The sequence below is a fragment of the Micromonospora sp. 050-3 genome (genome assembly GCF_046549335.1).
GTDB lineage: Bacteria > Actinomycetota > Actinomycetes > Mycobacteriales > Micromonosporaceae > Micromonospora > Micromonospora trifolii.
This window is the reverse complement of record NZ_JAJPVX010000003.1, coordinates 1-226,107: the sequence shown is the minus strand read 5'-3', so window position 1 is coordinate 226,107 and position 226,107 is coordinate 1. Positions and strand designations below refer to the sequence as shown.

Sequence of the window (226,107 nt, the reverse complement as noted above, 5' to 3'; positions counted from 1 at the left end):
GCCCCGATGGCCAGCCCGGAGGTGACCGGCGCCACGTCCAGGTGCACAACGCCGAACGGCGTACCCGAAACCGACTCCACCCGCTTCGGCGGCCGGCGCTGGTCGTCGGTCGGCGGTGGCGGTACCGAACGCCCCGGCGTGCCAACCCACCCGGGGCCGCGCCCCGGCGGTGGCGGACCCCAGCCGGGCGGCGCTCCGGGCCCGGACGACGGCGGACCCCAGCCATATGGCGCGGCCGGCCCGGACGCGGGCGGACCCCACCCAGGCGGCACAGCCGGCCCGGACGCGGGCGGACCCCACCCAGGCGGCACAGCCGGCCCAGAGGGTGACGGACCCCAGCCGTACGGCACTCCCGAACCAGCCGCCGGGGGGCCCCAGCCAGGCGGCACACCCGGCCCGGAGGTCGGCGGGCCCCAGCCCTGCGGCGTCGAGGTCGGTGCGCTGGAGACCGGGTACGGCTGGCCGGAGCCGGGCGCCTCGGTCGTGCCCCAGCCGTTCGCACCCCAACCGGGAGGCGGCGCCGCTGAGGGCGGTGTGCTCGGGGTGGACACCGGTGGGTGTGGCTCGCCGCTCGGACCGGGCCGCGCCCAGTCGCTCGGCTCGGATGGCGGAGCCGGCGGGTCCGGCGGGCCGGCCGGTTCGTCCGCAGGGGGCCGCGCCGGTTCCGTCACGAGGTCCTCCTGTCGAAAGGCCGCCACCGCCACATGGCGGACACCGGCCAGGCTACCGCCGCGAGCGCCGCCGCCCGCGCCGGGCGGGGCCACCGTTGGCTCAGTCCATGTTCGCCGGGTAGTCGTGGCCGAACGGGGCGCCGGCCAACCGGACCACCCCGATGACCACAGCGGCCACCACGCTGACCGCGACCAGCACCAGGCCGGTCCAGGCCATCCACTCCCCCCGTCGCAGCCAGACGCCGCCGGTCAGGAAACCCCCCGAGGCGTACGCCTCCCGGCGCGCCTGCCGGGCCAGTTGCAGGGCCACAGTGGCCGGCACGACGCCACCGATGAACAGCCCGGTCAGCATGCCGAGCAGGCCCAGCGCGAAGACCGCCCGTGCCTTCGTGGCGCGGGCCGGGTCGGGGTCCAGCGGGTGGCGTACGCCCTGCTGGGCGACGGACACCTGCCCGGGTGCGGTCGTCATCCCCCCATCATGCCGAAACCGGCCCAGGGGCGGGTGGGCACGGACACGACGAGGCCCCCGGCTTTCACCGGGGGCCTCGTCGTGTGACTGGTGCTTAGCGGTACGACCCGAAGTCGAAGTCGTCCAGCGGCACGGCCTGCCCGCTGGCCGGCCCGAACCCGTAGTCGGTCTCCGGGTAACCGGTCATCGAGTAGACCTTGGCCTTGGCCTCCTCGGTCGGCTCGACCCGGACGTTGCGGTACTTGCTGATGCCGGTACCGGCCGGGATGAGCTTTCCGATGATCACGTTCTCCTTGAGGCCGACCAGCGAGTCGCTGCGCGAGTTGATCGCAGCGTCGGTCAGCACCCGAGTGGTCTCCTGGAAGGAGGCCGCCGAGAGCCAGGAGTCGGTGGCCAGCGAGGCCTTGGTGATACCCATCAGCACCGGACGACCAGCGGCGGGCTCGCCGCCCTCCGAGACGAGTCGGCGGTTCTCCGACTCGAACAGCGCCCGGTCGACGAGCACACCCGGCAGGAACTCGGTCGAGCCGGAATCGATGACCGTCACCCGCTTGAGCATCTGGCGGATGATGATCTCGATGTGCTTGTCGTGGATGAGCACACCCTGCGAGCGGTAGACCTCCTGGACCTCACTGGTCAGGTGGACCTGGACCGCCCGCGGACCCATGATCCGCAGCAACTCGTGCGGGTCGATGGTGCCCTCGGTCAGCTTCTCGCCGACCGCGACGTGACCGCCGTCGTGGGTACGGAGCTTGACGCGCTTCGAGATCTTGTCGTAGACGATCTCTTCGCTGCCGTCGTCCGGCACCACGATGATCTTGCGCGAGCGCTCGCCATCCTCGATCCGGATCTTACCGGGGGTGTCGGCGATGGGCGCCTTACCCTTCGGGACCCGAGCCTCGAAGATTTCCTGGACACGCGGCAGACCCTGGGTGATGTCCTCACCCGCGACACCACCGGTGTGGAAGGTACGCATCGTCAGCTGCGTACCGGGCTCACCGATGGACTGGGCGGCGATGATGCCGACCGCCTCGCCGATGTCGACCGACTTACCGGTCGGCAGCGAGCGGCCGTAGCAGGCCGCGCAGACGCCCAGCTTCGACTCGCAGGTGAGCACGCTGCGCACCCGGACCGTCTCCACACCAGCGGCGACGATCTTGTCGACCCCGATGGAGTTGATGTCCTGACCGCGCTCGGCCACCACGGTGCCGTCCGGCCCCTTGATGTCGTCGGCGAGGGTACGGGCGTGCACGCTGGTCTCGGCGTGGGTGTGGACGACGAGCTTGCCGTCCAGCTTCTCGCCGATCTGCATCGGGATCGCCCGGTCGGTGCCGCAGTCCTCTTCGCGGATGATGACGTCCTGCGAAACGTCCACCAGACGACGGGTCAGGTAACCCGAGTCGGCGGTCCGCAGCGCGGTGTCGGCGAGACCCTTACGGGCACCGTGCGTGGAGATGAAGTACTCCAGCACGGACAGACCCTCCCGGTAGCTGGCCTTGATCGGCCGCGGGATGATCTCACCCTTGGGGTTGGCCACCAGACCACGGATCGCCGCGATCTGCCGGAGCTGGAGCAGGTTACCGCGAGCACCCGAGTTGATCATCTTCCACAGCGGGTTCTCCTGCGGCAGCGCGGTGTCCATCTCCTTGGCGACTTCGTTGGTCGCCTTGGTCCAGATCTCGATGAGCTCGCCGCGACGCTCCTCGGCGGTCATCAGACCACGCTGGTACTGCTTGTCGATCTGGTCGGCGTCCTTCTCGTACTTCGCCAGGATCTCCGCCTTGCGCGGCGGAGCGATGACGTCCTCCATGCCGATCGTCACGCCGGACCAGGTGGCCCAGTGGAAACCGGCCTCCTTGAGCCCGTCCAGGGTGGCGGCCAGCGCCACCTTGGGGAAGCGCTCGGCGAGGTCGTTGACGATCGCGGAGAGCTGACCCTTGCGGATCTCGTAGTTCACGAAGCGGTAGCCCTGCGGCAGCGTCTCGTTGAACAGCACCCGACCCAGGGTGGTCTCCACGGTCAGCGGGTCGCCCTCGACCCAGCCCTCCGGGGCGCTCCACGCCTCGGAGCCGTTGCCGTTGTCGACACCGACCACGCCACGGAGACGGATCTTCACCGGCGCCTGCAGGTGCAGCTCGCCGTTGTCGAAGGCCATCCGCGCCTCGGCGTCCGAGCTGAACGCCCGGCCCTCGCCCTTCTCACCGGCGGTGAGGTGGGTGAGGTGGTACAGACCGATGACCATGTCCTGGGTAGGCATGGTGACCGGCTTGCCGTCGGCCGGCTTGAGGATGTTGTTCGACGACAGCATCAGGATCCGCGCCTCGGCCTGAGCCTCGGCGGACAGCGGCACGTGCACCGCCATCTGGTCACCGTCGAAGTCGGCGTTGAACGCGGTGCAGACCAGCGGGTGGATCTGGATCGCCTTGCCCTCGACCAGCTGCGGCTCGAAGGCCTGGATGCCCAGGCGGTGCAGGGTCGGCGCCCGGTTGAGCAGCACCGGGTGCTCGCCGATGACCTCTTCCAGCACGTCCCACACGACCGGGCGCTGACGCTCGACCATCCGCTTGGCGGACTTGATGTTCTGCGCGTGGTTGAGGTCCACCAGCCGCTTCATCACGAAGGGCTTGAACAGCTCCAGCGCCATCTGCTTGGGCAGACCACACTGGTGCAGCTTGAGCTTCGGGCCGACCACGATGACCGAACGGCCGGAGTAGTCGACGCGCTTGCCCAGCAGGTTCTGGCGGAACCGGCCCTGCTTGCCCTTGAGCATGTCGGACAGCGACTTGAGCGGGCGGTTACCCGGGCCGGTGACCGGCCGGCCGCGACGGCCGTTGTCGAACAGCGCGTCGACGGCCTCCTGGAGCATCCGCTTCTCGTTGTTGACGATGATCTCGGGCGCGCCGAGGTCGATCAGCCGCTTGAGGCGGTTGTTCCGGTTGATCACGCGGCGGTACAGGTCGTTCAGGTCCGAGGTCGCGAAGCGGCCACCGTCGAGCTGCACCATCGGGCGCAGGTCCGGCGGGATGACCGGGACGCAGTCCAGCACCATGCCGAGCGGCGAGTTGCGGGTGTTCAGGAACGCCGCGACGACCTTGAGTCGCTTGAGCGCCCGGATCTTCCGCTGACCCTTGCCGGACCGGATGGTCTCCCGCAGGCTCTCGGCCTCGGCGTCGAGGTCCATGTTCTGGACCAGCGCCTTGATCGCCTCGGCGCCCATGGAACCGGTGAAGTACTCACCGAACCGGTCGCGCAGCTCACGGTAGAGCAGCTCGTCGGTGACGAGTTGCTTCGGCTCCAGCTTGCGGAAGGTGTCCAGCACCTCGTCCAGGCGGTCGATCTCGCGCTGGGCCCGGTCGCGGATCTGGCGCATCTCGCGCTCTCCGCCCTCCTTGACCTTGCGCCGGACGTCCGCCTTGGCACCCTCGGCCTCCAGCTCGGCGAGGTCGGCCTCGAGCTTGGCGGCCCGCTTCTCGATCTCCGAGTCGCGGCTGTTCTCGGACTGCCGCTTCTCGGCCAGGATCTCGTTCTCGATCGTCGAGAGGTCGCGGTGACGCGACTCCGCGTCCACGCTCGTCACGACGTACGAGGCGAAGTAGATGATCTTCTCGAGGTCCTTGGGGGCGAGGTCCAGCAGGTAACCCAGCCGGCTCGGAACGCCCTTGAAGTACCAGATGTGGGTCACCGGAGCGGCGAGCTCGATGTGCCCCATCCGCTCACGACGGACCTTGGAGCGAGTCACCTCGACGCCGCAGCGCTCACAGATGATGCCCTTGAACCGGACGCGCTTGTACTTACCGCAGTAGCACTCCCAGTCCCGTTGCGGACCGAAGATCTTCTCGCAGAAGAGCCCGTCCTTTTCCGGCTTCAGGGTGCGGTAGTTGATCGTCTCAGGCTTCTTGACCTCGCCGTGCGACCACTGACGGATGTCGTCGGCGGTGGCGAGACCAATGCGCAGCTCGTCGAAGAAGTTGACGTCGAGCACTATGTCCCCTATGTCGTCGTCTGTACTGCTAATTCTCGGGTGGAGTCGGGGGCCGGCGCGCCGGCCCCCGACCGCTCACCTCAGACCTCTTCGACCGAGCTCGGCTCGCGCCGGGACAGGTCGATGCCCAGCTCCTCAGCGGCCCGGAACACCTCGTCGTCGGTCTCGCGCATTTCCAGGGCCACACCGTCGCTGGAGAGCACCTCAACGTTGAGGCACAGCGACTGCAGCTCCTTGAGCAGCACCTTGAACGACTCCGGGATGCCCGGCTCCGGGATGTTCTCGCCCTTGACGATGGCCTCGTAGACCTTCACTCGGCCGAGCACGTCGTCGGACTTGATCGTGAGCAGCTCCTGCAGGGCGTAGGCAGCGCCGTACGCCTGCATCGCCCAGCACTCCATCTCACCGAAACGCTGACCACCGAACTGCGCCTTACCACCCAGCGGCTGCTGCGTGATCATCGAGTACGGGCCGGTCGAACGAGCGTGGATCTTGTCGTCGACCAGGTGGTTGAGCTTCAGGATGTAGACGTAGCCGACCGCGATCGGGTCCGGCAGTGGCTCACCGGAACGACCATCGAACAGCTGCGCCTTACCGGTACGCCCGATCAGCTGCTTGCCGTCCCGGTTGGGCAGGGTCGACTCGAGCAGGCCGGAGATCTCCTCCTCGCGAGCACCATCGAAGACCGGGGTGGCCACGTTGGTGTCGCCCTCGGACTCGTGCGCGTCGATCGAGCGCAGCTGGCGCTTCCAGTCGGCGTCGTCACCCTCGACCTTCCAACCGGTCTTGGCGACCCAACCGAGGTGGGTCTCCAGCACCTGGCCGATGTTCATCCGGCTCGGCACACCGAGCGGGTTGAGCACGATGTCGACCGGGGTGCCGTCCTCAAGGAACGGCATGTCCTCGATCGGCAGGATCTTCGAGATGACACCCTTGTTGCCGTGCCGGCCGGCGAGCTTGTCGCCGTCCTGGATCTTGCGCTTCTGGGCGACGTAGACCCGGACCAGCTCGTTGACACCCGGCGGCAACTCGTCGCCGTCCTCGCGGGAGAACGTGCGCACACCGATGACCGTGCCGGTCTCGCCGTGCGGCACCTTCAGCGAGGTGTCCCGAACCTCACGCGCCTTCTCACCGAAGATCGCGCGGAGCAGACGCTCCTCCGGGGTCAGCTCGGTCTCGCCCTTGGGCGTGACCTTGCCGACCAGGATGTCACCGGGGACGACCTCGGCGCCGATCCGGATGATGCCGCGCTCGTCGAGGTCAGCGAGCATTTCCTCGCTGACGTTCGGGATGTCGCGGGTGATCTCCTCCGGACCGAGCTTGGTGTCCCGGGCGTCGACCTCGTGCTCCTCGATGTGGATCGAGGTGAGCACGTCCTGCTGCACGAGGCGCTGCGACAGGATGATCGCGTCCTCGTAGTTGTGGCCCTCCCAGCACATGAACGCCACCAGCAGGTTGCGTCCGAGTGCCATCTCGCCCTCGTCGGTGCACGGACCGTCGGCGATGACCTGACCGGCCTCGACGCGGTCGCCCTCGAAGACGACCGGCTTCTGGTTGACGCAGGAGCCGGCGTTGGAGCGGCGGAACTTGTGCAGCAGGTACGTCCGGCGGTGGCCGTCATCCTGGTGGATGGTGACGTAGTCGGCGCAGAGATCCTCGATCACACCGCCGACCTCGGCGACCACCACGTCGCCAGCGTCGACAGCGGCCCGGTACTCCATGCCCGTACCCACGAGCGGCGCCTCGGCCTTGACCAGCGGCACCGCCTGGCGCTGCATGTTCGCGCCCATCAGTGCCCGGTTGGCGTCGTCGTGCTCGAGGAACGGGATCATGGCGGTCGCGACCGAGGTCATCTGCCGGGGCGAGACGTCCATGTAGTCGACGGCACCGGGGAGGACGTCCTCGGTCTCGCCGCCCTTACGACGGCAGAGCACCCGCTCCTCGGCGAAGGTGCCGTCAGCCTTCAGGCGCGCGTTGGCCTGGGCCTTGACGAACCGGTCCTCCTCGTCCGCGGTCAGGTAGTCGATCTGGTCGGTGACCCGACCCTCGACGACCTTCCGGTACGGCGTCTCGATGAAGCCGAACGGGTTGACCCGGGCGAAGGTGGACAGCGCGCCGATCAGGCCGATGTTCGGGCCTTCCGGCGTCTCGATCGGGCACATCCGGCCGTAGTGGGACGGGTGCACGTCGCGGACCTCGAAGCCGGCCCGCTCCCGGGACAGACCACCCGGGCCGAGCGCGCTCAGCCGACGCCGGTGGGTCAGGCCCGCCAGCGGGTTGGTCTGGTCCATGAACTGGGACAGCTGGGACGTCCCGAAGAACTCCTTGATCGCCGCCACCACCGGGCGGATGTTGATCAGGGTCTGCGGGGTGATCGCCTCGACGTCCTGCGTGGTCATCCGCTCGCGGACGACACGCTCCATCCGGGACAGGCCGACCCGAACCTGGTTCTGGATGAGCTCGCCCACGGTACGGAGGCGCCGGTTGCCGAAGTGGTCGATGTCGTCGGCCTCGTAGCCGTCCTCACCGGCGTGCAGCCGGCACAGGTACTCCACGGTGGCGACGATGTCGTCCTCGGTCAGCGTGCCGGTGGTGATCGGTACGCCGACTTCGAGCTTCTTGTTGAACTTGTAGCGCCCGACCTTGGCGACGTCGTACCTCTTCGGGTTGAAGAAGAGGTTGTCGAGCAGGGTCTGGGCGTTCTCGCGCGTCGGCGGCTCGCCAGGGCGCAGCTTGCGGTAGATGTCGAGCAGTGCCTCGTCGGCGCCGGCGATGTGGTCCTTCTCGAGCGTGGTCATCATCAGCTCGGACCAGCCGAACTTCTCACGGATCCGCTCGGCCGACCATCCGATGGCCTTGAGCAGGACGGTGACGGCCTGCCGACGCTTGCGGTCGATACGTACACCGACCGTGTCGCGCTTATCGATGTCGAACTCCAGCCAGGCACCCCGACTCGGGATGACCTTGACGCTGGAGAGGTCGCGGTCGGAGGTCTTGTCCGGCTGCTTGTCGAAGTACACGCCCGGAGACCGGACGAGCTGGCTGACCACGACGCGCTCGGTGCCGTTGATGACGAAGGTGCCCTTGGGCGTCATCATCGGGAAGTCACCCATGAACACCGTCTGGCTCTTGATCTCGCCAGTGGTGTTGTTGGTGAACTCCGCGGTCACGAAGAGCGGAGCGCAGTAGGTCAGGTCCTTCTCCTTGCACTCCTCGATCGAGGCCTTGACCTCGTCGAAGCGCGGCGCTGAGAAGGAGAGCGACATGGTGCCGGAAAAGTCCTCAATGGGACTGATCTCTTCAAGGATCTCCGCGAGACCCGATCGTGCGTGCGGGTCGTCCGCCGACCGGCCCTGCCAAGCCTCGTTGCCGACGAGCCAGTCGAAGGACTCGTTCTGGATGGCAAGGAGGTTGGGGACCTCGAGGTGTTCGGTGATCCTGCCGAATGAAACTCGGCGGGGAGCGAATGCGCTCGACGTACGACTGGTCTTCGCAGGGCGGGAAGCTGCCAAGATGCGTCCTTCCGAGGACCGGTGCTGCAGAACGGCTGGTACGCGTGCACTCCAATGACCCCACCAGAAATATCCGTAAACGGACATTTCCGAGCAGGGGTCAAGTCGGAAGGCAGCGCAAACTAGCAGTGTAGCCGAGAGGCTAACCGCTGTCCAGCCCACCCCGCAGGTTGTTTGCGGAGCGCGCCTCGGCCCCCGTCAACCGGGGTCTGCCGGGCCGCTCAGAACGCAACTCCCCACTGGGCCGCTCGGGTGACTGCGGCCGATGGTGCCGCCGCTGTCATACCCACGTCGTGGCCGTCGCAAGCGCGGTGTCTTGCTGGTGTCAGCGTGCCTGGCAGCCCCGGGCCGCGTCAAGGGCCGGTATCCGGGTTGTCCCTTGTTTCCCACTGGAGGGCTACCCGCCACGCTCGTTCGGGTCAAGGGTACCGGTGGTCGGAGGCCAGCTCAGGACCGGTCGCAGCCAGATCCACAAATACGGCGGGCGGTGATCCGTGTCGGATCACCGCCCGCCGCGACGCGATGGTGTCCCGGCTCACGAGCCGGGTACGCGTTGGTGGAACGTCAGGTCACTTGAGGGTGACCTTGGCGCCTTCACCCTCGAGCTTGGCCTTCGCCTTGTCGGCGGTCTCCTTGTTGACCTTCTCCAGGATGGCCTTCGGCGCGGACTCGACCGCGTCCTTGGCCTCCTTGAGGCCCAGGCCGGTCAGCTCACGCACGACCTTGATGACCTGGATCTTCTTGCCACCGTCAGCCTCGAGGATGACGTCGAACTCGTCCTGCTCCGGCTCGGCCTCGGCCGCAGCGCCACCGGCACCACCGGCAGCGGCAACCGCGACCGGAGCAGCGGCGGTGACCTCGAAGGTCGTCTCGAACTGCTTCACGAACTCAGAGAGCTCGATCAGCGTCATCTCCTTGAACGCGTCGAGCAGCTCGTCGGTGCTGAGCTTCGCCATATCTGGCGTCCTTTCCTGATTCTGTTAAGTAAGAACTGGTGCGCCGTGGGGGCCTTCAGGCCGCCTCGGCGCCCTCCTTCTCGCGCTTGTCCTGCAGTGCAGCCGCCAGACGGGCGGTCTTCGACAGCGGGGCCTGGAACAGGGCCGCGGCCTTGCTCAGGTTGCCCTTCATCGCGCCGGCCAGCTTGGCCAGCAGCACCTCGCGGGACTCAAGGTCGGCGAGCTTCGTGACCTCGGCCGCGGTGATGGCCTTGCCCTCGAAGACACCGCCCTTGATGACGAGCTTCGGGTTGGCCTTCGCGAAATCGCGAAGCCCCTTCGCCGCCTCGACGACGTCGCCCGAAACGAAAGTCAGCGCGGTAGGACCGGTGAACAGCTCATCGAGGCCGGTGATGCCCGCGTCCGTCGCAGCACGCTTGGCCAGCGTGTTCTTTGCGACCGTGTAGCTGGTCTCGGCGCCGAGCGAGCGCCGAAGCTGGGTGAGCTGGGAAACCGTCAGACCGCGGTACTCGGTCAGCACGGTGGCGCCCGAGCTGCGGAAGCTCTCGGTCAGCTCAGCGACGGCCGTGGCCTTGTCGGCCCGAATCGGCTTGTCCGCCATGTCCCTCCTCTCTCGTTACTCGAGGCTGGTCCCCGTCTCGGCCGAAGCCGGAACGAGGGCGGAGGCAGCGCGACAACGAAAAAGCCCCGGCGCAGGGCGCACGGGGCGAGGGCCGGCGGATCGTCATGGTCGGCGGACCATGCTCACTGCCGAGTTACGCTTGCCGCCCTACGCGGGTCGCCCGTTGTCGCGGGACCTTCGACCGTGCCGAAGCACGGTGACCAGCGGTCTCTGGGTGGTTCCTCATCCATGAGAACACGGATGACGTTTGAAGAGTACGCGCACCGGCCAGCGGCGCCAAATCGCGCCCGGTGAGCCACGTCACCCGTGCCGGTGCCGGTCAGCCCTCGGCCCGCCGCCGCCACAGGTAGCCGCCGACGACCGCGGCGCTCCAGGCCAGCGCCCAGCCGCTCAGCCCCAGCAGTGTCAGCGCGGCGGCGTCGCCGGCGGTGGTGCGGGCGGCCGCCATGATCGGCGGTGCCAGCCAGGGGGCCACCGAGCCGGTCAGGCCGAACACCACTGCGCCGACACCGCCGAGGGCCAACACCGCGACGCCGTACCCGGCGCCGCCCACCGACGCCCGGCTGGCCAGCGCCCCAAGGGCAACCGCAGCGGGTACGACAAGCAGGTGCGCCCACAACCCCAGCGCGAGCCCGACCGGAATCGACCGGTCCCCCGGGTCGACCGGGCCGGACACCCCGCCGACCAGCCATGGAAAGAGCAGCGCGACGGCCACCGTCACCAGCGCCGCCACAGCGGCGGCGAGCAGCCCGGACAACCGCTCCCGGGCCACCCCGACAGTCACCTGCGCCAACCGACGCTGCACGTCCGGCTCGACGTCCAACAGGATCTTGGTCTGCCAGGCGAGCACCGGGAAGAGCACCACCGCGGAGACCCCGTACGCCTCCGCCGGCTGGGCGCGGCCACCGCCGTAGAGGGTGCCGAGCGTGATCAGGCCGGCGAGCAACGGCGCCAACGCCCGGCCGGTCCGCAGGAGACCGGCCAACCGCATCCGGACCAGGGCGCTCACCGGGTCTCCCCCGCTGCCGGCTCGGCCACCGGGTCGGCGGCCTCGGGCTGCTCCGCTGCCAGCGCCCCGGCGACCCCGAGCGACGGCTCGGCGGGTCGGGCGGCACCGGCCGACCGGATCGGCTCGGCGGGTCGGGCCTGGGGTGCGGCGGTGGAGGCGTCGGCGCGTACCCGCAGCACTTGGTGGCCCTCGGCGCGCAACCGGGCGACGGTGCCGGCGACCCGCGCGGCCGGCACCGCGACCTCGACCACAGCGATCGTCTCGTCCGTCGACGGCGTCCCCTCGGAGAGCGAACCGTCGGCCACCAACCAGCGGCGCGCGGCCGGCAGCCGGACCGTCTCGCCGCGGTGGTCGCTGACCAGGACGGACCCGTTGGCGGCGAGCACCTCGGCGATCAGCGCGGGCACCAACTCGCGGGTGGTGGCGTCCAGCCCCTCCCACGGCTCGTCCAGCACCAGCAGGCCCGGCGGGCGCAGCATCGCCTGGGCGAGGCCGACCTTCTGCGCGGTGCCCTTGGACAGCTCCGGCAACCGGACCGAGCGGAAGTCGGACAGCCCGAGCCGGTCCGTCCAGAAGGTCACCGCCTCGTCGGCCGCAGCCCTGCCCAGCCCCGCCACCCGGGCCATCCCGGTCAGATAGCGGGTCACCGTGAAGGGTTGGTCGGCGGGGAAACGCTCCGGCACCCAGCCCACCCGCGCCGGCCGGTCGGTGACCCGACCCCGGCCCGGTCGGAGGACCCCCGCGGCCACCTGGAGCAGTGTCGACTTGCCCACCCCGTTGCGGCCCAGCACGATCGCGGCCTCGCCGGGACCGATCCGCACGTCGATGCCCTGCAGCACCCACGGCCCTCGCCGGTGGTACCGCAACCAGACGTTCTCCAGCCGCATGGCGTCGAGCCTGCCACACCTCGAACGCGCCGGGGCGCCGCCACGGTCGTGGCGGCGCCCCGGCGGAGCGAACTGTCGACTCAGGCGTCGGCCTGGTCCTCCCGCAGGTTCTTCACCAGGTTCGGGTCGACCGGAACGCCCGGGCCCATCGTGGTGGTCAGGATGACCTTGCGGAGGTACTTGCCCTTGGCCGCGGACGGCTTGGCACGCAGCACCTCGTCGAGCACTGCGGCGTAGTTGTCCACCAGCTGGGTCTCCGTGAAGGAGGCCTTGCCGATGATCAGGTGCAGGTTGGAGTGCTTGTCCACCCGGAAGGTGATCTTGCCGCCCTTGATGTCCGACACCGCCTTGGTGACGTCCATGGTCACCGTGCCGGTCTTCGGGTTCGGCATGAGACCGCGCGGGCCCAGGATCCGCGCGATCCGGCCGATCTTGGCCATCTGGTCCGGCGTGGCGATCGCCGCGTCGAAGTCCAGCCAACCACCCTGGATGCGGGCGACCAGCTCATCGGTGCCCACCTCGTCCGCACCCGCGGCGGCGGCCTCTTCGGCCTTCGCGCCGCTGGCGAACACGATCACGCGGGCGGTCTTACCGGTGCCGTGCGGCAGGTTGACCACGCCGCGGACCATCTGGTCCGCCTTGCGGGGGTCGACGCCGAGGCGCATGGCGACCTCGACCGTGGCGTCGAACTTGACGTTGGTGGTCTCCTTGGCCAGCTTCACGGCCTCGGTGGGGGTGTAGAGCTTCGACCGGTCGATGACATCGGCGGCCTTGCGGTAGCTCTTGCTGCGCTGCATTGCTGATTACTCCTGTGGTCTCTGGCGGGCTCGCTCGGCGCGAGCCCTCCCACGGTCTGGTCGACGGCCGGGGCCGACGTCAGTCGTTGACGGTGATGCCCATCGACCGGGCGGTGCCGGCGATGATCTTCTCAGCCTGGGCGATGTCGTTGGCGTTGAGGTCTGCCATCTTCTTCTCGGCGATCTCACGCAGCTGGGCGCGGCTGACCGAGCCGACCTTCTCGGACTGCGGAACACCCGAACCCTTCTGCACACCGGCAGCCTTGATCAGCAGCCGGGCAGCGGGCGGGGTCTTCAGCACGAACGAGAAGGACCGGTCCTCGAACACGCTGATCTCGGCGGGGACGATGTCGCCCCGCTGAGACTCGGTCTGCGCGTTGTAGGACTTGCAGAACTCCATGATGTTCACGCCGTGCTGGCCGAGCGCGGGGCCGACCGGCGGCGCCGGCGTGGCCTGGCCCGCCGGCAACTGAAGCGTGAACGTCTTGACGAGCTTCTTCTTCGGAGGCATGTCACTTCCTGGGGCTTGGAGCTGGGAAAATGCGGCTGTCGCCGCCCTCGGGCGCGCACGGTCAGCGCGGTGCGACAGCGGCGACATTCAAGAGTAGCGCAGGCCGCAGCCCACTCGTCCGCCGAGGTCGAGCGAGAGCGCGTACGCCGACGTCGGCGGCGGGCCGGGCCCGCCGCCGACGACCAATCAGATCTTGGCGACCTGGTTGAAGTTGAGCTCCACCGGAGTCTCGCGACCGAAGATCGACACCAGCACCTTGAGCTTCTGCTGGTCTGCGTTGATCTCGCTGATCGTGGCCGGCAGCGACGCGAACGCGCCGTCGGTGACGGTGACGGAGTCGCCCACCTCGAAGTCGAGGACCTTGATCTCCGGCTTCGACTTCTTCTGCTCGGTCTCGACGGCCGGCGCCAGCCACTTCAGCACCTCGTCGAGCGAGAGCGGAGCGGGCCGGTCGGCCCGGTCGGTCGCGCCGACGAAGCCGGTCACACCCGGGGTGTTCCGGACACAGGAGTACGACTCGGCGGTCAGCTCCATCCGAACCAGGATGTAGCCCGGGAAGACCTTGGCCTGGATCTGCGAACGCTTACCGTTCTTGACCTCGACCTCTTCCCGGGTCGGCACCTCGACCTGGTAGATGAAGTCCTCCATGTCGAGGCTCGTGATCCGGGTCTCGAGGTTGGTCTTGACCTTGTTCTCGTAGCCGGCGTAAGAGTGCACCACGTACCAGTCGCCCGGGGCGTAGCGCAGCTTCTGCCTCAGCTCCGCGACAGGGTCGTAGTCCTCGTCCGGTGCGGGCTCGGTCGTTGGGAACTCCGGCTCGCTGGCGGCCTCAACCGACTCGTCACCAGCCGCCGTCGCGACCGTGGACTGCTCGTCCACCGGTCCGGCGGTCTCGTCGTACTCAGGCACGCTCGCTCACTTCCGTCACTATGGCTGGAGGCAGCCGGTCAGTCCGAGTTGCCAAAGACAAACAACACGACCTTGGCGAAGCCGAAGTCCAGCACACCCACGATCGTCAGCATCACCGCGACGAACGCCACCACCACGGCGGTGTAGGTCAGCAACTCCTTGCGGGTCGGCCAGATGACCTTACGCAGTTCGGCTACGACCTCGCGGAAGAACCGGGCGATGCGGCCGAAGACGCCCACCCGACCCGTTTCCGACCGCGTGGTCGGTCGGCTGTCCGCCGACTCCGCCCGGGCGCGGGACCGCGTGGCGGTGCCTCCCCGGGAAACCGGCTCGTCCGCGCCGGAGGCGTCGTCGTCGGCCACGTCGTCGACGATCTCGTCGTCGAGACGATCGTCGCCGTCGTCGTCGCGCCGCTTGTTGTCGGCCACTTCGCCCTCCGTCGCGGAATCTGGGGTCGCACGCCGAGCGGCGTACGCGGCGCTGGTCACGCCGGCCGGACCCAACCGTCCCGCGACGGGCCGCGGCCAGTGGATCACCCGGAGGGCCCGACTGCCTCGGACCACCCCGCCGATTCCACCACCACGGGCCGGACGCCGCCAAGCTGGCGGCGCGACCCACGGGAACGGTCAGGCCTGAGGCGCAGGGGTGACAGGACTTGAACCTGCAGCCTGCGGTTTTGGAGACCGCTGCTCTGCCAATTGAGCTACACCCCTATGTGGCAACACTCGCCCCACGCGGCCACAGACGACCGAGCAGGGGTCACTTGCCCCACGGCGGACCAGTGTACGGGTAGCCGCCCGACTTTCCCAACCGGTCTCTCCGCCACGCGTGGCGGGCTCGGTTCAGCGCGCCGTCCGGATGGTTGCCCGCGCCTGGGACAGCACCTTCTCACCCAGGCAGGTGGCGGTCACCTCGAGTCGGGTGAGGCCGTCCTCGGTCACCTCACGGACCCGCGCGGTGACCTCGATCTCGGTCCCCTGGTCGTCGTCGGGGACCACCACCGGCCGGGTGAAACGCACGCCGTACTCGACCACCGCGTCCGGCGAGCCGGCCCACTCGGTGACCGCGCGGCCGACCAACGCCATGGTGAACATGCCGTGGGCGATCACCCCGGGCAGGCCCACCTTTGTGGCCACCCGGTCGCTCCAGTGGATCGGGTTGAAGTCGCCCGAGGCGCCGGCGTAGCGGACCAGGTCCGCACGAGTCACCTGAAACGTCTGTGCTGGCAACTCCATCTCAGGCCTCCCCGCGAATGACATACCTGGCCCAGACCGCGACAACGGGTTCCCCGCCGACGGTGCTCACGTCGGTGCGCGTGGTCAGGAAGCCGTGCCCACCCCTGGTGCTGACGTCCTCGATGGTGTTGGTGCAGACCAGCTCGTCGCCGGCGACCACCGGCCGGGTGTACGCGAACCGCTGGTCACCGTGCACCAGGCGGCTGTAGTCGACACCCAGGGCCGGGTCCTCGATGATCTGGCTGCTAGCGGCCATCGTCACGATCACCGGAAAGGTCGGCGGGGCCACCACGTCGGGGTGGCCCAGCGCCCGCGCGGCCTCCGGGTCGTGGTGGGCCGGGTCGGTGGCGCCGATCGCGCTGGCGAACTCGCGGATCTTTTCTCGGCCCACCTGATAGGGGGCGGTCGGCGGATACGTCCGGCCGACAAAGGAAGGGTCCAGAGGCATGCCGCGAACCTACACGGAAAGCCCAATCGCCGACCTGATCGGCAGGCGGCGGCGGAGCCGCGCCAAACCGGTCAGATCGGCGATTGGAAAGCTTCGACAGCGGCCGGCTGAGGCCGGCCAGCGGTCAGCGGGTCTCGCGGTGGACCGTGTGCCGACCGTCGCGCGGGCAGAACTTCTTCAGCTCGATGCGGTCGGGGTCGTTGCGCCGGTTCTTGCGCGTGATGTAGTTGCGCTCCTTGCACTCCACACACGCCAAAGTGATCTTCGGCCGGACATCGGTAGCCTTCGCCACGGCGGAGTGCCTTCCTCGCTAACGGAAACAACTACGACGCGCCAGCCTAGACGCTGACAGCGCGGACATGCAAAGTGGGCGCCAGAAGCGCCCATTTTCTTACGACCACCGGCAACGAGCCCGGAAGACGAGAGTAGCGGTGGCCGGACTTGAACCGGCGACACAGCGATTATGAGCCGCTTGCTCTACCATCTGAGCTACACCGCTGCGATGGGTCCAGCTGAACCCTCGAGCCCCCTTACGGAATCGAACCGTAGACCTTCTCCTTACCATGGAGACGCTCTGCCGACTGAGCTAAGGGGGCCTGCGCGATCTCCCCGTAGGGCGCGCAGGAGTAAGAGTACACGGCCCGGCTCGACAGGTGAAATCGGATCCCCGGTGATCGTCCGCGCCCTGCTCAGGGCACGACACGAAGGCGCGGCAGCTCCCCGCTGGAGATCGTCTCCGGGTCCACCTGGGCACCGAACCAGGCGGCCAACCGCTCGTACGGCAGCGGCCGGCTGAATAGGAAGCCCTGCCCGATCTCGCAGCCGATGTCCTGGAGAAGCTCGAGGGTCAGCTCGCTCTCCACACCCTCGGCCACCACTGCCAACCCGAACTGCTGGGAGAGGGTCACCACCGCGTTGACGATCGCCAGGTCCCCCGGGTCGGTCGCCATGCCCTGCACGAAGGAACGGTCCACCTTCACCTCGTGCACCGGCAGCCGGCGCAGGTGCGCCAGGGAGGAGTCGCCGGTGCCGAAGTCGTCCACCGACAGCCGTACGCCGAGATCCCGCAGTCGTTGCAGGGTGGGGATGGGCCGGTCCGTGCCGTCCAGCACACCCGACTCGGTGATCTCCAGGGTGAGGCGCTGCGCCGGCACCCCGTACTCGGTCAGCAGCTCCTGCACCCGATCCGGGAAGTGTTGGTCGGTGAGCGTCCGGGCGGCCAGGTTCACCGCGATGGGCAACGGCTGGTTGGCCTCGGCCCAGTCCCGGCTGCGGCGCAGCCCCTCCCGGAGCACCACCTCGGTGAGCCGACTCAACTGGCCGGTGTGCTCGGCCACCGCCACGAAGTCCTCGGGTGCAACGGTGCCGTGCGTCGGATGCTCCCAGCGGGCCAGGCACTCGACGCCGACCAGGCGGCGGTCCCGCAATGTCACCTTGGGCTGGAAGTAGACCTCCAGCTCGCCCTGGTCCAGCGCCTGGTGCAGGTCGCCGGCCAGACCCAGCCGGCGCAGCGACCGAGATTCCAGGCCCGGGTTGAACAACTGAACGCTGCCCGGCACCGACTTGGCCGCCGTGGTGGCCAGGTCGACCCGCAGCAGCAAGGTGGCCGCATCGCTGCCATGATCCGGATGTACGGCCACCCCGACGGCGGTGTTCACGTCGAGGGTGAGCGCGTCGAAGACCATCTCGTCGCGGATCTGGTCGCGCAGTTGGGCGGCCAACTCAAGCGCGGCCTCGGCGCTCTCCAACCGCAGCGTCACCAGGAACTCGTCCCCGCCGGCACGACCAACCAGAGCCGACGACGGTGCGCTGGCCCGCAACCGTTTGGCGACCTCGGTGAGGACCTTGTCCCCGGCCGCGTGACCGAGAGATTCGTTGACCTGGCGCAGCCCGTCGACGTCGAAGAGCAGCAAGGCCACCACCTCGCCGTCGGTACGGAACTTGACCGACTCCTCCAGCGCACCAGTGATCCGCCGCCGGTTGGGCAGCTTGGTCAGGGCATCGTGGTACGCGTCGTGTCGCAGCCGATCGACCAGCCGCGAATTTTCCAGGGCCACCGCGGCGTGCGCGGCCACCGTCTCCAGGACCGCGATGTCGGCGGGCGTGAAATGGTTGCCGTCGCCGAGACGGTTGGCCACCTCAAGGGTGCCGATGACCACCTGACCGGACCGCAGCGGCACCACAACCGCGTCCTTGATCCGCCGTTCGGCCAGGTCGGCGCGGAACTCTGCATCGGTGGTCACGCCACGGCCCACGGCAACGGTGCGCCGGGTGTCGCGGGCCCGCTCCCGGATCGTCGGCGGGGTGAGCGCCAGGTCGAGCAGACCGCGATCGTCCACTCGGGCGGTCAACAACGTCTCCGGGTGCCACCCCTGAGCCGGGAGCCACAGCGTCGCGTACTCCACCTGCATCAGCGCGCGGACCCGGCCGAGCAGCGCGTCCGCGAGCGTGCCGCTGTGCCCGCTCTCCACCACCGCGCGGGTCAGGTCGTACAGGTCGGTGAGGGTGCGGTGCTGACGGAAGAACTGGGCGTAGGCCCGGTAGACCAGGGCAAGGCCGGCGCCGAGGGCAGCGAGCAGGAGCAGCGACCACCACGTGTTCTCGACCAGGATCAGAACGATCAGGCCAACCGACACGTTGATCGCCGCGGTGAGCACCGCCGGAGTGGCGGTACGCAACGTCCCACGCCCGGTCTGCCAACCGTGAAGCAGCGTGTGTACTGCTGCCACGCTGGCGTAACTGACCAGGATCACCATGCTCACGCCGGCGAAGATGCTGCCCCAGGTGCTTGGCCCCACTCCCTCGATGGGCGGGAGCGCCTGGAGGAGCAGGACGGCCAACGAAGTCCCGGCCGCGGCCCGCGCCACGTTGAACCACACCTTGGGCGCCGAAAGCCGCTGCCGGGTGTGCGTGATGAGCGAACTCAGGGTGTAGATGACCACTACCGTCAGCGGCGGCAGGAAGTAGAGCGCGAGAACCATCGGCAGCTCGGTGAGCGTGACACCGATCGTCTGCCGCCGAACGACCAGGCTGAGCATTGGCAACCCGGCCGCGATCATCAGGACGAGAAGAAGGGCTGCCTCCGGCCAGTCACCGATTGGCTCCTTGGCGACCAACCCTGTGATGGTGGCGCAGGTGACCGCGATCAGAGCGAGAGGCGCGGTGATGATCCACGCATCCTCGGACGACCTGCGCCGGGCTTGACCGCGACCGATCATGCCGCTCCTTCGGATTGACGCCGAGCGGCCACGGCACCGCCGCGGAGCATTCCGTCAGTGACGCACGGCATCCCAGACAGCCAACTCGGATGACCGACCCAAAGCGCCCAGCTCACTGCCAGACGATGTCGCCAGTCTTCGGGGCCTGCCAGACGATGTCGCCGTCCTGCGCAGTCTGCCAGACGATGTCGCCAGCCTGCACGCGCTGCCAGACGATGTCGCCAGCCTGCGAGCTGTCCCCTGCACTGCTGAAGAGATTGACACCGCCGATGCCGCTCACGAGTGCGGCGACGAGTAGAAGTGAGCCAAGCAGCCGGCCCAACCTACGACCAGACATGATTGCTCCTGTCGGAAAGTGTCGTGGGGATAGTGGAGGTTCCACGATCGTGCCACAGCACGGACAGCCAGAGAAGTGATGGGGCCCCGACTGGCCCCACCGTCTGTAACTTCTCGCCGTTCGGCCCACCGCCCTCGTCACACGGGGCCAGATCACGAGCCTGCGAAGCAGATCACCGCTTCACACAGCGTTGATTACGACCTTCAACACAATTCGGCGCAGCCACATCGGAGCTATCAAATCTGACGTGTCGGTCACTGTGCGTGACGCCTCCAAGAGGTGCGCCCATGCCTGCGCTCTGCGCCAGCCATCGACCACCATACCGGGTCTTCGCGAACGCGCCAGTACCTCGACGGGTCCTTATCCCCTGCGCGAGATCGGCTCGACGAGCGTCGCTCCTCGCTGAGGGGCGACCCTGGGCGTGCGGTCGCTGCCCGGACCGATATCCCGGCGCGAGCACAGAAATTCGGCAGCGGCCGGAGTGCGGCAGGCACCTCACCGGAGAAGAGTTCCGGCTCCTCCCAGGCGGCAAACCGGGACCGAGACCGGCGGCGGGGTCCGACGGGCCGCCTGGGCCGCGACCTGGAGCCGTCCAAACTCCGAGTACCACCGGGCGGACGAGGTGCCGGTGCAGCGTGAGGTTGTCGACGATGGACTCGGGAGTGAGGCCGGCCACCCGCTGCCCCGCGTCCCTCCCCTCCCGGCGTACACGATGGCCGGTCGCTCTGTCTCAGCACCTCCCCGGGACCTGGACGGCGGGACGGCCAGGCTGTCGGCCACGTGACGGCACGCTCGCGGAGCGACAGGACGCACCTACGCCGAGCGCACGATTCGCCCGGCGACGCTCCGAAGGGAGCCGTCCCATGCCAACCCTCCTCTGCACCGCCCTCCTCGCAGCCGCCTTGACGTTCGCACCAACCGCCAACACGGCGCCGCGCCGGCGCCCCGGCCGACTATCGCGTGATGGACCTCGGCACCCTCGGCGGCAGCTTCACCGAACTGCGGGCCATCAACAACCACGGCGAGATCCCGGCCAACTCCGCGGCCAGCGACGGAAGCGCCCGCCCAGCGCTGTGGCGGCGCGGCGTCCTGCACGACGTCAGCCTCGCCGGAGTCAGCATGTAGGGCGAGGTTGTCGACCTCGATGACCGCGGCCGCATCGCCGCGTCGATCCGCACGGATGCCGGTGACAGAGCGGCATCTACCACCCGCGCTGGCCGGGCCGGATTTGGGCGGTGGCGGGTCGCCGTGGCCCATGCGGTTGATCGTGGCCAGAGCTGGCGCGGACACGGTCCGCCGCCGATCCGGATCGGATTGGTCCCGGCGACTCAGCCGGAGCTTGCTAGATCAACGACAACGGCCCCTGATCAGCATCTCTGCTGGTCAGGGGCCGTGTCTGCACCTGGTGGCGGGTAGAGGATTCGAACCTCTGAAGCTTTCGCGACGGATTTACAGTCCGCTCCCATTGGCCGCTCGGGCAACCCGCCAGGGCACCCCACCGCGTCGCAACGCGGCGGCGGAAGCAAGAATAGCGGCTACCCCCGGTACCGATGCAACCGGGTACGGTCAGGGGGTCGTGCCGCTGGTCGGCGGCCGACGGCAGGCCCAGACCGCCGGACAGCAGGAGCAGAAACATGGCAGCGAACCCGTCGTTCGACATCGTGAGCAAGGTTGACCGCCAGGAGGTCGACAACGCCCTTCGGCAGGCGGAGAAGGAGCTTGCGACGCGGTTCGACTTCCGCGGCACCGGCGCTGAGATCTCCTGGTCCGGCGAGGAGGCGATCGGTCTCCAGGCGGAGACCGAGGAGCGCGTCCGCGCCGCACTGGACGTGTTCAAGGAGAAGCTCGTCAAGCGGAACATCTCGCTGAAGTCGCTGGATGCTGGGGAGCCGCGCCCGTCGGGCAAGATCTTCAAGATCGACTGCAAGGTGATCCAGGGCATCGAGACGGACAAGGCCAAGGCCATCAGCAAGAAGATCCGCGATGAGGGTCCCAAGGGCGTGCAGGCGCAGATCCAGGGTGACCAGCTGCGCGTCACCGGCAAGAAGCGCGACGACCTTCAGGCCGTCATCTCCCTGCTTAAGGGCGAGGACTTCGGCGTCGCCCTCCAGTTCAACAACTACCGCTGAGGGTGACCCACCCCGGCCCCACCAGCGGTCGGGTCCCGGCTTAGATCGACTCGGGTTCCTGAAAGTCGGGGCGTCCGGGCGATTGGGACACCGCGACTTTCAGGAACCCGAGTCGATCAAGGCGCAAGGCCGCACGCGGCGCGGGCCAGCCAGCGCACAGGCCGAGACGCAAGGCCGCACGCGGCGCGGGCCAGCCAGCGCACAGGCCGAGACGCAAGGCCGCCCGCGGCGCCGGGCCAGCCAGCGCACAGGCCGAGGCGCAGGGCGCGGTCAGACGGTGACGGGGTGTTCGGTGCGTACCGCAGTGGTTTCCGCTCGGGCGATGGGCCCGCCGGGCAGCGCGGCGACCGCGGCCCCGACGGCGACCGCCGCCCCGGCGAACAGGAACGCCCAGCGGACCCCGCCGGCGTGATCCACGATCACGCCGGCCACCGAGCCGCCGGCGGCGCTCGCCGCCACCGCGACGGTGACCACCCAGGTGTACGCCTCGTTCAACATGCCGGTCGGGGCGATCCGGCCGACAAGTGTGTTCTCCAGAGTCAGCGCGGGCGCGATGGTGGCCCCACCGGCGACCAGCGCGACACCCAGCGCGAGTGGGGTGGGCATCACCGCGAACACGGCGAAGGTGGCGGCCAGCGCGCCGAGCAGCAGGGCGAACTGCCGGGTCATGTTCGGTGCCGGCTTGCGGACGCCGAACCACAGCCCACCGATGGCGCTGCCGATCCCCCAGACCGCGAGCAGCACACCGGCGAGGCTCTCCGGGTCGTCGGTGGTGTGGTCGCTCGCAAACGCCGGAACGATCACCCCGGCGGCTCCGAATGCGATGCCCAGGCCGGCCACGCAGATCAGCAGGGCCGGGAAGCCGGGGACCCGCAGTGGGCCGAGCCCGCGGGCGTGGTGTTCCTGCGGGTGCGGACGCCAGCCGCGCATGACCCGGCCGAGGGCCACGGCGGTCGTGCCGACCAGGGTGACCACTGCCGCACCGATCAGCGCGGCCGCCGCGTCGGCGACGAGGACGAAGCCGGCGACGAGCAGCGGGCCGAGGACGAAGACGATTTCGAACAGCGTGGTCTCGGCGGCCAGTGCGGTGTTGCGCAGGTGGTACCGGCCGGAGTTGGGGCCGGTCAGGTCGTTCCAGGCGCCTCGAATGGCGGCGGTGAGCGGCGGGTAGGTGGCACCGGCCACGCCTGCGGCGAGGTAGATGACGGGGAGAGCGTCGTCGCCGGAGCGGCTGGCCAGCAGCAACCCGATGAGCGCCAGCGGGTGGGCCACGGCGGTGAGCAGCAGGACAGGGCTGGGGCCGACCCGGTCGGCGATCCGTCCGGCAACCGGGCTGAGCGCGGCACCGGCGAGGGCGTAGATGCCGCCGGCGATGGCGGCCAGCGAGTAGCGCCCGGTCACCTGCTCGACCACCAGAAGCAGCGCCAGTGGGGTCATGCCGATTCCGAGTCGCCCGATGATGCCGGTGATCAGCAGCATGGGCGCGCCGGGGATCCGCCAGACACCCAGGTACTGACGCAGCGCGGTCACCGTGAACCTCCCGAGGATGTAATGAGCGTGAGCCGTTATGACCCTAACGCTGCCGCCTGACCGGAAGACAGCGGAATAGGTCCGCGACACAGCGATCCGCCCGTACCCGGCGCGGCCGGGTACGGGCGGAGGCGGTGGATCAGCGGATCAGCGCTGGAACTGCACCGGCCCCGCGTTGCGGGCCATCTGCTCCAGCCGGGCGACGCGGTCCTCCATCTTGGGGTGGGTGGAGAAGAGCGCCGCCATGCCGCCACCCCGGAACGGGTTGGCGATCATGAGGTGGGCGGTGCTGGTGAGCTGGCCCTGGGCCGGCAACGGCCGACGCCGGGCCACCGCGTCGATCTTGCGGAGCGCGCTGGCCAGGGCCAGCGGGTCGCGGCTCAGCTCGGCGCCGGAGGCGTCCGCCTGGAACTCGCGGCTCCGGCTGATCGCCAGCTGGATCACTGTGGCCGCGATCGGGCCCAGGATCAGGGTGAGCAGCAGCACAGCCGGGTTGGGTCGGTCCTCGTCGTCCCCGCCGCCCAGCGGGATGAAGAAGGCGAGGTTCGCCAGCAGGGTGATGATGCTGGCCAGGCCGGCCGCCACGCTGGAGATCAGGATGTCCCGGTTGTAGACGTGCGACAGCTCGTGCCCGATCACGCCGCGCAGCTCACGGTAGTCGAGGATCTCGGTGATGCCCTGGGTCACGCAGACGGCCGCGTGCTGCGGGTTGCGACCGGTGGCGAACGCGTTGGGCTGCGCGGTGGGGCTGACGTAGAGCCGAGGCATCGGCTGCTGGGCATCGGTGGCCAACTCCCGGACCATCCGGTACAGCTCGGGGAACTGCGCCTCGGTGACCGGTTGCGCCCCCATCGAGCGCAGTGCGAGCTTGTCGGAGTAGAAGTAGGTGACGCCGTTCATGACCAGAGACACGACGACGGCGATGACCAGGCCGCCGCTGCCGCCGAACCAGTAGCCCACCGCCAGGATCAGGGCGCTGAGCAGACCGAGCAGCGCTGCGGTCTTCAGACGGTTGTGGTGCACGATGTCTCCTTCGGTGCACGGATCGCCGGGATCCGCTGACCGGTCCAACAACCCGGTACCCGCCAACCATCCGTCTCAACGCTGAGAGTTGACTGAGACCGGGGCCCAGGTGGGGTCAGCGGCCGGCCAGGTCGAGCACCAGCTGCGGGGCGACGCCGAGCACCACGGCGGCCACCGTCGCCACCGCCAGCACCACCGCCACCACACCCACCACGGGTACGCCCAACGCTCCGCCACCAGCGAGCGCCGCGGCCGGGCCGGGAGTCGTCGTCGGCGCCCAGAGCGCGGCGGTCACCCGCAGGTAGTAGGCGAGCCCGATCACGGCGTTCAGCGCCACCACCAGTGCCAGCCAGGCCGCGCCACCGTCGAGCAGCGCCCGGACCACTGTCACCTTCGCGAACAGGCCAGCCAGACCCGGCGGCAGACCAGCCAGACCCACCAGCGCGAGACCGAAAGCCGCAGCTCGCCACGGGTGCCGCCGGGCTGCCCCACGCAGGTCGTCCAACGTGCCGCCGTCCGCACCCGCCGGCCGCAGCGCTGTCACTCCGGCGAACGCCGCCAACTCCAACACCACGAAGAAGACGGCGTACGCCACGGCGGCCGCGTACGCGGCGGACCGTGCCTCGTCCGTGCGCCCGGCGGCCAGCGCCAACGCTCCCAGCGGGGCGAGGATGTACCCGGCCTGCGCGACTGACGACCAGGCGAGCAGCCGGACGGTCCGCCGCTGACGCAGGGCGACCAGGTTGCCGACGGTCATGGTGAGCACGGCGAGCAGGGCGAGCACCGGACCGGTCTGGTCCGCCGGCAGCGCCCGTTGCACCACGGCGAGCAGGGCGACCAGGCCGCCCAGCTTCGACGCGGTGGACAGGTACGCGGCCACCGGCAGCGGCGCGCCGTCGTAGGTGGCCGGCGCCCAGGCGTGGAACGGCACTGCCGCCACCTTGAAGGCCAGGCCGACCAGCAGCACCGCCACCGCGGCGGTGGTCAACGGCAGGTCCCGCAGCTCCGGCTGCTCGGCGAGCAACGCGCCGAGCCGGTCCAGGTGCAGCCCACCGGTCACCGCGTACAGCAGCGCCGCGCCGAGCAGTGTCAGCGTTGTCGCCACCACGCTGACCACGAAGAAGGTCACCGCCGCCTCGGCGCTCGCGAGACTCCCCCGGCGCAGGCCGACCAGCACGTACAGCGGCAGGGTCAGCGTCTCCAGGGCGACGATAAGCGTGATCAGGTCGCCGGCCGCGCCGAGCACCACGCCGCCGGTCATCGAGCAGGCCAGCAGAAAGGCGTACTCCCCGACCGGTGACCGCCCGGCCCGTAGCGCGGGCACCGACAGCCCGAGCACTCCGAGGGTGAGCAGCGCGACCACCACGCCGATCAGGGCCGCCCGACCGCCGAAGATCCAGGAGCAGTCGGCGCCCACGCAGAACGTCCGCCGCTCCGCACCCGCCCCGACCAGCGCGGAGCCGACGGCGGTGCCGAGCGCGCCGAGCGCGGCCACCGCGATGGTGGCCCGTGGTCGGGCCACGAGCAGGTCCGTGATGAGCACGAGCACGGCCGTGCCGGCGGCCAGGTAGGCCGGCAGCAGCGCGACGCTGTCCACGCTCTGCACGACGTTCATGGTTTGACCACCCCGATCAGGGCGTCGACGGGGGCCTCGGCGACGCCGAGGACCAGCGTCGGCGCCAACCCGATGGCCAACGCGAGCAGCACCAGCGGCACCCAGGCGGTCAACTCCGCACCGGCCAGGCCGGGGCCGACCGGACCGACGGCGGGGCTCGGCCGGTTGTGGGTGACCTGGCGCAGCAACCGCAGGAAGTACGCGGCGGTGAGCGCCCCACCGACCGCCGCCAGCACCCCGAGCGTGGTCCAGAGCGGACCGCCCACCTGCACGGCGGCGATCACCGCGAACGCCTCGCCCCAGAAGCCGGCCAGCCCGGGCAGGCCCAGCGACGCGATCGCCGCGAACGCGAGCAGACCCGCCAACCGGGGCGCTGTCTCCCGCAGCCCGGACAGTTCGGCGAGGGTGCCGGTGCCGGTACGGTCCTTCACCGCCCCGGCCAGGAAGAACAGCAGGCCAGTGATCACACCGTGCGCGACGTTGCCGATCAACGCCGCCTGGATGCCGGTGGCGGTCAGCGTGGCGACGCCCAGCAGCACGAAACCCATGTGCCCCACGCTGGAGTACGCGATGAGCCGCTTCACGTCCGACTGGGCCAGGCAGACCAGCGAACCGATCAGGATCGCGGCGACGGCGAGCACGCCGAGCACCGGCGCCGCCCAACGGGCGCCCTCCGGCGCCACCCCCACCGCGACCCGGATCAGGCCGTAGGTGCCCATCTTGAGCAGCACACCGGCCAACACCACACTGCCCACAGTGGGTGCCTGGGTGTGCGCGTCGGGCAGCCAGGAGTGCAAGGGCCACAGCGGGCTCTTCACAGCGAACGCCAACGCGAGCAGTGTGAACGCTGCCAACTGGGTGCCCCTGGACATCCCCGCGCCACCGGTCAGCGTCACCAGGTCGGCGGTGCCGGCGGCGGCGACCACGACGTACACGCCGACCAGCAGCAGCACCGAGCCGAACAGCGTGTAGAGCGCGAACTTCCGGGCCGCCCGACGCCGGTCCGCGCCACCCCAGCCGGCGATGATCGCGTACATCGGCAGCAGGACGACCTCGAAGAAGAGGAAGAACAACACCAGGTCCAGGGCGAGGAAGGTGCCCAGGATGCCCACCTCGACCACCAACAGCAGCGCGACGAGCGCACGGCCGCTGCCGCCGTCCGGCACCCGCCACATCGTGTACGCGCAGCAGAGCAACGTGAGCAGCGCGGTCAACACCACCAGCGGCCAGGAGATGCCGTCGACGCCGAGGTGGAAGCGCAACTCCAGACCGGGCACCCAGGGCAGGTCCAGTTGGTGCCACGGGCGCACCGCCGGCGCGTCCGCCGACCAGGCGACCCAGCCTCGACCGCCGAACACCAGCGGCACCGCGGCCAGCAGGGTCAACGCCGCCGCGACAGTGCCGATCAACCGGGCCGCCCGGTCCCGGGGCGTCGCCGCCACCGCTACCGCACCCAGCGCCGGCACCGCCAGAACAGCGACCAGCAACCCCTGACCGAGGCTCATCGGACTCCTCCAACCAGGGCGGCGGCCAGGCCGATCAGCAGCCCGCCGGCCAGGACGCCGGCGGCGGCCCGGGGCAGCGCCGCGCGGTGCAGCGCGGCCAGCCCCGCGCCCAGACCGGACGCGGCGCGTCCACTGCCCTCGACCGCGCCGTCCACCACCACCTCGTCACTCGTGCGCGCGGCGCGGGCCAGCGCGCGGACGGGGCGTACCACGAGTGTGTGCTGGACGTCGTCGAGCCGGAACGCGCTGGCGAAGACCGGCCGCAGCGGACCCAGCGCGGCGGCCGGATCGGCGGTCGGGTCGCGCCGCCAGCCCAGCGTCACCAGCGCGGCGCCGAGCAGCAGGAACGCGAGCGGCAGCAGCACCCCTGGCCCCAGGTGGACCAGGCCGTCCTCGGAGCCCGCCACCGGGACGGTGGGGAACCGCAGGCGGTCGGCGAACGCCCCGAGGAACCCGGCCAGACCGAGCAGCGCGGCGGGCACGGCCAGCAGCAGCACCGGCCAGCGCAGCACCGCCGGCGGGTCGTGCGGCCGGACCAGGGGCAGGCGCGGGGAGCCGAAGAAGGCGCGCAGCAGCAGGCGGCCTGCGTACCAGGCGGTGACCGCCACGCCGACCAGCCCGGCGACCCAGACGATCCAGCCCACCCAGGACGGGGCCGCGCCGGTGCCCTCCAGCGCTGCCGACTCGGCGACCGTCAGTACGCCGTCCTTGCTCCAGAAACCGGCCAACGGCGGCACCCCGGCCAGCGCGCCCAGGCCCACCACAGTGCACCAGAACGTCACCGGCATGCTGCGCCGCAGCCCGCCCATCTCCGACATCAGTGTGGTGCCGACGGCGTGGATCACCGCGCCGGCGGCGAGGAACAGCAGCGCCTTGAAGGCGGCATGGGTGAGCAGGTGGAACAGCGCGGCCGACGGTGAGCCGACCGCCAGCGCGCCGGTCATGTAACCCAGTTGGGACACCGTCGACCAGGCCAGCACGCGTTTGATGTCGTCCTGGGCGGTGGCGGCGAGCGCGCCGAGCAGCAGCGTGATCGCGCCGAGCACCCCCAGCACGGTCAGCGTTACCGGCGCGGCGGTGAAGAGCGGGTAGAGCCGAGCCACCGTGTACACCCCGGCGGCGACCATCGTCGCGGCGTGGATCAACGCGGAGATCGGAGTCGGGCCGGCCATCGCGTCCGGCAGCCAGGTGTGCAGCGGAAACTGCGCGCTCTTGCCGGCCACACCGGCGAGCAGCAGCAGGCCAGCGGCGGTCAACGTGGCGCCGGAGTGGTCGTGGGCGAGCACGTCGGCGATCCGGAAGCTGCCAGTCGACACACCCAGCAGTGCGATGCCGAGCAGGAAACCGACGTCACCGACCCGGGTCACCAGGAACGCCTTCATGGCGGCGGCGGGGGCGCCGGCCAGTCGGCGGTCGTGGGCGATCAGAAGGTACGAGCAGAGGCCCATCACCTCCCAGCCGACCAACAGCATGATCAGGTCACCGGCGACCACCACCAGCAGCATGGCACCGGTGAAGAGGCTGATCTGGGCGGCGTAGGGCGGGTAGCGGTGGTCCACGTCGACGTCGTCGTGGGGACCGCGCCGCAGGTAGCCGATCGAGTAGACCTGCACGGCCAGGGCGACAGCGGTGACGGCCACCGCTACCAGCGCGGCCGCGCCGTCCAGCCGTACGCCGAGGGTCACCGCCAGCCCGCCGAAGTCGACCCAGGTGGCCGACGTCTCCGTCGGCCCGTCGACAGTGAGCAGCAGCGCCACGGCCAGCGCCAGCGCGCCGGCCGCACCGAGGACGCCGAGCGTCACAGCTGCCGTCCGGGCCCGGTCGCCGCCGGTCGCGCCGTCCCGCCGAGGGGCCGGTGGCAGCAGCAGACCGATCAGCCCGGCAGCCAGCGGCACGGCGGGCAGCAGCGCCCCGAGCAACCCGATCACCGGCCCGCCTCCGCGTCCAGGACGGCCGGCTCGCGCCCACCGACGGGATCCGGCGACTCGGTCAACGGCACGTCATCCACGGCGACTGTCGCCCGCAGCCGGTAGAGCTGAAGGACGATCGCCAGCCCCACCCCGATCTCGGCGGCGGCGAGGACGATGACGAACAGCGCGAAGACCTGCCCCGAGTGCGGGAGCACGGCGCGGGCGGTGGTGTCCGCGGTGACCAGGATCAGGTTGACCGCGTTGAGCATCAACTCGACCGACATCAGCACCAGCACCGCGTTGCGGCGGCGCAGTACGCCGTACACGCCGAGGCCGAACAGCAGCGCGGCGGTGACGTACGGGATGACCGGCCTCACCGGCGCCCCCCGGGCTCGCTGTCGACCAGGTCGGCTGCCGTGCCGTCGCGTTGCGGGGCGGCTCGGCCGATGTCCGGCCGGGACAGCACGATCGCGCCCACCAGCGCGGAGAGCAGCAGCACCGAGAGCACCTCGAACGGCAGCACCCAGGATTGGAAGATCTGCTCACCCAGCCGCTCGGCCGTGCCGGCGTCAGGCAAGGTGACGGTGCTCCAGCGGTACGCGTCGACCAGCAGGGCGGTCAGCCCCAGCCCCGCGCCGCCACCGATCAGCGCGGCCGGCCACCCGGGCCGGTCCAAATCGTCGGAGGCACCGATCGGGGCCCGGGTCAGCATCACCGCGAACAGCAGCAGGACCACCACCGCGCCCACGTAGATCAGCACCTGCACCCAGGCCACCAGCTCGGCGCTGAGCACCAGGAAGTCACCTGCCAACGCGCCCAGGCACACCACCAGGTAAAGCCCGGCCCGGACCAGGTGTTTCGTGGTCACCACCAACACGCCGGCACCGACCGCCACCGCGCCGAGGGCGAGCAGCAGCACGTCCGCCCCGGTCACCGGGGCGCCCTTCCGGCTCGGGCGCTCACGACGCCGGGTCCTGGTCGGCGTCGGGGCGTACCGCTGCCGGAGCGGGACGTGCGGCGGCCGCCTTGCGCGCGGCGGAGGTTTCCTCCTTGGCCGGTTCGCCGTTCGGGTCGTGGGCGGGCGGCGGCGGGACGGTTGCCATCCACTGACCGAGGTGGTCCTTGTCGTGCAGCAGGTCCTTGATGTCGTACTCGGCGTACTCGAACTCCGGCGACCAGTAGAGCGCGTCGAACGGGCAGACCTCGATGCAGATGCCGCAGTACATGCAGAGCGAGAAGTCGATGTCGAACTTGTCGAGCACGTTGCGCTGGCGGGGGCGGGCGGCGCCGGGCACCACCACCTCCTCCTTGTGCGAGTCGATGTAGATGCACCAGTCCGGACATTCACGGGCGCAGAGCATGCAGACCGTGCAGTTCTCCTCGGACAGGGCGATCACGCCGCGCGAGCGCGGCGGCAGGTCAGGAGCCGTGTCCGGGTACTGCTGGGTGGTCGAACGGCTGGTCATCGTCTTGAGGGTGACCGCCAGCCCTTTCACCAGGCCCGCGCCGGGAAGGCCGCGTTCGCTGGTGTCGCCGCGCTCGCTGGGGTCGCTCATGTCGACCATCCTGCCCTGTGGCCACGGCGCGCGCGACCACCACCCACAGGTCGACGGCCCCAGGGCTTACCTGAGGAGCACGTCACCTGTGGATCAGCCGGATCACGCCCCGGGTCCGCTGACGACGGCCGGTGGGAGCATCTCGACGCCGAGTTGTTGCAGCAACTGGAACAGTTCGTTGCAGCTCCACACCTCGACGATCCGGCCCGCCGCGTCGAAGCGCAGGAACGTCGCCCCCGAGTAGCTGACCACCTGCCCGGTCGGCGGCACCGGCCCGAACTGCCCGGCGTGGGTGCCGGCGGCCCGCCAGTGCACGGCCACCCGCTCGCCGGCCGCCACCACGTCGACAATCTTGTAGCGGAGGTCCGGGAAGGCCGCCCGACGCTCGCGGTGCCAGGCCAACACCGCCTCCGGCCCGGTGCCGCCCAGCCCCGGGCACTCCTCGGCGACCAGCTCGTACGCCGACTCCTCCCGGCGGGCATTCCACACATCGGCGATGAACCGCCGGGCTGCCGCCTCCACGTCCGTCATGCCGGCAGGGTATCCGGGACCACTGTGCGCCGTAGATCCGCGAGGATGGGGTAGAGACACTGACCAGACCGGGAGGGCGACGTGGGCGAGGAAAAAGGCGGCAAGTACGTCGAGCCGGGCGGCGAGTTCACCCGCGACCAGCGGTACATCGCCACCCGGATCACCGAGGACGGGCGCAACGGCTATCCGGTCGAGCCGGGCCGGTACCGGCTGGCGGTCAGCCGGGCCTGCCCGTGGGCCAACCGACTGATCATCGTTCGGCGGTTGCTCGGTCTGGAGGACGCCATCTCGATGGCGGTGGCCGGCCCGACCCACGACGCCCGGAGCTGGACCTTCGATCTCGACCCGGACGGCCGGGACCCGGTGCTCGGCATCGAGCGCATCCAGGAGGCGTACTTCAAGCGTTTCCCCGGCTACGAGCGCGGCATCACAGTGCCGGCGATCGTGGACGTGCCGACCGGGCAGGTGGTGACCAACGACTACGCGCAGATGAGCCTGGACCTGTCCACGCAGTGGAGGGCGTATCACCGCGAGGGCGCCCCGCAGCTCTACCCCGAGCACCTGCGGGAGCAGATAGACGAGGTCAACGCCGTGGTGTTCCGGGACGTCAACAACGGCGTCTACCGGTGCGGGTTCGCGGGCAACCAGGAGGCGTACGACAAGGCGTACCACCAGCTCTTCGACCGGCTGGACTGGCTCACCGAGCGGTTGACCGACCAGCGCTACCTGGTTGGCGACACCATCACCGAGGCCGACGTGCGGCTGTTCACCACGCTGGTCCGCTTCGATCCGGTCTACCACGGCCACTTCAAGTGCAACAGGCAGAAGCTGAGCGAGATGCCGGTGCTGTGGGCGTACGCCCGGGACCTGTTCCAGACTCCGGGCTTCGGCGACACCATCGACTTCGACCACATCAAGCGGCACTACTACGAGGTGCACCGCGACATCAACCCGACCGGGATCGTGCCGCTCGGCCCCGACCTGTCCAACTGGCTCCTCCCGCATGGCCGGGAAGCGCTGGGTGGCCGCCCCTTCGGCGACGGCACCCCGCCCCCACCCCCCGCCGAGCTGGTAGACCCCGCACACACCCCGCTGCGCTGACCCGCCCGCCCTCGCCCAGCCCCGCCTGCTCCGCGTCGATCATGGAGTTGTGGTGGGTGACAAACGGCGCTGTCCGCTAGTTTTCGGGCACCATAACTCCATGATCGGCGCAGTGCGGGGCGGTCGCGGGGCGGGGCGGTCGCGGGGCGGGGCGGTCGCGGGGCGGGGCGGTCGCGGGGGGCTACAGGGCTATGCGGACGGCTGCGGTTAGGACCAGTTGGGCTAGGGCGGCGGGGACGAGGACCAGCCAGCAGAGGCGTTGTAGCTGGTCCTCGCGTAGCCGGGGGTAGGACACCCGGAGCCAGATGATCACGAAGGACACCGCGAAGATCTTGAGCAGCGTCCAGAGCCAGCCCAGTTGGTCGTCGGCGAACGGGCCCTGCCAACCACCCAGGAACAGCACAGTGGTCAGCGCGGCGATCACCACGATGCCGACGTACTCGGCGAGCAGGAAGAACGCGAACCGCAGACCGGTGTACTCGGTCATGTAGCCGAAGACCAGCTCCGAGTCGGCCACCGGCATGTCGAACGGCGGCCGGCGAATCTCGGCCAGCCCGGCGACGAAGAAAATGATCATCGCGGGTGCCTGCCAGAGCAACCACCACGGCTGCCACGCCTCGACGATGCCCGACAGGCTGAGCGTGCCGGCCGCCATCGCCACCGACGCGGCGGCCAGCACCAGCGGCAGCTCGTAACCGAGCAACTGGGCCGCCCCGCGCAACCCGCCCAGCAGGCTGTACTTGTTGGCCGACGCCCACGCCGACATCAGCACCGCCACCACCCCGACGCCGACCACGGCCAGCACGAAGAAGAGGCCGATGTCCAACGGCTGCCCGACCAGGTCGTTCGGACCGAGCGGAATGACCAGCAACACCAGCAGGTAGGGCACCAGGGCCACCGCCGGCGCCAAACGGAACACCGCCCGGTCCGCCTCGCGCGGCGTGATGTCCTCCTTCTGCACGAACTTGACCCCGTCGGCCACCAGCTGCGCCCAGCCGTGGAAGCCGCCCGCGTACATCGGGCCGAGCCGGCCCTGCATGTGCGCCATCACCTTGTGCTCGGCCTGGCCGACGAGCAACGGCAGGGTGAGGAACGCGACCAGCACGCCGCCGATCCGGAGCACCAACTCCACCCAGAGCGGCATCAGGCCGTACCCCCGTCGTGGTCGCCCCGGCCAGCGCGGCCCGGCGGGTCCGCGCTCGGCTCGCCACCCGATGCGGCCGGGCCCTCGCCAGGCGTGTCCGATGCGGCCGCGTCGGGCGCGGTCTGGTCGGCAGGGCCAACGCCGGGCACGGTCTCAGCAGCCGGGCCGGCGTCGGGCTGGTCAGGTGCGGCCGCGCCGGGCACGGTCTCGGCGACTGGGGCCGGGCCGTCGGCGGCGCCGGCCGGCCGGGGAGTACGCGCCGGACGGGCCCCCGGGGCGGGCCGCGCCGGACGCTCACGGGCCGGTCTGGCCGGGGTGCCGCCACGCGGGCCCTCCCCCACCCCACCGGCGCCGGCCGGGGTGGGCGTGGAACCCCACTCACCCGGAGCGGGAACGCCCGGCGGGCGGATCGGTCGACGCCCGCCGCCGGCCTCGGACTCGCCCGGCTCCTTCGCGCCCGGCCAGGGCTTCGCCACCCGCGAAGCCAGCACGAACTCCTTGCGCAGCGGGTGGCCCTCGAACTCCGGAGGCAGCAGCAGCGGCAGCAACTCTCCATGCCCGGCGAAGTCGATGCCGAACATCTCGTGCGTCTCCCGCTCGTGCCAGGCGGCACCGGGGTAGACGTCGACCACCGAGGCGACAGTGGGTGTGCCGCGCGGCAACCGGGTACGGAGCAGCAGGCCGTGCCGTAGTCGCGTCGACCAGAGATGCGCCACCACGTCGAAGCCCTCGGTCAACTCGTCGACGGCGGACAGCCAGTCGAAGAAGTCGCAGGCCAGGTCGGCGTCGTCACGGGCGGCGGAAACCGCTGGCAGCCAACTCGCGGGCGGCACATCGACTGTGGCCCGGGCGAACCGTTGCCCGCCGGAGACCGACGGGGTCGCCTCAACCGGCGCGAGCAGCGCGACCAGTCGAGCGCCGACCTCTTCGGGAGTCATGCCGCTGATCCTAGTGCCGGCCGGGCCCGCGCCTGGCCGCCGCCGATGCCCAGCGATCTGCCGGCTTTGGACGCGGCGCACGCCTCGACGGGGAAAGATGAGGGTGTGCGCGCTGTGACGGTGAGACCTGGGGTAGCCAACTCGCTGAGCCTCGTCGAGGATCAGCCCGAGCCGGCTGCCGAGGAGGGCTCTGTCCTGGTCGAGGCGCTGGCGGTGGGGATCTGCGGCACCGACCACGAGATCATCGCCGGGGAGTACGGCGAGGCCCCCCCGGGTGCCGACCGACTGGTCATCGGGCACGAGTCACTGGGCCGGGTGATCGAGGATTCCAGCGGCACCCTGCAACCCGGTGACCTGGTGGCCGGGATCGTCCGGTACCCCGACCCGGTGCCCTGCTCGAACTGCGCGGTCGGCGAGTGGGACATGTGCCGCAACGGGCAGTACACCGAACACGGCATCAAGGGCCTGGCCGGGTTCGCCCGGGATCGCTGGCGGGTCGAGCCGCAATTCGCGGTCGGGCTCGACCCGGCGCTGGCCCAGGTGGGCGTGCTGTTGGAGCCGACAAGTGTGGTGGCGAAGGCCTGGGACCACATCGAGCGGATCGGGCACCGGGCCGAATGGCAGCCGCAGACCGTCCTGGTGACCGGGGCCGGACCGATCGGGTTGCTGGCCGCGTTGCTCGGCACCCAGCGCGGGCTCACCGTCCACGTGCTGGACCGGAACACCGAGGGACCGAAGCCGGAGCTGGTCGCCGGTCTCGGCGCCACCTACCACACGGTGCCGGTCAACGACCTGCCCTTCGAGCCGGACGTGGTGATCGAGTGCACCGGCGCTCCCACTGTCGTCCTCGACGTGATGTGCAAGGCGGCGCCGACCGGGATCGTCTGCCTGGCCGGGGTGTCCAGCGGTGGCCGGAGCATCGACTTCGACGCCGGGGCACTCAACCGGGCGCTGGTGCTGGAGAACAACGTGGTGTTCGGCTCGGTGAACGCCAACCGGCGGCACTGGAACATGGCAGCGCAGGCACTCGCCCGCGCCGACCAGGTCTGGCTGGAGTCGCTGATCACCCGGCGGGTGCCGGTGAACCGGTACGCCGACGCGTACACCCCCGGGCCGGACGACATCAAGGTGGTGCTGGAGTTCGCATCCTGAGCGACGCCGCGCCCGCTCAGATGCCCGGCAGTCGACCGTTGCGGAACAGATCGACGAAGAGCTGGTGGTCCTGGCGAGCGCGCACCCCGTACGCGTGCGCGAAATCCACCAGGTGGCCGACGAAGCCCGCCTCGTCGGCGTCCACAGCAGCGACGATCGCCTCCTCGGTCGAGTAGTCCACCAGGTCGTGACTGGATTCGTCGTCGGCGACCGAGTGCATCCGGGCCACCGCCCGGCCAAGGTCGACGAGAACGCCGGTCAGTTCCTCCGGCTCGTTCACGTCCGACCAGTCCAGATCGGCGGCGTACGGAGAGACCTCGGCGACCAGCTGACCGGTCCCGTTCAGCTCGGTGAAGCCCAGCCACGGGTCGGCGTGCGCCTGCAACGCCCGCTGCGACTCGGCGGTGCGGTGCCCCTGGTGCTGGAAGTAGCCGCGGACCGACTCGTCGGTGACGTACCGCGCCACGGCCGGCACTTGCGCCTGCTTCATGTAGATGACGACGTCGTTCTCCAGCGCCTGGGTATGCCCCTCCAGCAGCAGGTTGTACGACGGCAGCCCGGCCGAGCCGATGCCCACGCCCTTGCGAAGCACCACGTCCTTGATCCGCGCCGCCACCGGGCGGAGCTGCGTCGAGGCGGTCGGCAGCGTGCCGAGGTAGTCCTGGAAGGCGGCGCTGACCAGGTCCCGCGTGGCGTCGTCGATCTCGAAGACCCCGTCGCCGATGGAGAAGCGTCGCTCGTAGTTGTCGATGGTGGTCTGCGCGGCGAGGAGGTCGACGCGGGTGTTGAGCCGGGCCCGTTGCAGCACCCGGCGCAGCACCCCGTCGGCGTTGTCCAGGGTGATCGAACCGATCGCGTCGTCACCACCGGCGGCGATGGCCCGCAGCTCGGTCAGGTACGACCGGGCGAACCCGGCCACCAGCTCCCCGATGGCAGTGTCGGAGAGCGCCTTGCCGTAGCCGAGCAGCGCCACGCTGGCCGCGAGCCGGCGCAGGTCCCAGGTGAACGGCCCGACGTACGCCTCGTCGAAGTCGTTGACGTTGAACACCAGCTGCCCGGAGGCGTTCATGTAGGTGCCGAAGTTCTCCGCGTGCAGGTCACCGTGGATCCACACCCTGCTGGTCTGCTCGTCGGAGAACCGGTCGTCGGCGAAGTCGCCGAGCTGGTCGGCGTAGAACAGCGCGGCGCTGCCCCGGTAGAAGGCGAACGGCGAAGCCGCCATCTTGCGGAACTTGCGGCGGAAGGCGGCCGGGTCGATCGCCATCGACGCGCCGAACTCCTCGGTGAGCACGTCGACGATGTGGGTGGACCGCTGGTCCGCTGAGCTGCTCATAGTGCGCAGGCTAGTGCGGCGGGTCCACAACCGGGTGGCGAACGGCTCAACCATCGATCATGCTGCGCGGCGGCTGGGCGCGCCGTCGGTGGCGGCCCACCGCCCTCAGCTCGCGGTGGGTGGGCGTACCGGTGGGGCGGTGAGCGAGTCGACCGAGCGTGGCGCGGCGGCTTCGCGGGGCGGGGCGTCCAGCGGCGCGGCCAGCACGTCCCGTTGCGGTACACCGCCGATGCCGGACTGCTCGGCGGCGATCTTCTCTTGCAGGCGCAGGATGCCGTGCAGCAGCGCCTCCGGCCGGGGCGGGCAGCCGGGCACATACACGTCGACCGGGATGAGCTGGTCGACACCCTTTGTCACCGAGTACGAATCCCAGTAGGGGCCGCCGCAGTTGGAACAGGCGCCGAACGAGATGACGTACTTCGGCTCGGGCATCTGGTCGTAGAGCCGCTTGATCGCCGGGGCCATCTTGTCGGTCACCGTGCCGGAGACCACCATCAGGTCGGCCTGGCGGGGGCCGTGGGCGAACGGGATCACGCCGAGTCGGATGAAGTCGTGTCGACCCATGCTGGTGGCGATGAACTCGATGGCACAGCAGGCCAGACCGAAGTTGAAAACCCAGAGCGAGTAGCGGCGCCCCCAGTTCAGCACGAACCGGATCGGCTCACCGAGCACTGCCGGCAGCTGCACGACCGCCTCCCTCCTGCCCCCGTCGGACAGTCAATCACAGCTCCGGCGCGTACCCGTTGGGGCCGGTCACGATCCCCGCCGGCGCACAGAGTCTCGCCACCGGCGGAGTACGTCGCGGCCGGCGTTCCGGTCACCAGGTGGGACGTTGCAGCAGCCCGACGAACTCGACCAGCAGCCGCTCCCGCAGCGCCGGCGGCGCGGCGTCGAGCAGCGTGTTCACCACAGCCATCCGCTTCGGCAGCGGCGCACCATCGGGCTCGCCGCCCATGCCCAGCCCGGCGGCCAGGCCCGCGACCAGCTCCGGGGTCAGCGCGTCCGGGGTCAGCGACGTCGCCAGCGCCGTCAGTTCGGGCGAAAGGGCGACCCGACCGGCCGCCTGAGCTGCGGCCACCGCATCGGTCAGGTCCGGCCCGAACTCGGCGACCCGGGGCGCGACCGCGGCGGTCACAGTGAGGTGCACGCTGGCGGGCAGACCGTCGTACGACAGCTGGGGTTGGGTGTGCCAGCCCCGCGCGGTCAGCTCGTCGACCAGGACGAACAGGTCGGGGCCACCCTCGGTGGCGGTGAAGCAGACGACTGTCGACTCCGGCTCGGCCATCAGCCGCAGCCCGTCGACGGCACGGACCGCGTCGGCCAGCCCGGCTACCGCGTCCCGGGTGATGGCGGCGAGCCGCAGGTAACCGTCGTCGCCGAGGTGCCGCACTGTGGCGTACGCGGCGGCGATCGGGCCGCCCGAGCGGGTGGAAGCGATCACCGGGTTGATCATCGTGTAGCCGGGCCAGTCCGCGTACGCGAAGTACTGCGGGGCGCGCAGCGTGGCGTCGCGGTGCAGCAGCACCGACACCCCCTTCGGCGCGTACGCGTACTTGTGCAGGTCGACCGAGATGGAGGTGACCCCGGGCACAGCGAAGTCGAACGGCGGCACCGGCGCCCCGAGCCGGCGCAGGTACGGCAGGGTCCAGCCGCCGAAGCAGGCGTCCACGTGGCAGCGCACCCCGGCCTCGGCGGCGGCGGCCGCGATCGGCGTGACCGGGTCCACCACCCCGTGCGCGTACGACGGCGCGGAGCAGGCGACCAGCACCGTCTCCGGGCGGATCGCGGCGGCCATCGCGGCCGGGTCGGGACGCAGCGTCTCCGGGGAGACCGGCACGACGTCCAGCGCCACCCGCAGGTAGTGCGCCGCCTTGGCGAATGCCGCGTGCGCGCTCGACGGCACCACGATCCGGGGTGCGGCGATCTCCGGGTGGGCGTCCCGGGCGGTCTTGACGGCGAGGATCAGTGACTCGGTGCCGCCGCTGGTGACGCTGCCGACGACGTCCGGGGCGGTGGTTCCGGGGCCAGCGCCCAGCACCCGGCCGGCGGCGCCGACAAGCGCGTTCTCCATGGCCAGCAGGGACGGGAACGCGGTCGGGTCCAACCCGTTGACGTGCGCGCTCTCCCGGTGGGCGGCGGCGGCCAGCTCGTCCAGCCCCGGCACGGCCGGGTCGTAGACGTACGCGAACAGCCGTCCCCCGTGGGTGGGCGCGTCACTCGCCCGCAGCTCCCGCACCTCTTCAAGAACCCGTTCCGCCGGAACCCCGGTAGCGGAAAGCGCCCCAGCCTCAACCCTGTTCTCGTCGATCATGGAGTTACGGTGCCCTTCTCGTGACGGTCACGGCTTTCGTTTCCCAACACCACTCCATGATCGACCAGGTCGCTGTGGGCGGTGAGGGTGTACTGACGGAGCAGGAAAATCGGAGGGGCGATCAGCAGGGCCGGGATCAGCGTGAAGCCGAGCAGCACGCCCAGCCTCGCCGTGTCGGACTGGGCCGCCGCCGAGCCGGTGTCGGAGGACACGTAGCCGGAGAGCTGAAGCACCAGTCCGTAGATTCCCGGGCCGAGCGCCAGGCCGAAGGTCTCCCCGGCGGTCCACAGCCCGGTGAAGACGCCCGCCTGCCGTCGACCGGTGCGTGCCGTCTCGTGCGCGATGCAGTCCGGCAACATCGCCAGCGCGAAGACCTGCTGCCCGGCGTACCCGACGCCGATCAGCGCGACCACGAGATAGACGGCGACCGGCGGCAGCACCGGCGCGGCGACCAGGGCGAACGCACCGACGGCGAGGATCAGCGAGGCGACCACCAGCGCGGTGCGCTTGCCCAGCCGGGCACCGATCCGGCTCCAGATCGGCATCACCAGCAGCGCCGGCCCGACGAAGCAGACGAAGAGCAGCGTCGGCCCGCTCTCCTCGTCGCGCAGGATCTGCCCCGCGAAGTAGTTGACGCCGGCCAGGATCGTCGCCACACCGGCGGACTGCACCACGAAGCAGATCAGCAGCGCCCGGAACGGGCGGTTGGCACCGGCCACGGCGAGCTGGGCGCGCAGCGTCGGCTCGCTTTCGCCCACAGTGCCGGTCGGCGCGGACCGGGTGCCCAGGAACGCGCCGAGGGCGCCGAGGGCGATCAGCACCGCCACGAACAGGCCCATCCAGCGGTGCCCGGCCACACCGTCACCACCGGCGGTCACCACCAGCGGCGCGACAGCGCCGGAGGCCAGGATGGCGAGCGCCAGCACCGCGATCCGCCAGGTCATCAACCGGGTGCGCTCGGCGTAGTCGCCGGTCAGCTCCGCCGGCATCGCCACGTACGGCACCTGGAAGAAAGCGAACGCGGTGGCGGTGGCGAAGAAGGCGAACGCGACGTACGCCACGGCGGCCGGACCGTTGCCGAAGGGCGCGGCGAAGATCGACGCGAACAGGACGGCGAGCGCGAGCCCGGCGACGAGCAGGTACGGCCGGCGGGCGCCCCACCGCGACCGGGTGCGGTCGGAGATCCGCCCGGCGACCGGGTTGACCAGCACGTCCCAGGCCTTGGGCAGCAACACCAGCAGGGCGGCCAGCCCGGCGGCCACGCCCAGCGTGTCGGTCAGGTACGGCAGCAACAGCAGGCCGGGCACTGTGCCGAACGCCCCGGTCGCCAGTGAACCGAGCGCGTAGCCGGCATGCACCGATCGGGGCAACGGGCCGTTGGCTGACGAGCCGGCGCCCGGCGGCGTTTTCATGGGCCCGAATGTTACTCACGTTATGTCGAAGGCTGACCAACCTGCCGGCCCTGGTGCGCACAGCCGAACAGTCAGGTTGGCGGCAGCGCCGGCCCGCAACCGCAGTCACTGTGTCGGAGTGTTACCGGTGCCCAGGGCAGACCAGCCTGGCGGCGACGGGGAGGGGCAGTGGCAGTGGCAGCAACGATGGGAGCCCGCGCCAATGAGCCACCGGCGACACGGACCGCCGGTGGAGTGGTAGCGGCGACGATCACCTTCGACGACTTTTACCACGCGCATTTCGGCAGCGTGACCGCCCAACTGTGTGCGTACACCGGGGATCTGGGACACGCGCAGGACCTGGCCCAGGAGGCGTTCTACCGAGCGCTGGCCCGCTGGGACCGCCTGGTCCGCTACGACGACCCGGTGGCCTGGGTCCGGCAGGTCGCCTGGAACCTGGCCCGGAGCCGCTGGCGACGCTTGCGTACCGCCCGCAACCACCTGCTGCGGCAGCGACGCGCCGAGGCGGAGGTGGCCGGGCCGACCCCGGACCGGGTGGCGATCGACGCGGCGCTGGCGCAGCTACCCGCCAACCATCGCCGAGCGGTCATCCTGCACTACCTGGCCGACCTGCCCATCAGCCAGATCGCCGCTCAGGAAGGGGTGGCCGAGGGCACCGTGAAGTCCTGGTTGCACCGTGGCCGGACGACCCTGGCCGGACTGCTCGACGAGAACACCGAGGGGGTGTGCGATGTCTGACCTCGACCCGCGACTGCGCGAGCGGTTCACCGCGTACCGCAATGACGTGGTCACCCGGGTCGGCGGCCCCGGCCCCGCCCAGGCCCGACAGCTCCTGCGCCGACGCCGACGGATGACGGTGGCAGCCGTGGCTGCTGCGGCGGTCATCCTGGTGGTGGCCCCGGTCGTCGCCAACGCCGCACTGCGCCACGACCAGAACAGGCCCGTGCCGGCGGAGTCCGTCCAACCCACCGCCCCGCCGACCTCCGCACCGCCGACGCCACCGCCGACCGGATCGCCAACGCCGAGCACCGATGCCCCGGCCGGCCCGGACGGGCGAATCAGTCGGGCCCAACTGCTCGCCGCCCGGATCGACCTGCCGAGCTGGCCGTCGGGCATGTCGGCGGGCGGCTGCGCCACCTCGAACGTGCGGCTGCAGACCGACACGACGAAGACCTACGTGTCGATGCTGACCGACGACGCGTTCGAGCACGGTGACGTCGACGGTGACGGGGCCGCCGAAACCATTGCCATCGTCGCCTGCCGGTACGGCGAGGCGTCGGCCAAGCAGGTGGTGGCGTTCGACCGGGCCCGGGACGGCCGGATCGTGACGATGGGCCGAGTGGTCCGGACCGGTGACGGGTTCGAGGACGTTCTCGGGGTGGAGACCACCCCGGCCGGGTCGGTCGAGGTGCAGGTGGCCGACATCGTGCCGTGCTGCGGCGTCCCCGAGTACCTGCGGCGCGAGCAGGTGCGGACGTACCGGTGGGACGGGCAGCGGTTCAGCCAGACGGACGGCCCCACGGCGTTCGGCAAGGACACCCGGCTCACCGATCTACGGATGACCATGACCTACGAGCTCGTCGACGTTCCGGGGGCGGACAGCCGACGCGAACTCACGACGGTCTTCACCGTCACCAACGCCGGGCCGGTCGACGCGGCCCAGGTCGCGTTCCACTCCATTGAGGGCGGCGAGCGGGCCGGCGGAGACTGGTCCCGGTGCGACCCGAACCCGGCGCCGCAGGCCGATCAACCATCGTGCCTGCTGCCGGGGGTGCCGGTCGGTGAGTCGCGCCGCTACACGTTCGTCCAGTGGGTGCCCGGCCAGCCGGGGCCCGACGCGATCATACGGAGGTTCCTCGTCGTCCACTGCGACGCACAGGACCGCCGGTGGCCCGACCTGAAACGGACCGACAACGAGGTGCGATCCCCGCTGCCCCTCTGAACGACAGCGCGGTGCCTCGTCCCCTGCCGGGGCGGGGCACCGTCGCACGTCCTGCCCGTCACCGGTCCCGCCCGCCGGTGATCACAATCCCTCCTCCGGCGACCAGCCCGCCGCCGCGATGTCCACCCCCTCGCCGCGCAGCGGCACTCCCTCGGCCCGCAGTCGGGCCCGCGCCTCCCGCTCGTGCCCCGGCGGCAGTCGACCACTCGCGGTCACCACCCGGTGCCATGGCACCGAGCCCCCGTGCCGGGCCATGATGTTGCCGACCAACCGGGCCGAGGCACGTCCCGAGCGCTCGGACAGCGCGTCGGCCACCCCGCCGTACGACATGACCCGGCCCTCCGGGATCCGCTCGACCAGGTCGAGCACCGCCTCGACGTACTCGTCAGGAGTCACAATCCGCCACCATATGGGAACGCCGCCGGGCGGTGCGGCCGTGACCACGCAGAATGGTCGGGTGCGCGACGCAGTCACGACGGCCCGGCGGGTCGTCGTCAAGATCGGATCCTCCTCGTTGACCACCGCCACCGGCGGGTTGGCCGACGAGCGCGTCGACACGCTGGTCGACACCCTCGGTCGGCTCACCGCCGAAGGGCGCGAGGTGGTGCTGGTCTCCTCCGGCGCCATCGCCGCCGGGCTCGCCCCACTCGGGCTGTCCCGACGCCCGCGCGACCTGGCCACCCAGCAGGCCGCCGCCAGCGTCGGGCAGGGGCTACTGATCGGCCGGTACGCGGCCAGCTTCGCCCGGCACGGCCGCACCGTCGGGCAGGTGCTGCTCACAGTCGACGACGTGACCCGGCGAGCGCACTACCGCAACGCGTACCGGACGCTGCGCAAGCTGCTCGACCTGCGGGCGGTGCCGATCGTCAACGAGAACGACACGGTGGCCACCCAGGAGATCCGGTTCGGCGACAACGACCGGCTGGCCGCCCTGGTGGCCGCGCTGGTGCACGCCGACCTGCTGGTGCTCCTCTCCGACGTGGACGCGCTCTGGACCGGCGACCCCACCAATCCGCGCTCGACCCGGATCAGCGAGGTGCGCGACGACGCGGACCTCGCCGGCATCACCGTCGGCGGGGCCGGCCGGTCCGGCGTCGGCACCGGCGGCATGGTGACCAAGGTCGAGGCCGCCCGGATCGCCACCGGCTTCGGCATCCCGGTGGTGCTCACCGCCGCCGACCTGGCCACGCCGGCGCTGGCCGGCGAACCGGTCGGCACGCTCTTCCACCCGCAGCGGCAACGCCCGACGGCCCGGCTGTTCTGGCTGGCCCACGCCACCTCGCCCCGGGGACGGTTGCACCTCGACCCGGGCGCGGTCGCCGCCGTCGTCGGGCGACGCAAGTCGCTGCTCCCGGCCGGCATCACCGCCGTGGACGGCACGTTCACTGCCGGCGACCCCGTGGACCTGGTGGACACCGCCGGCGCATCGGTCGCCCGAGGGCTGGTCAACTACGACGCGGTGGAGCTGCCCGGGCTGCTCGGCCGTTCCACGTCCGAACTCGCCGCGGCACTCGGCCCGGCGTACGAACGAGAGGTCGTCCACCGCGACGACCTGGTGCTGCTCTAAGGAGTCAACAATGAGTGAGCGTCAGCGAGCGAATCATCGGCTCAGGGCTCTGGTGCCTCAGGGCGGCACGGAGCACAGCGGAGTGCCGGCATGAGCGTGACCGAGCAGGCGCGACGGGCGCGGGACGCCGCTGCGGAGTTGGCAGTGGCCACGCGTACGGTCAAGGACGCCGCGCTGGTGGCGATGGCCGACGCGCTGGTGGCGCGTACCCCGGAGATCCTGACCGCGAACGAGACGGACCTGGCGGCCGGCCGCGAGGCCGGGCTGAGCGCGGCCGTGCTGGACCGGCTCGCGCTCGACGCGGGTCGGGTGGCCGGCATCGCAGACGCGCTGCGTGAGATGGCCGCGTTGCCCGACCCGGTCGGTGAGGTGGTCCGCGGGTCCACCCTGCCCAACGGCCTGGAGCTGCGCCAGATCCGGGTGCCGTTCGGTGTGGTCGGCATCATCTACGAGGCGCGGCCCAACGTGACAGTTGACGCCGCAGGGATCTGCCTCAAGTCCGGCAACGCGGCGCTGCTGCGCGGGTCGTCGTCGGCCGCGCACTCGAACGCCGCGCTGGTCGCGGTGCTGCGCGACGCGGTCGCCGGGGCCGGTCTGCCCGCCGACGCTGTGCAGTTGCTCGACGCCAGCTCCCGTGACTCGGTCAAGGAGCTGATGCGCGCCCGAGGGCTCGTCGACGTGCTGATCCCGCGCGGTGGCGCGTCGCTGATCCGCACAGTGGTCGAGGAGTCGACAGTGCCGGTGATCGAGACCGGGGTGGGCAACTGCCACGTCTACGTCGACGCTGCCGCCGACCTGGCGAAGGCCGTCGCGGTGACGCTGAACGCCAAGACGCAACGCCTGTCCACCTGCAACACCGCCGAGTCGCTGCTGGTGCACGCGGGCATCGCCGACGCGTTCCTGCCGCCGGTGCTGGCCGCGTTCGCCGAGGCCGGGGTGACAGTGCACGGCTCACCCGAGGTGGCTGCCCACTCCGCCGCCGTGGTGCCGGCGACCGAGGAGGACTACGCCACCGAGTATCTGTCCGCTGACATCTCGGTGGCGGTGGTCGACTCGCTGGACGCGGCGGTCGCGCACATCCGCCGCTTCGGCACCGGGCACACCGAGGCGATCGTCACCGACTCGGCGAGCGCGGCCCGCGATTTCGTCGCGAGGGTGGACGCGGCGGCGGTGATGGTGAACGCGTCGACCCGGTTCACCGACGGGGGCGAGTTCGGCTTCGGCGCGGAGATCGGCATCTCCACCCAGAAGCTGCACGCCCGCGGCCCGATGGGCCTCCCCGAGCTGACAAGCACCAAGTACGTAGTCACCGGCGACGGCCACCTGCGCTAGAACCCGCGCCCCGCCCCGCCCCGCGCCCTCTGCGGCGACATAAGGTGCATTCATCGCACATCGGCGACAGAAGCTGCAAGATCGCCGCGGAGGGTGGGGCGCGCGGGGGCGCGCGGTCAACTGGGCTTGGGGCGGGCTGCGCGGATTGCGGACAGGGTGGCGTGTACGTCGAACTGGTGGCCGTCGTCGCTCTCCCAGCCGCCGTCGCTGCGCTGGGTCTCGGTCAGCCGGCGCAGCGCCCGCACCATGATCCAGTCCTGTGGGTCGACGCCGGCGCGGCGCAACGTGGCCGCCAGCCACGCCACGTCACCGGAGGACATCTTCGGCATCCGCTCGGCGAGCACCACCTGGATCCGGGCGGACTCCTGGAACATCTCCTGCCGGTGCAGCACTGCCGCGCTCAGCCAGCCTGCGGCGAGGTACGACGGCCAGCTACCGTCCGGGCGCAGCCGCGCGGCGAGCGAGTGGGCCGCCGCCTGCACCACCCCGGCGTACGCCCCACCGACCCGATGGTCGAGCGGGCCCGAGGCCCGGGCGTCCAGGCCGGCGACGGTGAGCCAGAAGCCGGCGTTGGCCGACACGAGGAACCCGGCCTCCGGGTCGCCGGGCCGGGCCCACTCCGGTGCCGAGTCGGCCAGCGACGCGTCCTCTTCCCAGCCGCCGTCGGCCTGCTGCCGGGACGCCAGCCAGTCCAGTGCGCGGCGGGCGGCGGGACGGCCGAGCGCGCCCAGGTCGTCGAGCTCGGCGAGCCGGAAGCAGGTGGCGTCGATCGAGGCGACCTCGCCGCCCCAGGTGGCCGGCCAACCGCCGTCTGATGACTGGCCGACCTCGGCCGTCTCCAGCAACTCGGCGGGCACGGCGGTCCCGTTGCGGAGCCAGGAGAGGCGGGCGCGTTCCACCGCATCCCCATGCGCCACGACGAACCCGATCGCGGCTTCCAAGTCGACCACGGCGGAGACGCTACCTGCGCAGACGCGATGCCGCCTCGGAGAATCGGCCAGCCCGGAATGGCTGCGTCGCTCCGGCCGCACGGCCGCTCGGCGTCATCTGCGTCGATTTGCCGGGGCGGCCGTGTGGGCCACCCCGGCGCAATCGTCAGTACGCGGGGAGCGACGGGTCGATCTGCTTGATCCAGGAGAGCACGCCGCCCTGCACGTGCACGGCGTCCTTGAATCCGGCCGCCTTGAGCGCGGCGAGTGCCTCCGCGGAGCGGACGCCAGACTTGCAGTGCAGCACGATCTGCCGGTCCTGCGGCAGCTTCGCGAGGGCCTCACCGGAGATGATGTCGCCCTTGGGGATCAGGGTGGCGCCGGGGATCTGGACGATCTCGTACTCGGCCGGCTCCCGTACGTCGACGAGGAAGATGTCCTTGCCGGCGTCCTGCCACTCCTTGAGCTCCAGGGCGGTGATCGTCGAGTCGAGCGTCGCCTCCTGGGCTTCCTCGGAGACCGCGCCGCAGAAGTCCTCGTAGTCTTCCAGCAGGTCGGTGACCGTCGGGTTGTCGCCGCAGAGGGCGCAGTTCGGGTCCTTGCGGACCTTGATCTTGCGGTATTCCATCTCCAGGGCGTCGTAGACCATCAGGCGGCCGACCAGCGGCTCACCGATGCCGGTGAGCAGCTTGATCGCCTCGTTCACCTGGATCGAACCGATCGACGCGCAGAGCACCCCGAGCACGCCACCCTCGGCGCAGGAGGGGACCATGCCGGGCGGCGGCGGCTCCGGGTAAAGGCAGCGGTAGCAGGGGCCGTGCTCGGCCCAGAACACCGACGCCTGGCCGTCGAAGCGGTAGATCGAGCCCCAGACGTACGGCTTGCCGAGCAGCACCGCCGCGTCGTTGACCATGTAGCGGGTGGCGAAGTTGTCGGTGCCGTCGACGATCAGGTCGTACTGGGCGAAGATCTCGCGGACGTTCTCGCGGTCCAGCGCAGTGTTGTGGATCTCCACATTGACCAGGGGGTTGATCTCGCGGATCGACGCGGCGGCGGACTCGGCCTTGGACCGGCCGATGTCGGAGACGCCGTGGATGATCTGGCGCTGGAGGTTGGACTCGTCGACGGTGTCGAAGTCGATGATGCCGAGCGTGCCGACCCCGGCCGCGGCGAGGTACATCAGGGCGGGCGACCCGAGGCCACCGGCGCCGACACAGAGCACCCGGGCGTTCTTCAGCCGCTTCTGGCCGGTCACCCCGACGTCCGGAATGATCAAGTGACGTGAGTAGCGGCGGATCTCGTCTACGGTCAGCTCGGCGGCGGGCTCGACGAGCGGGGGCAACGACACGGTGGACTCCCCGGGATCGGCGGTGTGAACCGCGCCATTGTTGCTCGCGGGAGCCCCCCTCGGCCATGAGGGACGACACGTGGTCCGGTATGCGGGAGCGGGAATAACCGACGACAGGGTCGATCAGGGGACGATGTCCCCCGCGTAGCGACGGCCGTCGAGGTACGGCCAGGCGTTGGCGACGCAGCCGTACAGGCCGTACGTCTGCTGCTGCATCACCGGGGCGGGCTCCCCCGGGCCGGGGCACGCCTCGTGCTCCTCGCCGAACTCGTGGCCCACCTCGTGGTTGATGACGTAGGTCCGGTAGGTGTCCAGCGAAGCGCCGTAGTCGGGGACCGCCTCCATCCAGCGGGCCAGGTTGATGATGACCTGACCGGGCAGCCGACAGGAGGTGTAGCGCTCGGTGGTCAACCCGCCCTCGGCGCACATCCGCTCGGATGTGATCGGGGTGGCCAGGTAGATGGTGAAGTCGGCGGCCCCGGCCACCCGTTGCACCCGCAGCTCATCGGACGCGATCCAGCTGCGCGGGTCGGCCAGCACCTCGTCCACCGTGGCGGCGAACGCGTCGGCGTCCTGGCCGGCGCCGCGTTCGACGACGACCCGGTACCGGTGCAGCGGCCCGTCCGTTCCGTGCACTGGCGTCTCGCCGTCGGCTGACGTGAAGCGTCCCGCTCCGACCGACGGATAGCCGGTGGGCGCCGGGTGCGCGGCCACCCCACCGCCATGGCCCATTCCGCCCTGGGTGGTGGCCGGGGGCTCGGTTGGCGGCTCGCCGCCCCGGTTGACCGTCACGCCGATGGCGGCAGCGAGCACGAGCAGGCCGAGCAGCATGCTGCGGCGACGACGCCGGTGCATCCGAATGAACGCGGGACGCACGCCCCGTAAGGCCGACCGTGGGTCGGGCGGCCGGGGCGGGCCGTAAGGGGACGACGGCGTCATGGCAGCAAGCCTGCCAGATTAATCGGGCATTTCTCCGTTTTTATAGCTATTGCCGCATGACGCCTGATGGAGGGTTCAATAGTCGGCGTGTCGGGCCGATCACCTCACAGGGCGGGCCCGGTGTGTCGACGCCCGTTCAGGTACGGCCACGGATTGACCCGGCAGCCGTTCAGGAAGAGCGTCTGCTGCATCATCACCGGCGCCGGCCGGCCCGCACCCGGGCACCGCTCGTGCCGGTGCCCGAACTGGTGACCCACCTCGTGGTTGATCACGTACGTCCGGTAGACCGTCAACGGCACGCCGGCCGAGACGAAGTGCGGCACTGACAACCGCCACCGATCCAGGTTGATGATCACCTGGCCTGGCGCCCGACAGGACGTGTACGGGCGACCGCCGATCCGGATGTCCACCCCACCCCTCGCGCACATCCGACCCGCGGTGCGGGCGGTGGCCAGGTAGACGGTGAAGTCCCGAGGCGCAGCCCCCGGCACCTGCTGTAGCCGCAACCTGCCGCTGTCGATCCAACTGCCCGGCCCGGCCAGCGCCGTCTCCACCGCCTGGGCGAACTCGGCGGCTTCCTCGTCACTGCCCGACTCCACAGCGACCCGGTAACGCCGCAGCTCGCCCGCTCGACCCAGCACCGGGCCGGAGCGGGCGTCGTAGCCGAACCCGCCCGTGCCGGCGCTCGGGACCGCGCCGGGCACCCGCAACACCGGGGGCGGGCTGGACGGGACCGCGTCCGAGGGCGAGGGGTCGGGCGGCAGCGGCCCGGCCACCAGCGGCGGCGGCGCGCCGATCTCTTCGGCGGCCAACCGGTCGGCGCCGGGATGCCCACCCGGCCCCTCGACGATCACGGTCACCGCCGCGCCGACGGCCACCACCACCGCCACCAGTTGGGCGAGCAGCGCGAAACGTCGCCGACGGCGAGCAGGATGGCGGGCTGAGCTGGGCATCCAGGTCAGCCTGCCAGATCAGACCGCTTTGCGGCGTCCTCCGTTTCGGCGAGCAGGCCGACAACAGCGCGGGCAACCAGCCTGGGAACCTCCAACTGCGCCACATGGCCGACGCCCTCGAGCATCATCAATCGGCTGTCCGGAATGACCCGGGCGGTCTGCGGCCCGACCCGCACGTCGACCAGACGGTCCTGCAGACCGCCCACCACCAGGGTCGGCGCGCGTACCGCCTCGGCGAGGCGCCACAGCGACCCCGGCCCCGGCAGGTACGCCCGCAGGAAGCTGGAGACCAGCCCACGGAACGTCCGGACGTACGCGGCGGCGTAGTGCTCGGCCTCGTACCGCACCCGGATCTCCTCCAGCGCCTCGGCCCGACGCTGATCGCAGATCCGGCTGAGGTCGGCGACGCACGCCTCCAGCACCTGCTGGGCCATCACCTCGGGCGCGAGCTGGGTGAGGTGCCGGGCGACCAGCCGCTCACCTCGGGGAATGGCGAGCACCGGCAGCATCCGCCCCTGCAACGAACGCCGGAAATCCAGGAACGGCAGCGCCGGGGAGATCAGTGTGAGGGTGCGGACCAGATCCGGCCGGAGCCCGGCGACCTGGACCGCGACCGCACCACCCAGCGAGTTGCCGAACAGGTGCACCGGCCCTCGACCGGAATGCTCGATCCAGCGGACGACCAGATCCGCGAAGGCCGGAATCGTGTAGCTCGGGCCCGGCTCGCTACGGCCGAAGCCGGGCAGGTCGATGGCCTGACCGTCCAGCCGGTCGGCGAGCAGCCCGGCCAGGTCGGTCCAGTTCTGCGACGACCCGCCCAACCCGTGCACGTACAGCGCCGGCTCCGCGCCAGCGGCGGTGGCCGGGGTGTCCCGCACGTACGTGACCCGTCCGTCGAGGCGGACTTCCCGGCCCGGCCAGGGCGGCGGAATGCTGTCGTCGGGGAGCAGGTGGTCCGGCCAGAGGGTGGCGCGTCTCATTGCTCCAGTCTGCCTCGAACCACTCAGGACAGCAGCGCCTCCAGCCGACGGTTGACCGCCGCCAGCGTCGCCCGGACCACCGCCTGACGCGGATCACCCGCGACCAGGGCCGACCCGGCGAGTTGCTCGACCCAGCCCTCACAGACCAACAGCGCCACCACTGTGGCCACCTCGCAGTTGCCGAACGGCACGACCGCCGCGTGTTCGACGAAACAGCGCCCCCGCTCGGCGTTCTCGGCGCCGCGCAGCAACTCGTCCACGGCGGCGGCCGCCGCCACCGCGCAGAGCCGCAACACGTAGCCGTCCACCGCCGGCCCGGTGGCGTACCCGGAGGCGCTGTCGCCCCCGGCCAGCAGCCGGACCTCCACGTTCGCGTCCAGGCCGAAGGTGCTGACCTGCACGTGGTCGATCACCACCCGGGGCCCCGGCGTACCGCCGGTCTCCAGCGGCCGGGACGGCGCCGACTCCGTCGTGGTCACCTGACCACCGGAGTACGACGTGCCCAGCGTCGCCGGGCTACCGGTCGCGGCGCCGGCCGGCGCGGCCGAGACCGAACCGGGTTCCTCCACCGTGGCGCGCCCCCGGTGCGGGGTGTTCAACCGGCGGCGGCGCGTCGGGTCCGTGCTGGTCCGCTGCTCCGGGGCGGCCGGCGGGGCGTCGGCCCGACCACCGGGCGGACGGACGACCGTCGGCGGTTCGGCCGCCCGAACCTCGCCGGGATCGCGCAAAGCCGCGTTTCGAGTCTCCGGGGTACGCCGCTCGGCGGGCTCGGCCGCGCGACGGCGAACCGGCGGAGGTGGCGTGCTGGGCAGGCCGGGCACGTTCTGTGGGGCCGCGGCCAACCCCATCCGCTCCTGGAGCAGCCGGGCCACCTGCCGGCTCACCTCGGCCGGGTCGGCGCCGTCGGCCAGGTCCAGTCGCAGACTGTGCGCCCCCGCCGGCGTACGGCGCAGGGCGGCGTCGCGGACGCCCGCCACCTCCCGGACGGCGTCCAGGATGGCGTTGACATCGAAACCCTCGGGGCGCTCCCGCAATGGGGCTGGCTCGTCGTCCCGACGCAGGTGAGTGGCGATGCGGGCGAGTTCCGGGGTCTCGGCGGGTGGCTCCACGGCTGGCGGCTCCGGCACGACGGGCACGTCCGGTTCCGCGGGGACGCGCTGCGGCAGCACCACCGCGCTAGGGGACGACTGCAGGCCATCGTCGGCCGGCGACGTCGGGTCGGGAGCTGATCGGCGCGCCGCGTAGGCGGAGGCGGACGCCGCAGCGGGCTGATCGCGTCGGCCGGAACCCTTCGTGGCGGCGGGCGGGACCGCTGCGGTGGAGGACGCTGTGGCGTCAGTCGAAGGCGAGCCGTTGACCGGCGCGGCCGGTTGGGGCGACTCGACAGGTGACGGACCGGGCTCGGGTGTCGCCGGCCGGAGCCGGAACGGCGCGGTCGGCCGGACGTCCGGCCGGGACCGGCCGGGCGTCTCGCCTCCGTCGCCCCCACCGATGCTGGCCGACCGGCTGGCCGGCCACGACGGGCGCTCGACAGGGGTGGCCGGGAGCCGACCCTCGGACCAGTCCGGCTGCTCGGCCCGGGAACTGCTCGCCGTCGGCGAACCGCCGGTCCAGGACGAGCGCTCCGCGACCAGCGACGGGCCTGCCGGTGCCGGTGGCGCGTCGGTCAGCGTGGGAGGTGGCCCGGCGGGTGCCGGAGGTGGCCCGGCCGGTGCGGGAGGTATCGCCTCGGCCGGTGCGGGCGGGTCGGCCGATGCCGGGCTGGAGGCCCAGGAGGGTCGCATCGGCGGGGAACTGGCCGGTGCCGGATCGGTACCGCCGGCCCAGGACGGCCGCGTCGACGCCCCGCTGGACGCGGGCGGTTCGGACCCGCCGGCCCAGGACGGTCGTACCGGCGGCACACTGGTCGCCGCCTCGGACCCGCCGGCCCAGGACGGCCGCGCCGGCGGCACGCTGGTCGGCGTCGGATCGGACCCCCCGGCCCAGGACGGCCGCGCGGGCGACGCGCTGCTGGGGTCGGGGTCGCCCCCGCCGGCCCAGGACGGACGGTCGGCCCGGGGTCCGCCGGTCGCCCCGGACGCAGCCCAGGACGGACGATCGGCGGGCGGACCACTGGTCGGCGACGCACCACCGGCCCAGGACGGACGGTCGGCGGGCGGAGCACTGGTCGGCGACGCACCGCCAGCCCAGGACGGACGGTCGGCGGGCGGAGCACTGGTCGGCGACGCACCGCCAGCCCAGGACGGACGGTCGGCCGGTGGTGCGCTGGTCGGTTCGGCCGGGCGCTCCGGCGTGGACTCGGATTCGCCCCGGCCGGGTTCGTATGCCCGGGGCGGATCGGCGCGCACCGGCTCGTACGGGCGGGGCACCTCGGCGCGCACCGGCTCGTACGGCTGGTGGGGCTCGGCGACCCAGCCCGACGCCGGCTCGTCCCGTGCTGCCGGGCCAGCCGGCTCGTCGTCCTGGCGGGACCACGGCGGGGCCCACCCGCCACCCCAGCTCGGACGGTTCCAGCTCGGCCCCGACCAGTCGGGCTCGATGGCCGACGACTCGCCGGCCCGGTGCGTCTCGCCGGGACGGTGCGTGTCCCCGGTGCGATGCGTGTCCGCGGCGCGGTGTGTCTCTGCCGGCCGAGAACCCTCGGCAGCGCGACCGGGCTCGCCTTCGTCTGCGGGCCCGGACGGGCCCGGGGTGCGTCCCGAGGTCGCCGCGTGCTCGGGTGCGACCGGGTCCCGCCAGTCGCGGGGCGCTGTCGGATTCTCGTCGGCGGCCAGCCGCTCGCCGGTCGGCGCGTGGAAGCCGGGCGGCACCTCGAAACCCGACGCCGCGGTGCCGACGGGCGGCACCTGGACGGCCGGCGGGGCCGAGGTGGGCAACCCGGGCTCGGCCCAGCGGGCACGGCGCGCGGCAGCCGGATCGACGGTGGAGTGCGGGGCTGGGCCCGGGTCGGGCTCCACGGCACCCTGCTCCGCCGGCGGTGCGGGACGCTGGGCGGGCACCACCAGCCGGTCGCTGGCCGCCCCGGGGCGACCTTCTGCGGGCAGCCCGGGCGGTGCGCTCACCGGCGTGGGGCGTGCCGCGGGTGGTTCGAGGCCGGGATGGTGGACGCCGTTGACGTCGTCCGGGTGGTGCGCGCCGTTGACGTGGTGGCCGTTGGTGCGGGCCGGCGACTCCGGGTCGCCCGACCGCCCGACCAGCGGCGATGGCAGGTCGCCGTGCCGGGTCGAGGACGTCCGCCAGCCCGACGCGGGGTCGGGCTGCCAGCGCGGCGCCTCGTCCCGGGCGTCCTCGCGGTCGGCGGCTCGGGGCCACCCACCCGCCGGAGGCGCCCACCCACTGACGGAACGGCTCGGGTCGTCGTGCTGACCCGCGCCGTCACCGTGCTCTCCCGGGGTGGCGGCTCCGGGTTGCCCTGTTTCACTCACCGCGCGCTCCTTGGTCGCCCCCGCTGAGGCTACCGTGTGCCGAGAGTGGCGATAAGTTACAGCGGCGGGCCATTTCCACGACCGAGGTCACGGGCCTCGCCCGGTCTGGGGGGAAAATGCCGGCTCGTACGGAGAACTCGGAGGATCCCATGACCGCTGCGGGGAACGGTGCACAGACCGCCGGCCGGCCCACCCGCCTGCCCCGCTCCGCGCGTCGTAAGCAGCTTCTCGCTGCGGCGCAGGAGGTGTTCGTCGCTCAGGGCTACCACGCCGCCGCGATGGACGACATCGCCGAGCGGGCCGGGGTCTCGAAGCCGGTGCTCTACCAACACTTTCCCGGAAAGATGGATCTCTACCTGGCTCTGCTCGACACGCACTGTGACGCCATCGTCGCTCAGGTGCAGGATGCGATGCGCGGCACCAGCGACAACAAGGAGCGGGTCAGCGCTTCGGTGCGGGCGTACTTCGACTTCGTCGACCACGAGAGCGAGGCGTTCCGGCTCGTCTTCGAGTCGGATCTGCGCAACGACCCGGCGGTGCGGCAGCGGGTGGAGCGGGTCGAGCAGGGCTGCATCGCGGCGATCACCGACACCATCATCTCCGACACCGGGGTGAGCCGGGCACACGCCGAACTGCTCGCCTCCGGGCTGGTCGGCGCGGCGGAGACTGCCGCGCAGTTCTGGCTGGCCGGCGGCCGGCAGGTGCCGAAGGCCGAGGCCGAGGCGTTGGTGGCAGCGCTGTCGTGGCGGGGCATCGCGAGCTTCCCGCTGCAAGGTGAGTCAGCCTGACCGCCGACCCCGTGATCGGATAGCCTTCGCAGGGCGGTTCTTTCGCCCCAGTTGAGGAGGCACAGTGGAGGTCAAGATCGGCGTGCAGTACGCGCCGCGCGAGCTGGTAGTGGACAGCGCGCAGTCGCCGGCCGAGATCGAGCAGATCGTGACCGACGCCTTCGCCGGCAACGGCGGCACGCTCTCCCTGACCGACGAGAAGGGCCGGCGGGTCATCGTTCCGATCGAGAAGGTCGCCTACGTCGAGATCGCTGAGGCGTCGTCCCGGGCGGTCGGGTTCACCGTCCGCTGACCGGTCCGGCCATCGCGGCAGGTCGGCACTCGGCCCACCTGCCGCAGGCCGGCACCGGCCGAACCGGCCGGGCGGTCAGTTGTTCAGCCCGGCGGCGGCCATCCGCGCGGTGTGCGCGGTGGTGAGCCTGCCGAACAGCCCCGGCACGTCGACCCGGCCGTCGCGCGCGATCAGCGCGGTGAGGGCGGCCCGATCGGCGGCGACGCGGCCGGCCTGGGACAACGCCTCGCCGACCAGCCGGCGGGCCCACATCGAGAGTCGACCAGCCACCCGGGGGTCGTCGGCGACGGCCACCCGGATCTCCGCCGCGGCGAAGTCCGCGTACCGGGAGTCGTGCAGGACGTCCAGCACCAGCGCCCGGTCCGGCTCCTCCAGCGCATCGGCGATCTCGCGAACGAAGTCGTCGGTGATCGCGTCGCCCACGTACGCCTTGGTGACCACTTCCGCCCAGTCCCGCGGCTCGGTCGAGTCGTGGTACGCCTGCAACGGCTCGACATAGGGCGCCATCGCATTCTCGGGCGGTACGCCCAGCGCGGTAAGCCGGTCGGCGAGACGCCGGTAGTTGGTGATCTCGGCCGCGGCCATCTCGTTCAGCGCGGCCCGGCGGCGCAGATCAGGAGCGAGCCGGGCATCGCCCGCCATCCGCTCGAAGGCGAGCAGCTCGCCGAAGGCGACGAGACCCAGCAGGTCGGCGACGGCGAAAGCGGACACGAGCGGCAGGCTACCGCGCGCCGACCCTCGCGCGCGTCCCGCGCACTTCGCACCCCAGCACAACTCGGCAGACACGTAACAGATGTGGCGTGGGTCACATTTACTTGCCCCGCGTGGCGAGTGGCCGGATGGGAATCGGGACGGGGGCATGCCTGTTCAGGTAACATGGAGCAGTTGCCGTGGGCGCCGATCTCATCGAAGCTCAGCCCGCGGCGCGCGTGCGGCCCGGTCCGGCTCGGCAATCTGCCGCCGACCGTGTGGCCCGCGTCATACCGAACGCGCCCTGAGGACATGACGGGCGCACCCACGAGAGGGCACCCCCACATCCACATGAGCGACCTGACTCAAGATTTGCTGGACGGCCAGGAACTGGCCCCCACCGCCCCGGTTCGACCGGAGGCCCCCACGTTCGCCGAACTCGGCGCCCGCGCCGAGACCGTCGAGGCCCTGGCCTCGGCCGGCATCACCCGCGCATTCGCCATCCAGGAGTACGCGATCCCGATCGCGCTGCGCGGCGTCGACCTGATCGGTCAGGCGCCCACCGGCACCGGCAAGACCCTCGGCTTCGGCGTACCGCTGCTCGACCGGGTCTTCGCCCCGGGCGAGGGCAGCGACGGCGTCCCCCAGGCGCTGGTCGTCGTCCCCACCCGTGAGCTGGGCATCCAGGTCGCCAAGGATCTGGCCGCCGCCGGCCGGACGCGCGGCGTCCGAGTGCTGCCGATCTACGGTGGCGTGGCGTACGAGCCGCAGATCGACGCGCTGCGCAAGGGCGTCGAGATCCTCGTCGGCACGCCCGGCCGTCTGATGGACCTGCAGAAGCAGAAGCACCTCCGTCTGGACCGGGTGCACGCACTCGTCCTCGACGAGGCCGACCGGATGCTCGACCTGGGCTTCCTCGACGACGTCGAGAAGATCCTGGCGATGCTTCCGGAAGACCGGCAGACGATGCTCTTCTCGGCCACCATGCCCGACCCGATCGTCACCCTGTCGCGGCGCTTCCTGCGCCAGCCGATGACGATCCACGCCGGGCACACCGCCGAGACCGGCCCGTCGCCGCAGACCCAGCAACTGGTCTACCGCACCCACTCGATGAACAAGGTCGAGGTGGTGGCGCGCATCCTCCAGGCGGAGGGGCGTGGGCTGACCATGATCTTCACGCGTACCAAGCGGGCCGCCGACCGGGTCGCCGAGGATCTCGACTTCCGCGGGTTCGCGGTCGCCGCGGTACATGGTGACCTCGGCCAGGGTGCCCGTGAGCGGGCGCTGCGGGCCTTCCGGGCCGGCAAGATCGACATCCTGGTCGCCACCGACGTGGCGGCCCGTGGGCTGGACGTCACCGGCGTCACCCACGTCATCAACTACGACTGCCCGGAAGACCAGGACACCTACACCCACCGGATCGGTCGTACAGGCCGGGCCGGCGCGACGGGCGTCGCGGTGACCTTCGTCGACTGGGACGACATGCCGCGCTGGCGGATCATCGACAAGACCCTCGGTCTGGAGATGCCGGAGCCGCCGGAGACGTACCACACGTCGCCGCACCTCTACACCGACCTGCACATCCCCACCGAGATCAGTGGCACGCTGCCCACGGCCGAGCGCACCCGGGCCGGGCTGTCCGCCGAGATCGAAGAGGATCTGGGTGGGACGACCCGCTCCCGTCGGGGCGACAGCGGTGGTCGGGGCCCCCGACGCGGCGAGAGCCGTGGTGAGGGTCGCGGCGAGAGCCGTGGTGAGGGTCGCGGTGAGCGCCGTGGCCGGGGCGATGGCCGCCGTGACCGCTCCGACGCCGGCACGCCGGCCGTCGCCGAGGCACCTGCGGCCGACGCCGCCGACGCCGCCGACGACGAAGGCGCCCGTACCCCCCGCCGCCGGCGTCGCCGCCGCGCCGGCGAGGTGGTCGCGGGCGAGGCGACTGCGGTGATCTCCGCCGACGCCGGCCCCGCCGAGCCAGCCACCGCATCCGCCGACGGCGAGGCGTCCAAGCCGCGCCGCCGACGCCGCCGCCGTGGTGGCGGTTCCGGTGCGGGTACGCCGGCCGAAGCGACCGCAGACTGACCACCAGCCACACCTGACATCCCCCGCACCGCCTCGCGCGGTGCGGGGGATGTTCCCTTCTCCCACCCCACCTGCCGAAAATGGAACGATGCCGCAACCACTGGACGCCGCCCTGACCGAGGTTCGGGCGCTGCTGCTCGACCCCGCGCTGACCCGGGCGGTCGCCGCCGGACGTCGACGCGGCCGCCGCCCCACCGTCGAGCGGGCCGAACTGCGGCCGGTGCGGCTCAAGGCCGGGCCCCGGATGCAGATCACCACGTCCGACGGCGCTCGCCCGTACACCCGCAACCTCGCCTCCGGTCCCGAGGCCGCTGCGGCGATCGACGAACTGCTCGCCGAGCCGTTCGGCAACTGGCACGTCGAGACGGCCGACGCGACCCTCCAACTGCGGGTGACCAAGTCCGGCGAGGCACAGGTGCACCGGGCCGCGACGTCCCGTCCGGCGGCGACGCCCACCGGGAACGACCGGACGAAGGAATACCTGCTCGACCCCGGCGACCCGATCTTCGCGGAGATCGGCGGCTCGGCGGCCAAGCGCCGCCAGGTGGACGCGTTCCTGCGGGCCCTGGCCGCGACCCTGCCCGACGACCTGACCGGTCCACTACGGGTGGTCGATCTGGGCTGCGGCAACGCCTACCTGACGTTCGCCGCGTACCGCTATCTGACGAGCCGGGGGCTCGACGTCCAGTTGGTTGGCGTGGACGTCCGGGAGGACCAGCGGCGGCGCAACACCGAGCTGGCGCAGCGGCTGGGCTGGGCCGAGCAGGTCAGCTTCGTGGCCGGAACGATCGCCGACGCCGTCGTCGACCCCGCCCCCGACCTGGTGCTGGCGCTGCACGCCTGCGACACCGCCACCGACGAGGCGCTGGCCCGCGCGGTGCGCTGGGAGGCCAAGTGGGTGCTGGCCGCGCCGTGCTGCCACCACGATCTGGCGAAGCAGCTCCGCGCCCACCCCGCCCCGGCCCCGTACGAGCTGCTGACCCGGCAGGGCATCCTGCGCGAGCGCTTCGCCGACGTGCTCACCGACGCGCTGCGCGCCGGGCTGCTGCGGGTGCACGGGTACCGGACCGAGGTGGTGGAGTTCGTGGACTCGCAGCACACCCCGCGTAACCTGCTGATCCGCGCCCGTCGTACCGGTGCCGAGGCGACCGAGCCGCAGCGCGCGGAGTACCGCGAGCTGGTGGACCAGTGGCAGGTCACTCCCCGGTTGGAGACCCTGCTGGCCGCCGGAGAGACGCCCTAGCTCCTGGGCGGCTAGCGTCGGCGGTCCCGGCCACCGTTGCGCTCGCTGGCACCACGGTCGAGGACCGACACCCGGTCGGCGGCGGGCCGCTGGGCGGCCCACTCGCCGTCGCCCGGGGCGGTCGGGAATGGCACGACCTTGCCCTCGGTCTCGGCGTTGCCGGCTGCCGCGAAGGCGTTCCAGGAGATGTCGACCAGCAGCTTCTTCACCTCGGCGTGCCGGATGGCGGCGTTGTGTTGCAACGCCATCCGGGCACCGAGCACCACCGCGACGAGCGTGGTGGTGATGGTGCCGGTGGCGGCCAGCACCTGGAGGCCGGTTGCGGAGTCGGTGCGGAGCACCAGGACCAGCAACCAGATCCAGAACGCGGCGGCGAAGACGCCGGCCTTGGCGACGAAGAAGAGGCTCACCGCACCGGGCTGGTACGGCTGGGGGCGGCTCGATTCGGCCATGGTGCTCCTCGGCGGTGGTCCGGTCGGCGGCGGCAGGCGACAGACGCGATGTCGGGACGGGCACCGAGCTTAATGGAAGAACGATGAAGATCGCTCGATGCAATTTTCGTTCTGCACACACGCTTCCAGAGAAAAGTCTCGTCCACGGGACAGTTTGTGCGGTCAGTCAATTGTTTCCGGCTCCCGGCGTACTACCCTCGGAAGGCGCATCGTCCCGGTGCTCCGGCAGGGGGGGAAGACACACAGGGATGGGATCAGCCGACGTATCACCGCAGATGGCCTTCGCCCGCTTCGTCCGGCGCGCCATCGATGACGCTCGCGACGAACGTGGCTGGACCGTGACTGATCTTGCCTCGCACACGGGCGTGGGTCGTTCCACAGTGTTCCGTTGGCTGGCCGGTGACTGGCAGGATTATCCCGAGTTGGCCAAGGTGCGCGGCTTCTGCTCCGCGCTGGATCTGCCGGTTGCCGCCGCGTTCCGCGCGCTCGGGCTGCCCGACGCCGGCCCCACGCCCCGCCGACGCCACGACGACGGCCCGGTCGAGGCCGACGTCCGGGCCATCCTGGACCGGCTGGCCGACCCCACGGTCCCCGCGGAGGAGAAGCACCACATCCGCGACCTGCTCCGCTACCTGGCCCGCCGCCCCATCCGCCGAGCCAGCTAACCCCGCCCCGGAGCGCGTTGACCATGGAGTTAGCGTCACGACACGCGTGGCGGTAGGCAACAACCTCATGATCAACGGAAGGCAGCGGAGGGGCCGGGCCTAGGGGACGGTGAGGGTGAACTCGGCGGTTCGGACTTCGGCGTTCACCTGGAAGTCGAGGTAGAGGCGGTAGCGGCCCGGGCCAGGGGTGGTCAACCAGAACTTGATCTGACCGTCCACCAACTCGGTCTCCGGGTGCACGTGCAGATAGCCGAGGTCGCCCTCGCGCAACGCCACCAGGTGCCCGTACGCCCCGAGGTACCGCTCCAGCGGGGCTGCACCGCCAGCACCGTCGACCCGGAAGGTCAGCGGCACTGTCGCCCCCGACTGCGGAGTGCCCTGGTAGCCGACGGTGAAGCCGTCCACCGTCGTCGAGGTGGCCGGCCCCGGCAGTGGACGAGGCCGGTAGTCGCCGGGCGCCACCAGGTCAGTGCCGAGGGTCACCGCGGTCTGCGCGCCGTTGTCGGCGACCACCGTGAAGTCGGCGTACGCGCGCCAGAGGCCGGGCTGCGCGAGGGTCAACGGCACCGACCAGGTGCCGTCCGCCGCCATGGTCGGGTGCAGGTGCTGGTAGCCGGTCAGGTCCCGCCGGACGACGATGAGGTGCATCGGCTTGTCGTGCACGATGGCGAACCGGGTCACCGGCCGGCGCTGCGCGTCACGCACCTGAAAGCGGAGCTGACCGGGGCGACCCGCCGCGAACTCGCTGGCCAGGGGGGTCAGTGTGTACCCGGCCGAGCTGACCGCCAGACCGCCCGGCTCGGTGGCCGCGCCCTGGTCGGTGGCCGTGGCGCTGCCATGGTTGTGCGGCGCGACGCCCGGTGGGTCGGTGTGCTCGGCGGCCAACGACGGGCTGCCGGTGGCGGCACCGTTGGCGTTCAGCCGCCCGAGGCCGAAGCCGAGCAGCACCGCCAGCACCAGCCCGCCGACCACCAGCGCCAGCCGGAGAGTGCTCCGGTCCGGCACGGCGGGACCCTGGTCAGCCACGATCGACGCCCCGCGCCCGGTCGGCCTCGCCGCCAGCGGTCCTGCCCGCATCGGTGCGCGCACGGGTGACGGGCTGCTGGTCGGTCATGCCGCCCACGGTACCGCCGCGTCCGGCCGCGCCAGGCCGACGCCCGCACAGCGTGGCGACTGTCGCACTCGACGCCGCCCGGGAACTTTCCCACCGACGTGGGGGCAGCGGGTCAGCCGGCCACGGCGAGGGCGAGCGGGAGCACGTCGGGCGCGCCGGCCCGGCGCAGGGCCCGGGTCACCAGCGTCATCGTCCAGCCCGAGTCGATCAGGTCGTCGACGAGCAGCACCGGGCCGTCCAGCCCAGCCAGGGCGTCGGCCAGGTCGGTCGGCACTGTGAAGGCGTCGTGCAGCGCGCGTACCCGTTGGGCGCTGTTGCCGCGCGGCCCGCCCGGGCCGTCGGGGCCGGCAGCGGTGACCTCGCCGAGCAGCGGCAGCCGACCCACTGTGGCGATCCGCTCGGCGAGCGAGCCGAGCAGCCGGGGCCGCCGCCGGGAACCTACCGCTACCACCGCCACCGGCCGGCGGGGCCACGGGTTGTCGCCGTGCGCCCATGCCTTCAGCACCTCCACGACCGCGCCGGCGACGTCGTCGGGCACCGGCGCGTCCGGCGCTTCCGGGCCGACGAGGGCACGCAGCCGCCCACCCCAGCCCAGGTCGGAGAGGCGTCCGACGGCCCGGCCCGGCAGCGCCTGCTCCGCGGGTGCGATCCGGCCCTTGAGGGGTACGCCCACCGCGTCGAGCCCGGTCGGCCAGAGCTTCTTCGGCGCGATCTCCACGCCGGGTCGGCCCAGAAAGGTCTGTGCGGCGGCGAGCGCGGCCGTCGACACGTCCGCGGCGAAGAGTGGGTCGGCGCACCTGTCACATCGGCCGCAGTCAGCCGCCTCGGTGTCGTCCAGGCGTTCCCGTAGATACCGCATCCGGCAGTCGGACGTGGTCGCGTACTCCCGCATGGCCTGTTGCTCGACGGTGCGCGCCTCGGCGACGCGGCGCAACCGGGCCTCGTCGTAGACCCACGGCTCGCCGGTGGCGAGCCAACCACCGCGCACCCGGCGGACCGCGCCGTCCACGTCGAGCACCTTGAGCATCAGCTCCAACCGGGCCCGGCGCAGGTCGACGAGGGGTTCGAGCGCCTGGGTGGAGAGCGGGCGGTCGGTGTGCAAGGCGGCCAGCACGGCGCGGACCTGCTGCTCCGGTGGAAACGCCAGCGAGGCGAAGTAACGCCAGATCGCGGCGTCCTCGACGCCGGGCAGGAGCAGGACCTCGGCGTGCTCGACGGCGCGGCCGGCGCGGCCGACCTGCTGGTAGTACGCGATCGGTGAGGGCGGCGCGCCGAGGTGGACGACGAAGCCCAGGTCGGGCTTGTCGAAGCCCATGCCGAGGGCGCTCGTGGCGACCAACGCCTTGATCTTGTTGTCGAGCAGGTCCTGTTCGGCGGCGCGCCGGTCGGCGTCGTCGGACTGCCCGCTGTACGAGGCGACCGGGTAGCCCCGGGAGCGCAGGAACTCGGCAGTCTCCCCCGCTGCCGCCACGGTCAGCGTGTAGACGATGCCCGAGCCGGGCAGCTGGTCCAGGTGATCGGCGAGCCAGGCCAGCCGGTGCGCCGGGCTGGGCAGGTCGAGCACCCCGAGGCGCAGCGACTCGCGGTCCAGGGTGCCGCGCAGGATGAGGGCGTCGCCCAACTGCTCGGCGACGTCCTGGGTGACCCGGGCGTTGGCGGTGGCGGTGGTCGCCAGCACCGGGGTGCGCTCGGGCAGCTCGGCGAGGAACGTCCGCAGCCGCCGGTAGTCGGGCCGGAAGTCGTGCCCCCAGTCGGAGACGCAGTGCGCCTCGTCGACCACCAGCAGGCCGGTGGTCGCGGCCAACTTCGGCAGGACGCCGTCGCGGAAGTCCGGGTTGTTGAGCCGTTCCGGGCTGATCAGCAGCACGTCCACCGCGCCGGTCTGGATCTCGGCGGTTATCTCGTCCCACTCGTCGAGGTTCGCCGAGTTGATCGTGCGGGCCCGGATGCCGGCCCGAGCGGCGGCCTCGACCTGGTTGCGCATCAACGCCAGCAGCGGCGAGACGATGACTGTCGGCCCGGCCTGGTGGCCCTGCTCGCGGTCCCGGAGCAGGGCGGTGGCCACGAAGTAGACAGCCGACTTGCCCCAACCGGTGCGCTGGACGCAGAGCACCCGCCGCCGGTCGACGACCAGCGCCTCGATGGCGCGCCACTGATCCTCACGCAGCCGGGCGTGGTCACCGGCCAGCCGGCGCAGCACCGCCTCGGCCCGCTCCCGTACCGCTGCCCGCTCTGCTGTCTCCACCCGGCATTTCTACCAGCGCCGTCCGTCATCCTCCTGTTGATCAAGAGGTTTGCGTCACCATTCGGGGGGATTCTGACGCAAACCTCTTGATCAACAGGGATTGCCGGGGATCAGCGGCCCAGGACTGAGCCGCCGTTGACGCCCAGGATTTGGCCTGTGACGTAGCCGGCGGCCGAACTGGCCAGATAGCGGACCGCTTCGGCGACGTCGTCCGGCAGCCCGGCGCGTCCGACCAGGGTCGCCGCCACCCGCTTCGCGTGCCCCTCGGCGGTCATCCGGTCACCGAAGAACTCGGTCTCGGCGACGTAGCCGGGGCTCACCACGTTGACCGTGATCTGCTCCGGACCAAGCTGCGCTGCCAGGTCGTACACCCAACCGTGCAGGGCCGCCTTCGCCGCCGAGTACGGCCCACCGCCGCCGCGCTGGGCGGCGATCGAGCTGACCAGGATCACTCGCCCGCCGGGTCGCCGCAGTGCCGGCCGCAGCGCCTCGGTCAGCAGCACGGCGGTGAGCACGTTGGCGTCCAGGTTGGCCCGCCAGTGTGCGGCGGTCCCGGCCAACGTGCCGGTGTCCCCGGCCAGGTAGCCGCCCGCGTTGTTGACCACCACGTCGACCGACCGGTCACCAACCGCCGCGAGGACCCTGGCGAGCTGCTCCGGATCGGTCAGGTCCGCGGTCACGGCGGTGACCGCGCCCGGCCGCCCGCAGTCCGCGGCGATCTGCTCGGCGGCGGCCGTCAACACGTCCGCCCGCCGCCCGACGATCAGTACGTCGTAACCGTCGCGGGCGAGCACTTCCGCCACGGCCGCCCCGATCCCAGTCCCGCCCCCGCTGACAACCGCAACTCGCGAGTCCATGTCCCGACCTCCCGTGCGAAAGAACCCCGTCGATCATGAAGTTATCGCCAATCGACACGGCGTGTCATGGCAGCAACTTCATGATCGACGGGGTGAGGGGGTGCGTGGGGGGTTAGCGGCGTGGGGGGCGGAGGGAGCGGGTTAGGTGGGACAGGCGGGGGGCCAGGCTGGTCAGGCCTCCTGGGAAGAAGTAGACGGCCAGGATGAAGACAGTGCCCAGGACGAACAGCGGCTGGCTCAGCGGACGGCTGAGGACGGCCGGCAGGTTGTCCACAGCGTCGCTCGTGCCGAAGGCGGTGAGCCGGTGGTCGAGGTACATGTAGAGGACACCGCCGAGCACCGGACCCCACCGGGTGCCCGGCCCACCGAGCACCACCATGACCAGCAGCGACAGGGTCAGCTCGGAGGACGTGATGTGCGGCGACGCGCCGCCGACGATCAGGACGTAGACCACCCCGCCCGCCGACGCCAAGCCACCGGCCAGGGTGAACGCCACCAGCTTGTAGCGGTACGGGTCCAACCCGAGCACACCGATCCGCCGCTCGTCGTCGCGCAGCCCGGCGAGCACCCGACCGGTCGGTGACCCGCTCACCCGGTGCACCACGAAGACCACCAGCGTCAGGTACGCCAGCGCCAACCAGTACAGGTTGACCGTGTTGGTAACCCCCACCAGCCCGGCGGGCAGCCCCGACACGTCCAGCGGCAGGCCCTCCTCGCCGCCGGTGAGCCCGCCGAAGTCCCGGGCGACCAGGATCGCCCCGACCTGGGCGAAGGCCAACGTGACCATGGCGAAAGCGATGCCCACCGTCCGCAGCGCCACAGCGCCGAGGAGCGCGGCGAGGATGGTGCCGCCGGTGATGGTCAGCAGCGCCGCCTGCCACAGCGGCAGACCGGCACGGGTGACCAGGATGTCGGTGCCGTAGACACCTGCGGCGAAGTACAGCGCGTGCCCGAAGGAGAGCATCCCGGTCCGGCCGAACAGCAGGTCGTACCCGGCCGCCAACCCGCCGAAGATCAAGCAGATGGCGAGCAGTTGCAGGGTGCCGGGTGAGTTGACCGGCCCCTCGAAGATCCCCGGCAGGGAAACCGTCGAGTACGGCAGGATCGCCAGCACGACCAGCGCGACCAGGGGCAGGAACGGGCGGACCCGGTGCCACCGCCCACGCTGCGGACTCAGTTCGTCGGGCACCTGCGCGCGAGGCGCGTCGATCACCGTCATGCCGTTGCCACCTTTCCGGCGATGCCCTGCGGGCGCAGCAGCAGCACCACGGCCAGCAGCCCGACCACGCAGATGTCGCCCAGCCCGGACGTGCCGTAGTAGTTGACGAACTGCTGCACCAGCCCGACCACGACCGCCGCGTACGCGGAGCCGACCACCGAGCCCATCCCGCCGATCACCACCACGATGAACGCGAAGATCAGCAGCGAGCCGCCCTGCCCGGGCGAGACGGTGCCGAAGTAGACCCCGCCGAGCGCTCCGGCGAGCGCGGCGGCCGCCCCACCGATAGCGAAGACCAGGGTGAACGCCTTACGGACGTCGATGCCCAGCGCTGTCACCATCTCCCGGTTCTCCACCCCGGCCCGGATCACCAGGCCGTACCGGGTCCAACGCAGGAACGCCAGGATCGCGCCGAGCACCAGCACCGCCGCGATGATCAGCAGCAGGCCACCGTTGGGCACCTGCGCGCCGAGGATCCCGGTCACCTGCCGGGTCCAGTCCGGACGCGGGAACGGTCGGGCGTCCGCACCCCAGGTGGCCTGGAGCAACGCCACACCGGCCAGGGACAGACCGACGGTGACCAGCACCTGCTCGATGGTGCGGGAGTACAGCGGGCGGATCAGCACCAGCTCGACCAGGATCGCGACCAGCGTGCCGGCGGCCACCCCGAAGGCGACAGCGAACACGAAGCCGAACCCGTCCGGGCCGGCGCCCGGCAGGTTGCCCGCCGCCCACCAGGTGCCGTACGCGCCGACGCCGAGGAACAGCCCGTGCGCGAAGTTGAGCACGTCGGCCAGGCCGAAGACCAGAGACAGGCCGGAGGCGACCAGGAAGTACAACGCCGCCAGGCCCAGCCCGGTCAGCGCCAACAGGATCACGGTGCCCATCAGTGCTTCACCTCCGCGGAGCCAACACCGAGCAGCGACTTCGTCAACGCGGTCTCCAACAGCAACTCGTGGGCGTCGCCGGTCCAGGCCACCTTGCCGGCGGCCAACACGACCGCGTCGCGGGCCAGTCGGCGTACGACGGCGAGGTTCTGCTCGACCAGCAGCACCGGCACCGACTCCGCGACCCGTTCCAACACCTCGGCCACCTCGGTCACCACCTTCGGCGCCAACCCCTTGGTCGGCTCGTCGACGAGCAGCAGCCGGTTGTCGTTGAGCAGCACCCGACCGATGGCGAGCATCTGCTGCTGCCCGCCGGAGAGCGACCCGGCCCGTTGCCGTCCGCGCCGGTTCAGCTCCGGAAAGAGCGCGAAGACCTTGTCGTACGCCGGGGTGGTGCCGCGCCGCTCGGCGAGCCGCAGGTTCTCCGCGACGGTGAGCCCGGCGAACACGCAGCGGTCCTCGGGCACGTAGCCGAGCCCGTCGCGGACCAGCCGGTGCGTCGGCCGGGCCAGCAGGCTCTGCGCACCCATCCGGATGGTGCCGCGGACCTCCCCGGCGGGCGGGGTGAGGCCGACGATGGCGCGCAGCGTGGTGGTCTTGCCGACGCCGTTGCGACCGAGCAGGACTGTCACGCCGGTCGGGGCGACAGTGAAGGACACCCCCTGGAGGATGTGCAGCCCGGAGATCCGGACCGACAAATCCTCCACGCTGAGGATCGGTTCCATCAGAGCGACTCCCCCAGGTAGGCCTCTTGCACAGTGGGGTTGGCCATCACCGTCTCCGGGGTGTCGCAGGCCAGCAGCGCGCCGTGGTGCATGACGGCGATGCGGTCGGCCAGTTCCAGGATGACGTCCATGTGGTGTTCGACCATCAGCACCGCCCGGCCGCTGTCGCCGGTCAACGACTTGATGACGGCGACCAGCTCCGGCACGTCCTCGGCGCTGACCCCGGCCATCGGCTCGTCCAGCAGCATCACCCGCGGTTCACCGGCGAGCAGCAGGGCGATCTCCAGCTTGCGCTTTTCGCCGTGGGCCAGGGTGCCGGCGAGGGCCGTACCCCGGTGGGCGAGGCCGACCCGGTCGAGCGCCGCGTCGGCGGCGACGGCGACCTCCCGGTCGGCCGCCGCCCGCCGCCACAGTGCCATCGAGCCCCCGCGGTGCGCCTGAACGGCGAGCCGGACGTTCTCCCGCACGCTCAGCGAGCCGAAGACCGAGGACGCCTGGAAGGTACGGCCCAGACCGAGGCGGGCCCGCCGGTGCGGCGGGAGCGCCCCGATGTCCTGCCCGTCCAGGACGACCCGGCCCTCGGTGGCCCGGCGCAGGCCGGTGATCAGGTTGAACAGTGAGGTCTTACCGGCGCCGTTCGGCCCGATGACACCCAGGAACTCCCCGGGCGCGAGGTCGAGGTAGACGCTGTCGACGATGGCGACCTCACCGATCCGCCAGGTCAGACCGCGGGTGGCGAGCATGGTCAGCCCTTCATGGCCACGGCCGGCGGCGCGGTCTCGTCACCGGTGAGGCTCTTCTGGGCGGTCGCCGTGAACGCGGTGCCGCTGCCAGCCAACTTGGCCTGGAACATCGGCTGAAGCAGCGCGTGGTCGGCGGCCCGGATGGTCATCTTGCCCTTGACCCCGTCGAAGCTCCAGCCCTCCAGGGCGGTGACCATCTTGTCGACGTCGTCCCCACCTTCCTGCGCGGCACGGACCACCATCTGCGCGGCGGCGAAGCCGTCCGGGTGGAACAGGTCGATGGTGTTGACAGTGGCCTTCAGCGCCTTGCTGGCCTCGGTGTCGCTGGCACCGTCGAAGTAGTGCGACAGGAAGGAGATCTTCGCGCCGGCGGCGCCGAAGGTCGGCCACGAGGCGCGGATGTCCAGGCCGGTGACGACAGTGGTGGACGAGAGGACGCCCTGCTGGTCGAGGCTCTGCCACATGGCCGGGGCGGTCGTGCCCGCCCACGCCACGAAGAGCAGATCCGGCTTTGCGGCCTTGATCTGGCTGGCGAACGGGGTGAACTCGGTGGCACTGGCCGGGGCCCGGACACTGCTCACTGTCGCGCCCGCGCCACCGATGACGGTCTTGACGGCCGCCTCGTTGGCGTCACCGAACGCGCCGTCCTGGGCGAAGACCACCACCTTCTTGCCGGTCGGGTCGCCGATGAACGACTTGGCGGTCACCACGTCCTGGTAGGACTGCCGACCGGAGCGGAAGGTGTACTTGTTCGCCCCGGTCACCGCGTCCGTGGCGGCCGGCCCGGAGATGAACAGCACCTTGTTCTGCGCCGCGATCGGCGCCACCTGGAGCGCCACACCGGAGGCGGTGGAGCCGGCGATGATCTTCGTACCCTTACCGATCAGGTCCTTCGCCGCGGAGACCGCCTTGGCCGGATCGCCAGCGTCGTCGATCTCGGTCAGCTCGATCTTCCGGTCACCGACCTTGCCGGTGCCCTTGGTGGCGAAGTCCAGCCCCGCCTTGAACCCCTCGATGTACTGCTTTCCGTAGCTGGCCAGGGCTCCCGACTGGGAGTACACCAGGCCGACTTTGACCGGCGCGGCACTGTCGCCGCCGCCGGTGGCGGTGTCCTGCGGGCTGCCACAGGCCGTGGCGGCCAGCGCCGCGGCCATCATCGTGGCGGCGGAGAGGAACGCCCGCCGCGTCGTCCGGACCGTCATTGCGACTCCACATGAGGACTCAGAGGGAGAGAACTTCTTCGTGACGGCTCACGCTAGAAGTGACGTCACCCACGAGCTATGTGGCGGAAACACACAAGTAACAGGAATGAGGTGGCCGGAGGTTACAACGGGCCGCACTACCAGCCGGAAGCCCACGCCCTCGATGGCCCGAACCCCCACGGACCGCCCGAACGGTGTGTCGTCCCGCGCCATTCGCCCGGTTCGGTAGGGGCCACCCCTCAAGATGCGACGGACCCGCCCCGGCGTGACACTGGCCCGCCGTCCGGGTGGCGGACGACGGGCCAGCGTGTGGACCGGGCATGGTCGGCCCGGTGGTCGACTCGGAGCGGATCAGCTCCGGGCCGAGGTGTGGATCAGCGGCCGGCGAGGGCGGCGACGGCAGTGTCCGGGTGGTCGCTGAAGACACCGTCGAGGCCCAGGCCAAGGAAGAGTTCGTACTCGGCGGTGATGTCGCCGCGCGCGTTCGGGTCGGCGCCGATCCGGAAGTCCACCGGGAGGAACTGGTTCTCGGCGCGGAACGTCCAGGAGTGCACGAGCAGGTGCTCCCGGTGCGCGTCGCGTACCACGTTGGTCGGGGCGAGCAGGGCGCCGGCGGCGTTCCGGGGGACGATCAGGTTCTTGTTCGCGCCGATGCCGTCGGCGTACCCGGCGATCCACTTCAGGCCGGTCGGCGTGACCAGATCCTGGTAGGTGCGGGTGTCACCGGCGGCGGTGAAGTCGTACGGACGGCCGGTCGCGTCGAGCAGTTGGACCAGCTTCACGTCGGTGAGCCGGCTCAGGCGGCGCAGGTTGGCCGTCTCGAACGACTGGATGAAGACCGGCGAGTTCTTCCGGTCCAGCTTGTTCTGCCGCAGCACCCGCAGCAGCGGCTCCTCCAACGGCAGTTTGAGCGAGGCGAAGTAGCTCGGGTGCTTGGTCTCCGGGTAGATGCCGATGGTGCGGCCCCGTGCCCGCCCCTCGGTCCGGGCCAGGTCGATGACCTCCTGAAGGGTGGGCACCTCGAAGCGACCGTCGAAGGCGGTGTTCGCCACGCGTACCTGCGGCAGCCGCTCCTTGGCCCGCAGCGTCTTGAGCTCGGCGAGGGTGAAGTCCTCGGTGAACCACCCGGTCACCGCGACACCGTCGATGGTCTTCGTCGCCTTGCGGGCCGCGAACTCCGGGCGGGTCGACACGTCGGTGGTGCCGGAGATCTCGTTCTCGTGCCGGGCGACCAGCACGCCGTCGGAGGTGGAGACCAGGTCCGGCTCGATGTAGTCGGCACCCATCCGGATCGCCAACCGGTACGCCTCCAGGGTGTGCTCCGGCCGGTAGCCGCTGGCGCCACGGTGACCGATCACGATTGGTCGGTCGTGGGCCCGGGAGTGGTCAGCGCTCGTGGCCGGTTCGGCGGCCGCGATGGTCGGCAGGGCCACGGCGGCGGCGAGCAGAACGCCGGCCACGCCGAGGGTCGAGAGGGTACGTCGCAACGCCGTCTCCTGTCATCGATGGTCCGGGTAAGCAGACCGCTCGTGCTTTGCCAGGAGTTGGTCGATGGCTGGACGGCAGATGAATCTCCGGAATGCCCGTTCCCACTCCAGGGTCGCGGGCGGACAGGAAGATTGTCTGGTGCGCCGGTTTTTCCGCAATCCCGTGCGGCTGGTGCCGTTCGCGTTCCTGGTGCCGATCCTGCTCGGCACCCTGTTGCTCATGGCGCGCTGGGCGACCGCCGAACACGCACGCCCACCCGTGGTCACCGCGCTCTTCACCGCCACGTCGGCCGTGTCGGTCACCGGCATGGCCATCACCGACACGCCGAACTACTGGTCCGGCTGGGGACTACTGGTGATCACCCTGCTCACCCAGCTCGGCGGCCTCGGCATCCTCACCGTCGCGGCGTTGGTCATCCTGGTGGTCTCCAGTCAGCTCGGGCTGCGCAACCGGTTGCTGGTGCAGGCCGAGACGGCGGAGTTCGGCATCGGTGACGTGGGCCGGTTGCTCCGTCGGATCGCGCTGACCGTCTTCGCCTGCGAGGCGGTGATGACAGTGCTGGTCGCCGGTCGGCTCTGGCTGTCCTACGACTACCCCTTCGGGCAGGCCCTCTGGTCGGGCGTCTTCCACGCCGTACAGGCGTTCAACAACGGTGGCTTCGCGCTCTACACCGACGGCCTGCTGGCTTTCAGCCGTGACCCGTGGGTGTCGCTGCCCCTGGCGATCGGCGCGATCATCGGCGGTCTCGGGTTTCCCGCACTCTTCGAGGCGGTCCGCGAATGGCGGCAGCCGACCCGCTGGGCGGTGGCGACGAAGTTGACCATCTGGGGCAGCGCGGTGCTGCTGCTGCTCGGCTTCGGTGGCCTGCTCGCCGCCGAGTGGACCAACGCGAGCACGATCGGCCAGTACGACGTACCCGGGAAGATCCTCGCGTCGTTCACCCAGATCGCACTGAGCCGGACCGGCGGCTTCAGCGTCCTGAACATCGCCGCTCTTCAGGAGGAGAGTTATCCCCTGCTGATCGTGCTGATGTTCATCGGCGGCGGCAGCGCCAGCACGGCCGGTGGCATCAAGGTCTCCACGTTCTTCCTGCTGTTGTTCACCATCCGGGCGGAGTTGCGGGGTGAGCCCGACGTGACGATCGGGCACCGGCGAGTGGCGACCGCGAGCCAGCGGCAGGCGATCACAGTGGCGCTGCTCAGCGTCGCGTTGGTGATGGCCGGCACCATGCTGTTGCTGCTGCTCACCGAGGGCGTCCGCTTCGTGGCGGCCCTGTTCGAGATCACCTCGGCGTTCAGCACCACCGGTCTGACCATCGGTCTGGCCGCCGAACTGCCGGCCGGCGGCCAACTGGCGCTGACAGTGCTGATGTTCATCGGCCGGGTCGGGACGCTCACCCTGGGGTCGGCGATCGCCCTGAACACCCGACGCCGGCTCTACCGCTATCCCCAGGAGCAACCCATTGTCGGCTAGGACGTGTTTCGGAAGTGTCGGCCGGCCCGCACGTCGGGAACGCGCCAGTGGAAGCAGGGAGGGCCGAGGTGTCGGCTAGACGGGCGGACAGCGGCGGCATCGTGGTGATCGGGCTGGGTCGGTTCGGTTGCCACCTGGCCGGGTCGCTGACCCGGATGAACCGCGAGGTGTTGGCCATCGACCGCAGCCCGGCGAAAGTGCAGCGCTGGTCGGCGCAGCTCGACCGGGTGGTTCAGGCCGACGCGACCGAGGAGGGGGCGCTGCGGCAGCTGGGCATCACCAGTTTCGGGCGGGCGGTGGTGGCCATCGGGGCCTCGGTGGAGGCGAGTGTGCTCACCGTGTTGGCGCTGGTCGAGCTGGGTGTGCCCCAGATCTGGGCGCGGGCCACCTCGCAGAAGCACGCCAAGATCCTGGCGTCGGTGGGCGCGCACCACGTGATCTTCCCGGAGGCGGAGACCGGGGATCGGGTCGCGCACCTGATCGTCAGCCGTTTACTCGACTTCATCGAGCTCGACGACGACTTCGCCATCGCCACCGTCCGGGTGCCGGAGTCCCTGGTCGGGCGCACCCTGCTCGACCTGAAACCGGAGGAACGCTTCGGGGTACGCGTGGTCGGCGCCAAGCTGCCGGGCGAACGCTTCCGGTACACCTCCGACGACACTGCGCTTCCCCAGGGCGGGGTGCTCATCGTCGAGGGTGGGATCGACCAGGTGCAGCGATTCGCGGGGATGAGCTGACCTGCTGCGCGTCGGAGACAGGACGTGGCCTGTCTACTTCTTCCGGTGACCACCCGACCCCTTGGTCACCTTCCCGCTTTTCCCGGACCACCGTCCGCGGCCTTCGCGGGCTTCGCCGGGGCCTTCGCAGGCTTCGGCGGCTTGGCCTTCGACGCGCCGCCGCCCGAACCGGAGCCGCCGCGCACCTTCGCGGCCTTGGGCGGTGCCTTCGTCGTGGCGGCCTTGCTGGGCGGGGCCGTGGACGGCGCACTGCCGGCGACCCCGGACACTCGAACCCCGCAGGTCGCCTCGCCGAGCCGGAACTCCACAGGCAACGGGTTCGCCCCGCTGTACTTGCCCGTGAGGGTCATCTTCTCGGCCGCACCCGGGGCCAGCGTGGCGCGCTGGGCCGTCGGCCGGATCAGCACGGTGCTCCCCTGCTGGTGCACCGGAGCGGGCTCCGCCTTCGTCACCTTCTGCTGCCCGGGGAAGGTGAAGCTCATCGTCCAGTCCCGCAGCTCACGGCCGCCGGTGTTGGTGAGGGTCAGCTCGGCGGCGAACTCGGTGCCCGAGTCGGTGCGCAACGCGTACGCCACCTCGCAGGGCGCCGCCGCCGGCAGACCCATCCGAGCCTCGGTCGTCGGCCGGTCCCCGCCGCTGGCCGGGCTGCGCGAGGTGAACCCCCACATCGCCCCGGTGACAGCGATCAGCCCGACGGCGGCCACTCCGGCCTCCACTCGCCGACGCCGGGTCACCCGCTGCCGCGTCCGCTGGTCCCGGTTGCGGGTTCGCGACAACGGCAACGCGTCGGTCGCCGCCGACCAGGGCAGGATCGTGGTACGCGCACTGCCGAGCATTGCCGCGTCCAACGGCCCGCCGGCCGGGGAGACCGGCACCGCCGCGAGCATGCCGGCCGCCTCGGCGAGCGTCCGGGTCAGCTCGGCGGTGGCCGGCCGATCGGCGGGTCGCTTGGCCAGGCAGCGTCCGACCAGGTCGGCCACCCCGTCGGGCAGCCCCGGGACGGTGGGCATCGGCTCCGGGTCGCTGTACATGTGGGCGCGCAGCATCTGGGTGGTGGTGCTGGCCCGCCACGGCAGTCGGCCGGTGAGCATCCGGTAGAGCAGCAGCCCCACGGCGTACACGTCGGTGGCCGGGGAGACCTGGCCGTTGTCCAGCCGCTCCGGGGCGAGGTACGCGGGAGTGCCCAACAGCGCGCCGTCCGGGCCCTTCTCGCTCTCCCCCACGAGCGCGGAGATGCCGAAGTCGACCACCTTGACCCCGGTCGAGGTGAGCATGACATTGCCCGGTGTGACGTCGCGGTGCACCACTCCACGGGAGTGCGCGGTGGCCAGCGCCGAGCTGACCTCGGCGCCGATGGTCACCGCCTCCCGCCACGACAGTTGACTCTCCCGACCCAACCGGCTGGCCAGCGAAGCGCCGTCGACCAGCTCCATCACCACGTACGGCACTGTCAGACCGACCTGCTCGGACTCGCCGTAGTCGTACACATTGGTGATGTTGGGGTGGCACAGCCGCGCGGCGGCCTGCGCCTCGACCCGGATGCGGTGGCGGAAGGCCCGGTCGCTGGCCAGCCTGGAGGCCAGCACCTTCACCGCGACCTGGCGGCCGAGCACCTCGTCGTAGCCACGCCAGACCACCGACATGCCGCCCGCGCCGAGCTGCTCGATCAGCCGGTACCGCTCATCGAGGAGCTGCGCGCCGTTTCGGTCCCCACCACCCATGGTGAGCGGTGTTGCCCAGGAACGGCCCGCCTACACCTGGAGTATCGGAATCGGTCAGGATTATCACCCGATCAGGCGGTGGCCAGCAGTTGGTCCACCGGGGCGTAGTCGTCGGTCAATACCATCGCCCCGTCGACGAAGTCCGTCAGCGCCGCACCGGACAGCAGGCTGACCTTCGGGTCCACCTCGGCCAGCCGGGCCTGAACGGCTTCCAGCGGCAACGGCGCGTCGGAGCCGACGATGAGGAAGTTGGAGCCCTGCTCCTGGGCGAGCGCCTCCGGCGGCGCGATCAGCGCGACGTGCCGGAACTCGGCGGCCACCGTGGCCAACTCGGCACGGATGAACCGCAGCGGCGGGTAGTCGATGACGTTCTGCACGTACACCCCGCCGGGGCGGGTCACCCGCCGGACGTCGGCGGCCATCTCCCGGGTGGCCAGGTGCCAGGGCACCACCAGGTGCCCGAACGCGTCACCGACCACCAGGTCACGGCTGTCGGTAGGCTCGCCGGCGACCAGCATCCGCGCGTCGCCCACCACCGCCCGCAGCTCCGGCCCCGGCCGTACGCCCAACTCCTGTTCGCCCAGCTCGACCAGCCCGCCGTCGATCTCGAACACCAGGTTGTCGGTGCCCGGACGGGTGGCGGTCAGGTAACGCGGCACTGTGAACCCGCCGCCGCCCAGGTGCAGCGCGTCCACCCGCTGACCGGCCGGCGCGGCAACGTCGGCGACCGCGCCGATCCACTTCGTGTACGCGTACTCCAGGTGCTTCGGGTCGGCGAGGTCCACGTAAGAGTGCTGGGCGGAGTTGAGCAGCAGCGTCCGCCCGCTGGGCCGGGAGGGGTCCGCGGTGACCCGGGCGCAGTGGTACGCCGTCTCGATGTCGCACGGGTTGGGCGCCACGGTGGTCAGGCCCGCCCCGGCCAGGCCGAGCACGGCCAGCGCGGCCCGGGCCCGGGCCGGACCGGGCAGCTCGGTGGGCTCCTGCCGGCGCAGGTACCAGCCGAGACCGATACCGACCAGCCCGAGCGCGAGCGCCAGGGCCAGCAGGATGACTGTGCTGCGCAGCGCGGCGACCAGCACGAACCCGGTGAGCAGGGTCGCGGTGATACCGCCCAGGGTGCCGATCCCGGAGAGTCGACCGACCACCTGGCCGGTGCGGCGCAGGTCGGCGAGCTGGAGTTTCACGACCAGCGGGGTGACCGCGGCCAGCAGCGCGGCCGGCACGAACACCGCCAACGCGACCAGCAGCAGGATGCCGCTGGCCGCACCACCGCGCAGCACCTCACCGGCGTAGCGGACGACGGGCAGGGTGACAGCTGTGGCGATGCCGGCCAGCACCAACGCCGGCGCCAGCAGGCTCCGGGGGTTACGGCGGTCGGCCAGCCAACCACCGGACCACGCCCCGTACGCGATAGCAGCCAGCGCGATGCCGATCACCGAGCTGGTCACCTGGAGGGTCACCCCGACGTACGGGCCGACCAGGCGCAGCGCGACGGTCTCCAGCACCAGCACGGCACCGCTGGAGAAGAAGACCAGGAAGGCGGCCAAGCCGTTGGGCAGCGCCCGGCCGGTGACCGGCACGGGCGGGGCCGGGGGTGCCGGCGGGGCCGCTACGTCGGACGGTGGGGAGCTCATCGTCGCGATGGTACGCAGCGAAGCTGGTGCTTCGGGTCAGTACATCGAGAGATGAACATGGTTCGTGTGGGACGCCGCCGGGGAGCCGCTTCCGCTGTACGACCGCCACCCGGTGCCGGGGTGCCAGATCTGCCGGTACCAGATCACGTAGAGCACGCCCAGCCGGTCGGCGTTGCGCACGTGCCAGGCAGCCAAGCTGTCCCCGTACGCCTTGTCGCCGCCGGTCGCGTTCTTGTCCTCGAAGCCGTTCGTGGCGGCCGCGAAGTCGCAGGCCCGGCCCTTCGGATGCTCGCCGCCGCCACCGCTGCGCTTGCAGGAGACGTGCCGCTTGTAGCCGGCCGCCTGGGTCTGCTTGAGCGCGTTGAGGGTGCGCGGGGTGATGCACCCGGAGGTGGTCGGGTCCTTCACCGAGCAGGACTCCGACGGCCAGGACCCGTCGGAGTTGCGCGGCGCCGGCTTCGCCGAGGTGGAGCTGCCACCGCTGAAACCGTTGCTGCCGCCGGAGCTGACCTCGGCGAGCGCCTCCTCGGCTTCCTTCTTCTTCTTCGCCATCACGGCGAGCTGCTTCTGCTGCTCGCGGACCTCGCCGTCGATGGCGACCTTGGCCTGCTGCGCCTGCTGCCGGGCCTCGGTGAGGTCACGCAGCCGCTTGCTGTCCCGCTGGGCCATCAGGTCGAGGTCGCCGGCGCGTTGCAGGAACGCCTCCGGCGTGGCGGTGTTGAGCAGCATCGAGACGGCGCTCAGCCGACCCACCCGGTACGACTGGGCGGCCACCTCGCCCACCTGGCTGGTGAGCCCGACCAGCCGACCCTCCAGCGTCGCCAGCTCGCCGGTCAGCGCCGTCTGGCGACGCTTGGAGTTGTCCAGCTTGGCCTTGGCCTCGATGTGGCCCTTGGCGGTCAGCTCCAGCGCGTCCTGCAACTTCTTGCTGCCGCCCTCGCCAGGCTCCGCGTACGCGGGCACGGCGGCACCGCCGAGCACCAACGCGACGACGGCGAGCACTGCGAACAGAGCGCGGCGACCGAGCCGCGGGCTGAGCCTGGTCCTGGGCACGAAAGCGTCCTTCCGTCGACCGCCGGCCCCCCGATGAACACTGCACGGCGGCGCCGGTCGGCGGCCTGCTGGCGGAGACCGCCGGTCACGATACCGGACTGCGGGCCGGTGACCAGCCCCCTGACCCTCGGGCTGCTTCGATGTCGACGGAGCGTCCCGAAGCCGTCGCGCAGCGCGCGGATCAGGTGCTGAGGAGCGCGTCGCGCACCTCGGCCCAGACCTGCTCGTTGACCGCGACGAGCAGACCGCTGCCGTCGTCGGCGGGGTGGTAGTCGACGCCGTCGAACCGGCGGGCGACACCCCCGGCTGCACGGACCAGCACGGTGCCCGGGGCATGGTCCCAGGGCAGGGTGCGCCAGAAGAGGGCGAACTGCTGCTCGCCGGTGAGGATGTCCAGGTACTCCCGGCCGGCGCAGTGCAGGCCGGGCAGCAGCTCACCGAGCCGCCGCCCGCCGGCGCGGACCCGGTCGCGGGTCTCCGGCGGCAGGAACCGGGTCATCGCCGCGCCGCGCAACTCGCCGAGCGGCGGCACCCGGCCGGCGCCGTCCACCGGTCGACCGTTGAGCAGGGTGCCCTCGTCCGCCGAGCCGGCGGCGAGAGTGTTGGCGAGCGGGTCCAGGATCCAGCCGGCGGTCGGCCGCCCGTCGGTCAGCAGCGACACCATCAGGGCGAACGGCCGACGACCGGCGGCGAAGTTGGCGGTCCCGTCGACCGGGTCGACCAGCCAGACGTCCCCACTGTCGCGCAGGTGCCGCAGCAACCCCGGATCGTCGGCGACACCCTCCTCGCCGACCACCATCGAGCCCGGCCGCAGCCGGCGCAGCCCCGCCGAGAGCAGGTCCTCGGCCCGGCGGTCGGCGACGGTGACCACCTCGCCGGGCGCCTTCTCCGACACGTCATCGTCGTCGAGCTTGCGGAACAGTGGCAGCACGACCTGGTCGGCGGCCTCCCAGAGCAGGCCACCGACGTCGTCCAGCAGGGTGTCAGCCACGCGGCGGCAGCTTGACCACGCTGACGAAGAACTCGTCGATCTGACGGACCACCGAGATGAAGCGCTCGAAGTCCACCGGCTTGGTCACGTAGGCGTTGGCGTGCAGTTGGTAGCTGCGCAGGATGTCCTCGTCGGCCTGCGAGGTGGTGAGCACCACCACCGGGATGCGGCGCAGGTCCTGGTCCTTCTTGATCTCTTCCAGCACCTCCCGGCCGTCGCGCCGGGGCAGGTTGAGGTCGAGCAGGATCAGGTCGGGCGCCACCGCGTCGGCGTACTGGCCCTCCCGGCGCAGGTAGGAGAGCGCCTCTGCGCCGTCGGAGACGACGGTCAGCCGGTTACGCAGCTTGTGTTCCTCGAACGCCTCCTGGGTCATCAGCACGTCACCCGGGTCGTCCTCGACGAGCAGGACCTCGATCGGGCTCTTGCCATCCGCCGGCGCGGTCATCCCACCGTCTCCCTCATGTCACCCGTTCTACCGCTTTCCGGCGTCTCGTCGGCCCGGTCCGGCTGGTCCGGCCCGTCGGGCTGCTCCGTCAGCGCTGCCGGAGCCTCGGTCGAGGGCGTCGTGTCGCCCACTGTCGGGGCGTTCGGCTCCCCCGCGGAATCGGCGGCGGCAGCCGCCGCGACGTCCCCGGGAAGTGCCGGCAGGGTGAAGCGGATCGCCGTGCCCTCCGGCACGTCGGTGTCCACCCAGACGCGCCCACCGTGGTACTCGACGATCTTCTTGACGATCGCCAACCCGATGCCGGTGCCCGGGTACGCGTCCTTCGAGTGCAGCCGCTGGAAGATCACAAAGATCTTGTCGGCGAACTCCGGCTCGATCCCGATGCCGTTGTCCTGACAGGTGATCTCCCACTCGGCGCCCACCAACCGGGCCGACACGTGCACCTTCGACGGCACGTCCGGGCGGCGGAACTTGATCGAGTTGCTGACCAGGTTGGCGAGCAGGTTGGTGAGCAGCGGTTCCTCACCCGAGATCACCGGCAGCTCGGTCCAGGTCAACTCGGCGTCCGCGTACTGCCGGGCGGCCTCGGTCTGGCCGGCCACGTCGCCCATCACCTTGTTGAGGTCGACCTCGACGAAGCCGGTGGTGAGCCGCCCGATCCGGGAGAACGCGAGCAAGTCGTTGATCAGGCGCTGCATCCGTTGCGCGCCGTCCACAGCGAAGGCGATGTACTGGTCGGCCCGCTCGTCGAGCTGCCCGGCGTAACGGCGCTGGAGCAGCTGGCAGAAGCTGGCGACCTTACGCAGCGGCTCCTGGAGGTCGTGCGAGGCCACGTACGCGAACTGCTCCAGGTCCCGGTTGGACCGGGTCAGCTCCTCGGCCTGCTTCTGGAGCTGGCTGTTGACCCACTCGATGCGTTCGCGGGCGGCCCGGACCTCGGCCAGGTCGGCGGCGATCTTCTGCCGCATCGCGTCCACGTCCTCGCCGAGCCGGACGAACTCCGGGGGGCCGGTGGTGGCGATGCCGTGCTGGTAGTCACCCTCGGCGACCTCGCGGACCTGGTCGGCCAGCCCGATCAGAGGGCGGATGACCATCCGGTCCAGCGAGAGCAGCAGCAGCGCCCCGGCGACGACCACCACCAGCGCCGCGACGATCAGGAGGACCACCAGAATGTTGCTGCTGGTACGCACGTTGTTCGCGGTCTGCTCCCGGGCGGCCAGGACCTCCCCCTGGAGGTCGTTCACCGCCGAGCGCACGTCGTCGAACTGTTGCCGGGCCGCTTCGGTGACCAACGCCTGACCGGCCCTGGTGCCGCTCTTTTCGGTGGTGGTGATCACCGGCTCCGCAACCGACTGCCGCCACTGCCTGACACGCTCCTCGACGGTCCGCAACTCCTGGCTGATCTCTGGATAGTTGTCGAGCAGCGTCCGCATCGAGGCGGTGACGCTCTTCTCCTGGGCGAGCCCCTCCCGGTAGGGGTTCAGGTCGTCCGGGTCGCCGCTGACCGCGTACCCCCGGATCGCCGTCTCCTGGTCGAGCAGCGCGTTGAGCAGTTCCTGGGACTGCACCCGCAACGGGCCGGTCTCGTTCAGGACCGCGTCGATCTGGGTGCGGTTGCGGGCGGCCATCGCCGCCTCCGCGGCGGCCAGGCCGATCAGCAACACGCCCACGACGGTGAGCAGTGTGATGACCCGGCGGCGCAGACTCCAGCCGCCGATGACCGGCTTCATCGGCCACCACCCCGGCTGACCAGCAGCATGGCCACGTCGTCGGCGAGCGGGCCACCGTTGAGCCGTTCGGCCCGCCCGACCAGCCAGGCCGGCAACTCGGGCAGCGACACCGAACGGTTGGCCGGCTCGTCCAGCAGGCCACTGAGGCCCGGCACGTCGAGCCGTTCGTTGCCGGCACCCACCCGCCCCTCGATCAGGCCGTCGGTGTACATCAGCAGGGACCAGTCATCGGTGTCGAACTCCAGGTCGTAGGCGATCGGCCGGCGAGGTCGTACGCCCAGCAGCAGGCCGCCGGGCGCGGGCACCGGGGAGACCTGGCCGCCGGAGAGCAGCAGTGGTGGCGGGTGCCCGGCCAGTCGGACGGTGGCCCTGTTGGCGTCCAGGTCCAATCTGATGGTGGCCACCGTCGCGAAGATCTCCTGGAGGCGACGCTCACTCATCAGCACCTGCTCCAGGGCGGGCAGCACCTCGTCGTCCGGCACCCGGGCGAGCACCAGGGCGCGCCAGGCCACCCGCAGCTCGACCCCGAGCGCGGCCTCGTCCACCCCGTGCCCACACACGTCGCCGACGATCAGGTCGAGGCGGTCCGGGTGGGTCTGCACCACGTCGAAGAAGTCTCCGCCGATCAACGCGGCGTGCCGGCCCGGCCGGTAGAAGGTGTGCACAGCGACCTGGTCGGTCGTCATCAGCGGTTGGGGCAGCAGGCCGCGTTCGAGTCGGGCCGACTCGGCCTGGCGCAGCTCGACCTCGCGCAACCGGCGGGCGTTCTCGTCGGCGCGCTTACGCTCCACGGCGTAGCGCAGCGCCCGGGTCAGCAGCACCCCGTCGACCTGGCCCTTGACCAGGTAGTCCTGGGCACCCTCGGCGACCGCCACGACGCCCAGGTGCTCGTCCGTGCGGCCGGTCAGCACGCAGACCGCGGCGCCACTGGACATCTCCAACAGCTGGCGCAGCCCGTCCAGCCCCTGCGCGTCGGGCAGGCCCAGGTCGAGCAGGACGCAGTCGACGTCGTTGATCCGCTGCCGCGCCTCCCGGAGGCTGGTGGCGACCATCAGGTCGATCATCGAGTTCGTCTCGGCGAGCAGCTCACCGACCAGGAAGGCGTCGCCCTCGTCGTCCTCCACCAGCAGCACCCGCAACCGCTCACCCGGCGGCAGGTTGGCGTGCCGCGCCAGACCACCGTGCGGGTACGACACAACTGAGGAACCGGCCAAGCCGGCCCCCCGGTGCGGCCGGGTCACCGCCGCGAGACGCGGGAGTTCGCTGGTGATGTCGGGCTCCTTCCGAGTGCCCTGCTGATCCTGTATTAGACAACGGTCGCACACAACACGATGCCTCCGGCGCGGGCGGGGATGGGGCGCATCACTGCTCGGCCGCTGACCAAACCGGGCGGCTGATGGACGCCGGACGTACCGGCCATCCCATCCGCAGCCGCCGACGGGCAGGATGATCCCACCCCAGGCCCCACCACCCCCCGAGGAGTTCCCGTGGGCGCACCCACCACCCCGGCCACGACGGGCACGCCGCCCCGTCCGATTCCGGGCGTACCCCCTGCCAGCCGCGCCCTGACCCGGCCGGGTCGGCGGCTCGTGGCCGCCGCGGCGGCCCTGGTCGCGCTGGCCGCTGTCGGCGCCGGCAGTCTGCTCGACCTGCGCACCCCGGCCCCGAAGTCGGCCGACGCGCCAGCGGGCGCGTTCAGCGCCGCCCGGGCGTACGCGGACGTCCAGGTGATCGCCGCTCGGTCGCACGTCGCCGGCAGCCCGGCCAACGAGCAGGTCCGCGCGCACCTCGAGCAGCAGTTGCGGGGGCTGGGCCTGGAGACCGAGGTGCAGGACACTGTGGCGCCGGAGGCCGGTCAGCTCAGCGGGGCGGCGGGCGGGGCGACACTGGCCCGGGTCCGCAACGTGGTGGCCCGGCTGCCCGGCACCGACTCGACGGGTCGGGTCTTCCTGGTCGCCCACTACGACTCGGTGCAGACCGGGCCGGGCGGCAACGACGACGCGGCCGGCACGTCGACCATCCTGGAGGTGGCCCGCGCGCTGACCACCAGCGCCCGACCGCGCAACGACATCGTCTTCGTGCTCACCGACGCCGAGGAGGCCTGCCTCTGCGGCGCGGCCGCGTTCGCCGCCAGCCACCCGCTGGCCGCCGACGGCGGTGTGGTGCTCAACCTGGAGGCGCGGGGCTCCACCGGGCCGGTGATCATGTTCGAGACGTCCCGGAACAACGCGAAGCTGGTGGACATCTTCGGCCGGGCCGCCCCACACCCGGTCGGCACCTCGTTCGCTGTGGAGATCTACCGCGCGCTGCCCAACGACACCGACTTCACCGCCTTCCTCGATCAGAAGTTCGTTGGGCTGAACTCGGCGTACATCGACGGTGGCGCGATCTACCACACGCCGTTGGACACTCCGGCCGCCATGGACCGGGGCAGCCTCCAGCAGCACGGGGACAACGCGTTGGGCCTGGCCCGGGAGTTCGGTCGCACCGACCTGACCGACCTGCGCTCCGGGCACGACGCCACGTACTTCCCCGTCCCCGGCGGGCTGGTCCGCTACCCGGGCTGGCTCACTCTGCCGTTGGCCCTGCTCGCCGTGGCCCTGGTTGCCGCCCTGGGCTGGCTGACCCGCCGCAGCGGCCGGGCCAGCACCGGCCGGCTGGCCGCCGGCTTCGCGCTGGCCCTGGTGCCCATCGTCGCCGCGCCGGTCGCCGCCCAACTGCTCTGGCTGGCCATCACCACGATCCGACCGGGGTACGCGGAGCTGCTCGACCCGTACCGGCCGATCTGGTACCGACTGGCCGTCCTGGCTCTCGCCACCGCCATCCTGTTCACCTGGTACGCGCTGACCCGCCGCCGGATCGGCCCGGCCGCGCTGGCCGTCGGCGGGCTGGCCTGGCTGGCAGTGCTCGGGGTACTGCTCGCCGTGGCAGTGCCGGGTGGGGCGTACCTCACCACAGTGCCGGCGCTGGCCGGCGCCCTCGGCGGGCTGGTCGCGCTGCGTACCCGGCAGACCGGACCGTGGCCGGTGGTGGCGGTGACGGCCGCCGCGGCCGTGGGTGTGGTCATCCTGCTGCCCACAGTGGTGCTGCTCTTCCCCGCGCTGGGGATGGCGATGGGCGGGGTGGCCGCGCTGGTAGCGGTGCTGCTCGGCCTGACCGCCCTGCCGGTGGTCGACCTGCTGCACCCGCAGGCCGGCGGCCAGCGTGGTCTGCTCGCGCTGCGGGCCCGGCGGCTCGCGGTGCTGCCGGCCGGCGCCGCAGCGGTGGCGGCGGTGGTGCTCGCCGGGGTCGGGCTGGGCGTCGACCGCTTCGACGCGGCCCACCCCGCGCCCACCCACCTGATGTACGCGATGGATGCCGGCACCGGCCAGGCCCGTTGGCTCAGCAAGGAGACCGACCCGCAGTCGTGGACGGACGGCTACGTGGACGGGGTGACCAAGGTCGAGGACTTCCCCGGCCTGGGCGATCCGGAACTGCGCGGTGGTCCGGCCCCGACGGCGGACCTGCCAGCGCCGAAGGTGGAGGTGCTCTCCGACACCCGCTCCGGTGACGAACGGCTCGTGCGGGTACGTGTCCTTCCACAGCGTCCGGTCCGCCTGCTCACGCTGCACGTGAACGGACCGACGGCGGTGACGTCGGCGACGGTGAACGGACGACAGTTCGACGTTCGGACGGCGCCGACTCAGAAGCCCTGGGGCTTCGGCGTGGTGTTCCACGCGCCACCGGCGGAGGGGGTCGAAATCGCGCTGACCATGTACCCGGGGCCGGGTGACGGCCCGGTCACGCTGCGGGCAATGGACGCCAGTGACGGGCTGGACGCGCTGCCCGGCTTCCACCCCCGGCCGCCGGCCGTCGGCGTTGTCGGGTCGCACACCTCCGAGATGCTGGCGGTCGCCCGCACCTATCCCATCTGAGGTGAGACGGTGGTCCGGCGGAGCTGTCTTTCCGCCGGACCACCGTTTCGCGTCTTCCGGTCAGCCCACCGGCTCCGGTTGGCCGGCACCGATCCGGTGCCAGCGATTACCGTCGTGGTCGGTGAAGGTGAGGTCCACCAGAACGGTGTCGGCCGGGCGGAGCCGATGCTCCGCCGCGACGGTGACGAAGAGGTCGTGCACGTCGTGGCCGGGGATCCGACGGACCTGTTTCGCCGCGGCCAGCCCGACCGGTGGGGCGTCCGGATCGTCGGGCGGAACGAGTCGAGCCAGCACCACCACGTCCAGCACGGGGGCGTCACTCTCGTTGGCCACACCGACCCGCAGCACCGAGGTGCCGCGAATCTCGGCCACCGCCGAGACCAGCCGGGCCTGGGTGGCTCGAATCCGCAGATCGTCGTTGCGGCGCGCGCGAATTTCCCCCCGCAATCCGAGGTAGACGAAGAGCACGCTGGCGATGGACCCGACCGCGCCGAACCAGTCCGGCACGGTTCCCCAGTCGATGACGTCCTGGATTGACGACCAGTTCATAAGTCCATCGTGGATGCGCCTGTCGAGCGCCGGGCCCGGCGGATCGGCCGGGATCAGTCGCGAATTGGGAATTCCGGCACCGATTCCGGTCAGCCGGGCGGCCTAAACGGAGAGTGTGCAACCCAGTACGGGGATGGATACGCTTGCGGTCGACATGGCGCGGGTGGCAATCCCTCCGACTGTCCACCAGATGGACAGGATCTTTCGCCGCCGGCCCATTGTGAATTCGCCACCGAAGGGGGACCGCATTGACTGCGGACGTTCCACCCGAGGATGCCGGCGTGCCTCGGCCTGCCTACGACAGGCCGAGTCGGGTCTCCGTCGACCCACCGCTCGGGCGACTGGACAGCCCGCTGCACGGGCGTGACGACCTGATCGACGAGATCGTCCAGCCGGGGGAGATCGCCGGGGGCCGGCCCTCCGTGCACATCCTGTGCGGCATGGGCGGCTCCGGCAAGAGCCACGTCGCACTGGAGATCGCCCGCCGGGCCCGCGCTGACGGCCGGACGGTCTGGTGGGTGCAGGCCGGGCGGCTCAACTCCGGGATGCGGGAGGTGGTCAGCCAACTCGGTGCGTCGGAGACCCAGGTCGACCAGGCCTGGGCCGGGATGATCAGCGCGACCGACCTGGTGTGGCGCTACCTCAACCAGGCCGCGCAGCCCTGGTTGTTGATCTTCGACAGTGCGGACGAGCCCGCCAGCCTGGGCCCCACCGACGGAGTGCTCGCCGACGGCACCGGCTGGCTGCGCAGCCCGGAGGCCGACGACGGCATGGTCATCGTGACCAGCCGGGACGGCAACCGGGCCACCTGGGGCACCTGGTCGGTGCTGCACCAGGTACGCCCTCTCGGCGCCGACGCCGGCGCGCAGGTGCTCATCGACCGGGCCGGCGCCCAGGCCGGAGGCCCGGCCGACGCCCGGGAACTCGCCCGGGAGCTGGGCGGGCTGCCCCTCGCCCTGCGCGCCGCCGGCAACTACCTGCGGTCGGTCAACGCCAGCCCGGTCTGGCGCGGCTCGTCCACCATCACCACCTTCGCCGACTACCGGACGGCCGTGCAACGTCGGTTCCGCTCACCGCGCGACGCCGCCGACGTCGACCTCGACGAGTCCCTCGGCCTGGAGATCGTCCGCGAGGTCGACGACATCTCACTGGACCTGCTGGCCCGCCGCCAGCTCCAACAGAGCCGACCACTGCTCAACGTGCTGGCCTGCCTGAGCATCTCCCCGGTGCCCTACGAGGTGGTGCTCAAGCCGGCCATCCTGGCCGGGTCGCCGCTCTTCAAGGGGCTCACCGGCCGGCAGCGGGTGAAGGTGCTGGAGGGCATCGGCAACCTGGCCCTTGTCGACTTCGACGTGCAGGAGGAGGTCACCGACCCGGCGTTCGCGCACGTGCTCTCGCTGCACCCCCTGGTGCACGCGATGTTCCGCGACCGCGACGAGGTGCGTGAGCAGATCGCCGAATACCACGGGCTGGTCATGAAGCTGCTGCTCGCCGCCACCGAAGGGCAGAACCCGGACGACTCGGCGGCCTGGACCAACTGGGACGTGCTGGTGCCGCACCTGGTCGAGGCCGTGCGGGAATACCTCGTGCCGCAGAAACACAAGCACGACCCCGAGACGGTACGCCGCGCGCTGGAGCTGACCCGACTCACCGCCCGCTACCTCATCGCAGTCGGCCTACCCGGCTCGGCCTTCGACATCCTCGACCCGATCGTGCGCGGTTGCGCCGCGTACGACCACGACCTGGACCGGCCGCAGGTGCTGGCGCTGCGCCACGAGCTGGGTCGCACCTGGCTGGAGCGCAACCAGCCGGAGATGGCCGACCGGGTGCTCCGCGAGGTGATCGCCGACCGCACCAGGGTGCTGGGCAGCGACGACGCCGACACCCTCGCCAGCCGGCACAAGCTCACCAAGGCGATCATGGCGCAGCGCCAGTGGCCCGAGGCGGAGCTGGAACTGCGGCAGATCGTCGCCGCCGAGGACCAGGTACGCGGCCCGGAACACTGGGACACCATGATCGTGCGGCACAGCCTGGCGCTGGCGGTGCTGGCCCAGCAACGGGCGCCCGAGGCCGAGGAGATGCTGCACGCCATCCTGGAGGTCCGCTACCGGTTGTGGCCGCTCAACCAACCCGAGACCTGGCAGGCTCGGCACACGTTGGCCCGCTGCATGCAGGCGCAGGGCCGGCTCGCCGAGGCGGAGGACGAGCTGCGGGCCACCCTGGCCACAGTGGAACCCCGGCACGCCGACCGCAGTGAGGTGCTCGCCATCCGGTCCACCCTGGGCCTGGTGCTACTGCTCGAAGAGCGGGTCGACGCGGCGATCGAGGTGTACGAACACTTGCTGGCCGATCGCCGTCGACTCCTCGGCGACACCCACCTGGACACCCTCCAGGTGGAGCACGCGCTGCGCCGGCTGCGTAACGGCGACTGAACGGTCAGTGCGGCGCGGCCGGGCCCAGGTCACTCGGGTCGGTGTTGCCACCACAGATGATCACTGCCACCCGCTCCCCCGGCTGCGGCACGTACGCGCCGCCGACCAGCGCGGCCAGCGCGGCGGCACCGCCCAACTCGGCGGCGACCCGCAGCTCCGACCAGAGCAACCGGCGCGCCCGCACCAGGTCCTCGTCGCGGACCAGCACGGACACCACCTCGGTACGGCGGGCGGTGTCGAAGGCGATGTCGCCGATCCGCCGGGCACCCAGCGAATCGGTGGCGATGCCACCCACCTCGATGTCGACCGGCCGACCCGCCTTGAGGGCCGAGTGCAGGGTGGGGATCTGCTCCGGCTCGACCGCCACGACACGCGCCGAGCCATCGAACCAACTGGCGATACCGGACACCAACCCGCCACCGCCGACCGCCACCAGCACGGTGTCGATCCCGTCCACCTGCCGCTCCAACTCCCGGCCGACGGTGCCCTGACCGGCCACTACCTCCGGCTGGTCGTACGCGTGCACGACCAGCGCGCCGGTCTCCCCGGCCCGCTGGGTGCTCGCCGCCAACGCCTCGGCGTAGTGCTGGCCCACCTGGCGCACCTGTGCGCCCAACCCCGCCAACCGCTGCACCTTCACCGGCGAGGCGGTGACCGGCACGAAGACCTCCGCCGGCACGCCCAACGACCGGGCCGCGTACGCGACGGCGAGGCCATGGTTGCCACCCGAAGCGGCGATCACTCCGGCCGACGGCAACGACCCCTGGAGCATCCGGTTGAACGCGCCGCGCGGCTTGAACGAGCCGGTGTGCTGGTGCAGCTCCAACTTGAGGCTGAGCTGCCCGGGCACACCCAGGTCGGCGCCGTCGACGGCGATGACCGGGGTTTCCCGGACCCGCCCCTCGACAAGGGCCGCGGCCGCCTCGACGTCGCTTCTGTCCACCATGGGAAACGCCCTTCACTACGACCAGAGGGCCAGTCGACCATCGTCGGTGAGCCCGACGAAACATCCTATGGAGATCCGTCGGCCATCCGACGCCTGACGCACCGTGTGATAGTGCCGCGGATCAAACAGAAAGCCCTCCCCGAGCGTGGGGCGCAACGTCAACGACTGCGTGTTTGCGGCCACCGCCTCCTGAAAGCCGTACCCGCCGGGGATCCGTAGCGGCTCGTCGTCCGGCTGCCAGCGCCGCCGCCACAGCACTGTCTCACCACCGGCCGGTGGCACCCGGATGTAGATGTTGAACGCCAACTGGGCCACCACCTCGCTGTCGAGCAGCCGGCCCGCGTACTCCCGTACCGCGTCGTCGAAGTGCACCTGGAGCCCCGCGTTGATCTCGCGGACGATGCCGACGTGCATCTCCCGACCCTGCCGCCGCCCGGGTGCCACGTTCGGCCAGGCACCGCGGAACGCGGCCAGGCACAGGTCCCGGGGCGAGTCCGACAGGCCCAGCGTCGACCAGCTCTTCTCGGCCGCGCGGGCCGCGTCCCAGTAGTCCTCGCCGAGTTCCCCAGCGGACCGGTGGTCGTTGATGGCCGGACCGAACTTGGCGACGACGGGAAAGACCCGGCTCTCGTCGTAGCGGTCCATCGGCGCGTTGGCGAGCGCGGCGGTGATCGCCTGACAGCGGGCCGCGGAGAGCAACCCCGGCACCCGAACGGCGGCCAGCCGCCCCGCGATGAGCCCGGCGACATCCGCTCGGGTGATCGATTCTGATTCGACGGCGACGAACAAGGGATCGGTACTGCTCGAATGCTGCACGGCGGTCCTCCCGTAACGAAGATCCCTCACCGGACTTGTCGCGCCCCCCGACCCGCGCACCGTGCAATGTACAAACCGCAGGCAAGACGAGGTAACCGCAGTTCCGGGCGGCGTGGCGCGGCCACCGCTACCATCGGCGCAACCGGGGAAAGTGACACCGAGCCGTACGGCGGAAGCTTTCCACCGATCGGGGAATGGTGACGATTCTCGGCGTGACGCATGATGCGACTAGTTCGAACGCTGACAAGGAGTTCGAGATGGCAGGCGCCGGCCCGACGGATCTTGACATGCACATCGACCGCCTGGAAATGGCGCGTCGAATAGCCCGGGAAATGATCGAGTCCGACCATCAGGCTCTGGAGCTCGCCGTCCGGCAGCGCCCACAGTGCTGGTCCCGACGCCCCACCGGCCACGGCACCCGCGCCGACGCCCTCGCGGGCTGACGCTTCCTCGCGCAACAGCGGATACTCCGGCGATGACCCTTACGCCGCCCCGCTGCTCGCGTGCGGCCTTCTCGTCGCCAGCCTCTGACCGCGCTCGATTGATCACTTGATGACGAGTAGTTGAAAACAGATCCTGGGACCTCCTCACCATCAGCTGATCACGGCGCCGCCGCCACTTCGGCGGTCTAACTACCAAGGTCACTACGGTTGAGCCGTCGCTGGGACTGGCTATTCGTAGGTCGCGACGGTCTGGGCGATGCGGTTGAGGAACGGGCGTCCGAAGGCCGACGTGCCGTCGACGGTGATCACGGCGAGATAGCCGAAGAGACGCCAGAGCTCCCGCCGATGCCGGAACCCCGGGTCGATCGGCGTGATCTCGGCGTAGGCGTCGAAGACCGCGCTGGGGACCGGCTCGAAGTAGTCGATCAGGGCAAGGTCGATCTCGGGGTGCCCGAAGTACGGGGCCGCGTCGAGCAGGATCGCCTGGGTGGCGGTGGTCAGGAAGTTGTTCTGCTGAGCGTCGCCGTGCAGCAGCGTGGGCCGGGTTTCCGGGCCGCAGAGGGCGGGCAGTCGGTTGATGAGTCCTTCGACACCGACGGCCAGCTCCAGGGGCAGGTGACCGCTGTCGACCGCCGACGTCAGCCGTGGCAGCAGACGACGCTCGGCGTAGAAATCGACCCACCGGTTCGAGGCCACCGGACGGTTGTCCTGGCGCAGCGGGCCGAAGAAGCTGTCGAACTGCTCAAGACCGAACCGCTCCTCGGAAACCTGGTGCAGGGTGGCCAGGGCATGTCCGATGGACCGCCATTGGTTCACCGAGCGCGCCTCGGCGGCAATCTCGGGGATCGCCTCCAACAGCAGCAAGGAACCAGCGCCGAAGTCGATCACCCCTGCCCCGACGGAGGCAGGCGTCATGACGGCGGCTCGCTGGCGCAGCAGGTTGAGGCCACGCAACTCGGCGTCGAACTGCTCGTGTCCCTCAGCTGAGGCGTCAAGCTTCGCGAAGACCGAGAACGCGTCGCCGTGCAGAAGCCCGCACGGGTGGGACGCACGGTCGTTCAGGTCGGTGAAACCGGACGCCACCCACGCTCGTCCGAGATGAGCTGACGCCGCCCGTTCGATCTCACGAACAATCGGTGCGTGCGCGAGCGGATGAGTCCTCAGCCGTCGGCCCTCACACGTTCACAGGCCGAGCGCCACGGGTTGGGTTGGTACTCCGTCGGCGATCAATGCGGCCAACGGCGTGGCGAGATCGCGCGGCGAGAACAGCTCAGAGCCGAGGTACTCCCTGATCTCTGACAGCGACCACCAACGCCAGCCGATGACGTGCTCGGCGGCGAGTTCTTCATCGCTCATCGCACCGCGCGGCGTGAACGACGCGGTCCGCACGAGGAAGTAGTCGTTCAGGGCGCCATCGTGGCCGGGTGCGTGCCCGGCGGCCACTATCTCCTGGCACCAGACCTGAGGCGGGTCGGCATCGAGAGTAAGACCGATCTCTTCGCGCAGCTCTCGCCGCAGGGCTGCCAGCGGTGTCTCGCCGTCTTCGACGCCACCCCCGGGAGTAATCCACACAAAGATCATGCCAGCCGGATCGGGAATGCCGAGTCGAAGCAGCAGAACGCGGTCGTCTTCGTTCAGGACGACCGCACGGGCCGATCGTCGCAGGTTCACCGTCGACATCAGAACACCCTACGGGTCAACGAATTGGAGGATTTCGCGCTCGCGCAGCGGCGGACCTGGAGGTGCCTGCGGCCCCGTCGTGGAAGTCCAGACCAGCGTAATGAGCAGGCGCGCTAGAGGCTGATCGGCGGCGCTACGACCAGTTCGGTGTCCGGGTCGTGATCGATCTCCGAAGGGCCTGCGACGATCAGCGTGGCTCGGGACCACGGTCGTTCTCGCAGCATGAAGGGCAGTTCCTCCCGCAGCCAGTTCGTCACGTGCTCCTGCTGTTCGGCCGAGTCGCCGTCGCGAGCGACCAGCAAGCGCTCTTGTTCATCAAGATCGCCCTGTATGTACACCGAGGCGTCCAACCACGGGCCGAGTTCGTCCCGGATGATGCCGGTGCCCTCGACCCAGACGACGTCAGCGCCGGCAGGGATGGTGATCGATCCGGCTCGGTCGTGGCTGATCCAGGCGTCGGGACGGAAGTTCACCGACTCCCCTCGGTGCAGGGGTTGCAGAATGTTCTCGGCGAGTACGGCGCCCCAGTCGAAATAGGCATGGTTCCAGGCGACGTCGTCGGTGTGCACGATGGCGGAGTTGGACTCCACCTTGCTCAGCCGCTCAGCCAGAGTCGTCTTACCTGCACCACCCCGGCCATCGATCGCGATCACCCGGGGGCGTCCGGTGACATCCGGTGATGCGTCGCGTAGCTGCCGGACGGCGTCGGACAGAGTCACCAGCCGCCAGCCGACGGCTTCGGTCTCACCAGCATGTAAGCGCATCGACGGTTCGTACCCCCAACGTCTGCCGATGATGCTGCGCTCATGGTCAGTCGCCGCCCGTGCCGCACCTACAACCCATCGACAAGGCGCTGCTATTTCCAGCGGAAGTGGACGAATAGGCGGCCGAAGTTCTTCGAGTCCTTTTCCACCCGGTGGTAGAGCTGCTTGACGTCCTTCTGGTCGAGGAACCGCAGCACCCGCTTCTTGAGCTGGCCGGATCCCTTGCCGGGGATGATCTCGACGAGGGTGGCCTTCTTCGCCACCGCCTCGTCCATGATCCCGCGCAACGCCCGGTCGATGTCCTGGCCCTTGTTGAAGATCTCGTGCAGGTCCAGCTTGAGCTTCATGCCGCAGCCCCCGGCCGGTCAGGTCCCATGTCCGTCATCCTAGGCACGTCCGGCAGGTCGCCGGCCAGACGACGAAGGGGCGGCCCCGAAGGGCCGCCCCGCACGCGTCACCGGGTCAGGCTCAGCGCCTGCCGCCGAGGCGGGTCTCCACCCGCTCCAGCGCGGTCCGGTAGTCGTCGTTGGCCGCGTACATCGCGGCGGCGATCCGGAGGTGCCGCAGCGCGTCGGTGTGTCGGTTCAGCCGCTCCAGCGTCCGACCGAGCACGTGGTGCGCGTAGTGGTCGCTCGGGTCCCGCTCGACCAGCTCGCGCAGATGCTCCTCGGCCCGGTTGAGCTGGGCCGACTGGAAGTACGCCCGGGCCAGCAGTTGCCGGACCGCTGCGTTGCCGGGCTCGGCGTCGATGATCGGCTCCAGCAGTCGGGCTGCCCCGCTGGGGTCACCGGTTTCGAAGAACATGGTCGCCCGCCGGTAGTCCGCCAGAAGATCCATCTGCCACCTCCTCGGGTCGCACCGTCACCTGTTCCGACGCTGGCACAACACCGGACGTTTGGCGACTGTTCCCGGGGTCGAGATCAGGTCAGTTCGGGCCGCCGACGGGCGCCGAAGGGTCAGGCGCGGGCGTCCCGGCGTCCGGCGGAAAGTTCCCAGGCGCGGACACCGCCGACGATTCCGGCGGTGTTCGGCACCACCACCACGTCGTCACCCATCCGGGCCAGTTGCTCGGGCCGGATCAGTCGGGAGTTGCCCCCGCCCAGGTAGAGCCGGTCCCAGCGGAACACCGGGCGGAGCCCGTCCACCACCTGGCGGATCCGACGAGACCAGAAGGCGTCGCCGAGCCGCCGCCGTTCCGGCTCGCCGACGTACGTGTCGTAGGTGGTGCCCCAGCGCACCGGGGCGTGCGACAGCTCCAGGTGCGGTGCGAGCACCCCGCCGTCGAAGAGCGCGCTGCCCAGCCCCGTCCCCAGGGTCAGCACCAGCTCGCACCCGGTGCCGGCGACCACTCCGGCGCCGTGCACCTCGGCGTCGTTGAGCACCAGCGCCGGCACCCCGAACGCGTCGGCCAGCGCGCCGCGCGCGTCCCAGCCGGACCATTCGGCGACCAGGTCCGGGTCGACCCGGCTTCGGGGGCCGTTGCGGGTCACGTAGTGCGGCGTGCTCACCACCACTCCGTGCCGGATCATCCCGGGTACGCCGACAGTGAGCCGGTCCGCCGTTGGCAGCCGCCCGCCGAGATCCCGCAGCGTCTGGACAAACAACGCGGGCGGCAACGGGTACGGGGTGGGCACCCGTAACGGCCGGGCCCGCATCGTTCCCGCCTCGTCGAGCACGGACGCCTTGATGCCTCCGCCGCCACAGTCGATCGCCAGTGTGGTCACCACGTCGTTGAGTCTGCCCGCTGCCGGCCGGTCGTATGCGGGCGGCCGGATAGGCTGCCGTCCTGATGAGCGCCACGATGATCGTCAAGGACCTGGCCGCCGGGCACGGCGACCGCCCGCTCTTCGCCGGATTGGACCTGGTGGTCGCCCCCGGCGACGTGGTCGGGCTGGTCGGGCCGAACGGGGCCGGCAAGTCGACGCTGCTGCGTACCCTCGCCGGATTGTTGCCGGTCGAGGCCGGCAGTGTGCGGCTCAGCCCGCCCACCGCGAGCGTCGGACACCTGCCGCAGGAGCCGGAGCGGCGGCCGGGCGAGACCGTCCGGGACTTCCTGGCCCGCCGGACCGGGGTGACCGCCGCGCAGGCGGCGTTGGACGCGGCGACCGAGGCGCTGACCGCAGGGGCGGCGGGCGCCGACGACGCGTACGGCGACGCGCTGGAGCGCTGGCTCGCCCTCGGCGGCGCGGACCTCGACGAACGCGCCGAGCAGGTGAGCGCCGACCTGGGGCTCGCTGTCGACCTGGACCACCCGACGACCGGGCTCTCCGGCGGTCAGGCGGCCCGTGCCGGGCTCGCGTCGCTGCTGCTCAGCCGGTACGACGTGTTCCTGCTCGACGAGCCGACGAACGACCTGGACCTGGCCGGGTTGGAGCGGCTGGAGGAGTTCGTCACCGGGCTGCGCGCCGGCACGGTGCTGGTCAGTCACGACCGGGAGTTCCTCACCCGCACTGTGACCCGGGTCGTGGAGCTGGACCTGGCGCAGCAGCAGGTGCACCACTACGGCGGTGGCTACGCGGCCTACCTGGAGGAGCGCGAGGTGGCCCGCCGGCACGCCCGCGCGGACTTCGAGGAGTACGCCGACACCAAGGCCGGGCTGGAGGCTCGGGCCCGCACCCAGCGTGGCTGGATGGAGAAGGGCGTGCGGAACGCGCGCCGCAAGGCCACCGACAACGACAAGATCGGCCGCAAGTTCCGCAGCGAGTCCAGCGAGAAGCAAGCCGCCAAGGCCACGCAGACCGAACGGCTGATCGAGCGGCTCGACGTGGTCGAGGAGCCCCGTAAGGAGTGGGAGCTGCGGATGGAGATCGCCGCCGCGCCCCGCGCCGGTGCCGTCGTGGCCACGCTGCGCGGAGCCGTGGTACGCCGTGGTGGCTTCACCCTCGGCCCGGTCGACCTCCAGATCGACTGGGCGGACCGGGTCGCGGTGACCGGGGCGAACGGCTCGGGCAAGTCCACCCTGTTGGCCGCGCTGCTGGGCCGGCTGCCGCTGGACGCCGGCACCGCCTCGCTCGGACCCGGCGTGGTGGTCGGGGAGGTGGACCAGGCCCGCGGGCTGTTCCTCGGCGACGTACCGCTGATCGACGCGTTCGAGGCGGCAGTACCCCACCTGTCGCCGGCGGACGCGCGGACCTTGCTGGCCAAGTTCGGCCTGCGGGCGGCGCACGTGCCACGACCGGCGGCCACCCTCTCCCCCGGTGAGCGGACCCGGGCCGCGCTGGCCCTGCTCCAGGGCCGTGGGGTCAACCTGCTGGTGCTGGACGAGCCCACCAACCACCTGGACCTGCCCGCCATCGAGCAGCTCGAATCGGCGCTGGCCAGCTACCCCGGAACGCTGCTGCTGGTCACCCACGACCGGCGGATGCTGGCCGCCATCGAGACCAACCGGCGACTGCGGGTCGACGCCGGGCGGATCGCCGAGGATTGATCCGCGCCCGCAGGCCGGCGCGGGGTGAGAATGACGCCATGCTCAAGTGGGAGTACGCCCTGCTGGTCCGCCGCCGTCAAGCTGCGACCACCGACCTCGGCTGGGAGGTCGTCTTCGTCTGGTACGGCCCGGACGGCTCGATGGTCGACGTGACGCCGTACGGCGACACCTCGCTGGCCCACCTGAACCGGGCCGGTGACCAGGGCTGGGAGTTGGTCGCGATGAGCGAGGACCCGTCCCTGCCCGGCAACCACGAACTGCACCGCTATCACCTCAAGCGGCCGAAGCCCGCCGAGCCGCCGCCTCGCCAGCGGATGCGCGGGGGCCGCCGCACCCTCTCGGGCTGACCGGAGGCGGGCCGGGTCCGAGGCGACACGCCCACCCCACGGATGCGCGGGCCACGCCAACCAGATGGACGAGTGGGGCATATCGGGCGCGATTGCGGGTATCGCGCGGCGGGAGGTGGCCCGAATGGTCGCTTTGGCACAGACTCCGCCCTCGGCCGACCGGCTGCGGGCGATAGACGATTTCCTCGCCCAGGCGTGGGCGGACCAGGTCCGCCACGATGATCGACTGCGGGACCTGGCGGTCGAGGTGCGGTTCGACCGCGGGGTGGCCCATCTGAGCGGCGACGTGGCCGAGCCCGCCCAGCTACGGCTGGTGCGGGACCTGGTGGGGCAAATGGCCGGTGTCTACGGCGTCTGGTGCCGCGTCGGCATCGGCGGGCGGGCGCCAGTGGTGGTGGACCTCGGTTGTGGGCCGACCAAGCAGTGGTCGAGCAACCTGGGGCTGGACATCTACCCGGCGCCCGGCGTGAATGCCGTGGCGGACCTGTCCGGCTCGCTACCGCTCGCCGACAACTCGGTGGACGTCCTCTTCGCGGTGCACATCCTGGAGCACCTGATCGACTTCCTGCCGCTGGTCGACGAGTGTCATCGGGTGCTCCGCCCCGGTGGGGTGCTGCACGTGATGAGCCCCTGGTGGGGGCATGTGAACGCGGTGGCCGACCCGACCCACGTCCGGCTGATGGACGTGCAGACGTTCAAGGGGATCTGTCAGCTCCGGCCACCGGGCACGCCGCGCTGGTACCCACTGCACGCGGGCTGCGACGGTGCCTCGATCTTCGCCGACCTGACCCCCCTCCCCCCGGACGCCGACCCGGCACCCCAGTCCCACCTGGCCCGCTTCTTCGACTAGCGGGTCTGGGTGGACTCGCGGAGTTCCAGACGGTAGGAGGCGCGGAGTTCCCGGGCGGGGGCGGCACGATCGCCGTCCAGACGGTTGGCCAGGAGTTCGACGGCCAGGCGGGCGATCTGCTCCTTGTCCGGGGCGACGGTGGTCAGGGTCGGAAACGAAAAGCGGCCGTCCTCGATGTCGTCGAAGCCGACCACCGCCACATCCTCCGGCACCCGCAGGCCGGCCTCGTGCAGAGCGCGCAGGGCACCCAGGGCAAGCGTGTCGTTGAAGCAGAAGACGGCGTCGAGGCGTACGCCGGAGGTGAGCAGGCCGCGCATCGCGGCCGCGCCGTCGGCGCGGTGCCAGGCCGGCGCGGGCGCCACCAGAGCCTTGTCGTAGTCGAGGCCGGCGGCGCTCAGCGCGTCGCGGTAGCCGGCCAGGCGCAGCCGGGCGCTGGCGCCCTCGTCAGTGCGCTGCGCGCCGACTGCCGCGATCCGGCGACGACCCGACTGGATCAGGTGGTCGGTGATCTTCCGGGCCGCTGCCACGTTGTCGATCACCACGCGATCCGCCGGGCAGTGTTCGATCCGCTCGCCGAGCAGCACCATCGGGGTGCCGTCCAGACCGGCCAGGTCCGCCGCGGTGAGCGCCGACGGACTGAGGATGAGCCCGTCGATCAGGTGGTCGGTGATACCGGGGGCAAGCACCCGTTCCTGGTCATGCCGGCCGCCGGTCTGGTCGATGAGCACCGTCCAGCCGTGCTCGGCGGCGGCGGTGACCACGTGACGGGCCAGCTCGGCGAAGTACGGGATGTCCAGTTCCGGAACGGCCAGCGCGATCACGCCGGTGCGTCCCTTGCGGAGGTGACGTGCGGAGAGGTTGGGCCGGTAGTTGAGTTCGACGATCGCCTCCTCGACCCGGGCACGGGTGTCCGGTCGTACGTGCACGTGGCCGTTCACGACGTTGGAGACGGTCTTGACGGAGACGCCGGCCCGTTCGGCCACGTCCTTGAGTCTGTGTCGCACGCCGCAACCTCCCCGAGGTGACGGGCGCACCATACCGTCAGCGACTTCTCTGCGGCCGTGCACAAGCGACAGGGGAAGGGCCCATGCGGTCCCTTCCCCTGTCCGGTCGGATCAGCTGTCGGCGCTCGGCTCGCGGGGTGACGGGGCGACGGCGGGCTCGTGCTGGGCCAGCCGGTTGCGGCGGTGACCGTAGCCGAAGTAGATCAACGCGCCGAGCAGCATCCAGGCCAGGAACCGCAGCCAGGTCTCCACCGACAGGTTGAGCATCAGGTAGAAGCAGGCCAGCGCCGAGACGATCGGCAGCACCGGTGAGAACGGCACCCGGAACGGCCGCTCGAGGTCGGGCCGCTTGCGGCGCAGGATCGGCACCGCCAACGACACGAGGACGAACGCGCAGAGCGCGCCGATGCTGACCAGGTCGGCCAGCGCGGACAGCGGCAGGAAGCCGGCCAGCAGCGCGACCGCCACCGTCATGATCGCCGAGATCCGGTACGGGGTGCCCCAGCGCGGGTGCACCTTCGCGATCGAGGGTGGGATCAACCCGTCCCGGGCGATGGCGAAGCCGATCCGGCCCATCGCCACCAGGTCGACCAGGATGACGCTGGTCAGGCCTGCGACCGCGGCGATGGAGACCAGCACTGCGGCCCAGCCCGCGCCGACCGACTCGAAGGCCGACGCGATCGGGGCGCCCCGGTCGATCTCGGTGTACGGCACCATCCCGACCACCACCAGCGAGACGCCGATATAGAGCACTGTGGAGATCAGCAGCGTGCCGAGCAGACCCAGGGTGAGGTCCCGCTTGGGCTTCCTGGTCTCCTCGCCCAGGTTGGCCACGGCCTCGAAGCCGGTGTACGCGAAGAAGACCACGGCGGCGGCGCTGAGCACCCCGACGAAGCCGAAGACCGACGGCTCCAGCCCGAAGAGCGCCTGCGTGACCGGCTGCTTGATGCCGTCGTCGCCGCTCCCGGCAGGCTCGGCCGGCGGGATGAACGGGGTGAGGTTGGCGGCCTTGACGAAGAACAGCCCGGCGACCACCACGAAGACGCAGATGGCCACCTTGACCAGCACCAGCAGGTTGGTGATCCGGGCGGATTCCCGGATGCCGACGATCGCCACGATGCCGAGGATCAGCACGATGGCGATGGCACCCACGTTGACAGTGCTGCCCTCCTCACCGAACCAGCGGGTCGGCAGGTCGAGCAGTTCGGCGAGGTAGCCGGACCAGCCTCGGGCCACCACGGCGGCGCCGAGCGCGAACTCCAGCAGCAGGTCCCAGCCGATGATCCAGGCGACGATCTCGCCCATCGTGGCGTACGCGTAGGTGTAGGCGCTGCCGGCGGTTGGCACGCTGGAGGCCAGCTCGGCGTAGCAGAGGGCGGCGAGCAGGGCGACCACGCCGGCGATGGCGAAGGAGATCACCACGCCCGGCCCGGCGCTGTCCCGGGCCTCGATCCCGGTGAGGGTGAAGATGCCGGTGCCGATCACGATGCCGATGCCGAAGCCGGTGAGGTCGACAGCGCCGAGCCGCCTCTTCAGCCCCAGTTGGCCGTCGCTGCCGTCCGCCTCACCTTGGGCTATCACGTCCTTGATTGGTTTTGTGCGCAGCACGGACACCCGGTCACCCCTCCCACCGTGCGACCACCTCCGTGGCGGCCGGTGACCGGCGTTGCTACCCAGCGGCGCGATTGGTCAACCACGAACTCTTGCGGCGACGGCCAGACTGTGAAAATTTCCTACCAGCAAGGCGGACATCGACGGCGAATCTTGCCGCGCACCGCGCGAAACATCCGGGAGCCCCAACGAAGGGACACACCGCATGAAAGCCACCCGAATCGGAGTCGCCGGGCTGGTCGCAGCCCTGCTCGGCACGTTCGTCAGCGCCACCCCCGCGAGCGCCGCCCCCAGCGCGGCCGACACCACCACCGCCACCTGCGCCACCGACCCGGCCACCCCGAAGCGTCAGTTCCGGGCCATGTGGATCTCGTCGGTGGTCAACATCGACTGGCCCAGCAAGGCGTCCCAGACCAACCCGGACCGGATCGCGGCCCAGCAGGCCGAGTACCGCGAGCTGCTCGACCTGGCCGGGCGACTGCACCACAACGCCGTCGTGGTGCAGGTCCGGCCCACCGCCGACGCGCTCTGGCCCTCACCGTACGAGCCCTGGTCGGAGTACCTGACCGGGGTACGCGGCCAGGACCCGGGCTGGGACCCACTGGCCTTCCTGGTCGACGAGTCGCACAAGCGGAACCTGGAGTTCCACGCCTGGTTCAACCCGTACCGCGTCTCCATGCCGGCCCCCGGCGGCGCCGGCGCCGACCTGACTCAGCTCGCCCCCGGCCACCCGGCCCAGCAGCACCCCGACTGGACCTTTGCCTACCCGCCGGCCGGCGTGGCCGGCAGCCGGCTCTACTACAACCCCGGCCTTCCCGAGGTCCGCGAGTTCGTCCAGACCGCCATGATGGACGCCGTCAAGCGGTACGACATCGACGGCGTCCACTTCGACGACTACTTCTACCCCTACCCCAGCGGCACCTACCAGGTGCCGGACGACGCGACGTTCGCGGCCCACAACCGGGGCTTCACCGACCGGGCCGACTGGCGGCGGGACAACATCAACCTGCTGATCCAGGAGATGAACGGCAAGATCAAGGCGGCGAAGCCGTGGGTGAAGTTCGGCGTCAGCCCGTTCGGCATCTGGCGCAACAAGACCGTCGACCCGCTCGGCTCGGACACCACCGGCAGCCAGTCGTACGACATCATCTCCGCCGACACCCGCAAGTGGATCAAGCAGGAGTGGATCGACTACGTGGTGCCGCAGCTCTACTGGTACATCGGCCAGTACCCGGCCGCCGACTACGCGCGCCTCGTGCCGTGGTGGGCCGAGACGGTGCGCGGCACCCGCGTGCAGCTCTACATCGGCCAGGCCGACTACAAGAGCGGCGACCCGGCGTACGGGCCGTACTGGCAGAACCCGCGTGAACTGTCCGACCACCTGACGCTCAACCGGTCGTACCCGGAGGTGCAGGGCAACGTGCACTTCTCCGCGGTGCAGGTGCGGGCCAACCGCCTCGGCGCCACCGACATCTACGCGGGCGAGCACTACTCCCGCCCGGCGCTGGTGCCGGCCATGTCCCACCTGCCGGCCCGGCCGCTGCTCTTCCCGGTGGTCACCAAGGCGACCCGGCAGGCCGACGGGGTCCGGCTCACCTGGCGGCAGCCCGCCGACGGCGTCGGTCCGCTCGGCACCGCCACCTCGTACGCGATCTACCGGTTCGACGGCACCACGCTGCCCGGCCGGTGCGCCACGGCCGACGCTGCGCACCTGATCGACACCGTCCGGGCCACGCCCGGCAACGCCCAGTCCTGGGTGGACACCTCGGCCGAACCCGGTCGGCGCTACACCTACCAGCTGACCGCCCTGGACCGGTCGGCCAACGAGAGCCCCGAGAGCCCGCCGGCATTCGTCAGGCGCTGACCCGCTTCTCCGAATGCCCCGGACGCCTCGCGCGTCCGGGGCATTCGTCTGTTTCAACGTATGTCACCAATAGTTGGCGAGACGCATACCGCCTAGTTGATCAGCTGATCGACACTCATCGACATCCGGTAACCCGCCGGTAACTTCCGTCCCACCCGCTCACCCCCGCGGAGGTAAACCGTGCCCCGACGTCTCGCCACCCTGCTCGCCTCGGGCGCATTAGCGCTGCTCGCCACCCTCGCCATCGCCTCCCCCGCCGCCGCCGTCACCCCCGCCCAACGGCTCTCCGTGCTGTCCAGCTGGACCCAGACCAGCGCGTCCAGCTACAACTCGTGGAACAGCGCCCGGGTCAACCGGGCCCCCTGGGCCGAGTACAACTTCAACTGGTCCACCGACTACTGCTCGTCCAGCCCGGACAACCCGCTCGGGTTCACCTTCAACCTGGGCTGCTACCGGCACGACTTCGGCTACCGCAACTACAAGGCGGTCGGCCAGTTCTCCGCCAACAAGTCCCGCCTTGACAGCGCCTTCTACGAGGACCTGAAGCGCGTCTGCACCACGTACAACTCGGTCGTCCGGCCGGCCTGCTACAGCCTGGCCTGGACCTACTACCAGGCGGTCAGCATCTTCGGTTCCGTAGCGGCCGTCCAGCAGGCCGACATCGACCGCGCCGCCCGAATGAAGGCCCAAGCCGAAGCCAGAGCCGCAACCCACTAACCCCACCCTGCCCTCCCCCACCCCCGCGCCGCCCTCGCCCCCACCCGCGCGATCTTGCACTTTGAGTTGTTGTTTTGCCCCTTTTGAAACCGATATCTCCCGACAGAAAGTGCAAGATCGACGGGGGCAGGGTGGGGCGGGGTGGGGTGGGGGTTAGGCGCGTTCGGTTCTTGTGGCTGGGTGGCGGTCGGGGTCGGCGGGACGGCGGGGGGTTGGTTGGGACAGGCCGGTGCTGAAGCGGGTCGAGTCCGCCGCCAGGTCCGGGTGTTCCACGTCGAGTGCCAGCGCCGCGGCCTCGTCCAGCCCGAGCTCGGCACCCTCGCCGTACGCGTCGTCGAAGGCAGCGTCGCCCAGCACCGCGCGCAACTCCGCCTGCTGTTCGGCCCAGTAACCGCCGAAGATGCCGGGGGTGGCACGCATACTCGCCCGGGTGGCCTGCGCGGCCCCGAACAGGCGGGCGGCGGTCAGCCGCTCCCCGCCGATCGCACAGCGCACCGCCACCGCGTTCAAGGTGTCGCACGCCCGGCCGTGGTAGCCGTGGCCCATCCGGGAGCGCAGCGCCACCAGTAGATGCTCGTGTGCGGCGATCACGTCGCCCCGGGCCAGCGCGACCATGCCGAGCAGCATGTCCACCGAACGGCGGCCCCGCTCCACGGGCCGGGCCGCCTCCACCGGACGCACCGCCCCCAGCAGCTCCGCCGCCTCCTCCAGGGCCCCCCGCCGCCAGAGCAGCTCGGCCAGGCTGAACACCGCGAACAGCGCCTCGCCGACCACGTCCTGCCCGTGTGCCCAGTCGATGACCTCCCGGCACACCCGCTCGGCCTCGACGAACTGCCCCATGTCGACCAGGGGCGCGGCCCTGCCGGCCAGCACCCGGGCCAGCAACCCGGCGTCGCCGGCCTGCCGGGCCGCTGCCTCCGCCCGCTGGGAGTAGCGCAGCTCCTCGGCGAACTCGCCGTCGGCGCTGGCATGCAGCGAGTGCATGTGGTACGCCGCCGCCAGCTCCGCCTCCGGGATCCGCTCCCCCGTCTCCGCGATCCGCCCGTACAGCCGGAACAGCCACAGCCGCCCCTCCCGGGCCAGGCCCCGCTCCAGCCACCACTGGTCCAGCCCACCCGCCAGACCGAGACCGGCACGGGCGCTACCGCCGGTGGCGCACCAGCGCAGCGCGGCGCGCAGCTCCCCGGCCAGTGGATCGAGGGCATACAAGGACAGCGTCACCGGCCGGCCGTCCTGGCCCAGGTGGGCCCGGTCCAGTGCGTGCGCCGACCAGGCCACGTGCCGGTCCCGGGCGGCCTGCTCCTCGCCGGCCTCGGCCAACCGCCGCGCCGCGTACGCCCGGATGGGGTCGAGCATCCGGTAGGTGCTCCCGGCGGCACGCGGTTCGGCCAACACCATCGACTTGTCCACCAGGACCGAGAGCGGGTCCAGCGGATCGTCACCCAGCAGCCACTCCACAGTCGCCAGATCCACCGGGCCGGCGAACACCGCCAACCACCGCAGCAGGCGGGCGGCCCGGGGCCCCAGCGTCCGGTAGGACCAGGTGACTGTGGCCTGCATGGTCAGGTGCCGCTCGGTGGCCGAGCGCTGCACGGCACGGCTCGCCGGGGTGGGCGGCGACGCCCCGGCCGCCGCGGCGACCAGGTCCACGGTGTCCTGCTGGTTGCCGGACCAGCCCCGCTCCACCGGCGGCGGATCCGGGTCCTCCCGGCCGGCGTCCAGGGTGCCGAGGACATCGTCCAGGCGCTCGGCGAGCTGACCGACGGAGAGCACCCGCAGCCGGGCTGCGGCCAACTCGATGGCGAGCGGCAGGCCGTCCAACCGCTGCACGACCCGACGCAGGTCGGCGGACTCGGCCGGGTCGGGCTGCCGGCCACCTCGCGCCGCCGCCGTACGGTCCAGCAGCAGCGCCACCGCGTCGCTCTCCGCACCGTCCGCGCGAGGGTCCACCGAGAGCGGTGGAATCCGCCACACCACCTCGCCCGGCAGGCTGAACGACTCGCGACTGGTCGCCAGCACCCGTACGCCACTCCCGCCGGACAGCAGACGCGCGATCACCTCGGCGCAGGCGGCCGGTTGGGTGTCGCAGGTGTCCAGTACGACAAGCATCCGGCGGGCGGCCGCGTACTCGACGAGGGTGTCCAGCATCGGCCGACCGGGCTCGGGGCGCAGGCCGAGCACGGCGGCGATGGCGAACGCCACCAGCCCCGGGTCGGTCACCGAGGCGATGTCGACGAACCAGACCCCGTCCGGGTGAGCCTCGACAACCCCGCTGGCCAACTCCACAGCGAGTCGGGTCTTGCCCGCGCCGCCGGCGCCCAGCACGGTGACCAGGCGGTGCTGTCGCACCAGCAGGCCCAGCTCGATGCGCTCGGCCTGCCTGCCGACGAACGAGGTCACCTGGGTGGGCAGGTTGTGCGCCACCGCGTCGGCGGTGCGGGGCCGAGGGAACTGCCGCTCCAGACCCGGCGCGACCAGTTGGAAGAGTCGTTCCCGGTCGTCGAAGCCGCGCAGTCGGTGCAGGCCCAGGTCGAGCAGGGTCGCGCCCGGCGGCATCGGCTCGGCCCGGCGGGCGGTGGACGCGGTGCAGAGCACCTGCCCGCCGTGCGCGGCGGCGGCCACCCGGGCGGCCCGGTGCACCTCGGGGCTGGCGTACTCGCCGTCGCGTGGCTCGGCATAGCCGGTGTGCAGGCCCATCCGCACCCGGGGCGCGGCTTCGGTAGTGGGCCAGTCGTGGCTGGACAGTGCCCGCTGGGCGGTCAGGCACGCGGTCATCGCCGCTGTCGCTTCCTCGAAGGCCAGGAAGAACGAGTCGCCCTCGGTCAGCAGCTCCGCGCCACCCGTGCTGGCCAGCGTGCGGCGCAGCAGCCGTCGATGCTCGGCGAGCACCGGTCGGTAGTCAGGGCCGAGCAGCTGAGCCAGCCGGGTCGAGCCCTCGATATCGGTGAATACGAAGGTCACCCAACCGCTCGGGAGCTGGATCCGTGGCGACATGCGAGGAACCTCCGCCCGTGACGTCGGGTTCATGCTGCCTGAGTCCGGACGATCACACATCGTGAGAACGGCCGGGCAAGTGCCGCCTCAACGTGCCACTCGGACCCGCTCCCGACAAGGCCGGCCCACCAAGCGGCAGCGAATTGGCCCGATCAGCAGCCGCAGGCGCCGCCGCAGCAGCCACCAGCGGCGGGTGCCGGGGCACCACCGGCACCACCACTGCGGCCGGTGACCGCGACAGCGGAAAGAAGCTTGACCGTGTCGGCGTGTCCCTGTGGGCAGCTGGCCGGCTCACCGGCCGCCGCCATCGATCGGTTGACCTCGAAGGTGTCGCCGCAGGCGCGGCAGCGGAACTCGTACCTGGGCATGCAACCCAGGGTACGTGGATCTGACGGTTGGCGGAGCATGGGTGATACTCGACAGGTGGTGGACGGCGAGGACGACACGCGTGTGCAACCGTTACGACCGGCCGCGCCGCTGGACGGGCCGCTCGAAGGCTCGGGGGCCGCGCCCGACCCGGTGCGCAAGGTGCCCCGCCCCCGCCGCCCCTGGCTGAGCGGGCGTTCCGCGAGTACGCCGAGCACGCCACCAGCCACCGCGCCGACTCCGCTACCGGTCACCCCGCCGGCTCCGCCAGCGGCCAAGCCCACCGCAGCCGATCCCGCCGGTTCCGAACCGGACGCGAGCGCCACCGGCACGAAGGTCCCGGCCGAGGACCTGAAGGCCGACGCTGCGAGGGCCGAGGACGCGAAGGCGGCCGGCGCGTCGAGCGCCGACACGCCAGCTGACGATGCGAAGACCGGTGCCGCGGATCCGGCGAAGACCACTGTGGATGAGATCCCGGTCGTGCCGGCGTCCGACCCGGCCCGTCGGCGGCGGGTGCAGTTCGCGCATGCCGTACGGCTGCCGCCCCGCCGGGCAGCGGCCGCCGCGGCCCGGGCGACCCGCGCCTGGGCGCGCCGGCCGAGCGGTCGGCTGACCCTGCCCGGCGTCTTCCTGCTGGCGCTGGTGGCCGCGACCGCCGCGGCGGGAGCGCTGCTCGTACCGGCCGCGATCCGGGCACCGCGCCCGGTCGCTGTCGACGCCTCGGCCGCACCGAGCGGGGTCGCACCGCCGGGGGTGCCGTCCGGTCTGCCCACCAGCCCGCTGCCCACCGGCCCGCTGCCGACTCTTCCGCTGCCCACCGGCGGGTTGCCCGGCAACGGGCTGCCGACCGGGTCGGCGATCGGTGGCCGACCGTCGGACGCCCTGGCCGGCTGGGCGCAGCAGGTCGGTGCCAAGGTCGGCGTCCCGGCCGTCGCCATGCAGGCGTACGGCTACGCCGAGCTGGTGCTCACCCAGACCAACCGCAGCTGCGCGCTGAGCTGGACCACGTTGGCCGCTATCGGTCAGGTCGAATCGGGGCACGGCTCGGCCAACGGCGCACGGTTGGGACAGGACGGCAAGGCGATACCAAAGATCATCGGGCTGCCGTTGGACGGCAACGGCGGCCGGATGCGGATCATCGACACCGACCGTGGGGCGCTCGACGGGGACGCGACCCTCGACCGGGCGATCGGGCCGATGCAGTTCATCCCGACCACCTGGCAGGAGATCGGCGCGGACGCCGACAACGACGGGATCAAGGACCCGCACGACCTGGACGACGCCGCCCTGGCAGCGGGAAATTACCTCTGCAAGGGCGGTCGGAACCTGAGCATCGCGGGCGACTGGTGGAACGCGATCCTGTCCTACAACGATGTGCGGCGGTACGCCCAGGACGTCTACGACACCGCGAACCGGTACGGACGGGCCAGTCGGTTGTGAAGTGATCGTCTCGATACGTTGGAGAACTGGACACTTCCCCCGGGCCTCTGTTAGCGGCAAGCTAGACGGGTGATGGTGCGCGAGTGGGACCCCAGGACCGCGTCGTCCGCCGAGATCGCGTCGCTGTTGGCCACGCTGAACGCGGTCCTGGCGGCCGATCTGCCGCAGGATCCGCCCTGGCGGGAGGCTTCGCTACGGGAATACCTCGCCGAGGTGATGCCCGGCGAGCGGCGGATCTCCTGGATCGCCCAGGCCGAGCCGACCGCCCCGGGCGACACGGGCGCGGTGCTCGGCCAGGTGCACGTACTCCTTCTGGGTGACATCGGCGTGCTCGAGGTGCTGGTGCACCCGTCCGCGCGGCGCACCGGCCTCGGCCGTGACCTGGTGTTGCGCGCCGCGCGCCGGGTCTACCAGGAGGGCTTCCGGTCGATCGGGGTCGAGGTCGTCGGCGACACGCCGGCGGTCGGGTTCTACGAGTCGCTCGGCTTCACCCGGGAGTACGTGGAGACGCGCAGCGTGCTCGACCTGACCGCTGTGGACTGGGCCGAGCTGGCCGAGATGGCCACCGGCATCGGGGCGGGCTACCAGCTGGAGTTCTTCCCGGGCGGGCCGCCGGACGACCTGATCGAGGCGTACGCGCGGGCCAAGGCCGAGGTGCGCGACGTCGACGACGGTGAGTTGCGCCCCAGCTCGTACGACCCGGAGCGGCTGCGCGACAGCCTCGACACGCTGCACCGACGGGGCATGAAGCCGTACATCGTGCTCGCCCGCCACGAGCAGAGCGGCGAGGTGGCCGGCCTGACCGAGGTGGTGGTGCCGGCGCAGCACCCGACCCGCGCCGACCAGTACGACACGATCGTCGCGCAGGATCACCGGGGCTACGGCATCGATCGGGCGATCAAGGCCCGGATGCTGTTGGAGCTGCGCTCCGCCGAGCCGGAGCTGATCGAGGTGCAGACCTGGAACGCGCAGGCCAACGAGGCGATGTTGAAGGTCAACGCGGAGTTGGGCTACCGCCCCGACCGGGACTGGTGCGAATACAGCGTCGACGTCGCTGAGCTCGTGCACCGCCTCGATCCGCCACGCTGAGGAATTCACGAAACTGTCCATTAGGGGATGGACGGTGGACAGTTGCGCACCTTAACGTGCGTTGACCCCCATCCACCCATCGTGGAGGCCCTATGCGCCCGCGCCGCTCAATCGCCGCGCTCGCGACCGCCACCGCCGCCGTGACCCTTACGGCGCTCGGCGTCGCACCCACCGCGGCCAGCGCCGCGCCCACCGACCTGTTCATCTCGGAGTACGTCGAGGGTTCGTCGAACAACAAGGCGATCGAGCTGTTCAACGGCACGGGCGCCGCCGTCGACCTGGCGGCCGGTGGCTATCAGTTGCAGCTCTACTTCAACGGCGCCACCACGGCCACCACGATCGCCCTGACCGGCAGCGTGGCGGCCGGTGACGCGTTCGTGTTCGCCAGCGCCTCGGCCGGGGCGGCCATCCTCGCTCAGGCCGACCAGACCACCGGGGCGAGCCTCTTCAACGGTGACGACGCGATAGTGCTGCGCCGGGGCACCGCAGTGCTCGACTCGATCGGCCAGGTGGGCGTCGACCCGGGCACCGAGTGGGGGGCCGGCGTCACCAGCACCGCGGACAACACAGTGCGCCGGCTGCCGAACGTGACGGCCGGTGACACCGACCCGTCGGACGCCTTCGACCCCGCCGCACAGTGGGCCGGTCTTCCGGTCGACACGTTCGACGGGCTGGGCGCGCACACCGTGGACGGTGGTGGCCCGGTCGACGTACCGGCCACGCTGACCTGTGGTGGGCCGCTGGTCACCGCCGCCGGCACGGCTGCGAGCCGCGAGGTGACCGCCGCCGACCCCGACGACACGATCGTCGACCTGGCGGTGACCGCGATCAGCCCGAGCCCGACCTCCGGCTCGATCACCCGTACCGCGTTCACTCCCGCCGACGGGGTGGGCGGCACCGCCCGCGCCACGGTCGGCGTGAGCGCCGACCTCGCCGCCGGGGCGTACACAGTCACCCTCACCACGACCGACGCGGGCGGTGGCACCGCGAGCTGCGCGCTTGTCGTGCAGGTGACCCGGGAGCTGACCGTCGGCGAGGTGCAGGGCCCGACCACCAACGCCGAGTCCGGTCCGAGCGACAGGTCACCGCTCGCACCGGCGAGCGGCAACGGCACGAGCAGCACGCTGTACGACGTACGTGGCGTGATCACCCAGTTGACCCTGGCCCGTACCTCGGCCGGTGCGGAGCAGCACGGGTTCTTCCTGCAGAGCCGCGTTGGTGACACCGACGGCGACCCGACCAGCTCCGACGGCATCTTCGTGTTCATGGGCACGTTCACCTCGCTGATCGGCGGTTACGTGCCGACGGTCGGCGACGAGGTCGTGCTGCGGGCCCGGGTGTCGGAGTACTACAACTTCACCCAGCTCTCCGGCGCGTCGCTGGTCCGCCGGATCGGCGGCGGCCTGGCCGTGGACACCGCGGTCGCGGTGACCGACGCGGTGCCGCCGGCCCTGCTGACCGACGCGCAGCGCTTCTGGGAGCGGCACGAGGGCTCCCGCATGCGGGTTCGCGCGGGCAGCGGCGCGGTGAGCGGCCGGGACGTCTTCTCCTCCACTGCCGACGCGGAGCTGTGGGTGGTCGACCGCGACGACCCGCTGCTGGACCGCGCTGACGCGTACTCTCGGCGGGTCTTCCGTGATTCGCACCCGCTGGACAACGACCCGACCCGCCGCTTCGACGACGGCAACGGCCAGCGGACGCTGCTCGGCAGCATGGGCGTGAAGGCCACGGCCGGGGACAGCGCCGCGCTGCTCCCGCCGGCGCACACCTTCGACACGCTGCGGGTGGACGCTGTGGGCGGGGTCTACTACTCGTTCGAGAAGTACGGCGTCCAGGTTGAGCGGGCCGAGTTCGCCGCCGGGGCCGACCCGTCGAAGAACAACCCGCCCAAGCCGGCCGACCGGTCGCAGGAGGTGGCAGTGGCCACCTACAACGTGGAGAACCTGTACGACTACCGCGACGACCCGTTCGACGGCTGCGACTTCGCCGGTAACGCCGGCTGCGTGGGCGTCGACCCGCCGTTCGACTACGTGCCCGGCAGCGAGGCGGAATACCGCGAGCAGCTGGCCGCGCTCGCCGACCAGATCGTCAAGGACCTGCACGCACCGGACCTGATCCTGGTGCAGGAGGCCGAGGACCAGGACATCTGCACGGTCTCCGGGGCGGCGCTGAGCTGCGGCGACACCAACAACGCCGACGGCGCTCCGGACAGCATCCAGGAGCTGGCGCTCGCGGTGGCGGCGGCCGGTGGGCCCGCGTACGCCGCCGCCTATGACCGGACCGGCGCGGACGCCCGCGGTATCACCGCGGCCTTCCTGTACCGCACGGACCGGTTGTCGCTGGCTGCCGCGACGGCGAACGACCCGCTGCTGGGCTCGGCGCCGACCGTTCAGTACCGGGCTGCGGGGCTGCCGGCCAACGCCGACGTGCAGAACCCGAAGGCTCTCAACGCGGTGCTGCCGGCGGATGTGGACACCTCGACCGGTCGGGACGGGAGCAACGTCTTCACCCGTGCTCCGCAGCTGGGCAAGTTCAGCGTGGCCGCGGCACCCGGCTCGACCGAGCGGTTCACCCTGTACGCGCTCAGCAACCACTACTCGTCCGGCCCGGACAGCCGGGTCGGGCAGCGGCGGGAGCAGGCGCGTTACGGCGCGGCAATCGTGACCGCGATCGAGGCGGCCGACCAGACCGCCAGGGTGGTCTACGGCGGGGACCTGAACGTCTTCCCCCGCCCGGACGATCCCATCGCCACCGGCGACCAGCCCACGCCGTCGGACCAGCTCGCCCCGCTCTACGAGGCGGGCCTGCACAACCTGTGGGACAACCTGGTGGCGGACGTGCCGGCCTCGGCCTACTCGTACAGCTTCGAGGGGCAGGCGCAGACTCTCGACCACCTGTTCGTCAACGACGCGCTCTACGGCGACCTGGTGCAGGTGCGGGCGGCGCACATCAACGCCGACTGGCCGGCGGAGTTCGCCGGTGACGGGTCACGGGGTTCCAGTGACCACGACCCGCAGGTGGCCCGGTTCCGTTCCCGCGCGTCGTTGACGGTGGCCGACACGGCGGTGGCCGAGGGCAACCAGGGCACTCGGCAGCTCACCTTCACCGCCACAGTGTCTCGGCCCTTGTCCCAGTCGGTGCTGCTCTGCGCCGCCACCGTCGGCCTCACGGCACAGGCGGGCTCGGACTTCGACCCGTACGCCGGCTGCAAGGTGTTGGCCGCCGGGCAGACGTCGGTGGCGTTCCCGGTGTCGGTGCGCGGTGACCGCAAGCGGGAGGCGGACGAGAAGGTGACGCTGCTGGTGGCCGGCGTGCCCGGCCTGCGGCTGGCCGATCCACTCGCGACCGGAACGATCACCAACGACGACTGAGATTCGTCTCAACAGCGCTCGACCCAGGATGTAGTGGCCTCCGCCGACCAGGGGGCCACTACATCCTGTTTCAGCATGATCTTGCGCAAGACGTAACACCTCGTCGCCGCCGGACTCACGAACCAGACCTCCGACCCGGAGCCGACCGCGCCTCCCGTTCGGGCAGCCCGCCGGGGGCCTCGTTGGCGTACGCCTGGCTGGCGCCTGGCCGGGGTCGGTGGGCTGGTCGCCCTGCTGACCATCAGCGGGTTGGTGGTGCAGAGGTGGATGACGCCCCACCGACGGCGAGCGCGGCCGAAATCCTGACCGAGGCCGCGGATACAGCCCGGCAGCAGCCCGACCTGGTGGCACGCCCCGGCCAGTTCCTCTTCATCGAACTGCGACTCACCTGGCGGGATCTGCCGGATGCCGTCCCGTACACCCACCGCCCGGCTACTTCCAGGGCCTACCCACCGAGCCGGAGCAGATGGCGCAGTACCTGCGGGATCACCCGATTCCCCTGGATCTGCCCGCCGGCGCGGACCTGGAGGCCATCAGGAACGACCCCCAGACGATCTTCGCCGACGGGTTGTGGATGCTCGAGGGCTATGTGCCGCCGCAGTCGCTCGGCGCGCTGTTCCAGGCGATGGCCCAGGTGCCCGGGGCCACCGTGTTGCCCGACGAGATTCGGGACGCGGCCGGCCGACGTGGGGTGGCACGAGCACCGCCGTCACCCGGCTGGCCATCGTCGACCGCCCGGGGCAACTGCCCTGATCATGGGCTCAGTAGTAATCGTGGACCGGTGGTGGGGGTGGCGCGGTGCGATGCTGCGCCACCCGCACCTCCCACTGGCTGCGTCGGCGTCGCGCCTCGCGATCTGCCGAACTGCGATGGTAGGTCTCTGGGGGTCGGGCCAGCCCGTAGATGTCCCCCCACCACTCCCCCTGCTCCGGGTCGAGGATCGTGTCGAGGTGGGACGGATAACGGCGACCCGCCCCGTCCTGAACGTCGTCCCGGTCGGCCATCGGCAGGACGACCCGGCCCTCCTGGTCCACCACGACCAGGAAGAGCCCGGCCGCGCCGAGAAGGCGCTCCAGTACGGCCAGGCTCGGCGCAAGGTTGCCCGCTTCGACCCGACCTATCGTCGAGGGCGCGACCTTGGCGAAGCGGGCCATCTGCTGCTGGCTCAGCCGGACGATGCGACGTGCCCGGCGAACCAGACCGGCGATGGGAAATCGTCCGACGAGGGGACCAGGAGGTTGGGGAGAACCAAGCGCCGACGCCATCCGACCACAATCCCGGACGCGCCGGCGATGCTCAATCCCTGTGGATAAACCTGTGGACAGCCGTCATCGAGGGCCGGAGGCGGCGGGGAGCGGCCGCCTGGTCCGAGTCCTTTGCTCTGCTTCAATCGACGCAACGGTTAGGCCCGCAAAGTGTTGCGCCGGTTGAAGCAGAGCAAAGGACGCCCAGAAGCACCACGGTCCCCGCAGTGAACTGCCCGAAAGCGCAGTCGCGTCGGTTCCGACCGGGAGGCCCTGAGCGGACCGGTCAGTAGCGCTGGCGGAGCAGGCCGGCGGCCTCGACGGCCCAGTAGGTGAGGATGACCTGCGCGCCGGCTCGCTTTATCGAGGTGAGCGTCTCCAGCATCACCCGCTCGCGGTCGATCCAGCCGTTCGCGGCGGCCGCCTCGACCATCGCGTACTCACCGGAGACCTGGTAGGCGGCGACGGGGACGTCCACAGCGGCCCGCACCGCCGACACCACGTCGAGGTAGGGCAGCGCCGGCTTGACCATCACCAGGTCGGCGCCCTCGGCGACGTCCAACGCGACCTCACGCAGCGACTCACGCAGATTGGCCGGGTCCTGCTGGTAGGTGCGCCGGTCGCCCTCCAGCGCCGACTCCACAGCCTCCCGGAACGGGCCGTAGAAGGCAGAGGCGTACTTCACTGCGTACGCCAGCACGGAGACGTCCTGGTAGCCGGCGGCGTCGAGGGCCCGGCGTACCACGCCGACCTGGCCGTCCATCATCCCGGACGGCCCGACCATGCCGACCCCGGCGGCGGCCTGGGCCACCGCCATCTCGGCGTACGCGGCCAGGGTCGAGTCGTTGTCGACCTCACCGTCAGGGCTGAGCAGCCCACAGTGCCCGTGCGAGGTGAACTCGTCGAGGCACAGGTCGCTCATCACCACAGTGGCGTCGCCCACCTCGGCCACCACGTCGCGGATGGCGACGTTGAGGATGCCGTTCGGGTCGATGCCACCGGAGCCGGTCGGGTCCCGCTTCTCCGGCACACCGAAGAGCATGATCCCGCCGACACCGGCCTGGACCGCCTCGACCGCGGCCTTGCGCAGCGAGTCCCGGGAGTGCTGGAGCACCCCCGGGAGCGACCCGATGGCTCGGGGCTCGGTCAGCCCCTCCTTGACGAACATCGGCACGACCAGCTCGGCCGGGTCGACCCGGGTCTCGGACACCAGCCGGCGGACCGCCGGGTTGCGGCGCAGCCGGCGGGGCCGGATCTCGGGGTACGACATGGCAGGGCCTCCTCGAACGACTACCGGAAGCGCAGGGCGGTGGGGCCCTGCACCTTCGAGCCACGGCGCTGCTTGGCCGGCATGGCGGCAAGCTTCTCCCGCAGCTCGACGGCGTAGGCGGCGAGCGCCTCCACCAGGTCGGGCACCGAGGCGTGCGGCGGCTGGACGTCGACCCGCAGGCCGAACTCCGTCGCGGTCTCCGCCGTCTTGGGCCCAATGACGGCAACAACGGTCCGGGCGTGCGGCTTCCCGGCGATGCCGACCAGGTTGCGCACGGTGGAGGACGAGGTGAAGAGCACCGCGTCGAACCCGCCCGACTTGATCGCGTCGCGGATCTCGGCGGGCGGCGGAGCGGCCCGCACCGTCCGGTACGCGGTCACGTCGTCGACCTCCCAGCCGCGCTCGGTGAGCCCGGCGGCGAGCGTCTCGGTGGCGATGTCGGCGCGGGGCAGCAGCACCCGGCCCACCGGGTCGAGGATCTCGTCGTGCGGCGAGAACTCGGCCAGCAGACCCTCCGAGGACTGCTCCCCGGCGGGGATCAGCTCCGGCTGGATGCCGAACGCGCGGACCGCGTCCGCCGTGGCCTCACCGATGCAGGCGATCTTGACGCCACCGAAGTGCCGGGCGTCGAGACCGTGCTCGGCGAACTTCTCCCAGACCGCGCGGACCGCGTTCACCGACGTGAAGATCACCCAGGCGTACCGGCCGTCGACCAGGCCCTTGACCGCCCGCTCCATCTGCGCCGGGGTGCGCGGCGGCTCGACAGCGATGGTCGGCACCTCGCACGGGATCGCCCCGTACGCGCGCAGCCGGGCGCTCATCGCGCCTGCCTGCTCCTTGGTCCGGGGTACGAGCACCTTCCAGCCGTACAGCGGGCGGTTCTCCCACCAGCTCAGCTTGTCGCGCTGCCCCACGCCGACACCGACGGTGAGCACCACCCGGCCGGTGAAGCCGAGCGCGGCGGCCACGAAGCTGTCCACTGTCGACGTGGTCGTGTACTGGGTCTCGCCGGTGCCGTCGCCGGTCACCCCGACGCCGGTGGTGCCGTCGACCCCGGCGGCGAGCAGCCCGTCCCGGACGGCGGCGAGGTCACCGGCGTCCACGGCGAGCGCGAGCGAACCCCGGCCGACGGCCGTGGCCAGCGCCTCGAAGTCCAGTGCGCTGACGTCCTCGACGTCTGCGGCCGTCCGCACACCCGGCAGCGGGACCCCCGCGTAGGTGGCCACACCCTCGGCCTGGCCGACGCCGGGCACCACCTCGAAGTGGGCGGCGGTGCGGGCCACCGCCTGCACCTCCTTGACCACCGAGTCGTGCCCGAACGGGTCGCCGGCGACCAGGTGCACCGCGTTCAGCCCGGAACGGGCCGCGGAGATCAGCACCTTCGCCACGTCCCCCGGCGCGCCCTCGGCCGGGGTGAACTCGGCATCGTCCCTGGCCTCGGCGCGAACGACGGTGAGCAACGACTCCGGGACTCCCCGGTCGTAGATCACCTGGTCGGCGTCGACCAGGGCGTCGTGGGCCCGACGGGTCAGCAGGCCCGGGTCACCGGGGCCAGCCCCGACGAACGCGATACGGCCGACGGGCTTACGGGTGCGGGTCATTCTGTGCTCCCAAATTGCTGGGTCCCCGGGCCGGTGTGTCCTTCGTGGCCGAGGATCGAGTCGGCGCCGAGGTCGAGGAGTTCGGCGGCGAGTGCCTTACCGATCTCCGCCGCGTCGGCGGGCGTTCCGGTGCGGGACAGCCGGAGGTCACGAGTGCCGTCCGGGCTGATCACCGCCCCGCGCAGGTAGATCTCATCGCCGGTCTCGCCTTCGGCGAGTTCGGCATAGGCGGCGACGGGTGCGCTGCACCCGGCCTCCAGGGTTGCCAGAAACGCACGTTCCGCGGTGACCGCGGCACGCGACGGTGCGTGGTCGAGCACGGCGAGCAGCTCGACCAGGTCCTGGTCGTCGACCCGGCACTCCACGGCCAACGCGCCCTGAGCGGGAGCGGGCAGCATGAGCATCGGGTCCAGCGACTCGGTGATCACGTCGAGCCGGCCGAGTCGGGCCAGACCGGCCCGGGCCAGCACGACGGCGTCGAGGTCGGCCTCGGGGCCGAGCACCCGGCCCAGGCGGGTGTCGACGTTGCCGCGGATCGGGGTGACCTCCAGTTGCAGGCCGAGGGCGTGCAACTGGGCGATCCGACGCAGCGCGCCGGTGCCCACGGTGGCCCCGGGCGGCAGCTCGGCGAGCGTCCGGCCTTCGCGGGCCACCAACGCGTCGCGCGGGTCCTGCCGGGCCGGCACCGCCGCGATGTGCAGCCCACCGGCGGCAGCCGTGGGCAGATCCTTGTACGAGTGCACCGCAAAGTCGATCGTGCGGGCGGCCAGCGCGTCGCGCAGGGCGGAGACGAACACCCCGACGCCCAGCCGGTGCACCGGCGCGCTGGAGCGGTCGCCCGCGGTGACCACCTCGACCAGCTCGACGGGGCGGCCGGTGGCGGCGGTCACCGCCTCGGCGACCTGGCCGGACTGGGCCATCGCCAAGGCGCTACCCCGGGTGCCGAGGCGCAGGGGGGCGGTCATCGCGCACCTCCGGTGGGTGGGGTCGGCTCGTCGGCGTCGGCGCCGGACACCGGGTCGGTGCCGGGGAGCGCCATGCCGAAGTCGGGGGTCAGCACGTCCGGGACGGTGTCCACCGGTGAGGTCTGCGGCACCTCGAGGTCGAACAGTTCGCGCAGCAGTGCCGCGTACTGGTCGCCGCCGGGCTCCGCTGCCAACTGGCGGACCTTGACGGTGGGCTGGTGCAGCAGCCGCTGCACGACCCGGTGCACAGTGCGGGCCACCTCGGCCCGCAGGTCGTCGCCGAGGTCGGGGCGACGCTGGGCCAGTCGACGCAGCTCGGCGGTGACCACGTCGTCGGCCCGGCCGCGCAGCGCGGCCACTGTGGGTGCCACGTCGGCGCCGCGCAGCCAGGTGAGGAAGCCTTCCACCTCACCAAGCACGATGCGTTCGACGGCGGCGGCGTCGGCAGCCGCCGGACCGTCGGCGAGCAGCGCCGCCATCCGGTCGATGTCGATCACCTCGACGCCGGGCAGCTCGGCGACGCCCTCCTCGACGTCGCGCGGGACGGCCAGGTCGAGCAGGACCAGTGGGCCCCGGGCCGGGTCGCGCTCGGCCAGCGCCGTGGTGACCACCGACCGGGTGAGGACCGGTTCGGTGGACGCGGTGGCGGCCACTACGATGTCCACTGTGGAGAGGGTGTCGGCCAGCTCGATCATCGGCGCGGCACTCGCCCCGTACGACTCGGCGAGCCGGACGGCCCGGTCGGCGCCCCGGTTGCTGACGGTGAGCGGCCCGGCGCCCAGCCGGGACAGCGTGGCCACCCCGAGCGAACCCATCGCACCGGCACCGACCACCAGGGCCGGGTGGCCGACGAGGTCGCCGTCGAGGTGCCCGGCGGCCAACTCCAGGGCGGCGGTGACGACGCTCTGGCCGGCCCGGTCGATGCCGGTCTCGGCGTGGGCCCGCTTGCCGACCCGCAACGCCTGCTGCATCAGCTCGTGCAGCAGGCGGCCGGCCGAGTCGGCGCCGGTGGCCCAGTGGTACGCGTCTCGCAGCTGGCCGAGGATCTGCGCCTCGCCCACCACCATCGAGTCCAGACCGGTGGCGACCCGGAAGACGTGGTCCACGGCCGCGGTGTCGTAGTGCACGTACAGGTGGCTGGCGAGCGCGGTCGGCGAGCTGCCGGCCTGCTCGGCCAGCACGGCGCAGACGTCGCCGAGCCCACCGTGGAAACCGGACACGGCGGCGTAGACCTCCACCCGGTTGCAGGTGGAGACGATCACCGCCTCGGCCACGTACGGCTGGGCGACCAGGCGGTCCAGTGTGCGGGTCAGGTCGGCGGGGGGCACGGCCAGCTGCTCCAGCGTGGCGACCGGGGCGGTCCGGTAGGACGCGCCGACGACGAGCAGTTTCACGTGCCTATCGCCTCCTGGGTGTCGGTGGCCGCGAACCCGCCCGGCAGGGCGGTGAGAGCGGACCCGCCGGTGGCGGGCAGCGCGGTCAGCGACGCCTTGCGGTGCTCGTGGAAGGACAGAATCTGCAGCTCGATGGCGAGGTCGACCTTGCGCACGTCGACCCCCTCCGGAACCGAGAGTACGCACGGTGCGAAGTTGAGGATGCTCGTCACGCCGACGGCGACCAGTTGGTCGGCGACCTGCTGGGCGGCGGCGGCCGGGGTGGCGATCACGCCGATCGCGAGGGATTCCTCAGCGGCGACCGTCGGCAGGTCGTCAACATGCCGGACTACCAGGCCGTTGATCTCCTCACCGACCCGGGACGGATCGGCGTCGAGCAGTGCGGCGATCCGGAAGCCCCGGCTGGCGAAGCCGTCGTAACCAGCCAGAGCGTGACCGAGATTACCCACGCCGACCAGGGCGACCGCCCGGCGTTGAGTGAGCCCGAGCACATACTCGATCTGCTCGATCAGCAGCGCGACGTCGTAGCCGACGCCCCGGGTGCCGTACGAGCCGAGGTGGGAGAGGTCCTTGCGCAGCTTGGCGGAGTTGACCCCGGCGGCGGCGGAGAGACCCTCGCTGGAGACCGTCTCGTGCCCGGCGTCGGCGAGGTTGTGCAGCGCGCGCAGGTACTCCGGAAGCCGAGCGACGGTCGCCTCGGGCAGATCCGGGAGCGCCGGTACGGCACCGGCGCGGCCGGGCGCGCCTGGGTGACGGTGCTGACTCATGAGACTCCGTGCGGTGCGATCCTCGGCCAACTCCGCTGGTGGGCCGTTTGTGGACTCCCGCTGGCGACCGAGGTTGCCGGCTGTGCTAGCAGGGCGCGTCGGAGTCACAGCGTAGGCGCTTGTGAAGACGTGCACAAATCGCGATCTTGTCGCTGCGTGGCGCGACCTCACCAGCCCCTCCATTCCACAAGATCGATTGAACGCCCAGGTCCACCCACGGCCCTGGGCGATTATTACTCAATCCCGACTTCTCTGACCAATCCCGCGCCGGCCCTGCCCAGAGGTCGCCCCGGCGGTGGTAGGGGCAGCACTACGGAGGAGAGGCGGGGTTTCGGGATGGGGACACCGAGCCCAAATGCCTAGCCTTTGAGCATGACCGCCGTTGCCGCCACCAGCGACCGACCGACGCTGGCACCGAGCATCCCCCGCCAGCTCTTCGTCGACTCCGGGTACGTGCTGCTCGGCCTGCCCCTTGCGCTGGCCAGCTTCGTCGTCCTCATCGTCGGCCTCGCGGTCGGCATCGGCCTGGTGGTCACGGTGATCGGCCTGCCGATCCTCAGCGGCACCCTGTACGCCGCCCGTGGGCTGGCCGACATCGAGCGGCTGCGACTGCCGGCGGTGCTCCACCAACCCAGGATTCGGCCGCACTATCGGCTGCCCGAGGCGGGCGCGAACGCCTGGCGGCGGATCTTCGTGCCGATGCGGGACGCCCAGTCCTGGCTCGACCTGGCGCACGGCATCCTGCGGCTGATCGCGGCGGCGGGCACCTTCGTGGTGACGCTGTCCTGGTGGGCCGCGGCGATCACCGGCTCGCTCTACTGGGCGTACGACTGGGCCCTGCCCCGGGCCGACGGCGAGGGTGACCAGGACCTGGCGCAGCTGCTCGGCCTGGGCGACTCGACCACCGCCCGGATCGGCCTGTACACGGCACTCGGGGTGTTCTTCCTGATCACCCTGCCGATCGTGGTGCGGGGCTGCGCGCTGCTCCAGGCCAGCTTCGCCAAGGCGATGCTGACCGGGGTGGCCGAGATGCGCGACCGGATCACAGTGCTGGAGGAGCAGAAGCGGGCCGCCGTGTCCGCCGAGGCCTCCGCGCTACGCCGGTTGGAACGTGACATCCACGACGGCCCCCAGCAGCGCCTGGTCCGGTTGGCGATGGACCTCAGCCGGGCCCGGATGCAGCTCGCCTCGGACCCGGAGGCGGCCGGCCGCACCATCGACGAGGCGGTCGCCCAGACCCGGGACACGCTGGCCGAACTGCGGGCGCTGTCCCGGGGGATCGCACCGCCGATCCTGGTCGACAGGGGCCTGCCCAGCGCCCTGGCCGCGATCGCCGGCCGCGGGCTGATCCCGATCGAGCTCCAGGTGGACCCGCAGCTCGGCACCCCGGCCGGGCGGCTCGACCCGGCGGTGGAGAACACCGCGTACTTCGTGGTGTCCGAGGCACTGACAAACGTCGCCAAGCACAGCCGGGCCACCGAGGCCACCGTGGCCGTGGCCCGGCAGGGCACCCACCTCCAGGTGCGGGTGGGCGACGACGGGCAGGGCGGCGCGCACCTGGCGAAGGGGCACGGGCTGGCCGGCATCGCCGACCGGGTCCGGGCCGCCGGTGGCGAACTGATGGTGGTCAGCCCGACCGGCGGGCCCACCGAGATCCGCGCCGAGCTGCCGCTGTGAGCGGTCCGGCACCGCGCCGAGCCCGTACGACGGGCCGGACGTGGTAGACAACACAGCCATGCGCATCGTGATCGCCGACGACGCCGTCCTGCTCCGGGAGGGGCTGGTCCGGCTGCTGACCGAGAGTGGGCACCAGGTGGTGGCCGCTGTCGGGGACGGTGACGCCCTGGTCGAGGCGGTGGTCGAGCACCGGCCCGACGTGTCGATCGTCGACGTCCGGATGCCGCCGTCGCACACCGACGAGGGGCTGCGGGCCGCGGTGGAGGCACGTCGGCTGGTGCCGCGTACGCCGATCCTGGTGCTCTCCCAGTACGTCGAGGTGTCGTACGCCGATGATCTTCTCGCCACCACCGGCGGCGGCGGCGGCGGGATCGGCTACCTGCTCAAGGACCGGGTGGCCGCGATCGACGAGTTCCTGGACGCGCTGCGGCGGGTGGCGGGCGGCGGCACGGTGCTCGACCCGGAGGTGGTCGGTCAGCTCTTCGCCCGGCGTCGCCGCGACGACCCGCTGCGCGAGCTGACCCCCCGCGAGCGCGAGGTGCTCGCCCTGATGGCCGAGGGCCGCTCGAACACCGCCATCGCGCGCGCCCTGGTGGTCAGCGACGGCGCTGTGGAGAAGCACGTGCGCAACATCTTCACCAAGCTCACACTGCCGCCGGACACCGAACAGCACCGGCGGGTGCTGGCCGTCCTCACCTATCTGCGGAACTGACCTCCCGGGCCAGGGCCACCGCGTCGGTGAGGGTGTCGGCCACCGGGTGACCGGAGGCGCGCAGCCGGGCCGGGTCGGTGAACCCGCCGGTGTAGAGCACGGCACGGCCACCCACCGAGAGCGCCGCGTCCGCGTCGTCGATGGAGTCGCCGATCAGCACCACCGAAGCGCCGTCCACGCCCAGTTCGGCCAGGTGCAGCTGAAGCGACTCCGCCTTGCGGCCGCCGCCGACAGTGGCCCGCAGCCCGTCGACGCGGGTGAAGTGGCCGGTCAGCCCGTACGTGTGCACGGTCGGGACCAGCTCCTCGTGGAACCACATGGAGAGCAGACTCTGGCTGCCCGGCCAGGCGGCCATCGCGGCGCGCGCGTCGGCGGCCAGCTCACAGGTTGTCAACCCGCTGCGGTACGCGTCGTGGAAGATCTTGTCCAGTCGGCCGAACTCGTCGCCGTCCACGGCCTGCCCGAGCACCTCGGCGTAGTACTCGGCGATCGGCCTGCGGAACCGCACCCGGTGCTCGTCCGGGGTGACCGTCGGCCCACCCAGGCTCGCGAACACGACGTTGGTGGCGGACACCACAAGGCTGAGGTCGTTGAGCAGGGTGCCGTTCCAGTCCCAGACGAGGTGCGGGGGTGCTGAGGTCATCAGAGCACCTTAGGCACCCGTCAGAGCTGCGGCGTGGTCAGGTCCCGCAGCAGCCGGTCCTCCTCGACCCGCCAGTAGCCGTGCTCCTTGCCGTCGAGCATCACCACCGGCAGCCGGTCCCCGTACTCCCGCTCCAGCCCCTCGTCACCGGTGACGTCCCACTCGACCCACTTGTCGCCGGTGACCGCGACCACCCGGTCGAGCGCCGCCTTGGCGTCGTCGCACAGGTGGCAGCCGGGTCGGGTGATCAGGGCGAGTCGGGCGTCACTGGCCATCGGTTACCTCCGTGCGGTCGGTCGGCGTCGCCGACCGGAGTTGGGTCTTGCGTACCTTGCCGATCGCCGAGTGCGGCAGGGCGTCGACGAACTCGACAGCGGTCGGGCACTTGAACCGGGCCAGGTTTCGTGCGCAGTGGGCGAGCAGTTCCTCGCTGGTCACCGGTCGGCCCTGCGCCGGCACCACGTACGCCCGCACAGTCTCGCCGGTCCGCGGGTGCGGCACACCCAGTACCGCCGACTCGACCACCCCGGGGTGCCCGGTGAGCACCAGCTCGACCTCGTGCGGATAGACGTTGAACCCGTTGACCAGGATCAACTCGCCGAGCCGGTCGACCAGGAAGAGGTCGCCGTCCTCGTCGGCGTACGCGATGTCGCCGGTGCCCCACCAACCCTCGGCGTCCGGGCCGCCCCGACCGTCGGGCCAGTAGCCGGTGAAGAGGTTGGGGCCGCACACCACGATCTGCCCCGGGTCGGTGCCCGGCGCCACGTCGGAGATGTCCAGCTCATCCGAGTCGTCGTCGGGGACGGCCAGCCCGTCGCGCCACAGGTCAACCCCGTCCGCGCCGACCAGGCGTAGCCGCACCCCGGGCAGCGGCCGGCCGATCGAACCCGGCTTGGCCACGCCGCCGACCAGGGTGGAGGTGAGCACCGGCGCGGTCTCGGTGAGGCCGTACCCGATGTGCACCTGATGCCCGGTGACCTCCGTGAAGCGCGCCGCGACAGCGGGTTCGAGCGGCGCCGCGCCGCAGACCGCCACCCGCACCGACGCTGTCGCCGCGCGGGCCGTGGCCGCGCCGGCCCAGGTCAGGAACATCGACGGTACGCCGACCAGCACGCTGACCCGGTGCCGCGCGATCTCGTCCAGCCCCGCCGTCGGGCCCGGCTCGTCGAGCAGCACACCTGTCGCGCCGTGATGCACGACCGCGCCGAGCCCGGAGTTGAGCCCGTACGCGTGGAACAGCGGCAACGCCAGGAGAACAGTGTCCGTCGGCCCGACCACCGGCGGCTCGATCTCCGCGACCTGTTCGTGGTTGGCGAGCAGCGCCTGGTGCGAGAGCATCGCTCCCTTGGGTCGCCCCTCGGTGCCGGAGGTGTAGAGCAGTACAGCCAGGTCGGTGCCGCCGCGTCGGGGGCGGGGTGCCGGTCCGGGCGCCTCGGCGGTCGGTGGTGTGCCGTGCACCGAGGCGAGCGCAGGCAGCTCGGCGGCCACGTCGGCGACCAGGCCCCGAACGTGGTCGGTGGCGATGAGCACCGACGCGCCGGAGTCGGCCAGCACGTGCCGTAGCTCCGGGGCGGTGAGGCCGGGGTTGACCGGCACTGTGACCAGCCCGGCGCGGAGGGCGCCGAGCCAGGCGATCACGAAGTCCGGTGTGTTGGGCAGCGCGATGGCGACGCGGGGCGGCGTACCGCCGGGGTCGGTGGGTGGCGCGGCGGCGGACAGGCCACGGGCGGCGGCGTCCACTGCGGCGTCCAGTTCGGACCAGCTCACTGTGTGCTCACGCCAGTGCAGCGCGGGCCGTTCGGCGCAGTCGTGAGCCGCCCGGCGGATTCGGTCGGCGAGGTTCGGCGCGGGGCTTTCCGAGGCGTCCTGCACGGTGATCGAGTCTGGCACAGCGGACGGCGACGGGCCACGCCCGTTGGTCGGGACCACGCCCGGAGGACGGCAGCCGCGACAGTCCCATGTACGGGACTGTCCGGTGTGCCACCGGCGATCCGATCAGGTCCTGTCGATGGGACGTGCGACGCTGACCGCGGGCAGTTCGGCCGCCCCCGTCCGGCCGGCCGGCGCGACGGGTCAGCCGAACGGTCGGAGAGCCTCCGACCTGGGCATCCATTCTGGAACACCAGGCCGACGGAAAGTCAATCGCACACGACGGACAACCGGTCCGCCACTGGTGCGAGGGAGCGGGAAATACTTCCGCCTTGTGTAACGGACTTGCCACGCGCGGGTGACGTTGGCCCTATCATCACTCGGGTCGGCTCACCCCATTTGCCGTGAGTCGACACCCCTCAGCCCGAGGAGGCCCCCGTGCCTGTGAGCGCATTGGACCAGCACCTCCAGGGGAATTGCCGCCCGTCGGCAACTCCCGTGACCGCCCTGCCCGACCGGTCACCCGGTCGGTCCGCCCCAACGAGACCTAGACCGGCCCGCCCGGCGACCGACGGGACGGGGGCAACACGGTGACCACCTTCGGTTACGCGGAACGCCCGGTCGGCCTGACCGGTCAAACCGCCCGCTCCCACGTCAACGAGCGGCCAGCCGCCCGTGCCCCATCGGACGAACAGCACGGTGGCGTCGTGCGGGGTGACGGCGCGGCGCAGCGGACCCGCAGCCGGCCGCACCACAACGAGCCACCGCCGCGACCCGCGGTGCCCGGTGGAAACGCGAAGCCGGCCGGCGGCCGGGTCGCCGTACCGCCCCGGCCCACCATGCCGGTGCAGGGTCGTCGGGTAAGCGACACACCGGCGGTCACCACCGACCCGGCGGCGGGTGAGACAGCGGTGATCCCGGCGGTGCCGGCCACCGAGGCCACCACCCCGACCGGTTTCCCGAGCCGCCCGGACCCGTCCGACCCGGCAACCGAGGTCTGGACGCTGATCGAGCGGGCCCAGGCCGGCGAGTCCGCGGCGTTCGGTCTGATCTACGACCGGTACGTGGACACCGTCTTCCGGTTCGTCTACTTCCGGGTCGGCAACCGGCAACTCGCCGAGGATCTCACCTCGGACACCTTCCTGCGCGCGCTCAAGCGGATCGGCAGCTTCACCTGGCAGGGCCGCGACCTCGGCGCCTGGTTGGTGACGATCGCCCGCAACCTCGTCGCGGACCACTTCAAGTCGGGCCGGTACCGGCTGGAGGTCACCACCGGCGACGTGCTCGACGCCGACCGGGAGGACCGGGGCCCGGAGGGCAGCCCGGAGGCGGCGGTGGTGGAGCACATCACCAACGTCGCGCTCCTCACCGCTGTGAAGCAGCTCAACCCGGAGCAGCAGGAGTGCATAGTGCTCCGCTTCCTCCAGGGCTTCTCGGTCGCCGAGACGGCCCGCGCGATGGGCAAGAACGAGGGAGCCATCAAGGCCCTCCAGTACCGCGCCGTCCGCGCCCTGGCCCGGCTGCTACCCGACGGCTTCCAGCCGTAGTTTGTTACGGCGGGACCGACGGGCGTCGATCAACGTCCGCGCAGCTCAGAGTCGGTCCCGCCGGGTGATGACCATCACTTTCTGTAATTTCCGCTCCGCCAGGCCCGTAACCCGTGCCCGGTCCGCCGCGTTTCTCCGGGTGCGACCGGTGGATGTCCCGGCAGGCCCGGGTCACCGAGGTCCGACCGGTATGCCGGCGGCACCTCACCTCCGTGGTGTCACACTGCCGCCCGGTCGCTGGCAACGACGGCGGCCGACCGGCCGTGACCAGCGAGAGGAGGTGCCTGCGGTGGACAACACCCTCTTCTCCCGCCGGCGCGCGGAGCGCTTCGCGCAGCTTCTCGACGAGGCCAACGGCGCTCGACGACACCACGTGCGATCCCGTGTGGACAGCCAACTGGCGCCGCTCGTCGCAGTGGGTCAACGGCTCAGCGTCGACCCCCCGGCTGTCGAGGTGGACCAGGACTTCCGTACCGGCCTGCGGGCGATGCTGCTCGCAACCGCCGAACGGGAAGGGCTGGGCAGCACACCAGCGGCGGTCAGCGAACCGGCCGCCACGACCACCCGTGGGCGGCTACTGCCGGCGGTCACCGCACGGCGGGCCCGAGCACGGGGCGCGATCCTGGTCGGCATCGCCGCCGGGGCCATCGCCGTCTCCGGGATCTCCGCCGCCAGCGAGAACGCGGTGCCCGGTGACGCGCTGTATGGCATGAAGCGCTCCACCGAACGGGCACAGCTCGCCCTGGCCAGCTCCGACATCAGCCGCGGCCAACTCTTCCTGGACTTCGCCCGGACCAGGGTCGGCGAAGCCGCCAAGCTGCGCGGTGACCGGATCGGCTACAGCGCGGTCCTCGACGACATGGACGCCGACAGCCGGCAGGGCGTTCGCCTGCTGACCTCGGCCGCTGTACAGCGGGCCGAGCCGGGCAGCCTGGACACTCTCAACACCTTCGTGTCGAGCCAGCGCCGGGCGGTACGCGGTCTGCTCGACGGGAGCACCCGGGTCGACCGGGAACGGACCCAGCGGTCGCTGCTGTTGCTGGACAGCATCCGGGAACGCTCGGACGACCTGCGCGCGGCGATCGCCTGCCGCCTGCCGGCACCGACTGCCAGTGACGCCCTCGGGCCGGACCCGAACACCTGCCCCGGGGCCCGCTGACCTGCATCCCTATACCGCACGTCCGACCGGCCGCGCCACAGTTCGCTGTGTGCCCGGCCGGTCGCCCGTCTACGGCGGATACCCTCGCTGGGGAGGAACATCCGTCGTACCGGTGAGGAAGGGATTCGCGTGGCGCGTAGCCGTAAGGTGACGGTCAGTACCGACGCCGAGGGGCACACCGCAGCCTGGGCGGAGACCGACCTGGCCCCGGTCAGCGCACCCGACCCGGCCGCCGCGGCGTTCTTCGACGTGGACAACACGATGATGCAGGGCGCGTCGATCTACTGGTTCGCCCGTGGGCTGGCCTCCCGAAACTACGTGACCACCGCCGACCTGGCCCGATTCGCGTGGCAGCAGCTCCGCTTCCGGCTGCTGGCCCGCGAGCACGCCGGTGACATGTCAGTGGCCAAGGAGGCGGCGCTGGCCTTCGTCCAGGGCTGGCGGGTCAACGAGGTCGAACACCTCGCCGAGGAAATCTTCGACGAGATGATGGCCCCTCGGATCTGGGCCGGCACCCACCAGCTCGCTCAACGTCACCTGGAGGCCGGTCAGCGGGTCTGGCTGGTCAGCGCCGCCCCCGTCGAGATCGGCCGGGTGATCGCCGCCCGGCTCGGCCTGACCGGTGCCATCGGCACCGTGGCCGAGGTGCTCGACGGGGCGTACACCGGGCGGTTGGTGGGTGACCTGATGCACGGGCCGGCCAAGGCTGAGGCGGTCACCCAGCTCGCCGCCGTGGAAAGGCTCGACCTGGCCCGCTGCGCGGCCTACAGCGACTCGGCGAACGACCTGCCGCTGCTCTCCGCGGTGGGTCGGGCGGTGGCCGTCAACCCGGACGGCGCCCTGCTGCGGCAGGCCCGCCAGCACGGCTGGGAGGTGCGGGACTTCCGCACCGGCCGCCGAGCGGTCAAGATCGCGGTGCCGTCGACCGCGGCGGCCGGGTTGGTCGCCGGCGCCGTCACCGCCGGCCTGGCCCTGCAACGCCGCCGCCGCGCCGGCTGAGCCGCCCGTTCGGGGCGTATGTCGAAGCCCGCGCCCTAGGGGCCGAACGGGTCGGGGCGTCGCTCCAGCAGCGTGTGCAGGGTCTGCTGGATGGTCTCCCGCACCTGGTCGGCGAGGTTGAAGACCACCAGCGGGTCGTCCGCCGAGTCGGTCAGGTGTGCGGTGGGGATCGGCGGGCAGAACTCGATCAGCCACTTGCTGGGCAGCGGCACCATGCCCAGCGGGCCGAGCAGCGGGAACGTCGGCGTGACCGGGAAGTAGGGCAGCTTCAGCAGCCGCGCCAGGGGCTTGATGTCGGCGAGCATCGGGTAGATCTCCTCGCCGCCGACGATGGCGACGGGCACGATCGGGGTGCCGGTGCGCAGCGCCGCCGAGACGAACCCGCCCCGACCGAAGCGTTGCAGTTTGTAACGGTCGGCGTAGAGCTTGCCGATGCCCTTGAAACCCTCGGGGAACACACCGACCAGATCGCCGCCGCCGAGCAGCCGCTCGGCGTCCGGGTTGCAGGCCACAGTGCCGCCGGTCTTGCGGGCCAACTCGGAGACCACCGGCATCCGGAAGACCAGGTCGGCGCCGAGCAGCCGCAGGTAGCGGTGGGCGGGATGCTTGTCGTGCAGCGCCGCCGAAAGGATCAGGGCGTCCAGTGCCACAGTCCCGGAGTGGTTACCGACCACCAGCGCGGGCCCGTCCACGGGGACGTGCTCGACCCCACTGACCTCGGTGCGGAACCAGTCCCGGTAGAGCAGTCGCAGCAGCGGGTGGAAGACCGCGTCGGTCAACTCCGAGTCGAAACCGAACTCGTCGACCTCGTAGTCACCGGAGAGCCGCCGGCGCAGAAACGCCAACCCGTTCGCCACCTTGCGGTCCCAGTGGTCCCCGGGCCGGTCCGACACGGCCGGCTCGGTGCCGCCGGACAACCCGGCGTCGACAGCGTCGGCCGGCGTCGGAGTCGGGGTCGGGGTCGAGGCCAGCGGTGCGGTCGGGGTCGGCGTGGCCTGCGCGGCCGGTCGATGTCCGTTGCGCCGCGCCGGCTCCGCGTCCGGCGGCGGCACCTGCGCGGGTACGTCGAACCGCCCGACCGACTGCGGGTCACGCCCCTCCTCCGGCCCACTCACGGCGTCACCTCGGTTCGCGACTGCGGGGCTCGCAAGACCGGCTCACTCCTCGCGCTCACGATGCCACCTCGGTTCGCGACTGCGGGGCTCGCAAGACCGGCTCACTCCTCGCGCTCACGATGCCACCTCGGTTCGCGACTGCGGGGCTCGCAAGACCGGCTCACTCCTCGCGCTCACGACGACCGGTCCCGGACTGCTGAACGGACCTGCCGGATGCCGTCCAGGACGAGTTGCTCGGCGGCGGCCAGCTGATCCCGCGTGACCACCACCCCACCGTGATGGGCCCGGATGAAGTCCTCGAACGCCTCGGCGGTCGACCGGGGCGTGAAGCCGTACTCCTGCTCAAGCCGGCTGGTGTCGACCACCCGGCCGTGCACGAAGAGGTCGACCTGGTCCAGGCCGTAGCGGCCGAAACCCATGGTGCGGGCCATCGCGGCAGCCCCGGAGAGACTCGGCTCCAGCACCGGCACGGCGACCCGGCCGGCGCGCCGGATCGCCTGGGACAGCGACAGCACCCCGGGGCCGGCGACGTTGTACGTGCCGGGATGGTCCTCCACGATCGACCTGTGCAGCACCTCCAACGCGTCGTCGAAGTGCAGGAACTGCAGGCGGGGGTCACGGCCGAAGACTGTCGGCACGAACGGCTGTGAGAAGTAGCGGGTCAGCGTGGTGTCGGCGGTCGAGCCGATGAACGGGGCGAAGCGCAGCACCGTGGCGGTGACGTCGGACCGGCGGCGGCGGAAACCGCGCACGTACCCCTCAAGGTCGAGAATGTCGCGGCCGAAACCGCCGCGCGGCACCTCACGGGGCTCGGTCTCCTCGGTGAAGACCGCCGGATCCCGGAACGACACCCCGTACGCGGCGGTCGACGAACGGACCACGAGCTTGCGCAGTCGGGGCGCCCGCTGGCAGGCGGCGAGCATCTGCATGCTGCCGATGACGTTCTGGTCCTTCATCGCGGACCGGCCGCCATGCTGCGGGTCGGGTGAGGTGACCAGCGCGAGGTGCACCACCGCGTCGACGTCCAGGTCGGCGAGGAGGCCACCGAGGGAACCGCTGTCGACGCGGATCCGTTCGACCCGGTCCAGCAGGTCGGTGAATTCGGTGCCGGAGTCCGGTGCGTCGACCCCGATGACCCGTTCGATGCGCGGGTCGGCGGCCAGCCGGGCCGCCACGTGGGCGCCCAGGTAGCGGCCCACTCCGGTGACGACGACGACCCCCGGAGCACCTGAGGTGCCACCGGGGGTCATCTGACGCACCTACGCCGGCAGGATGGACCGAGCCGGGACGACCACGGCCTGATCACCTGAGCCTCCGGAGGTCGACAGTTTGGCAAGTGACGCCGAACGCCGGGCTTTGAGCCCGGCGGCGATCACTTGCCGAGACGGCGACGCTGGACGCGGGTCTTGCGCAGCAGCTTGCGGTGCTTCTTCTTAGCCATGCGCTTACGGCGCTTCTTGACCACCGAGCCCATACGACAGCCTTTCGATACAACGTGCGGGGCGGACCGGATGACACCACGCAGGTGGCGACGGCGACCGCTTGCGGACAACGGACCGGACCAGTCTGGGCGGCGGGGCGCACCGGTGGGGTCTCGGTCGGGCTCCAGGGTAGCCGGAGGGCGTCAGCCAGACCAACGCGCCCCCGTCACGGCCGCCCCTGGCTCGCGACCGAGGGGTCCGCGAGCTCACTCCCTACGCCCCCCGACGCCGGTCAACTCGCGATCGGAGGGCGGGGCGGTGGCTCAGGCGGTCTCCTGAAAGGCACCCCGGAGATATTCGTGCACCGCGTGCTCGGGCACCCGGAATGACCGGCCGACCCGGACGGCGGTGAGCTCACCGCTGTGCACCAGGCGATAGACAGTCATCTTTGACACCCGCATGACCGTCGCCACCTCCGCGACGGTCAGGAACTTGACCTCCGACAGCCGTCCGTCGGACTGTGACCCGGCCATGGCTCACCGACCCATCCCATGCCCGGCGCGTGCCAACCCGACGGATGCTCCGGGCCGGGCCGACGACGCGCGTGTTACCAGTACGGTAGCGGGGCGGTTGTGACCGGCGCGATCCCTTCCTGCAACTGATCATGCTTCGGTGGCCGGTTCACCCGATCCGTGCTCCCGGTATCCGCCCGTCCGCGTCCGTCGTCCGGTTGTTGCGGCGCTGTTCATTCGGTGCGCAGCGCGACCACCGGGTCGAGACGGCCGGCGCGCTGCGCGGGAACCACCCCGAAGACGATGCCCACCACCGCCGACACACCGAAGGCGAGCGCCAACGACCACCAGGTGATCGCCGCCGGAATTGGCGACAGCGCGTCGACCAGCAGGGCGGTTCCCACGCCCAGCGCCATCCCGGTGAGCCCGCCGATCGTGGTGAGCAGCACCGCCTCCAGCAGGAACTGCACGCCGATGTCGCGGGGACGCGCGCCGACGGCCTTGCGCAACCCGATCTCCCGGGTCCGCTCCCGGACGCTGACCAGCATGATGTTGGAGACGCCGACACCGCCGACGAGCAGCGAGATGCCGGCGATGGCCGCCAGCACGCCGGTGAGGACACCGAGGATGTCGCCGAGCACGCCGAGGATCTGCTGCTGGGTGACGGCGCTGAACTCGGTGTCCGGGTGGCGGCGGTTCAGCTCGGCGACGATCCGTTCGCCCAACTCGTCGATCCGCTCCCGGTCCGGTGCCTTCACCGCGATGCCGTCGACCCGCTGGGTGCCCCAGAGTCGTTGCGCCGCGGTCACCGGCACGTGCACCTCGTCGTCCCGGTCGACGCCGAGGCTCTGCCCGAGGGGCGCGAAGACACCGATCACCCGGAAGCGCACCCCGGCCAGCGCCACCTGCTGGCCGAGCGGGTCCCGATCGGGGAAGAGCGCACGGGCGACCGAGTCACCGAGCACCGCCACCCGTCGGCTGGTGTCCACGTCGGTGCCGGTGAGATAGCGTCCCCGCGCCAGCGACCGGGTGAACACCGCCGGCGTCGTCTCCAGGACGCCCTGCACTGTGGTGAAGTCGGAACGGGCGCCGGCTCGCGCGGTCGCCCCGGAGGCGACGGTGACCGCCACCCGATCGGGGTCGCCGACCACCCGGGTGACGGCGTCCACGTCCTTGAGGGTCAGCGGCGAGACGACCGGCGCGTTGCCCACCTCGATACGGCCGGGGACGACCAGCAGCAGGTTCGAGCCGAGACCCTCGACCTGTTGCTCGACCTTCTGTTTGGTGCCGGTGCCGATCGCCACCAGCAGCACCACCGAGGCCACCCCGATGATCACCCCGAGCATTGTCAGCGCGCTTCGCAGCCGGTTGGCCCGCAGGGCGTCCAGCGCCACCCGCCACGCCTCGGCGACTCTCACGCCGTACCTCCGGGCCGCTCGACCTCGCGCGGAAGGCGTCCGGTGGCTCCGGTGGCGCCACCGGAGCCACCGGACGGGTGCCCCGGACCGCTTCCGGACGCGGACCGGGGCTCCGCGCTGGGAGCGGGGACCAGTGTCGCAGGTCGACCGTGATCAACGGACGGCGGTCGATCATGGGCGGAGCGCGGGTCGGCGCTGTCCGCCACGACCACCCCGTCGCGCATGGTGATCCGGCGGTGGGCGCGGGCCGCCACCTCCTGGTCGTGGGTGACCATCACCAGCGCCACCCCGGATTCCGCGTTCAACTGTTCCAACAGCTCCAGCACCGCGGCGCCGGTGACGCTGTCCAGGTTGCCGGTGGGTTCGTCGGCAAGCAGCACCGTCGGCTCGGTGACCAGAGCGCGGGCGATCGCCACCCGCTGCTGCTCACCGCCGGACATCTGGTTGGGCCGGTGGTCCAGCCGGTGCCCGAGGCCGACCCGGCCCAGCATCGCCGCCGCCCGCTCCCGTCGCTGTCGGGCCGACACCCCCCGGTAGACCAGGGGCAACGCCACGTTCTCCACCGCCGAGGTACGCGGCAACAGGTGGAACGCCTGGAAGACGAAGCCGATCGTCTCGTTGCGCAGGGTCGCCATCTCCGGTGGGGCGAGGGCGTTGACGTCCCGCCCGCCGATCACCAGGCGGCCACCGGTGGGCCGGTCCAGCCCGCCGAGGAGGTGCATGAGGGTGGACTTGCCCGAGCCGGACGGACCGACCAGGGCCACGTAGTCACCCGGCTGCACGGTGAGCGACACCCCGCGCAGCGCCTCCACCGACACACCGTCGAGCTGGTACGTCCGGGACACGTCCACCGCCTCGATGGCCGGAACGCGCTCCCCTGCCGGGCGGTCGCCGCGCGGTTCGGCGACGGCGGACTCGGTCACCGGACTTCCTGGCCATCGCGGACCTGGTCGGCGCCGCGCACCACGATCCGGTCGCCGGGCTGCACGCCGTTGAGGATCTGCACCAGGTCTGACCCCTGGACGCCCACTGTCACCGACGCCCGGCCCGCCTTGCCGTCACGGACCACCCAGACCGCGTCCCGGCCGTCGGCGGAGAACACGGCCGAGGCGGGGACGGTCACCGCGTCGACGGCCTCGCGTACCCGCAGGTGCACTATCGCGTTCATGCCGGGGTGGGGCGTCGGGGCCGGCTCGTCCTCGGCCAGCTTCCCGGCGCCCAGCGTGAGGCGGACCCGGTAGGTGACCCCGCCCTGCGCGGAGTTGGTGGGCAGCACGTCGACCGAGCGGACGCTGGCGTCGTAGCTGGCGCCGGTGACGGCGTCCAACTCGACGGTGGCCGGCACGCCGGCCTTGACCAGCAGCACGTCGGTCTCGTCCACCTCGGCGAGCAGACCCAACTGCCCGGTGTCCACAACTGTCAGCACCGGTGTGCCGGCGGTGACCTGACCGCCGACCGCGACGGCGTCGTCCACGCCGGCCGGCGGCCCACCCTGGCTGGGGGTCAGCACGGACGGGTCGAGGCCGGCCGCCTGCGCGCCTCCGGCCTGCTCGAACAGACCGGCCAGACCGGCATTCGCGCCACCGCCGGCCCGGGTGCCGCCGGGCTGCACCACCCCGGCGATCGGGGCGCGCAGGGTCAGCGCGTCGACTGTCGCCTTCGCCAGGTCGTACGCCTGCTGGGCCTGGAGCCGTTGCGCCGCGGAGAGCGCGCCGACGGCGGAGCTCAACCCGTTGATCCCCCGCTGCACCGCGCGGACCGCCTGGTCGGCGCTGCGCGCGGCGGCCGTGTACTGGCGTTGCGCGGACGTCACCTGGGTCAGCAGCGCGTCGCGCAGTTGCGGGTCGGCGATCTTTTCGGCGGCCTTCCGGGCCGCGTCGAACGCCTCGTCGGCGGCCTTGTCGGTGCCACGCCGGCTGCTGGTCAGGCTGCCCGCTCCGACGCCTCGACCGGCGCGCTTCGCGGCGGCCAGCGCCTCCTTGGCCTGACGGAGACGTTGTTGCGCGCTCGGTGAGTCGACCACGGCCAGCACCTGACCGCGCTTGACCCGCTGTCCGGGTTGGACACGCAGGCTGGACAGGGTGCCGTCGGCGGGAGCGGTGAGGGTGGCGGCGGCGCGGGCGGTCACCGTGGCCGGCGCGTCGATCACCTCGGTGACCGGGTTGCGCGCGGCCGACGCCAACGCGAGATCGGGGCCTTCGTCGCCGCAGGAGGCGGCGGTGGTGGCGGTGAGGACGACGACGGCGGTCAGGGCGATGAGCAGGCGGGGCCGCATGGTGCTGGCGGGCCGTGACAACTGAGGACGGCGCACCCATCGATGGTACGGCGCACCCCCGCACCGCCTCCGAGCTGCGTCAGGCGGCGGTGGCGCGGACGTACGCCACGCACTCGTCGTGCAGCGTCGACCACTGCTCACCGAACGCCTTCTCGGAGGCCGCGTCGATGGTCCTGCCATCGTGTACCACGGTCTTGAAGAAGGTGAGCAGCCGCAGCGGCCCGTACCTGTCGACGAGGTGCCGAACGGCCAGGTAGCCGATGCCGTAGCTGGCGGCGACCCGTTCGGCCGACGCATCGTCGGCGGGGTTGACGCCCTCCAACTTGCCGTCCCAGCCGCCCCGGATCATCTTGCGCACGTCGGCGATGCCCTCGTACCGGTCGACCGCCTGGCCGCCGGCACCGGCGAACTCGGCCAGGCCCTCGACCAACCACCAGGTGAGCTTGCCCGGGTAGCCGCGCTCCGGCAGTGACGCCGCGTGGGTCAGCTCGTGGCGCAGCAGGTCGTCGGTGCCGCTGTTGGAGAGCCCTTCGGCGTTGAGCACCACCTCGTGGTGGCCGCCGCCCACTGTCACCGCGTAGCCGCCGGTCCATTCCGGGCGCTCCCCGCCGTACCAGCGCTGCCACTCGGTGCGACCGGCGTAGAAGATCCGGTATCGGTCCGGCGGTGAGCCGGTCACCGCGTACCCGTCGGCGACCTTCGCCGCCGCCTCGGCCTGGGCGAGCAGGCCGGGCAGCTTGCCGCGCAGCGCCGGGGTGGTGGCGACGATGGTCCGCGCGCCGACGGCGACCGCCAGGTCGCTGATCTCCCACGGTCGGGTGCCGGTCTCCACCGACTTGGATTCCTCCATGGCGACCATCCGGGGCTGGTCGCCGTTCTCCCGCCACCGGGTGCCGATCAGCACCGGGCTGGGCCGGCAGTTCGGCGTGACGAAGCAGTACTGGAAGCGCACCAGCATCCGCCACTCGCCGGGCTTGCCGATGATCGGCACGGGCAGGCCACTCGGCTCGGCCCGCCAGCCGGTCACCTTGAGCTCGCGTAGTGCGGCGAAGCGTCGGCGCAGGTCGTTGTGGGCGGCGGGATCGGCGACGGCGAGGAACCCGGCGCGGTCGCCGCCGAGGAGTGCCGCGGACTGCTTGTGGAGCTGGGCGGTGATCCGGTCGGACAGCCCGCGGGCCACTGCGGTGGCGGGGTCGTCGGCCGCTGAGGCGCCGACCCGGCTGACGGTGGGGCGCGAGCCTGTCTCCCGGATCACTCCGACGACGAGCGCCGCCGGCAGGCCGCAGCCCAGCAGCAGGACGACCACCACGAGCACCGTCCACAGCGGCCAGAGCCGCCGTGGTGCTGGCTGCTGCACCTCGTCAGTCACCCGCCGAAGGGTACGACCACTACCTGGATGCGGCGAGGCCGCCCCGGGCCGATCGGCCCGGCCGCTGGCTCACCCGCCGGTGCGCGGCCAGGAGCGGAACGAGATGTCCATGCTCGCGACCAACTGGTGGTACGAGCGGTCGACGTCGCGGGGCAGGCCGAAGCCGCCTGCGGCCTCCAGGGTCACGAAGCCGTGCAGGGCGCTGCGCAGCGCGCGGGTCGCGTCCACCGCGTCATCGCCGGTGAGCCCGTACCCACGCAGCACCGCGAAGATGGCACCGACGGCGCGTTCGCCCGCCTCGACGTGTTCCGGGTCGGCCGGGTCGGGCACCCGCTGGGTCGTCGGGTAGCGGCCGGGGTGCCGGAGGGCGTAGTCACGGTAGGCGTCCGCCATGGCCCTGAGCGCGTCGCCACCGGAGCGGCCGACGGCGGCGGTGCTCATCTCGGTGGCCAGCTCGGCGGTGGCCAGGGCGGCCAGTTTCTGGGCCAGGGCGTCCGCCCCCCGCACGTGCTTGTAGAGGCTGGGCAGCGCCACCCCGAGACGGCTGGCAAGCGCGGCGAGGGTGAGCTGTTGGAAGCCGACCTCGTCGGCCAGCCGGGCCGCCTCCCGTACGACGGTCTGCTGGTTCAGGCCGACCCTAGGCACCGGCGCACACCGCCAGGAAGCCGAGCACCTGCTCAGCGGTGCGCTGCGGCTGGTCGGCGTGCGGATAGTGGCCGGACTCCTCGATCATCCGGGCCTCGGCGGTGCCGAAGAGCCGCCGGGCGGCTCGCGCCTCGGCTCCCGGGTCGGGGAAGTCCGGGTCCTTGGACCCCATCAGCACCAGCACGGGTTGCCGCACCTGCGGGGCGCGGGCGGTCCAGTGCGGCTCGGCCGGTGCGATCACGCCGCGCGTCGCGGCCATCCGGCCGGGCTCGCGCAGGTTGGTCACCATGGAGCGGCGGTAGGCGGCGTCGTCGGCGGGTCGGTGCACCGGGAACAGGGTGTTGTGGAACATCCCGAACAGTCGAGGGCTGTGCAGCACGGACCACATCGCCATCCGCAGCAGCGGGTTGAGCTTCGGCTGACCGACGAAGGCGCCAATCTGCACGATGCCGGTGACCAGCTCGGGGGCATCGGTGGCGGCGAAGACCACCGCCGCCGCGGCGGACGAGCTGCCGACCAGCACGGCCGGACCGGCGTCGAGGTCGCGGACCACGGCCAGCAGGTCCGCGCCGACCTCCGCCGGGGCGTACGTGGGCCAGCCGGCGCTGGACTCGCCGTGCCCCCGGACGTCGACCGAGGCGACCCGGTGACCGGCGGCCACCAGCAGCGGCACGAGGTGCCGGAAGCTCGCCCTGTTCTCGCCCATGCCGTGCGCGAGGACCACCAACGGGCCCTCGCCCTGCGCCTCGTACACGATGTGTCCGCCGTTCCGCCGCACCTGGCTAGTTGTCATAGCTTTAAAGCTAATGCACTTAGCCAGAGTTGGCAAGCCGGATACGCAGAACGGGCCGACGGTGACCCGAGAGGTCTCCGCCGGCCCGTCGGCCGAACCGGAGGAACTACTTCTTGGAGATCAGGGCGCGGCCGAAGAAGACCAGGTTGGCGGGGCGCTCGGCGAGCCGGCGCATCAGGTAGCCGTACCACTCGTCGCCGTACGGGACGTAGGTGCGCACGGTGTAGCCCTCGCCGGCCAGCCGGGCCTGCTCCTCGGGGCGGATGCCGTAGAGCATCTGGAACTCGAAGCGCTCCGGCCCACGGTCGAACCACCGGGCCCGGTCCTCACCGATCGCGATCATCCGCGGGTCGTGGGTGGCCAGCATCGGGTACCCGTCGCCGGACATCAGGATGTTCATGCAGCGCACGTACGACTTGTCCACCTCACGGGCCGACTGGTACGCCACCGACTCCGGCTCCTTGTAGGCGCCCTTGCACAGCCGCACCCGCGACCCGGCCGAGGAGAGCTCCCGGCAGTCCGACTCGGTCCGGCGAAGGTAGGCCTGGAGCACCGCGCCGGTCGACGGGAAGTCCTTGCGCAGCCGGCTCAGCACCTCCAACGTCGAGTCGGTGGTGGTGTGGTCCTCCATGTCCAGGGTGACAGTGGTGCCCGCCGCGTCGGCCGCCGCGCAGATCGCCCGCGCGTTGTCGTACGCCAACTGCTCGTCGAACATCTGGCCGAGGGCGGAAAGCTTCACGCTCACCTCGGCGGCCGGGGTGAGCCCGGCATCGCCGAGCATCTTCAGCAGTTTCAGGTATTCGTCCCGGGTGGCGGTGGCCTGTTCGGGGCGGACGGTGTCCTCACCGAGGTGGTCGAGGGTGACCGCGAGGCCGTCGTCGACGAGCACGCGGGTCGCGCGCAACGCGTCGTCGGTGGCGGCGCCGGCGACGAACCGGCGGACGACGTCCCGGGTGTACGGGGCAGTCGCGACGAGCCGCTCGACCTGGGATGACCGGGAGGCGGCGAGGATGACGGAACGGAGCATGAGCCGAGCGTAACGCCCCTGCCAGGGGCCCCGCCGAGGGGCGGCCGGGCCACCTCGGCATGGGGGCGGGGCGGCGGCGGTGGCGTCGATCGGCTACAACGATGCCGTGGACCAACGCCCCCGCCGCCGACTCCGCTCGGCCTCCGTGCAGCTCGGCGCGCTCACCGCTCTCGCGCTCGCCCTCTCCGGCTGCAACATGACCTCGGACGACGACGATGACGACGACTGCGCCCTCGGGCCGGTCGGCGGCGGTGACACCGTCGCGCTGGCGATGCGGGTCACCGACCCGGCCGCCGGTCGCACCGCCCCGGAGCCGACCACCGCCGCCCTGCCCGAACGCGGCGGATTCGGCACCCACCTCGCCGCCTGCGGCGGCTGAGGTGCGCCGCGAGACGGTCACGCCGCGACCCGACTGGGACGCCACCATCCGGTCGCAGGGGCTGGTCTACGTCGACACCGAGCTGCCCGACGGCGGGATCATGTCGTACTGGGACGAGACCGCCGCGTACGCCTTCGACCTGGACGAGGTGCTGCGGCTGGAGGAGGCCACCGAGGAACTGCACCGGATGTCGGTGGCCGCCGCCGAGCACGTGGTGGCGCAGCGCCGGTACGCCGAGTTCGGCATCCCGGAGTGGGCGGCCGAGGCGGTGGCCCGGTCCCTGCGGGAGGCGCCACCGACCCTGTACGGGCGCTTCGACCTCGCGTACGACGGCACCTGGCCCCCGAAGATGTTGGAGTACAACGCGGACACCCCCACCGCGCTTGTCGAGGCGAGCATCATCCAGTGGTACTGGCTGGAGCAGACCCGCCCGGAGCTGGACCAGTGGAACAGCCTGCACGAGCGGCTGGTCGGCACCTGGGCGAAGATCGGGGCCGGGCTGCACGACCCCCGGGTGCACGTGCTCTGGTCGAACGAGGAGGAGTCCGGCGAGGACCACATGACCGCCGGCTACCTCGCCGAGACCGCCCGGCAGGCCGGTCTCAGCGTCGAACTCCAGCCGATCCAGGAGATCGGCTGGGACGGCCGACGCTTCGTCGACGCCGACGACAACCCGGTGACCACCTGCTTCAAGCTCTACCCGTGGGAGTGGATGCTGGCCGAGCCGTACGGGCCGGCGGCCCTGGCCCCGGGCACCCCGACCACCTGGATCGAGCCGGCCTGGAAGCTGCTGCTCTCCAACAAGGCGCTGCTCGCGGTCCTCTGGGAGCTGTACCCGGGCCACGAGTACCTGCTCCCGGCGTACCTCGACTCGCCGCGCGGCATGGCGGAGTACGTCGCCAAGCCACTGCTCGGCCGCGAGGGCGGTTCGGTACGCATCGTCACCGCCGATGAGGAGATCACCAACCCGGGGATCTACGGCGACGAGGGCTGGTGCTACCAGGAGTTCCGGGCGTTGCCGCAGTTCGCCGGTAACCGGATGGTGCTGGGCAGTTGGATCGTCGACGGCGAATCGGCCGGCGTGGGTGTGCGGGAGAGCGCGAGTCTGATCACCGATGGCTACGCGCGGTTCCTGCCGCACTACATCGACGCGCCGCGCACCCGCTGAGTCGTCTACCGTTGGGGCGTGAACTTCGACGCGTACGCCCGGACCGGCGTTGACCTGGTCAACGCCCGCCTGGACGACCTCGACGACCTGCGGGCCCTCTTCCCCGACGAGAACGCCTGGATGCGCGACGAGGTCGCGGACCGGGACGTGGCGATTTTCCGCCGGGCGCAGAAACGGTTGCGCGACGTCTTCGAGTACGGCACCTCGGGGCGGGACGCCCAGGCGGTCACCGAGCTGAATGCGATGCTCGAGGCGTTCCCGGTGCAGCCGCGCATCTCCGGGCACGACTCCAGCGACTGGCACATGCACGTGACCAGTCGGGGTGCCTCGGTCAGTGCCGAATACCTGGCCGGCGCGGTCTGGGGGCTGTCGGTCTGGCTCTGCGAGTACGGCAGCGCCCGGTTCGGGGTCTGCGCCGACGAGCGGTGCGGCAACGTCTACCTGGACACGTCGTCCAACTGCTGCCGGCGGTTCTGCTCGGAGCGCTGCGCCACCCGCTCGCACGTCGCCGCGCACCGGGCCCGTAAGCGGGCGGCGGTCGGCGAGCAGGTGACTGTCGCCCCGCAACCGACCTCCGCAGCCGATTCCCTCTCACCGGTCAGCTGACGCCGCTGCCGCCCGATAGTGGGCGGACGGTCAGGCGTCGACCGGTGACGACGCGGTCAGGTGCTGGCGGGCGAACTCCAGCGCGGCGCGCAGGTCCGCCTCGCGCACCGCGCGGCTCTTCGCGCCCCGGGTGGCGACCTCCACCGCCACCGCCCCGGTGAAACCCCGGCCGGCCAGCGAGGAGAGCAACTCCCCGCAGGGCTGGGTGCCGCGCCCGGGCACCAGGTGCTCGTCGCGGCCCTCGCCGGTGCCGTCACCGAGGTGTACGTGTGCCAGCCCGGCGCCCATCCGGTCGGCCATCTCCAGGGGGTCGCTGTGCGAGGCCGCGCAGTGCGACAGATCCAGGGTGTACGACGGATAGCCGGCGTCGGTCGGGTCCCAACCGGGCACGTACGGGACGAACTGCCGACCCGCCATCCGCACCGGGTACATGTTCTCCACGGCGAAGCGCAGCCCGGTGAACCGGTCCGCGACGCTGGCCAGACCCTCGGCGAAGTTGCGCGCGTAGTCGCGCTGCCAGGTGAACGGTGGGTGCACCACGACGGTCGGCGCGCCCAGCGTCTCGGCCAGCTCGGCGGCCCTGCGCAGCCGCTCCCACGGGTCCGGGCTCCACACCCGCTGGGTGACCAGCAGGCAGGGCGCGTGCACCGAGAGCACCGGCACGTCGTAGTGCGTGGAGAGGCCGCGCAGCGCGCCCGCGTCCTGGCTGACAACGTCGGTCCAGACCATCACCTCGACGCCGTCGTAGCCGAGCGCCGCGGCCAGTTGGAACGCCGCCGCGGTCGGCTCGGGAAAGACCGACGAGCTGGACAGGAGCACGGGAACGCGGGAAGTCACATCAGCCAGCGTAGCCCGGCAGCGCCGGGGGCATCGTGACGAGCGCCGGCAAACCGACCGAAAACGGCCGCCTGATCAGATCGGCTCCAGTTGATCGAGTCGGCGGAGAATGACACCCTCCCGCAGCGCCCACGGGCAGATGTCCAGCGAGTCCAGATCCAGGCGGCGCATCACCGCCTCGGCGACCACGGCACCGGCCAGCAACTGGTGAGCCCGACCCGCGCTGACCCCCTCCAGCTCCATCACCTGCGCCGGTGGGATGTGCCGGATGAAGCCGATGACCTGCCGCAAGCCGGCCCGGGTCAGGCTGCGTCGCACCCACAGCCCGGAACCGGACGGTGCCGCCCCGGCCAGCCGGGCCAGGGTGCGGAACGTCTTCGAGGTGGCCACCGTCCGATCCCAGCCCACCTGGGTGATCTGGTCGACGACCTTGTCCAGCCGGCCGTCCACGTACTCCCGGAGCTTGTCGACGGCCTCCGCCGACGGCGGGGCCGCACTGGCCGGATCGACCCGCAGCCGCTCGCGGGTCAGCCGCCCGGCCCCGAGCGGCAGGGAGACAGCGACGTCCGGGTCCTCGTCGATGCCGGCGGCGATCTCCAACGAGCCACCACCGATGTCGAGCACCAGCAGCCGGCCCGCCGACCAGCCGAACCACCGCCGTACCGCCAGGAACGTCGACCGCGCCTCGTCCGCCCCGGAGAGCACCGCCAGGCGTACGCCGGTCTCGTCCCGGACCCGGGCCAGCACCTCGGCCGCGTTGGTGGCGTCGCGCACCGCGGACGTGGCGAAGGCGATCAGGTCGTCGGCCGCCAACCCGGTGGCCGCCGCCTTGGCCATGCCCACCGCCTTGACCAGGCCATCCGCGCCCGCCTCGGTCAGCGCGCCGTCGGGGCCGATCTGCTCGGCGAGGCGGAGCACCACCTTCTCGGAGTGCGCCGGCCACGGGTGCGCGCCGTGGTGCGCGTCCACCACAAGGAGATGCACCGTGTTGGATCCGACGTCGAGGACACCCAGTCGCATGGTGAAGACAGTAGGCGCAACACGTTTGCGCGGCTCACCGGCCTGCGGACGTCACCACGCGTACGCTGGGCCGGGTGACGATGGAGCTCCGTGTGCTGGTGGACGACCCGGGTGACCCGCGCAGTCGCGAGGTGCCCCTGGACTTCCCTCGGGAGTGGATCGAGTTCACCGACCCGGCCGACGAGACGCACCTGATCCGGGCCGACCTGACCTGGTTGCTCTCCCGCTGGACCTGCATCTTCGGCAAGGGCTGCCACGGCATCATCGCCGGCCGGGCGGCCGACGGTTGTTGCTCGCACGGGGCGTTCTTCACCGACTCGGACGACGAGAAGCGGGTCCGCAACGCCGTCCGGCGGCTCACCCCGTCGACCTGGCAGCATTTCCGGCGCGGGTTCAAGAACTGGACCGACGAGGACACCATCGACGGCAAGAACCCGGCCCGCCGCACCGCCACCCAGGGCCCCGACGGTCCGTGCGTGTTCCTCAACGACGCCGACTTCGTCGGCGGTGGCGGTTGCGCACTGCACGCCCAGGCGCTGCGCGACGGGCTGCACCCGTTGGAATACAAGCCGGACGTCTGTTGGCAGCTGCCGATCCGCCGTGATCAGGACTGGGTGAAACGACCGGACAACAGCAAGGTGCTGGTCTCCACCCTGTCCGAGTTCGACCGGCGGGGCTGGGGAGCCGGCGGGCACGACCTGGACTGGTGGTGCACCTCCTCGACGGACGCGCACGTCGGCGCCGAGCCGATGTACCTGTCGTACGGGCCGGAGCTGACCGCCCTGATCGGCGCTGCCGCGTACGAGCGGCTGGCCGAGCTGTGCGCGACCAGGACGAAGCAGGGCATGATCGCCCCGCACCCGGCCGACGAGGTCTAGCGGATCCTGCTCAGCGCAACGCCGCCTCGACGAGCGTGCGGGCACTGCGCCGAGCCGCGTCGGCGATCAGCGGGTCGCCGTCCAGCACACCGCCGGCGAGCCCGCCGTCCAGCAGCAGGGTGAGCTGGAGGGCGAGCAACTCCGGTTCGGCCACACCTGCCCGGCGGGCCAGCTCGGTCACCCAGCCGCGTACCACGGTCTTGTGATCAACCGTCCGGGCGTGCACGGGGCCGCCCGCGGACGACTCCGCCGCGGTGTTGATGAACGCGCAGCCGTGGTAACCATCCCGGCGGCAGGCCCCGGCCAACGCGTCGAACATCCCGACCAGTTGGTCGCGCGGCTCGTCGCCGGCATCCCGAGCCGCCGCGCGTAACGCGCCGAACCACGCCTGGTCGACCCGATCCAGGTACGCCAGCACGAGATCGTCCTTGCGCGGGAAGTGCTTGTAGAGCGTCGCCTTGGCCACGCCCGACTCGGCGATCACCGTGTCCACCCCCACTCCGCGCGGCCCGTGCGCGTAAAAGAGCCGGAACGCGGTGTCAAGGATTCGGTCCCGGGCCGAGCCGGCCGGAGTGCGGGGCGCAGGCATCGGTACTCCCTCGACATGCTGTTGGCGGGCCTGATCCTACCGACAGTTCTGTCTGTCACCCCGGCGCCCTGACGCGGACGTTTCCCTGCCGTCGACCGCCGCGACCTGCGCCGTCAGGAGTCGGTGGCATCGGGCCGGGCGCAGGGCGCCCGGCGGCGGACGCGGCAGGCGCGGGCACGAGCGGGTCCACGGTAGACAGACCTGTCTGTTAGCCTGCTAGCAATCGGCGCAACCCCCACTCGACATCCCGACAGAGGATCGATCGACATGCGAATCGCAGTTCTCGGAACCGGCTCGGTCGGTCGGGCCATCGCCGGTCGCACGGCGGAGCTGGGCCATCAGGTCACCATCGGCACCCGTGACGTCGCGGCCGTGCGGGCCGGCGAACAGACCGCCTGGCTGGAGCAGCACCCCGAGGTTGGCCTGGCGACCCTGCCCGAAGCCGCCGACGCCGCCGAACTGGTGGTCAACGCCACAAACGGCAGTGGTTCACTCCCGGCGCTCACCGCGGCCGGCGCACCGAACCTGGCCGGCAAGGTCCTGCTCGACATCGCCAACCCGCTCGACTTCACTGCGGGCTTCCCACCCACCCTGTCGGTGCTCAACACCGATTCCCTGGCCGAGCGGATCCAGCGCGAGTTTCCGCAGACCAGGGTCGTCAAGTCGCTCAACACGCTGACCGCCGAGTTGATGGTGGATCCGCGCCAGCTCGCCGAGGGCGAGCACAGCGTCTTCGTCTCCGGCAACGACGCGGAGGCCAAGCGGATCGTCACGCGGCTGCTCATCAGCTTCGGCCACACTGACGTGATCGATCTCGGCGACCTCTCCACCGCGCGGGGTACCGAGATGCTGCTGCCACTCTGGTTGCGGCTCTACGGTCGGCTCGACTCCGCCATCTTCAACATCAAGATCGTCCGCTGAGCAGGCACGGACAGGCCGAAGGGGGCCTGCGTCGAACGCAGACCCCCTTCGGGTACGCCGATCACGGCTCGAACTTGTAGCCCAGGCCCCGGACGGTCACGATGAAGCGCGGCGCTGACGGCTCCGGCTCGATCTTGGAGCGCAGCCGCTTGACGTGCACGTCCAGCGTCTTGGTGTCACCGACGTAGTCGGCGCCCCAGACCCGGTCGATGAGCTGGCCGCGGGTGAGCACCCGGCCCGCGTTGCGCAGCAGCAGCTCCAGCAGCTCGAACTCCTTCAGCGGCAGCTGCACGGCCCCGCCGTCGACTGTCACCACGTGCCGCTCGATGTCCATCCGCACCGGCCCGGCGGCCAGCGTCGGCGCACCCGCCTCGGCCACCTCCGGGCTCTGCCGGCGCAGCACCGCCCGGATCCGGGCGACCAGTTCCCGCGGCGAGTACGGCTTCGTGACGTAGTCGTCAGCGCCGATCTCCAGCCCGACCACCTTGTCGATCTCGCTGTCCCGGGCGGTGACCATGATGATCGGCACGGCGGAGCGCTGGCGCAACTGCCGGCAGACCTCGGTCCCCGACATCTCGGGCAACATCAGGTCGAGCAGCACGATGTCGGCGCCGGTCCGGTCGAACTCGGTGAGGGCGTCGGTGCCGGTCGCGGCGACCGAAACCTCAAAGCCCTCCTTACGGAGCATGTACGACAAGGCGTCGGAGAACGACTCCTCGTCCTCGACCACGAGAACGCGGCTCAACGGGGATTTCCTTTCCATTTGCTGTCAGACCTGCCGTAGCCCAGTCGGACCGGACTCGATCCCAACCGGCGGCAGTGTCGCCAGGAGGTCATCCGGTGGACTGGCGGGCAGCCGGAGGGTGAACGTCGATCCACCACCAAGAGTGCTCGACACCTCGACCCGTCCGCCATGGTTGCTCGCAATGTGTTTCACGATCGCCAGACCGAGCCCGGTGCCGCCGGTGGCACGCGAGCGGGCCTGGTCGGCCCGGTAGAACCGCTCGAAGATCCGGTCGACGTCGGTGGGGGCGATACCGATGCCCTGGTCAGCGACGGCGACCTCGACGTGCTCGTCGTCGCCGCGGAGGGTCACCCGCACCGTGGTGTCCTCGCCCGAGTAGTTGATGGCGTTCTCCACCAGGTTCGCCACGGCAGTGGCGAGTTGGGAGTCGCTGCCGTACGCGGTGAGACCACGCGCCCCGTCCACCGCCACCGCGACACCCCGGGCGGAGGCCGTGGTGCGGGTCCTGTCGACCACCTCGGCGATCACCCAGTCCAGCGCGACCGGCTCCGGTGGCGGCTGCGGCTCAGCCCCCTGCAACCGGGTCAGCTCCAGCAACTCCTGCACCAGCCGACCCAGCCGGGTCGACTCGTGCTGGATCCGTTCGGCGAACCGGCGGGCGGCCACCAGGTCCTCGGAGAGGTCGGGTGCCGCGGCGGTGGCCGGCTCGGTCGCGTCCAGCAACGCCTCGGCGAGCAGTTGCAGGGCCCCGATCGGGGTCTTCAGCTCGTGGCTCACGTTGGCCACGAAGTCGCGTCGTACCCGGGTCAGCCGGTGCGACTCGGTCACGTCGACCGCCTCGACAGCGATGAAGCCGTTGCCGAGACCCATCGCCCGCAGGTGCACGCCGAGCGGGTTCTCCCCCGCACTGTCGCGACCTCGGGGCAGGTCCAGCTCGATCTCGCGTCGCACGCCGGTGCGTCGCACCTGACCGGCAAGGGTACGGATCAGCGGGTGCGCGGCGATTGAGCCCGGGGTGCTGCCGGTACGCAGCAGTCCCATCGCGCGGGCGGCCGGGTTGATCAGCACGGGGACGTCGTCGTTGTCCAGAACCACGACACCGGCCCGGAGTGAGTCGATCGTCCGTCGGCCGAGCCCGGCCTGCTGCTCCTCGGCGATCGCGGGCCTCCCCCTGCTCCAGCGGAAGCTGACGCTCCCCGTCGACGTGGAGTGACCGTCCCGTCTCGGCAGGAACCGGGGCAGCAACAGACCGGCGGCCATCCCGGCCACCAACGCCAGGGCCACCACGACCGCCACCGCCCACTCCACCCGGCGATCGTAGGGTCATTGTTAACCTGGCTACCACACAGAACGGGACGAACTACCCTCACTTACGGAAGTGTTCACCCCCACGTCTGGCGTCGTTCACCGTGGTTCATCCGGGATCCGTCCGCGCGCCCTACCGTTGGCGTCGCACCTGCTCAACCCCCTGCGCCGGCACCCGTCGGCGGCGACCGACCACAGGACGTGATGATGCGCGACGAGTTCCGGGCCGACCTCCAGATCGTCAGCCAACTGCTGGTGGACATGGCGGAGGGCGTCCGCGCCGCCATGCGCCAGGCCACCCGGGCCCTGCTCACCGCCGACCGGCAGGCCGCCGAGACGGTCATCGAGCGGGACGCCGAGATCGACGACCTCTACCGGCACGTCGAGGAGCGGGTCTGTGACCTGCTCGCCCGACAGGCGCCGGTCGCCTCCGACCTCCGGGCGATGATCACCGCGCTGCACGTGGCCGCTGATCTGGAGCGGATGGGCGACCTCGCCGAGCACGTGGCGAAGACCGCGTTGCGCCGGCACCCCTCCCCCGCCGTCCCGGCCGAGCTGCGGACGGTCTTCACCGAGATGTCCGAGATCGCCGACCGGATGGCCGTGAAGATCGGTTCGGTGCTGGCGAAGCCTGACGCCGACCTCGCCGGCGAACTGGACCGCGACGACGACGCCATGGACGAGCTGCACAAGAACCTGTTCGCGGTGCTGCTCGGCGACGACTGGCCGTACGGGGTGGAGACGGCGATCGACGCCACCCTGCTGGGCCGCTTCTACGAGCGCTTCGCCGACCACGCGGTCAACGCCGGCGAGCACGTGATCTACCTGATCACCGGGGAGAGCGCGCCCAGCAGTAACTGACCCGCACGTAAAGGGGCCCCTCGGCATCGCTCTCCGCGATGACGAGGGGCCCCTTTCTGGTGGCTCAGCGCCCCTGGTTGGCCACCGCCGCGGCGGCTGCCTTCGCAGCGGTCGGGTCAAGGTAGGTGCCGCCCAGGGTGAGCGGGCGCAGCTGCGGGTCGAGGTCGTAGCGCAGCGGGATGCCCGTCGGGATGTTCAGCTTGGCGATCGCCTCGTCGGAGATCTGGTCGAGGTGCTTGACGAGGGCGCGCAGCGAGTTGCCGTGCGCGGCCACCAGCACCGTCCGGCCGGCCAGGATGTCCGGCACGATCGAGTCGTACCAGTAGGGCAGCATCCGGTCGACGACGTCCTTGAGGCACTCGGTGCGCGGCATCAGCTCGGTCGGCAGCAGCGCGTAACGCGAGTCACCCACCTGCGACCACTCGTCGTTGTCGTCGATCGGCGGCGGCGGCGTGTCGTACGACCGGCGCCAGAGCATAAACTGCTCCTCGCCGTACTCGTCGAGGGTCTGCTTCTTGTCCTTGCCCTGCAGGGCGCCGTAGTGGCGCTCGTTGAGCCGCCACGACCGGCGCACGGCGATCCAGTGCCGATCGGCGGCGTTGAGCGCCAGCTCGGCGGTGCGGATCGCACGGCGCATCACGCTGGTGTGCACGACGTCCGGCAGCAGGCTGTGCTCGCGCATCAACTCGCCGCCGCGCCGCGCCTCGCCCTCGCCCTTCTCGGTCAGGTCGACGTCCACCCAGCCGGTGAAGAGGTTCTTGGCATTCCAGTCGCTCTCACCGTGTCGCAGCAGGACCAGCGTCCCGACGGTGGGCCCTTCGCTCGCAGTCATGCGGATCATCCTGCCTCAACCGCCGGATGGACACGCGGGCAGCCGTCGTGACGACCACCACGTGAAAAAGCTGATGACCAGCTGATCCGGCCGCCACTAGGGTTGTAAGGCACGCCAGACACATCGGTCATTACTTGCAAGCGGGGCGCCATATGCGGACGATGCGGAGTTGGTTCCGGGACACCACCGGCGGCTTACCGACCACCTTCTGGTACCTGTGGTCAGGCACCCTGATCAACCGACTCGGCTCGTTCGTTCTCGTCTTCCTCGCCATCTACCTGACTCAGGAACGTGGCTTCTCGGCCTCGCAGGCCGGCCTGGTGATCGGCCTCTGGGGCGTCGGCGGGGCGTTCGGCACAACCGCCGGCGGCACCCTGGCGGACCGGTGGGGCCGCCGGCCGACGCTGCTCACCGCCCACGTGGGCGCGGCGGCCATGATGCTCGGGCTCGGGCTGGCCCGGGATCTCTGGGCGGTGGCGCTGGGCGCGCTCCTGCTCGGCATGTTCGCCGAGGCGGCCCGGCCCGCGTTCGGGGCGATGATGATCGACGTGGTGCCGGCGAAGGACCGGCTGCGCGCCTTCTCGCTCAACTACTGGGCGATCAACCTGGGCTTCGCCTGCGCCGCCGTCCTCGCCGGCCTCGCCGCACAGGCCGACTACCTGCTGCTGTTCGTGGTCGACGCGGCCACCATGCTGATCACAGCGCTGATCATCTTCAGCAAGGTGCCGGAGACCCGACAGGCCGGCCTCGCCACCGCAGCAGCGGCTCCGCGCGGTGCGCTGCGCACGATCCTCACCGACCGGGTCTACCTCGGCTTCGTGGCACTCAACCTGTTCGCCGCGCTGGTGTTCCTCCAGCACATCTCGATGCTGCCGATCGCGATGGGCGACGACGGCCTGAGCCCCGCCACCTACGGCTCGGTGATCGCCCTCAACGGCATCCTCATCGTCGTCGGCCAGCTCTTCGTGCCCCGCCTGATCCGGGGTCGGAACCGCTCGCACGTGCTCGCGCTGGCATCCGTGGTGATGGGCGTGGGGTTCGGGCTGACCGCGTTCGCCGGCACCCCCTGGTTCTACGGGCTGACCGTGCTGATCTGGACGGTCGGCGAGATGCTCAACTCACCCTCCAACTCCACGCTGATCGCGGAGCTGTCCCCAGCCGAGCTGCGCGGTCGCTACCAGGGCGTGTTCTCCCTCTCGTGGCAGATCGCCGGGGCCAGCGCGCCGATCCTCGGTGGCCTGGTGCGCGAGCACGCCGGCAATGACACGCTCTGGTACGGGTGCGCCGCGCTCGGCCTCCTGACCGCTGTGGCCCACCTGGTGTCGGGGCCGGCCCGGGAACGGCGGGCGACCGCGCTGCGCCGTTCCGGCGAGGCACTGGTGCCGGCCACCGCCTCCCGCACGCCGCAGCCCGCCGAGGCGTGACGACTGGCGCTGCGGTGCCGGATTTTCTACTGTGCAGGGGAAACAGTTAACAACCTGAACTGTCGGGAGGTCGGGTGCACGCCCTGCGGCGCTGGTGGCACGACACCGCAGGCGGACTTCCCGCCACCTTCTGGTACCTCTGGGCCGGCCTGCTGATCAACCGGGCCGGCGCGTTCGCCATGCTGTTCCTCTCGCTCTACCTCACCGACGTGCGCGGCGCGAGCGAAGGGCTGGCCGGCACCGTGGTCGGCGCGTACGGGGCCGGCGGGGCGGCCGGAGTGCTGCTCGGCGGGGTGCTCGCCGACCGGTGGGGTCGCCGGGCGACACTGCTCGCCGCGCACCTGACCACTGTCGGCCTGATGGTGACGCTCGCCTTCACTCGACCCCTGCTGCTGATCGCCGTGCTCTCCGCGCTGATCGGCGTGGTCCACTCGATGCCCAGCCCGGCGTTCGTGGCGGCGATCGTCGACGTGGTGCCCGCCGAGCGCCGCTCACGGGCGTTCAACCTTCAGTTCTGGGCGTTCAACCTGGGCATGGCGGTCGCCTCACTGCTCGCCGGGGTCCTGGCCGAGGCGAGCTTCACCGCACTGTTCCTGGTCGACGCGGGCGCCACCCTGACCGCCGCCGCCGTGATCGCCTGGAAGGTGCCCGAAACGCTGCGGCTGACCCGACCAGCGGCCGGCCCGCCGCCCGCCACGGCACCGAGGTCCATCCGGACCCGCCGGCCAGGGCTGCACACCGCGCTCACCGACCGCACCTTCCTGGTCTTCGTCGGGCTCACCTTCGTGCTGGCCGTACTCACCATGCAGACGTCGACCATCATGCCGCTGGCCATGCGCGCGGACGGCCTGGGCCCATCGTCGTACGGGCTGGTGGTGGCGCTCGGCGGCGCGCTGATCGTGGTCGGGCAACTGTTCGTGCCCCGGCTGATCGACCGGCACCGCAAGGACGTCGTGCTGGCCGCCTCCACGGCGCTGCTCGCGCTCGGTTTCGGGGCGCTCGCCATCGCCGACGAACTGGCCATCTACCTGGGTGCCGCAGTGGTCTGGACGGTCGGCTCGATGCTCGCCGCCCCGCCCAACGCGCAGATCAACGCGGACCTGGCGCCACCGCAGCTACGAGCGCGCTACCAGTCGGTCTTCTACCTGACGTTCCCAGCCGCGGCGTTCGTCGCGCCCACCCTCGGCGGGGTGAGCCTCCAGCACCTCGGCGACCGGCACTGGCTGATCGTGGGCGGGCTGGGTCTGCTGGCCGCGCTCGGGCACCTGCTCGCCGGACCACCCCGGGAGCGGCACGTCGCCGCGCTGCGCCGGGTGGTCGACCCGGAGCCGACAACCCCCGCAGACCGCGTACCGACCGGATAACCGACGCAAAGCGCCCACCACGTCCCTGAGGTCGTGGTGGGCGCCCGCCGGTGGGGCCGGCGGCGGCGGGCAACACTCACCCCCGTAAGCATCGCCCGCTCACGCCGCCGGTCCAAACAGGTGGGAACCGTCCCCCAACGGTTAATCCACCCGTCCCCTCGCGCCTCGTCTGGTGCGCGGATCTGATCGATCCGCCGCTCCCCCGAACGTTTCCAAACGTGGCGCGGTGCAATAAAGCTAGTTCGCCCGGATTCTGGATTCAACCCAGAACGGCTGTCTCGCCGGTCACAACTGGCGAGTATCCGCTGCTCCGGCCTCGTCCGTTGGCAACAGGCGTCTACCCGTCCGGCATTCCCGCAAACACCTCAACCGTCTTCCCGATCGGGTGACTCGGTCCGGAAGAAGCTGCTCTGCCGGCCGTTCCGCAACTGTTCCTGATAAATCAGGTTCAGCCGCCGCAGGTCAAACGTGTAGAACCACTCATCCCAGGTGATCTCGCGAATCCGGTTGCTTTCCCGGTATCCGGGAATGTTGAAGGTCAACACACCCGCGCGACCGTCCCGCTCGGTGCCGGCGATGGTCGCCGGCTTCGCCCCGCGTTCCCGGGCCCAGCGCTGGATCACCTCGTGGTTCGCCGTGATCAAACTCCGCCCCGGCCGCTCCGGCCGATCCATGATCGACGAGATCACCTGCGAACTGCGGACCGACCGACCCGTACCCCGGCCGGTCCGGATCCCGCCGGCCGCCGTCCCGCCGCCGGTCGACGGCGTCAACGTGCGCCCGGCCGCCGTGCTCTTGGCCGGTGCCGTGCGCTTGGCCGTCGTGCTCTTGGCCGGTGCCGGGCGCTTCGCCGTCGTGCGCTTCGCTGCCGCGCTCTTGGCCGGCGTCGTGCGCTTCGCCGCCGGTCGTGCCGGCGCCTTCTTCGCCGGCGCCTTGCGCGCGGGCGCCGTACGCGCCGTCGCTGTCTTACGGGCCGCCGTGGTCTTCCGCGCTGCGGCGGTCTTCCGGGCGGCGGTGGTCCTGCTCGCGGCCGTGGTCTTGCGGGCGGCCGTCGATGTCGCCGCTGTGGTCCTCTTCGCGGCGGTCGCCTTCTTCGCCGGCGCCCGCTTCGCCGCCGCCGCCGTCGACTTCCGTCCGACGGTCGCCTTCGTGGCGGCGGCCCGCTTGGCGGGCGCGCTCTTGTTCGCCGGCGCGGCCTTGGCGCGGCTCGACGCCGGCCTGGCCGCCGACTTCTTGGTGGCGGCGGCACGACCCGCCGACGCCCGCGTGCCGGTGGCCCGGCCCGACGGACCGGTGCTGCTCCGACCCGCGCCGGCCCGCATCGAGCGCACCAGCTGTTTCACCAGCTCGGGCTTGCGCAATGCGGAGATCCCGGACACCCCGCGTTTGCGCAGCTGCCCGCGGATGTCGTCCACCCGCATCCGGGAAATCTCCGACTCGGAGACTCCGGGCGTACCCGGCGTCTGGTTGCCGGCCTGTCGCTTCGTCCTGGTCGCAGTCGCGCCGCGACCTGAGCTGTTCCGCTGAGCCATGGGACGCTCCGCTCCTTGGCACTCCGTCATCGGCGCGCGGGGGTCCCTTGCCGCACCGCGCGGTGCGGCATACCCGTCAGGAGCACTCCGAACCACAGTCAGCTCGCCATGATCGTGCTGGATCCAGGATCGAGTGGCATCGCCACGTCGGCGACACCACTACTTCCTGGTTCGAGCACGATCATGGGAGGCAGCCCTGTGCGGTGCTGGGGTCAGGTCGGGTCGGCGCCGGTGCCGGACGGCTCGAAGAGGTGGGCGAAGGCGGCCAGATTGGCTGTCGACTCGCCCCGCTTCACCCGCCACTCGTACTCGCGCCGGATCGAACTGCCGAAGCCGATCTCCAACATCGTGTCGAACGACTCGTCGGCGTACGTGAGCACAGCGCCGAACAGCCGGTCCAACTCGTCGGCGTCCACGCCGGCCGGGTTGACCCGACCGGTGAGGTACACGTCGCCGACCGCGTCGGTGGAGAAGGACACGCCGTACATCCGGGCGTTGCGCTGCAACAGCCAGGCCCACAGCTCCTCGCGGCGCTCGTCCGGCTGGCGCATCACGAACGCCTCGACGCGCAGCGCGTGCTCGCCGACGATCAGGTTGCAGATCGTCTTGAGCTTGTGGGTGCCCGGCAGCGTCACCGCGTACGAGCCGGGGCCGGTCGACTCCCAGGCCAGGTCCCTCTCGGCGCAGACCGATTCGATCAGGGTCGCAAGATCGCTCTTCGGGCTCACCGGACCCACTCTACGACCGACCCGGCTCGCGCACCGGGTGGCGACCGACGCCCGCGGTCACCAGGAGCAGGAGAGCGCCGGGTCACCCGCCAGGTCGGCTGCGAGCCGGGCACGCTGCCCGGCGATCGCCTCGCCGTAGACCCCGAGCAGACCGGCGACCGTACGTTCCCAGGAAAAGTGCCGGGCGTGCTGCTCCGCACCTCGGGCGAGCACCGACCGGAGAGCCCGGTTCGGCAGCAGGCCGCCCATCGCACGGGCCCAGTCGGCCGGGTCGTGCCCGTCGATCAGTACGCCACTGACCTGGTCCCGTACCGCGGTGACCAGCCCTCCGACGGCGGCGGCCAGCACCGGCGTACCGCAGGCCTGCGCCTCCAGGGCGACCAGCCCGAACGATTCGTTGTGCGACGGCACCGCGACCAGGTCCGCCGCCCGGTACAGGGCCGGGAGGTCGTCCCCGGTGAGCGGTGGCAGGAACCGCACCCCGTCGGTGACCCCGAGCTTGGCGGCCAGCTCGATCAGGGCGGTCGGCCGGTCCAGCCCACTGCCGCTGGGCCCACCGCAGATCACCACTGTCACCTGGTCGGCCAGCGCCGGGTCGCGTTCCCGCAACGCGGCGATCGCCCGGATCAGCACGTCGGGGGCCTTGAGCGGCTGGATCCGACCGACGAAGGCAACCACGTACCCGTCGACGGGAAGCCCCAGCCGGCGACGGGCCTGGCGGGCGGCCGCGGACCGGTCGCCCGGCGCGGGCCGGAACCGGGCCAGGTCGACACCTGGCTGCACGACGGACACCCGGGTCGGGTCGGCGTCGTACCGGTCGAGAAGGTCGCTGGCCTCGACCCGGGTGTTGGCGACCAGCCGGTCCGCCTCGGCGACGACCTGCTCCTCGCCGATGACGCGGGCCTTGGGCTCCGGCCGGTCACCGGCCGCGAGTTGGGCGTTCTTGACCTTCGCGAGGGTGTGCGCGGTGTGCACCAGCGGCACCCCCCAGCGCTCCTTGGCCAGCCAACCGACCTGGCCGGAGAGCCAGTAGTGGGAGTGGATCAGGTCGTAGTGGCCGGGCGGGCGGGACGCCTCGGCACGCAGCACACCGGCCGTGAAGGCGCAGAGCTGACCGGGCAGCTCCTCCTTGGTGAGACCTTCCAGGGGGCCGGAGGTGATGTGTCGGACCTGCACGCCGGGCGCCATCTCGACCACCGGGGGAAGGTCACCGGAGGTGGCACGGGTGAATATCTCCACCTCCACGTTGGCCTCGGCGAGACGCCGGGCGACTTCGAGGATGTAGACGTTCATTCCGCCGGCATCACCAGTGCCGGGCTGGTGCAGGGGTGAGGTGTGTACCGACAGGGTGGCGATGCGGCGGGGCCGGGGCCACGGTCGGGCACCTCGCTGACGCCCGACACCGGTGTGCATTTCCGCCACATCCGCTCCTTCTTCACGGTTGATGCCGTCTCGCACGACCGGCGCTTCTCGGTCAACCTGTACGCCGGATGTCATCTTCCCCATCGGGCTTCGGAAATTCCCCGGCGCGGCCCCTCGGGGTGACGGACCTCATCACCGAACGCCCGTCAATCCCCGCCGTACGCCCGGTCGGGGCGGGTCGTACGCCCAGGGTGACAATGTCGGGATGACCTCAGTCGCCATCGTCACCGGAGCGTCCAGCGGAATCGGCGCGGCCACCGCCCGCCGGCTCGCCGCCGAGGGCTTCCACGTGCTCGCCGCCGCCCGCCGCGCCGAACGGCTCGCCGACCTGGTCGCCGAGATCACCGCCGCCGGCGGGCAGGCCACCGCTGTGACCTGCGACATCACCTCGGACGAGTCGGTGGCCGGGCTGGCCGAGGCAGCCGCCCAGGCACCCGGGCCGGTCACCCTGCTGGTCAACAACGCCGGCGGAGCGCGCGGGCTGGACCCGGTGGAATCCGGCTCGGTCGCCGACTGGCAGTGGATGTACGACGTGAACGTGCTCGGCACCCTGCGGGTCACCCAGGCGCTGCTGCCGGCGCTGGAAGCCTCCGGTTCCGGCACCATCGTGGTGGTCTCCTCCACCGCGGGCCTGACCGTGTACGAGGGCGGGGGCGGCTACACCGCCGCGAAGCACGCGCAGACCGCCATCGCCGGCACGCTGCGCCTGGAGCTGTGCGGCCGGCCGCTGCGGGTCATCGAGATTGACCCGGGCATGGTGAAGACCGACGAGTTCGGGCTGGTCCGCTTCGAGGGCGACGCCGAACGGGCGGCCGCCGTCTACGCCGGGGTGCCGGGCCCACTGGTCGCCGAGGACGTCGCCGACTGCATCGCCTGGTGCGCCACCCGCCCCGAGCACGTCAACATCGACCGACTGGTGGTCCGGCCACGCGCACAGGCCGCCCAGCACAAGGTGCACCGGGTCTAGCAGTGCTGCCCGGCCGCAGTCGCGAACAGAGATCGGCCCAGGGGTCGTTGGCACTGAGGTCGACATGAGCCCTGTGGCGCGGCGCCGGCCGGTCGGCGCGGTCACGCGCGGTACCACGAACCCGAACCGGCTCCGTCGGGTGGACAACTGGATCGTCGCCACCTGCGCCGACCGGCTGTTGGCGGCGGACGACCCCCTGGTGGTCGACCTCGGCTACGGCGCCACCCCGGTGACCGCTGTGGAGTTGCGCGCCCGGCTGGCGGCCGGGGTCCGTCCGGACGTACGGCTGGTCGGGTTGGAAATCGACGCGGCCCGGGTGGCGGCCGCGGCGCCGGCCGCCGACCCACCCGGGCTGACGTTCGCCCGGGGTGGGTTCGAGTTGGCCGGGCTCCGGCCGGTGCTGGTCCGCGCGTTCAACGTGCTGCGGCAGTACGACGAGAGCGAGGTGGCCGAAGCCTGGCAGACGATGACCGCCGCGCTCGCCCCCGGCGGAGTGCTCGTCGAGGGCACGTGTGACGAGTTGGGGCGGCTCGCCAGTTGGCTGCTGATCGACGCCGACGGCCCCCGGACGCTGACCCTGGCCGCGAAGCTCACCACGCTGGGCAGCCCCGCCGAGTTGGCCGAGCGGCTACCCAAGGCGCTGATTCACCGCAACGTTCGCGGTGAGCCGGTGCACGCGCTGATCCGCGCCCTGGACGACGCCTGGCAGGCCGCCGCCCCGTACGCCACCTTCGGCCCCCGCCAACGCTGGCTGCGCGCCGTGACCCGCCTCCGCGAAACGGGCTGGCCCATCGTCAACAACCCCACCCGCTGGCGTCAGGGCGAACTAACCCTCCCCTGGCCCCTCCCCTAACCCCGCACCCCGCCCTGTCTGGCCCGACCCGACCGCCCCACCCAACCCGTCGGTCGATCATGGAGTTGTGGCGGGTGCTTTGACCCCGGAAAGGGTGAATGTCCCCCACCACAACTCCATGATCGACGCAGTCAGGCGCGCAGTCAGGCGCGCAGTCAGGCGCGCGGGGCTGGCGCGGGGCGCGGGCGGGGGGCTGGGGGTGGGTTAGAGGGTGCAGTTGATGAGGACTGGCTCGGGGTGCAGGGTTACGCCGAAGCGGGCGTGGACCTGGTCGCGGATGGTGCGGGCCAGGGTGAGCAGGTCGCTGGTGTGGGCGGTGCCGCTGCGGTTGGTCAGGGCAAGGGTGTGCTTGCTGGAGATGGCCACCCCACCCTCGCCGGGGTGGCCCTTGGCGAAGCCGGCCTTGTCGATCAGCCAGGCGGCGCTCACCTTGACCAGGCCGTCCGCCCCCGGCCAGGCGGGCGGGTCGCCCAGCTCGGCGGAACGTTTTAGGAGCTGTTCGTACGTCGCCCGGTCGAGAACGGGGTTGGTGAAGAAGGAGCCGACCGAGCGAGTGTCGGGGTCACTGGCGTCCAGCACCATTCCCTTGCCCGCCCGCAGCCGCAGCACCACAGCTCGGGCGTCCGCCAGCGGCACCTGGTCGCCCACCTCGACGCCGAGGGCTCGGGCCAGCTCCGCGTAACGCACCGGCCCGGAGAGCGGAGATTTGGTGAGCCGGAAGTCGACCGAGAGCACCAACCAGCGGTCCACGTACTTGAAGATGCTGCCCCGGTAGGCGAAGCCGCAGTCGGCGGCGGGGATGACCTGACGGGTGTCCTCGACCCGGTCGTACACCTCGACGCCGGTGATCGTCTCGGCGACCTCCTGGCCGTACGCGCCGACGTTCTGGATCGGGGTGGCACCGGTCGAGCCGGGGATGCCGGAGAGGCACTCCAGCCCGGCCCAGCCGTTGGCGACAGTGGCGGCGACGAGGTCGTCCCACGGCTCACCGGCGTCGACCCGTACGGTGACCGAGGTGGCGTCCTCGGCGATGACCTGTACGCCACGGGAGCGCACCAGCACGACGGTGCCGCGGAAGCCGGCGTCACCGATCACCACGTTGCTGCCCCCGGCCAGGATCAGGACCGGCTCTGCCGCGGCGCGCACCGCCTGGACGAGCTCGTCGGCACTGCCGGCGGCCACGATCCGCTCGGCCGGCCCACCCGTTCGGAGGGTGGTGTAGCCGGCGAGTGGACCGGGGATGGCACGATCGGCGTCGGTTGTCGGCTGGGCGGAGGCGTCTGGCACGCCCTTCACCTTAGGCTGACAAGTAGCCGTGGCACCCACTGGTCGCCCGGCACCCCCGGGAGGATGGCGATGAGCAGACTGCAGGGCAGCAAGGATTTCTGGATCGGGGCGCTCCGGACGGAGGGTCCGGCTTTCGCGGCAGCGGTGGCCGAGGCACCGCCGGAGACACCGGTGCTGTCCTGTCCGGGCTGGACGGTCAACGACCTCACACTGCATATGGCCGGCATCTACCACTGGGTTTCGTCGTTCGCCGGTTCCGGCCAGACCAGCCAACCGCCTCGGCGGGAGAAGGTCGAGGCCGACCCGGGCGTGAACGCGCTCCAGCTGTGGCAGCAGGGTTACGACCGGGTGATGACCCTCTTCGACGGGCTCGACCCGGAGGCGCCGACGTGGAACTGGGCCCCGCAGCCGAAGAAGGCCGGTTTCTGGCCGCGTCGGATGGCGCACGAGACGGCTGTGCACCGCTGGGACGCCCAGCTCGCCATCGGAGCTGGCGACCCGGTGGAGGCGAAGCTGGCGGCCGACGGGGTGAGTGAGGTGCTGGACACCTGGCTGCCGGCGGGCCGGCGGCAGGTGCCGGGTGACTGGCACGGGGTGGTGCAGCTCTGCGCGACGGATGCGGCCCACGAGTGGTATCTGCGGTTGCGCGGCGAGGGGGTGGCGCTGCTCGACACCGCGACCATCTTCGACCACGACGATCACCACGCCCGCGCCCAGGTCAGCGGCACCGCGAGCGACCTGCTGCTGGCGCTCTGGGGTCGGGTGAGCTTCGAGACGCTGGACGTCGTCGGTGACCGCACCCTGTTGAACGGTCTGCGCACGGGCTGACCGACCCACCACGAACGAGGGCGTCACCCCGGCGGGGGTGGCGCCCTCGTCGGCGTCCGGGGTCACCGCGCACCGGCGGGCTGCGCCCTGGCGACCGTCCATCACGGGACCACATCACTGAGAGAGCGCTCTCTTGACAGCGGGTTGGCGACCCACCACAGTGTCGTGAGAGCGCTCTCTTAGCCATCTGCCATCACCCGCCCGCCTTGAGAGAGGTCGAAATCCATGGCTGTCTTCCCGCGCCGCCGCCACGCCGCGGTGGCCCTCGCCGCCGCCACCGCCCTGCTCGTCACCGCTGGCTGCGGCGGCGGCGACGAGCCGGGCGACGGACCGGTCACCCTGACCGTCGACGTCTTCGGCCAGTTCGGCTACGAGCAGCTCTACCAGGAGTACATGACCGCGAACCCCGGCGTGAAGGTCGTCGAGCGCGGCACCGGCACCAACCTCGACGAGTACTCGCCGAAGCTGACCCAGTGGCTCGCCGCCGGCCGGGGCGCCGGCGACGTGGTGGCCATCGAGGAGGGTCTGCTGGTGGAGTACAAGGCAAATCCGGACAACTTCGTCAACCTGCTGGACCACGGCGCCGCCGACCTCAAGGGCAACTTCCTGGAGTGGAAGTGGAACGCCGGCCTGACCGCCGACGGCAAGCAGCTCATCGGCCTCGGTACCGACGTCGGCGGGATCGCCATGTGCTACCGCAAGGACCTCTTTCAGAAGGCCGGCCTGCCCACCGAGCGCGACGCGGTCTCGAAGCTCTGGCCGACCTGGCCGGACTACATCGCCACCGGCGAGAGGTTCACAGCGGCGAAGACCGGCGCGTCCTTCCTCGACGGGGCGACGAACACCTTCAACACCATCCTGCTGCAGACCGCCGGCAACAGCAGCGGCTACAGCTACTACGACACCAGCGAGAAGCTGGTCGTCGACAGCAACCCGGCCGTGCGACAGGCCTATGACACCACAATGGACATCATCGACTCGGGGCTCTCCGGAAAGTACGGCTCCTGGTCGGAAGAGTGGGTCTCCGCCTTCAAGCAGTCGAAGTTCGCCACCATCGCCTGCCCCGCCTGGATGACCGGCGTCATCGAGGCCAACGCCGGCACCGGCGCACAGGGCAAGTGGGACATCGCCCAAGTCCCCGGCAACGGCGGCAACTGGGGTGGATCGCACCTCGCCGTGCCGAAGCAGAGCAAGCACCAGGCCGAGGCGATCAAGCTGGCCAAGTTCCTGACCAGCGCCAAGGGGCAGATCGGAGCGTTCAAGGCCAAGGGTCCGCTGCCCTCCTCGCCGCAGGCGCTCGACGACCCGGCGATCACCGGCGCGACCAACGCGTACTTCTCGGGGGCGCCGGTCGGCGCCATCTTCGGCACCGGCGCGAAGAGCCTGAAGCCGGTCTACATGGGCCCGAAGAACCAGGCCGTACGGACCGAGGTGGAGAACGCGGTACGGACCGTGGAGCTGGGGCAGCGCAATCCCGCGCAGGGCTGGACCGACGCGGTGACCAACGCGAAGAAGGCCGCCGCCAAGTAGCCCAACCAGCGGGCGGGCGGGCTCCGACGACCGGAGTCCCGCCCGCACGGCGGAAAGGAGTTCCCGGGCATGACCGTCCAGCTCGACGCCCGCCCGCCGGTCGTACCGGCACCCCAGCGTTCGCCAGGCCGGCTCAGCCGGCTCGACACCCGGCTCTCGCCGTACCTCTACATCGCCCCGTTCTTCCTGATCTTCGGCATCTTCGGGGCGTACCCACTGGCGTACACCTTCTGGGTCTCGCTGCACGACTGGGACCTGCTCGGAGCCGACCACCCCTTCGTCGGAGCGGATAACTACACCCGGCTGCTGGCCGACGCCGACTTCTGGCACGCGCTGGTCAACACGCTGGGGATCTTCGTCATCTCGACAGTCCCGCAGTTGCTCGCCGCGCTGTGGCTGGCCAACCTGCTCAACCGCGGCCTGCGCGCGCGCACCGGTTGGCGGATGGCGGTGCTCGTCCCCAACGTCACGTCCACCGCTGCGGTGGCGATCGTGTTCGGGGTGCTCTTCGGCCGCGAGTTCGGCATGATCAACTGGGCGCTCGACCTGGTCGGGCTGGACGCGATCGAGTGGAAGTCCAACCGGCTGGCCTCCTGGGTGGCCATCTCCGCCATGGTCGACTGGCGGTGGACCGGCTACAACGCGCTGATCCTGCTGGCCGCGATGCAGGCCATCCCCCGCGACCTGTACGAGGCGGCGGCGATCGACGGCGCCAACCGGGCACGACAGTTCTGGTCGGTCACAGTGCCGCTGCTCAAACCGACGATCATCTTCTGCACCATCATCGCCACCATCGGCGGCCTGCAACTCTTCACCGAGCCCCGGATGTTCCACTCCGGCACCAACCCGATCCGCGGTGGGCCGCTGCGCGAATCTCAGACGCTGACCATGTACATGTTCGAGAACGCCTTCGCCCCGCACTACAACTTCGGGTACGGCTCGGCCGTGGCCTGGTTGCTCTTCGCGCTCATCGCGATCGTCGCGGCGGTCAACGTGCTGCTCCTGCGCCGCCTCGGCGGCGGGGACCGACCGCAGAAGGGAGCGGCGCGATGAGCCGACTCTGGCGGGCCAGCCCGCTCACCTACCTCGCCCTGGTCGTCGCCGCCGGCCTGTCGGTCTTCCCGATCTGGTGGATGTTCGTCGTCGCCAGCCGCAGCAACGACGCGATGGGCCAACTGCCACCCCCGGTCACCCCCGGCGGCAACCTGGGCGCCAACATCGCCCGCCTGTTCGACAACACCGACGCGTACTTCCTGACCGGCCTGATCAACTCAGCTGTCGTCTCGACCACTGTGACCGTCTCCGTGGTGTTCTTCTCCAGCCTGGCCGGGTTCGCCTTCGCCAAGCTCAGGTTCCGTGGCCGCAACGCCATGCTGCTGGTGATCATCGCGACCATGATGGTGCCGACGCAGCTCGGCGTGATCCCGCTCTACCTGCTCATGACCAAGCTGCACTGGAACGACCGGCTGCCAGCGGTCATCGTTCCGGTGCTGGTCACCGGGTTCGGGGTGTTCATGATGCGGCAGTACGCCGGCCAGGCGGTCAGCGACGAGCTGATCGAGGCGGCACGGATGGACGGCTGTGGCACCGCCCGGATCTGGTGGCACGTCGTGCTGCCCGCCCTGCGTCCCGCCGCCGCAGTCCTCGGTCTGCTCACCTTCATGACCACCTGGAACGACTTCCTCTGGCCGTACGCTGTATTGAACGATCCGGCGAATCCGACAGTGCAGCTGTCCCTACGAGCACTGTCGGACGGGTATTACCAGGACATGTCGCAGGTGTTCACCGGAACGGCCATCGCGACGCTGCCCCTGCTACTGGTCTTCGTGTTGTTCGGCCGGCAGATCATCGGCGGAATCATGGAAGGTGCGGTCAAGGCGTGAACGAGCGGAGCGAGCCAACCAACCGGCCCAGCAACGAGATCCGGTTTCCCGAACACTTCCTCTGGGGGGCGGCCACCGCCGCGTACCAGATCGAGGGCGCGGCCCGCGACGACGGTCGCGGTCCGTCCATCTGGGACACCTTTAGCCGTACGCCGGGCAAGGTGTACCAGGGCCACACCGGCGACGTCGCCTGCGACCACTACCACCGGTACGCCGACGACGTGGCGCTGATGGCCGAGCTGGGCCTTCGGGCGTACCGGTTCTCGGTCGCCTGGCCGCGGATCCAGCCCGACGGCACCGGCCCCGTGAACCCCCGTGGGCTGGACTTCTACGACCGGCTCACCGACACGCTGCTCGACCGGGGAATCGACCCGATCGTCACCCTCTACCACTGGGACCTGCCGCAGGCCCTCGGTGACCGGGGCGGCTGGACCAACCGGGACACCGCCGAGCACTTCGCCACCTACGCCACTGCGGTGTACGCCCGCCTCGGCGACCGGATCGACGTGTGGACCACGCTCAACGAGCCGTGGTGCTCGGCCTACCTCGGTTACGCCAACGGGCTGCACGCTCCGGGCGAGCAGGATCCGGCGGCGGCCTTCACCGCCGTACACCATCTGCTGTTGGGACACGGCCTGGCGGCGCGGGCGTTGCGGGCAGCCGGCGCGCGCAGCGTTGGCGTCACCGTCAACCCGGCCGACGTACGCCCGGCCGACCCGCAGAGCGCGGCCGACGCCGCAGCGGTCCGCCTGGTCGACGGCCTGCACAATCGGATCTTTCTCGACCCGCTGCTGGCCGGCGGTTACCCGGACGACGTCCGCGAGCACGTGGCCCGGATCGTCGAGCCGACGTTCATCCGCGACGGCGACGAGAAGGTGATCGCCGCCCCGATCGACCTGCTCGGCATCAACTACTACGCGCCGAGCTACGTGGCCGGTCGGCCCGACGGTGCCGGCAACGCCGTGTATCCGGGCACCGAGGGCGCTGTGCATTTCCTGCCGCCGGCCGGGCCGCTCACCGACATGGGTTGGATGATCGAACCGGCCGGGCTCACCCGGCTGCTGGAGCGGATCGCCGCCGACTACCCCGGGGTGCCGCTGCTGATCACCGAGAACGGTGCGGCGTTCCCGGACAAGACCGGCGCCGACTCGCCCGACGGCCCGGCGCAGGTGATCGACGCCGATCGCATCGCCTACCTCGACGGGCACCTCCGTGCGGCGCACGAGGCGATCTCCCGGGGCGTGGACCTGCGCGGTTATCTCGTATGGTCATTCCTGGACAACTTCGAGTGGGCGGAGGGTTACCGCAAGCGGTTCGGGATCGTGCACGTCGACTACCTGACCCAGCGGCGCACACCGAAGGCCAGCGCCCGGTGGTACCAGGAGGTGATCTCCCGGAACGGGCTGTGATGAGCGGGGGGAAAGCGCGATGACGACGGCGCAGCGGCCGACGCTCGAAGCGGTGGCAGCGCGGGCCGGGGTGTCCCGCGCCACCGTTTCCCGGGTGGTCAACGGCTCCACCACCGTCGCCGAACCGATCCGCGAGGCGGTCACCCGGGCGGTCGCCGAGTTGGGGTACGTCCCCAACCTGGCGGCCCGCAGCCTGGTCACCCAGCGCACCGACTCGATCGCCCTGGTCATGCCGGAGGCGGCCACCCGGGTCTTCTCCGACGACCAGGTCTTCCCCGGCATCATCCGGGGCGTCAGCCAGGAGTTGGAGGCGGCCGACAAGCAGCTGGTGCTGATGCTCGCCGGCTCACCGGCCGGGCACCACCGGGTCGAGCGGTACACCACCGGCCGGCACGTCGACGGTGTGCTCTTCGCGTCGCTGCACGGCGCCGACCCGCTGCCCGGCACACTGGCCCGACTCGGCATCCCGGTGGTGGTCAGTGGCCGCCCGCTCGGCGACGTGCCCGTCCCGTACGTCGACGTCGACCACGTGGGCGGGGTGACAGCGGCCGTCCGGCACATGATCGACACCGGTCGCCGACGGATCGCGACCATCGCCGGGCCACAGGACATGGTCGCCGGAATCGAACGGCTCAGCGGCTACCGCAGCACTGTCGCCGACGCCGGGCTGCCCGAGCTGATCGCCATCGGTGACTTCACCCGGGAATCCGGGTCGGCGGCGATGCGCCGCCTGCTCGCCGAGCATCCCGACCTCGACGGCGTCTTCGCCGCCTCCGACCTGATGGCGCACGCCGCCCTGCGGACGCTGCGCGAGGCTGGTCGGCGGGTGCCCGACGACGTGGCGGTGGTCGGCTTCGACGACATCGAGACCGCCGCCTACACCGAGCCGCCGCTGACCACCGTCCGGCAGCCCATCGTGGAACTCGGCCGCCGGATGACCCGCCAACTGCTCCGGCTGGCCGCCGGCGAGAGCATCGAGCAGGCGATCATGCTCCCCACCGAGCTGATCCGCCGCGCCTCCGCCTGACCGCGCCGGGCAATTTATTGCGTCGCTCGGGCGGGCGATCCTGGTTAGCCTCGCCGACATGCCGGATCCCGTCTCGCTGCTGCACGTCCCCGCCCTCTCCGACGCAGCCGAGTACGCGTACGCGGCCACCGTCGACGCACCTGCCCGGTTGGTGTTCACCGCCGGGGCGTGCCCGCTGGACGCCGAGGGGCGCACTGTCGCGCCTGGCGATCACGCCGCGCAGGCCCGGCAGGTGATGACGAACCTGGAGACCGCCCTCGACGCGGCCGGCGCGCGCATGACCGACGTCGTCAAGACCACTGTCTACGTGGTGTCGTCGCAACAGGCTGACCTGGTGACCGTCTGGGAGGTGGTGCGGGACTTCTTCGGCGACCACGACCCGCCCAGCACCCTACTCGGGGTGGCCGTGCTCGGTTACACCGACCAACTGGTCGAGGTCGAGGCCGTCGCGGCCGTACGGATGGAGGGCTGACATGCGCATCCGTGTGGCGCAGCCGGACGACGCTCCGGGCGTGGTGGCGCTGCGGACGATCGTCTACCCGTACCAGGTGCGCGGCGTCGAGTCGACCCGGAAGATGATCGCCGAGCCGGTACCGGGCAGGGACTGGGTCGGCTTCGTGGCCGAGGTCGATGCCCAGGTCGTCGGTTGGGTGACGGCCCAACGCAACGACTCGACCTCGACGGCGAACTTCGGTGACATCAGCCTCCTGCACGTCCACCCGGAGCACCGGCGGCGCGGCATCGGCACCGCGCTGCTGACGACCGCGACAGGTCACCTCGCCCCGCTGGGGGTCCGCCGGCTCCGCGCCTTCGCCCAGCCGGACGCGCTGCCGTTCGCCAGTCGGCACGGCTACGAGCCCAGTCGTGAGCTGCGCTTCTCGGCGCTCGATCTGAACCCGGCACCCGCGCTGCCCGACCCGCCGCCGGGCGTACGGCTGCTTCCGATCGCGGAACTGGCCCCGCACCGGCTCTACGCGGCGGACGTGGCAGCGGCGCTGGACGAGCCGGGCGACGTACCTGTCGACTCGATCAGCTACGAGAGCTGGTTGTACGACGTCTGGGACAACCTGGGCCTCGACAAGGAGGCCAGCACCGCCGTCGAAGTCGACGGGGAGGTGGCCGCGTTCAGCCTGGTGAAGCGGGACGGGGACCGGATGTGGTCGGACTTCACCGGCAGCCTCCCGGCGTACCGCGGCCGAGGGCTGGCCCGGCTGGCCAAGACGGTGGCGCTGCACCGGGCCGCCGCGAACGGCGTGCGCGTCGCGTACACCTCGAACGACGAGTCGAACGGGCCGATGCTCGCGATCAACACCCGGCTGGGCTACCGCCCGGTGGCAGCCGAGTGGTCCTGCCTAGCAGACCTGACCTGACCAGACCGGGCCCCCCGCCCGCGCCGATCTTGCAGTTCCGGTAGCCGATATGTACGGAATGCCCCCTATGCCGCGACCGAGAGTGCAAGATCGCCGAAGGGACGAGCCCGAACTCGTCGATCATGGAGTTGTGGTGCCTGCTTTGGTGCTACAAGGGCGCTTTGTCACCCACCACAACTCCATGATCGACGGGGGCAGCGCCGGGGTGATCAGGGAGAAGGCAGGTGTTCAAGGCGAGCGCCGCTCCTCGAACACCTGGCGGGCGACGGCGTGGGTGTCAGGGCCGAAGAGCACCAGGCGGGCTTCGGTGACGGTGGCCGGGGTGGCAGAGCGAAGCACCGCCAGCGCCTGACCGACCGCGTCGTCGACCGGCCAGCCGTAGATGCCGGCGGAGATCAGCGGAAAGGCCACAGTGCTCGCGCCCACCTCGTCGGCCACCCGGAGACTGTTGTCGTAGCAGTCGCGCAGCAGCGCCGACCGGTCCTCGTTGGCCGACCAGACCGGCCCCACGGTATGGATCACCCATCGGGCCGGTAGCTCTCCGGCAGTGGTCGCCGCCGCTTGTCCGGTGCGCAGGCCCTTGCCGTAGCGGGACGCCCGCAGCGCCCGGCACTCGGCCAGGATCGCTGGGCCGCCGCGCCGGTGGATCGCACCGTCGACCCCACCGCCGCCGAGCAGGGACGAGTTCGCGGCGTTCACGATGGCGTCCACCCGCTGGGTGGTGATGTCCCCCTCGACCAGAGTGATCTCCATGTCAGCTCTCCTCGATCGGCTGGCCCATCGAGCGACGGGCTAGCAGGGTGGCACCGGCGACCGCGGCCGGCATGATCAGCACGGCGCCGAGCGGAATCAGGAAGCAGAGGAAGACGGCCACTCCGAAGCCGAGCGCGGTGGGCCGGTCGGCCTTCAGGATCGTCCGACGCTGCGGCAGCCGCATCCCGCGTCGGTAGAACGGCGCACCGACCAGTTCCACGGCGAGGAACCACCCGCCCACTGCCGCGCCGATGACCGGGACGACAGTCTGGCCGACCACCGGGATGAAGCCGGCGACGAAGAGCGGGATGCCGACCAGCGCCGTGAGCGCCACCAGGCGTACCGAGTCGGCGAGGCTGCGACGCAGCGACGACCAGAACGGCACGTCCACCGCGCCCGGAGTGCCGCCGTACCGCTGCTCGACCTGCTCGGAGATCTTCTCGTAGAAGGGGTCGCCGATGACCAGTGTGACAGCGGTGAAGGTGAGCACGCCGAGCAGGCCGCCGAGCCCCAGGAAGGCCAGCCCGGCGATCACCCGGACCAGGCTGCGGCCGGTGCTCGACCAGTCGTCGGCGAACGGGGTGACCAGCGCGGCGAGGTCGTCCACGAAGTACACCAGCGTGGCGAGCGCGGCGAGGAAGAGCACGCCGGAGATCAGCGCCGGCACGATGCCGAGCAGCATCAGCCCCGGATTGCGGACGTAGAGGCCCAACCCGCGCAGGAGCAGCCCCGCCCCGGCGAGGAAGCGTCCGACGACCCCGGTCACCGGGCTGGCGATTCTGCTGGCATCCACGATCGAGCAGCCTAACCAGCCGTGATCGGATCCGCCGGGCGGAGCGCTAGCAGCGCCTCGCCACGTACACATCAACCGGTTGACGGACGGTGGCGATCCACCGGGGACGCGGAGGTTCGTCGCTGACCGGTCGATTCGCCGCCGGCTCACCCCGACAACCCTTGAGGGGTACGAAGTCAGCGGCGGCGGAAGGCGGCACGATGCCGGTCATCGAGGTGACCCACCTGAAGAAGCGGTACGGCGACCTGGTGGCGGTGGACGACGTGTCGCTGGCCGTGGAGGCGGGCGAGATCTTTGGCGTCCTCGGTCCGAACGGCGCTGGCAAGACCACCACCGTGGAGTGTGTCGCCGGGCTGCGTGTCCCCGACGGGGGCGGGGTGTCGGTCCTCGGGCTCGACCCCCGCCGGGACTCGGCCCAGCTACGCCAGCGGGTCGGGGTGCAACTCCAGGAGAGTCAACTGCCGGACCGGCTGCGGGTGGCCGAGGCACTGGAGTTGTACGCCTCGTTCTACAGCGACCCCGCCGACCCGGCCGAGCTGATCGACAAGCTGGGCCTCGGCGACAAGCGGAACACCGCGTACAAGAAGCTCTCCGGCGGTCAGAAGCAGCGGCTCTCCATCGCGCTGGCCCTGGTGGGCAACCCGGAGATCGCCATCCTCGACGAGCTGACCACCGGGCTGGACCCGCAGGCTCGCCGGGACACCTGGGGCCTGATCGAACAGGTCCGCGACAGCGGGGTGACGATCGTGCTGGTCACCCACTTCATGGAGGAGGCCGAGCGGCTCTGCGACCGGGTCGCGGTGATCGACCGGGGTCGGGTGGTCGCCCTGGACAGCCCGGCGGGCCTGGTGTCGACTGTGGCTCCGGAGCAGCGGATCCGGTTCCGACCCTCGGCTCCGGTCGACGACCGGCTCCTCACCGACCTGCCCGAGGTCTCCGCCGTGCAGCGCACCGGCAGCCAGGTGGTGGTGACCGGCACCGGTGAGCTGCTGCACGCCGTCACCTCGGTGCTCGCCCGTCACCAGATCGTCGCCGCTGACCTGCGGCTGGAGCAGTCCACCCTCGACGACGCCTTCGTCGAGCTGACCGGGCACCGGCCCGCCAACTGAGAGGGAGCCAGCATGCACGCCTTCCGCAACATCCTGAGAATCGAGGCGCGGCTCTATCTGCGGGACCTGCCGACACTGCTTCTCACCGTCGGGCTGCCCACAGTGATCCTGGTGGTGCTCGGGTTGGTTCCCTCGCTGCGCAAGCCGGATCCGACCTTCGACGGGCAGACCTTCGTCAGCTACTTCGCCCCGTCGCTGCTGGTGGTCACCCTCGCCATGGTGGGGGTGAACATCCTGCCGGCCGTGCTGGCCACCTACCGGGAACGTGGCGTGCTGCGCCGGCTGGCGACCACCCCGGCGCATCCGGCGGCGCTGCTCGCCGCCCAACTGGTGCTGGCCCTGGCCGGGATCCTGGCCAGCGCGCTGCTGCTCATCCTTGTCGCCCGGTTCGCGTTCGGTGTGCCGTTCCCCCGGCACCCGCTCGGCTTCACGCTGGCGTTCGTCCTCGGCACGGCCGCCCTGCTGTCGCTCGGCCTGCTGGTCGCCGCCGTGGCCCGCACGACGAAGGCGGCACAGGCCCTGGCCGTGCCGCTGTTCATGATCACCATGTTCTTCGGCGGGGTCTACCTTCCCCGGTTCCTGCTTCCGGACGCCGTGGCGCGGATCGGCGACTACACGCCGCCCGGGGTGCAGGCGCTCCTCGACGCCTGGACCGGCACCCCGCCGCAGCCGCTGCACCTGGGGATAATGGCGGTGATCGCCGTGGTGGCCGGCGCCGGCGCGGCGAAACTGTTCCGCTGGGAGTGAGCGGAGATGCGATGACCTGCAACGGTGGGCACGACCGTCTGGCCAGTTGGCGAGAGCGCGAGGCGAGCCTCTATCGGGTGTTCCCCTTCGGCGGGCTGGCCCTGGGCACCCTGCTGGCCCTCGTCGCACCGGCACCCGATCATCTCGGGACACTGCCCACCCTCGCCATCGCCGTGGCGGCCGGATGCTGGGTTGCCTGGTTCGTCACAGTGCACCCCGGCTGGCAGAGCCGGCGCACGCTGATGGCGGTCTACTACGCCGGGCTGCTCACGTTCGCCGCCGCACTGGTGGCCAGCAGTCCGTGGTACGGCTTCTTCGCCTGGATCGGCTACATCCACGCCTTTCCGGTGCTGCCCGGCCGCTGGCGGGTCGCCGGCGTGGTCACCACGGCCGCCCTCGTCGCCACCTCCCAGGGCGGTGGCCTGTCGGTGGTGCTGTCGCACTGGCCGCTCTGGCTGGTGCTGGTGCTGTTCAACCTGGTGGTGGCCGGCTCGGTGAGCTGGTTCGCGATGGTCGCCGAACAGGAGGACGCCAAACGCAAGCGGTTGGTGGCGGAACTCGGCGAGACCAACCGCCAGCTCACCGAGACGGTCAGTGAGAACGCCGGGCTGCACGCCCAACTGCTCACCCAGGCCCGGGAGGCCGGCGTGCTGGACGAGCGGCAACGAATGGCGCGCGAGATCCACGACACCCTGGCGCAGGGGTTGACCGGCATCATCACCCAACTGGAGGCGGCCGAGCAGACCCGCGACCGGTCCGCCGAGTGGCGCCGGCACGTCGACAACGCGCTCGCGCTGGCCCGGGAGAGTCTCACCGAGGCCCGCCGCTCGGTTCAGGCGGTCCGTCCGGAGCCGTTGGAGACCGCCCGGCTACCGGACGCCCTCGTCGAGCTGGGCGGGCGCTGGTCGGCCCTGAACGGGGTACGGGCCGACGTGGCCACCACCGGCACACCCCGCCCGCTGCACCCGGAGGTCGAGGTGACCCTGCTCCGGGCCGCCCAGGAGGCGCTGTCCAACGTGGCCCGGCACGCCGCCGCGTCGCGGGTCGGGCTGACCCTGTCGTACATGGCGGACGTGGTCACGCTCGATGTCCGCGACGACGGGACGGGCTTCGACCTCACCGACCAACCGCTGCCCCGTGAGCCGGGCGGCGGGTACGGGCTGACCGCCATGCGGCAACGGGTGACAAGGGTCGGTGGCGAGTTGGCCGTCGAGTCCGAGCCGGGCAGCGGCACCGCCATCTCGGCATCCGTCCCCGCGCTACCCGGAGGTGCCGCTTGACCGCCCCGGTTCGACTGCTGATCGTCGACGATCATCCGGTGGTGCGGGACGGGCTGCGGGGGATGTTCACCGGCGACCCCGATTTCGAGGTGGTGGGCGAGGCGGCGGACGGCTCGGAGGCGTTGGCCCTGGTCGCGACGCTGCGGCCCGACGTCGTGCTGATGGACCTGCGGATGCCCGGGATGGACGGGGTGACCGCCATCGGCAGGCTGGCTCGCGCCGGCAGCACCGCCCGGGTGCTGGTGCTCACCACCTACGACACGGACGCGGACGTGCTGCCGGCGATCGAGGCGGGTGCGACCGGTTACCTGCTCAAGGACACCCCTCGGGAGGATCTGGTCCGGGCGGTCCGGGCCGCGGCCCGGGGTGAGTCGGTGCTCGCGCCGAGCGTCGCCGGCCGGCTGATGGGCCGGCTGCGCGCACCCGCCGAGGAGCCGCTGAGCCAACGGGAGCTGGAGGTGCTCACCCTGGTGGCCCGCGGTGCCTCCAACCGGGAGGCGGCGACCCGCCTGTTCATCAGCGAGGCCACAGTCAAGACGCACCTGCTGCACGTGTACGCCAAGCTCGGGGTCAACGACCGGGCTGCCGCGGTGGCCACCGCGTACGACAGGGGTTTGCTGACGCCCGGCGGGCGGTGAGCGGGACCGGGCAGGATGGGCGGGTGCGCGCGTCCCGACTGATCTCTTTGCTGTTGCTGTTGCAGTCGCGCGGCTCGATGACCGCGAGCGAGCTGGCGCGGGAGTTGAAGGTCTCCGAGCGGACCGTCTACCGGGACGTCCTGGCGCTCTCCGCCGCTGGCGTGCCGGTCTACGCCGACCGGGGGCGGGCCGGCGGTTACCGCCTGCTCGGCGGGTACCGCACCCGACTGACCGGGCTGACCCGGGACGAGGCGGAGGCGCTCTTCCTCGCCGGGCTGCCCGGGCCGGCCGGCGAGATGGGGCTCGCCGACGCTGTCGCGTCCGCCGAGCTGAAGGTGCTCGCCGCGCTGCCACCCGCCCTGCGCGACGCGCCGGCCCGTGCCGGGCAGCGGTTCCACCTGGACGTGCCGGGCTGGTTCCGGGAGACCGCGCCACCGCTCTGGCTGCCCGAGCTGGCCCGGGCGGTCTGGGGCGACCGGGTCGTGGAGCTGCGCTACCGACGCGGCGACCGGGAGGTGACCCGCCTGGTCCAGCCGTACGGCCTGGTACTCAAGAGCGGGGTCTGGTATCTGGTCGGCCGGGTCGGCGACGATGTGCGCACCTACCGGGTGGACCGGGTCACCGGGGTCGGAGTGAGCGACGAACACTTCGACCGCGACGAGGGCTTCGACCTGGCCGGGCACTGGCGCGAGCAGGCCGGGTCGTTCCTGCGGACCATGCTGCGGGCCGAGGTCACCGTCCGGCTGAGCCCCGCCGGCCTGCGCCAGCTCCGGCACCTGGTCGATGCCCCCTTCGTGTACGACGAGCTGGTCGCCGCCGCCAGCCCACCCGACGGGCAGGGCTGGGTGGTGGCGCGGCTGCCCGTCGAGTCGGTCCAGGTGGCGTACCACCAACTGCTGGGGCTCGGCCCCGAGGTCGAGGTCGTCGACCCACCCGAGCTGCGACAGTTGTTCGCGGCGAGCGCCGACCGGCTCGCCGCGCTCTACCGGTAGCCGGTCACGTCCGCCGGCTTGCCCGCGTCGACCACCTCGGTGATGTAGCGGAAGCCCTCGGGTTGGCTGCCGTCGAGGTCGGTGAACCCGTACACCTTGGACAGCGTGCCGGCGTCGACGGACTTGCCGCTCCAGCGGGCCTTCTCCTCGTCGGCGGCGAGCGCGGCCACCGCCCGGCCGACGAAGGCCGGGGTCTCCGAGATGAGGAAGTTCGGGTCGGTGGCGGCGCCGTCGCGCCAGTTCTCCTCGGTCACGCCGAAGTGCTCCAGCATCGCCTCGGAGCGGATCCAGCCGGGGGTGAGCGCCACTGCCGTGCAGCCGTGCGGCTTCAGCTCGTGCGCCTGGCTGAAGGCGAGCCGGTTGACCGAGACCTTGGCCAGGTCGTAGAAGACCGACAGCCGGTAGTTCTCGTCGTTGTACGCCTTGGTGCCGTCGCCCATCTCCACCACCAGGCCGCCGGGCTTGCGGATCAGCAACGGCAGGGCGAAGTGGCTGGTGATGATGTGCGTGTCGACGGCCAGTCGCAGGGTACGGAAGCCGGCGTCGAGCGGCTGCTCCCAGACCGGCTTGTCCCAGGTGACCAGCGGGTCGCCGCCCCAGATGTCGTTCACCAGCACGTCGAGTTGGCCCTGCTCGGCGTCGATCCGGACGACCAGGTCGCGGACCTGCTCGGGCACCAGGTGGTCGACCTGAACGGCGATGCCGGTGCCGCCGGCCGCGCTGACCAGCTCGGCGGTCTCCTCGATGGTCTCGGGTCGGTCCATCTCGGAGCGGCCGGCCCGTGTGCTGCGACCGGTGGCGTAGACAGTGGCACCGGCCGCGCCGAGCTGAACGGCGATCTGCCGCCCGGCACCACGGGTGGCACCGGCGACGAGCGCGATCTTTCCTGTGAGCGGTTGTGTCATGCCTGCGACGTTGTCAGGAATACCTGACAACCGACGTCCGAATTCGGTACTCGATCTAGTCGACCAGCCGGACCCGGACCCGGCGGTTGGCCCGGCCCTTGCTCTCCACCTTGACCACCTGGACCTTGCCGATCTGGGCGGTGGAGGCGACGTGGGTGCCGCCGTCGGCCTGCACGTCCAGCCCGACGATGTCGACGATCCGGACCTCCTGCTCATCCGGCGGGATGAGGTTGGACTGGGTACGGATGATGTCCGGCAGCGCCAGCGCCTCGGTGCGCGGCAGCACCCGGGTGGCGACCGAGCGGTCGGCGGCCACCTCGGCGTTGACCAGCTCCTCGATGCGGCTCTTGAAGTCCGGGGGCACCTCGGGGAGGTTGAAGTCCATCCGGGCCTCCCCCGGTTCCATCGAGTTTCCGGTGACGAGCGCGCCGAAGTCGCGGAACACCACGCCGCAGAGCACGTGCAGGCCCGAGTGGGTACGCATCAGCCGGGTCCGGCGCTCGTCCTCCACAGCGCCGAGGACCTCGGTGCCGACCGGCGGCAGCGGGTCACCCTCGGCGGGGATCAGGTAGGGGTCGTCGCCCTTGCGGGTGCCGACGATCCGGGTCTGCACGCCCTGCCAGAGCAGCACGCCGTGGTCGGGTGGCTGACCACCGCCGCCCGGGTAGAACGCCGAACGGTCCAGCACGATGCCCTGCTCCGCGTCGGAGTGCAGGACCGTGCACGTCCATTCGCGCACTGTCGGGTCGGCAAGGTCCAGCCGGTGCGTGCGGCCATGCTGTGTGACGCCCATGACAGGGCAGGCTACTCGTTCAGGAAGCCGGAAATGCGGTCCCGCAGATCAGCGCGTTCCGACCAGAGCACGCCGGGCCGGTCGTACACGTGCAGGGTGGCCTGGGGCAGCGCGACGGCGAGCCGCTCGGCGACCTCGACCGGGTGCAGGTCGTCGCCGGCGCAACCGATCACCAGCGCCGGCGTGGTGACGCCCGACAGGTCACCGATCTGGCGCAGCGGTGTCTGGTCGGTGAGCGTGGCCAGACCGTCGGCCAGACCGTCGCGAAGCAGTTGGTCGAGTCGTTGGCGCAGGTAGGCCCAACCGGCCGGGGTGTTGCGCACCGCCGGGGGCAACTCCAGCGTGACGATGTCGGCGACCGCCGAGGCGTCCCCGCTCTCCACCGCCTCCAGCAGGTCCGTGACGCGTTCCCGGGCGATCGGCCCGCGTGGCTCGTCGAGGACCGCGGGCAGGAAGAAGACCAGTTTGTCGAAACGATCCGGGCTCTCCACGAGGAGTCGGCAGAGGGCACCCGCGCCGAGGCTCGCGCCGAACGCCCGGCTGGCGCCCCCGAGGTCGGCGATCGCCCGCAGATCACGGGCAAGGTCCAGGTAGTTCCACGGCCCGTCCGGGGCTTCGGAGCGGCCGTGCCCGCGGAACTGGAAGAACACCTTGCGGCCGTTCACCCCACTGCCGAACGGGCGGGTGGTGGCGATGCCGTTGCCCAGCCCGTGCGCGAACACGGTGACCGGATCACCGGTGCCGGTGACCAGCCGCTCCAGCCGTACGCCGTGCGGGGTGGTGACCAGCTCGGTCTCCGGCTCCGGCAGCGCCGGCCGGCCGGTACGCGGCCCACCCGGCCCGGGCCCCCAGGTGCGGGGCCCGCTGTCGGGTGGGGGCGGCCAGCGAAAACCTCTCACCAGAACCCTTTGCCGTCGCTCAGGTCGCGCAGACCGACCCGGACGTCGAGCAGGTAGATGAGCGCGGCGGCGATGCCGATCAGTCCGAAGAGGCTGATCGGACCGAAGCCGAGCAGTGTGAGCACGAGGCAGACCGCCAGGATGGCGATCCAGCCGCCCTTGGGCAGCGTCCCGATGGCGGGGAAGGCGTCGGAGCGCTGCGTGACGGCATGCACCAGCGCGACACCCTGGATGATCAGCGCGAAGACGAGCAGGATCAGCTCGATCACGTAGCGGACTTCGAACGCGAAGATCGGCGCGGCGTTGGCCATGTCGGCCAGTTTATGTCCACGACCCCGGCTACGTCCGACAAGGACGCCGCCGGGGTCGTCGACAGGATGAGCTACTCGGCGGCCGGGCGGGTCCGCTTGGTGGCCCGGGGAAGCTTCGCCGACGGGGTCTCGGCCGGCTTGGGAGCCTTCGGCGCGCGGGCGACCTTCTTGACCGCGGCCGGCTTCGCCTCGGCGATCTCGGCCACGTCGGCCGGGGTCGGCACATCGGCGGGGGCCGCAGCGGTGGGGGTGGTGACAGCCGCGGTGGTGGCCGGCGTCACGGCCTCGGTGGCCTCGATGTCGGCGTTGACAGTCTCGGCGGCCTCCAGCACGCCGGCACCGACGACCCGCTCGCCCCGGGCGACCAGCGCGCCGTACGCGGCGAACGCGCGCTCCTGGGCGACCTGGGCACTCGCGACCACCAGGGCAGCGTTGCGGGTCGCGGCGGCGCGCAGCTTGTCGATGTCGGCCACCTCGCGCAGCTTCGCCAGGTCGGCGGTCTCGTTGGCGGTGCGCAGCGTCTCGGTGGCCTTCTGCTTCAGCTCGAAGCCGGTCAGCACGGCCCGGCCACCCAGGTCGGCGACGACCCGGGTGCTGAGGACGCCGACCACTGCCGGCAGCTTGCGCAGCTGCTCGATGGCCAGCTCACCGGCGCCGGCGGCGGCGTAGATCGGGGCGGGGATGCGGTTGGTCTTCGGCTCGCTCATGACGTCTCCTCTTCGGCCGCCTCGGCGGCCTTCTTCTTCTGGGGGATGCTGGTGCTGCCCGGGGCGGGGGCGGTGCCCGCCTCGGTGACGGCGACCGACTCGAGCACAGCTTCGGTCGGGGTGCCGCCCACTGTGGTGGGGCCGGTAGCGGCGACATTCGCCAGGTCCGCGGCCTGGCTGGCGGGCTGGTCGGCGGCCTGGGGGACGGGCTGGTCGGCCTGCGCCGCCTCGGCTTCGGCCTGGGTCTCGGCCAGCCGGGTGTTCTCCCGGCGGAACGTCTCGTAGATCTGACTGAGCGACTGCTTCTGCGCCATCGTCAGGTCGGCGTCCACGGCGATGGCGGCGAGCACCCCGTGGCCTTCCTTGTCGTCGAGCAGACCGGCGCGCAGGTACATCGCCGGCGTGGAGACCCGCAGCGCGCTCGCCAGTTGCTGGAGCACCTCGGCGCTGGGTTTGCGCAGGCCGCGCTCGATCTGGCTGAGGTACGGGTTGCTGACCCCCGCTTGCTCGGCGAGCTGCCGCAGCGAGATCTTGGCGTTGCGCCGCAGATCGCGGATGAACCCGCCGACGTCGGGAAGGTCCTTGGGTGTGGCCATGGCAGCGACGCTAATGGCCGGCGCTAGCTCTTGCAAGCAAAACGCTAACCATAGTTAGCAAGGTCTCAGCATCCCGTTTGCGCGCCGCTCGCCCGGTCCGTACGGTCCGTCTGTGCACAAGATCACAGTCAATGGAGCAAGCATCGCGTACGACGAGGCCGGCACCGGTTCGCCCGTCGTCCTGCTGCACGCCGGAATCGCCGACCGGCGGATGTGGCGGGGACAGGTGTCCGCGCTCGCCGCCCGGCACCGGGTGATCGTCCCGGACCTGCGCGGCTACGGAGACTCGGAGCTCCCGCCGACCCCGTTCACGCACCACGACGACGTGGCCGGGCTGCTGGACGCGCTCGACCTGCCCCGGGCCGCTCTGGTCGGCTGTTCCTTCGGTGGGGGGGTCGCCATCGACACCGCGCTGGCCCACCCCGACCGGGTGAGCGCGCTCGCGCTGTTCGACACGGCGGTCTCCGGCAACGAGTGGTCCGACGAGGCGAACGACCTCTGGGACGACCTGGTCGGAGAGACCGACCCGGACGACTTCGTCGCCGGCGCGGCCGGTGAGGTGCGGTTCTGGGTGGTCGGCCCGCGACGCCAGCCAGAAAACGTCGACACGGAGCTGCTCGCGTTCGCGCAGGAGATGGACCAGCGTGCCCTCGCCGCCGAGCTGGCGCTCGGCGCGGTCGAGGTGGGAGAGCTGTCGCCACCGGCGATCGGCCGTCTCGGCGAGCTGAAGATCCCCGTCCTGGTCACCGCCGGCGCCGCGGACGTGCCGGACATCAGTCGGCTCGCCGACCGGATCGCCGCCGAGGTCCCCGGCGCGGTACGACTGCCCGACGTGCCGGACGCAGCCCACCTGCTGCCGCTGGAGCGCCCTGAGCCGGTCAACGCCGCACTGCTCGACTTCCTGAGCTAGCCACCCCCGCCGCCGGCGGTGTCACCAGAGCGGGCGGACCGCCCCGACCGGAACCCCGCCGCCGAAGAGCGGCACCTCGGCGTACTCGGTCAGCACCGGGGCGTCCACGCCGAGCCGCCGCAGCGCGGAGACCAGTACCGGCATCCGGGCCCGGTCGGCGCCGTCGTCGATCTTCAGCGCGACGGCGCCGACGCCCGGCAGCGCCACGGCGATCACACCCTCGGCACCGACCTTGGCCAGCAGCCCCGGGACACCACGCATCAGCCGGGTGTCGTCGGCCTGGGTGCCACCCACGATCTCCGGGTGCGCCCGCATCGCGTCGGCCACCGTCCGCGGCACCGAGCCGGTCTCGGCGTCGACCAGCCGGAGGTACGCCCCGGCTAGGCCGGTCAGCGACACCGCCAGGACCGGAGCGCCGCAGCCGTCGACCCCCACCGCCGCCGCCTGCTCGCCGGTGAACTCCTCGATGGCGGCCCGCAACCGCTGCTGTAGCGGGTGCTCCGGCCGCCAGTAGCCCTCCCGCGACCAACCGGCGGCCTCGCAGGTCAGCAGCATCCCGCTGTGCTTGCCGGAGCAGTTCATCTGCACCCGGCTCGGGCCGCCGCCGGCGCGAAGCACCGCCTCCCGGGCCGCGGCGCCCACCGGCAGGTCGGGTGGACAGTGCAGCGCCGACGCGTCCAGCCCGGCGCGCTCCAGCAGCGCACCGACCCGGGCCAGGTGGAATTCCTCGCCGGCGTGGCTCGCCGAGACCAGCGCCACGTCGGCCGGGTCGGTCAGGGCCAGGCCGGCCCGGAGCATCCCGATCGCCTGCATCGGCTTGCTGGCCGAGCGGGGGAAGATCGGCGAGGTCACGTCGCCGGCGGACGCCACCGCTGCACCGGCGGCGTCCAGCACGACCACCGAGCCGCGGTGCGCACCCTCCACGAACCCGGACCGGACCACCTCGGCGAGCGGCGCGCCGCCCTCGTACGTCTTCGTCACGCGCTGGACGGTACCGACGGTCCGGGGGTGCCCGGCGGCGGGGTGACCAGGAGGTCCATCGCCCGGGTGACAGGGGCGCGGGACGGACCCGGCCTTACAGCCCGAGCAGCTCGCGGGCCTCTGTGGTGGTCAGCGGCGGGCGCTGAGCGAGCTGGGCGAAACCGACAGCGCGGGCGACCAACTGCATGTTGGACTCCACCGGGCGGCCCTTCGCGTACGTCACGGTGTCCTCCATGCCGACCCGCAGGTGCCCGCCGGTCGACAGCGAGGCCAGCAGCACCGCGATGGTGCTCCGGCCGACGCCGGTGGCCGAGAAGGTGGTGCCCTCGGGCAGGTCCCGCAGCATCCGGTGGGCCGCGACCAGGGTCTCGGTGTTGCCCGGCATACCGCCCGGCACGCCCATCACGAAGTCGACGTGCACATGCCCGCCGGCCGGCAGCCCGTACTTGCCGAGCAGACGCTGCAACGCGGAGAGGTGGCCGAGGTCGAAGATCTCGTACTCCGGCACGATCCCGCGTTCCTGCATGCGGGTGTGCAGGTCGACGATGAACTCCCAGCGGTTGAGGAAGACGTCGTCGCCGAAGTTGACGGTGCCCATGGTGCAGGAGGCCATGTCCGGACGGGCGTCGAGCACGGCGAGCCGGGCGGCCTCCGGGTCGGTCACCGCGCCGCCGGAGGAGAGCTGCACGATCAGGTCGGTGCTCTCCCGCAGCGCCGCCACCGTGTCGGCCAGCCGCACCGGGTCGAGCGTCGGCCGGGCGTCGTCGTCGCGGATGTGGACGTGGATCACGGCGGCGCCGAGCGCCTCGCACTCCTTGGCGGTGAGCAGCAACTCGTCGAGGGTGACCGGCAGCGCCGGCACCTCCGCCTTGGCCGACTCAGCGCCGGTCGGGGCCACCGTGATCAACGTCCCTGTCGTCATGCCGGCGATCCTAGACGGCCCGCTCAGGACGGGTCGATCGCCGCCGCGGTCTCGCCGATCAGCAACGCGGCGTCGTCCGGGACGTTCCGCTTCAGCACCGCGAGCGCGACCTGGCCCAGCTCGTGGTGCAGCACGGCGGTGCCGACGAAGCCGACCGCCCGGCCGTCGAGGGTCACCGGCGTACCGGCCACCGGCGGCTGATCGGTGGTCACCCCGTCCAGATGCAGCAGTACGAGGCGACGCGGCGGCCGGCCCATGTTGTGCACCCGCGCCACCGTCTCCTGCCCCCGGTAGCAACCCTTGTCCAGGTGCACCGCCGGAGCGATCAGGTCGACCTCGGCCGGAATGGTCCGGTGGTCGGTGTCCACCCCGACCCGCGGCTGCCGGGCGGCCACCCGGATCGCCTCGTACGCCCACAGCCCCGCTACCGGCACCCCGGCGCCGCGCAGCTCCGCCACCACCTGGTCCATCGCCGACCGGGGCACCAGCAGGTCCACCCCGAGCGGACCACGTCGGGCCCAGCCGCCGATCGGCAGCGGTCGTACGTCGTACCGCGCGCTCGCCCGGAGTGGCACGGCACCGTGCGGGAACTTCGGACCCGGCACCGCCACCACGTCCGGTGCGGCGAGCCCGGTCACGCCGAGCGTGCCGAGCGCCTCCATGGCCGCAGGCCCGACCAGCGACAACAGCGCACGCTCGGCCGTCGCGTCGCGTGGTTCGACCTTGCTGAAGAACCGCATCTTCTCCAGGTAGGTCAGCAGGCCCTGGGTGGCGCCGGGCTCGGTGTCCAGCCAGGTGGTCTCGCCGTCCTCGGCGACCATGGCGTGCTGCTCGATGTGGCCGTGCGGGGACAGCACCAGCAACTCGGTGCCCTCGCCCGCGGCGAGCGCGCTCAGATGCTGCGAGGTGACAGTGTGCAGCCAACTGGCCCGTTCTTCCCCGGCCACCGCGATGACCCCTCGATGCGACCGGTCGACCAGACCGACAGCGGTGTCGAGGGTGCGCTGCTCGCGCAGCGGGTCGCCGTAGTGCGCGGCCACCCCCCGCACCCCGGCCGCGACGTGCGCCGGATCCGGCTGGTCACGGCTGGCCTCGTCGATGCCCTCGACGGCCACCGCACCCGCGATGTCGATCATTTCTCGTCCCCGTTCTCGCAGCGTACGCAGACGCCGAAGAGTGACACGTGCCCGATGTCCACCCGGAATCCGCGCTGCGCGGCCAACTGGTCGGCGAGGGGGCGGAGCAGCTCCGGATCGATCTCGTCGATCGCGCCACACTCCCGGCAGACCAGGTGGACGTGTTGGTGTTCACCGGCGGCGTGATAGGTCGGTGAGCCGTGCGACAGGTGCGTGTGGGTGACCAGACCGAGCCGTTCCAGCAGCTCAAGCGTGCGGTAGATGGTGGTGATGTTGACGCCGGCGGCGACCTCCCGGACCGCGGTGTGCACCTGCTCCGGGGTGGCGTGGCCCAGATCGAGCACCGCCTGGAGGACGAGCTGCCGCTGGGCCGTCAGCCGCAGCCCACGGGCCCGCAGCATTTCCGCGAGGGAGGATTCGGACACCGTCCGATCATAGTTCGGTCACCAGGCTGTTCCCCGCACCGCGATCGATCACCGCTACGCTCGACGGTCATGGTGAGGTCGTCCGTCGGGAAGAACGCGGCCGACCCGACCGCGCGGATCGCCGTCCTGGGGCGTGGCCCGGTGTCGCCCGGCGACCCGGTGCTCCGCGGTGACGACCTCGGGGTGCTGCACGGCGACGGCCTCTTCGAGACCATGCACCTGCGCGACGGCCAGCTGTGGCTGCGCGACGAACACCTGGCCCGCCTGGCCACGGCGGCCGCCGCCGTCGAGCTGCCACTGCCCCCCACCACCGCGCTGATCGACCTGCTGGACCAGGTGCGAACAGGCTGGCCAGCGGCTGTGGAGGGGGCACTTCGGTTGGTCTGCACCCGCGGCCCGGAGACCGGCGGCCCGCCCACGATCTATGCCACGCTGGCCCCGGTGCCGGCGGCCTCCCGGGCCGCCCGGCGGGACGGCATCACTGTGGCCACCCTGCCGCTGGGGCTGCCCGCCGCCGCCCGCAGCGAGCTGACCTGGCTGCCGGCCGGCATCAAGTCCACGTCGTACGCGGTCAACAGCGCCGCCCGCCGCTGGGCCCGCCGGGCCGGCGTGGACGACGTGCTCTGGATCTCCTCCGACGGGTACGCGCTGGAGGGCCCCACCGCCAATGTGGTGTGGCTCACCGACGACACGCTCTGCGCGGTGCCGGCCGCCAGCACCGGCATCCTCGCCGGCACCACAGCGGCGTGGCTGCTCGCCCACGCGACCGAGCTTGGCCTGGGCGCCGCCGAGCGGATGGTCAGCACCGCGGAACTGCACGCGGCGGACGGCGTGTGGTTCACCTCGTCACTGCGCGGAGCCGCCGAGGTCCACACGCTGGACGGGGTACGCCGGGCTCGCTGCCCGCGTACCCCCGCCCTACAGGCAGTGCTGGGTTTCCCCGTCTGACCAGCCACCGACCGTCGAGGTCAGCCCCCGACCCGGACGAGTCGGGCTGAGAGGTGCGGGCTGAGCCCGTGCCCCATGGCGGCCATCTCCTGGGCGTAGAGCAGCGCACCCTCGACGATGCCGAAGAGCCGGTGCCCGCCGGTGACCTCCTTGGCGGTCGGAGTCCGGATCACCGCGTCGGTGGCGAACTCGAGCTGCGTGCCGGTGCGCTTGCCCAGGTGCAGCTCCACCACCCCGGTCGGGGTGGTCAGCAGCGCCTCCAGCTCGTCGGTCGCCCGCCCATCCACCAGCACCGGCCGCCACCAGCCCACCTCGCGGCCGGCCGGACGGACCGGCTTGCTCTGCTCGTCGAGGATCCAGGCACGCGACTCGTAGTGCAGGAACGGTCGGCCGTCGTGGCTGATCCGGATCTCCTGCGCGTAGTCGAAATCCTCGATGGTGGGGAACCCGCCCTTGCCCCGGCCGCGCCACAGACCGATGTACGGCAGCAGGGCATCCAGCGCGGGGTGCAGCTTCGGCCCGACCCGCAGGTCGTGGCTCTCCTCGAACGGGTACTCCTCGACCGGCGGCGCGTTCAGCCACGGCGGCTGCAGCGGGTTCTCGCTCACCAGCGTCACCAACGTCCTCTCGAAATGCGTACGGCTAGGTAGACCAGGCCACCGGCGAGCCCGCCCAGGCCAGCGACCAGCAGGCTGACAAACCCGATCTCGGTAACCATCCCGGCCATCCTATGCTGGGCCACATGGCCCGCACTCTCGTCGTCAAGGCCACCGCAGGGGCGGACGCCCCGGAGCGGTGCGCGCAGGCATTCACCGTCGCCGCGACGGCGGTAGCGGCCGGGGTGGACGTCTCGCTCTGGCTGACCGGTGAGTCCACCTGGTTCGCGCTGCCCGGTCGCGCCCAGCAGTTCGACCTACCGCACTCCGCGCCCCTGGCTGAGCTGTTGCACGTCATCCTGACCAGCGGCCGGGTGACCGCCTGCACGCAGTGCGCGGCCCGACGGGACATCGGCCCGGACGACGTACTCCCCGGGGTCCGGATCGCCGGTGCCGCGGTGTTCGTCGAGGAGGCGTTGGCCGAGGGCGCGCAGGCGCTCGTCTACTGACCGCACGGCGACGGTGGGTCGATCCGAGCGGAGTGCCGATACCGACCCGACATCTCGGACGGCTGCCTACGATTCGGATGTGACCGAGGCGGCGGAGAGATTCTTCGAAGCGCTGCCGTCGCGCGCACCCGACGTCCTGGGCGGCCTGGCCGACGGCACCCTTCAGATCGACCTCGGCGACGAACACAGCACCGAACACTGGCTGGTCCGGATGCGGCCCGGGTTCGTGCAGGTCAGCCGTGGGCGTGGCCCGGCCGACGCGATCTGGTACAGCAGCGCCGCCCTCTTCGACCGACTGGTCACCGGCGAGGCCCAGGGGGTCGCGGCGGTGTTGCGCAACGAGAGCACGTTCAGCGGGAACGTGGTGCTCTTCCTCGCATTCCGCCGATTCTTTCCGGACCCGCCCGGCACCCGCGACCCCCGCGAAACGGCGCGTCGAGCAGCCGGGCGACTTCGGTGAAGGACCTCGTCAGCATCCTGGACGGCAACACCTTCCTGGTCAGCGACCGGCGGGGGGACATCGAGCCGTCCTACGACTTCCCCACCGGGCTGTTCTCCTTCGACACCCGCTTCCTGTCCACGTGGGTGCTCACCCTGGACGGCGAACGGCTGCACGCCCTCTCCGTCGACGACGCCGAGTCGTACCGCACCAAGTTCTTCCTCGCCCCCGGCGAACCCACGCACTATCTGGACGCCAAGGCGTCGGTGATCCGCAGCCGGGCGATAGTGGGCAGCTTCGAGGAGGAGCTGACAGTGCTGAACCACCTCGGCGCGGAGGTCGAGTGCACCCTCCGAATCGAGATCGCGGCCGACTTCGCCGACCTGTTCGAAATCAAGAACTCTCGGCAGAAGCGGGGCCGCACCACCGTCACTGTCGCCGAGAACGAGCTGCGGCTTACCTACCGGCGGGAGGCGTTCCACCGGGAGACGGTGGTCAGCACCACAGCGCCGGGCCAGGTCGACGAGACCGGAATGACCTTCCGGATCCGGGTGGCCCGCAACGCCCGGTGGACCACCCGGCTGCACGTGTCCAGCGTCGTCTACGGTGCCCGGGGCGAGGACATCCGGGCCACCCTCCCGTACGGCGGCAGCCGCAGCGCGAACGCCATCCGGGCTGAGCAGCAGGAGCTGATCGACCGGGCGCCGAAGCTCGGCTGCGACTGCGAGCCGCTGGCCGGGGCGTACCGGCGCAGCCTCAACGACCTGGCCGCGCTGCGGTACGAGTCGATCGCCCTGGGCGTACGGCTGATCGCGGCGGGACTCCCCTGGTTCATGACCCTGTTCGGCCGGGACAGCATCATCACCTCGTTGCAGGTGCTGCCGTTCCTGCCGGAGCTGGTTCCGCCGACCATCCTGATGCTGGCCGGACTGCAGGGGCAGCGGGTGGACGACTTCCGGGACGAGGAACCGGGCAAGATCCTGCACGAGCTGCGGTACGGGGAGACCGCCGGTTTCGAGGAGCAGCCGCACTCGCCGTACTACGGGTCGGCCGACTCGACGCCCCTGTTCATCATCCTGATCGACGAGTACGAGCGGTGGACCGGTGACGCCGCACTCGTCCGCAAGCTGGAACCGCAGGTCCGCGCGGCGTTGGAGTGGATCGACACCTACGGCGACCTGCTCGGCACCGGCTACCTCTGGTACCAGACCCGCAACCCCGAGACCGGCCTGCAGAACCAGTGCTGGAAGGACTCCTGGGACGCCATCTCGTACGCCGACGGCCAGCTGCCCGGCTTCCCCCGGGCCACCTGCGAGTTGCAGGGCTACGCGTACGACGCGAAGGTCCGGGCCGCCCGGCTCGCTCGGAAGTTCTGGAACGACCCGGAGTTCGCCGACGAGTTGGAGCGGCAGGCCGCCGACCTCAAACGGCGGTTCGACAGCGACTTCTGGATCGCCGACCGCGAGCACTACGCGCTCGCGTTGGACGCCGACGGTCGGCAGGTGGACGCGCTGACCTCGAACATTGGGCACCTGCTGTGGAGCGGCATCGTGGATGAGTCGCGCGCCGGCAAGGTGGTCGAGCACCTGCTCGGGCCCCGTTTGTTCTCCGGCTGGGGGGTGCGGACGCTCGCCGCGGACGAGGGGCGGTACAACCCGATCGGCTACCACGTGGGCACTGTCTGGCCGTTCGACAACTCGATCATCGCCTGGGGGTTGTGGCGGTACGGCTTCCGGGAGGAGGCCGGGTTGCTCTGCGACACGATGCTGGCGGCGTCCCGGTACTTCGAGGGTCGGCTGCCGGAGGCCTTCGCCGGCTACGCCCGGGACCTCACCGACTACCCGGTGGAGTACCCGACCGCGTGCAGCCCGCAGGCCTGGTCGACCGGCACCCCGCTGCTCCTGCTGCGGGTGATGCTCGGGTTGGAGCCGCAGGGCGAGCACCTGATCATCGACCCGGCCGTGCCACCGGGGATGGGCCGGGTCGAGCTGCTGGACATCCCCGGCCGGTGGGGCATGGTCGACGCGTTGGGCCGCAGCCGTGACCCGGAGGATCAGCCGGGCGACGGCTGACCCGAGCGGGCGGCCCGGCTCAGGCCGGGCAGCCGACGGTGGCGGCCAGTCGGGTGGCGTCCGGGCTGATCTCGGCCAGCACCGTGACGGCACCGCTGCGGTACGCGTACACCGGGGGTTGGTCCAGCAGTGGGGCGTTGCCGGCCAGTGGGGCGAGTGCGGCCGTCGAGGCCGCCGGGCCGGGACCGTTCGCGGACCACGCGGTACGGGCGAGCCCGCCTCCCGGGCAGGGCGCGGTGACCAGCTCCGAAGCGGAGTCGCCCGGCCGGTCGAGGGCCCGCAGCGCGGCGGTCAGCGCGGCGGTCTCCGGGCCGGAAGCTGTGGCCGGGGCCGGCGTGTAGCCGGCGCCGACCGGCCGGCAACCGGTGTCGACGACCAGTCGCACCCGGCCGTCGACTGTCGGCCGACCCTCGACGGCCACGAAGTCTCCGGCGTCGGCGCGCAGCTCGGGGCCGTCCACCCCGGGCCCGACCCCGGCCCGCCAGCTCGCCGGCAGGCGGTCGGCGATGCCGGCCAGCACTGCCTGCTCGTCGCCGGTGGCCGCGAGCACCCCGACCTCGCGTCGCAGCCTCGCCCCGTCCTCGAACGGGGTGACCCGGCAGCCGGACGCGACCCGCGTCGGGCCCAGTTCCAGCAGACCGGCCGCCCCTGCCGCGCGAGCCAACTCGCCGACAGCCCGGTCAACCACCGGGCCGGCCTGTTCGACGGAACGCTGTTCGCGCACTGTCGGCGGGTCGTTCCGCACCGATATCCAGGTGAGCCCGGCCAGCAGCACGGCCCAGACCACTGTCACGGCCAGCAGCCAACGCCGCCGCGACCGGGCCGGCGTCGGCGCGGCGGGGCCGGCCGAAGAGGCCCAACCCGTCTGGACAGCACCGCTCACCCGGCCATGGTGTCACGCGCCCGCCGCCGGGCCGGCAGCGGAGGCGGTCGGCCCGGCGTCAGTGGTCGTTCAGCCGGGGCGGCCGGTCGAGCCGGTAGCCGACCCCTCGTACGGTGTGCACCTGCGGCCCGCCCGGCAGGCCTCGCAGCCTGCGACGAAGCCGTTTGATGGCGGATTGCAGCGCCGCGGTGTCCGCGCCACCCAGCGCGGCGGCGCAGAGCCGTTCGTAGCTCCACACCACCAGCGGTGGGCCGATGAGCAGCGTGAGCAGCTCTCGTTCGGTGGGGGTCAGCGGGAGCACCTCGCCGCGCCAGGTGACCAGGTGTCCGGCCCGGTCGACAACCAGCTCACCCCACTCCACCAGGCCCAGCGCCTCGGTGAGCGGACGGACTGTGGGACTGACCGGCCCCGGGCCCGTCGGCGACGACAGCAGCTCGCGTAGCTCGGTCAGGTCGGAACAGCTGAGCACCGGGCCGCTCCCGTCGAGTTGGCTCAGCACCCGCTCCCGCATCGACATGTCCGTGCCCACGCAGAGGACGATGGGGACCGCTTCGTCGGACCCGCCACTTTCATCCCTGAAATTCACCAGTAGATAGTGACGCATGCCGATGGATTTCGGCACCCGCCCCGGCGTGCCGACGCGCCGCGAAGAAACGACCGGGGCCAGCCACCCCCGGGAGGGCGACCGGCCCCGGTCGATCAGAGCGGTGGGTCAGGCGACGGTGACGGCAACCTCGTTGACGCCTCGGCCGGCAGTGACAGCGGTGTCACCGTTGCCGTGCCGGGACAACGCCCGCAGCGTCCAGGAACCCGGCGCGGCGAAGAACCGGAACTGCCCGGCGGCCGAGGTGACCACCTCGGCGGTGAACTCACCTGTCGAGTCGAGCAGCCGGACGTAGGCGCCCGGCACCGGCTCGGCCTCGGCGGAGCGGACGATGCCGGTGATGACGGTTTCCTTCTCCAGGTCCAGGCTGGCCGGCAGCGGCGCGGCCTGGTCCGGGGCGGCGCAACCCGCGGCGGTGGGAAGAGTCATGATCAGGCCTCCCCGGGTTCGTCGCCGAGTGCAACCGGCACCCCGACCAGCGAGCCGTACTCGGTCCAGGAGCCGTCGTAGTTCTTGACGTTGCGGTGACCCAGCAGCTCCTGGAGCACGAACCAGGTGTGCGACGAGCGCTCGCCGATCCGGCAGTACGCGATGGTCTCCTTGCCGTCGTCGAGCCCCGCGTCGCCGTAGATCTTGCGCAGGTCGTCGTCGGACCGGAAGGTGCCGTCCTCGTTGGCCGCCTTGGACCACGGCACGCTGATCGCGGTGGGGATGTGGCCGGCCCGCTGTGCCTGCTCCTGCGGCAGGTGGGCGGGGGCGAGCAGGCGACCGGCGAACTCGTCGGGGCTGCGCACGTCGACCAGGTTCTTCGTGCCGATCGCGGCGACGACCTCGTCGCGGAAGGCCCGGATGGAGGTGTCCGGCTCCTGCGCGACGTACTGCGTCGCCGGGCGGGACACCCCGTCGGTGACGAGCGGGCGAGCGTCCAGCTCCCACTTCTTGCGGCCGCCGTCGAGCAGCTTCACGTCGCGGTGGCCGTAGAGCTTGAAGTACCAGTAGGCGTACGCGGCGAACCAGTTGTTGTTGCCGCCGTACAGGATGACGGTGTCGTCGTTGCTGATGCCCCGCTCGGAGAGCAGCGCCTCGAACTGCGTCTTGTTGACGAAGTCCCGGCGGACCTGGTCCTGGAGGTCGGTCCTCCAGTCAATCTTGATGGCGCCGGCGATGTGGCCGGTCTCGTAGGCCGAGGTGTCCTCGTCGACCTCGACGAAGACGACGCCCGGGGCGTCGAGGTTCTTCTCGGCCCACTCGGCCGAAACGAGTGCGGTGTCGCGACTCATCGAATCACTCCCTGGTGAGGATGGATGGTGAGCCAACGCGCGCGAATCGATCGACGTATCTGTCGCACCACGCGCGGGACCCAGCGGAAGGACGGGATCACGGGTTCGTGCGACGGCGCCGCTGCCGGGCGTTCGGTGGGATAACCGGAGGGTGCGAGAACCCTGTGCCGGTGGCCGCCGTCAGGCGGCCGGAGACAGCCCCGCCGTCAGATGACGGGGCGACACAGGCAGGTGGCCACGCGGCACAGGTCGACCGCGCGCCGTTTGGTGAGGTGGGTCCCCATGGCCAGGGAGCCTACCAGCCAGTGACGGTGCTGCCACTGGGCCGACCACCATCCGGGAATCGCCGGGATCGCCGAGGATTTCGGCGTCCCACAGCGCCTCCGGCGTCAGCCAGCGGAGTTGATCGGCACGTTCTTGGCGTCGGCGGTGACCGCCAGCCCTTCCGGCAGTGGACGGACCTCCCGGACCGCCAGTTGGAACGGCAACTCCGGCAGGGGCACGTCGATGGAGATGCTCTTGGCGTAGTTGCTCAGGAAGGCACGGGCCAGCGGCAGGTTCGGCAGACCCGCGGCGTCCAGGTCGTTGAACCGCAGGGCGACCGCGCCGTTGTCGGCGACCGTGACGTCGGCGGTGCCGCTGATGGTCAGCTTCTGGCCGAGGATGTCGGCCGGGGCCGTGACGGTGAGCTTGCCGTTCTGCTCGCCGAGGGTGAGACCCGGGCGGTTCAGCAGCGCGGCCAGACTGTCGTAGCTGATAGTGCCGGCGCCGTTGACGGTGTCCGCCACGACGTCACCCTTGCCGGTGCGCAGAGTGTCCAGCGAGGCCCGAACGTTGCGGGCGGTCACATCGAGCACCGGCAGCCGGACGGCGTCGCCCTCGACCGAGGCCTGCACGTCGCGCAAGTTGATGGTGATCCGCTGGTAACGGCCATCCAGAACCTGGGTGAGGAACGGAGTTCCGCCCACCTCGACCTCGGGCGCGGCGGACTGCGCGCCCTGCTTGGCGATCTCCTGGCGTACGCGGTCGCCGATCATCCGCTCGGCGACCCCGACCGCGACCCGGTCGGCGACCACCAGCAACCCCGCCAGCAGCAGGAGCAGCACGAACAGCCCGATGAGCAGCTTGCGGCCACGCCGTCGGGGTCGCGCCTGGTCCACCGGATAGTCCTGCGCCACGCCGCCTCCTGTCTCCGCCCGTCGCGCCGCGACGGGGCGTTCGTACCGACGCCGCAGGGCGGCGCACCCGTAGGTACCCGACCGGCTCAGCGCTCAACCGTGACTCAGAGGAAGAGCATGCACATGGCGTACGCAGCGGGCGCCGCCAGGGCGAAGCCGCCGAGCGGACCCTGCATGTGCCGGGCCACCCACATCGTGGGCGGTTCGCCGGCCATCAACCGGCCCGCCTCCGCGTACCCCACGGCGAGGTCGGAGAGGACGGCGGTGACCGCCGCGACCAGGCCGATCACGGCGGCCCGGGTCGGCGTGAAGGGCGCCACCAGGTAGCTGCCGAGGAGGGCGCTGGTCAGCGTGCCGACCATCGCGCCGGCCACCACGCCGGCGGCGCCCCGGGGCACCTGCGGGGCGAGCCGGGGCCAGGGCAGAACGGCGTCGGTGAGCCGGGCGACGGTGAGCGCGACGCCGCTCGCGGTCAGGCAGACGGTGATCGCCTGGGTGCCGGCCGGGATCCGGCTGAGCACGATCAGGGTGCCGAAGGCCACCACCCCGACCACGATGAGCAACGTGGAGCCGAGGGAGTCGGTGACCCGGACCCGGTCGACCCGACGAACCAGCTGGCCGAGCACCGCGGCGAGGAACCCACCGGCGGCCAGGTAGCCCAGCGGCGCCAGGCCTGCGACGTCGGTCTGCACCGCCGCGATGTCGACAAACGCCGCAACCGTGGCGCTGATCCCGGCGACCACAAACAGCGCGGGCGGACGCATGGCCATCGTCCAGGCGAGCACGAACAGCAGTTGGACGCCGAAGATGATGAAGGCGAACGGCAGCCGGTGACCGGGGCCCGACGTCTGCGCGCCGAGCACCAGGCCGACACCGAGCAGCGCGGCGAAGCCGGCGATGGTCAGCGCCAGTTGACGGTGCACAGCGACCGGGGGAATGACCTCCTCTTCCGGCTCGTCGATCTCGTCTTCGGATCGGCGGGCCGGCTCGCCGGAGCGACGGGCACGGCGCGGCCCACCCCGTTCACGGCGGTCGCCATCGGTGGTGGCCGGACCGGTACGCGGCGCGGGCGGTTGGCCGCGCGTCGCTGCGGCGGCCGGACCCGGTTGGGGCCCAGCGGGCCACGATTCGCGGCCGGCCTCGGGCGAGGTGGAGGGAAACACGACCCGATCGTGCCAGACCGACGGCCCGACGCGGTGGTCACGGGTTTCAGCGACGTTAAAATCCGGGCCACGATCGGGGGCAAGGTAGACAAACAGGAAATGGCCTGACGGCACGGCCGACGCGATCGGTTAGGCTCAACGCGTTACCCGCCCGTCAGCGACGCCGGGACCACGCAATTTCTCAGCGCACTCCTTGATGAGTGCGACTGGTCGCGTGCGGCCTCGCGCCGCCGGGACGGAGGTGATCGTGGAGATCCTGCTGCTGGTGACCGCACGCGCAGGGGAACCGTCGGCTGTGCTGCCGGCACTCGACCTGCTGCCGCACTCGGTCCGCACCGCACCGCGTGATGTTCGCACCCTGGTCGCGGGCCCCAGCCCGGACGCGGTGATGGTGGACGCCCGATCGGAGTTGAGCGAGGCCCGGGCGACCTGCCGGATGTTGCACGCCACCGGGCTCGGCGTGCCGCTTGTCGCGGTGGTGACCGAGGCCGGCCTGATCGCACTCAACGCCGACTGGGGCGTCGACGACGTCATCCTCGCCTCGGCCGGCCCCGCCGAGGTCGAGGCACGGCTGCGGCTGGCGGTCGGCCGGCTCAGCAACGCGACCGCCGGCGCGGGTGGCTCGATCCGGGCCGGCGAGCTGACCATCGACCCGGACACCTACGCGGCCAAGCTCAAGGGCCGTCCGCTCGACCTCACCTACAAGGAGTTCGAGCTGCTGAAGTTCCTGGCCCAGCACCCGGGCCGGGTGTTCACCCGGGACCAGCTCCTGCGCGAGGTCTGGGGTTACGACTACTTCGGCGGCACTCGCACTGTGGACGTGCACGTCCGGCGGCTGCGTGCCAAGCTCGGCTCGGAGTACGAGTCGATGATCGGCACCGTCCGCCAGGTCGGCTACAAGTTCGTCGTTCCGCCGTCGCGGTCGCTTCCCGAGGCGGAGCACGCGCCCCTGCCGGTCTGATCCGCAGACCACCCTGGACGATTTCCCATATGCCCTTTTTGTGCAGCTTGGCAGCTCTATTCTGACTGCCGGGTTTGTCGGAGAAAGGGGCGACGGTGCGCGCACTGAACACGGGGGCGACGGGCCGGCGTGACCGGCAAGCCAGGTGGAAGCCGTGACGCGGGGCAGCTCCACAGCGCGGGCCGTGGGGATCGTGACGCTGGTGGTGGCGGGGCTGCTCGGCTCTGCGTACGTGCTGGGCCGCAGCCTCGTCCCCGACCAGACGCCTCGGCACTCCACCGGACTCACCACGAGCGTCGACGGGCCGCACTACGCCGACCAACCCAGTGTTGGCGAGCCGGGCGGAGCCCCGCGCGCCAGCGCCAGCGCGGCCGAGACCGGCCCAGCCGAGGCCGGACAGGACGGGTCCGGGCGGGACGCCGGAGACGACAACCTGTTCGGCGCGCAGGCCACCACCGGCACCCCGCGGCTCGCGCTGACCTTCGACGACGGGCCGGACCCGCGCTACACGCCGCAGGTCCTCGCCCTCCTGCGCGAATACGACGTACGCGCCACGTTCTGCGTGGTCGGCGAGAACGCGCAGAACCACCCCGACCTGGTCCGGTCGATCGTGGACGCCGGGCACACCCTGTGCAACCACTCCTGGCACCACGACGTCGGCCTGGGCGCCCGATCGGCCGACGCCATCCGCTCCGACCTCCTGCGCACCAATGCAGCGATCCGGGCGGCGATGCCGAACGCCCCGATCGTCTGGTACCGCCAGCCTGGCGGAGCCTGGACGTACCCGGTGGTGTCGGTGGCGCGGCAGCTCGGCATGACCCCGCTGCACTGGTCGGTGGATCCGTCGGACTGGGAACTGCCCGGCGCCACCAAGATCACCGCGACGGTGCTGAGTCAAGCCGCACCGGGCTCGGTGGTGCTGCTGCACGACGCCGGCGGGGACCGACAGGGCACGGTGGAGGCGCTGCGCCGGATCCTGCCCGACCTGACCGCCCGGTTCGAGCTGGAGGCACTACCCACCGACCCGACGTGAGCCGCGGCTTTACGGCGACGCTCCGGGCGTCACGACAGCCAACGGATACGGTGGCGGGATGAGCAGCGCGGAGCCGACCAGCGACCAGGTGACCCGGAGCGACCGACTGGCGCCGGCGGAGATCGCCGACGTACTCGCCCTCGCCGGCGCCGCAGGTGACACGGACGGAGCGGACCCGCTCGACGAACACGTCCTGCTGCGGCTGCGCGACGCCGACGCCCCCGCCGTGCATCTGATCGCCCGCGCCGACGACGGCACCCTCACCGGGTACGCACACCTGGACACCACCGACCCGGTCGGCGGGATCGGGGTCGAGCTGGTGGTGCACCCCGCGTACCGGCGGCGGGGCACCGGGCGGGCGCTCGCCCGGGGCGTACTCGCCTCGGCCACCGGGCCACTGCGGGCCTGGGCGCACGGCGACCACCCCTCGGCCGCCGCCCTCGCCGTCGACCTCGGGTTCACCCGCGCCCGGGTGCTCTGGCAGTTGCGCCGGCCGTTGGCCGCCCCGCTGGGTGAGCCGCGCGTGCCCGACGGGGTGGCGCTACGCGCGTTCCGGCCCGGGGCGGACGACGCGGCCTGGTTGACCCTCAACGCACGGGCCTTCGCCGAGCACCCCGAGCAGGGCCGGTGGACGTCGGACGACCTGCGGGTCCGCCTCGCCGAGCCGTGGTTCGACCCGGCGGGCTTCCTGCTCGCCGAGGAGACCGCGACCGGCCGGCTGCTCGGTTTCCACTGGACCAAGGTGCACGAGCGGCCGGGATCGGCCCGGATCGGCGAGGTGTACGTCCTGGGGGTGGAGCCGACAGCGCACGGCGGCGGGCTCGGCCGGGCCCTGACCACCGCTGGGCTGACCTATCTGCGGGACAAGCGCGGCCTCGACCGGGTGATGCTCTTCGTGGACGACTCGAACACCGGGGCCGTCGCGCTCTACGAGCGGCTGGGCTTCGCCCGCTGGTCCGCGCACATCAACTACCACCTGGGCTGACCGTCGGCCGTCGCCCCGACCGAGTCACCGGTGGGTAACGGCCGGGCGTCGGCGGGATAACGCCGAACCGGAAATATGCCCATACTTCCGACAGGTGTATCCGGGTTCACTTAACGGACAACTCACCCTCAGCAAGCGGTCATCTCAGGGGCCGTACGTGTTCACCTTGCGTTCACTTGCGACCGGCGAACCGGCTACCTGGCACTTCTAACTTTCGTGTCAGCCGGTCAGTGCCGGTCCTCGGGCCCCGGGATCGGGGCGCCAAGTCAGACGCGAAGGGAAACCCCTCAGGTGAAGCTCCAGCGGTACGGCACTATTGCCTGCCTCGCTCTTGCCGCGACGCTCGGCCTCAGTGCATGCGGCTCGGACAACAACGAGCCCGCCTCCGGCGCGAGTGCTTCGGGCTCGGCCGCCGCGGTCGACTGCGCTACCGGCACGCTGAACGCCCAGGGCTCGTCGGCGCAGAAGAACGCCATGGCCGAGTGGATCAAGGCGTACCAGCAGAAGTGCCAGGGCACCACGATCAACTACGAGGCTTCCGGCTCGGGCGCCGGCATCCAGGCGTTCATCGCCGGGACCGCCGACTTCGCCGGTTCCGACTCCGCGCTCAAGCCGGAGGAGCAGCCGCAGGCCGACGCCAAGTGCGTCGGTGGCAAGGCCATCCACCTGCCGATGGTGATCGGCCCGGTGGCCGTCGCCTACAACGTCAGCGGCGTGGACAACCTCCAGCTCAAGCCGGCCACCCTGGCGAAGATCTTCGCCGGCAAGGTCACCAAGTGGGACGACGCCACGATCAAGGCCGACAACCCGGAGGCCAAGCTCCCGGCGACCACGATCCAGACCGTCCACCGTTCGGACGAGTCGGGCACCACCGACAACTTCACCAAGTACCTCTCGAAGACCGCTGAGAGCGACTGGACCCTGGGCAACGCCAAGGCGTGGAAGGCCCCGGGCGGCACCGGCGCCAAGGGCTCGGACGGCGTTGCCAGCCGGGTCAAGGGCGCGGACGGCTCCATCGGCTACATGGAGTGGTCGTTCGCTGAGAACGCCGGTCTGAAGATGTCGAAGATCGGCAACGGCAACGGCGAGTTCGCAGCGCTGACCGCCGAGGCGGCCGGCAAGACCATCGCCGGTGCTGCCGTCGAGGGTCAGGGCGACGACCTCAAGCTGAAGATCGACTACAACACCAAGGAGGCCGGGGCCTACCCGATCGTCCTGGCGACGTACGAGATCGTCTGCAGCAAGGGCCTCGCGGCCGACAAGCTGAAGCTCGTCAAGGGCCTGCTGGGCCACGCCGCCAGCGCCGAGGGCCAGGCCTCTCTCACCGAGCTGGGCTACGCCCCGCTGCCGGAGACGGTCCGCACCAAGGTCGAGACCGCGGTCAAGAACCTCTCCTGACCCGATTCCACACCTCCGCAACCGAATCGAGCGAGCAGATGGGTGAAACCCCTCACCGCTCGGCCGACGCCGGCACCGGCGGGACGCGCGTGACCCAGAGTCACGAGTGGCCCGCCGGTGCCTCGGCGCGTGTGGCCGAGGCACCAGTCACCACCCGTTCCCCGGGCGGCACCGGGCTGGGCGGCGGCGGCGCGCTGCCGCGCAGCCGTAGGTTCGGCGCCGAGCGGGCCTTCCGCGGTCTCACACTGGCCGCCGGCACCGCCGTTCTGGTCATCATCGCCGCCATCGCGATCTTCCTGGTCGCCAAGGCGGTGCCGGCCCTACGCGCCAACACCGAGAACTTCTGGTCCTACGAGGGCTGGTCCCCCAACGACACACAGCCGAAGTTCGGCATCGGTGCGCTCGCCTTCGGCACCGTGCTCAGCTCGGCGCTCGCACTGCTCATCGCGGTGCCGGTGGCGCTCGGCATCGCGCTCTACCTGTCGCACTACGCGCCGCGCCGGCTGGGCACCGCGCTCGGCTTCCTGGTCGACCTGCTGGCCGCCGTACCGAGCGTGGTCTTCGGCCTCTGGGGACGGGACGTCTTCAGCAGCCCGGTCCGGGACTTCTCGGTCTGGCTGAACCACCACTTCGGCTGGATCCCGCTCTTCGGCGGCGACGGCCCCTTCGGGGCGTCCGTCATGCTCGGTGCCCTGGTGCTCGCGATCATGGTGTTGCCGATCATCACCTCGCTCTCCCGCGAGGTGTTCCTCCAGACACCGACGGCGAACGAGGAGGCCGCCCTCGCCCTGGGCGCCACCCGCTGGGAGATGCTCCGCACCGCGGTGCTCCCCTACGGCCGCCCCGGCATCATCGCCGCGATGATGCTCGGCCTCGGCCGGGCGCTCGGCGAGACCATCGCCCTGGCGCTGACCCTCGGCATCACCTTCGGCATCTCGTTCAACCTGATCCAGAACGGCGGCAACACCATCGCCGCCAACATCGCCAACGCGTTCGGCGAGGCGAACGAGACCGGCCGGGGCGCGCTCATCGCCTCCGGTCTGGTGCTGTTCACCATCACGCTGATCGTCAACATCACGGCGCGGGCGATCATCTACCGCCGCCGGGAGTTCACGGAGTCGGCCGCATGACCACAACCGTCACCTCCCACCGCACCCGGCCGCCGGCCCAGCCCGACTCGCTGCGGGCCAAGCGGCTGCCCTGGTACGCCGCCCCGGCCATCGCCGTGGCGGCCCTGGCGCTCGCCGCCGTGGTCGTCTACGGCACCAGCATCGGCGGCCCGGTCCTCGTGGTCGTCCTCGGCGCGATCCTCTACCTGGTCGGGCTCTTCGCCGCAGCCAACGCGGTCGAGGGGCGCCGATCGGCCCGCAACCGCACCTGGAGCGCACTGATCCACTCCGCCTTCGTGCTGGCGGTGCTGCCGCTCGTGTCGGTGGTCTGGACGCTGGTCAGCAAGGGCGCCGACCGACTGGACGTCAACTTCTTCCAGACCTCGATGAACAACATCGGGGCCCGGGACGCCAACGGTGGCGCGTACCACGCGATCGTCGGCACGCTGGAGCAGGTCGGTATCGCCACCCTGATCACCGTCCCGCTCGGCGTCCTCTGCGCGATCTACATCGTCGAGTACGGGCGGGGCAAGTTCGCCTTCGCGATCCGGTTCTTCGTGGACGTGATGACCGGCATCCCGTCGATCGTCTCCGGCCTCTTCGTGCTGGCGTTCTGGGTGCTGATCGTGTCGCCGTGGTTCAACGACGGTCGGCCCAGCTTCTCCGGCTTCGCCGCAGCGCTCGCGCTGAGCGTGCTCATGCTGCCCACCATCGTGCGGTCCACCGAGGAGATGCTCCGCCTCGTACCGGCGCCACTGCGCGAGGGCGCGTACGCGCTCGGCGTACCCAAGTGGAAGACCATCCTGCGGGTGGTGCTGCCGACGGCGCTGCCCGGCATCGTCACCGGCGTCATGCTCGCCATCGCCCGCGCGGCCGGCGAGACCGCGCCGGTGCTGCTGGTCGCCGGCGGTGGCGCCGCGATCAACAGCAACCCCTTTGAGAACAACCAGTCGTCGCTGTCCCTCTTCGTCTACCAGCAGGCCGGTGACGCGTCGAAGTACGCCCCGGCACGGGCGTGGACCGCGGCACTCACCCTGGTCGCCCTCGTGCTCATCCTGACGATCGCGGCGAAGCTGCTGGCCCGTCGCAACAGGCTCAGCCGATGAACCCCGGAGGTACCACCATGGCCAAGCGCGTCTCCGCCTCGAACGTCACCGCGTACTACGGCGGCTTCAAGGCAATCGAGAACATCAACCTGACGGTCGAGCCGAAGACGGTCACCGCTCTCATCGGGCCGTCCGGCTGCGGCAAGTCGACGTTCCTGCGGTCGATCAACCGGATGCACGAGGTGCTGCCGGGGGCACGGGTCGAGGGCAGCCTGACCATCGACGATCAGGACATCTACGACCGGGACGTGGACGTCACAGCGGTCCGGCGCACCATCGGCATGGTCTTCCAGCGGCCGAACCCGTTCCCCACCATGAGCATCTTCGAGAACGTGGTGGCCGGACTGAAGCTCAACGGGGTCCGCAAGAAGTCGATCCTGGAGGACGCGGCCGAGAAGGCCCTGCGCGCCGCGAACCTGTGGGGCGAGGTCAAGGACCGGCTGGGCAAGCCCGGCGCGGGCCTCTCCGGCGGTCAGCAGCAGCGGCTCTGCATCGCCCGGACCATCGCGGTCGAGCCGCAGGTCGTCCTGATGGACGAGCCGTGCTCCGCCCTGGACCCGATCTCCACGCTGGCGATCGAGGACCTGATGTTCCAGCTCAAGGACAAGTTCACGATCATCATCGTGACGCACAACATGCAGCAGGCCGCGCGGGTGTCGGACCGGACCGCCTTCTTCTCGATCGAGAAGACCGGCGACCCGGGCCGGCTGATCGAGTACGACAACACCCAAAAGATCTTCAGTAACCCGAGCGTGAAGAAGACCGAGGACTACATCACCGGCCGCTTCGGCTGAGCCGACCAGGTCCGGTCACCGGCGCCCCGCCCTCCCGGCGTGGGCGCCGGTGCCATCTCCAGCAAGATCGCGGAGCGGGGCGGGGGCGGGCGGGGGCGGGGTCAGCCCAGGACGAAGCGGGGTTCGCCGTTCGGCGGCAGGTCCAGGCGCGGGGCGACCGGGGTGGCCGCGTCCCGTTCGGCCGCCGCTCGCGCCACCCCGGCCAGGTCGCCGGCCGCCGCCACCTGGGCCAGCGTGACCACTGTCGGTGGCAGCATGGTCAGCTCGCCGGCCTGCGCGCGAGCCAGCGCGTCCGCCGGCCGGATCCACAGGGTGTGGTCGGCCTCGCCGGAGACGTCGCGGGTCCGCTGGCCCTCCGGCAACAGGGCGATGAAGAAGTACGTGTCGAAGCGGCGCGGCTCGAACTCGGGCGTGATCCACCGGCTCCACGGCAGCAGCAGGTCCGACCGCAGTGTGAGCTGACGGTCGGCGAGTAGCGCAGCGAAGCCCAGCCGGCGCCCCTCCAGGTCCTGCCGGGCCGCCTCCCAGTCGTCGCTGCTGACGTCGCCCACAACGGTCTCCCGGTTCGGGCCGGCGAGCAGTACGCCGGCCTCCTCGAAGACCTCTCGCGCGGCGGCGCAGACCACCGCCTGCGCGGCCTCCGGAACCACCCCGAGCCGGTCCGCCCACTCGCCCGGCGTCGGGCCGGCCCAGTCCAGGTGCGCCTCCGAGTCGGAGCGGTCCACCCCGCCTCCGGGGAAGGCGTACATCCCGCCGAAGGTCATCGCGGCGACCCGGCGGATGACGTACACCTCGAAGTCGGTGTCGGTCGGACGCAGCAGCAGCACGGTGGCCGCGACCCGCGGCGTCGCCGGGGTGCCACCCTCGGCCTGGAACCGGCGGGCGTGCTCGACCAGGGCGGCCGGGGCGGCGAAGCCGTCACTGTCGATCGTCATGCCGCGAGCCTAGTTCCCCGCTCGCCCGGCGCTGGCCGGCCGGCTCGACCCCCACACGCATCCTTTGCTCTGCTTCAACCCAGGCAACAAAAATGCCCCGTCACTGTTGCGTCCGCTGAAGCAGAGCAAAGGACGTGGGTAAGAGGGGTCGGCACCGCGGCGGGACGGGGAGCGGCAGGGCATCGGGGGGCGGCAGGGCATCGGGGGCGGCAGGGCACCGAGGGCGGCAGGGCACCGAGGGCGGCGGGGCGGCGGGGGCGGCGGGACGGCCGAGAGCGCGCCGGGGTCCCGCCGGATGAACTGGTCGGCGGCCGGTCAGCGGATGGTTCACCTGGCTCGGCTAGCGTTCCGGCATGACTCGTTGGGGCATCCTGGCCACCGGCCACATCGCCAGCCGTTTCGCCGAAGACCTCCGCCTGGTGCCGGACGCCGAGTTGGTAGCTGTCGGTTCCCGCGCCGCGGAGAGCGCCCGGCGCTTCGCCGACACGTACGGCGCGAAGCGCGCCTACGGCTCCTGGGTGGAGTTGGCCGCCGACCCGGAGGTGGACGCGATCTACGTGGCGACCCCGCATTCCGCGCACTACGAGGCGGCGATGACCTGCCTCACCGCCGGGCGGGCGGTGCTGTTGGAGAAGCCGTTCACCCTCGACCTGGCCACCAGCACCGAGTTGATCGACACTGCCCGCGTCGCCGGGGTCTTCCTGATGGAAGCCATGTGGATGCGGCTGAATCCGATGATCCTGCGGGTGGTCGAGCTGATCGCGGACGGGGCCATCGGCACGGTGACCGGCGTCCGGGCCGACTTCGGGGTGGCCGGGCCGTTCCCGCCGGAGCACCGGATGCGCAACGCGGCGCTGGGCGGGGGCGCCCTGCTCGACCTGGGGATCTACCCGATCAGCCTGGCCCACCTGCTGCTCGGGGTGCCGCGGCACATCCGATCCTGGGCGCAGCTCGGCCCGGAGGGGACGGACGAGAACACCGGCATGCTGTTCGGCTACGACACGGGAGCGCTGGCAACCCTGAGCTGCGGCATGGTCGGGTTGAGCGGGCAGACCGCCTCGATCACCGGCACCATTGGGCGGATCGACCTGCCGGAGCCGTTCTTCCGGCCGGGGTCGGTGACCCTGCACCGGGCCGGCGCGGAGCCGGAGACCATCGTCGCCGACGGGGCCGGCAACGGCTACCAGTACGAGGCGATCGAGGTGCAACGCTGCTTGGCCGCCGGCCTGACCGAGAGCCCGGCGGTGCCGCATGCCACGACCCTCGAGGTGATGACCCTGCTCGACACGGTCCGCGAGCAGATCGGCGTGCACTACGTCTGAACGGCGGAAGGGCCCCCGGCCACGGCGAGACCGTGACCGGGGGCCCTTCCGAAAACTCAGCCGAAGAGCGGCCGGACCAGCAGGTACGTGACGCACGCGATCAGCGCGGCGGCCGGGAACGTGATGATCCAGGCGAGCACGATGTTGCCGGCCACGTTCCAGCGGACCGCGGAGAGTCGCTTGGTCGCGCCCACACCCATGATCGCCGAGGTGATCGTGTGGGTGGTGGAGATCGGGGCCTTCAACACCAGGGCGTTGAAGTAGAGCACCGCGCTGGCGACGGTCTCGGCGGCGAAGCCCTCCGGCGGCCCCAGGTCGATGATCTTGCGACCGAGGGTCCGGATGATCCGCCAGCCGCCGGCGTACGTGCCGAGGGCCAGCATCGTCGCCGAGGTCCAGAACACCCAGCCTGGGATGTGCGTCTTGCTCTCCTGGAAACCACCGGTGTAGAGCGCCAGGACCACGATGCCCATGGTCTTGGCGGCGTCCTGCATGCCGTGGCCGACGGACATGGCGGCGGCCGAGGCGGTCTGCGCCCAGCGGAAGCCCCGGTTGAGCTTGCCCGGCTGCCCCTTGCGGAACAGCCACAGGATGGCCAGCATCAGCAGGTAACCGAGGGTGAGGCCGACGATCGGCGACAGCACCATCGGCAGCAGCACCTTCTCGCCGATGTTGACCCACTGCACGATGCCGCCGGTGGAGAGCAGGGTCGCGCCGACCAGGCCGCCGAAGAGCGCGTGCGAGGACGACGAGGGCAGCCCGAAGTACCAGGTGATCAGGTTCCAGGCGATCGCCCCGAGCACCCCGGCGAAGACCACCCCCAGGCTGCTCACCCCGGTGGGGAGGGTGACCAGGTTGTCGCCGACGGTCTTGGCCACACCGGCGCCGAAGTGGGCGCCGACGAAGTTGCCGACCGCGGCGAGGCCGAGGGCGATCCGGGGTGTCAGCGCCCGGGTGGAGACGCTTGTCGCGATCGCGTTGGCGGCGTCGTGGAAGCCGTTGGTGTAGTCGAACGCCAGGGCTACCCCGATCACCGCCAGCACGGCGATGAGTTCGGGTGTCACAGTCACAGGATCAGGACTCCTTGACCGCGATGGTCTCGACGGTGTTGGCCACGTGCTCGAAGGCGTCGCAGGCGGCCTCCAGCTCGTCGGCGACCTCCTTCATCTTCAGCACCGTCAACGCGTCGTACTCACCGGAGAAGAGCCGGACGAGCAGCTGCCGGTTGATCCGGTCGCCCTCGTTCTCCAGCCGGTTGCACTCGATCCAGTAGTCCTCGAGGTCCTTCATCGACTTCAGCCGGGGCATCGCGTCGGCGGTCAGCTTGGCCTGCTGGTCGAGCACGTTGACCATCTCGTGCAGCTCGCGGGGCAGGGCCGGAAGCTCGGTCAGCCCGTACAGGTAGAGCAGGTCGCCGACCGCTTCCAGGTGGTCCATCACGTCGTCCAGCAGCGAGCCGAGCCGGTAGATGTCCTCCCGGTCGAACGGGGTGATGAAGGTCGAGTTGATCTTCTTGTACAGGTCGTGGGTGATCTGGTCGCTGTCGTGCTCGACCTCGGTCAGCCGCTCGCTGACGGACTGCACGTCCACGCCGGGCAGGGCCAGCTCGTTGAGCAGCGCGGTGCCCCGGACCAGGTTCTGCGCGGCCCTGGTGAAGAGCTCGTAGAAGGCGCCCTCGGTGGGGCGGAAGGAAAACTTCACAGCACAGACCTCGTCGCGTCGGTGGAAGGGTGGCGGCGCCCAACGGGTCCCCGCTCGGTGAATGCTAGGAAACGGCCGAACCGGGAATTCGCCGGCCCACCCCTGGCCAGGCGTCATTCACCGGTCGTTCACCTTCCGTTCATCTCGGCCGTCCCACCCGCACCCGCTCCCCCAGCCAGGAGCCGTTTCCGCTCCCGTGCAACATCGAAATCGGCAGCCGGATACCCGAGGTCGAGCGTGTCGAACGTCTCACGCAGCAGATGGGCCACCGCCCAGTCCCGGTACCACTTGCGGTCCGCCGGCACCACGAACCAGGGCGCGGCGTCCGTGCCACACCTGCTCAGGGCCTCGGCGTACGCGGCCTGATAGTCGTCCCAGTGCCCCCGCGAATCGATGTCGGAGGGGTTGTACTTCCAGTGCTTGCGCGGGTCGGTGAGCCGGTCCATGAGGCGCTTGCCCTGCTCGGCGTACGAGATGTGCAGCATCACCTTGATCAGGGTGACGGCGCCCTCGGTCAACTCCCGCTCGAACGAGTTGATCGCGTCATAGCGGGCTCGCCAGGTCGTCTCCGGCACCAGCGAGCCGACCCGGGCGATCAACACGTCCTCGTAGTGCGAGCGGTTGAACATCCCCACGTACCCCGGCGGCGGCAGCTCCCGGCGGATCCGCCAGAGGAAGTCGTGCCGCAGCTCCTGGCGGGTCGGCGGCCCGAACGAGCGGATGTGCAGGCCCAGCGGGTTCATCGCGCCGGCCACCCGCTTGATCGTGCCGTCCTTGCCGCCGCAGTCCATGGCCTGGAGCACCAGCAGCACCCGGTGCGCCGGCCGCTCCGACCCGGTCTTGGCCATCGCGAAGAGCATCTCCTGCTGCCGGCCCAACTCCTCGCCGACCAGTTCCACCTGCTCCCGCGCCCAGGTCTTGCGGTGCTCACCGCGGCCCGCGGGCTCCGGCAGGCCGGGCATGGACCGCGGGTCGATCGTGCCGAGATCAACCGGCGCGGTGACCCGCAGCAGTTCCCGCACGGAACCGCCGTCCGGTGCCACGATCTGCCCTTGCTGGGGTGCGCTCATGCACGGATCATCGCCCACCCACCGCCGTTCCGCCCGCCGAGAGCCACGGGGCCCGCTGATCGGCACCGACCGACCCGCGCCGACGGCAGGCACCGGTCCGCCGGGCCGTTTCGGGGCTGCCAGCGCGCCCGCTCGGCGGGAGGATGTAGGCCGGGACGCCGACCGGAAGGGGTGGTGGGTCGTGCGGGAACTGGCGACGGAGTTCGAGGCGGAGCGGGGCCGACTGCTCGCGGTGGGCCACCGGATGCTGGGCAGCCGCAGCGAGGCGGAGGACGCGGTGCAGGAGACCTGGCTGCGCTACGCCGGGGCACTGGCCGACCCGGCGGCCCGCGCCGAGATCCGTGACCTGTCCGCGTGGCTGACCACTACCTGCGCTCGGATCTGCCTGGACGTGCTCCGCTCGGCCCGGGTCCGCCGGGAGGCGTACCCCGGGCAGTGGCTGCCGGAGCCGGTGGTGAGCCCGTTGGGCGGCCGGCCGCCGGCGGACGGCTACGCGCCCGACCCGGCGGAGCGGGCTGTCCGCACCGACGAGGTCGGCACGGCGCTGCTGGTGGTGCTGGAGCGGCTCGCGCCGGAGCAACGGGTCGCCCTCGTGCTGCACGACGTGTTCGCGCTGCCGTTCGCCCGGGTCGCGGGGGTGCTCGGCACCACCGAGGTGGCGGCCCGGCAGCTCGCCTCCCGGGCCCGACGGGCGGTCACCGCGCCGGACGTCCCCCGGCACACCGCCGACCCGGTCGAGCAACGTCGGGTGCTCAAGGCGTTCGTCGCCGCCACCGAGTCCGGCGAGCTGGACCAACTCCTCCAGGTGCTCGCACCGGACGTGGTCTTCGTCGGCGACTCGGGCGGGCACTTCCCGGCAGCCCGTCGGCCGGTGCTCGGCGCGGACGCCGTGGCCCGCCTCGCGCTCGGCCTGTTCGGCCGGGCCGGCCGGTACGCCGACCGGGTGCTGGCTCGGCCCGTGCTCGTCGACGGCAATCTCGGCCTGCAACTGGAGACGTCGCACAGCGACGGGCGACCGATCCGCCTGGTCACCGCGTTCGCCGTCGACCAGGGCCGGATCACCGCCATCTACAACCAGCTCAACCCGGAGAAGCTGACCGACCTGCCGCCGCTGGACGCCGACGACGGCTGGCCGCCGCGCTGGTGAGCCGGCCCGACCCGGGCGTGCGGCCTCAGACCACCAGGGCCAACCACTTGCGGTACGCGGTGGCGAACGGCTCGGTGCCGTCGCCCAGGGCCCCCAACAACCGCTGTGCCGCGGCCTCGGCCTCGGCCACCACGTCGTCCGGGTAGCCGAACCGGGCCCGGTGCTCGGCGAACTCGTCCTCGTCGAGCAGCTCCACCAGGCCGGTGGCCCGACGCCGGACGACGTCCAGATCGAGGTCGATCAGGTGGACGGTGTCGTCGGACTCCCAGCGGGCCGGGGTCGCGATGTCGCAGTAGACCTCGCTGGTGCGGGGCGGGGGGTTGAACATGGCCGTCCACCAGGCGCGATGTGGCACCAGCAACACGAACGGGATCTTCTCCACCGAGGGCCGGCCGTGATAGATCGACTCGGTGCCCTCGGGCACGCCGAGCCAGACGCCGAGATCGTCCTCGGCGAGCCGGCGGGCCGGGTAGTCACGGTGGGCGCTGCCGTCGTACTTGCGGTAGATCACGCGGACCATGTCGCTCGGCATGATTCGCACCCTAACCGATACAGCCCAACGCGTCGTAGCGCGGCCGTAACCGGACGGGGTCGGCCGCAACGACCACCCCGGTCGGCATCGCGCCACGCGGCGGATGGGCGCTGTCGGTGTCGGCGGCGCCGGGTACCGTCGCACGGTGACTCCGCCCCGCACCGCCACCGGTTCCGCCACCCCGTCGGCTCGGGCCAAGGGCCGGCGGCGGGGCGCCCGGCCCAGTGGCACCGAGCTGCTGGCGGCGGCGGTCGGCGCGGTGCCCGGCGGCGCGGAGCGCCCCGGCCAACTACAGATGACCACCGCGATCGAGGAGTGCGTGGCCGGCGGCGAGCATCTGCTCGTGCAGGCGGGCACCGGCACCGGCAAGTCGCTCGCCTACCTCGCGCCGGCGCTCACTGTGGACGGCCCGGTGGTGGTCTCCACTGCCACCCTGGCGTTGCAGTCCCAGCTGGTCGACCACGACCTGCCCCGGCTCGCGGACGCGGTCGAGCCGGTGCTCGGCCGAAGGCCCACCTTCGCCGTGCTCAAGGGCCGCCACCACTACCTCTGCCTCGCCCGACTGGACAACTCCACCGAGGAGGAGCCGGAGGACACCCTCTTCGACGCCCCCGCGGCGCGCCCCGGCGGCGGGACGAAGTGGCTCGGTGAGGCGGGCCGGTTAGGCAAGCAGGTCGAGCGGCTGCGCGACTGGGCCGAGAAGACCGCCACCGGCGACCGGGACGAACTGGACCCAGGCGTCGACGACCAGGCCTGGCGGCTGGTGTCGATGCCGGCCCGCGAGTGCGTCGGCGCGACCCGTTGCCCGTTCGGGCAGGAGTGCTTCGCCGAGGCGTCGCGGGCCCGCGCCCGGGAGGCCGACATCGTGGTGACCAACCACAGCCTGCTCGCTGTCGACATGCTCGCGGACCGGCACATCGTGCCGCCGCACAAGCTGCTCATCGTCGACGAGGCGCACGAGCTGGCCGACCGGGTCTCCTCCGCCGCCCAGGCGGAGCTGGTGCCGGAGCTGATCGACCGGACCACTCGGCGGGCCCGTACGCTGCTGCGCCCGGAGACCGCCGAGGCACTCACCGCCGCCGGTGACGCCCTGGCGGTCGGGCTCGCCGAGGCGCCGGCCGGGCGGATCACGTCGGGGCTGCCGACGCCACTGCGGGAGGCGTGCACGCTGCTCGACGCGGCGACCCGCTCCGCCCTGGACGCGATCGGCGACGTCAAGTCCGACGACCCCGACCCGGTCCGCAAACAGCAGGCGAAGGCCGCCCTGGACGAGCTCTCCACCACCGCGCAGCGGCTGCTGGAGGAGGGCGACCACGACGTGGCCTGGGTGGAGAAGAACGACAGCGGCAACCGCCGGGCGCTGGTGGTCGCGCCGCTGTCGGTGGCCGGCACCCTCGCCACCCACCTCTACGACGAACGCACGGTCGTGGCCACCTCGGCGACCCTGGCGCTGGGCGGCCGGTTCGACACTGTCGCCCGCGCCCTCGGGCTCGACGCGCCACCGCCCGCCCCGCCGACCCCCGCCGCAGCAGCGCTGGCCGCTCGCACCGGGCCGGGCCGGCCGGCCGCCGAGGCACCGGGCCGTCGCCTCGCTGGCGACGTCACAGCTAACGCCGTCGTACCGGCCACCGAGGGCCCCGGGTGGCGGTCACTCGACGTCGGTTCGCCGTTCGACTACGCCCGGCAGGGCATCCTGTATGTCGCCGCGCACCTTCCCCGTCCCAGCGTCTCCGGGCTGCCCGAGGCTGCCGGAGAGGAGCTGCTCGGGCTGGTCGAGGCGCTCGGTGGTCGTACTCTCGGGCTCTTCTCCTCCCGGCGGGCCGCGCAGCAGGCGGCGGAGCTGGTGCGCGCGCGGACCGACCTGCCGGTGTTGCTCCAGGGCGAGGAGGCGCTGCCGCTGCTGGTCCGTCGCTTCCGCGAGGAGCGCGCCAGCTGCCTGTTCGGGGTGATGTCGCTCTGGCAGGGGGTGGATGTGCCGGGTGACGCCTGCCAGCTCGTCGTCATCGACCGGCTGCCCTTCCCCCGCCCGGACGAACCGTTGGCGGCGGCCCGCGCAGCGGCGGTGGACGCGGGCGGCGGCTCCGGCTTCGCGGCGGTCAGCGTGCCCATCGCGGCGGTAAGGCTGGCTCAGGGCGTGGGCCGGCTGATCCGGGCGACCGGCGACCGGGGCGTGGTCGCGGTGCTCGACTCCCGGCTGGAGACGGCCCGAGGCTACGGGCCGTTCCTGCGCCGCTCACTGCCCCCGTTCTGGTACACGACCCGCCCCGAGGTGGCCCGGGGCGCCCTGGAACGCCTGGCCAAGTCCTGACGCGCTAGGGGGCCTGGGCGGCGACGACCACGGCGTCGGGCGGGGTGTCCGGGACCCTTCGGGCGGCAAGCCGGCGGACCGCGGTGTTCAGCACCGCGATGAGCGGCACGGAGACCAGCGCGCCGGTGATGCCGGCGAGTACGACACCGGCGGCGATACCGATGATCACCGCGAGCGGGTGGAGAGCGACCGCCCGTCCCATGATCAGCGGTTGGAGGATGTGGCCCTCCACCTGCTGCACACCGATCACCGCTCCCAGGATGATCAACGCGGTGACCGGGCCACTGTCGACGAGGGCCACCAGCACCGCCACGCCGCCGGAGAGCGCCGCTCCGACGATCGGAATGAACGCGCCGAGGAAGACCAACGCGGCCAGCGGGAAGGCGAACGGCACGTCGAAGATGACCAGGAAGATGCCGATGCCGACAGCGTCGATGAAGGCGACCAGCACTGTCGCACGGACGTAGGCGCCGAGCGTGTGCCAGGAGGCGCGGCCCGCGTCGTCGACCTTCCACCGGGCGGCGACCGGCAGCAACCGGACCAGGAAGCGCCAGATCCGGCTGCCGTCGCGCAGGAAGAAGAACGTCGCGAAGAGCACCAGCAGCGTGCCGGTCAGCACCTCGGCCAGCGTGGCGGCGGTGCTCAGCGCGCCGCTGGTGAACTTCGAGGTGTTGTCGTTGATCCAGGCCTGCGCCTCGTCGATGTAGCGGTCGAGTTGGGTGTCGGAGAGATGCAGCGGGCCCGTCTTCAGCCAGTTCTGGATCTGCCGGACACCCTCCGACGACTTCTCGCTCAGCTCGGGCACACCGCGAATGAACTCGTTGACCACCAGCGTCAGCGTGCCGATCACCGCGGCCAGGCCGCCGACCAGCACCACCGCCGTTGCCAGCGACCGGGGGAACCGGACCCGCAGCAGCCAGCCCACCGCCGGCGCGAGCAGCGCGGAGAGCAGCAGCGCGATGGCCAGCGGAATGATCACGATCTTGATCGTGCCGACGATCCGCAGCAGCGCCCAGGCCACCACGCCGATCACGATCAGTCGCCAGCACCACGCGGCGGCGATCCGGAGACCGTGCGGAACGTCGGCGTCGTCCCGACTGGAGGTGGAGCTGTGCAGGTCCACCGGAGGTTCCGCACCGTAGACCGTGGCGCTGGGCGGCGCGGTCGGCCCCGGCACCGCCGGCGACGCCACCCGGGCCCCCTCCGACACGTCGCTCAACGCGTCACTCGAGGTGCCCTCGTCGGCGCGCGCCGACTCCTGTCGTGACTGGTAGGCGCGGCGAAGCCGCCCGCGTACCCGCTCGAAGCGGCTCAAGCGCACCTCCTGGCAGAGAAACCCGGCCCGCCCAGGGCGACAGGTCGGACAGCATACGTCCGTTCCCGACACCGTAGGGCAGTTCAGTCACACAATGCCCCGACCACCTCCGGGTTAACCACCGGCGGGCCACCATCGGCCACACGGTAGCGTCTGCGGCGTGACCGCCGACAACGATCTCGACGCCGGCCTGCCGATCCGCCTGCTGCACGACCGCGTGCTGGTGCGGATGGAGGGCAGCGAGGGCGAGCGCCGCTCCACCGCCGGCATCGTCATTCCGGCGACCGCCGCGGTCGGTAAGCGCCTCGCCTGGGCCACAGCGGTCGGGGTGGGGCCGAACGTCCGCGCCATCGTCTCCGGCGACCGGGTGCTCTTCGACCCGGACGAGCGCTCCGAGGTCGAGCTGCACGGCCGCGGTTACGTGCTGCTGCGGGAGCGGGACGTGCACGCCGTGGCCGCCGAGCGCATCGAGAACGACTCGACCGGCCTCTACCTCTGACGCACCTCCCCCGGCCACCAGGTCCCGTCGCGCACCGTTTGCCCAGCCGCACGACGGGAAGCCATCCGGCGACCGTGGCCCTGGGGAGGGACGATGCCGGTATTCGTGAAGAAGCTGTTGACCTGGGGCAGTGTCGCGTTCCTGATCTACTTCATGGCCTTTCGGCCGGACGGCGCCGCGCAGATGTTCCGAGGGATCGGGGCCGCGCTGATCGCGATGTTCCAGGGCCTCGGTGACTTTCTCACCTCGCTGCTGGCCTGAGCCGCATTGCCGACCAGCCCGCAGCTGTCACTGGTGCGTCGGTGGCCAGGGCGACGCCGGGCGCAGGCCGGGCCAGCCGGGCGGGGCGTACCCCACCGGAGCCGGGGCGGGAGCCAGCACCACCGGGATCGGCACCACCGGCTCGTCCGGCGCGTCCACAGCGCGCTGTGTGCCGTCCGGGAAACGCAGGTGGTAGCGGGTGCCGTCCCAGACCCCCGCCGGGGCCTGCGGGTCCCGACCCACGAAGAACGACCGGTACTCGGTGATCGCGTCCAGCAGCTCCCGTTCCTCGCGGGCGGTCCGCTCCTGGTCGGCGGGTTTGCGGTCCAGGCCGCGCAGCGCCCCGTCGCGCAGCAGGGCCAGCCGGGTGGCGGAGGACTGGTAACCCCGCATCGCCCGCACCCCGGCGTCACCGGCCACCCGCCGTGCCCAACTGCGGGCGGCGTGCCGTCGGCCGAGACTGCTCAGGGCGGCCACCTCGGGCGGGCTGAGCCAGCCGGCGCGGACGTAGTCGGGCAGGACCCGCTCGGTGAGCCGCCCCTCCCAGGCGCGCAACCACAGCGCCAGCCCCACGGTGCCGAAGAAGACCGGCACCATGAGGCCCAGGAAGCCGTACAGCATGATCATGGCCTCGCCGGTGGCCTGGGTCAGCGTGGGCAGCAGGTTCCACGTGCCGTGCAGCATCATCGCCAGCAGCAGGCCGGCGATCGGGGCGAGCACCCGGATGCGCCGGTCGGCGGTCCGGGAGGCGATACCCAGCCCCACACCGGTCATCGAGGTGAAGAGGGGATGAGCGAACCCGAACAGCAGGATCCGCAGGATGAAGATCGCGATGACCTGCTGGATGCCGGTGGCCGGGCCGTACCGGTCAGCGCCGGACGCGTACCCCAACCCGCCCAGGTAGAGGATGTTCTCCACCATCGCGAAGCCGACCGCGCTGAGCCCGCAGTAGACCAGGCCGTCGGTGATCCCGGACCATTCGCGGCGGCGGAACACCAGCAGCAGGATCGGGCCCAGCGCCTTGGTCAGCTCTTCGATGAACGGCGCCACCAGCACCCCGGTGAGGGCGGACGGCAGGCCCCAGTCGGCGAAGCGGTTGGCCGCGAAGTCGTTCACAGTGAGCGAGGCCGCGGTGGAGACGAACGCCCCCCAGGCGAAGCAGAAGATCAGATACTTCAGCGGCTCCGGTTCGTACCGGTCCAGCCAGAGGAAGCAGGCGACCAGCACCGGCACCGGCAGGATGGCGGCCACCACCCCGATCAGCAGGGCCTGCACACCGAGCGACTGGCCGAGCGTGAAGACCATGAAGACCGCGCACGCCGCGATCAACAGCACCACACCGGCCAGCGCCAGGAACCGCCGCCAGCCCAGTCGGCGCAGCGGCATCCGGGGCGTCTCACCCATGGGCGGGACGGCGGGCGCAGGCGGGGCGGCGGGCGACGGCGGCAGCGGTGAACCGGGCGGGGTGTCGGCCATGCGGTCAGCGTAGCCATCCGCCGCCGGCTGGTTCGGCCGCATCGGTAGCCGCTATGCTGCCGGCAGGTCACGAGTGCCAGCGTCAAGCCCCGGCTTGCTGGCCGGCAACCCTCGTCGAGTTCGCGGTGGGGTGCCCCGGGTGATGACCGGGCCCAGCCCGATCGGTGTGCTGGGCAAGCGCGGACCCCGTCCCGATGTCGCATCCGGGGTCCCTGACCCCGGAGGTTCCGGCGTGTCCGTCACTCTCGTCCCCAGCCTGCCCAGCCTGCCCACCGTGCCGTCGGCGCCGTCCGCGCCGCTCGACGTCCTCGGCGTGCCCGGCGAGATCAACCTGGACTACGCGGCCAGTGCGCCGTGCGCGCGGGCCGCGGCCGACGCAGTCGCCGAGTTGCTGCCCTGGTACGCCAGCGTGCATCGCGGAGCCGGAGCGCTGTCGCGGCGCTGCACCCTCGCGTACGAGCAGGCCCGGCAGACGATCGGCGACTTCTTCGGCGCTCGCGCCGATGATCATGTGATCTTCACCCGCAACACCACTGACGCGCTCAACCTGCTGGCGCGGGCCGTCCCGGCCGGCACGACTGTGGTCACCTTCGCCGGCGAACACCATGCCAACCTGCTGCCCTGGCCGCGCGGGTCGGTGCGACTGCCGGTGCCCAGCGACCCCGACGCGGCGGTACGCGATCTCGCCGCCGCCCTCACCGAGCTGCGCCGGGGCAGCAGCCCGGCGCTGCCGGTGCTGGTCGCGGTGACCGGTGCGAGCAACGTGACGGGTGAGCGGTGGCCGGTCGCCGAACTGGCGCGGGTGGCCCACCGGCACGGTGCCCGGATCGTGCTCGACGCGGCGCAGCTCGCCCCGCACGCCCCGGTCGACCTGCTCACGCTCGACGTCGACTACCTGGCCGTGTCCGGCCACAAGCTGTACGCGCCGTTCGGCGCGGGCGTGCTGATCGGCCGGGCCGACTGGCTGGACGCCGCGTCGCCGTACCTGGCCGGTGGCGGGGCCACCAGCCACGTCGGGCCGGCCACCCACGACGTGACCTGGGCGACCGGCCCGGCCCGACACGAGGGCGGCACCCCGAACCTGCTCGGCGCGGTTGCGCTGGCGGCGGTGTGCAAGGCGCTCGACGACGCGGACCAGTGTGCGCTGGCCGCCCACGAGCAGGCCCTGCTGACCCGGCTGCGGACCGGCCTCGCCGCCCTGCCGCACGTCATCGAGCTGCGCACCTTCGGCCCGGACGCGCCCCGGGTCGGCATCGTCTCGTTCGTGGTCGCCGGCTGGGACTCCACCGAGGTGGCCACGCGGCTGGCTGCCGAGCACCACATCGGCGTACGGGACGGGTTGTTCTGTGCCCACCCGCTGGCCCGGCGTCTGCTCAGCGAGGCGGCGGGGCGTACCGGCCGACGGGACCTGCCGCCCACCGCGCTGCGTGCCAGCATCGGGCTCGGCAGCACCGCCGCTCAGGTGGACCGGCTGCTCGCGGCGCTGGCCGAGCTGGGCTGAGGCCGGCGTTCAGCCGACCGGCGGGGCGGTGGGTGGCTTCGGTGTCTCGCCGGGCTCGGCGGGCTCACCGACCGGCCGCTCCTGCTCCCCGAAGGCGGTGCGGATCCACCGGTTCGCCTCCTCCTGCTCGATGCCGGAGGCGACCAGCAGATCGCTAGCGGTGGTGCGGATCTGGGCGACCACCACGCTGCCGGAGAAACCTACCCCGGCGCCGTACGCCCGGCCGGCCTCGCTGACCGCCCGCAGCGACCGCTCCCGGGCTTTCTCCGGCTCCTCACCGGCGGCGAACTCGTGCTTGAGCAGCCGGACCGACTCGGCGAGGTGGCCGATCGCGTCCGGCATCGGATCGGGCACCGGTTCCTCGTCCTCGACCAGCGTGACGGACCGGCGGATCAGAGTGCCGCTGTTGCGCATCGCCCTGTCGATCGGGTCGGCCGCCTCCGCGTAGTGGGTCAGTTCGTCGCGGCGGTGCCAGCGGGCCGGGGAGAGGGTGGCGGTCTCCTTGGCTCCCTCGATCGCCTCGCCCAACGTGGCCAACTCCTCCTTGTTGTCGCGCAGCCTCTCCAGTGCGCCCTGGATGGTGCCGCGGTCCCGGTTGCGCAGGCCGTCGGCGGTGGCGTCGAGTTGGGCGGCGAGCAGGTCCAGGGCGGGTCGGGCCGCCCGGTTGATCACTCGGAGTGGGTTCAGCGGCAGCAGCACCGCCGTGACCAGCAGCGCGATCCCACCGCCGAGGAACGCGTCGACGAAGCGGGGGATCTCCAGGTTCTGGGTCGACGGGCTCAGCGTCACGATCAGCACCGCCGTGGCCGCCGCCTGGATGACGATGGCAACACTCGCACCGGCGAAGATGGTGAGCAGGATGGCCACCGTGACCACGAGGCCGAGCTGCCATGCCCCGGTGCCGAGCAGGTAGATCAGGAGGTCGCCGACGGCCACCCCGACCCCCACCCCGACGATCAGCTCGATGGTCCGGCGGAACCGCTGGCCGACCGACGCGGCCAGGGTGCCGACCGCGGAGATCGGCGCGAAGACCGGTTGCGGGTTGCCGAGCACCTTGTGCGAGATCAGGTACGCGAGCCCGGCGGCCAGCCCGGCCTGCACGGCGAGCCCGCCGGCCATCCGTACCCGGTGCAGTCGGTCGTGCAGGGTGGCCCGGCCACGGTGGCGCAGCTGTTCGGTGGCCTCGGCGATCCGCGCGCCGTCGATGTCCACCAACCCGTCGCGCAGCGCAGTACGTCGCACCATCGGCTGTCGCTTGTCCCGGGCCACGGCCATGGGCGCGACTACCCGTGGTGGGCCCGCTGAACCCTCCCTTCCCGCGCGTCGCGGGCGGATGCGGCAGACTCGGGCGGTGGTTGATCTGTTGGACCGGTGGCGGGTGGCGGCCCGGGGTGCCGGCGCGAGGCCCGGCCCGGACACGACCCGGGCCGGTGAGCAGGTGATCGCCCGCTGGCGGGAGCCACACCGGCACTATCACACGCTGGCCCATCTGACGGCGGTGCTCGATGTGGTGGACCAGCACGCCGACCTGGCCGCTCGGGCCGACGTGGTCCGGCTGGCGGCCTGGTTCCACGACGCGGTCTACGACCCCCGGGCCGCTGGCGACGTCAACGAACGGAACAGCGCCGCGCTGGCCGAGAGCGTGCTCACCGGGCTCGGGGTGCCGACGCCCACGGTGGCCGAGGTGCGGCGGCTGGTGCTGCTCACCGCCGGGCACACAGTGACGCCGGGCGACCGGGACGGGGTGTTGCTGTGCGATGCGGACCTGGCGGTGCTGGCCGCGCCGCCGGCCCGCTACGAGCGTTACGCGGCGGCGATCCGCCAGGAGTACGCCCATGTGCCGGAGCCGGCCTTCCGGGCTGGCCGGGCCGCCGTGTTGACCGGCCTGCTGGCGCTGCCCGCGCTGTTCCGTTCGCCACCGCTGGCGAGCCGCTGGGAAGCGCCCGCCCGGGACAATGTGCGCCGCGAGCTGGCCGCACTCACCGGGGAGCCGGAGAACGCGGGCTGACCAGGTGCTTCGGCCGACGCAGGCCGGCGGCGCGGAGCAACCGGACCAGCTCCCGGCTCGGCACCACCTGGGCACCGAGCCACACCGCCGCCGCGAACCGGTCGGCCGGGATGTCGTAGTGGTCCCGGTCGAAGCCGCGCCCGGGCGCGCCGAGCGCCTCGGCGAAGGCGTGCAACTCGGCGTACGAGACGTCACTGATCAGGTGCGACCAGAGCCGACCGCGCCACGGCCAGGCCGGCCGGTCCAGGTAGAGCATGGTGCCCAAGTTATCCCGCCCAGTCGATCATGTTGATGATCGCCGGTCGGCGACCTAGCCTCGGCTGCATGGCCCCCACCGCGCTCCTCGACGACCTGCGCGCCGCGCTCGGTGACGACGCCGTGCTCACCGACCCGGACCTGCTGCGCATGCACCAGCGGGACGAGGCCGACCTGTGCGCGGCCGGCGTCCCGCTGGTGGTGACCCGCCCGCGCGACACCGAGCAGGTGGTCGCCGTGATCCAGGCGGCGGCGCGGCACGGCGTACCGGTGGTGCCGCAGGGCGCGAGGACCGGGCTGGCCGGCGCGGCGAACGCTGTGGACGGCGCTGTGGTGCTCAGCACCGTCGCGATGAACGAGATCCGGGAGATCGACCCGGTGAGCCGGGTCGCTGTGGTCCAGCCGGGCGTGGTCAACGCGGCGCTGGCCGGGGCGGTGGCCAAACAGGGCCTCTGGTACCCGCCGGACCCCGGCTCCTGGGAGTCCTCCACCATCGGCGGCAACGTGGCCACCAACGCCGGCGGCATGTGCTGTGTGAAGTACGGCGTGACCACCGAGTACGTGCTCGGCCTGGAGGTGGTGCTCGCCTCCGGCGAGGTGCTGCGGACCGGCCGGCGTACGGCCAAGGGGGTGGCCGGCTATGACCTGACCCGACTGTTCGTCGGTTCGGAGGGCACCCTCGGCGTGATCACCGAGGTGACAGTGGCGCTGCGCCCCGCCCCGGCCGACTCACTGACCCTGGTGGCGGTCTTCGGATCGACCGCCACGGCCGGCGCGGCGGTGGCCGAGATCGCGGCTCGCGGGCTCACCCCCAGCCTGCTGGAGATGCTGGACCAGACCCACCTGCGAGCGATCGAGGCGTACCAGCCGATGGGGTTGCGGACCGATGCGCAGGCCCTGTTGCTGGCCGCCGTCGACACCGGCTCCCGGGCGGCGGACGACCTGGCCGCGCTGGCCGAGGTGTGTGCGGCCGTCGGCGCCGACGAGGTCTACGCGGCCACCGACGCGGTGGAGGCGGCGGCGCTGCTCCAGGCTCGCCGGCTGGCCCACCCGGCCATGGAGAAGTTCGCGGCGGACACCTACCCGGGCGGCAACGGCGGTCTGGTGATCGACGACGTGGCGGTGCCGCGCGGCGCGCTCGCGGCGCTCCTGGACGGGGTCGCCCGGATCGCGGCCGAGTGTGAGGTGCCGATCGGCGTGGTCGGGCACGCCGGGGACGGCAACATGCACCCGAACATCGTGGTCGACCGGGCCGACCCGGCGAGCGTGGAGCGGGGTCGGCGGGCCTTCGACGAGATCATGCGGCTCGGCCTGGACCTGGGTGGCACGTGCACCGGCGAGCACGGGGTGGGGCTGCTCAAGCGGGACTGGCTGGCCCGGGAGATCGGGCCGGTCGGTGTCCGGGTGCATCAGGCGATCAAGTCGGCGCTCGACCCGGCCGGCCTGCTCAACCCGGGCAAGGTGCTCTGACCGGCTGCGGTCAGCCCTTGACCTCGGCCGGGGTCGCCTGGGTGAGCAGCAGCAGGATCTCCCCGGCGACCGGCGTGAGCTCCTCACCCGGGCAGTCCTGCGAGGTGATCAGCCCCGTCGAGGTGATGAGGCTGGACGTCAGCGCGTCGATGCAGGTGGTCCGGTACCGCCGGGCCTGGTCGGTCTCGTCGGCGAGCGCCGGGTTGGCGAGCAGCACCTGGAGCCGTTCGGTCAGCTCCGGTGCGAGGGTGCCCCGGGAGGTCACGCCGTCGCCGGCGCAGTCGACGCACTGCCACGCGCCGTTCCGCTCGACGCTCAGGGTGCGCATCGGCCCGTCCTCGCCGAGCCGCTGGAGCAGGCTGACCTGACCGGCGGCGACAGTGGTGGGGATCTCCAGCTGCGAGCCGCCACCCGCCGTGCCGGGGGTCGGCTGCGCCACCGGGGTGCTCGGCTTGTCTCCGTCGAAGAGCGAGCACCCGGTCAGGGCGCCGACGAGCGCGACGGCGAGCAGGGGTGAGAGCAGACGAGGGCGCGCGCGGCGTAGCACGCGCGGAAACCTACCCCACCGTAGGTAGCGTTCGAAACCACCATCCGGGCCGGTATCGATGGTTACCCATCGGTAACGTCGCAATTCGTCATCGAGCGGACGGGCGCAGCTCCGCCTGATCGTCGTCGCCCCGGTCGGCCGCGTAACCCCGCACGTCCGGAGCGCCGAGCCGGGCCGCGTCCGCCGCCGCGTCGTCCGGCATCAACTGGGACTGCCGCTCCGCCTCCACCCGGGTCCGGTAGTGCTCGACCTCGCGCGCCCGGGTGGCCGCGTCCCACCCGAGCACCGCGCCCATCAACTCGGCGGTGTGCTCCGCCGACTCCAGCCCTCGGTGGCTGGTCTCGAACGAGATCCGGGTCCGCCGGGTCAGCACGTCCTCCAGGTGCAGCGCGCCCTCGGCCCGCGCCGCGTAGGCGACCTCCGCCGCCAGATACTCCGGAGCACCGGCCAGCGGAGACGCCAGCAGAGGATCGGCGTCGACCAGCGCCAGCAGGTCCAGGGTCAGAGTGCCGAACCGCTCCAGCAGATGCTCCACAACGCCCACCGGCACGCCGTGCCGGCGCGCCAGGTCGGCCCGGTCCCGCCACATCGCCGGGTACCCGTCGGCACCGAGCAGCGGCAGATCGGCGGTACGCGACGAGCGGGCGCCACCGAGCCGGCGAGCGGCCCGATCGACCACGTCGGACGCCATCACCCGGTACGTCGTGTACTTGCCGCCAGCGACCAGCAGCAGCCCGAGCATCGGCTCGAAGACCGCGTGCTCACGCGAGAGCTTCGAGGTCGAGTCGGCCTCGCCGGCCAGCAGCGGCCTCAGCCCGGCATACACCCCCTCGATGTCGGCGGTGGTCAGTGGCCGTTCCAGCACGGTGTTGACCTGCTGGAGGAGGTAGTCGATGTCGCGGGCCGAGGCGGCCGGGTGGGAACGGTCCAGCCGCCAGTCGGTGTCAGTGGTGCCGATGATCCAGTGCCCGCCCCACGGGATGACGAAGAGCACCGAACTCGCCGTACGCAGGATGAGCCCCGTCTCGCCGGTGATCGCCGAGCGGGGCACCACCAGGTGCACCCCCTTGGAGGCGCGCACCCGGACGCCGGGGCGCAGGCCCACGTCGTTGAGCATTCGGGACATGTCGTCGCTCCACACGCCGGTGGCGGCGATGACGGTGCGGGCCTGCACCTCGAACTCCGCGTCCGGCGAGCCGGGCGGCGCCTCCAGGTCCCGGACGCGGACGCCGGTCACCTCGCGCGCCTGCCGGATCAACCCGACGGCGCGGGCACTGCTCACCACAGTGGCGCCGAGGCTGGCCGCGGTGCGGGCCAGGGTGACCACCAGCCGGGCGTCGTCGACCTGCCCGTCGTAGTAGCGGATCGCCCCGGCCAGCGCGTCGGCCCGCAGACTCGGGAAGATCCGCCGGGCGCCCTCCCGGGTCAGGTGACGGTGCAGGGGCATGCCCCGACCACCACCGAAGACCCCGGCGAAGACGTCGTACGCGGCCACCCCGGCGCCGTAGTACGAGCGGCGGAAGACCCGGGCCGGCAGGTCCCGCAGACCCCGCCCGGCCGGCAGCGGCACCATGATCGGCACCGGGCGTACCAGGTGTGGCGCGAGCCGGGTGGCCAGCAGGCCGCGCTCGGTGAGCGCCTCGTGGACCAGGTGGAACTCCAACTGCTCCAGGTAGCGCAGGCCACCGTGGATGAGTTTGCTGGACCGGCTCGAGGTCCCGGCAGCAAGGTCACGCGCCTCGACCAGCGCCACCTTCAGGCCTCGGGACGCCGCGTCCAGAGCGGCACCGGCTCCGGTCACCCCGCCCCCGATGACCAGCACGTCGAAGCGCTCGGCACGCAGTCGACGCAGGTCGGACGCACGGCGGACCGGTGAGAGCTGACCGGCGACGGATCGGGAGATATTGGGGTCGCGCACCCGTCCACCGTAACCGCCGAGCCACGGTGTCGACATTCGCCGCCCGCCCGGGAACCCGACGCTCGGGTCGAAACCCTTCGTCGTAGTCGTAAGGTTCTCGGATGCACGGTCAACCTGCGCAACCCGGTTCCAGCGACAGCAGTTCCCCGTGGCCGGTCGTCGCGGCCGTGCTGGTCGGCTGCTGGACGGTTGCGATCACAGTGGGCACCCAGACCGGTGGCTGGCTCACCGACCAGGTGCTGCTGGGCTTCGGACGGGACCGGCTCGGCTGGCTCTGGCCGGTGCTCGGCCTGGCCACCGTCGTGCTGGCCGGCACGCCCGCCCTGCTGCTGGCCGTCCTGCCCCGGTCGGCCGCGGTCCGGGCCACCGGGCGGGCCTGGCTGATCGGAGCACTCGCGCTCGGCGTGCTCACACTGCTGCGGGTCGTGCCGCTGGTGCATCACGAGGCTTACCTCGCCGCGCTGGCCGGTGCCGCCCTGCTCGGCGCGCTCGCCGTGCGCTGGTCGGCACGCCGGTGGGCGTACCCCGGGCTGGTTGGCCCGGTCGGCGGCCCGGCACCCACCGGCGACGCCGACACCACGCGGCCCGAGGCCACCGGAGACGACGACACCACGCCGCCCGCAGCCACCGGACAAGGCGACACCACGCGGCGGAGGTCGCTCGGTTTCGGCCCGGTGCCGCTGCTCGCGCTCGCCGCCGGGTTGGCGCTGCTGCTGCCGTGGGCCTGGCTGGGCGCGCTCGGCGGTCTCCTGGAGACCGCGCTCGCGCTGCTGGCGGCCGCCGCGCTCGGGGTGCTGGCCGCGACTCTGCTGGACGCCCTCTTCTGGGCCCCGTTCGCGGTTGGGCGACCGCCCCGACCGGCTCGGCTGGTGCTGGTCGGCGGCATGGTCGCCGGGGTGGCGCTGCTGCTGCTCGCGGCCGGGACCGGCCAGTCCGGCGCGCAGCTGCCCGCCCTGCTGACAGTGCCGCCGGTGGGTTTCGCGCTGGCCGCGCTCTGGGCCGCGACCTGGCGGCCCACCGCCGACCCGGCCGAGGCCACCCGCGCCGGCCGAACAGCGACCGGCTGGCTCGTGGGCCTGGCCGCGCTCGGCCCGCTGGCCTTCACCGACCCGGAAGAGATCAGCCTGCTGCTGGTCGGCACCCGGGACATCCCGTTCTGGGTGGCGGCCGCCGCCGGCGTCGGGCTCGCCGTCGCGGTCCTGGTCGCCATCGGGTACGCGGTGCTGCTCGCCCGCCCGACGGCGCGCACCCCGAACAGGCGGTTCGCCGCGGTGGCGGCCGTGGTGCTGCTGGTGACGTTCGGCGTTGTCGACCTCGGCCCCGGCCAGCCGGGCCTGTACGGCGAGCGGCTGTTCGTGGTGCTGCGCGCGCAGGCCGACCTGAGCGATCTTCCGGCCGCCGCGCCGGGTCGGGCCGGGCGCGACGCCCGCGCGGCGGAGGTCTACCGGCGGCTCGTGACGACCGCCGAGCAGAGCCAGGGCGACCTGCTCCGGGGGTTGAACCGGCTGCGCCTCGACCCGGTGTCGTACTACCTGGTCAACGCGGTCGAGGTGGACGGCGGCCCGGCGGTGCGGGCCTGGCTCGCCCGCCGGCCGGAGGTGGCACGGGTGCTGGTCAGCCAACGCCTGCGCCCGCTGCCGGCCCCGGCCGGGCAGAGCCGGGGCACCGCGCCCACGCCCACCGGCCCGCAGCGGAACATCCTCCAGATCGGCGCCGACCGGGTGTGGTCCCAACTCGGTGTCACCGGCACGGGCATCGTGGTCGGCAGCTCCGACTCGGGGGTGGACGGCGGCCATCCGGCGCTGCGAGCCGGGTTCCGTGGTGGGGACGACTCCTGGTACGACCCGTGGGACGACACCCGGAGCCCGACCGACCAGGGCGGACACGGCACCCACACGGTGGGCAGCGCGGTCGGGCGGGACGGCATCGGGGTGGCACCGGACGCGCAGTGGGTGGGCTGCGTCAACCTGGACCGCAACCTCGGCAGCCCCGCGCACTACCTGGACTGCCTCCAGTTCATGTTGGCGCCCTTTCCGGCCGGCGGCGACCCGTTCACCGACGGCCGTCCGGAGCGCGCCCCGCAGGTGCTGACCAACTCGTGGGGCTGCCCGCCCATCGAGGGTTGCGACCAGCGCGTCCTGCGGCCGGCCACCGCAGCCCTGGACGCCGCCGGGATCTTCGTGGTCGCCGCGGCCGGCAACACCGGCCCGTGGTGCGCGTCGATCGACGACCCGCCGGCCCCGTACCCAGACGTGCTGACAGTGGGCGCTGTGGACGCCCAGCGGCGGGTCGCCGAGTTCTCCTCGCGCGGGCCGGTGCCGGGTGGCTCGGGTAAACCGGACGTGCTGGCGCCGGGGGTGGGTGTGGTCTCGGCCATGCCGGGCGGCACGTACGCCGCGCTGGACGGCACGTCGATGGCGACCCCGCAGGTGGCCGGGGTGGTCGCGCTGATGTGGTCGGCGAACCCGGCGCTGGTCGGCGACGTGACCCGGACCCGGCAGATCCTTCGGGACACCGCCACCGCGGCGACGCCCACCTATCGCTCCGACAGCCCCTCCGACGCCTGCGGCTCCCCGTCGAACGTCACCGGCGCCGGGCAGGTCGACGCCTACGCAGCGGTTCGCGCCGCCCAGCAATAGGCAGGTTTCCTTCCTGAAGTGCTGAGCCGGGGGTGCGACTCGACACCCGGTGATCTAGGGTCGGCGACCATGAACGCCGAGATCACCGTCACCGAGCTGACCGCCGACCTGGTCCCCAGCGTCGTACAGCTCTGCCAGCAGGCTCTCGACCTGCCCGAGGACGCCGCCGAGGCGGCTGCCATCGTTGACGTGCTCTGGACCCGGGCCACCGCCGACCGGCCGGTGGTCGGGCTGGGCGCGTACCGGGGTGCGGACCTGATGGGGGTGCTGATCTGTTCGGTGTCGTCGACCGAGCCGGGGATCGGGCACGTGGACCTGGTAGCGGTCCTTGCGGAACAGCGGCGTCGGGGCGTCGGCCGGGCGCTGCTCCAGCGGGCCGAGCGGGTGCTCGCCGAGCGCGGGGCGACCGAGGTGCTGCTCGCCGGAAATCCGCCGTACTACGCGTGGCCGGGCATCGACGTCCGCTACACGCCGGCGGTCTGCGCCGCCCTCGCGCTCGGCTACCAGCAGGACCGGACCGCCTGGAACATGACAGCGGACCTGTCGTACGACGGGTCGCCGGCACTGCGGTCCACCGAGGCGACCGAGCGGCGGCTGGCCGACCAGGGCGTCACCGTGCGCCGGGCGGAGCCGGCGGACCTGCCGAGGCTGACCGAGTTCGCCCGGTCCACCTTCGGCGGGACGTGGGACGGCGAGTTGGCCGGGTCGGTGGGGCGTGCCGACGCCGGTTGCCACCTGGCGGAGCGGGACGGCGAGTTGCTCGGCTTCGCCGCGTACGGGTCGTCCCGGCCCAGTTGGTTCGGGCCGATGGGCACCGCGCCGGCCGCGGAGGGGTCGGGCATCGGCGGGGTGCTGTTGCGGCGCTGCCTGCGCGACCAGCGGGCGGCGGGGCTGGACCGGGCACAGATCGGCTGGGTAGGGCCAGTGCCGTTCTATTCGGGTAGCGCGAGTGCGTGGATCGAGCGGGTCTTCTTCCTGTACCGGCGAACCCTATCCGGGGCATAACCGGGGCAAACAGGACATTGATCCATTCGCCCGCACCGGCCATCGACGCCCCCTACCGTTTCGGTAGAGGAGGCAGCCATGACCACGGATGACAACCAGACCGAGGACGGCACGCCGATCACCTGGAAACCGGTGGGTGAACTCCCCGGCCAACTGCCGTTCGACCGGCTCGACTACGGCGACGCCGAGCAACTGGCCGAGATGACCACCGACGGTGAGCCGTCGGTGGTCGAGGAGCCGCAGGAGATGGTGGACGCGCCGATCCAACTGCTTCCGCCGTACAACCGGGCACATAAGCGGCGCAACCAGCGCCCACTACCGACCTGACGACGAACGGGGCGGACCGCGTCAGCGGCCCGCCCCGTTCGGTGTCGGAACTGGACTCAGAAGTCCATGTCCCCGCCACCCGGGCCAGCCGGGGCAGCCGGGGTCTTCTCCGGCTTGTCCGCGACAACGGCCTCGGTGGTGAGGAAGAGCGCCGCGATGGAAGCGGCGTTCTGCAGCGCCGAGCGCGTAACCTTGGCCGGGTCGATGATGCCCGCGGCCAGCAGGTCGACGTACTCGCCGTTGGCGGCGTTCAGACCGTGACCCGCTTCGAGGTTACGGACCTTCTCCACCACGACGCCGCCCTCAAGGCCGGCGTTGACGGCGATCTGCCGCAGCGGGGCGTCCAGCGCGACCTTGACGATGTTCGCACCGGTCGCCTCGTCGCCGACCAGGTCGAGCTTGTCGAAGGCGGTCTTGCCGGCCTGAACCAGCGCGACGCCACCACCCGGGACGATGCCCTCCTCGACGGCGGCCTTCGCGTTGCGAACGGCGTCCTCGATGCGGTGCTTGCGCTCCTTGAGCTCGACCTCGGTGGCCGCGCCGACCTTGATCACCGCAACGCCGCCGGCCAGCTTGGCCAGCCGCTCCTGCAGCTTCTCCCGGTCGTAGTCGGAGTCGCTCTTGTCGATCTCGGCCCGGATCTGGTTGACCCGACCCTGGATCTGCTCGGCGTCACCGGCACCGTCGACGATGGTGGTCTCGTCCTTGGTCACCACGACCTTGCGGGCGCGGCCCAGCATGTCGAGGCTGGCGGCGTCGAGCTTGAGGCCGACCTCCTCGCTGATGACCTGGCCACCGGCGAGGATGGCGATGTCGGTCAGCATGGCCTTGCGGCGGTCACCGAAGCCCGGCGCCTTGACGGCGACCGACTTGAAGGTGCCACGGACCTTGTTGACCACCAGGGTGGCGAGAGCCTCGCCCTCCAGGTCCTCGGCGATGATCAGCAGCGGCTTGCCCGACTGCATGACCTTCTCCAGGATCGGGAGCAGGTCCTTCACCGACGAGATCTTGCTGTTGGCGATCAGGATGTACGGGTCGTCGAAGACGGCCTCCATACGCTCCGGGTCGGTCATGAAGTAGGCCGAGATGTAGCCCTTGTCGAAGCGCATACCCTCGGTGAGCTCCAGCTCCAGCCCGAAGGTGTTGCTCTCCTCGACGGTGATGACGCCTTCCTTGCCGACCTTGTCCATCGCCTCGGCGATGATCTCGCCGACGGTGCTGTCGCCAGCGGAGATGGAGGCGGTGGAGGCGATCTGCTCCTTGGTCTCGACGTCCTTGGCGAGCTTGGACAGCTCCTCCGAGACGCTCGCGACAGCGGCCTCGATGCCCCGCTTCAGGGCCATCGGGTTGGCGCCAGCGGCCACGTTGCGCAGGCCCTCGCGAACCAGGGCCTGGGCCAGGACGGTCGCCGTCGTCGTGCCGTCACCGGCAACGTCGTCGGTCTTCTTGGCGACCTCCTTGACCAGCTCAGCGCCGATCTTCTCGTACGGGTCCTCGAGCTCGATCTCCTTGGCGATGCTCACACCATCGTTGGTGATGGTGGGGGCACCCCACTTCTTCTCGAGCACGACGTTGCGGCCCTTGGGGCCGAGGGTCACCTTTACGGCGTCGGCGAGCTGGTTCATGCCCCGCTCAAGGCCGCGGCGAGCCTCTTCGTCGAAAGCGATCATCTTGGCCATACGGCGTTGTCCTCCTGGACACTCACGGGCCACCCGAGTTTGTGTGCCCCGGATGGGCCGCCTGGTGTGCGCACCTTGGGACGTCGCCACCTGGCGACGACGACGTCCTTCGGCCGGGCCGGATAGCCCGCGACGACCGGCCATGTGCCGCCCCGGTGTCTCCACACCGGCGCAACCTGGCCCCACCGTCCCGACCGCTGGCACTCACGGTATGCGAGTGCCAATGACTTGTTTAGCACTCTCCCCTGCCGAGTGCAAGCACGATGGGGCCGCTCAGCCGAGTTCCGCAGCCAGCCCGGGAGTGTTCACCGGCCCCTCATGGGCGCGCTGCTCGGCGTACGTCACCAGCAGACCGATCATCTGAGCGAGGTGGGCCGGCAGGACCAGCACTGCGGTGATACCGATCACCACCACCGTCCCGGCGGCGGTACCCGCCGAGGAGAACGGATCCGTTCCGAACGCGGAGGTGCCAACCCCTTCCAGGCCACCGGGGATCAGGGTGCCGACGATCACCGCCGCGGCCACCAGGGCCACCCGACCGAGCAGCAGGCCGAGCCGGTCGTGGAACATCCGGAACGATCGACCGATCGGGTTGTGGCGTTCGAAGAGATAGACCGGGCCGGCCATGCTCAGCGCGAAGGCCAGGTAGATGCCCGGCAGCACGCAGAAACAGACACCGATGCCGATCAGCAGACTGACCAACAGGGTCCAGCCCCACAGCCCGAGCGCCCGACGCAGGCCGTAGCGCAGCGCGGACTCCAGGTCAGCCGGCTGACCGGCCGCCTGTCGGGTGATCACCCAGGTGCCGGCGGCCCACCCGACGGCCTGCACCAACCCGACCACCAGGCTGCCGCCGACCAGCAGGACCAGGAGGCTCAGCAGTTCGGCAGCGAAATTGTCCGGCAGCGCGGGGGTCGACGTCGATTCGGCCTGGGCGGCCCACTTCGCCGACGGGTCCAGCCCGAGGGAGATCACCGAGAGCACCGCCGCCGGCAGCACCTGGGTGAGCAGCATGATCGGCACCAACTGCCGCCAGCCCCGGCGCAGCGCTCCCCCACACCTGTTGAACCAGCCGCCGATGCCGGCACCGGGCGGTGTGACCAGGGCGTCGTTCGGGTCGAACCCGTAACCCGGCGGGTACCAGCCAACCGGCGCCCCCGGGTACCACGGCTGCCCGCCGTAGGGACCCGACCCGGGCGGGTAGCCCCCGGTAGGCGGGAACGCCCAGCCTTGCGGCGGCGGGGCCGCACCCCAGGCACCCTGCCCGGGATCCCAGCCGGGCGGCGGACCGGCGGGGCTGGAGGGCAGGCCAGCCGGGGGCGGGCTCGGCCCCCAGCCGGGCGGCGGACCGGCGTGGCCGGGGCTGCCGGCGGGCGAGGACGGGTCCGGCTCCCCCGACCCGGAGGACGGAGTGGGCGGGGGTGGCTGGTCGGTCATGAACGCTCCTCAGCATCGGCTGGAACGGTTCACGATCTTCCCGGCTGCGCGCCCCAGCCGCAGCCCCGACTCACGGGGCCGATCGGCCAGGAAGCTCAGTCGATGACGCGTACGCGCTCCGCCTGCGGGCCCTTCTGGCCCTGGGCGATCTCGAACTCGACCCGCTGACCGTCGTCCAACGCCTTGTAACCGTCCATCTCGATCGCGGAAAAGTGGACGAACACGTCCTGACCGCCGTCGACGGCGATGAAGCCGTAGCCCTTTTCGGCGTTGAACCACTTCACGGAGCCCTGTGCCACGGTGCACTTCCCTCACTCTGCGCGGCGTTGCCTGACTCGGCGCTCGGCACGGCCGGGCGCCCTCGACCACCGACTCAGCGATCGATGACCGCCATTGGAATAGGTGACCGAAATCGCACGCTACACGAGGAGTGACGGCCGCGCACGGCCGCAAATCGGACACAGTTCCGGGCGTCCCGGCCGCGCTGATCGGCCGGGTTCCCGAGCCACCGAATTCGCCAGCGTCATTGCGAAATGGAGGACGGGTCGAGGGGCGCTCCCGAGGTGACCGGGATCGGGCCCAGCTCCCGAAACGCCGTCCCTCCCCTGTGGTAGGCATGCGGACATGACCACCGACATGGGCTCGCCGGCCCTGCGGCTCGCGGAGATCCGCCGGGTCCGGCCGGAGGACGCCGCCCGGATGCGGGCGCTGCGCCTGGAGATGCTGGCCGACGCACCGTTGGCCTTCCTGGAGACCCTGGCGGACGCGGCGGCCCGACCGCACAACGAGTTCGCCGCCCGGGTCGCCTACACCTCGGCCGGTGCCACCAACGCGCAGTTCATCGCCGACCCGGGCGGCCGGCTGGTCGGGCACGCCGGTGGCACGACCCACCCGAACGAATCAGGGCTGACCGTGATCTACGCCGTGTACGTCACGCCGACCTGGCGCGGCAGTGGCCTGCTCGGCGAGCTGATCGACGGGGTGGCCGCCTGGTCGCGAGCCTGTGGCCGACCGGAGCTTCTGCTGGAGGTGGTGGTCGGCAACGACCGTGCCTACCGCGCGTACCAGCGCCTGGGCTTCAAGGACACCGGGGTACGAGTCCCCCACCCCACGATCCCCGCCCTGAACGAGCTACAGATGCGCAGAGCAGCCTAGAAGGGAACCTTTCCAGGGCAAGAGCCACGCTGATGCCCCTGAAAAGCCGGCAGCGATGCGACGAGCCTGCCCCGGAAACCCCACCGCAACTAAAGATCAAACATGACGCCGAGACTGCACGATCCGGAACCGGTTGGCGACGTACGCCCCGTCGGTCAGCGCCGAGTTGGCAGCAGCGTTGGCCCCACTGCCG

General features: G+C 71.5%; 211 protein-coding genes, 4 tRNA genes, 3 pseudogenes and 1 riboswitch (1 of these 219 only partly in view). Of the genes and pseudogenes, 79 read left to right on the top strand and 139 right to left on the bottom strand.

Going from position 1 to position 226,107, the window contains the following annotated elements; all coding sequences use genetic code 11:
- The 20 genes from ACLJOK_RS29045 to ACLJOK_RS28950 all read right to left on the bottom strand — a co-directional run.
- Window positions 1-80, bottom strand: the 5' end (the start) of a protein-coding gene (locus ACLJOK_RS29045; protein WP_410821763.1) for a hypothetical protein. 301 nt of this gene lie to the left of the window's left edge; the window shows 80 of its 381 coding nt (coding positions 1-80); the start codon lies at window positions 78-80; its stop codon lies off the left edge, out of view.
- A 691-nt stretch (window positions 81-771) separates the two neighbouring features.
- The gene (locus tag ACLJOK_RS29040; protein ID WP_210784125.1) at window positions 772-1,140 is read right to left on the bottom strand and encodes a hypothetical protein; all 369 of its coding nucleotides are present in this window, start codon (window positions 1,138-1,140) and stop codon (window positions 772-774) included.
- Between the two features lie 94 nt (window positions 1,141-1,234).
- On the bottom strand, window positions 1,235-5,122 hold the full coding sequence (locus tag ACLJOK_RS29035) for a DNA-directed RNA polymerase subunit beta' (RefSeq protein ID WP_210784124.1): 3,888 nt from the start codon (window positions 5,120-5,122) through the stop codon (window positions 1,235-1,237).
- 80 nt (window positions 5,123-5,202) lie between these two features.
- Window positions 5,203-8,634: a DNA-directed RNA polymerase subunit beta gene (locus ACLJOK_RS29030; protein WP_238660443.1), complete on the bottom strand. Its 3,432-nt coding sequence runs from the start codon at window positions 8,632-8,634 to the stop codon at window positions 5,203-5,205.
- A gap of 569 nt (window positions 8,635-9,203) precedes the next feature.
- Window positions 9,204-9,590, bottom strand: a complete 387-nt coding sequence (gene rplL / locus ACLJOK_RS29025; RefSeq protein ID WP_410821762.1) for a 50S ribosomal protein L7/L12 — start codon at window positions 9,588-9,590, stop codon at window positions 9,204-9,206.
- Between the two features lie 55 nt (window positions 9,591-9,645).
- On the bottom strand, window positions 9,646-10,191 hold the full coding sequence (gene rplJ / locus ACLJOK_RS29020; RefSeq protein ID WP_030489577.1) for a 50S ribosomal protein L10: 546 nt from the start codon (window positions 10,189-10,191) through the stop codon (window positions 9,646-9,648).
- 340 nt (window positions 10,192-10,531) lie between these two features.
- Window positions 10,532-11,221: a hypothetical protein gene (locus ACLJOK_RS29015; protein ID WP_410821761.1), complete on the bottom strand. Its 690-nt coding sequence runs from the start codon at window positions 11,219-11,221 to the stop codon at window positions 10,532-10,534.
- Window positions 11,218-12,108 carry an ATP-binding cassette domain-containing protein gene (locus ACLJOK_RS29010; protein WP_410821760.1) on the bottom strand — a complete coding sequence of 297 codons (891 nt, stop codon included), beginning with the start codon at window positions 12,106-12,108 and terminating at the stop codon, window positions 11,218-11,220. The genes ACLJOK_RS29015 and ACLJOK_RS29010 overlap by 4 nt, the downstream gene beginning before the upstream one ends.
- Before the next feature lie 80 nt (window positions 12,109-12,188).
- Window positions 12,189-12,905 carry a 50S ribosomal protein L1 gene (gene rplA, locus ACLJOK_RS29005; RefSeq protein ID WP_238667528.1) on the bottom strand — a complete coding sequence of 239 codons (717 nt, stop codon included), beginning with the start codon at window positions 12,903-12,905 and terminating at the stop codon, window positions 12,189-12,191.
- Window positions 12,906-12,984: 79 nt separating this feature from the next.
- A complete protein-coding gene (rplK, locus tag ACLJOK_RS29000; protein WP_354946522.1) occupies window positions 12,985-13,416 on the bottom strand; it encodes a 50S ribosomal protein L11 in 432 nt (143 codons plus the stop codon).
- Window positions 13,417-13,602: 186 nt separating this feature from the next.
- Window positions 13,603-14,325, bottom strand: coding sequence for a transcription termination/antitermination protein NusG (gene nusG / locus ACLJOK_RS28995; RefSeq protein WP_238667527.1), 723 nt, complete (start codon window positions 14,323-14,325; stop codon window positions 13,603-13,605).
- Between the two features lie 38 nt (window positions 14,326-14,363).
- Window positions 14,364-14,753 carry a preprotein translocase subunit SecE gene (gene secE, locus ACLJOK_RS28990; protein ID WP_030329860.1) on the bottom strand — a complete coding sequence of 130 codons (390 nt, stop codon included), beginning with the start codon at window positions 14,751-14,753 and terminating at the stop codon, window positions 14,364-14,366.
- 212 nt (window positions 14,754-14,965) lie between these two features.
- Window positions 14,966-15,038, bottom strand: a tRNA-Trp gene (locus ACLJOK_RS28985).
- A 129-nt stretch (window positions 15,039-15,167) separates the two neighbouring features.
- Entirely contained in the window at window positions 15,168-15,560 is a 393-nt protein-coding gene (locus ACLJOK_RS28980) for a MaoC family dehydratase (RefSeq protein WP_091402431.1), read from the bottom strand.
- A gap of 1 nt (window position 15,561) precedes the next feature.
- Window positions 15,562-16,008 carry a MaoC family dehydratase N-terminal domain-containing protein gene (locus ACLJOK_RS28975; RefSeq protein WP_091402433.1) on the bottom strand — a complete coding sequence of 149 codons (447 nt, stop codon included), beginning with the start codon at window positions 16,006-16,008 and terminating at the stop codon, window positions 15,562-15,564.
- Window positions 16,009-16,132: 124 nt separating this feature from the next.
- Window positions 16,133-16,300, bottom strand: a complete 168-nt coding sequence (gene rpmG / locus ACLJOK_RS28970; RefSeq protein WP_007073056.1) for a 50S ribosomal protein L33 — start codon at window positions 16,298-16,300, stop codon at window positions 16,133-16,135.
- 134 nt (window positions 16,301-16,434) lie between these two features.
- Window positions 16,435-16,507, bottom strand: a tRNA-Met gene (locus ACLJOK_RS28965).
- A 24-nt stretch (window positions 16,508-16,531) separates the two neighbouring features.
- Window positions 16,532-16,604, bottom strand: a tRNA-Thr gene (locus ACLJOK_RS28960).
- A gap of 93 nt (window positions 16,605-16,697) precedes the next feature.
- Window positions 16,698-19,226 (bottom strand): putative bifunctional diguanylate cyclase/phosphodiesterase, encoded by a 2,529-nt coding sequence (locus tag ACLJOK_RS28955; protein ID WP_410821759.1) that lies wholly within the window; start codon window positions 19,224-19,226, stop codon window positions 16,698-16,700.
- A 112-nt stretch (window positions 19,227-19,338) separates the two neighbouring features.
- On the bottom strand, window positions 19,339-19,506 hold the full coding sequence (locus ACLJOK_RS28950) for a hypothetical protein (protein ID WP_410821758.1): 168 nt from the start codon (window positions 19,504-19,506) through the stop codon (window positions 19,339-19,341).
- A gap of 1,020 nt (window positions 19,507-20,526) precedes the next feature.
- On the opposite strand from ACLJOK_RS28950, the gene ACLJOK_RS28945 reads away from it, so the two are divergent.
- Window positions 20,527-20,688 carry a hypothetical protein gene (locus ACLJOK_RS28945; protein ID WP_410821757.1) on the top strand — a complete coding sequence of 54 codons (162 nt, stop codon included), beginning with the start codon at window positions 20,527-20,529 and terminating at the stop codon, window positions 20,686-20,688.
- 278 nt (window positions 20,689-20,966) lie between these two features.
- Here the strand turns inward: ACLJOK_RS28945 and ACLJOK_RS28940 are convergent.
- A tRNA-Tyr gene (locus ACLJOK_RS28940) sits at window positions 20,967-21,050 on the bottom strand.
- Window positions 21,051-21,197: 147 nt separating this feature from the next.
- Here ACLJOK_RS28940 and ACLJOK_RS28935 point away from each other — a divergent pair.
- The gene (locus ACLJOK_RS28935) at window positions 21,198-21,692 is read left to right on the top strand and encodes a YajQ family cyclic di-GMP-binding protein (protein WP_124774541.1); all 495 of its coding nucleotides are present in this window, start codon (window positions 21,198-21,200) and stop codon (window positions 21,690-21,692) included.
- Window positions 21,693-21,962: 270 nt separating this feature from the next.
- Here the strand turns inward: ACLJOK_RS28935 and ACLJOK_RS28930 are convergent, their stop codons facing one another.
- The 9 genes from ACLJOK_RS28930 to ACLJOK_RS28890 all read right to left on the bottom strand — a co-directional run bounded on the left by ACLJOK_RS28930 (window position 21,963) and on the right by ACLJOK_RS28890 (window position 31,362).
- Entirely contained in the window at window positions 21,963-23,222 is a 1,260-nt protein-coding gene (locus tag ACLJOK_RS28930) for an MFS transporter (protein ID WP_410821756.1), read from the bottom strand.
- Between the two features lie 147 nt (window positions 23,223-23,369).
- Entirely contained in the window at window positions 23,370-24,245 is an 876-nt protein-coding gene (gene htpX, locus ACLJOK_RS28925) for a zinc metalloprotease HtpX (protein WP_410821755.1), read from the bottom strand.
- 115 nt (window positions 24,246-24,360) lie between these two features.
- Window positions 24,361-25,860, bottom strand: a complete 1,500-nt coding sequence (locus ACLJOK_RS28920) for an NADH-quinone oxidoreductase subunit N (protein WP_410821754.1) — start codon at window positions 25,858-25,860, stop codon at window positions 24,361-24,363.
- The gene (locus ACLJOK_RS28915) at window positions 25,857-27,365 is read right to left on the bottom strand and encodes a complex I subunit 4 family protein (RefSeq protein WP_410821753.1); all 1,509 of its coding nucleotides are present in this window, start codon (window positions 27,363-27,365) and stop codon (window positions 25,857-25,859) included. Before ACLJOK_RS28915 ends, ACLJOK_RS28920 begins: the two co-directional genes overlap by 4 nt.
- Complete coding sequence (locus ACLJOK_RS28910) at window positions 27,362-29,293, bottom strand: NADH-quinone oxidoreductase subunit L (RefSeq protein ID WP_410821752.1); 1,932 nt, start codon at window positions 29,291-29,293, stop codon at window positions 27,362-27,364. Before ACLJOK_RS28910 ends, ACLJOK_RS28915 begins: the two co-directional genes overlap by 4 nt.
- Window positions 29,290-29,652, bottom strand: a complete 363-nt coding sequence (gene nuoK / locus ACLJOK_RS28905; RefSeq protein WP_410821751.1) for an NADH-quinone oxidoreductase subunit NuoK — start codon at window positions 29,650-29,652, stop codon at window positions 29,290-29,292. The genes ACLJOK_RS28910 and nuoK overlap by 4 nt, the downstream gene beginning before the upstream one ends.
- Window positions 29,649-30,209, bottom strand: coding sequence for an NADH-quinone oxidoreductase subunit J (locus ACLJOK_RS28900; RefSeq protein ID WP_354946510.1), 561 nt, complete (start codon window positions 30,207-30,209; stop codon window positions 29,649-29,651). Before ACLJOK_RS28900 ends, nuoK begins: the two co-directional genes overlap by 4 nt.
- 25 nt (window positions 30,210-30,234) lie before the next feature.
- Window positions 30,235-30,840, bottom strand: coding sequence for a NuoI/complex I 23 kDa subunit family protein (locus ACLJOK_RS28895; RefSeq protein WP_238679536.1), 606 nt, complete (start codon window positions 30,838-30,840; stop codon window positions 30,235-30,237).
- Window positions 30,841-30,933: 93 nt separating this feature from the next.
- Window positions 30,934-31,362 (bottom strand): ester cyclase, encoded by a 429-nt coding sequence (locus tag ACLJOK_RS28890; RefSeq protein WP_410821750.1) that lies wholly within the window; start codon window positions 31,360-31,362, stop codon window positions 30,934-30,936.
- An 81-nt stretch (window positions 31,363-31,443) separates the two neighbouring features.
- Here ACLJOK_RS28890 and ACLJOK_RS28885 point away from each other — a divergent pair, with 81 nt between their 5' ends.
- Window positions 31,444-32,463, top strand: a complete 1,020-nt coding sequence (locus tag ACLJOK_RS28885; protein ID WP_410821749.1) for a glutathione S-transferase family protein — start codon at window positions 31,444-31,446, stop codon at window positions 32,461-32,463.
- 181 nt (window positions 32,464-32,644) lie between these two features.
- Here ACLJOK_RS28885 and ACLJOK_RS28880 read toward each other — a convergent pair whose 3' ends face one another.
- Window positions 32,645-33,607, bottom strand: a complete 963-nt coding sequence (locus tag ACLJOK_RS28880) for a complex I subunit 1/NuoH family protein (RefSeq protein WP_410821748.1) — start codon at window positions 33,605-33,607, stop codon at window positions 32,645-32,647.
- 341 nt (window positions 33,608-33,948) lie between these two features.
- Window positions 33,949-34,545 (bottom strand): annotated as a pseudogene (locus ACLJOK_RS28875) (NADH-quinone oxidoreductase subunit C); the annotation flags it as partial.
- Window positions 34,546-34,650: 105 nt separating this feature from the next.
- Between ACLJOK_RS28875 and ACLJOK_RS28870 the strand changes: the two are divergent.
- A complete protein-coding gene (locus tag ACLJOK_RS28870; RefSeq protein ID WP_410821747.1) occupies window positions 34,651-35,697 on the top strand; it encodes a glucose 1-dehydrogenase in 1,047 nt (348 codons plus the stop codon).
- A gap of 16 nt (window positions 35,698-35,713) precedes the next feature.
- Here ACLJOK_RS28870 and ACLJOK_RS28865 read toward each other — a convergent pair whose 3' ends face one another.
- From ACLJOK_RS28865 to ACLJOK_RS28850, 4 genes are all read right to left on the bottom strand, one after another.
- Window positions 35,714-37,030, bottom strand: coding sequence for a DUF2252 domain-containing protein (locus ACLJOK_RS28865; protein ID WP_410821746.1), 1,317 nt, complete (start codon window positions 37,028-37,030; stop codon window positions 35,714-35,716).
- 105 nt (window positions 37,031-37,135) lie between these two features.
- Window positions 37,136-37,717: an NADH-quinone oxidoreductase subunit B gene (locus ACLJOK_RS28860; protein WP_091402527.1), complete on the bottom strand. Its 582-nt coding sequence runs from the start codon at window positions 37,715-37,717 to the stop codon at window positions 37,136-37,138.
- Between the two features lie 130 nt (window positions 37,718-37,847).
- Window positions 37,848-39,341 (bottom strand): pyridoxal phosphate-dependent decarboxylase family protein, encoded by a 1,494-nt coding sequence (locus tag ACLJOK_RS28855; RefSeq protein WP_410821745.1) that lies wholly within the window; start codon window positions 39,339-39,341, stop codon window positions 37,848-37,850.
- Window positions 39,338-40,753, bottom strand: coding sequence for an MFS transporter (locus tag ACLJOK_RS28850; protein WP_410821744.1), 1,416 nt, complete (start codon window positions 40,751-40,753; stop codon window positions 39,338-39,340). Before ACLJOK_RS28850 ends, ACLJOK_RS28855 begins: the two co-directional genes overlap by 4 nt.
- Window positions 40,754-40,927: 174 nt before the next feature.
- Here ACLJOK_RS28850 and ACLJOK_RS28845 point away from each other — a divergent pair, with 174 nt between their 5' ends.
- Complete coding sequence (locus ACLJOK_RS28845) at window positions 40,928-41,491, top strand: SigE family RNA polymerase sigma factor (RefSeq protein WP_410822211.1); 564 nt, start codon at window positions 40,928-40,930, stop codon at window positions 41,489-41,491.
- Window positions 41,484-42,695, top strand: coding sequence for a hypothetical protein (locus ACLJOK_RS28840; protein WP_410821743.1), 1,212 nt, complete (start codon window positions 41,484-41,486; stop codon window positions 42,693-42,695). Before ACLJOK_RS28845 ends, ACLJOK_RS28840 begins: the two co-directional genes overlap by 8 nt.
- An 81-nt stretch (window positions 42,696-42,776) precedes the next feature.
- On the opposite strand, the gene ACLJOK_RS28835 is transcribed toward ACLJOK_RS28840, so the two are convergent.
- The gene (locus tag ACLJOK_RS28835) at window positions 42,777-43,091 is read right to left on the bottom strand and encodes an MGMT family protein (RefSeq protein WP_354946494.1); all 315 of its coding nucleotides are present in this window, start codon (window positions 43,089-43,091) and stop codon (window positions 42,777-42,779) included.
- Window positions 43,092-43,104: 13 nt separating this feature from the next.
- On the opposite strand from ACLJOK_RS28835, the gene proB reads away from it, so the two are divergent.
- Both proB and ACLJOK_RS28825 read left to right on the top strand, forming a co-directional pair.
- Window positions 43,105-44,262 (top strand): glutamate 5-kinase, encoded by a 1,158-nt coding sequence (proB, locus tag ACLJOK_RS28830; RefSeq protein WP_410821742.1) that lies wholly within the window; start codon window positions 43,105-43,107, stop codon window positions 44,260-44,262.
- Window positions 44,263-44,352: 90 nt separating this feature from the next.
- On the top strand, window positions 44,353-45,594 hold the full coding sequence (locus ACLJOK_RS28825; protein WP_410821741.1) for a glutamate-5-semialdehyde dehydrogenase: 1,242 nt from the start codon (window positions 44,353-44,355) through the stop codon (window positions 45,592-45,594).
- Window positions 45,595-45,710: 116 nt separating this feature from the next.
- On the opposite strand, the gene ACLJOK_RS28820 is transcribed toward ACLJOK_RS28825, so the two are convergent.
- From ACLJOK_RS28820 to ACLJOK_RS28795, 6 genes are all read right to left on the bottom strand, one after another.
- On the bottom strand, window positions 45,711-46,595 hold the full coding sequence (locus ACLJOK_RS28820; RefSeq protein WP_410822210.1) for a prenyltransferase/squalene oxidase repeat-containing protein: 885 nt from the start codon (window positions 46,593-46,595) through the stop codon (window positions 45,711-45,713).
- A 94-nt stretch (window positions 46,596-46,689) separates the two neighbouring features.
- Window positions 46,690-47,871: an adenylyltransferase/sulfurtransferase MoeZ gene (gene moeZ / locus ACLJOK_RS28815; RefSeq protein ID WP_196919866.1), complete on the bottom strand. Its 1,182-nt coding sequence runs from the start codon at window positions 47,869-47,871 to the stop codon at window positions 46,690-46,692.
- Window positions 47,872-47,994: 123 nt separating this feature from the next.
- On the bottom strand, window positions 47,995-48,810 hold the full coding sequence (locus tag ACLJOK_RS28810) for a DUF3152 domain-containing protein (RefSeq protein ID WP_410821740.1): 816 nt from the start codon (window positions 48,808-48,810) through the stop codon (window positions 47,995-47,997).
- A 104-nt stretch (window positions 48,811-48,914) separates the two neighbouring features.
- Window positions 48,915-49,763 carry a DUF3152 domain-containing protein gene (locus tag ACLJOK_RS28805; RefSeq protein ID WP_410821739.1) on the bottom strand — a complete coding sequence of 283 codons (849 nt, stop codon included), beginning with the start codon at window positions 49,761-49,763 and terminating at the stop codon, window positions 48,915-48,917.
- A gap of 5 nt (window positions 49,764-49,768) precedes the next feature.
- Window positions 49,769-50,743: an alpha/beta fold hydrolase gene (locus ACLJOK_RS28800; RefSeq protein WP_410821738.1), complete on the bottom strand. Its 975-nt coding sequence runs from the start codon at window positions 50,741-50,743 to the stop codon at window positions 49,769-49,771.
- A 23-nt stretch (window positions 50,744-50,766) separates the two neighbouring features.
- The gene (locus ACLJOK_RS28795) at window positions 50,767-52,527 is read right to left on the bottom strand and encodes a hypothetical protein (RefSeq protein WP_410822209.1); all 1,761 of its coding nucleotides are present in this window, start codon (window positions 52,525-52,527) and stop codon (window positions 50,767-50,769) included.
- 1,790 nt (window positions 52,528-54,317) lie between these two features.
- Here ACLJOK_RS28795 and ACLJOK_RS28790 point away from each other — a divergent pair.
- A complete protein-coding gene (locus tag ACLJOK_RS28790; protein ID WP_030489514.1) occupies window positions 54,318-54,956 on the top strand; it encodes a TetR/AcrR family transcriptional regulator in 639 nt (212 codons plus the stop codon).
- 64 nt (window positions 54,957-55,020) lie between these two features.
- On the top strand, window positions 55,021-55,248 hold the full coding sequence (locus ACLJOK_RS28785) for a DUF3107 domain-containing protein (RefSeq protein WP_124822399.1): 228 nt from the start codon (window positions 55,021-55,023) through the stop codon (window positions 55,246-55,248).
- 75 nt (window positions 55,249-55,323) lie between these two features.
- Here the strand turns inward: ACLJOK_RS28785 and ACLJOK_RS28780 are convergent, their stop codons facing one another.
- Window positions 55,324-55,959, bottom strand: coding sequence for a ferritin-like fold-containing protein (locus tag ACLJOK_RS28780; protein ID WP_410821737.1), 636 nt, complete (start codon window positions 55,957-55,959; stop codon window positions 55,324-55,326).
- A 330-nt stretch (window positions 55,960-56,289) separates the two neighbouring features.
- Here ACLJOK_RS28780 and ACLJOK_RS28775 point away from each other — a divergent pair, with 330 nt between their 5' ends.
- Window positions 56,290-58,017 (top strand): DEAD/DEAH box helicase, encoded by a 1,728-nt coding sequence (locus ACLJOK_RS28775; protein WP_410821736.1) that lies wholly within the window; start codon window positions 56,290-56,292, stop codon window positions 58,015-58,017.
- Window positions 58,018-58,105: 88 nt separating this feature from the next.
- Window positions 58,106-59,260, top strand: coding sequence for a class I SAM-dependent methyltransferase (locus ACLJOK_RS28770; protein ID WP_410821735.1), 1,155 nt, complete (start codon window positions 58,106-58,108; stop codon window positions 59,258-59,260).
- 11 nt (window positions 59,261-59,271) lie between these two features.
- Here ACLJOK_RS28770 and ACLJOK_RS28765 read toward each other — a convergent pair whose 3' ends face one another.
- Window positions 59,272-59,712, bottom strand: a complete 441-nt coding sequence (locus ACLJOK_RS28765; protein ID WP_410821734.1) for a hypothetical protein — start codon at window positions 59,710-59,712, stop codon at window positions 59,272-59,274.
- A gap of 248 nt (window positions 59,713-59,960) precedes the next feature.
- Between ACLJOK_RS28765 and ACLJOK_RS28760 the strand changes: the two genes are divergently transcribed.
- Window positions 59,961-60,377: a helix-turn-helix domain-containing protein gene (locus ACLJOK_RS28760; RefSeq protein WP_357755486.1), complete on the top strand. Its 417-nt coding sequence runs from the start codon at window positions 59,961-59,963 to the stop codon at window positions 60,375-60,377.
- Between the two features lie 99 nt (window positions 60,378-60,476).
- Here the strand turns inward: ACLJOK_RS28760 and ACLJOK_RS28755 are convergent, their stop codons facing one another.
- The 9 genes from ACLJOK_RS28755 to ACLJOK_RS28715 form a co-directional block, all read right to left on the bottom strand.
- Window positions 60,477-61,403, bottom strand: a complete 927-nt coding sequence (locus ACLJOK_RS28755; RefSeq protein ID WP_410821733.1) for a hypothetical protein — start codon at window positions 61,401-61,403, stop codon at window positions 60,477-60,479.
- A 200-nt stretch (window positions 61,404-61,603) separates the two neighbouring features.
- Window positions 61,604-63,736 (bottom strand): DEAD/DEAH box helicase, encoded by a 2,133-nt coding sequence (locus ACLJOK_RS28750; protein WP_410821732.1) that lies wholly within the window; start codon window positions 63,734-63,736, stop codon window positions 61,604-61,606.
- A gap of 110 nt (window positions 63,737-63,846) precedes the next feature.
- Window positions 63,847-64,593: an SDR family NAD(P)-dependent oxidoreductase gene (locus tag ACLJOK_RS28745; RefSeq protein ID WP_410821731.1), complete on the bottom strand. Its 747-nt coding sequence runs from the start codon at window positions 64,591-64,593 to the stop codon at window positions 63,847-63,849.
- A 112-nt stretch (window positions 64,594-64,705) separates the two neighbouring features.
- The gene (locus ACLJOK_RS28740) at window positions 64,706-65,812 is read right to left on the bottom strand and encodes a branched-chain amino acid ABC transporter permease (RefSeq protein ID WP_410821730.1); all 1,107 of its coding nucleotides are present in this window, start codon (window positions 65,810-65,812) and stop codon (window positions 64,706-64,708) included.
- Complete coding sequence (locus ACLJOK_RS28735) at window positions 65,809-66,699, bottom strand: branched-chain amino acid ABC transporter permease (protein WP_124815814.1); 891 nt, start codon at window positions 66,697-66,699, stop codon at window positions 65,809-65,811. The genes ACLJOK_RS28740 and ACLJOK_RS28735 overlap by 4 nt, the downstream gene beginning before the upstream one ends.
- Window positions 66,699-67,424 (bottom strand): ABC transporter ATP-binding protein, encoded by a 726-nt coding sequence (locus ACLJOK_RS28730; RefSeq protein WP_410821729.1) that lies wholly within the window; start codon window positions 67,422-67,424, stop codon window positions 66,699-66,701. The genes ACLJOK_RS28735 and ACLJOK_RS28730 overlap by 1 nt, the downstream gene beginning before the upstream one ends.
- Window positions 67,424-68,167, bottom strand: coding sequence for an ABC transporter ATP-binding protein (locus ACLJOK_RS28725; RefSeq protein ID WP_355005715.1), 744 nt, complete (start codon window positions 68,165-68,167; stop codon window positions 67,424-67,426). Before ACLJOK_RS28725 ends, ACLJOK_RS28730 begins: the two co-directional genes overlap by 1 nt.
- A 2-nt stretch (window positions 68,168-68,169) precedes the next feature.
- Window positions 68,170-69,369: a substrate-binding domain-containing protein gene (locus ACLJOK_RS28720; protein ID WP_410821728.1), complete on the bottom strand. Its 1,200-nt coding sequence runs from the start codon at window positions 69,367-69,369 to the stop codon at window positions 68,170-68,172.
- Window positions 69,370-69,743: 374 nt separating this feature from the next.
- The gene (locus ACLJOK_RS28715) at window positions 69,744-70,856 is read right to left on the bottom strand and encodes a glycerophosphodiester phosphodiesterase (RefSeq protein WP_410821727.1); all 1,113 of its coding nucleotides are present in this window, start codon (window positions 70,854-70,856) and stop codon (window positions 69,744-69,746) included.
- 139 nt (window positions 70,857-70,995) lie between these two features.
- Here ACLJOK_RS28715 and ACLJOK_RS28710 point away from each other — a divergent pair, with 139 nt between their 5' ends.
- Complete coding sequence (locus ACLJOK_RS28710) at window positions 70,996-72,330, top strand: TrkH family potassium uptake protein (protein ID WP_410821726.1); 1,335 nt, start codon at window positions 70,996-70,998, stop codon at window positions 72,328-72,330.
- A gap of 68 nt (window positions 72,331-72,398) precedes the next feature.
- A complete protein-coding gene (locus ACLJOK_RS28705; protein WP_410821725.1) occupies window positions 72,399-73,067 on the top strand; it encodes a potassium channel family protein in 669 nt (222 codons plus the stop codon).
- A 65-nt stretch (window positions 73,068-73,132) separates the two neighbouring features.
- On the opposite strand, the gene ACLJOK_RS28700 is transcribed toward ACLJOK_RS28705, so the two are convergent.
- From ACLJOK_RS28700 to ACLJOK_RS28670, 7 genes are all read right to left on the bottom strand, one after another.
- Window positions 73,133-74,788 (bottom strand): protein kinase domain-containing protein, encoded by a 1,656-nt coding sequence (locus ACLJOK_RS28700; protein WP_410821724.1) that lies wholly within the window; start codon window positions 74,786-74,788, stop codon window positions 73,133-73,135.
- A 71-nt stretch (window positions 74,789-74,859) separates the two neighbouring features.
- A complete protein-coding gene (locus ACLJOK_RS28695; RefSeq protein WP_410821723.1) occupies window positions 74,860-76,422 on the bottom strand; it encodes a fused MFS/spermidine synthase in 1,563 nt (520 codons plus the stop codon).
- A 36-nt stretch (window positions 76,423-76,458) separates the two neighbouring features.
- The gene (locus tag ACLJOK_RS28690) at window positions 76,459-77,475 is read right to left on the bottom strand and encodes a coiled-coil domain-containing protein (RefSeq protein WP_410821722.1); all 1,017 of its coding nucleotides are present in this window, start codon (window positions 77,473-77,475) and stop codon (window positions 76,459-76,461) included.
- Between the two features lie 181 nt (window positions 77,476-77,656).
- A complete protein-coding gene (locus tag ACLJOK_RS28685; RefSeq protein ID WP_410821721.1) occupies window positions 77,657-78,466 on the bottom strand; it encodes an inositol monophosphatase family protein in 810 nt (269 codons plus the stop codon).
- Window positions 78,459-78,911, bottom strand: a complete 453-nt coding sequence (locus ACLJOK_RS28680) for a response regulator (protein ID WP_410821720.1) — start codon at window positions 78,909-78,911, stop codon at window positions 78,459-78,461. The genes ACLJOK_RS28685 and ACLJOK_RS28680 overlap by 8 nt, the downstream gene beginning before the upstream one ends.
- Complete coding sequence (locus ACLJOK_RS28675; protein WP_410821719.1) at window positions 78,908-80,641, bottom strand: sensor histidine kinase; 1,734 nt, start codon at window positions 80,639-80,641, stop codon at window positions 78,908-78,910. Before ACLJOK_RS28675 ends, ACLJOK_RS28680 begins: the two co-directional genes overlap by 4 nt.
- Window positions 80,638-81,837, bottom strand: a complete 1,200-nt coding sequence (locus ACLJOK_RS28670; protein WP_410821718.1) for a PP2C family protein-serine/threonine phosphatase — start codon at window positions 81,835-81,837, stop codon at window positions 80,638-80,640. The genes ACLJOK_RS28675 and ACLJOK_RS28670 overlap by 4 nt, the downstream gene beginning before the upstream one ends.
- A gap of 291 nt (window positions 81,838-82,128) precedes the next feature.
- On the opposite strand from ACLJOK_RS28670, the gene ACLJOK_RS28665 reads away from it, so the two are divergent.
- Window positions 82,129-84,555, top strand: coding sequence for a M28 family peptidase (locus tag ACLJOK_RS28665; RefSeq protein WP_410821717.1), 2,427 nt, complete (start codon window positions 82,129-82,131; stop codon window positions 84,553-84,555).
- Between the two features lie 60 nt (window positions 84,556-84,615).
- Here the strand turns inward: ACLJOK_RS28665 and ACLJOK_RS28660 are convergent, their stop codons facing one another.
- Entirely contained in the window at window positions 84,616-85,104 is a 489-nt protein-coding gene (locus tag ACLJOK_RS28660) for a hypothetical protein (protein WP_410821716.1), read from the bottom strand.
- A 281-nt stretch (window positions 85,105-85,385) separates the two neighbouring features.
- Here ACLJOK_RS28660 and ACLJOK_RS28655 point away from each other — a divergent pair, with 281 nt between their 5' ends.
- Window positions 85,386-87,536: a tetratricopeptide repeat protein gene (locus ACLJOK_RS28655; protein ID WP_410821715.1), complete on the top strand. Its 2,151-nt coding sequence runs from the start codon at window positions 85,386-85,388 to the stop codon at window positions 87,534-87,536.
- Window positions 87,537-87,540: 4 nt separating this feature from the next.
- Here ACLJOK_RS28655 and ACLJOK_RS28650 read toward each other — a convergent pair whose 3' ends face one another.
- Together ACLJOK_RS28650 and ACLJOK_RS28645 are read right to left on the bottom strand one after the other, a co-directional pair.
- On the bottom strand, window positions 87,541-88,482 hold the full coding sequence (locus tag ACLJOK_RS28650; protein ID WP_410821714.1) for a threonine/serine dehydratase: 942 nt from the start codon (window positions 88,480-88,482) through the stop codon (window positions 87,541-87,543).
- A gap of 15 nt (window positions 88,483-88,497) precedes the next feature.
- Window positions 88,498-89,298: a proline hydroxylase gene (locus ACLJOK_RS28645; RefSeq protein ID WP_410821713.1), complete on the bottom strand. Its 801-nt coding sequence runs from the start codon at window positions 89,296-89,298 to the stop codon at window positions 88,498-88,500.
- Between the two features lie 194 nt (window positions 89,299-89,492).
- Between ACLJOK_RS28645 and ACLJOK_RS28640 the strand changes: the two genes are divergently transcribed.
- Window positions 89,493-89,741, top strand: coding sequence for a hypothetical protein (locus ACLJOK_RS28640; protein WP_410821712.1), 249 nt, complete (start codon window positions 89,493-89,495; stop codon window positions 89,739-89,741).
- A gap of 228 nt (window positions 89,742-89,969) precedes the next feature.
- On the opposite strand, the gene ACLJOK_RS28635 is transcribed toward ACLJOK_RS28640, so the two are convergent.
- The 6 genes from ACLJOK_RS28635 to ACLJOK_RS28610 all read right to left on the bottom strand — a co-directional run bounded on the left by ACLJOK_RS28635 (window position 89,970) and on the right by ACLJOK_RS28610 (window position 93,912).
- Complete coding sequence (locus ACLJOK_RS28635) at window positions 89,970-90,863, bottom strand: fructosamine kinase family protein (RefSeq protein WP_410822208.1); 894 nt, start codon at window positions 90,861-90,863, stop codon at window positions 89,970-89,972.
- Between the two features lie 60 nt (window positions 90,864-90,923).
- Window positions 90,924-91,421: an NUDIX hydrolase gene (locus ACLJOK_RS28630; protein WP_410821711.1), complete on the bottom strand. Its 498-nt coding sequence runs from the start codon at window positions 91,419-91,421 to the stop codon at window positions 90,924-90,926.
- A gap of 113 nt (window positions 91,422-91,534) precedes the next feature.
- Window positions 91,535-92,185 carry a uridine kinase gene (locus tag ACLJOK_RS28625; protein ID WP_410821710.1) on the bottom strand — a complete coding sequence of 217 codons (651 nt, stop codon included), beginning with the start codon at window positions 92,183-92,185 and terminating at the stop codon, window positions 91,535-91,537.
- 92 nt (window positions 92,186-92,277) lie between these two features.
- Entirely contained in the window at window positions 92,278-92,532 is a 255-nt protein-coding gene (locus ACLJOK_RS28620; RefSeq protein WP_007465523.1) for a Smr/MutS family protein, read from the bottom strand.
- A 121-nt stretch (window positions 92,533-92,653) separates the two neighbouring features.
- Window positions 92,654-93,022 carry a tetratricopeptide repeat protein gene (locus ACLJOK_RS28615; protein ID WP_112584722.1) on the bottom strand — a complete coding sequence of 123 codons (369 nt, stop codon included), beginning with the start codon at window positions 93,020-93,022 and terminating at the stop codon, window positions 92,654-92,656.
- Between the two features lie 119 nt (window positions 93,023-93,141).
- Complete coding sequence (locus ACLJOK_RS28610; RefSeq protein ID WP_410821709.1) at window positions 93,142-93,912, bottom strand: ROK family protein; 771 nt, start codon at window positions 93,910-93,912, stop codon at window positions 93,142-93,144.
- Between the two features lie 62 nt (window positions 93,913-93,974).
- On the opposite strand from ACLJOK_RS28610, the gene ACLJOK_RS28605 reads away from it, so the two are divergent.
- The 3 genes from ACLJOK_RS28605 to ACLJOK_RS28595 all read left to right on the top strand — a co-directional run bounded on the left by ACLJOK_RS28605 (window position 93,975) and on the right by ACLJOK_RS28595 (window position 96,809).
- Entirely contained in the window at window positions 93,975-95,612 is a 1,638-nt protein-coding gene (locus ACLJOK_RS28605) for an ABC-F family ATP-binding cassette domain-containing protein (RefSeq protein WP_410821708.1), read from the top strand.
- 38 nt (window positions 95,613-95,650) lie between these two features.
- Window positions 95,651-95,959: a hypothetical protein gene (locus tag ACLJOK_RS28600; protein WP_410821707.1), complete on the top strand. Its 309-nt coding sequence runs from the start codon at window positions 95,651-95,653 to the stop codon at window positions 95,957-95,959.
- Window positions 95,960-96,083: 124 nt separating this feature from the next.
- A complete protein-coding gene (locus tag ACLJOK_RS28595) occupies window positions 96,084-96,809 on the top strand; it encodes a methyltransferase domain-containing protein (RefSeq protein ID WP_410821706.1) in 726 nt (241 codons plus the stop codon).
- Here the strand turns inward: ACLJOK_RS28595 and ACLJOK_RS28590 are convergent.
- Entirely contained in the window at window positions 96,806-97,813 is a 1,008-nt protein-coding gene (locus tag ACLJOK_RS28590; protein ID WP_410821705.1) for a LacI family DNA-binding transcriptional regulator, read from the bottom strand. The genes ACLJOK_RS28595 and ACLJOK_RS28590 overlap by 4 nt on opposite strands.
- 111 nt (window positions 97,814-97,924) lie before the next feature.
- Window positions 97,925-99,427, bottom strand: coding sequence for an amino acid permease (locus ACLJOK_RS28585; RefSeq protein ID WP_410821704.1), 1,503 nt, complete (start codon window positions 99,425-99,427; stop codon window positions 97,925-97,927).
- A gap of 202 nt (window positions 99,428-99,629) precedes the next feature.
- Here ACLJOK_RS28585 and ACLJOK_RS28580 point away from each other — a divergent pair, with 202 nt between their 5' ends.
- A complete protein-coding gene (locus ACLJOK_RS28580) occupies window positions 99,630-101,288 on the top strand; it encodes a glycoside hydrolase family 10 protein (RefSeq protein ID WP_410821703.1) in 1,659 nt (552 codons plus the stop codon).
- A gap of 180 nt (window positions 101,289-101,468) precedes the next feature.
- Window positions 101,469-102,005: a phospholipase gene (locus ACLJOK_RS28575; protein ID WP_410821702.1), complete on the top strand. Its 537-nt coding sequence runs from the start codon at window positions 101,469-101,471 to the stop codon at window positions 102,003-102,005.
- Between the two features lie 153 nt (window positions 102,006-102,158).
- Here the strand turns inward: ACLJOK_RS28575 and ACLJOK_RS28570 are convergent, their stop codons facing one another.
- Together ACLJOK_RS28570 and ACLJOK_RS28565 are read right to left on the bottom strand one after the other, a co-directional pair.
- Window positions 102,159-104,999 (bottom strand): ATP-binding protein, encoded by a 2,841-nt coding sequence (locus ACLJOK_RS28570; protein WP_410821701.1) that lies wholly within the window; start codon window positions 104,997-104,999, stop codon window positions 102,159-102,161.
- A 152-nt stretch (window positions 105,000-105,151) separates the two neighbouring features.
- Entirely contained in the window at window positions 105,152-105,367 is a 216-nt protein-coding gene (locus ACLJOK_RS28565) for an FmdB family zinc ribbon protein (protein ID WP_238666924.1), read from the bottom strand.
- A 55-nt stretch (window positions 105,368-105,422) separates the two neighbouring features.
- Between ACLJOK_RS28565 and ACLJOK_RS28560 the strand changes: the two genes are divergently transcribed.
- The 3 genes from ACLJOK_RS28560 (at window position 105,423) to ACLJOK_RS28550 (ending at window position 111,265) form a co-directional block, all read left to right on the top strand.
- Window positions 105,423-106,805, top strand: coding sequence for a lytic murein transglycosylase (locus ACLJOK_RS28560; RefSeq protein WP_410822207.1), 1,383 nt, complete (start codon window positions 105,423-105,425; stop codon window positions 106,803-106,805).
- Window positions 106,806-106,877: 72 nt separating this feature from the next.
- On the top strand, window positions 106,878-107,894 hold the full coding sequence (locus tag ACLJOK_RS28555) for a GNAT family N-acetyltransferase (RefSeq protein WP_328655478.1): 1,017 nt from the start codon (window positions 106,878-106,880) through the stop codon (window positions 107,892-107,894).
- Window positions 107,895-107,986: 92 nt separating this feature from the next.
- Window positions 107,987-111,265 (top strand): lamin tail domain-containing protein, encoded by a 3,279-nt coding sequence (locus tag ACLJOK_RS28550; RefSeq protein ID WP_410821700.1) that lies wholly within the window; start codon window positions 107,987-107,989, stop codon window positions 111,263-111,265.
- A 761-nt stretch (window positions 111,266-112,026) separates the two neighbouring features.
- Here the strand turns inward: ACLJOK_RS28550 and ACLJOK_RS28545 are convergent.
- The 6 genes from ACLJOK_RS28545 to ACLJOK_RS28520 form a co-directional block, all read right to left on the bottom strand.
- Window positions 112,027-112,530, bottom strand: a complete 504-nt coding sequence (locus ACLJOK_RS28545) for a helix-turn-helix domain-containing protein (RefSeq protein WP_410821699.1) — start codon at window positions 112,528-112,530, stop codon at window positions 112,027-112,029.
- Between the two features lie 265 nt (window positions 112,531-112,795).
- A complete protein-coding gene (gene hemB, locus ACLJOK_RS28540) occupies window positions 112,796-113,779 on the bottom strand; it encodes a porphobilinogen synthase (RefSeq protein ID WP_410821698.1) in 984 nt (327 codons plus the stop codon).
- Between the two features lie 20 nt (window positions 113,780-113,799).
- Window positions 113,800-115,380, bottom strand: coding sequence for a uroporphyrinogen-III synthase (locus tag ACLJOK_RS28535; RefSeq protein ID WP_112584249.1), 1,581 nt, complete (start codon window positions 115,378-115,380; stop codon window positions 113,800-113,802).
- Window positions 115,377-116,345, bottom strand: coding sequence for a hydroxymethylbilane synthase (hemC, locus tag ACLJOK_RS28530; protein ID WP_410821697.1), 969 nt, complete (start codon window positions 116,343-116,345; stop codon window positions 115,377-115,379). Before hemC ends, ACLJOK_RS28535 begins: the two co-directional genes overlap by 4 nt.
- Entirely contained in the window at window positions 116,342-117,739 is a 1,398-nt protein-coding gene (locus ACLJOK_RS28525; protein ID WP_410821696.1) for a glutamyl-tRNA reductase, read from the bottom strand. Before ACLJOK_RS28525 ends, hemC begins: the two co-directional genes overlap by 4 nt.
- Complete coding sequence (locus ACLJOK_RS28520) at window positions 117,736-118,506, bottom strand: redox-sensing transcriptional repressor Rex (RefSeq protein WP_124819092.1); 771 nt, start codon at window positions 118,504-118,506, stop codon at window positions 117,736-117,738. Before ACLJOK_RS28520 ends, ACLJOK_RS28525 begins: the two co-directional genes overlap by 4 nt.
- A 372-nt stretch (window positions 118,507-118,878) precedes the next feature.
- On the opposite strand from ACLJOK_RS28520, the gene ACLJOK_RS28515 reads away from it, so the two are divergent.
- Window positions 118,879-120,183 carry a sensor histidine kinase gene (locus ACLJOK_RS28515; RefSeq protein WP_410821695.1) on the top strand — a complete coding sequence of 435 codons (1,305 nt, stop codon included), beginning with the start codon at window positions 118,879-118,881 and terminating at the stop codon, window positions 120,181-120,183.
- A 58-nt stretch (window positions 120,184-120,241) separates the two neighbouring features.
- A complete protein-coding gene (locus ACLJOK_RS28510; RefSeq protein ID WP_410821694.1) occupies window positions 120,242-120,895 on the top strand; it encodes a response regulator in 654 nt (217 codons plus the stop codon).
- On the opposite strand, the gene ACLJOK_RS28505 is transcribed toward ACLJOK_RS28510, so the two are convergent.
- Genes ACLJOK_RS28505 through ACLJOK_RS28495 form a run of 3 tightly spaced genes read right to left on the bottom strand, consistent with a single transcriptional unit; the run spans window position 120,876 to window position 123,410 of the window.
- Entirely contained in the window at window positions 120,876-121,538 is a 663-nt protein-coding gene (locus ACLJOK_RS28505) for an HAD family hydrolase (protein WP_410821693.1), read from the bottom strand. The two genes, ACLJOK_RS28510 and ACLJOK_RS28505, sit on opposite strands and share 20 nt — an antisense overlap.
- A 20-nt stretch (window positions 121,539-121,558) precedes the next feature.
- Window positions 121,559-121,813 (bottom strand): glutaredoxin family protein, encoded by a 255-nt coding sequence (locus ACLJOK_RS28500; RefSeq protein WP_030490173.1) that lies wholly within the window; start codon window positions 121,811-121,813, stop codon window positions 121,559-121,561.
- Window positions 121,803-123,410 carry an AMP-binding protein gene (locus ACLJOK_RS28495; protein WP_410821692.1) on the bottom strand — a complete coding sequence of 536 codons (1,608 nt, stop codon included), beginning with the start codon at window positions 123,408-123,410 and terminating at the stop codon, window positions 121,803-121,805. The genes ACLJOK_RS28500 and ACLJOK_RS28495 overlap by 11 nt, the downstream gene beginning before the upstream one ends.
- Window positions 123,411-123,997: 587 nt before the next feature.
- On the opposite strand from ACLJOK_RS28495, the gene ACLJOK_RS28490 reads away from it, so the two are divergent.
- The 3 genes from ACLJOK_RS28490 (at window position 123,998) to ACLJOK_RS28480 (ending at window position 127,112) form a co-directional block, all read left to right on the top strand.
- Window positions 123,998-124,954, top strand: coding sequence for an ECF subfamily RNA polymerase sigma factor, BldN family (locus ACLJOK_RS28490; RefSeq protein WP_410821691.1), 957 nt, complete (start codon window positions 123,998-124,000; stop codon window positions 124,952-124,954).
- A 289-nt stretch (window positions 124,955-125,243) separates the two neighbouring features.
- Entirely contained in the window at window positions 125,244-126,113 is an 870-nt protein-coding gene (locus tag ACLJOK_RS28485; RefSeq protein WP_410821690.1) for a DUF5667 domain-containing protein, read from the top strand.
- Between the two features lie 129 nt (window positions 126,114-126,242).
- Entirely contained in the window at window positions 126,243-127,112 is an 870-nt protein-coding gene (locus tag ACLJOK_RS28480) for an HAD family hydrolase (protein ID WP_410821689.1), read from the top strand.
- Between the two features lie 35 nt (window positions 127,113-127,147).
- On the opposite strand, the gene ACLJOK_RS28475 is transcribed toward ACLJOK_RS28480, so the two are convergent.
- The 11 genes from ACLJOK_RS28475 to ACLJOK_RS28425 all read right to left on the bottom strand — a co-directional run bounded on the left by ACLJOK_RS28475 (window position 127,148) and on the right by ACLJOK_RS28425 (window position 137,687).
- Window positions 127,148-128,029 (bottom strand): lysophospholipid acyltransferase family protein, encoded by an 882-nt coding sequence (locus ACLJOK_RS28475; protein WP_238682137.1) that lies wholly within the window; start codon window positions 128,027-128,029, stop codon window positions 127,148-127,150.
- Window positions 128,030-128,400: 371 nt separating this feature from the next.
- Entirely contained in the window at window positions 128,401-129,477 is a 1,077-nt protein-coding gene (locus tag ACLJOK_RS28470; protein ID WP_410821688.1) for an NAD-dependent epimerase/dehydratase family protein, read from the bottom strand.
- Window positions 129,478-129,599: 122 nt separating this feature from the next.
- Window positions 129,600-129,701 carry a 30S ribosomal protein bS22 gene (locus tag ACLJOK_RS28465; RefSeq protein ID WP_007465623.1) on the bottom strand — a complete coding sequence of 34 codons (102 nt, stop codon included), beginning with the start codon at window positions 129,699-129,701 and terminating at the stop codon, window positions 129,600-129,602.
- Between the two features lie 270 nt (window positions 129,702-129,971).
- Window positions 129,972-130,181: a helix-turn-helix domain-containing protein gene (locus ACLJOK_RS28460; protein WP_007465625.1), complete on the bottom strand. Its 210-nt coding sequence runs from the start codon at window positions 130,179-130,181 to the stop codon at window positions 129,972-129,974.
- 212 nt (window positions 130,182-130,393) lie between these two features.
- Entirely contained in the window at window positions 130,394-131,578 is a 1,185-nt protein-coding gene (locus ACLJOK_RS28455; RefSeq protein WP_091402733.1) for an ABC transporter permease, read from the bottom strand.
- Window positions 131,575-132,501 (bottom strand): ABC transporter ATP-binding protein, encoded by a 927-nt coding sequence (locus ACLJOK_RS28450; RefSeq protein WP_410821687.1) that lies wholly within the window; start codon window positions 132,499-132,501, stop codon window positions 131,575-131,577. Before ACLJOK_RS28450 ends, ACLJOK_RS28455 begins: the two co-directional genes overlap by 4 nt.
- Window positions 132,498-133,853, bottom strand: a complete 1,356-nt coding sequence (locus ACLJOK_RS28445; RefSeq protein ID WP_410822206.1) for an efflux RND transporter periplasmic adaptor subunit — start codon at window positions 133,851-133,853, stop codon at window positions 132,498-132,500. The genes ACLJOK_RS28450 and ACLJOK_RS28445 overlap by 4 nt, the downstream gene beginning before the upstream one ends.
- A 79-nt stretch (window positions 133,854-133,932) precedes the next feature.
- Entirely contained in the window at window positions 133,933-135,222 is a 1,290-nt protein-coding gene (locus tag ACLJOK_RS28440) for a hypothetical protein (protein ID WP_410821686.1), read from the bottom strand.
- A gap of 69 nt (window positions 135,223-135,291) precedes the next feature.
- On the bottom strand, window positions 135,292-135,867 hold the full coding sequence (locus ACLJOK_RS28435) for a TetR/AcrR family transcriptional regulator (protein ID WP_410821685.1): 576 nt from the start codon (window positions 135,865-135,867) through the stop codon (window positions 135,292-135,294).
- Window positions 135,860-136,660: an alpha/beta fold hydrolase gene (locus ACLJOK_RS28430; protein WP_410821684.1), complete on the bottom strand. Its 801-nt coding sequence runs from the start codon at window positions 136,658-136,660 to the stop codon at window positions 135,860-135,862. Before ACLJOK_RS28430 ends, ACLJOK_RS28435 begins: the two co-directional genes overlap by 8 nt.
- Before the next feature lie 106 nt (window positions 136,661-136,766).
- On the bottom strand, window positions 136,767-137,687 hold the full coding sequence (locus tag ACLJOK_RS28425; RefSeq protein WP_410821683.1) for a proline dehydrogenase family protein: 921 nt from the start codon (window positions 137,685-137,687) through the stop codon (window positions 136,767-136,769).
- 106 nt (window positions 137,688-137,793) lie between these two features.
- Here ACLJOK_RS28425 and ACLJOK_RS28420 point away from each other — a divergent pair, with 106 nt between their 5' ends.
- From ACLJOK_RS28420 to ACLJOK_RS28410, 3 genes are read left to right on the top strand one after another with little or no spacing between them, the layout of a single operon-like run.
- Complete coding sequence (locus ACLJOK_RS28420) at window positions 137,794-138,066, top strand: hypothetical protein (protein WP_225855034.1); 273 nt, start codon at window positions 137,794-137,796, stop codon at window positions 138,064-138,066.
- Between the two features lies 1 nt (window position 138,067).
- The gene (locus ACLJOK_RS28415; RefSeq protein WP_410821682.1) at window positions 138,068-139,234 is read left to right on the top strand and encodes a glutathionylspermidine synthase family protein; all 1,167 of its coding nucleotides are present in this window, start codon (window positions 138,068-138,070) and stop codon (window positions 139,232-139,234) included.
- An 18-nt stretch (window positions 139,235-139,252) separates the two neighbouring features.
- On the top strand, window positions 139,253-139,840 hold the full coding sequence (locus ACLJOK_RS28410) for a CGNR zinc finger domain-containing protein (RefSeq protein WP_410821681.1): 588 nt from the start codon (window positions 139,253-139,255) through the stop codon (window positions 139,838-139,840).
- A gap of 30 nt (window positions 139,841-139,870) precedes the next feature.
- On the opposite strand, the gene ACLJOK_RS28405 is transcribed toward ACLJOK_RS28410, so the two are convergent.
- Window positions 139,871-140,677: a sugar phosphate isomerase/epimerase family protein gene (locus tag ACLJOK_RS28405; protein ID WP_410821680.1), complete on the bottom strand. Its 807-nt coding sequence runs from the start codon at window positions 140,675-140,677 to the stop codon at window positions 139,871-139,873.
- A gap of 75 nt (window positions 140,678-140,752) precedes the next feature.
- Window positions 140,753-141,697, bottom strand: coding sequence for a Ppx/GppA phosphatase family protein (locus ACLJOK_RS28400; protein WP_357190292.1), 945 nt, complete (start codon window positions 141,695-141,697; stop codon window positions 140,753-140,755).
- Between the two features lie 80 nt (window positions 141,698-141,777).
- On the opposite strand from ACLJOK_RS28400, the gene ACLJOK_RS28395 reads away from it, so the two are divergent.
- Complete coding sequence (locus ACLJOK_RS28395; protein WP_410822205.1) at window positions 141,778-142,575, top strand: hypothetical protein; 798 nt, start codon at window positions 141,778-141,780, stop codon at window positions 142,573-142,575.
- Between the two features lie 10 nt (window positions 142,576-142,585).
- Here ACLJOK_RS28395 and ACLJOK_RS28390 read toward each other — a convergent pair whose 3' ends face one another.
- On the bottom strand, window positions 142,586-143,164 hold the full coding sequence (locus ACLJOK_RS28390) for a TetR/AcrR family transcriptional regulator (RefSeq protein ID WP_410821679.1): 579 nt from the start codon (window positions 143,162-143,164) through the stop codon (window positions 142,586-142,588).
- Window positions 143,165-143,431: 267 nt separating this feature from the next.
- Here ACLJOK_RS28390 and ACLJOK_RS28385 point away from each other — a divergent pair, with 267 nt between their 5' ends.
- Complete coding sequence (locus tag ACLJOK_RS28385) at window positions 143,432-144,085, top strand: NADPH-dependent F420 reductase (RefSeq protein ID WP_410821678.1); 654 nt, start codon at window positions 143,432-143,434, stop codon at window positions 144,083-144,085.
- A gap of 61 nt (window positions 144,086-144,146) precedes the next feature.
- On the opposite strand, the gene ACLJOK_RS28380 is transcribed toward ACLJOK_RS28385, so the two are convergent.
- The gene (locus ACLJOK_RS28380; protein ID WP_030329696.1) at window positions 144,147-144,830 is read right to left on the bottom strand and encodes a response regulator transcription factor; all 684 of its coding nucleotides are present in this window, start codon (window positions 144,828-144,830) and stop codon (window positions 144,147-144,149) included.
- Window positions 144,831-144,854: 24 nt separating this feature from the next.
- A complete protein-coding gene (locus ACLJOK_RS28375) occupies window positions 144,855-146,138 on the bottom strand; it encodes a sensor histidine kinase (RefSeq protein WP_410821677.1) in 1,284 nt (427 codons plus the stop codon).
- Window positions 146,139-146,342: 204 nt separating this feature from the next.
- On the opposite strand from ACLJOK_RS28375, the gene phoU reads away from it, so the two are divergent.
- Window positions 146,343-146,996, top strand: a complete 654-nt coding sequence (gene phoU / locus ACLJOK_RS28370; protein ID WP_091403559.1) for a phosphate signaling complex protein PhoU — start codon at window positions 146,343-146,345, stop codon at window positions 146,994-146,996.
- A 64-nt stretch (window positions 146,997-147,060) separates the two neighbouring features.
- Here the strand turns inward: phoU and ACLJOK_RS28365 are convergent, their stop codons facing one another.
- Window positions 147,061-147,828, bottom strand: coding sequence for a phosphoglyceromutase (locus ACLJOK_RS28365; protein WP_410821676.1), 768 nt, complete (start codon window positions 147,826-147,828; stop codon window positions 147,061-147,063).
- Between the two features lie 152 nt (window positions 147,829-147,980).
- Between ACLJOK_RS28365 and ACLJOK_RS28360 the strand changes: the two genes are divergently transcribed.
- Both ACLJOK_RS28360 and ACLJOK_RS28355 read left to right on the top strand, forming a co-directional pair.
- The gene (locus tag ACLJOK_RS28360; protein ID WP_410821675.1) at window positions 147,981-149,252 is read left to right on the top strand and encodes an MDR family MFS transporter; all 1,272 of its coding nucleotides are present in this window, start codon (window positions 147,981-147,983) and stop codon (window positions 149,250-149,252) included.
- Window positions 149,253-149,326: 74 nt separating this feature from the next.
- The gene (locus tag ACLJOK_RS28355) at window positions 149,327-150,616 is read left to right on the top strand and encodes an MFS transporter (protein WP_410821674.1); all 1,290 of its coding nucleotides are present in this window, start codon (window positions 149,327-149,329) and stop codon (window positions 150,614-150,616) included.
- A 365-nt stretch (window positions 150,617-150,981) separates the two neighbouring features.
- Here ACLJOK_RS28355 and ACLJOK_RS28350 read toward each other — a convergent pair whose 3' ends face one another.
- The 3 genes from ACLJOK_RS28350 to mshA all read right to left on the bottom strand — a co-directional run bounded on the left by ACLJOK_RS28350 (window position 150,982) and on the right by mshA (window position 154,298).
- The gene (locus tag ACLJOK_RS28350; protein WP_410822204.1) at window positions 150,982-151,938 is read right to left on the bottom strand and encodes a hypothetical protein; all 957 of its coding nucleotides are present in this window, start codon (window positions 151,936-151,938) and stop codon (window positions 150,982-150,984) included.
- 422 nt (window positions 151,939-152,360) lie between these two features.
- The gene (locus tag ACLJOK_RS28345; RefSeq protein ID WP_410821673.1) at window positions 152,361-152,876 is read right to left on the bottom strand and encodes a YbjN domain-containing protein; all 516 of its coding nucleotides are present in this window, start codon (window positions 152,874-152,876) and stop codon (window positions 152,361-152,363) included.
- A gap of 57 nt (window positions 152,877-152,933) precedes the next feature.
- Entirely contained in the window at window positions 152,934-154,298 is a 1,365-nt protein-coding gene (gene mshA, locus ACLJOK_RS28340; RefSeq protein ID WP_410821672.1) for a D-inositol-3-phosphate glycosyltransferase, read from the bottom strand.
- Between the two features lie 205 nt (window positions 154,299-154,503).
- Here mshA and ACLJOK_RS28335 point away from each other — a divergent pair, with 205 nt between their 5' ends.
- Together ACLJOK_RS28335 and ACLJOK_RS28330 are read left to right on the top strand one after the other, a co-directional pair.
- Window positions 154,504-155,265, top strand: a complete 762-nt coding sequence (locus ACLJOK_RS28335; RefSeq protein WP_184179006.1) for an SDR family oxidoreductase — start codon at window positions 154,504-154,506, stop codon at window positions 155,263-155,265.
- A gap of 64 nt (window positions 155,266-155,329) precedes the next feature.
- Window positions 155,330-156,118 carry a class I SAM-dependent methyltransferase gene (locus tag ACLJOK_RS28330; protein WP_410821671.1) on the top strand — a complete coding sequence of 263 codons (789 nt, stop codon included), beginning with the start codon at window positions 155,330-155,332 and terminating at the stop codon, window positions 156,116-156,118.
- Between the two features lie 204 nt (window positions 156,119-156,322).
- Here the strand turns inward: ACLJOK_RS28330 and ACLJOK_RS28325 are convergent, their stop codons facing one another.
- Window positions 156,323-157,360 carry a UDP-N-acetylmuramate dehydrogenase gene (locus ACLJOK_RS28325; protein WP_410822203.1) on the bottom strand — a complete coding sequence of 346 codons (1,038 nt, stop codon included), beginning with the start codon at window positions 157,358-157,360 and terminating at the stop codon, window positions 156,323-156,325.
- Between the two features lie 114 nt (window positions 157,361-157,474).
- Here ACLJOK_RS28325 and ACLJOK_RS28320 point away from each other — a divergent pair, with 114 nt between their 5' ends.
- The 8 genes from ACLJOK_RS28320 to ACLJOK_RS28285 all read left to right on the top strand — a co-directional run bounded on the left by ACLJOK_RS28320 (window position 157,475) and on the right by ACLJOK_RS28285 (window position 165,452).
- Complete coding sequence (locus ACLJOK_RS28320; protein ID WP_410821670.1) at window positions 157,475-158,233, top strand: maleylpyruvate isomerase family mycothiol-dependent enzyme; 759 nt, start codon at window positions 157,475-157,477, stop codon at window positions 158,231-158,233.
- Window positions 158,234-158,458: 225 nt separating this feature from the next.
- Window positions 158,459-159,763, top strand: a complete 1,305-nt coding sequence (locus ACLJOK_RS28315; protein ID WP_410821669.1) for an ABC transporter substrate-binding protein — start codon at window positions 158,459-158,461, stop codon at window positions 159,761-159,763.
- A gap of 69 nt (window positions 159,764-159,832) precedes the next feature.
- Entirely contained in the window at window positions 159,833-160,816 is a 984-nt protein-coding gene (locus ACLJOK_RS28310) for a carbohydrate ABC transporter permease (RefSeq protein ID WP_410821668.1), read from the top strand.
- The gene (locus ACLJOK_RS28305; protein ID WP_410821667.1) at window positions 160,813-161,646 is read left to right on the top strand and encodes a carbohydrate ABC transporter permease; all 834 of its coding nucleotides are present in this window, start codon (window positions 160,813-160,815) and stop codon (window positions 161,644-161,646) included. Before ACLJOK_RS28310 ends, ACLJOK_RS28305 begins: the two co-directional genes overlap by 4 nt.
- On the top strand, window positions 161,643-163,055 hold the full coding sequence (locus ACLJOK_RS28300) for a GH1 family beta-glucosidase (protein WP_410821666.1): 1,413 nt from the start codon (window positions 161,643-161,645) through the stop codon (window positions 163,053-163,055). The genes ACLJOK_RS28305 and ACLJOK_RS28300 overlap by 4 nt, the downstream gene beginning before the upstream one ends.
- Before the next feature lie 19 nt (window positions 163,056-163,074).
- Complete coding sequence (locus ACLJOK_RS28295) at window positions 163,075-164,082, top strand: LacI family DNA-binding transcriptional regulator (RefSeq protein ID WP_410821665.1); 1,008 nt, start codon at window positions 163,075-163,077, stop codon at window positions 164,080-164,082.
- Window positions 164,083-164,140: 58 nt separating this feature from the next.
- The gene (locus tag ACLJOK_RS28290) at window positions 164,141-164,554 is read left to right on the top strand and encodes a RidA family protein (RefSeq protein WP_410821664.1); all 414 of its coding nucleotides are present in this window, start codon (window positions 164,141-164,143) and stop codon (window positions 164,552-164,554) included.
- 1 nt (window position 164,555) lies between these two features.
- The gene (locus tag ACLJOK_RS28285) at window positions 164,556-165,452 is read left to right on the top strand and encodes a GNAT family N-acetyltransferase (RefSeq protein WP_410821663.1); all 897 of its coding nucleotides are present in this window, start codon (window positions 164,556-164,558) and stop codon (window positions 165,450-165,452) included.
- Window positions 165,453-165,680: 228 nt separating this feature from the next.
- Here the strand turns inward: ACLJOK_RS28285 and ACLJOK_RS28280 are convergent, their stop codons facing one another.
- The gene (locus tag ACLJOK_RS28280; RefSeq protein ID WP_410821662.1) at window positions 165,681-166,205 is read right to left on the bottom strand and encodes an O-acetyl-ADP-ribose deacetylase; all 525 of its coding nucleotides are present in this window, start codon (window positions 166,203-166,205) and stop codon (window positions 165,681-165,683) included.
- Between the two features lies 1 nt (window position 166,206).
- Complete coding sequence (locus ACLJOK_RS28275) at window positions 166,207-166,998, bottom strand: EI24 domain-containing protein (RefSeq protein ID WP_410821661.1); 792 nt, start codon at window positions 166,996-166,998, stop codon at window positions 166,207-166,209.
- 200 nt (window positions 166,999-167,198) lie between these two features.
- Here ACLJOK_RS28275 and ACLJOK_RS28270 point away from each other — a divergent pair, with 200 nt between their 5' ends.
- The 5 genes from ACLJOK_RS28270 to ACLJOK_RS28250 are packed head-to-tail and all read left to right on the top strand — an operon-like array spanning window position 167,199 to window position 171,764.
- Entirely contained in the window at window positions 167,199-168,107 is a 909-nt protein-coding gene (locus ACLJOK_RS28270) for an ABC transporter ATP-binding protein (RefSeq protein WP_410821660.1), read from the top strand.
- Between the two features lie 12 nt (window positions 168,108-168,119).
- Window positions 168,120-168,854: an ABC transporter permease gene (locus ACLJOK_RS28265; protein WP_410821659.1), complete on the top strand. Its 735-nt coding sequence runs from the start codon at window positions 168,120-168,122 to the stop codon at window positions 168,852-168,854.
- 11 nt (window positions 168,855-168,865) lie between these two features.
- Window positions 168,866-170,134, top strand: a complete 1,269-nt coding sequence (locus ACLJOK_RS28260; RefSeq protein ID WP_410821658.1) for a sensor histidine kinase — start codon at window positions 168,866-168,868, stop codon at window positions 170,132-170,134.
- Window positions 170,131-170,772 (top strand): response regulator, encoded by a 642-nt coding sequence (locus ACLJOK_RS28255; RefSeq protein WP_410821657.1) that lies wholly within the window; start codon window positions 170,131-170,133, stop codon window positions 170,770-170,772. Before ACLJOK_RS28260 ends, ACLJOK_RS28255 begins: the two co-directional genes overlap by 4 nt.
- A gap of 23 nt (window positions 170,773-170,795) precedes the next feature.
- Window positions 170,796-171,764, top strand: a complete 969-nt coding sequence (locus tag ACLJOK_RS28250; protein WP_410821656.1) for a helix-turn-helix transcriptional regulator — start codon at window positions 170,796-170,798, stop codon at window positions 171,762-171,764.
- On the opposite strand, the gene ACLJOK_RS28245 is transcribed toward ACLJOK_RS28250, so the two are convergent.
- The 6 genes from ACLJOK_RS28245 to ACLJOK_RS28220 form a co-directional block, all read right to left on the bottom strand.
- Window positions 171,755-172,669: an SDR family oxidoreductase gene (locus ACLJOK_RS28245; protein ID WP_410821655.1), complete on the bottom strand. Its 915-nt coding sequence runs from the start codon at window positions 172,667-172,669 to the stop codon at window positions 171,755-171,757. The genes ACLJOK_RS28250 and ACLJOK_RS28245 overlap by 10 nt on opposite strands.
- Window positions 172,670-172,724: 55 nt before the next feature.
- On the bottom strand, window positions 172,725-173,462 hold the full coding sequence (locus tag ACLJOK_RS28240; protein WP_410821654.1) for an alanyl-tRNA editing protein: 738 nt from the start codon (window positions 173,460-173,462) through the stop codon (window positions 172,725-172,727).
- An 11-nt stretch (window positions 173,463-173,473) separates the two neighbouring features.
- Entirely contained in the window at window positions 173,474-174,361 is an 888-nt protein-coding gene (locus tag ACLJOK_RS28235; RefSeq protein ID WP_410821653.1) for an alpha/beta fold hydrolase, read from the bottom strand.
- Window positions 174,358-174,672 carry a DUF2516 family protein gene (locus tag ACLJOK_RS28230; protein WP_030327754.1) on the bottom strand — a complete coding sequence of 105 codons (315 nt, stop codon included), beginning with the start codon at window positions 174,670-174,672 and terminating at the stop codon, window positions 174,358-174,360. The genes ACLJOK_RS28235 and ACLJOK_RS28230 overlap by 4 nt, the downstream gene beginning before the upstream one ends.
- Before the next feature lie 71 nt (window positions 174,673-174,743).
- Window positions 174,744-175,379, bottom strand: a complete 636-nt coding sequence (locus tag ACLJOK_RS28225) for a hypothetical protein (protein ID WP_410821652.1) — start codon at window positions 175,377-175,379, stop codon at window positions 174,744-174,746.
- Entirely contained in the window at window positions 175,376-175,975 is a 600-nt protein-coding gene (locus tag ACLJOK_RS28220) for a helix-turn-helix domain-containing protein (protein WP_410821651.1), read from the bottom strand. Before ACLJOK_RS28220 ends, ACLJOK_RS28225 begins: the two co-directional genes overlap by 4 nt.
- Before the next feature lie 112 nt (window positions 175,976-176,087).
- Between ACLJOK_RS28220 and ACLJOK_RS28215 the strand changes: the two genes are divergently transcribed.
- Window positions 176,088-176,885 carry an alpha/beta fold hydrolase gene (locus ACLJOK_RS28215; protein ID WP_410821650.1) on the top strand — a complete coding sequence of 266 codons (798 nt, stop codon included), beginning with the start codon at window positions 176,088-176,090 and terminating at the stop codon, window positions 176,883-176,885.
- Window positions 176,886-176,906: 21 nt separating this feature from the next.
- Here ACLJOK_RS28215 and ACLJOK_RS28210 read toward each other — a convergent pair whose 3' ends face one another.
- The 4 genes from ACLJOK_RS28210 to ACLJOK_RS28195 all read right to left on the bottom strand — a co-directional run bounded on the left by ACLJOK_RS28210 (window position 176,907) and on the right by ACLJOK_RS28195 (window position 180,349).
- Entirely contained in the window at window positions 176,907-177,866 is a 960-nt protein-coding gene (locus ACLJOK_RS28210; RefSeq protein ID WP_410821649.1) for an asparaginase, read from the bottom strand.
- A 94-nt stretch (window positions 177,867-177,960) separates the two neighbouring features.
- On the bottom strand, window positions 177,961-178,788 hold the full coding sequence (locus ACLJOK_RS28205; protein ID WP_410821648.1) for a 3-keto-5-aminohexanoate cleavage protein: 828 nt from the start codon (window positions 178,786-178,788) through the stop codon (window positions 177,961-177,963).
- A 23-nt stretch (window positions 178,789-178,811) separates the two neighbouring features.
- Window positions 178,812-179,924 (bottom strand): YgfZ/GcvT domain-containing protein, encoded by a 1,113-nt coding sequence (locus ACLJOK_RS28200; RefSeq protein ID WP_410821647.1) that lies wholly within the window; start codon window positions 179,922-179,924, stop codon window positions 178,812-178,814.
- On the bottom strand, window positions 179,921-180,349 hold the full coding sequence (locus ACLJOK_RS28195; protein WP_091402843.1) for a Fur family transcriptional regulator: 429 nt from the start codon (window positions 180,347-180,349) through the stop codon (window positions 179,921-179,923). The genes ACLJOK_RS28200 and ACLJOK_RS28195 overlap by 4 nt, the downstream gene beginning before the upstream one ends.
- A gap of 69 nt (window positions 180,350-180,418) precedes the next feature.
- Between ACLJOK_RS28195 and ACLJOK_RS28190 the strand changes: the two genes are divergently transcribed.
- Entirely contained in the window at window positions 180,419-181,297 is an 879-nt protein-coding gene (locus ACLJOK_RS28190) for an aminotransferase class IV (protein WP_410821646.1), read from the top strand.
- 20 nt (window positions 181,298-181,317) lie between these two features.
- On the opposite strand, the gene ACLJOK_RS28185 is transcribed toward ACLJOK_RS28190, so the two are convergent.
- Window positions 181,318-181,908, bottom strand: a complete 591-nt coding sequence (locus tag ACLJOK_RS28185) for an FABP family protein (RefSeq protein ID WP_410822202.1) — start codon at window positions 181,906-181,908, stop codon at window positions 181,318-181,320.
- A gap of 2 nt (window positions 181,909-181,910) precedes the next feature.
- Window positions 181,911-182,015, bottom strand: a complete 105-nt coding sequence (gene mtfM / locus ACLJOK_RS28180) for a small membrane protein MtfM (protein WP_030327764.1) — start codon at window positions 182,013-182,015, stop codon at window positions 181,911-181,913.
- 12 nt (window positions 182,016-182,027) lie between these two features.
- On the opposite strand from mtfM, the gene ACLJOK_RS28175 reads away from it, so the two are divergent.
- From ACLJOK_RS28175 to ACLJOK_RS28165, 3 genes are all read left to right on the top strand, one after another.
- Window positions 182,028-182,402, top strand: a complete 375-nt coding sequence (locus ACLJOK_RS28175) for a DsrE family protein (protein ID WP_091402848.1) — start codon at window positions 182,028-182,030, stop codon at window positions 182,400-182,402.
- A gap of 79 nt (window positions 182,403-182,481) precedes the next feature.
- Window positions 182,482-182,862 (top strand): SCP2 sterol-binding domain-containing protein, encoded by a 381-nt coding sequence (locus tag ACLJOK_RS28170; protein ID WP_410821645.1) that lies wholly within the window; start codon window positions 182,482-182,484, stop codon window positions 182,860-182,862.
- Window positions 182,859-184,913 (top strand): glycogen debranching N-terminal domain-containing protein, encoded by a 2,055-nt coding sequence (locus ACLJOK_RS28165; RefSeq protein ID WP_410821644.1) that lies wholly within the window; start codon window positions 182,859-182,861, stop codon window positions 184,911-184,913. The genes ACLJOK_RS28170 and ACLJOK_RS28165 overlap by 4 nt, the downstream gene beginning before the upstream one ends.
- Before the next feature lie 19 nt (window positions 184,914-184,932).
- Here ACLJOK_RS28165 and ACLJOK_RS28160 read toward each other — a convergent pair whose 3' ends face one another.
- The 7 genes from ACLJOK_RS28160 to ACLJOK_RS28130 all read right to left on the bottom strand — a co-directional run bounded on the left by ACLJOK_RS28160 (window position 184,933) and on the right by ACLJOK_RS28130 (window position 190,021).
- Window positions 184,933-185,796 (bottom strand): hypothetical protein, encoded by an 864-nt coding sequence (locus ACLJOK_RS28160; protein ID WP_410821643.1) that lies wholly within the window; start codon window positions 185,794-185,796, stop codon window positions 184,933-184,935.
- A gap of 58 nt (window positions 185,797-185,854) precedes the next feature.
- Window positions 185,855-186,313: a winged helix-turn-helix domain-containing protein gene (locus ACLJOK_RS28155; protein WP_410822201.1), complete on the bottom strand. Its 459-nt coding sequence runs from the start codon at window positions 186,311-186,313 to the stop codon at window positions 185,855-185,857.
- 195 nt (window positions 186,314-186,508) lie between these two features.
- Window positions 186,509-186,829: a DUF1416 domain-containing protein gene (locus ACLJOK_RS28150; protein WP_091402852.1), complete on the bottom strand. Its 321-nt coding sequence runs from the start codon at window positions 186,827-186,829 to the stop codon at window positions 186,509-186,511.
- A 2-nt stretch (window positions 186,830-186,831) separates the two neighbouring features.
- On the bottom strand, window positions 186,832-187,680 hold the full coding sequence (locus ACLJOK_RS28145; protein WP_410821642.1) for a sulfurtransferase: 849 nt from the start codon (window positions 187,678-187,680) through the stop codon (window positions 186,832-186,834).
- A gap of 206 nt (window positions 187,681-187,886) precedes the next feature.
- Entirely contained in the window at window positions 187,887-187,964 is a 78-nt protein-coding gene (locus tag ACLJOK_RS28140; RefSeq protein WP_310503780.1) for an Ms5788A family Cys-rich leader peptide, read from the bottom strand.
- Between the two features lie 105 nt (window positions 187,965-188,069).
- Window positions 188,070-188,858, bottom strand: a complete 789-nt coding sequence (locus tag ACLJOK_RS28135; RefSeq protein WP_410821641.1) for a DUF2993 domain-containing protein — start codon at window positions 188,856-188,858, stop codon at window positions 188,070-188,072.
- A 104-nt stretch (window positions 188,859-188,962) separates the two neighbouring features.
- Window positions 188,963-190,021 (bottom strand): hypothetical protein, encoded by a 1,059-nt coding sequence (locus ACLJOK_RS28130; RefSeq protein WP_410821640.1) that lies wholly within the window; start codon window positions 190,019-190,021, stop codon window positions 188,963-188,965.
- Between the two features lie 241 nt (window positions 190,022-190,262).
- Here ACLJOK_RS28130 and ACLJOK_RS28125 point away from each other — a divergent pair, with 241 nt between their 5' ends.
- From ACLJOK_RS28125 to pstB, 7 genes are all read left to right on the top strand, one after another.
- A complete protein-coding gene (locus tag ACLJOK_RS28125; protein WP_181518701.1) occupies window positions 190,263-190,982 on the top strand; it encodes a winged-helix domain-containing protein in 720 nt (239 codons plus the stop codon).
- A 154-nt stretch (window positions 190,983-191,136) separates the two neighbouring features.
- Window positions 191,137-192,015 (top strand): polysaccharide deacetylase family protein, encoded by an 879-nt coding sequence (locus tag ACLJOK_RS28120; RefSeq protein WP_410821639.1) that lies wholly within the window; start codon window positions 191,137-191,139, stop codon window positions 192,013-192,015.
- 58 nt (window positions 192,016-192,073) lie between these two features.
- Window positions 192,074-193,000 (top strand): mycothiol synthase, encoded by a 927-nt coding sequence (gene mshD / locus ACLJOK_RS28115; RefSeq protein WP_410821638.1) that lies wholly within the window; start codon window positions 192,074-192,076, stop codon window positions 192,998-193,000.
- Window positions 193,001-193,291: 291 nt separating this feature from the next.
- Window positions 193,292-194,398 (top strand): phosphate ABC transporter substrate-binding protein PstS, encoded by a 1,107-nt coding sequence (gene pstS / locus ACLJOK_RS28110; RefSeq protein ID WP_328651975.1) that lies wholly within the window; start codon window positions 193,292-193,294, stop codon window positions 194,396-194,398.
- Between the two features lie 38 nt (window positions 194,399-194,436).
- Window positions 194,437-195,528 (top strand): phosphate ABC transporter permease subunit PstC, encoded by a 1,092-nt coding sequence (gene pstC / locus ACLJOK_RS28105; RefSeq protein WP_410821637.1) that lies wholly within the window; start codon window positions 194,437-194,439, stop codon window positions 195,526-195,528.
- Window positions 195,525-196,613 (top strand): phosphate ABC transporter permease PstA, encoded by a 1,089-nt coding sequence (gene pstA, locus ACLJOK_RS28100; protein WP_410821636.1) that lies wholly within the window; start codon window positions 195,525-195,527, stop codon window positions 196,611-196,613. The genes pstC and pstA overlap by 4 nt, the downstream gene beginning before the upstream one ends.
- Before the next feature lie 17 nt (window positions 196,614-196,630).
- The gene (gene pstB, locus ACLJOK_RS28095) at window positions 196,631-197,407 is read left to right on the top strand and encodes a phosphate ABC transporter ATP-binding protein PstB (RefSeq protein ID WP_112584183.1); all 777 of its coding nucleotides are present in this window, start codon (window positions 196,631-196,633) and stop codon (window positions 197,405-197,407) included.
- Between the two features lie 101 nt (window positions 197,408-197,508).
- On the opposite strand, the gene ACLJOK_RS28090 is transcribed toward pstB, so the two are convergent.
- Window positions 197,509-198,342 (bottom strand): NUDIX hydrolase, encoded by an 834-nt coding sequence (locus ACLJOK_RS28090; protein WP_410821635.1) that lies wholly within the window; start codon window positions 198,340-198,342, stop codon window positions 197,509-197,511.
- Between the two features lie 353 nt (window positions 198,343-198,695).
- On the opposite strand from ACLJOK_RS28090, the gene ACLJOK_RS28085 reads away from it, so the two are divergent.
- Window positions 198,696-199,664, top strand: a complete 969-nt coding sequence (locus ACLJOK_RS28085; protein ID WP_410821634.1) for a Gfo/Idh/MocA family protein — start codon at window positions 198,696-198,698, stop codon at window positions 199,662-199,664.
- 56 nt (window positions 199,665-199,720) lie between these two features.
- On the opposite strand, the gene ACLJOK_RS28080 is transcribed toward ACLJOK_RS28085, so the two are convergent.
- The 3 genes from ACLJOK_RS28080 to ACLJOK_RS28070 form a co-directional block, all read right to left on the bottom strand.
- Window positions 199,721-200,728 carry an anion permease gene (locus tag ACLJOK_RS28080; protein WP_410822200.1) on the bottom strand — a complete coding sequence of 336 codons (1,008 nt, stop codon included), beginning with the start codon at window positions 200,726-200,728 and terminating at the stop codon, window positions 199,721-199,723.
- Window positions 200,729-200,738: 10 nt separating this feature from the next.
- On the bottom strand, window positions 200,739-201,365 hold the full coding sequence (locus ACLJOK_RS28075) for a DUF47 domain-containing protein (RefSeq protein WP_053655020.1): 627 nt from the start codon (window positions 201,363-201,365) through the stop codon (window positions 200,739-200,741).
- 128 nt (window positions 201,366-201,493) lie between these two features.
- On the bottom strand, window positions 201,494-202,435 hold the full coding sequence (locus ACLJOK_RS28070; RefSeq protein ID WP_410821633.1) for a PPK2 family polyphosphate kinase: 942 nt from the start codon (window positions 202,433-202,435) through the stop codon (window positions 201,494-201,496).
- Window positions 202,436-202,616: 181 nt separating this feature from the next.
- Between ACLJOK_RS28070 and sigJ the strand changes: the two genes are divergently transcribed.
- Window positions 202,617-203,582 carry an RNA polymerase sigma factor SigJ gene (gene sigJ / locus ACLJOK_RS28065; RefSeq protein WP_410821632.1) on the top strand — a complete coding sequence of 322 codons (966 nt, stop codon included), beginning with the start codon at window positions 202,617-202,619 and terminating at the stop codon, window positions 203,580-203,582.
- A 25-nt stretch (window positions 203,583-203,607) separates the two neighbouring features.
- On the opposite strand, the gene ACLJOK_RS28060 is transcribed toward sigJ, so the two are convergent.
- Window positions 203,608-204,114 (bottom strand): DUF402 domain-containing protein, encoded by a 507-nt coding sequence (locus ACLJOK_RS28060; RefSeq protein WP_410821631.1) that lies wholly within the window; start codon window positions 204,112-204,114, stop codon window positions 203,608-203,610.
- A gap of 103 nt (window positions 204,115-204,217) precedes the next feature.
- Between ACLJOK_RS28060 and ACLJOK_RS28055 the strand changes: the two are divergent.
- Window positions 204,218-205,615 (top strand): annotated as a pseudogene (locus ACLJOK_RS28055) (ATP-dependent DNA helicase); the annotation flags it as partial.
- A gap of 111 nt (window positions 205,616-205,726) precedes the next feature.
- Window positions 205,727-206,422 (top strand): annotated as a pseudogene (locus ACLJOK_RS28050) (ATP-dependent DNA helicase); the annotation flags it as partial.
- A 4-nt stretch (window positions 206,423-206,426) separates the two neighbouring features.
- On the opposite strand, the gene ACLJOK_RS28045 reads toward ACLJOK_RS28050, so the two are convergent.
- Window positions 206,427-207,737: an AI-2E family transporter gene (locus tag ACLJOK_RS28045; RefSeq protein ID WP_410821630.1), complete on the bottom strand. Its 1,311-nt coding sequence runs from the start codon at window positions 207,735-207,737 to the stop codon at window positions 206,427-206,429.
- Between the two features lie 160 nt (window positions 207,738-207,897).
- Between ACLJOK_RS28045 and ACLJOK_RS28040 the strand changes: the two genes are divergently transcribed.
- The gene (locus ACLJOK_RS28040) at window positions 207,898-208,236 is read left to right on the top strand and encodes a GroES family chaperonin (RefSeq protein ID WP_091402887.1); all 339 of its coding nucleotides are present in this window, start codon (window positions 207,898-207,900) and stop codon (window positions 208,234-208,236) included.
- Between the two features lie 93 nt (window positions 208,237-208,329).
- Window positions 208,330-208,497, top strand: a complete 168-nt coding sequence (locus tag ACLJOK_RS28035; RefSeq protein WP_167362445.1) for a hypothetical protein — start codon at window positions 208,330-208,332, stop codon at window positions 208,495-208,497.
- 27 nt (window positions 208,498-208,524) lie between these two features.
- On the opposite strand, the gene ACLJOK_RS28030 is transcribed toward ACLJOK_RS28035, so the two are convergent.
- Window positions 208,525-210,015 carry a PrsW family intramembrane metalloprotease gene (locus ACLJOK_RS28030; RefSeq protein WP_410821629.1) on the bottom strand — a complete coding sequence of 497 codons (1,491 nt, stop codon included), beginning with the start codon at window positions 210,013-210,015 and terminating at the stop codon, window positions 208,525-208,527.
- A 23-nt stretch (window positions 210,016-210,038) separates the two neighbouring features.
- Window positions 210,039-210,159: riboswitch (SAM riboswitch) on the top strand.
- 46 nt (window positions 210,160-210,205) lie between these two features.
- On the opposite strand from ACLJOK_RS28030, the gene ACLJOK_RS28025 reads away from it, so the two are divergent.
- Complete coding sequence (locus tag ACLJOK_RS28025; protein ID WP_410821628.1) at window positions 210,206-211,474, top strand: aminotransferase class V-fold PLP-dependent enzyme; 1,269 nt, start codon at window positions 210,206-210,208, stop codon at window positions 211,472-211,474.
- A gap of 9 nt (window positions 211,475-211,483) precedes the next feature.
- On the opposite strand, the gene ACLJOK_RS28020 is transcribed toward ACLJOK_RS28025, so the two are convergent.
- Window positions 211,484-212,719, bottom strand: coding sequence for an FUSC family protein (locus ACLJOK_RS28020; protein WP_410821627.1), 1,236 nt, complete (start codon window positions 212,717-212,719; stop codon window positions 211,484-211,486).
- 106 nt (window positions 212,720-212,825) lie between these two features.
- On the opposite strand from ACLJOK_RS28020, the gene ACLJOK_RS28015 reads away from it, so the two are divergent.
- A complete protein-coding gene (locus ACLJOK_RS28015) occupies window positions 212,826-213,482 on the top strand; it encodes a metal-dependent phosphohydrolase (RefSeq protein ID WP_410821626.1) in 657 nt (218 codons plus the stop codon).
- On the opposite strand, the gene ACLJOK_RS28010 is transcribed toward ACLJOK_RS28015, so the two are convergent.
- The gene (locus ACLJOK_RS28010; protein WP_410821625.1) at window positions 213,454-213,738 is read right to left on the bottom strand and encodes a DUF4031 domain-containing protein; all 285 of its coding nucleotides are present in this window, start codon (window positions 213,736-213,738) and stop codon (window positions 213,454-213,456) included. The genes ACLJOK_RS28015 and ACLJOK_RS28010 overlap by 29 nt on opposite strands.
- 68 nt (window positions 213,739-213,806) lie before the next feature.
- Here ACLJOK_RS28010 and ACLJOK_RS28005 point away from each other — a divergent pair, with 68 nt between their 5' ends.
- Window positions 213,807-215,207, top strand: a complete 1,401-nt coding sequence (locus tag ACLJOK_RS28005; protein ID WP_410821624.1) for an FAD-binding oxidoreductase — start codon at window positions 213,807-213,809, stop codon at window positions 215,205-215,207.
- 10 nt (window positions 215,208-215,217) lie between these two features.
- On the opposite strand, the gene ACLJOK_RS28000 is transcribed toward ACLJOK_RS28005, so the two are convergent.
- Both ACLJOK_RS28000 and ACLJOK_RS27995 read right to left on the bottom strand, forming a co-directional pair.
- Window positions 215,218-215,754 carry a hypothetical protein gene (locus tag ACLJOK_RS28000; protein WP_410821623.1) on the bottom strand — a complete coding sequence of 179 codons (537 nt, stop codon included), beginning with the start codon at window positions 215,752-215,754 and terminating at the stop codon, window positions 215,218-215,220.
- An 88-nt stretch (window positions 215,755-215,842) separates the two neighbouring features.
- The gene (locus ACLJOK_RS27995) at window positions 215,843-217,657 is read right to left on the bottom strand and encodes a glycerol-3-phosphate dehydrogenase/oxidase (protein ID WP_410822199.1); all 1,815 of its coding nucleotides are present in this window, start codon (window positions 217,655-217,657) and stop codon (window positions 215,843-215,845) included.
- A gap of 116 nt (window positions 217,658-217,773) precedes the next feature.
- On the opposite strand from ACLJOK_RS27995, the gene ACLJOK_RS27990 reads away from it, so the two are divergent.
- From ACLJOK_RS27990 to ACLJOK_RS27980, 3 genes are all read left to right on the top strand, one after another.
- A complete protein-coding gene (locus tag ACLJOK_RS27990) occupies window positions 217,774-220,311 on the top strand; it encodes a S8 family serine peptidase (RefSeq protein ID WP_410821622.1) in 2,538 nt (845 codons plus the stop codon).
- Window positions 220,312-220,380: 69 nt separating this feature from the next.
- The gene (locus ACLJOK_RS27985) at window positions 220,381-221,316 is read left to right on the top strand and encodes a GNAT family N-acetyltransferase (protein WP_410821621.1); all 936 of its coding nucleotides are present in this window, start codon (window positions 220,381-220,383) and stop codon (window positions 221,314-221,316) included.
- 78 nt (window positions 221,317-221,394) lie between these two features.
- Window positions 221,395-221,643, top strand: a complete 249-nt coding sequence (locus tag ACLJOK_RS27980) for a hypothetical protein (protein ID WP_238676633.1) — start codon at window positions 221,395-221,397, stop codon at window positions 221,641-221,643.
- Window positions 221,644-221,699: 56 nt separating this feature from the next.
- On the opposite strand, the gene groL is transcribed toward ACLJOK_RS27980, so the two are convergent.
- From groL to ACLJOK_RS27965, 3 genes are all read right to left on the bottom strand, one after another.
- Complete coding sequence (groL, locus tag ACLJOK_RS27975; protein WP_030490078.1) at window positions 221,700-223,322, bottom strand: chaperonin GroEL; 1,623 nt, start codon at window positions 223,320-223,322, stop codon at window positions 221,700-221,702.
- Window positions 223,323-223,595: 273 nt separating this feature from the next.
- On the bottom strand, window positions 223,596-224,759 hold the full coding sequence (locus tag ACLJOK_RS27970; protein WP_410821620.1) for a hypothetical protein: 1,164 nt from the start codon (window positions 224,757-224,759) through the stop codon (window positions 223,596-223,598).
- Between the two features lie 95 nt (window positions 224,760-224,854).
- On the bottom strand, window positions 224,855-225,058 hold the full coding sequence (locus ACLJOK_RS27965) for a cold-shock protein (protein ID WP_410821619.1): 204 nt from the start codon (window positions 225,056-225,058) through the stop codon (window positions 224,855-224,857).
- A gap of 325 nt (window positions 225,059-225,383) precedes the next feature.
- Here ACLJOK_RS27965 and ACLJOK_RS27960 point away from each other — a divergent pair, with 325 nt between their 5' ends.
- On the top strand, window positions 225,384-225,914 hold the full coding sequence (locus ACLJOK_RS27960) for a GNAT family N-acetyltransferase (RefSeq protein ID WP_410821618.1): 531 nt from the start codon (window positions 225,384-225,386) through the stop codon (window positions 225,912-225,914).
- Window positions 225,915-226,107: the final 193 nt, after the last annotated feature.

Excerpts from the sequence above, each read along its gene's own strand:
- ACLJOK_RS29040 (WP_210784125.1), bottom strand. The coding sequence starts at position 1,140 with ATGACGACCGCACCCGGGCAGGTGTCCGTCGCCCAGCAGGGCGTACGC.
- rplL (WP_410821762.1), bottom strand. The coding sequence starts at position 9,590 with ATGGCGAAGCTCAGCACCGACGAGCTGCTCGACGCGTTCAAGGAGATG.
- rplJ (WP_030489577.1), bottom strand. The coding sequence starts at position 10,191 with ATGGCGGACAAGCCGATTCGGGCCGACAAGGCCACGGCCGTCGCTGAG.
- ACLJOK_RS29010 (WP_410821760.1), bottom strand. The coding sequence starts at position 12,108 with ATGCGGCTGGAGAACGTCTGGTTGCGGTACCACCGGCGAGGGCCGTGG.
- rplA (WP_238667528.1), bottom strand. The coding sequence starts at position 12,905 with ATGCAGCGCAGCAAGAGCTACCGCAAGGCCGCCGATGTCATCGACCGG.
- rplK (WP_354946522.1), bottom strand. The coding sequence starts at position 13,416 with ATGCCTCCGAAGAAGAAGCTCGTCAAGACGTTCACGCTTCAGTTGCCG.
- ACLJOK_RS28980 (WP_091402431.1), bottom strand. The coding sequence starts at position 15,560 with ATGGAGTTGCCAGCACAGACGTTTCAGGTGACTCGTGCGGACCTGGTC.
- ACLJOK_RS28975 (WP_091402433.1), bottom strand. The coding sequence starts at position 16,008 with ATGCCTCTGGACCCTTCCTTTGTCGGCCGGACGTATCCGCCGACCGCC.
- ACLJOK_RS28955 (WP_410821759.1), bottom strand. The coding sequence starts at position 19,226 with ATGATCGGTCGCGGTCAAGCCCGGCGCAGGTCGTCCGAGGATGCGTGG.
- ACLJOK_RS28945 (WP_410821757.1), top strand. The coding sequence starts at position 20,527 with ATGGACCTCGGCACCCTCGGCGGCAGCTTCACCGAACTGCGGGCCATC.
- ACLJOK_RS28935 (WP_124774541.1), top strand. The coding sequence starts at position 21,198 with ATGGCAGCGAACCCGTCGTTCGACATCGTGAGCAAGGTTGACCGCCAG.
- ACLJOK_RS28920 (WP_410821754.1), bottom strand. The coding sequence starts at position 25,860 with ATGAACGTCGTGCAGAGCGTGGACAGCGTCGCGCTGCTGCCGGCCTAC.
- ACLJOK_RS28915 (WP_410821753.1), bottom strand. The coding sequence starts at position 27,365 with ATGAGCCTCGGTCAGGGGTTGCTGGTCGCTGTTCTGGCGGTGCCGGCG.
- ACLJOK_RS28895 (WP_238679536.1), bottom strand. The coding sequence starts at position 30,840 with ATGGTCGACATGAGCGACCCCAGCGAGCGCGGCGACACCAGCGAACGC.
- ACLJOK_RS28890 (WP_410821750.1), bottom strand. The coding sequence starts at position 31,362 with ATGACGGACGTGGAGGCGGCAGCCCGGCGGTTCATCGCCGATGTGTGG.
- ACLJOK_RS28880 (WP_410821748.1), bottom strand. The coding sequence starts at position 33,607 with ATGCCGCTCTGGGTGGAGTTGGTGCTCCGGATCGGCGGCGTGCTGGTC.
- ACLJOK_RS28865 (WP_410821746.1), bottom strand. The coding sequence starts at position 37,030 with ATGAGCAGCTCAGCGGACCAGCGGTCCACCCACATCGTCGACGTGCTC.
- ACLJOK_RS28855 (WP_410821745.1), bottom strand. The coding sequence starts at position 39,341 with ATGATCGACGAGAACAGGGTTGAGGCTGGGGCGCTTTCCGCTACCGGG.
- ACLJOK_RS28850 (WP_410821744.1), bottom strand. The coding sequence starts at position 40,753 with ATGAAAACGCCGCCGGGCGCCGGCTCGTCAGCCAACGGCCCGTTGCCC.
- ACLJOK_RS28840 (WP_410821743.1), top strand. The coding sequence starts at position 41,484 with ATGTCTGACCTCGACCCGCGACTGCGCGAGCGGTTCACCGCGTACCGC.
- proB (WP_410821742.1), top strand. The coding sequence starts at position 43,105 with ATGGGAACGCCGCCGGGCGGTGCGGCCGTGACCACGCAGAATGGTCGG.
- ACLJOK_RS28825 (WP_410821741.1), top strand. The coding sequence starts at position 44,353 with ATGAGCGTGACCGAGCAGGCGCGACGGGCGCGGGACGCCGCTGCGGAG.
- ACLJOK_RS28810 (WP_410821740.1), bottom strand. The coding sequence starts at position 48,810 with ATGACGCCGTCGTCCCCTTACGGCCCGCCCCGGCCGCCCGACCCACGG.
- ACLJOK_RS28805 (WP_410821739.1), bottom strand. The coding sequence starts at position 49,763 with ATGCCCAGCTCAGCCCGCCATCCTGCTCGCCGTCGGCGACGTTTCGCG.
- ACLJOK_RS28800 (WP_410821738.1), bottom strand. The coding sequence starts at position 50,743 with ATGAGACGCGCCACCCTCTGGCCGGACCACCTGCTCCCCGACGACAGC.
- ACLJOK_RS28795 (WP_410822209.1), bottom strand. The coding sequence starts at position 52,527 with ATGCGACCCTCCTGGGCCTCCAGCCCGGCATCGGCCGACCCGCCCGCA.
- ACLJOK_RS28790 (WP_030489514.1), top strand. The coding sequence starts at position 54,318 with ATGACCGCTGCGGGGAACGGTGCACAGACCGCCGGCCGGCCCACCCGC.
- ACLJOK_RS28775 (WP_410821736.1), top strand. The coding sequence starts at position 56,290 with ATGAGCGACCTGACTCAAGATTTGCTGGACGGCCAGGAACTGGCCCCC.
- ACLJOK_RS28770 (WP_410821735.1), top strand. The coding sequence starts at position 58,106 with ATGCCGCAACCACTGGACGCCGCCCTGACCGAGGTTCGGGCGCTGCTG.
- ACLJOK_RS28765 (WP_410821734.1), bottom strand. The coding sequence starts at position 59,712 with ATGGCCGAATCGAGCCGCCCCCAGCCGTACCAGCCCGGTGCGGTGAGC.
- ACLJOK_RS28760 (WP_357755486.1), top strand. The coding sequence starts at position 59,961 with ATGGGATCAGCCGACGTATCACCGCAGATGGCCTTCGCCCGCTTCGTC.
- ACLJOK_RS28745 (WP_410821731.1), bottom strand. The coding sequence starts at position 64,593 with ATGGACTCGCGAGTTGCGGTTGTCAGCGGGGGCGGGACTGGGATCGGG.
- ACLJOK_RS28740 (WP_410821730.1), bottom strand. The coding sequence starts at position 65,812 with ATGACGGTGATCGACGCGCCTCGCGCGCAGGTGCCCGACGAACTGAGT.
- ACLJOK_RS28735 (WP_124815814.1), bottom strand. The coding sequence starts at position 66,699 with ATGGGCACCGTGATCCTGTTGGCGCTGACCGGGCTGGGCCTGGCGGCG.
- ACLJOK_RS28730 (WP_410821729.1), bottom strand. The coding sequence starts at position 67,424 with ATGGAACCGATCCTCAGCGTGGAGGATTTGTCGGTCCGGATCTCCGGG.
- ACLJOK_RS28725 (WP_355005715.1), bottom strand. The coding sequence starts at position 68,167 with ATGCTCGCCACCCGCGGTCTGACCTGGCGGATCGGTGAGGTCGCCATC.
- ACLJOK_RS28720 (WP_410821728.1), bottom strand. The coding sequence starts at position 69,369 with ATGACGGTCCGGACGACGCGGCGGGCGTTCCTCTCCGCCGCCACGATG.
- ACLJOK_RS28700 (WP_410821724.1), bottom strand. The coding sequence starts at position 74,788 with ATGGGTGGTGGGGACCGAAACGGCGCGCAGCTCCTCGATGAGCGGTAC.
- ACLJOK_RS28695 (WP_410821723.1), bottom strand. The coding sequence starts at position 76,422 with ATGAGCTCCCCACCGTCCGACGTAGCGGCCCCGCCGGCACCCCCGGCC.
- ACLJOK_RS28680 (WP_410821720.1), bottom strand. The coding sequence starts at position 78,911 with ATGACCGCGCCGGCGGATGGCAAGAGCCCGATCGAGGTCCTGCTCGTC.
- ACLJOK_RS28675 (WP_410821719.1), bottom strand. The coding sequence starts at position 80,641 with ATGAAGCCGGTCATCGGCGGCTGGAGTCTGCGCCGCCGGGTCATCACA.
- ACLJOK_RS28660 (WP_410821716.1), bottom strand. The coding sequence starts at position 85,104 with ATGAACTGGTCGTCAATCCAGGACGTCATCGACTGGGGAACCGTGCCG.
- ACLJOK_RS28650 (WP_410821714.1), bottom strand. The coding sequence starts at position 88,482 with ATGGTGGACAGAAGCGACGTCGAGGCGGCCGCGGCCCTTGTCGAGGGG.
- ACLJOK_RS28640 (WP_410821712.1), top strand. The coding sequence starts at position 89,493 with ATGGTGACGATTCTCGGCGTGACGCATGATGCGACTAGTTCGAACGCT.
- ACLJOK_RS28630 (WP_410821711.1), bottom strand. The coding sequence starts at position 91,421 with ATGTCGACGGTGAACCTGCGACGATCGGCCCGTGCGGTCGTCCTGAAC.
- ACLJOK_RS28625 (WP_410821710.1), bottom strand. The coding sequence starts at position 92,185 with ATGCGCTTACATGCTGGTGAGACCGAAGCCGTCGGCTGGCGGCTGGTG.
- ACLJOK_RS28620 (WP_007465523.1), bottom strand. The coding sequence starts at position 92,532 with ATGAAGCTCAAGCTGGACCTGCACGAGATCTTCAACAAGGGCCAGGAC.
- ACLJOK_RS28615 (WP_112584722.1), bottom strand. The coding sequence starts at position 93,022 with ATGGATCTTCTGGCGGACTACCGGCGGGCGACCATGTTCTTCGAAACC.
- ACLJOK_RS28605 (WP_410821708.1), top strand. The coding sequence starts at position 93,975 with ATGAGCGCCACGATGATCGTCAAGGACCTGGCCGCCGGGCACGGCGAC.
- ACLJOK_RS28600 (WP_410821707.1), top strand. The coding sequence starts at position 95,651 with ATGCTCAAGTGGGAGTACGCCCTGCTGGTCCGCCGCCGTCAAGCTGCG.
- ACLJOK_RS28595 (WP_410821706.1), top strand. The coding sequence starts at position 96,084 with ATGGTCGCTTTGGCACAGACTCCGCCCTCGGCCGACCGGCTGCGGGCG.
- ACLJOK_RS28580 (WP_410821703.1), top strand. The coding sequence starts at position 99,630 with ATGAAAGCCACCCGAATCGGAGTCGCCGGGCTGGTCGCAGCCCTGCTC.
- ACLJOK_RS28570 (WP_410821701.1), bottom strand. The coding sequence starts at position 104,999 with ATGTCGCCACGGATCCAGCTCCCGAGCGGTTGGGTGACCTTCGTATTC.
- ACLJOK_RS28565 (WP_238666924.1), bottom strand. The coding sequence starts at position 105,367 with ATGCCCAGGTACGAGTTCCGCTGCCGCGCCTGCGGCGACACCTTCGAG.
- ACLJOK_RS28555 (WP_328655478.1), top strand. The coding sequence starts at position 106,878 with ATGGTGCGCGAGTGGGACCCCAGGACCGCGTCGTCCGCCGAGATCGCG.
- ACLJOK_RS28550 (WP_410821700.1), top strand. The coding sequence starts at position 107,987 with ATGCGCCCGCGCCGCTCAATCGCCGCGCTCGCGACCGCCACCGCCGCC.
- ACLJOK_RS28545 (WP_410821699.1), bottom strand. The coding sequence starts at position 112,530 with ATGGCGTCGGCGCTTGGTTCTCCCCAACCTCCTGGTCCCCTCGTCGGA.
- hemB (WP_410821698.1), bottom strand. The coding sequence starts at position 113,779 with ATGTCGTACCCCGAGATCCGGCCCCGCCGGCTGCGCCGCAACCCGGCG.
- ACLJOK_RS28535 (WP_112584249.1), bottom strand. The coding sequence starts at position 115,380 with ATGACCCGCACCCGTAAGCCCGTCGGCCGTATCGCGTTCGTCGGGGCT.
- hemC (WP_410821697.1), bottom strand. The coding sequence starts at position 116,345 with ATGACCGCCCCCCTGCGCCTCGGCACCCGGGGTAGCGCCTTGGCGATG.
- ACLJOK_RS28520 (WP_124819092.1), bottom strand. The coding sequence starts at position 118,506 with ATGAGTCAGCACCGTCACCCAGGCGCGCCCGGCCGCGCCGGTGCCGTA.
- ACLJOK_RS28515 (WP_410821695.1), top strand. The coding sequence starts at position 118,879 with ATGACCGCCGTTGCCGCCACCAGCGACCGACCGACGCTGGCACCGAGC.
- ACLJOK_RS28510 (WP_410821694.1), top strand. The coding sequence starts at position 120,242 with ATGCGCATCGTGATCGCCGACGACGCCGTCCTGCTCCGGGAGGGGCTG.
- ACLJOK_RS28505 (WP_410821693.1), bottom strand. The coding sequence starts at position 121,538 with ATGACCTCAGCACCCCCGCACCTCGTCTGGGACTGGAACGGCACCCTG.
- ACLJOK_RS28500 (WP_030490173.1), bottom strand. The coding sequence starts at position 121,813 with ATGGCCAGTGACGCCCGACTCGCCCTGATCACCCGACCCGGCTGCCAC.
- ACLJOK_RS28470 (WP_410821688.1), bottom strand. The coding sequence starts at position 129,477 with ATGACCCCCGGTGGCACCTCAGGTGCTCCGGGGGTCGTCGTCGTCACC.
- ACLJOK_RS28465 (WP_007465623.1), bottom strand. The coding sequence starts at position 129,701 with ATGGGCTCGGTGGTCAAGAAGCGCCGTAAGCGCATGGCTAAGAAGAAG.
- ACLJOK_RS28460 (WP_007465625.1), bottom strand. The coding sequence starts at position 130,181 with ATGGCCGGGTCACAGTCCGACGGACGGCTGTCGGAGGTCAAGTTCCTG.
- ACLJOK_RS28445 (WP_410822206.1), bottom strand. The coding sequence starts at position 133,853 with ATGCGGCCCCGCCTGCTCATCGCCCTGACCGCCGTCGTCGTCCTCACC.
- ACLJOK_RS28430 (WP_410821684.1), bottom strand. The coding sequence starts at position 136,660 with ATGACAACTAGCCAGGTGCGGCGGAACGGCGGACACATCGTGTACGAG.
- ACLJOK_RS28425 (WP_410821683.1), bottom strand. The coding sequence starts at position 137,687 with ATGCTCCGTTCCGTCATCCTCGCCGCCTCCCGGTCATCCCAGGTCGAG.
- ACLJOK_RS28400 (WP_357190292.1), bottom strand. The coding sequence starts at position 141,697 with ATGCGACTGGGTGTCCTCGACGTCGGATCCAACACGGTGCATCTCCTT.
- ACLJOK_RS28395 (WP_410822205.1), top strand. The coding sequence starts at position 141,778 with ATGGAGCTCCGTGTGCTGGTGGACGACCCGGGTGACCCGCGCAGTCGC.
- ACLJOK_RS28390 (WP_410821679.1), bottom strand. The coding sequence starts at position 143,164 with ATGCCTGCGCCCCGCACTCCGGCCGGCTCGGCCCGGGACCGAATCCTT.
- ACLJOK_RS28385 (WP_410821678.1), top strand. The coding sequence starts at position 143,432 with ATGCGAATCGCAGTTCTCGGAACCGGCTCGGTCGGTCGGGCCATCGCC.
- phoU (WP_091403559.1), top strand. The coding sequence starts at position 146,343 with ATGCGCGACGAGTTCCGGGCCGACCTCCAGATCGTCAGCCAACTGCTG.
- ACLJOK_RS28365 (WP_410821676.1), bottom strand. The coding sequence starts at position 147,828 with ATGACTGCGAGCGAAGGGCCCACCGTCGGGACGCTGGTCCTGCTGCGA.
- ACLJOK_RS28360 (WP_410821675.1), top strand. The coding sequence starts at position 147,981 with ATGCGGACGATGCGGAGTTGGTTCCGGGACACCACCGGCGGCTTACCG.
- ACLJOK_RS28350 (WP_410822204.1), bottom strand. The coding sequence starts at position 151,938 with ATGCGGGCCGGCGCGGGTCGGAGCAGCACCGGTCCGTCGGGCCGGGCC.
- ACLJOK_RS28335 (WP_184179006.1), top strand. The coding sequence starts at position 154,504 with ATGACCTCAGTCGCCATCGTCACCGGAGCGTCCAGCGGAATCGGCGCG.
- ACLJOK_RS28330 (WP_410821671.1), top strand. The coding sequence starts at position 155,330 with ATGAGCCCTGTGGCGCGGCGCCGGCCGGTCGGCGCGGTCACGCGCGGT.
- ACLJOK_RS28320 (WP_410821670.1), top strand. The coding sequence starts at position 157,475 with ATGAGCAGACTGCAGGGCAGCAAGGATTTCTGGATCGGGGCGCTCCGG.
- ACLJOK_RS28315 (WP_410821669.1), top strand. The coding sequence starts at position 158,459 with ATGGCTGTCTTCCCGCGCCGCCGCCACGCCGCGGTGGCCCTCGCCGCC.
- ACLJOK_RS28310 (WP_410821668.1), top strand. The coding sequence starts at position 159,833 with ATGACCGTCCAGCTCGACGCCCGCCCGCCGGTCGTACCGGCACCCCAG.
- ACLJOK_RS28305 (WP_410821667.1), top strand. The coding sequence starts at position 160,813 with ATGAGCCGACTCTGGCGGGCCAGCCCGCTCACCTACCTCGCCCTGGTC.
- ACLJOK_RS28295 (WP_410821665.1), top strand. The coding sequence starts at position 163,075 with ATGACGACGGCGCAGCGGCCGACGCTCGAAGCGGTGGCAGCGCGGGCC.
- ACLJOK_RS28290 (WP_410821664.1), top strand. The coding sequence starts at position 164,141 with ATGCCGGATCCCGTCTCGCTGCTGCACGTCCCCGCCCTCTCCGACGCA.
- ACLJOK_RS28285 (WP_410821663.1), top strand. The coding sequence starts at position 164,556 with ATGCGCATCCGTGTGGCGCAGCCGGACGACGCTCCGGGCGTGGTGGCG.
- ACLJOK_RS28280 (WP_410821662.1), bottom strand. The coding sequence starts at position 166,205 with ATGGAGATCACTCTGGTCGAGGGGGACATCACCACCCAGCGGGTGGAC.
- ACLJOK_RS28270 (WP_410821660.1), top strand. The coding sequence starts at position 167,199 with ATGCCGGTCATCGAGGTGACCCACCTGAAGAAGCGGTACGGCGACCTG.
- ACLJOK_RS28265 (WP_410821659.1), top strand. The coding sequence starts at position 168,120 with ATGCACGCCTTCCGCAACATCCTGAGAATCGAGGCGCGGCTCTATCTG.
- ACLJOK_RS28260 (WP_410821658.1), top strand. The coding sequence starts at position 168,866 with ATGACCTGCAACGGTGGGCACGACCGTCTGGCCAGTTGGCGAGAGCGC.
- ACLJOK_RS28245 (WP_410821655.1), bottom strand. The coding sequence starts at position 172,669 with ATGACACAACCGCTCACAGGAAAGATCGCGCTCGTCGCCGGTGCCACC.
- ACLJOK_RS28240 (WP_410821654.1), bottom strand. The coding sequence starts at position 173,462 with ATGGGCGTCACACAGCATGGCCGCACGCACCGGCTGGACCTTGCCGAC.
- ACLJOK_RS28230 (WP_030327754.1), bottom strand. The coding sequence starts at position 174,672 with ATGGCCAACGCCGCGCCGATCTTCGCGTTCGAAGTCCGCTACGTGATC.
- ACLJOK_RS28225 (WP_410821652.1), bottom strand. The coding sequence starts at position 175,379 with ATGAGCGAGCCGAAGACCAACCGCATCCCCGCCCCGATCTACGCCGCC.
- ACLJOK_RS28220 (WP_410821651.1), bottom strand. The coding sequence starts at position 175,975 with ATGGCCACACCCAAGGACCTTCCCGACGTCGGCGGGTTCATCCGCGAT.
- ACLJOK_RS28205 (WP_410821648.1), bottom strand. The coding sequence starts at position 178,788 with ATGACGACAGGGACGTTGATCACGGTGGCCCCGACCGGCGCTGAGTCG.
- ACLJOK_RS28200 (WP_410821647.1), bottom strand. The coding sequence starts at position 179,924 with ATGATCGACATCGCGGGTGCGGTGGCCGTCGAGGGCATCGACGAGGCC.
- ACLJOK_RS28190 (WP_410821646.1), top strand. The coding sequence starts at position 180,419 with ATGGTGAGGTCGTCCGTCGGGAAGAACGCGGCCGACCCGACCGCGCGG.
- mtfM (WP_030327764.1), bottom strand. The coding sequence starts at position 182,015 with ATGGTTACCGAGATCGGGTTTGTCAGCCTGCTGGTCGCTGGCCTGGGC.
- ACLJOK_RS28175 (WP_091402848.1), top strand. The coding sequence starts at position 182,028 with ATGCTGGGCCACATGGCCCGCACTCTCGTCGTCAAGGCCACCGCAGGG.
- ACLJOK_RS28155 (WP_410822201.1), bottom strand. The coding sequence starts at position 186,313 with ATGTCGATGCGGGAGCGGGTGCTGAGCCAACTCGACGGGAGCGGCCCG.
- ACLJOK_RS28150 (WP_091402852.1), bottom strand. The coding sequence starts at position 186,829 with ATGACTCTTCCCACCGCCGCGGGTTGCGCCGCCCCGGACCAGGCCGCG.
- ACLJOK_RS28145 (WP_410821642.1), bottom strand. The coding sequence starts at position 187,680 with ATGAGTCGCGACACCGCACTCGTTTCGGCCGAGTGGGCCGAGAAGAAC.
- ACLJOK_RS28140 (WP_310503780.1), bottom strand. The coding sequence starts at position 187,964 with ATGGGGACCCACCTCACCAAACGGCGCGCGGTCGACCTGTGCCGCGTG.
- mshD (WP_410821638.1), top strand. The coding sequence starts at position 192,074 with ATGAGCAGCGCGGAGCCGACCAGCGACCAGGTGACCCGGAGCGACCGA.
- pstC (WP_410821637.1), top strand. The coding sequence starts at position 194,437 with ATGGGTGAAACCCCTCACCGCTCGGCCGACGCCGGCACCGGCGGGACG.
- pstA (WP_410821636.1), top strand. The coding sequence starts at position 195,525 with ATGACCACAACCGTCACCTCCCACCGCACCCGGCCGCCGGCCCAGCCC.
- pstB (WP_112584183.1), top strand. The coding sequence starts at position 196,631 with ATGGCCAAGCGCGTCTCCGCCTCGAACGTCACCGCGTACTACGGCGGC.
- ACLJOK_RS28090 (WP_410821635.1), bottom strand. The coding sequence starts at position 198,342 with ATGACGATCGACAGTGACGGCTTCGCCGCCCCGGCCGCCCTGGTCGAG.
- ACLJOK_RS28085 (WP_410821634.1), top strand. The coding sequence starts at position 198,696 with ATGACTCGTTGGGGCATCCTGGCCACCGGCCACATCGCCAGCCGTTTC.
- ACLJOK_RS28070 (WP_410821633.1), bottom strand. The coding sequence starts at position 202,435 with ATGAGCGCACCCCAGCAAGGGCAGATCGTGGCACCGGACGGCGGTTCC.
- ACLJOK_RS28060 (WP_410821631.1), bottom strand. The coding sequence starts at position 204,114 with ATGCCGAGCGACATGGTCCGCGTGATCTACCGCAAGTACGACGGCAGC.
- ACLJOK_RS28035 (WP_167362445.1), top strand. The coding sequence starts at position 208,330 with ATGCCGGTATTCGTGAAGAAGCTGTTGACCTGGGGCAGTGTCGCGTTC.
- ACLJOK_RS28030 (WP_410821629.1), bottom strand. The coding sequence starts at position 210,015 with ATGCGGCCGAACCAGCCGGCGGCGGATGGCTACGCTGACCGCATGGCC.
- ACLJOK_RS28020 (WP_410821627.1), bottom strand. The coding sequence starts at position 212,719 with ATGGTGCGACGTACTGCGCTGCGCGACGGGTTGGTGGACATCGACGGC.
- ACLJOK_RS28010 (WP_410821625.1), bottom strand. The coding sequence starts at position 213,738 with ATGCTCTACCTGGACCGGCCGGCCTGGCCGTGGCGCGGTCGGCTCTGG.
- ACLJOK_RS28005 (WP_410821624.1), top strand. The coding sequence starts at position 213,807 with ATGGCCCCCACCGCGCTCCTCGACGACCTGCGCGCCGCGCTCGGTGAC.
- ACLJOK_RS27990 (WP_410821622.1), top strand. The coding sequence starts at position 217,774 with ATGCACGGTCAACCTGCGCAACCCGGTTCCAGCGACAGCAGTTCCCCG.
- ACLJOK_RS27985 (WP_410821621.1), top strand. The coding sequence starts at position 220,381 with ATGAACGCCGAGATCACCGTCACCGAGCTGACCGCCGACCTGGTCCCC.
- ACLJOK_RS27980 (WP_238676633.1), top strand. The coding sequence starts at position 221,395 with ATGACCACGGATGACAACCAGACCGAGGACGGCACGCCGATCACCTGG.
- groL (WP_030490078.1), bottom strand. The coding sequence starts at position 223,322 with ATGGCCAAGATGATCGCTTTCGACGAAGAGGCTCGCCGCGGCCTTGAG.
- ACLJOK_RS27970 (WP_410821620.1), bottom strand. The coding sequence starts at position 224,759 with ATGACCGACCAGCCACCCCCGCCCACTCCGTCCTCCGGGTCGGGGGAG.
- ACLJOK_RS27960 (WP_410821618.1), top strand. The coding sequence starts at position 225,384 with ATGACCACCGACATGGGCTCGCCGGCCCTGCGGCTCGCGGAGATCCGC.